Annotated in this window: 232 protein-coding genes, 1 tRNA gene, 1 other RNA gene and 2 pseudogenes (2 of these 236 cut by a window edge); 105 read left to right on the top strand and 131 right to left on the bottom strand. The window is 73.2% G+C overall.

Annotated elements, in window-relative coordinates; all coding sequences use genetic code 11:
* Window positions 1-83: the 5' end (the start) of a bifunctional [glutamine synthetase] adenylyltransferase/[glutamine synthetase]-adenylyl-L-tyrosine phosphorylase gene (locus OG774_RS02815; protein WP_328306475.1), read on the bottom strand. The gene continues 3,022 nt to the left of window position 1, outside the view; the window shows 83 of its 3,105 coding nt (coding positions 1-83); its start codon is at window positions 81-83; its stop codon lies off the left edge, out of view.
* 69 nt (window positions 84-152) lie between these two features.
* Between OG774_RS02815 and OG774_RS02810 the strand changes: the two genes are divergently transcribed.
* A complete protein-coding gene (locus OG774_RS02810) occupies window positions 153-356 on the top strand; it encodes a DUF4177 domain-containing protein (RefSeq protein WP_328306473.1) in 204 nt (67 codons plus the stop codon).
* A gap of 6 nt (window positions 357-362) precedes the next feature.
* Here the strand turns inward: OG774_RS02810 and glnA are convergent, their stop codons facing one another.
* Both glnA and OG774_RS02800 read right to left on the bottom strand, forming a co-directional pair.
* Entirely contained in the window at window positions 363-1,706 is a 1,344-nt protein-coding gene (gene glnA, locus OG774_RS02805) for a type I glutamate--ammonia ligase (protein ID WP_328306471.1), read from the bottom strand.
* 57 nt (window positions 1,707-1,763) lie between these two features.
* Entirely contained in the window at window positions 1,764-3,359 is a 1,596-nt protein-coding gene (locus OG774_RS02800; protein ID WP_328306469.1) for an alpha/beta hydrolase, read from the bottom strand.
* 200 nt (window positions 3,360-3,559) lie between these two features.
* On the opposite strand from OG774_RS02800, the gene panB reads away from it, so the two are divergent.
* Window positions 3,560-4,396 (top strand): 3-methyl-2-oxobutanoate hydroxymethyltransferase, encoded by an 837-nt coding sequence (panB, locus tag OG774_RS02795; RefSeq protein ID WP_328306467.1) that lies wholly within the window; start codon window positions 3,560-3,562, stop codon window positions 4,394-4,396.
* Here the strand turns inward: panB and OG774_RS29780 are convergent.
* Window positions 4,339-4,866, bottom strand: a complete 528-nt coding sequence (locus OG774_RS29780) for an ATP-binding protein (RefSeq protein WP_442873932.1) — start codon at window positions 4,864-4,866, stop codon at window positions 4,339-4,341. The genes panB and OG774_RS29780 overlap by 58 nt on opposite strands.
* A 50-nt stretch (window positions 4,867-4,916) precedes the next feature.
* Between OG774_RS29780 and OG774_RS02790 the strand changes: the two genes are divergently transcribed.
* On the top strand, window positions 4,917-5,255 hold the full coding sequence (locus OG774_RS02790) for a DUF3140 domain-containing protein (protein ID WP_328306465.1): 339 nt from the start codon (window positions 4,917-4,919) through the stop codon (window positions 5,253-5,255).
* Between the two features lie 60 nt (window positions 5,256-5,315).
* Here the strand turns inward: OG774_RS02790 and npdG are convergent, their stop codons facing one another.
* Complete coding sequence (gene npdG, locus OG774_RS02785; RefSeq protein WP_328306463.1) at window positions 5,316-6,014, bottom strand: NADPH-dependent F420 reductase; 699 nt, start codon at window positions 6,012-6,014, stop codon at window positions 5,316-5,318.
* 44 nt (window positions 6,015-6,058) lie between these two features.
* The gene (locus OG774_RS02780) at window positions 6,059-6,973 is read right to left on the bottom strand and encodes an alpha/beta hydrolase (protein WP_328306461.1); all 915 of its coding nucleotides are present in this window, start codon (window positions 6,971-6,973) and stop codon (window positions 6,059-6,061) included.
* Window positions 6,974-7,290: 317 nt separating this feature from the next.
* Here OG774_RS02780 and OG774_RS02775 point away from each other — a divergent pair, with 317 nt between their 5' ends.
* The 7 genes from OG774_RS02775 (at window position 7,291) to OG774_RS02745 (ending at window position 13,359) form a co-directional block, all read left to right on the top strand.
* On the top strand, window positions 7,291-7,572 hold the full coding sequence (locus tag OG774_RS02775) for a hypothetical protein (protein ID WP_328306459.1): 282 nt from the start codon (window positions 7,291-7,293) through the stop codon (window positions 7,570-7,572).
* A 167-nt stretch (window positions 7,573-7,739) separates the two neighbouring features.
* Window positions 7,740-8,279, top strand: coding sequence for a hypothetical protein (locus OG774_RS02770; RefSeq protein ID WP_328306457.1), 540 nt, complete (start codon window positions 7,740-7,742; stop codon window positions 8,277-8,279).
* Between the two features lie 411 nt (window positions 8,280-8,690).
* Window positions 8,691-9,857, top strand: a complete 1,167-nt coding sequence (locus tag OG774_RS02765; protein WP_328306455.1) for an alpha/beta fold hydrolase — start codon at window positions 8,691-8,693, stop codon at window positions 9,855-9,857.
* Window positions 9,858-9,934: 77 nt separating this feature from the next.
* Entirely contained in the window at window positions 9,935-11,593 is a 1,659-nt protein-coding gene (locus tag OG774_RS02760) for a catalase (protein WP_328306453.1), read from the top strand.
* A gap of 182 nt (window positions 11,594-11,775) precedes the next feature.
* Window positions 11,776-12,225 (top strand): DUF6918 family protein, encoded by a 450-nt coding sequence (locus OG774_RS02755; protein ID WP_328306451.1) that lies wholly within the window; start codon window positions 11,776-11,778, stop codon window positions 12,223-12,225.
* A gap of 92 nt (window positions 12,226-12,317) precedes the next feature.
* The gene (locus OG774_RS02750) at window positions 12,318-12,614 is read left to right on the top strand and encodes an EthD family reductase (protein ID WP_328306448.1); all 297 of its coding nucleotides are present in this window, start codon (window positions 12,318-12,320) and stop codon (window positions 12,612-12,614) included.
* Window positions 12,615-12,720: 106 nt separating this feature from the next.
* Window positions 12,721-13,359 carry a class I SAM-dependent methyltransferase gene (locus OG774_RS02745; RefSeq protein ID WP_328306446.1) on the top strand — a complete coding sequence of 213 codons (639 nt, stop codon included), beginning with the start codon at window positions 12,721-12,723 and terminating at the stop codon, window positions 13,357-13,359.
* 1 nt (window position 13,360) lies between these two features.
* Here the strand turns inward: OG774_RS02745 and OG774_RS02740 are convergent, their stop codons facing one another.
* Entirely contained in the window at window positions 13,361-14,020 is a 660-nt protein-coding gene (locus tag OG774_RS02740) for a biliverdin-producing heme oxygenase (protein WP_328306444.1), read from the bottom strand.
* A gap of 102 nt (window positions 14,021-14,122) precedes the next feature.
* Between OG774_RS02740 and OG774_RS02735 the strand changes: the two genes are divergently transcribed.
* Both OG774_RS02735 and OG774_RS02730 read left to right on the top strand, forming a co-directional pair.
* On the top strand, window positions 14,123-14,980 hold the full coding sequence (locus OG774_RS02735) for an NAD-dependent epimerase/dehydratase family protein (protein ID WP_328306442.1): 858 nt from the start codon (window positions 14,123-14,125) through the stop codon (window positions 14,978-14,980).
* A 40-nt stretch (window positions 14,981-15,020) separates the two neighbouring features.
* The gene (locus OG774_RS02730; RefSeq protein ID WP_328306440.1) at window positions 15,021-16,367 is read left to right on the top strand and encodes an HNH endonuclease signature motif containing protein; all 1,347 of its coding nucleotides are present in this window, start codon (window positions 15,021-15,023) and stop codon (window positions 16,365-16,367) included.
* A 19-nt stretch (window positions 16,368-16,386) separates the two neighbouring features.
* Here OG774_RS02730 and OG774_RS02725 read toward each other — a convergent pair whose 3' ends face one another.
* Window positions 16,387-17,067, bottom strand: a complete 681-nt coding sequence (locus OG774_RS02725; RefSeq protein WP_328306438.1) for an MmpS family transport accessory protein — start codon at window positions 17,065-17,067, stop codon at window positions 16,387-16,389.
* Window positions 17,068-17,223: 156 nt separating this feature from the next.
* Here OG774_RS02725 and OG774_RS02720 point away from each other — a divergent pair, with 156 nt between their 5' ends.
* Together OG774_RS02720 and OG774_RS02715 are read left to right on the top strand one after the other, a co-directional pair.
* Entirely contained in the window at window positions 17,224-17,511 is a 288-nt protein-coding gene (locus OG774_RS02720) for a putative quinol monooxygenase (protein WP_328306436.1), read from the top strand.
* Window positions 17,512-17,568: 57 nt separating this feature from the next.
* Window positions 17,569-18,060 carry a pyridoxamine 5'-phosphate oxidase family protein gene (locus tag OG774_RS02715; RefSeq protein WP_328306434.1) on the top strand — a complete coding sequence of 164 codons (492 nt, stop codon included), beginning with the start codon at window positions 17,569-17,571 and terminating at the stop codon, window positions 18,058-18,060.
* 16 nt (window positions 18,061-18,076) lie between these two features.
* Here OG774_RS02715 and OG774_RS02710 read toward each other — a convergent pair whose 3' ends face one another.
* Window positions 18,077-18,940, bottom strand: a complete 864-nt coding sequence (locus OG774_RS02710) for a polysaccharide deacetylase family protein (protein ID WP_328306432.1) — start codon at window positions 18,938-18,940, stop codon at window positions 18,077-18,079.
* A gap of 141 nt (window positions 18,941-19,081) precedes the next feature.
* Here OG774_RS02710 and OG774_RS02705 point away from each other — a divergent pair, with 141 nt between their 5' ends.
* The 4 genes from OG774_RS02705 to OG774_RS02690 all read left to right on the top strand — a co-directional run bounded on the left by OG774_RS02705 (window position 19,082) and on the right by OG774_RS02690 (window position 22,665).
* Window positions 19,082-19,759: an MOSC domain-containing protein gene (locus OG774_RS02705; protein ID WP_328306430.1), complete on the top strand. Its 678-nt coding sequence runs from the start codon at window positions 19,082-19,084 to the stop codon at window positions 19,757-19,759.
* Window positions 19,756-21,396, top strand: coding sequence for a dihydroxyacetone kinase family protein (locus OG774_RS02700; protein ID WP_328306428.1), 1,641 nt, complete (start codon window positions 19,756-19,758; stop codon window positions 21,394-21,396). Before OG774_RS02705 ends, OG774_RS02700 begins: the two co-directional genes overlap by 4 nt.
* 100 nt (window positions 21,397-21,496) lie before the next feature.
* A complete protein-coding gene (locus OG774_RS02695) occupies window positions 21,497-22,342 on the top strand; it encodes a dioxygenase family protein (protein ID WP_328306426.1) in 846 nt (281 codons plus the stop codon).
* Window positions 22,339-22,665, top strand: coding sequence for an ArsR/SmtB family transcription factor (locus tag OG774_RS02690; protein WP_328306424.1), 327 nt, complete (start codon window positions 22,339-22,341; stop codon window positions 22,663-22,665). The genes OG774_RS02695 and OG774_RS02690 overlap by 4 nt, the downstream gene beginning before the upstream one ends.
* On the opposite strand, the gene OG774_RS02685 is transcribed toward OG774_RS02690, so the two are convergent.
* Window positions 22,650-23,228 (bottom strand): dihydrofolate reductase family protein, encoded by a 579-nt coding sequence (locus tag OG774_RS02685; protein ID WP_328306422.1) that lies wholly within the window; start codon window positions 23,226-23,228, stop codon window positions 22,650-22,652. The genes OG774_RS02690 and OG774_RS02685 overlap by 16 nt on opposite strands.
* Before the next feature lie 103 nt (window positions 23,229-23,331).
* On the opposite strand from OG774_RS02685, the gene OG774_RS02680 reads away from it, so the two are divergent.
* Window positions 23,332-23,820 carry a pyridoxamine 5'-phosphate oxidase family protein gene (locus OG774_RS02680; protein ID WP_328306420.1) on the top strand — a complete coding sequence of 163 codons (489 nt, stop codon included), beginning with the start codon at window positions 23,332-23,334 and terminating at the stop codon, window positions 23,818-23,820.
* Window positions 23,821-23,845: 25 nt separating this feature from the next.
* On the opposite strand, the gene OG774_RS02675 is transcribed toward OG774_RS02680, so the two are convergent.
* The 3 genes from OG774_RS02675 to rnpB form a co-directional block, all read right to left on the bottom strand.
* Window positions 23,846-24,388, bottom strand: coding sequence for a dihydrofolate reductase family protein (locus OG774_RS02675; RefSeq protein ID WP_328306418.1), 543 nt, complete (start codon window positions 24,386-24,388; stop codon window positions 23,846-23,848).
* A gap of 65 nt (window positions 24,389-24,453) precedes the next feature.
* The gene (locus OG774_RS02670; RefSeq protein ID WP_328306416.1) at window positions 24,454-25,143 is read right to left on the bottom strand and encodes a helix-turn-helix domain-containing protein; all 690 of its coding nucleotides are present in this window, start codon (window positions 25,141-25,143) and stop codon (window positions 24,454-24,456) included.
* A 64-nt stretch (window positions 25,144-25,207) separates the two neighbouring features.
* An RNA gene (gene rnpB / locus OG774_RS02665) (RNase P RNA component class A) lies at window positions 25,208-25,628 on the bottom strand.
* Window positions 25,629-25,676: 48 nt separating this feature from the next.
* Here rnpB and OG774_RS02660 point away from each other — a divergent pair.
* Together OG774_RS02660 and OG774_RS02655 are read left to right on the top strand one after the other, a co-directional pair.
* Window positions 25,677-26,435 carry a sulfite exporter TauE/SafE family protein gene (locus OG774_RS02660; RefSeq protein ID WP_328306414.1) on the top strand — a complete coding sequence of 253 codons (759 nt, stop codon included), beginning with the start codon at window positions 25,677-25,679 and terminating at the stop codon, window positions 26,433-26,435.
* Window positions 26,436-26,454: 19 nt separating this feature from the next.
* The gene (locus tag OG774_RS02655; RefSeq protein ID WP_328306412.1) at window positions 26,455-27,687 is read left to right on the top strand and encodes an SLC13 family permease; all 1,233 of its coding nucleotides are present in this window, start codon (window positions 26,455-26,457) and stop codon (window positions 27,685-27,687) included.
* Between the two features lie 8 nt (window positions 27,688-27,695).
* Here OG774_RS02655 and OG774_RS02650 read toward each other — a convergent pair whose 3' ends face one another.
* From OG774_RS02650 to OG774_RS02640, 3 genes are all read right to left on the bottom strand, one after another.
* A complete protein-coding gene (locus OG774_RS02650; RefSeq protein ID WP_328306410.1) occupies window positions 27,696-28,094 on the bottom strand; it encodes a nuclear transport factor 2 family protein in 399 nt (132 codons plus the stop codon).
* Window positions 28,095-28,167: 73 nt separating this feature from the next.
* On the bottom strand, window positions 28,168-28,608 hold the full coding sequence (locus OG774_RS02645; protein ID WP_328306408.1) for an MmyB family transcriptional regulator: 441 nt from the start codon (window positions 28,606-28,608) through the stop codon (window positions 28,168-28,170).
* Window positions 28,609-28,637: 29 nt separating this feature from the next.
* Window positions 28,638-29,015, bottom strand: coding sequence for a helix-turn-helix domain-containing protein (locus OG774_RS02640; protein WP_328306406.1), 378 nt, complete (start codon window positions 29,013-29,015; stop codon window positions 28,638-28,640).
* 101 nt (window positions 29,016-29,116) lie between these two features.
* On the opposite strand from OG774_RS02640, the gene OG774_RS02635 reads away from it, so the two are divergent.
* Together OG774_RS02635 and OG774_RS02630 are read left to right on the top strand one after the other, a co-directional pair.
* The gene (locus OG774_RS02635; protein WP_328306404.1) at window positions 29,117-29,977 is read left to right on the top strand and encodes an oxidoreductase; all 861 of its coding nucleotides are present in this window, start codon (window positions 29,117-29,119) and stop codon (window positions 29,975-29,977) included.
* A gap of 62 nt (window positions 29,978-30,039) precedes the next feature.
* On the top strand, window positions 30,040-31,176 hold the full coding sequence (locus OG774_RS02630; protein ID WP_328306402.1) for a DUF2332 domain-containing protein: 1,137 nt from the start codon (window positions 30,040-30,042) through the stop codon (window positions 31,174-31,176).
* 13 nt (window positions 31,177-31,189) lie between these two features.
* On the opposite strand, the gene OG774_RS02625 is transcribed toward OG774_RS02630, so the two are convergent.
* From OG774_RS02625 to OG774_RS02580, 10 genes are all read right to left on the bottom strand, one after another.
* Window positions 31,190-31,855, bottom strand: a complete 666-nt coding sequence (locus tag OG774_RS02625; protein ID WP_442873931.1) for a histidine phosphatase family protein — start codon at window positions 31,853-31,855, stop codon at window positions 31,190-31,192.
* Window positions 31,852-32,601, bottom strand: coding sequence for a zinc ribbon domain-containing protein (locus tag OG774_RS02620; protein WP_328306400.1), 750 nt, complete (start codon window positions 32,599-32,601; stop codon window positions 31,852-31,854). Before OG774_RS02620 ends, OG774_RS02625 begins: the two co-directional genes overlap by 4 nt.
* The gene (locus tag OG774_RS02615) at window positions 32,598-33,443 is read right to left on the bottom strand and encodes a Nif3-like dinuclear metal center hexameric protein (RefSeq protein ID WP_328306398.1); all 846 of its coding nucleotides are present in this window, start codon (window positions 33,441-33,443) and stop codon (window positions 32,598-32,600) included. Before OG774_RS02615 ends, OG774_RS02620 begins: the two co-directional genes overlap by 4 nt.
* An 80-nt stretch (window positions 33,444-33,523) precedes the next feature.
* Window positions 33,524-33,682, bottom strand: a complete 159-nt coding sequence (locus OG774_RS02610) for a hypothetical protein (RefSeq protein ID WP_328306396.1) — start codon at window positions 33,680-33,682, stop codon at window positions 33,524-33,526.
* Window positions 33,679-35,271 (bottom strand): TRAFAC clade GTPase domain-containing protein, encoded by a 1,593-nt coding sequence (locus tag OG774_RS02605; RefSeq protein WP_328306394.1) that lies wholly within the window; start codon window positions 35,269-35,271, stop codon window positions 33,679-33,681. The genes OG774_RS02610 and OG774_RS02605 overlap by 4 nt, the downstream gene beginning before the upstream one ends.
* Window positions 35,272-35,274: 3 nt before the next feature.
* Window positions 35,275-37,791 carry a GAP1-N2 domain-containing protein gene (locus OG774_RS02600; protein WP_328306392.1) on the bottom strand — a complete coding sequence of 839 codons (2,517 nt, stop codon included), beginning with the start codon at window positions 37,789-37,791 and terminating at the stop codon, window positions 35,275-35,277.
* The gene (locus OG774_RS02595) at window positions 37,788-38,981 is read right to left on the bottom strand and encodes a zinc ribbon domain-containing protein (RefSeq protein ID WP_328306390.1); all 1,194 of its coding nucleotides are present in this window, start codon (window positions 38,979-38,981) and stop codon (window positions 37,788-37,790) included. Before OG774_RS02595 ends, OG774_RS02600 begins: the two co-directional genes overlap by 4 nt.
* A 13-nt stretch (window positions 38,982-38,994) precedes the next feature.
* Window positions 38,995-41,652, bottom strand: a complete 2,658-nt coding sequence (locus tag OG774_RS02590; protein ID WP_328306388.1) for a hypothetical protein — start codon at window positions 41,650-41,652, stop codon at window positions 38,995-38,997.
* Between the two features lie 5 nt (window positions 41,653-41,657).
* Window positions 41,658-43,310, bottom strand: a complete 1,653-nt coding sequence (locus OG774_RS02585; RefSeq protein WP_328306386.1) for an Hsp70 family protein — start codon at window positions 43,308-43,310, stop codon at window positions 41,658-41,660.
* A complete protein-coding gene (locus OG774_RS02580) occupies window positions 43,303-43,992 on the bottom strand; it encodes a hypothetical protein (protein WP_328306384.1) in 690 nt (229 codons plus the stop codon). Before OG774_RS02580 ends, OG774_RS02585 begins: the two co-directional genes overlap by 8 nt.
* Before the next feature lie 161 nt (window positions 43,993-44,153).
* On the opposite strand from OG774_RS02580, the gene OG774_RS02575 reads away from it, so the two are divergent.
* The 3 genes from OG774_RS02575 to OG774_RS02565 are packed head-to-tail and all read left to right on the top strand — an operon-like array spanning window position 44,154 to window position 46,286.
* Window positions 44,154-44,615 carry a low molecular weight protein-tyrosine-phosphatase gene (locus OG774_RS02575; protein WP_328310734.1) on the top strand — a complete coding sequence of 154 codons (462 nt, stop codon included), beginning with the start codon at window positions 44,154-44,156 and terminating at the stop codon, window positions 44,613-44,615.
* Complete coding sequence (locus OG774_RS02570) at window positions 44,612-45,430, top strand: fructosamine kinase family protein (protein ID WP_328306382.1); 819 nt, start codon at window positions 44,612-44,614, stop codon at window positions 45,428-45,430. The genes OG774_RS02575 and OG774_RS02570 overlap by 4 nt, the downstream gene beginning before the upstream one ends.
* Window positions 45,431-45,440: 10 nt before the next feature.
* Window positions 45,441-46,286, top strand: a complete 846-nt coding sequence (locus OG774_RS02565; RefSeq protein WP_328306380.1) for an SURF1 family cytochrome oxidase biogenesis protein — start codon at window positions 45,441-45,443, stop codon at window positions 46,284-46,286.
* Window positions 46,287-46,320: 34 nt separating this feature from the next.
* On the opposite strand, the gene OG774_RS02560 is transcribed toward OG774_RS02565, so the two are convergent.
* Window positions 46,321-47,259: a cobalamin biosynthesis protein gene (locus tag OG774_RS02560; RefSeq protein WP_328310732.1), complete on the bottom strand. Its 939-nt coding sequence runs from the start codon at window positions 47,257-47,259 to the stop codon at window positions 46,321-46,323.
* A gap of 56 nt (window positions 47,260-47,315) precedes the next feature.
* Here OG774_RS02560 and tenA point away from each other — a divergent pair, with 56 nt between their 5' ends.
* A complete protein-coding gene (gene tenA, locus OG774_RS02555) occupies window positions 47,316-47,978 on the top strand; it encodes a thiaminase II (protein ID WP_328306377.1) in 663 nt (220 codons plus the stop codon).
* Here the strand turns inward: tenA and OG774_RS02550 are convergent.
* Together OG774_RS02550 and OG774_RS02545 are read right to left on the bottom strand one after the other, a co-directional pair.
* The gene (locus OG774_RS02550; protein WP_328306375.1) at window positions 47,975-48,148 is read right to left on the bottom strand and encodes a hypothetical protein; all 174 of its coding nucleotides are present in this window, start codon (window positions 48,146-48,148) and stop codon (window positions 47,975-47,977) included. The genes tenA and OG774_RS02550 overlap by 4 nt on opposite strands.
* 149 nt (window positions 48,149-48,297) lie before the next feature.
* Window positions 48,298-48,672 (bottom strand): hypothetical protein, encoded by a 375-nt coding sequence (locus OG774_RS02545; RefSeq protein WP_328306373.1) that lies wholly within the window; start codon window positions 48,670-48,672, stop codon window positions 48,298-48,300.
* Window positions 48,673-48,797: 125 nt separating this feature from the next.
* On the opposite strand from OG774_RS02545, the gene OG774_RS02540 reads away from it, so the two are divergent.
* The 4 genes from OG774_RS02540 to OG774_RS02525 all read left to right on the top strand — a co-directional run bounded on the left by OG774_RS02540 (window position 48,798) and on the right by OG774_RS02525 (window position 53,228).
* Complete coding sequence (locus OG774_RS02540) at window positions 48,798-49,037, top strand: hypothetical protein (RefSeq protein WP_328306371.1); 240 nt, start codon at window positions 48,798-48,800, stop codon at window positions 49,035-49,037.
* A gap of 58 nt (window positions 49,038-49,095) precedes the next feature.
* Window positions 49,096-49,650 carry a GNAT family N-acetyltransferase gene (locus OG774_RS02535; protein ID WP_328306369.1) on the top strand — a complete coding sequence of 185 codons (555 nt, stop codon included), beginning with the start codon at window positions 49,096-49,098 and terminating at the stop codon, window positions 49,648-49,650.
* Window positions 49,651-50,311: 661 nt separating this feature from the next.
* Window positions 50,312-51,736, top strand: coding sequence for an MFS transporter (locus OG774_RS02530; protein ID WP_328306367.1), 1,425 nt, complete (start codon window positions 50,312-50,314; stop codon window positions 51,734-51,736).
* A 73-nt stretch (window positions 51,737-51,809) separates the two neighbouring features.
* Window positions 51,810-53,228 (top strand): glucose-6-phosphate dehydrogenase, encoded by a 1,419-nt coding sequence (locus tag OG774_RS02525; RefSeq protein ID WP_328306365.1) that lies wholly within the window; start codon window positions 51,810-51,812, stop codon window positions 53,226-53,228.
* A 1-nt stretch (window position 53,229) separates the two neighbouring features.
* Here OG774_RS02525 and OG774_RS02520 read toward each other — a convergent pair whose 3' ends face one another.
* The 4 genes from OG774_RS02520 to OG774_RS02505 form a co-directional block, all read right to left on the bottom strand.
* Window positions 53,230-53,985: a bestrophin-like domain gene (locus tag OG774_RS02520; protein ID WP_328306363.1), complete on the bottom strand. Its 756-nt coding sequence runs from the start codon at window positions 53,983-53,985 to the stop codon at window positions 53,230-53,232.
* A gap of 10 nt (window positions 53,986-53,995) precedes the next feature.
* Entirely contained in the window at window positions 53,996-56,371 is a 2,376-nt protein-coding gene (locus tag OG774_RS02515; RefSeq protein WP_328306361.1) for a xanthine dehydrogenase family protein molybdopterin-binding subunit, read from the bottom strand.
* Between the two features lie 326 nt (window positions 56,372-56,697).
* On the bottom strand, window positions 56,698-58,752 hold the full coding sequence (locus tag OG774_RS02510) for an NAD(+) synthase (RefSeq protein WP_328306360.1): 2,055 nt from the start codon (window positions 58,750-58,752) through the stop codon (window positions 56,698-56,700).
* Window positions 58,753-58,824: 72 nt separating this feature from the next.
* On the bottom strand, window positions 58,825-59,109 hold the full coding sequence (locus OG774_RS02505) for a PspC domain-containing protein (RefSeq protein ID WP_328306358.1): 285 nt from the start codon (window positions 59,107-59,109) through the stop codon (window positions 58,825-58,827).
* Window positions 59,110-59,291: 182 nt separating this feature from the next.
* Here OG774_RS02505 and OG774_RS02500 point away from each other — a divergent pair, with 182 nt between their 5' ends.
* From OG774_RS02500 to OG774_RS02490, 3 genes are all read left to right on the top strand, one after another.
* The gene (locus OG774_RS02500; RefSeq protein ID WP_328306357.1) at window positions 59,292-59,597 is read left to right on the top strand and encodes a hypothetical protein; all 306 of its coding nucleotides are present in this window, start codon (window positions 59,292-59,294) and stop codon (window positions 59,595-59,597) included.
* A 43-nt stretch (window positions 59,598-59,640) separates the two neighbouring features.
* The gene (locus OG774_RS02495; RefSeq protein WP_328306356.1) at window positions 59,641-61,146 is read left to right on the top strand and encodes a multicopper oxidase family protein; all 1,506 of its coding nucleotides are present in this window, start codon (window positions 59,641-59,643) and stop codon (window positions 61,144-61,146) included.
* Between the two features lie 76 nt (window positions 61,147-61,222).
* On the top strand, window positions 61,223-61,576 hold the full coding sequence (locus tag OG774_RS02490; protein WP_328306355.1) for a hypothetical protein: 354 nt from the start codon (window positions 61,223-61,225) through the stop codon (window positions 61,574-61,576).
* 497 nt (window positions 61,577-62,073) lie between these two features.
* On the opposite strand, the gene OG774_RS02485 is transcribed toward OG774_RS02490, so the two are convergent.
* The gene (locus OG774_RS02485) at window positions 62,074-63,618 is read right to left on the bottom strand and encodes a serine/threonine-protein kinase (RefSeq protein WP_328306354.1); all 1,545 of its coding nucleotides are present in this window, start codon (window positions 63,616-63,618) and stop codon (window positions 62,074-62,076) included.
* Between the two features lie 301 nt (window positions 63,619-63,919).
* Between OG774_RS02485 and OG774_RS02480 the strand changes: the two genes are divergently transcribed.
* Entirely contained in the window at window positions 63,920-65,104 is a 1,185-nt protein-coding gene (locus OG774_RS02480) for a fatty acid desaturase family protein (RefSeq protein ID WP_328306353.1), read from the top strand.
* A 50-nt stretch (window positions 65,105-65,154) separates the two neighbouring features.
* On the opposite strand, the gene OG774_RS02475 is transcribed toward OG774_RS02480, so the two are convergent.
* From OG774_RS02475 to OG774_RS02465, 3 genes are read right to left on the bottom strand one after another with little or no spacing between them, the layout of a single operon-like run.
* Window positions 65,155-66,174, bottom strand: a complete 1,020-nt coding sequence (locus OG774_RS02475) for an NAD-dependent formate dehydrogenase (protein WP_328306352.1) — start codon at window positions 66,172-66,174, stop codon at window positions 65,155-65,157.
* A gap of 46 nt (window positions 66,175-66,220) precedes the next feature.
* Complete coding sequence (locus OG774_RS02470) at window positions 66,221-67,075, bottom strand: SDR family oxidoreductase (protein WP_328306351.1); 855 nt, start codon at window positions 67,073-67,075, stop codon at window positions 66,221-66,223.
* A gap of 52 nt (window positions 67,076-67,127) precedes the next feature.
* Entirely contained in the window at window positions 67,128-67,640 is a 513-nt protein-coding gene (locus OG774_RS02465) for a hypothetical protein (protein WP_328306350.1), read from the bottom strand.
* Window positions 67,641-67,856: 216 nt separating this feature from the next.
* On the opposite strand from OG774_RS02465, the gene OG774_RS02460 reads away from it, so the two are divergent.
* The 5 genes from OG774_RS02460 to OG774_RS02440 all read left to right on the top strand — a co-directional run bounded on the left by OG774_RS02460 (window position 67,857) and on the right by OG774_RS02440 (window position 73,793).
* Complete coding sequence (locus OG774_RS02460) at window positions 67,857-69,803, top strand: molybdopterin oxidoreductase family protein (RefSeq protein WP_328306349.1); 1,947 nt, start codon at window positions 67,857-67,859, stop codon at window positions 69,801-69,803.
* A gap of 3 nt (window positions 69,804-69,806) precedes the next feature.
* Window positions 69,807-71,711, top strand: coding sequence for an NAD(P)H-dependent oxidoreductase subunit E (locus OG774_RS02455; RefSeq protein ID WP_328306348.1), 1,905 nt, complete (start codon window positions 69,807-69,809; stop codon window positions 71,709-71,711).
* On the top strand, window positions 71,708-72,886 hold the full coding sequence (locus tag OG774_RS02450; RefSeq protein WP_328306347.1) for a 2Fe-2S iron-sulfur cluster-binding protein: 1,179 nt from the start codon (window positions 71,708-71,710) through the stop codon (window positions 72,884-72,886). The genes OG774_RS02455 and OG774_RS02450 overlap by 4 nt, the downstream gene beginning before the upstream one ends.
* Window positions 72,887-73,043: 157 nt before the next feature.
* Window positions 73,044-73,271, top strand: a complete 228-nt coding sequence (locus tag OG774_RS02445; RefSeq protein WP_274195369.1) for a hypothetical protein — start codon at window positions 73,044-73,046, stop codon at window positions 73,269-73,271.
* Window positions 73,272-73,328: 57 nt separating this feature from the next.
* Window positions 73,329-73,793, top strand: a complete 465-nt coding sequence (locus OG774_RS02440) for a hypothetical protein (RefSeq protein ID WP_328306346.1) — start codon at window positions 73,329-73,331, stop codon at window positions 73,791-73,793.
* Window positions 73,794-73,810: 17 nt separating this feature from the next.
* Here the strand turns inward: OG774_RS02440 and OG774_RS02435 are convergent, their stop codons facing one another.
* Both OG774_RS02435 and OG774_RS02430 read right to left on the bottom strand, forming a co-directional pair.
* Window positions 73,811-74,458, bottom strand: a complete 648-nt coding sequence (locus OG774_RS02435) for a hypothetical protein (RefSeq protein WP_328306345.1) — start codon at window positions 74,456-74,458, stop codon at window positions 73,811-73,813.
* Window positions 74,459-74,550: 92 nt separating this feature from the next.
* On the bottom strand, window positions 74,551-75,519 hold the full coding sequence (locus tag OG774_RS02430) for a ferritin-like domain-containing protein (protein ID WP_328306344.1): 969 nt from the start codon (window positions 75,517-75,519) through the stop codon (window positions 74,551-74,553).
* Window positions 75,520-75,823: 304 nt separating this feature from the next.
* Between OG774_RS02430 and aceA the strand changes: the two genes are divergently transcribed.
* Window positions 75,824-77,095, top strand: a complete 1,272-nt coding sequence (gene aceA, locus OG774_RS02425) for an isocitrate lyase (protein WP_328310730.1) — start codon at window positions 75,824-75,826, stop codon at window positions 77,093-77,095.
* A 24-nt stretch (window positions 77,096-77,119) separates the two neighbouring features.
* On the top strand, window positions 77,120-77,761 hold the full coding sequence (locus OG774_RS02420; protein ID WP_328306343.1) for a DUF4383 domain-containing protein: 642 nt from the start codon (window positions 77,120-77,122) through the stop codon (window positions 77,759-77,761).
* A gap of 4 nt (window positions 77,762-77,765) precedes the next feature.
* On the opposite strand, the gene OG774_RS02415 is transcribed toward OG774_RS02420, so the two are convergent.
* Window positions 77,766-78,695, bottom strand: coding sequence for a DUF389 domain-containing protein (locus tag OG774_RS02415; RefSeq protein ID WP_328306342.1), 930 nt, complete (start codon window positions 78,693-78,695; stop codon window positions 77,766-77,768).
* Between the two features lie 13 nt (window positions 78,696-78,708).
* The gene (locus OG774_RS02410; protein WP_328306341.1) at window positions 78,709-79,500 is read right to left on the bottom strand and encodes a HemK2/MTQ2 family protein methyltransferase; all 792 of its coding nucleotides are present in this window, start codon (window positions 79,498-79,500) and stop codon (window positions 78,709-78,711) included.
* Window positions 79,501-79,711: 211 nt separating this feature from the next.
* On the opposite strand from OG774_RS02410, the gene OG774_RS02405 reads away from it, so the two are divergent.
* Complete coding sequence (locus OG774_RS02405; RefSeq protein WP_328306340.1) at window positions 79,712-80,704, top strand: iron-containing redox enzyme family protein; 993 nt, start codon at window positions 79,712-79,714, stop codon at window positions 80,702-80,704.
* Here OG774_RS02405 and OG774_RS02400 read toward each other — a convergent pair.
* The 7 genes from OG774_RS02400 to OG774_RS02370 form a co-directional block, all read right to left on the bottom strand.
* Window positions 80,638-80,901 carry a CDGSH iron-sulfur domain-containing protein gene (locus OG774_RS02400; protein WP_328306339.1) on the bottom strand — a complete coding sequence of 88 codons (264 nt, stop codon included), beginning with the start codon at window positions 80,899-80,901 and terminating at the stop codon, window positions 80,638-80,640. The genes OG774_RS02405 and OG774_RS02400 overlap by 67 nt on opposite strands.
* A gap of 9 nt (window positions 80,902-80,910) precedes the next feature.
* Window positions 80,911-81,645 (bottom strand): alpha/beta fold hydrolase, encoded by a 735-nt coding sequence (locus OG774_RS02395; protein WP_328306338.1) that lies wholly within the window; start codon window positions 81,643-81,645, stop codon window positions 80,911-80,913.
* 66 nt (window positions 81,646-81,711) lie between these two features.
* On the bottom strand, window positions 81,712-82,851 hold the full coding sequence (galK, locus tag OG774_RS02390; RefSeq protein WP_328306337.1) for a galactokinase: 1,140 nt from the start codon (window positions 82,849-82,851) through the stop codon (window positions 81,712-81,714).
* Complete coding sequence (gene galT, locus OG774_RS02385; RefSeq protein WP_328306336.1) at window positions 82,848-83,849, bottom strand: galactose-1-phosphate uridylyltransferase; 1,002 nt, start codon at window positions 83,847-83,849, stop codon at window positions 82,848-82,850. Before galT ends, galK begins: the two co-directional genes overlap by 4 nt.
* Window positions 83,846-83,992, bottom strand: coding sequence for a hypothetical protein (locus OG774_RS02380; protein ID WP_328306335.1), 147 nt, complete (start codon window positions 83,990-83,992; stop codon window positions 83,846-83,848). The genes galT and OG774_RS02380 overlap by 4 nt, the downstream gene beginning before the upstream one ends.
* A 133-nt stretch (window positions 83,993-84,125) precedes the next feature.
* Window positions 84,126-85,514, bottom strand: a complete 1,389-nt coding sequence (locus OG774_RS02375; protein ID WP_328306334.1) for an HNH endonuclease signature motif containing protein — start codon at window positions 85,512-85,514, stop codon at window positions 84,126-84,128.
* A 60-nt stretch (window positions 85,515-85,574) separates the two neighbouring features.
* A complete protein-coding gene (locus OG774_RS02370; protein ID WP_274195383.1) occupies window positions 85,575-85,919 on the bottom strand; it encodes a PadR family transcriptional regulator in 345 nt (114 codons plus the stop codon).
* Between the two features lie 114 nt (window positions 85,920-86,033).
* On the opposite strand from OG774_RS02370, the gene OG774_RS02365 reads away from it, so the two are divergent.
* The 4 genes from OG774_RS02365 to OG774_RS02350 all read left to right on the top strand — a co-directional run bounded on the left by OG774_RS02365 (window position 86,034) and on the right by OG774_RS02350 (window position 88,311).
* On the top strand, window positions 86,034-86,528 hold the full coding sequence (locus OG774_RS02365; protein ID WP_328306333.1) for a YbaK/EbsC family protein: 495 nt from the start codon (window positions 86,034-86,036) through the stop codon (window positions 86,526-86,528).
* A gap of 129 nt (window positions 86,529-86,657) precedes the next feature.
* On the top strand, window positions 86,658-87,389 hold the full coding sequence (locus tag OG774_RS02360; protein WP_328306332.1) for an SDR family oxidoreductase: 732 nt from the start codon (window positions 86,658-86,660) through the stop codon (window positions 87,387-87,389).
* A 1-nt stretch (window position 87,390) separates the two neighbouring features.
* Window positions 87,391-87,993: a TetR-like C-terminal domain-containing protein gene (locus OG774_RS02355; protein WP_328306331.1), complete on the top strand. Its 603-nt coding sequence runs from the start codon at window positions 87,391-87,393 to the stop codon at window positions 87,991-87,993.
* Between the two features lie 138 nt (window positions 87,994-88,131).
* Complete coding sequence (locus tag OG774_RS02350) at window positions 88,132-88,311, top strand: hypothetical protein (RefSeq protein ID WP_274195387.1); 180 nt, start codon at window positions 88,132-88,134, stop codon at window positions 88,309-88,311.
* 73 nt (window positions 88,312-88,384) lie between these two features.
* Here OG774_RS02350 and OG774_RS02345 read toward each other — a convergent pair whose 3' ends face one another.
* Complete coding sequence (locus OG774_RS02345; RefSeq protein ID WP_328306330.1) at window positions 88,385-90,160, bottom strand: ABC transporter ATP-binding protein; 1,776 nt, start codon at window positions 90,158-90,160, stop codon at window positions 88,385-88,387.
* Window positions 90,161-90,238: 78 nt separating this feature from the next.
* On the opposite strand from OG774_RS02345, the gene OG774_RS02340 reads away from it, so the two are divergent.
* Window positions 90,239-90,673, top strand: a complete 435-nt coding sequence (locus tag OG774_RS02340; protein ID WP_328306328.1) for a MarR family winged helix-turn-helix transcriptional regulator — start codon at window positions 90,239-90,241, stop codon at window positions 90,671-90,673.
* Between the two features lie 55 nt (window positions 90,674-90,728).
* Entirely contained in the window at window positions 90,729-91,256 is a 528-nt protein-coding gene (locus OG774_RS02335; RefSeq protein WP_328306327.1) for a hypothetical protein, read from the top strand.
* A gap of 31 nt (window positions 91,257-91,287) precedes the next feature.
* Here OG774_RS02335 and OG774_RS02330 read toward each other — a convergent pair whose 3' ends face one another.
* The gene (locus OG774_RS02330; RefSeq protein WP_328306326.1) at window positions 91,288-92,157 is read right to left on the bottom strand and encodes an alpha/beta fold hydrolase; all 870 of its coding nucleotides are present in this window, start codon (window positions 92,155-92,157) and stop codon (window positions 91,288-91,290) included.
* A gap of 124 nt (window positions 92,158-92,281) precedes the next feature.
* Here OG774_RS02330 and OG774_RS02325 point away from each other — a divergent pair, with 124 nt between their 5' ends.
* Window positions 92,282-93,472 (top strand): acyl-CoA dehydrogenase family protein, encoded by a 1,191-nt coding sequence (locus OG774_RS02325; protein WP_328306325.1) that lies wholly within the window; start codon window positions 92,282-92,284, stop codon window positions 93,470-93,472.
* A gap of 22 nt (window positions 93,473-93,494) precedes the next feature.
* On the opposite strand, the gene OG774_RS02320 is transcribed toward OG774_RS02325, so the two are convergent.
* Window positions 93,495-93,956: a MarR family winged helix-turn-helix transcriptional regulator gene (locus OG774_RS02320; protein ID WP_328306324.1), complete on the bottom strand. Its 462-nt coding sequence runs from the start codon at window positions 93,954-93,956 to the stop codon at window positions 93,495-93,497.
* A gap of 65 nt (window positions 93,957-94,021) precedes the next feature.
* Here OG774_RS02320 and OG774_RS02315 point away from each other — a divergent pair, with 65 nt between their 5' ends.
* Window positions 94,022-94,435: a DUF5313 family protein gene (locus tag OG774_RS02315; RefSeq protein WP_328306323.1), complete on the top strand. Its 414-nt coding sequence runs from the start codon at window positions 94,022-94,024 to the stop codon at window positions 94,433-94,435.
* An 82-nt stretch (window positions 94,436-94,517) separates the two neighbouring features.
* Complete coding sequence (locus OG774_RS02310; protein WP_328306322.1) at window positions 94,518-94,955, top strand: DUF5709 domain-containing protein; 438 nt, start codon at window positions 94,518-94,520, stop codon at window positions 94,953-94,955.
* Window positions 94,956-94,962: 7 nt separating this feature from the next.
* On the opposite strand, the gene OG774_RS02305 is transcribed toward OG774_RS02310, so the two are convergent.
* Both OG774_RS02305 and OG774_RS02300 read right to left on the bottom strand, forming a co-directional pair.
* Complete coding sequence (locus OG774_RS02305; protein WP_328306321.1) at window positions 94,963-95,901, bottom strand: FAD-dependent oxidoreductase; 939 nt, start codon at window positions 95,899-95,901, stop codon at window positions 94,963-94,965.
* A gap of 49 nt (window positions 95,902-95,950) precedes the next feature.
* Window positions 95,951-96,574: a polysaccharide deacetylase family protein gene (locus OG774_RS02300; protein WP_328306320.1), complete on the bottom strand. Its 624-nt coding sequence runs from the start codon at window positions 96,572-96,574 to the stop codon at window positions 95,951-95,953.
* A 54-nt stretch (window positions 96,575-96,628) separates the two neighbouring features.
* Between OG774_RS02300 and OG774_RS02295 the strand changes: the two genes are divergently transcribed.
* Entirely contained in the window at window positions 96,629-96,898 is a 270-nt protein-coding gene (locus OG774_RS02295) for a hypothetical protein (protein ID WP_328306319.1), read from the top strand.
* A gap of 39 nt (window positions 96,899-96,937) precedes the next feature.
* Here the strand turns inward: OG774_RS02295 and OG774_RS02290 are convergent, their stop codons facing one another.
* Entirely contained in the window at window positions 96,938-97,735 is a 798-nt protein-coding gene (locus tag OG774_RS02290; RefSeq protein WP_328306318.1) for an enoyl-CoA hydratase/isomerase family protein, read from the bottom strand.
* A 16-nt stretch (window positions 97,736-97,751) separates the two neighbouring features.
* The gene (locus tag OG774_RS02285; protein ID WP_328306317.1) at window positions 97,752-98,393 is read right to left on the bottom strand and encodes a TIGR03086 family metal-binding protein; all 642 of its coding nucleotides are present in this window, start codon (window positions 98,391-98,393) and stop codon (window positions 97,752-97,754) included.
* Between the two features lie 48 nt (window positions 98,394-98,441).
* On the opposite strand from OG774_RS02285, the gene OG774_RS02280 reads away from it, so the two are divergent.
* Window positions 98,442-98,780 carry an MmcQ/YjbR family DNA-binding protein gene (locus OG774_RS02280; RefSeq protein ID WP_274195401.1) on the top strand — a complete coding sequence of 113 codons (339 nt, stop codon included), beginning with the start codon at window positions 98,442-98,444 and terminating at the stop codon, window positions 98,778-98,780.
* Here OG774_RS02280 and OG774_RS02275 read toward each other — a convergent pair.
* From OG774_RS02275 to OG774_RS02265, 3 genes are all read right to left on the bottom strand, one after another.
* Window positions 98,746-99,786, bottom strand: coding sequence for a sensor histidine kinase (locus OG774_RS02275; protein ID WP_328306315.1), 1,041 nt, complete (start codon window positions 99,784-99,786; stop codon window positions 98,746-98,748). The genes OG774_RS02280 and OG774_RS02275 overlap by 35 nt on opposite strands.
* 306 nt (window positions 99,787-100,092) lie before the next feature.
* Entirely contained in the window at window positions 100,093-100,296 is a 204-nt protein-coding gene (locus tag OG774_RS02270; RefSeq protein WP_274195404.1) for a DUF4236 domain-containing protein, read from the bottom strand.
* A gap of 75 nt (window positions 100,297-100,371) precedes the next feature.
* On the bottom strand, window positions 100,372-101,544 hold the full coding sequence (locus OG774_RS02265) for a TDT family transporter (protein ID WP_328306314.1): 1,173 nt from the start codon (window positions 101,542-101,544) through the stop codon (window positions 100,372-100,374).
* A gap of 71 nt (window positions 101,545-101,615) precedes the next feature.
* On the opposite strand from OG774_RS02265, the gene OG774_RS02260 reads away from it, so the two are divergent.
* Together OG774_RS02260 and OG774_RS02255 are read left to right on the top strand one after the other, a co-directional pair.
* A complete protein-coding gene (locus OG774_RS02260; protein WP_328306313.1) occupies window positions 101,616-102,512 on the top strand; it encodes a LysR family transcriptional regulator in 897 nt (298 codons plus the stop codon).
* 64 nt (window positions 102,513-102,576) lie between these two features.
* On the top strand, window positions 102,577-103,989 hold the full coding sequence (locus tag OG774_RS02255; protein ID WP_328306312.1) for an FAD-binding oxidoreductase: 1,413 nt from the start codon (window positions 102,577-102,579) through the stop codon (window positions 103,987-103,989).
* Here OG774_RS02255 and OG774_RS02250 read toward each other — a convergent pair.
* From OG774_RS02250 to OG774_RS02200, 11 genes are all read right to left on the bottom strand, one after another.
* Entirely contained in the window at window positions 103,943-104,335 is a 393-nt protein-coding gene (locus tag OG774_RS02250; RefSeq protein WP_328306311.1) for a group I truncated hemoglobin, read from the bottom strand. The two genes, OG774_RS02255 and OG774_RS02250, sit on opposite strands and share 47 nt — an antisense overlap.
* A gap of 106 nt (window positions 104,336-104,441) precedes the next feature.
* Window positions 104,442-105,665, bottom strand: coding sequence for an MFS transporter (locus OG774_RS02245; RefSeq protein ID WP_328306310.1), 1,224 nt, complete (start codon window positions 105,663-105,665; stop codon window positions 104,442-104,444).
* 64 nt (window positions 105,666-105,729) lie between these two features.
* Entirely contained in the window at window positions 105,730-106,320 is a 591-nt protein-coding gene (locus OG774_RS02240) for a nitrile hydratase subunit alpha (protein ID WP_328306309.1), read from the bottom strand.
* Window positions 106,317-106,631, bottom strand: a complete 315-nt coding sequence (locus OG774_RS02235; RefSeq protein WP_328306308.1) for an SH3-like domain-containing protein — start codon at window positions 106,629-106,631, stop codon at window positions 106,317-106,319. Before OG774_RS02235 ends, OG774_RS02240 begins: the two co-directional genes overlap by 4 nt.
* Entirely contained in the window at window positions 106,624-106,908 is a 285-nt protein-coding gene (locus OG774_RS02230) for a hypothetical protein (protein WP_328306307.1), read from the bottom strand. Before OG774_RS02230 ends, OG774_RS02235 begins: the two co-directional genes overlap by 8 nt.
* A 186-nt stretch (window positions 106,909-107,094) precedes the next feature.
* Window positions 107,095-107,298 carry a cold-shock protein gene (locus tag OG774_RS02225; protein ID WP_274191308.1) on the bottom strand — a complete coding sequence of 68 codons (204 nt, stop codon included), beginning with the start codon at window positions 107,296-107,298 and terminating at the stop codon, window positions 107,095-107,097.
* Between the two features lie 411 nt (window positions 107,299-107,709).
* Window positions 107,710-108,090 carry a nitrile hydratase accessory protein gene (locus tag OG774_RS02220; protein ID WP_328306306.1) on the bottom strand — a complete coding sequence of 127 codons (381 nt, stop codon included), beginning with the start codon at window positions 108,088-108,090 and terminating at the stop codon, window positions 107,710-107,712.
* Window positions 108,087-108,698 (bottom strand): nitrile hydratase subunit alpha, encoded by a 612-nt coding sequence (gene nthA / locus OG774_RS02215; RefSeq protein ID WP_328306305.1) that lies wholly within the window; start codon window positions 108,696-108,698, stop codon window positions 108,087-108,089. Before nthA ends, OG774_RS02220 begins: the two co-directional genes overlap by 4 nt.
* Window positions 108,695-109,357 carry a nitrile hydratase subunit beta gene (nthB, locus tag OG774_RS02210; RefSeq protein ID WP_328306304.1) on the bottom strand — a complete coding sequence of 221 codons (663 nt, stop codon included), beginning with the start codon at window positions 109,355-109,357 and terminating at the stop codon, window positions 108,695-108,697. Before nthB ends, nthA begins: the two co-directional genes overlap by 4 nt.
* Before the next feature lie 74 nt (window positions 109,358-109,431).
* Window positions 109,432-109,908: a CBS domain-containing protein gene (locus tag OG774_RS02205; RefSeq protein WP_328306303.1), complete on the bottom strand. Its 477-nt coding sequence runs from the start codon at window positions 109,906-109,908 to the stop codon at window positions 109,432-109,434.
* A 25-nt stretch (window positions 109,909-109,933) separates the two neighbouring features.
* Window positions 109,934-112,126: a molybdopterin-containing oxidoreductase family protein gene (locus tag OG774_RS02200; protein ID WP_328306302.1), complete on the bottom strand. Its 2,193-nt coding sequence runs from the start codon at window positions 112,124-112,126 to the stop codon at window positions 109,934-109,936.
* Window positions 112,127-112,429: 303 nt separating this feature from the next.
* Here OG774_RS02200 and OG774_RS02195 point away from each other — a divergent pair, with 303 nt between their 5' ends.
* The 4 genes from OG774_RS02195 to OG774_RS02180 all read left to right on the top strand — a co-directional run bounded on the left by OG774_RS02195 (window position 112,430) and on the right by OG774_RS02180 (window position 116,270).
* On the top strand, window positions 112,430-112,780 hold the full coding sequence (locus OG774_RS02195; RefSeq protein ID WP_328306301.1) for a cupin domain-containing protein: 351 nt from the start codon (window positions 112,430-112,432) through the stop codon (window positions 112,778-112,780).
* A 3-nt stretch (window positions 112,781-112,783) separates the two neighbouring features.
* Window positions 112,784-113,923 carry a GAF domain-containing sensor histidine kinase gene (locus tag OG774_RS02190; protein ID WP_328306300.1) on the top strand — a complete coding sequence of 380 codons (1,140 nt, stop codon included), beginning with the start codon at window positions 112,784-112,786 and terminating at the stop codon, window positions 113,921-113,923.
* On the top strand, window positions 113,920-114,594 hold the full coding sequence (locus OG774_RS02185; protein ID WP_328306299.1) for a response regulator transcription factor: 675 nt from the start codon (window positions 113,920-113,922) through the stop codon (window positions 114,592-114,594). Before OG774_RS02190 ends, OG774_RS02185 begins: the two co-directional genes overlap by 4 nt.
* A gap of 104 nt (window positions 114,595-114,698) precedes the next feature.
* Window positions 114,699-116,270 (top strand): long-chain-fatty-acid--CoA ligase, encoded by a 1,572-nt coding sequence (locus OG774_RS02180; RefSeq protein WP_328306298.1) that lies wholly within the window; start codon window positions 114,699-114,701, stop codon window positions 116,268-116,270.
* Between the two features lie 28 nt (window positions 116,271-116,298).
* On the opposite strand, the gene OG774_RS02175 is transcribed toward OG774_RS02180, so the two are convergent.
* The 12 genes from OG774_RS02175 to hutU form a co-directional block, all read right to left on the bottom strand.
* Window positions 116,299-116,997 (bottom strand): GAF and ANTAR domain-containing protein, encoded by a 699-nt coding sequence (locus OG774_RS02175; RefSeq protein ID WP_328306297.1) that lies wholly within the window; start codon window positions 116,995-116,997, stop codon window positions 116,299-116,301.
* A gap of 78 nt (window positions 116,998-117,075) precedes the next feature.
* Complete coding sequence (locus OG774_RS02170) at window positions 117,076-117,327, bottom strand: hypothetical protein (RefSeq protein ID WP_328306296.1); 252 nt, start codon at window positions 117,325-117,327, stop codon at window positions 117,076-117,078.
* A 101-nt stretch (window positions 117,328-117,428) separates the two neighbouring features.
* Complete coding sequence (locus OG774_RS02165; RefSeq protein ID WP_328306295.1) at window positions 117,429-117,983, bottom strand: YbhB/YbcL family Raf kinase inhibitor-like protein; 555 nt, start codon at window positions 117,981-117,983, stop codon at window positions 117,429-117,431.
* 26 nt (window positions 117,984-118,009) lie between these two features.
* On the bottom strand, window positions 118,010-119,578 hold the full coding sequence (locus OG774_RS02160; RefSeq protein WP_328306294.1) for a GMC family oxidoreductase: 1,569 nt from the start codon (window positions 119,576-119,578) through the stop codon (window positions 118,010-118,012).
* Entirely contained in the window at window positions 119,575-119,967 is a 393-nt protein-coding gene (locus OG774_RS02155) for a hypothetical protein (RefSeq protein ID WP_328306293.1), read from the bottom strand. The genes OG774_RS02160 and OG774_RS02155 overlap by 4 nt, the downstream gene beginning before the upstream one ends.
* 148 nt (window positions 119,968-120,115) lie before the next feature.
* Complete coding sequence (locus OG774_RS02150) at window positions 120,116-121,615, bottom strand: GAF domain-containing protein (protein ID WP_328306292.1); 1,500 nt, start codon at window positions 121,613-121,615, stop codon at window positions 120,116-120,118.
* Between the two features lie 164 nt (window positions 121,616-121,779).
* A complete protein-coding gene (locus tag OG774_RS02145; RefSeq protein ID WP_328306291.1) occupies window positions 121,780-122,772 on the bottom strand; it encodes an LLM class flavin-dependent oxidoreductase in 993 nt (330 codons plus the stop codon).
* 80 nt (window positions 122,773-122,852) lie between these two features.
* Window positions 122,853-124,370, bottom strand: a complete 1,518-nt coding sequence (locus tag OG774_RS02140) for an aromatic amino acid ammonia-lyase (RefSeq protein ID WP_328310729.1) — start codon at window positions 124,368-124,370, stop codon at window positions 122,853-122,855.
* A gap of 38 nt (window positions 124,371-124,408) precedes the next feature.
* Window positions 124,409-125,590 carry an imidazolonepropionase gene (gene hutI / locus OG774_RS02135; RefSeq protein ID WP_328306290.1) on the bottom strand — a complete coding sequence of 394 codons (1,182 nt, stop codon included), beginning with the start codon at window positions 125,588-125,590 and terminating at the stop codon, window positions 124,409-124,411.
* A complete protein-coding gene (locus OG774_RS02130; protein ID WP_328306289.1) occupies window positions 125,587-126,918 on the bottom strand; it encodes a formimidoylglutamate deiminase in 1,332 nt (443 codons plus the stop codon). The genes hutI and OG774_RS02130 overlap by 4 nt, the downstream gene beginning before the upstream one ends.
* A complete protein-coding gene (locus OG774_RS02125; protein ID WP_328306288.1) occupies window positions 126,909-128,096 on the bottom strand; it encodes an allantoate amidohydrolase in 1,188 nt (395 codons plus the stop codon). Before OG774_RS02125 ends, OG774_RS02130 begins: the two co-directional genes overlap by 10 nt.
* Window positions 128,093-129,742, bottom strand: a complete 1,650-nt coding sequence (gene hutU, locus OG774_RS02120; protein WP_328306287.1) for a urocanate hydratase — start codon at window positions 129,740-129,742, stop codon at window positions 128,093-128,095. The genes OG774_RS02125 and hutU overlap by 4 nt, the downstream gene beginning before the upstream one ends.
* Before the next feature lie 77 nt (window positions 129,743-129,819).
* On the opposite strand from hutU, the gene OG774_RS02115 reads away from it, so the two are divergent.
* From OG774_RS02115 to OG774_RS02100, 4 genes are all read left to right on the top strand, one after another.
* A complete protein-coding gene (locus tag OG774_RS02115; RefSeq protein WP_328306286.1) occupies window positions 129,820-130,599 on the top strand; it encodes an IclR family transcriptional regulator in 780 nt (259 codons plus the stop codon).
* A 129-nt stretch (window positions 130,600-130,728) separates the two neighbouring features.
* Window positions 130,729-131,577, top strand: coding sequence for a class I SAM-dependent methyltransferase (locus tag OG774_RS02110; RefSeq protein ID WP_328306285.1), 849 nt, complete (start codon window positions 130,729-130,731; stop codon window positions 131,575-131,577).
* A gap of 184 nt (window positions 131,578-131,761) precedes the next feature.
* Window positions 131,762-132,541, top strand: coding sequence for a phytanoyl-CoA dioxygenase family protein (locus OG774_RS02105; protein WP_328306284.1), 780 nt, complete (start codon window positions 131,762-131,764; stop codon window positions 132,539-132,541).
* A gap of 45 nt (window positions 132,542-132,586) precedes the next feature.
* Window positions 132,587-132,937, top strand: a complete 351-nt coding sequence (locus tag OG774_RS02100) for a VOC family protein (RefSeq protein ID WP_328306283.1) — start codon at window positions 132,587-132,589, stop codon at window positions 132,935-132,937.
* Between the two features lie 114 nt (window positions 132,938-133,051).
* On the opposite strand, the pseudogene OG774_RS29775 reads toward OG774_RS02100, so the two are convergent.
* Window positions 133,052-133,597, bottom strand: a pseudogene (locus tag OG774_RS29775) (hypothetical protein); the annotation flags it as partial.
* Between OG774_RS29775 and OG774_RS02095 the strand changes: the two are divergent.
* From OG774_RS02095 to OG774_RS02080, 4 genes are all read left to right on the top strand, one after another.
* Window positions 133,566-135,017 (top strand): HNH endonuclease signature motif containing protein, encoded by a 1,452-nt coding sequence (locus OG774_RS02095; RefSeq protein ID WP_328306282.1) that lies wholly within the window; start codon window positions 133,566-133,568, stop codon window positions 135,015-135,017. The pseudogene OG774_RS29775 and the gene OG774_RS02095 overlap by 32 nt on opposite strands.
* Window positions 135,018-135,281: 264 nt before the next feature.
* Window positions 135,282-135,875 carry a cupin domain-containing protein gene (locus tag OG774_RS02090; RefSeq protein WP_328306281.1) on the top strand — a complete coding sequence of 198 codons (594 nt, stop codon included), beginning with the start codon at window positions 135,282-135,284 and terminating at the stop codon, window positions 135,873-135,875.
* A gap of 111 nt (window positions 135,876-135,986) precedes the next feature.
* The gene (locus tag OG774_RS02085; protein WP_328306280.1) at window positions 135,987-136,136 is read left to right on the top strand and encodes a hypothetical protein; all 150 of its coding nucleotides are present in this window, start codon (window positions 135,987-135,989) and stop codon (window positions 136,134-136,136) included.
* A 12-nt stretch (window positions 136,137-136,148) separates the two neighbouring features.
* Window positions 136,149-136,796 carry a hypothetical protein gene (locus OG774_RS02080; RefSeq protein WP_328306279.1) on the top strand — a complete coding sequence of 216 codons (648 nt, stop codon included), beginning with the start codon at window positions 136,149-136,151 and terminating at the stop codon, window positions 136,794-136,796.
* A gap of 13 nt (window positions 136,797-136,809) precedes the next feature.
* On the opposite strand, the gene OG774_RS02075 is transcribed toward OG774_RS02080, so the two are convergent.
* Entirely contained in the window at window positions 136,810-139,974 is a 3,165-nt protein-coding gene (locus OG774_RS02075; protein WP_328306278.1) for an acetyl-CoA carboxylase family protein, read from the bottom strand.
* A gap of 4 nt (window positions 139,975-139,978) precedes the next feature.
* Window positions 139,979-140,674: an alpha/beta fold hydrolase gene (locus OG774_RS02070; protein WP_328306277.1), complete on the bottom strand. Its 696-nt coding sequence runs from the start codon at window positions 140,672-140,674 to the stop codon at window positions 139,979-139,981.
* A 325-nt stretch (window positions 140,675-140,999) separates the two neighbouring features.
* Between OG774_RS02070 and OG774_RS02065 the strand changes: the two genes are divergently transcribed.
* A complete protein-coding gene (locus tag OG774_RS02065; protein WP_328306276.1) occupies window positions 141,000-141,773 on the top strand; it encodes a methyltransferase domain-containing protein in 774 nt (257 codons plus the stop codon).
* A gap of 7 nt (window positions 141,774-141,780) precedes the next feature.
* Here OG774_RS02065 and OG774_RS02060 read toward each other — a convergent pair whose 3' ends face one another.
* The 3 genes from OG774_RS02060 to OG774_RS02050 all read right to left on the bottom strand — a co-directional run bounded on the left by OG774_RS02060 (window position 141,781) and on the right by OG774_RS02050 (window position 144,540).
* Entirely contained in the window at window positions 141,781-142,812 is a 1,032-nt protein-coding gene (locus tag OG774_RS02060) for a fatty acid desaturase family protein (RefSeq protein WP_328306275.1), read from the bottom strand.
* A gap of 145 nt (window positions 142,813-142,957) precedes the next feature.
* Window positions 142,958-143,656, bottom strand: a complete 699-nt coding sequence (locus tag OG774_RS02055) for a CDP-alcohol phosphatidyltransferase family protein (RefSeq protein WP_328306274.1) — start codon at window positions 143,654-143,656, stop codon at window positions 142,958-142,960.
* A gap of 11 nt (window positions 143,657-143,667) precedes the next feature.
* Window positions 143,668-144,540 carry an endonuclease/exonuclease/phosphatase family protein gene (locus OG774_RS02050; RefSeq protein ID WP_328306273.1) on the bottom strand — a complete coding sequence of 291 codons (873 nt, stop codon included), beginning with the start codon at window positions 144,538-144,540 and terminating at the stop codon, window positions 143,668-143,670.
* Window positions 144,541-144,590: 50 nt separating this feature from the next.
* On the opposite strand from OG774_RS02050, the gene OG774_RS02045 reads away from it, so the two are divergent.
* Together OG774_RS02045 and OG774_RS02040 are read left to right on the top strand one after the other, a co-directional pair.
* The gene (locus OG774_RS02045; protein ID WP_328306272.1) at window positions 144,591-145,058 is read left to right on the top strand and encodes an MEKHLA domain-containing protein; all 468 of its coding nucleotides are present in this window, start codon (window positions 144,591-144,593) and stop codon (window positions 145,056-145,058) included.
* Window positions 145,059-145,091: 33 nt separating this feature from the next.
* Window positions 145,092-145,454 (top strand): hypothetical protein, encoded by a 363-nt coding sequence (locus OG774_RS02040; RefSeq protein ID WP_328306271.1) that lies wholly within the window; start codon window positions 145,092-145,094, stop codon window positions 145,452-145,454.
* A gap of 84 nt (window positions 145,455-145,538) precedes the next feature.
* Here OG774_RS02040 and fmdA read toward each other — a convergent pair whose 3' ends face one another.
* The 4 genes from fmdA to OG774_RS02020 form a co-directional block, all read right to left on the bottom strand.
* A complete protein-coding gene (gene fmdA / locus OG774_RS02035) occupies window positions 145,539-146,792 on the bottom strand; it encodes a formamidase (RefSeq protein WP_328306270.1) in 1,254 nt (417 codons plus the stop codon).
* A 71-nt stretch (window positions 146,793-146,863) separates the two neighbouring features.
* On the bottom strand, window positions 146,864-147,505 hold the full coding sequence (locus tag OG774_RS02030; protein ID WP_328306269.1) for an AmiS/UreI family transporter: 642 nt from the start codon (window positions 147,503-147,505) through the stop codon (window positions 146,864-146,866).
* Window positions 147,506-147,625: 120 nt separating this feature from the next.
* Window positions 147,626-147,913: an FmdB family zinc ribbon protein gene (locus OG774_RS02025; protein WP_328306268.1), complete on the bottom strand. Its 288-nt coding sequence runs from the start codon at window positions 147,911-147,913 to the stop codon at window positions 147,626-147,628.
* A gap of 140 nt (window positions 147,914-148,053) precedes the next feature.
* Window positions 148,054-149,142, bottom strand: coding sequence for a substrate-binding domain-containing protein (locus tag OG774_RS02020; RefSeq protein WP_328306267.1), 1,089 nt, complete (start codon window positions 149,140-149,142; stop codon window positions 148,054-148,056).
* Between the two features lie 111 nt (window positions 149,143-149,253).
* Here OG774_RS02020 and OG774_RS02015 point away from each other — a divergent pair, with 111 nt between their 5' ends.
* The 6 genes from OG774_RS02015 to OG774_RS01990 all read left to right on the top strand — a co-directional run bounded on the left by OG774_RS02015 (window position 149,254) and on the right by OG774_RS01990 (window position 154,765).
* The gene (locus OG774_RS02015; protein ID WP_328306266.1) at window positions 149,254-149,730 is read left to right on the top strand and encodes a MarR family winged helix-turn-helix transcriptional regulator; all 477 of its coding nucleotides are present in this window, start codon (window positions 149,254-149,256) and stop codon (window positions 149,728-149,730) included.
* 77 nt (window positions 149,731-149,807) lie between these two features.
* The gene (locus OG774_RS02010; protein ID WP_328306265.1) at window positions 149,808-150,212 is read left to right on the top strand and encodes a DUF6069 family protein; all 405 of its coding nucleotides are present in this window, start codon (window positions 149,808-149,810) and stop codon (window positions 150,210-150,212) included.
* 112 nt (window positions 150,213-150,324) lie between these two features.
* Window positions 150,325-151,176, top strand: coding sequence for a DedA family protein (locus OG774_RS02005; RefSeq protein WP_328306264.1), 852 nt, complete (start codon window positions 150,325-150,327; stop codon window positions 151,174-151,176).
* A gap of 352 nt (window positions 151,177-151,528) precedes the next feature.
* Window positions 151,529-153,571 carry a DEAD/DEAH box helicase gene (locus OG774_RS02000; protein ID WP_328306263.1) on the top strand — a complete coding sequence of 681 codons (2,043 nt, stop codon included), beginning with the start codon at window positions 151,529-151,531 and terminating at the stop codon, window positions 153,569-153,571.
* 16 nt (window positions 153,572-153,587) lie between these two features.
* A complete protein-coding gene (locus OG774_RS01995; RefSeq protein ID WP_328310727.1) occupies window positions 153,588-154,196 on the top strand; it encodes a ribonuclease H family protein in 609 nt (202 codons plus the stop codon).
* 140 nt (window positions 154,197-154,336) lie between these two features.
* Entirely contained in the window at window positions 154,337-154,765 is a 429-nt protein-coding gene (locus tag OG774_RS01990) for a hypothetical protein (RefSeq protein ID WP_328306262.1), read from the top strand.
* A gap of 207 nt (window positions 154,766-154,972) precedes the next feature.
* On the opposite strand, the gene OG774_RS01985 is transcribed toward OG774_RS01990, so the two are convergent.
* From OG774_RS01985 to hxlB, 7 genes are all read right to left on the bottom strand, one after another.
* On the bottom strand, window positions 154,973-155,626 hold the full coding sequence (locus OG774_RS01985) for a response regulator transcription factor (RefSeq protein ID WP_328306261.1): 654 nt from the start codon (window positions 155,624-155,626) through the stop codon (window positions 154,973-154,975).
* Window positions 155,627-155,802: 176 nt separating this feature from the next.
* The gene (gene hxlA, locus OG774_RS01980; RefSeq protein ID WP_328306260.1) at window positions 155,803-156,444 is read right to left on the bottom strand and encodes a 3-hexulose-6-phosphate synthase; all 642 of its coding nucleotides are present in this window, start codon (window positions 156,442-156,444) and stop codon (window positions 155,803-155,805) included.
* A 372-nt stretch (window positions 156,445-156,816) separates the two neighbouring features.
* Window positions 156,817-158,904: a transketolase gene (tkt, locus tag OG774_RS01975; RefSeq protein WP_442873989.1), complete on the bottom strand. Its 2,088-nt coding sequence runs from the start codon at window positions 158,902-158,904 to the stop codon at window positions 156,817-156,819.
* A gap of 38 nt (window positions 158,905-158,942) precedes the next feature.
* The gene (locus OG774_RS01970) at window positions 158,943-160,340 is read right to left on the bottom strand and encodes an ATP-dependent 6-phosphofructokinase (RefSeq protein ID WP_328306259.1); all 1,398 of its coding nucleotides are present in this window, start codon (window positions 160,338-160,340) and stop codon (window positions 158,943-158,945) included.
* 61 nt (window positions 160,341-160,401) lie between these two features.
* Window positions 160,402-161,397, bottom strand: coding sequence for a fructose-bisphosphatase class II family protein (locus OG774_RS01965; protein WP_328306258.1), 996 nt, complete (start codon window positions 161,395-161,397; stop codon window positions 160,402-160,404).
* 77 nt (window positions 161,398-161,474) lie between these two features.
* A complete protein-coding gene (gene hxlA / locus OG774_RS01960; protein WP_328306257.1) occupies window positions 161,475-162,230 on the bottom strand; it encodes a 3-hexulose-6-phosphate synthase in 756 nt (251 codons plus the stop codon).
* 58 nt (window positions 162,231-162,288) lie between these two features.
* On the bottom strand, window positions 162,289-162,882 hold the full coding sequence (gene hxlB, locus OG774_RS01955; protein WP_328306256.1) for a 6-phospho-3-hexuloisomerase: 594 nt from the start codon (window positions 162,880-162,882) through the stop codon (window positions 162,289-162,291).
* A gap of 991 nt (window positions 162,883-163,873) precedes the next feature.
* Between hxlB and OG774_RS01950 the strand changes: the two genes are divergently transcribed.
* Together OG774_RS01950 and OG774_RS01945 are read left to right on the top strand one after the other, a co-directional pair.
* Window positions 163,874-164,851, top strand: coding sequence for a class I fructose-bisphosphate aldolase (locus OG774_RS01950; protein ID WP_328306255.1), 978 nt, complete (start codon window positions 163,874-163,876; stop codon window positions 164,849-164,851).
* Complete coding sequence (locus tag OG774_RS01945) at window positions 164,835-165,845, top strand: fructose-bisphosphatase class II family protein (protein ID WP_328306254.1); 1,011 nt, start codon at window positions 164,835-164,837, stop codon at window positions 165,843-165,845. Before OG774_RS01950 ends, OG774_RS01945 begins: the two co-directional genes overlap by 17 nt.
* 45 nt (window positions 165,846-165,890) lie before the next feature.
* Here the strand turns inward: OG774_RS01945 and OG774_RS01940 are convergent, their stop codons facing one another.
* Complete coding sequence (locus tag OG774_RS01940) at window positions 165,891-166,364, bottom strand: ribose-5-phosphate isomerase (RefSeq protein WP_274195494.1); 474 nt, start codon at window positions 166,362-166,364, stop codon at window positions 165,891-165,893.
* Between the two features lie 398 nt (window positions 166,365-166,762).
* On the opposite strand from OG774_RS01940, the gene rpe reads away from it, so the two are divergent.
* From rpe to OG774_RS01915, 5 genes are all read left to right on the top strand, one after another.
* The gene (gene rpe / locus OG774_RS01935) at window positions 166,763-167,443 is read left to right on the top strand and encodes a ribulose-phosphate 3-epimerase (RefSeq protein ID WP_328306253.1); all 681 of its coding nucleotides are present in this window, start codon (window positions 166,763-166,765) and stop codon (window positions 167,441-167,443) included.
* A gap of 64 nt (window positions 167,444-167,507) precedes the next feature.
* The gene (locus OG774_RS01930) at window positions 167,508-167,792 is read left to right on the top strand and encodes a hypothetical protein (protein WP_328306252.1); all 285 of its coding nucleotides are present in this window, start codon (window positions 167,508-167,510) and stop codon (window positions 167,790-167,792) included.
* A 52-nt stretch (window positions 167,793-167,844) separates the two neighbouring features.
* A complete protein-coding gene (gene pqqA / locus OG774_RS01925; protein ID WP_328306251.1) occupies window positions 167,845-167,943 on the top strand; it encodes a pyrroloquinoline quinone precursor peptide PqqA in 99 nt (32 codons plus the stop codon).
* Between the two features lie 126 nt (window positions 167,944-168,069).
* The gene (locus OG774_RS01920) at window positions 168,070-168,834 is read left to right on the top strand and encodes a ribonucleotide-diphosphate reductase subunit beta (protein WP_328306250.1); all 765 of its coding nucleotides are present in this window, start codon (window positions 168,070-168,072) and stop codon (window positions 168,832-168,834) included.
* A gap of 52 nt (window positions 168,835-168,886) precedes the next feature.
* Window positions 168,887-169,990, top strand: coding sequence for a sodium:calcium antiporter (locus tag OG774_RS01915; protein WP_328306249.1), 1,104 nt, complete (start codon window positions 168,887-168,889; stop codon window positions 169,988-169,990).
* A 109-nt stretch (window positions 169,991-170,099) separates the two neighbouring features.
* Here the strand turns inward: OG774_RS01915 and OG774_RS01910 are convergent, their stop codons facing one another.
* Window positions 170,100-170,312 carry a hypothetical protein gene (locus tag OG774_RS01910; RefSeq protein ID WP_328306248.1) on the bottom strand — a complete coding sequence of 71 codons (213 nt, stop codon included), beginning with the start codon at window positions 170,310-170,312 and terminating at the stop codon, window positions 170,100-170,102.
* Here OG774_RS01910 and OG774_RS01905 point away from each other — a divergent pair.
* A complete protein-coding gene (locus OG774_RS01905) occupies window positions 170,307-170,495 on the top strand; it encodes a hypothetical protein (RefSeq protein WP_328306247.1) in 189 nt (62 codons plus the stop codon). The genes OG774_RS01910 and OG774_RS01905 overlap by 6 nt on opposite strands.
* A gap of 39 nt (window positions 170,496-170,534) precedes the next feature.
* Here the strand turns inward: OG774_RS01905 and OG774_RS01900 are convergent, their stop codons facing one another.
* From OG774_RS01900 to OG774_RS01885, 4 genes and pseudogenes are all read right to left on the bottom strand, one after another.
* Window positions 170,535-170,753 (bottom strand): CbtB domain-containing protein, encoded by a 219-nt coding sequence (locus OG774_RS01900; RefSeq protein WP_274195502.1) that lies wholly within the window; start codon window positions 170,751-170,753, stop codon window positions 170,535-170,537.
* Between the two features lie 96 nt (window positions 170,754-170,849).
* Window positions 170,850-171,452 (bottom strand): annotated as a pseudogene (locus OG774_RS01895) (SDR family NAD(P)-dependent oxidoreductase); the annotation flags it as partial.
* A gap of 20 nt (window positions 171,453-171,472) precedes the next feature.
* A complete protein-coding gene (locus OG774_RS01890; RefSeq protein WP_328311219.1) occupies window positions 171,473-171,922 on the bottom strand; it encodes a hypothetical protein in 450 nt (149 codons plus the stop codon).
* A 157-nt stretch (window positions 171,923-172,079) separates the two neighbouring features.
* The gene (locus OG774_RS01885; RefSeq protein WP_328306246.1) at window positions 172,080-173,048 is read right to left on the bottom strand and encodes an aldo/keto reductase; all 969 of its coding nucleotides are present in this window, start codon (window positions 173,046-173,048) and stop codon (window positions 172,080-172,082) included.
* A 159-nt stretch (window positions 173,049-173,207) separates the two neighbouring features.
* Between OG774_RS01885 and OG774_RS01880 the strand changes: the two genes are divergently transcribed.
* The 5 genes from OG774_RS01880 to OG774_RS01860 all read left to right on the top strand — a co-directional run bounded on the left by OG774_RS01880 (window position 173,208) and on the right by OG774_RS01860 (window position 176,719).
* Window positions 173,208-173,981: an SDR family oxidoreductase gene (locus tag OG774_RS01880; RefSeq protein WP_328306245.1), complete on the top strand. Its 774-nt coding sequence runs from the start codon at window positions 173,208-173,210 to the stop codon at window positions 173,979-173,981.
* Window positions 173,982-174,155: 174 nt separating this feature from the next.
* A complete protein-coding gene (locus tag OG774_RS01875; protein WP_328306244.1) occupies window positions 174,156-174,980 on the top strand; it encodes an SH3-like domain-containing protein in 825 nt (274 codons plus the stop codon).
* A 40-nt stretch (window positions 174,981-175,020) separates the two neighbouring features.
* Window positions 175,021-175,749 (top strand): thiocyanate hydrolase subunit gamma, encoded by a 729-nt coding sequence (scnC, locus tag OG774_RS01870; RefSeq protein ID WP_328306243.1) that lies wholly within the window; start codon window positions 175,021-175,023, stop codon window positions 175,747-175,749.
* Window positions 175,750-175,765: 16 nt separating this feature from the next.
* Complete coding sequence (locus OG774_RS01865) at window positions 175,766-176,128, top strand: hypothetical protein (protein ID WP_328306242.1); 363 nt, start codon at window positions 175,766-175,768, stop codon at window positions 176,126-176,128.
* 75 nt (window positions 176,129-176,203) lie between these two features.
* Entirely contained in the window at window positions 176,204-176,719 is a 516-nt protein-coding gene (locus OG774_RS01860; protein ID WP_328306241.1) for a GtrA family protein, read from the top strand.
* A gap of 22 nt (window positions 176,720-176,741) precedes the next feature.
* On the opposite strand, the gene ygiD is transcribed toward OG774_RS01860, so the two are convergent.
* Together ygiD and OG774_RS01850 are read right to left on the bottom strand one after the other, a co-directional pair.
* The gene (gene ygiD, locus OG774_RS01855; protein ID WP_328306240.1) at window positions 176,742-177,635 is read right to left on the bottom strand and encodes a 4,5-DOPA dioxygenase extradiol; all 894 of its coding nucleotides are present in this window, start codon (window positions 177,633-177,635) and stop codon (window positions 176,742-176,744) included.
* A 114-nt stretch (window positions 177,636-177,749) separates the two neighbouring features.
* The gene (locus OG774_RS01850; RefSeq protein ID WP_328306239.1) at window positions 177,750-178,217 is read right to left on the bottom strand and encodes a hypothetical protein; all 468 of its coding nucleotides are present in this window, start codon (window positions 178,215-178,217) and stop codon (window positions 177,750-177,752) included.
* 141 nt (window positions 178,218-178,358) lie between these two features.
* Here OG774_RS01850 and OG774_RS01845 point away from each other — a divergent pair, with 141 nt between their 5' ends.
* A complete protein-coding gene (locus OG774_RS01845; protein ID WP_328306238.1) occupies window positions 178,359-179,909 on the top strand; it encodes a PucR family transcriptional regulator in 1,551 nt (516 codons plus the stop codon).
* 1 nt (window position 179,910) lies between these two features.
* On the opposite strand, the gene OG774_RS01840 is transcribed toward OG774_RS01845, so the two are convergent.
* Window positions 179,911-180,237: a DUF3040 domain-containing protein gene (locus OG774_RS01840; protein ID WP_328306237.1), complete on the bottom strand. Its 327-nt coding sequence runs from the start codon at window positions 180,235-180,237 to the stop codon at window positions 179,911-179,913.
* A gap of 35 nt (window positions 180,238-180,272) precedes the next feature.
* Window positions 180,273-181,532 (bottom strand): NAD(P)/FAD-dependent oxidoreductase, encoded by a 1,260-nt coding sequence (locus tag OG774_RS01835; RefSeq protein ID WP_328306236.1) that lies wholly within the window; start codon window positions 181,530-181,532, stop codon window positions 180,273-180,275.
* A gap of 204 nt (window positions 181,533-181,736) precedes the next feature.
* On the opposite strand from OG774_RS01835, the gene OG774_RS01830 reads away from it, so the two are divergent.
* Both OG774_RS01830 and OG774_RS01825 read left to right on the top strand, forming a co-directional pair.
* Window positions 181,737-182,228, top strand: coding sequence for a GreA/GreB family elongation factor (locus tag OG774_RS01830; protein ID WP_328306235.1), 492 nt, complete (start codon window positions 181,737-181,739; stop codon window positions 182,226-182,228).
* A 156-nt stretch (window positions 182,229-182,384) separates the two neighbouring features.
* Window positions 182,385-182,879 carry an exopolysaccharide biosynthesis protein gene (locus tag OG774_RS01825; protein WP_328306234.1) on the top strand — a complete coding sequence of 165 codons (495 nt, stop codon included), beginning with the start codon at window positions 182,385-182,387 and terminating at the stop codon, window positions 182,877-182,879.
* Between the two features lie 74 nt (window positions 182,880-182,953).
* Here OG774_RS01825 and OG774_RS01820 read toward each other — a convergent pair whose 3' ends face one another.
* Window positions 182,954-183,529, bottom strand: coding sequence for a TetR/AcrR family transcriptional regulator (locus OG774_RS01820; protein ID WP_328306233.1), 576 nt, complete (start codon window positions 183,527-183,529; stop codon window positions 182,954-182,956).
* Window positions 183,530-183,678: 149 nt separating this feature from the next.
* On the opposite strand from OG774_RS01820, the gene OG774_RS01815 reads away from it, so the two are divergent.
* A complete protein-coding gene (locus OG774_RS01815; RefSeq protein WP_328306232.1) occupies window positions 183,679-184,716 on the top strand; it encodes an LLM class flavin-dependent oxidoreductase in 1,038 nt (345 codons plus the stop codon).
* A 44-nt stretch (window positions 184,717-184,760) separates the two neighbouring features.
* Entirely contained in the window at window positions 184,761-185,600 is an 840-nt protein-coding gene (locus OG774_RS01810) for an LLM class F420-dependent oxidoreductase (RefSeq protein ID WP_328306231.1), read from the top strand.
* Between the two features lie 126 nt (window positions 185,601-185,726).
* Here the strand turns inward: OG774_RS01810 and OG774_RS01805 are convergent, their stop codons facing one another.
* From OG774_RS01805 to OG774_RS01780, 6 genes are all read right to left on the bottom strand, one after another.
* Window positions 185,727-186,458, bottom strand: a complete 732-nt coding sequence (locus OG774_RS01805; protein ID WP_328306230.1) for a hypothetical protein — start codon at window positions 186,456-186,458, stop codon at window positions 185,727-185,729.
* A 393-nt stretch (window positions 186,459-186,851) separates the two neighbouring features.
* Window positions 186,852-188,687, bottom strand: coding sequence for a serine/threonine-protein kinase (locus OG774_RS01800; RefSeq protein WP_328306229.1), 1,836 nt, complete (start codon window positions 188,685-188,687; stop codon window positions 186,852-186,854).
* A 28-nt stretch (window positions 188,688-188,715) separates the two neighbouring features.
* The gene (locus tag OG774_RS01795) at window positions 188,716-190,977 is read right to left on the bottom strand and encodes a protein kinase domain-containing protein (RefSeq protein WP_328306228.1); all 2,262 of its coding nucleotides are present in this window, start codon (window positions 190,975-190,977) and stop codon (window positions 188,716-188,718) included.
* 86 nt (window positions 190,978-191,063) lie between these two features.
* Window positions 191,064-191,528, bottom strand: coding sequence for a QcrA and Rieske domain-containing protein (locus tag OG774_RS01790; protein WP_328306227.1), 465 nt, complete (start codon window positions 191,526-191,528; stop codon window positions 191,064-191,066).
* 174 nt (window positions 191,529-191,702) lie between these two features.
* Window positions 191,703-194,045, bottom strand: coding sequence for a serine/threonine-protein kinase (locus tag OG774_RS01785; RefSeq protein ID WP_328306226.1), 2,343 nt, complete (start codon window positions 194,043-194,045; stop codon window positions 191,703-191,705).
* Between the two features lie 116 nt (window positions 194,046-194,161).
* Window positions 194,162-194,884 (bottom strand): YncE family protein, encoded by a 723-nt coding sequence (locus OG774_RS01780; RefSeq protein WP_328306225.1) that lies wholly within the window; start codon window positions 194,882-194,884, stop codon window positions 194,162-194,164.
* Between the two features lie 288 nt (window positions 194,885-195,172).
* Between OG774_RS01780 and sbnA the strand changes: the two genes are divergently transcribed.
* Window positions 195,173-196,201, top strand: a complete 1,029-nt coding sequence (gene sbnA, locus OG774_RS01775) for a 2,3-diaminopropionate biosynthesis protein SbnA (RefSeq protein WP_328306224.1) — start codon at window positions 195,173-195,175, stop codon at window positions 196,199-196,201.
* A gap of 189 nt (window positions 196,202-196,390) precedes the next feature.
* Here sbnA and OG774_RS01770 read toward each other — a convergent pair whose 3' ends face one another.
* From OG774_RS01770 to OG774_RS01735, 8 genes are all read right to left on the bottom strand, one after another.
* Complete coding sequence (locus tag OG774_RS01770; RefSeq protein ID WP_328306223.1) at window positions 196,391-197,329, bottom strand: NAD-dependent epimerase/dehydratase family protein; 939 nt, start codon at window positions 197,327-197,329, stop codon at window positions 196,391-196,393.
* A gap of 83 nt (window positions 197,330-197,412) precedes the next feature.
* Entirely contained in the window at window positions 197,413-198,354 is a 942-nt protein-coding gene (gene sigJ, locus OG774_RS01765) for an RNA polymerase sigma factor SigJ (protein ID WP_328306222.1), read from the bottom strand.
* Between the two features lie 118 nt (window positions 198,355-198,472).
* Complete coding sequence (locus OG774_RS01760; protein WP_328306221.1) at window positions 198,473-200,119, bottom strand: PhzF family phenazine biosynthesis protein; 1,647 nt, start codon at window positions 200,117-200,119, stop codon at window positions 198,473-198,475.
* A 595-nt stretch (window positions 200,120-200,714) separates the two neighbouring features.
* On the bottom strand, window positions 200,715-203,273 hold the full coding sequence (gene rph / locus OG774_RS01755; protein WP_328306220.1) for a rifamycin-inactivating phosphotransferase: 2,559 nt from the start codon (window positions 203,271-203,273) through the stop codon (window positions 200,715-200,717).
* Between the two features lie 345 nt (window positions 203,274-203,618).
* Window positions 203,619-205,274 carry a cytochrome bc1 complex cytochrome b subunit gene (gene qcrB, locus OG774_RS01750; RefSeq protein ID WP_442873930.1) on the bottom strand — a complete coding sequence of 552 codons (1,656 nt, stop codon included), beginning with the start codon at window positions 205,272-205,274 and terminating at the stop codon, window positions 203,619-203,621.
* Window positions 205,271-205,447, bottom strand: coding sequence for a hypothetical protein (locus OG774_RS01745; protein ID WP_328306219.1), 177 nt, complete (start codon window positions 205,445-205,447; stop codon window positions 205,271-205,273). The genes qcrB and OG774_RS01745 overlap by 4 nt, the downstream gene beginning before the upstream one ends.
* A 209-nt stretch (window positions 205,448-205,656) precedes the next feature.
* Entirely contained in the window at window positions 205,657-206,040 is a 384-nt protein-coding gene (locus OG774_RS01740; RefSeq protein WP_328306218.1) for a DoxX family protein, read from the bottom strand.
* Between the two features lie 33 nt (window positions 206,041-206,073).
* The gene (locus OG774_RS01735; protein ID WP_328306217.1) at window positions 206,074-206,925 is read right to left on the bottom strand and encodes an SDR family NAD(P)-dependent oxidoreductase; all 852 of its coding nucleotides are present in this window, start codon (window positions 206,923-206,925) and stop codon (window positions 206,074-206,076) included.
* Window positions 206,926-207,096: 171 nt separating this feature from the next.
* Between OG774_RS01735 and OG774_RS01730 the strand changes: the two genes are divergently transcribed.
* Window positions 207,097-207,987 (top strand): RNA polymerase sigma-70 factor, encoded by an 891-nt coding sequence (locus OG774_RS01730; RefSeq protein ID WP_328306216.1) that lies wholly within the window; start codon window positions 207,097-207,099, stop codon window positions 207,985-207,987.
* Between the two features lie 144 nt (window positions 207,988-208,131).
* Here OG774_RS01730 and OG774_RS01725 read toward each other — a convergent pair whose 3' ends face one another.
* The gene (locus OG774_RS01725; RefSeq protein WP_328306215.1) at window positions 208,132-208,452 is read right to left on the bottom strand and encodes a hypothetical protein; all 321 of its coding nucleotides are present in this window, start codon (window positions 208,450-208,452) and stop codon (window positions 208,132-208,134) included.
* 451 nt (window positions 208,453-208,903) lie between these two features.
* On the opposite strand from OG774_RS01725, the gene OG774_RS01720 reads away from it, so the two are divergent.
* On the top strand, window positions 208,904-210,367 hold the full coding sequence (locus OG774_RS01720; protein WP_328306214.1) for a GntP family permease: 1,464 nt from the start codon (window positions 208,904-208,906) through the stop codon (window positions 210,365-210,367).
* Between the two features lie 220 nt (window positions 210,368-210,587).
* Complete coding sequence (locus OG774_RS01715) at window positions 210,588-210,749, top strand: hypothetical protein (protein ID WP_328306213.1); 162 nt, start codon at window positions 210,588-210,590, stop codon at window positions 210,747-210,749.
* A gap of 32 nt (window positions 210,750-210,781) precedes the next feature.
* Here the strand turns inward: OG774_RS01715 and OG774_RS01710 are convergent, their stop codons facing one another.
* From OG774_RS01710 to OG774_RS01700, 3 genes are all read right to left on the bottom strand, one after another.
* Complete coding sequence (locus tag OG774_RS01710) at window positions 210,782-211,549, bottom strand: formate/nitrite transporter family protein (protein ID WP_328306212.1); 768 nt, start codon at window positions 211,547-211,549, stop codon at window positions 210,782-210,784.
* 268 nt (window positions 211,550-211,817) lie between these two features.
* Complete coding sequence (locus tag OG774_RS01705) at window positions 211,818-213,290, bottom strand: aldehyde dehydrogenase (RefSeq protein WP_328310721.1); 1,473 nt, start codon at window positions 213,288-213,290, stop codon at window positions 211,818-211,820.
* A gap of 173 nt (window positions 213,291-213,463) precedes the next feature.
* A complete protein-coding gene (locus OG774_RS01700; RefSeq protein WP_328306211.1) occupies window positions 213,464-214,279 on the bottom strand; it encodes a GntR family transcriptional regulator in 816 nt (271 codons plus the stop codon).
* Between the two features lie 159 nt (window positions 214,280-214,438).
* Here OG774_RS01700 and OG774_RS01695 point away from each other — a divergent pair, with 159 nt between their 5' ends.
* Complete coding sequence (locus OG774_RS01695; protein ID WP_328306210.1) at window positions 214,439-215,455, top strand: AraC family transcriptional regulator; 1,017 nt, start codon at window positions 214,439-214,441, stop codon at window positions 215,453-215,455.
* Between the two features lie 175 nt (window positions 215,456-215,630).
* Window positions 215,631-216,779: an LLM class flavin-dependent oxidoreductase gene (locus tag OG774_RS01690; RefSeq protein ID WP_328306209.1), complete on the top strand. Its 1,149-nt coding sequence runs from the start codon at window positions 215,631-215,633 to the stop codon at window positions 216,777-216,779.
* 588 nt (window positions 216,780-217,367) lie between these two features.
* Here OG774_RS01690 and OG774_RS01685 read toward each other — a convergent pair.
* The 3 genes from OG774_RS01685 to OG774_RS01675 all read right to left on the bottom strand — a co-directional run bounded on the left by OG774_RS01685 (window position 217,368) and on the right by OG774_RS01675 (window position 218,475).
* Window positions 217,368-217,439: transfer RNA gene (locus OG774_RS01685), tRNA-Val, on the bottom strand.
* A gap of 76 nt (window positions 217,440-217,515) precedes the next feature.
* Entirely contained in the window at window positions 217,516-217,977 is a 462-nt protein-coding gene (locus OG774_RS01680; RefSeq protein WP_328306208.1) for a peroxiredoxin, read from the bottom strand.
* Window positions 217,978-218,037: 60 nt separating this feature from the next.
* Complete coding sequence (locus OG774_RS01675) at window positions 218,038-218,475, bottom strand: DUF3052 domain-containing protein (protein WP_328306207.1); 438 nt, start codon at window positions 218,473-218,475, stop codon at window positions 218,038-218,040.
* A gap of 322 nt (window positions 218,476-218,797) precedes the next feature.
* Here OG774_RS01675 and aceE point away from each other — a divergent pair, with 322 nt between their 5' ends.
* Together aceE and OG774_RS01665 are read left to right on the top strand one after the other, a co-directional pair.
* Window positions 218,798-221,581 carry a pyruvate dehydrogenase (acetyl-transferring), homodimeric type gene (gene aceE / locus OG774_RS01670; RefSeq protein ID WP_328306206.1) on the top strand — a complete coding sequence of 928 codons (2,784 nt, stop codon included), beginning with the start codon at window positions 218,798-218,800 and terminating at the stop codon, window positions 221,579-221,581.
* 277 nt (window positions 221,582-221,858) lie between these two features.
* A complete protein-coding gene (locus OG774_RS01665) occupies window positions 221,859-222,062 on the top strand; it encodes a cold-shock protein (protein ID WP_116710338.1) in 204 nt (67 codons plus the stop codon).
* A 160-nt stretch (window positions 222,063-222,222) separates the two neighbouring features.
* Here OG774_RS01665 and OG774_RS01660 read toward each other — a convergent pair whose 3' ends face one another.
* The gene (locus OG774_RS01660; protein WP_328306205.1) at window positions 222,223-222,882 is read right to left on the bottom strand and encodes a pirin family protein; all 660 of its coding nucleotides are present in this window, start codon (window positions 222,880-222,882) and stop codon (window positions 222,223-222,225) included.
* A 20-nt stretch (window positions 222,883-222,902) separates the two neighbouring features.
* On the opposite strand from OG774_RS01660, the gene OG774_RS01655 reads away from it, so the two are divergent.
* Together OG774_RS01655 and OG774_RS01650 are read left to right on the top strand one after the other, a co-directional pair.
* Window positions 222,903-224,105 carry a PucR family transcriptional regulator gene (locus OG774_RS01655; RefSeq protein ID WP_328306204.1) on the top strand — a complete coding sequence of 401 codons (1,203 nt, stop codon included), beginning with the start codon at window positions 222,903-222,905 and terminating at the stop codon, window positions 224,103-224,105.
* Window positions 224,106-224,252: 147 nt separating this feature from the next.
* Window positions 224,253-224,976, top strand: the 5' portion of a protein-coding gene (locus OG774_RS01650) for an ACP S-malonyltransferase (RefSeq protein WP_328306203.1). It continues 209 nt past the right edge of the window; 724 of the gene's 933 nt are visible here — the first part of the coding sequence; the start codon lies at window positions 224,253-224,255; its stop codon lies beyond the right edge, outside the window.

Below are 224,976 nucleotides of genomic sequence, written 5' to 3'. Positions count from 1 at the left end.
GCATCCGGGTCGGTGAGCCCGAGCCGGGCGGGGGCCCGCCCCGTGCGTCCGGCGGGGCGGCTCGACGGCGCGGACTCGGTCATGCCCCGAGCCTTCCAGGACGGGGCCCGTGCTGCCGCCCGCCCGCCCCGTCCACTGGCAGGATCGCGGGCATGCAGCGCTTCCGGTACAAGGTCGTGCAGGTCCGCGAGGGCCTGATGGGCGGCAAGCTCTCCGACGACAAGCTCGAGCGGATCCTCAACGACGAGGCGGCCGACGGCTGGCAGCTCAAGGCCATCACGGCCGCCGACGTCAAGGGTCGCCTCGGCCCGGGCGGCGTGGAGGGTCTGCTGGTCACCTTCGAGCGCCCCGTCTAGAGCCGTCTAGAGGGTCGGCAGGTACGTCGCCAGCTCGTAGGGCGTGACGTTGCGGCGGTAGGCGTCCCACTCCGCGCGCTTGTTGCGCAGGAAGAAGTCGAAGACGTGCTCGCCGAGGACCTCGGCCATGAGCTCCGAGCGCTCCATCGCGGCGAGCGCGCCGTCGAGGTTCTGGGGCAGCGTCTCGTAGCCCATCGCCCGGCGCTCGCCCTCGGAGAGCATCCAGACGTTGTCCTCGGCCGCGGGCGGCAGCTCGTAGCCCTCGGCGATGCCCTGCAGCCCGGCGCCGAGGATCACGGCGTACGCCAGGTACGGGTTGGCCGCGGTGTCGATGGTGCGCACCTCGACGCGACGCGACGACGCCTTGCCCGGCGAGTACATCGGCACGCGCACGAGCGTCGAGCGGTTGGCGTGGCCCCAGCACACGGTGGTGGGGGCCTCGCCACCGACGATGAGGCGCTTGTAGGAGTTGACGAACTGGTTCGTCACCGCCGAGAGCTCGCGGGCGTGCCGCAGCACCCCGGCCACGAAGGCCTTGCCCGTCTTCGACAGCTCGTAGGGCTCCGACGCGTCGTGGAAGGCGTTGTGGTCGCCCTCGAACAGGCTGATGTGCGTGTGCATCGCCGAGCCCGCGTGCTCGGTGAACGGCTTGGGCATGAAGGACGCGCGCACCCCCTGGGTGATCGCGACCTCCTTGACGATGTAGCGGAACGTCATGATGTTGTCCGCCATGGTCAGGGCGTCGGCGTAGCGCAGGTCGATCTCCTGCTGGCCGGGGCCGCCCTCGTGGTGGCTGAACTCCACCGAGATGCCCATCGCCTCGAGCGACTCGATCGCCCGGCGCCGGAAGTGCGGCGCGGCGTCGTGGCTGGCCTGGTCGAAGTAGCCGCCGGTGTCCGCCGGCACCGGGGGCGTGCCGTCGCCGGGCAGGTCGCGCAGCAGGTAGAACTCGATCTCGGGGTGCACGTAGCAGGTGAACCCGGCCTCGGCGGCGCGCGAGAGCGCGCGGCGCAGCACGTGGCGCGGGTCGGCCCAGGACGGCGAGCCGTCGGGCATCGTGATGTCGCAGAACATGCGGGCCGAGTAGTGCCCGCCGCCCGCGGTCTCCCAGGGCAGCACCTGGAACGTCGACGGGTCGGGCTTCGCGACCATGTCCGACTCGTAGACCCGCGCGAAGCCCTCGATCGCCGAGCCGTCGAACCCGATGCCCTCGGCGAAGGCGCCCTCGAGCTCGGCGGGCGCCACGGCCACCGACTTGAGGTACCCCAGCACGTCGGTGAACCACAGCCGCACGAAGCGGATGTCGCGCTCTTCGAGCGTGCGCAGGACGAATTCCTGCTGGCGATCCATGGGCCAGACCCTAGGTGTGCGTCCAGATCCCCGAAACCGGGGATGGGTCACGCGTCCCTAGGTGGCCGGACACGTCGCGTTCGGCGGGGCCGGGGTGTTGTCGATCAGGTAGCGCGTGGCGATGTCGTCGACGCACGGCGAGTTCTGGAACACCGCTGTGTGGTCGTCGCCGATCTTCGTCACCAGCGAGCCGCCGAGGGCCCGCGCCAGCTCCACGCCCGCCTGGTACGGCGTGGCCGGGTCGCCGGTGGTCGAGACGACGAGGGGCGGCGCCAGGCCCGGCACCTGCGGCAGGTGCGGCTGGCTCGTCGGCGGCACGGGCCAGAAGGCGCAGCTGTCGCGCGCCGACGAGACGCCGCGGCCGCTGTCGAGGAACGGCGCCGCCTCGTTGTAGGCCTGCGCGCGGGCCAGCGACTGCGCGGGATCGGTGATGCGCGGGTCGTCGACGCAGCGGATGGCCTCGAAGGCGTCCTGCGACGAGGCGTAGGTGCCGTCGGGGTTCCGCTCGTAGTACTCGTCGGCGAGCGTCATGAGCTGCGACCCCTGGCCGGCGCGCAGGTCGCTGAGCGCACGGACCAGCCGCGGCCAGTACGCCTCGACGTAGAGCGCGTTGATCGTGCCCTGCTGGGCGTCGGCGTAGGAGAGCACCCGGCCGTCGCGCAGGGGCAGCGGCGCGGTGATCAGCGGGCGCGTGAGCTGCTGGTACGCGGCCGTCGTCTGCGCCGGGTCCTGGCCCAGCGGGCAGTTCGGGCGGGTCGTGCAGTCGCGGGCGAAGGCGTCGAACGCCCCCTGGAAGCCCCGGCCCTGCTCGACCAGCTCCGTCACCGGGTCCTGGTCGGGGTCCAGCGCGCCGTCGAGCACCATCGCGCGCACGTTGCGGGGGAACTGCTCGGCGTAGGTGGAGCCGATCCGGGTGCCGTACGAGTACCCGAGGTAGGTCAGCCGGGCGTCGCCCAGCGACGCGCGCAGCACGTCCATGTCGCGGGCGACGTCGCGCGTCCCGACGTTGGCGAGGACGTCCGGGCCGGTGCGCTGGGCGCAGCGGTCGACGGTCTCGCGCTCCTCGGTCTCGGTCTGGGCGACACCGGCGGGCGAGGAGTCGGTGTCGTCGTCGCGGCGGTCGGCGTCGCGCTCCGGGCCCTCGAGGCAGCGGATCGTCGGCTCGCTCTCCCCGACGCCGCGGGGGTCGAAGCCGACGACGTCGAAGCGGCGCCCGACCTCGGTCGACGCCAGCGACGTCGAGAGGTAGGCGGCGGTCTGGATGCCCGAGGCACCGGGACCACCGGGATTGATCACGAGCGAGCCGATGCGCTCCGGCGAGGCGGGCGCCGCGTGGCGCAGCACCGCGATCGTGCCGGTCCGGCCGTCCGGGGCCGCGTAGTCGAGCGGCACCTGCATGCGCGCGCACTGCAGCGAGGGGTCCGCGTAGATCTGGCGGTCCTCCTCCGTGGCGGCGAACGGCGCGCAGGGACCCCAGGCGAGCTGCTGGCCGTAGAAGGCCTCGAGCCCGGGCGGGGCGCTGCCCGCGGGGTCGGGCACCGCGACACCCGGGACGACCTGCGCACATCCCCCGAGCAGGACGGCGGCGATCCCCACCACGGCGGCGGCGAGGGCCCTCGGACGACGGCGCTGCCGGCTCGCGGTGGATCCCACGGCGGTCACCCTGCCACGGGCCCCGTGACCGTCCGGTGACGGGCTTCCCCGGCGACACGAGCGGTGTCCGACATCCCACTGTGAGGCTGGTCCCAGCGGGCGGCCGGGTCGCCGCGGCGGTGCGAGCGTTGGCCCGGCAACCTCCCGACGACCCGGGGACCCGCCGCGCTCGGTGGGCCTCGAGGCAAGGACGGACGACGATGACGTCACCCGGTTCCACTCCCCCGCAACGTCGCCGCACCCGCGTGCACCACCTCCAGGAGATGAAGGCGCGCGGCGAGCGGTGGCCGATGCTCACGGCCTACGACGTGAACACGGCACGGATCTTCGACGACGCGGGCGTGCCCGTCCTGCTCGTCGGCGACTCCGCCGGCAACACCGTGCTCGGCTACGACACGACCGTGCCGGTGACCACCGAGGAGCTGCTGATCCTCACCCGCGCCGTGGTGCGCGGCGCCCCCCGCGCCCTCGTCGTCGCCGACCTCCCCTTCGGCAGCTACCAGGTCTCGGTCGAGCAGGCCGTGGCCACCGCCGTCGAGTTCATGAAGAGCGGCGGCGCGCACGCGGTGAAGCTCGAGGGCGGCGCGCACTACGCCGACCGTATCCGCGCGATCGTCGACGCGGGCATCCCCGTGATGGCCCACCTGGGCTTCACCCCGCAGAGCGAGCACGCCCTCGGCGGCTACCGCGTGCAGGGCCGGGGCGAGGACGCGGCGGACAAGATGCTCGCCGACGCCCGCGCGGTCACCGAGGCCGGCGCGTTCGCGGTGGTGCTCGAGATGGTGCCCGCGCACGTCGCGAAGCGGGTGACCGCCGATGTGCCGATCCCGACCGTCGGCATCGGCGCGGGCCCGGAGTGCGACGCCCAGGTGCTCGTGTGGACCGACATGGTCGGCCTGTCCGACCCCGCGCGGCGCACGCCGAAGTTCGTCAAGCGCTACGCCGAGATGGGCTCGGTGCTCGCCGAGGCCGCGGGCTCCTACGCCCGCGAGGTGCGCGAGGGCGTCTTCCCGGGCCCCGAGCACAGCTTCGACTGAGGCGGCTCCGCCGCACGTGAGGGATATGGGTCGTCGGGACGACCCACATCCCTCACGTGGCGGCAGCCCTCGCGATCAGTTGTGCCACGGCGGCCGGGTCCTCGAGCGGCAGGGAGTGCCCGACGCCGGGCAGGGCGATCAGCTCGGCGTTCGGCAGCCAGCCCGCCAGCGTCCGCGTGGTCTCCTCGTGCGCCTTCGTGACGCCGGCGATGCCGTAGACCAGCGTCGTCGGTCAGGGCCTCGGCGAGTGGGCGGAAGGGGCCGCCCCCGGGCACCGCGTGCCCGCGCAGCACCCGCGCGCCCGCCGCGGCGGCCCGACCCGCGACCTCGTCGAGCAACCGAGTCTTCCCGCTGCCCGCCTCGCCGGCGGCGAGGGTGACCCCGCCGGGCCCGGACAGGGCCGCGCCCACCAGGACACCGAGCTCGTCGTCGCGTCCGACGAGCGGCGCCGCTCCGCGCCCGACCCGCATCGACCCGGTATCCGGAGGTGTCGAGGCCCGGACCCGGGTACACGCGGACCATGGCCGGAAAGGACACGCAGGAGATCCGCGACGAGTTCGACGAGGTCGTCAACATGGACCCCGGGGAGCTCGAGACGTGGTTGGGGACCGACGAGTCGCAGTCGGTGGGCCAGTCGTCGGGCGACTCCGACGAGTCGACGGGCCACTACATGGGCCGGCGCATCGTCGAGATCCAGAAGAAGAAGGCCGACGACCTCGACGACGACGACCTCGCCGCCATGAAGAAGGTCCACGGCTACGTCGCGCGGCATCTGAAGCAGAAGCCGTCGGAGGAGGACGTCGAGACCTCGAAGTGGCGCTACTCGCTCATGAACTGGGGCCACGACCCGTTGAAGTGAGGGCCTCCGGCCACGTGAGTGATCCGGGTCGTCGGGACGACCCGGATCACTCACGTGGCGTCAGCCATCGAGGTCGGTGATCTTGATGCCGGCGTGGACCTTGTAGCGGCGGTTGATCGCGATGAGGTTCGCCGTGAGGCATTCGACCTGGTAGGCGTTGCGCAGCCGTCCGCCGAAGACCCCGCGGACGCCGGGGATGGCGTCGGCGAGGGCGCGGACGACGTCGGTGGCCTCGCGGTCGTCGCCGAGCACGAGGACGTCGCAGTCGACCTTCGGCTGGTCGAGGTCGGCGAGCAGGACCGCGGAGACGTTGTGGAACGCCGCGGTCACGCGGGTCTCGGGGAGCAGCGCCTCGGCCTGCTGGGCGGCGCTGCCCTCCTCGACGGGCAGGGGGTAGGGCCCTTTCTTGTCGAAGCCGATCGGGTTGACGCAGTCGATGAGGATCTTGCCCTTCAGGGGCTCGGCGAGGCCCGTGAGGGTCTCGGCGTGCGACTCCCACGGGATCGCGGCGAGCACGACGTCGGCCTCGGTGGCGCAGGTGGCGTTGTCGGTGCCGCGCACGTGGTCGACGCCGGTGGCCTCGCAGTACTCGCTCGCCGAGTTCTCGGCCCGCTCGGCGACCCGGGAGCCGATGATCACGCGGATCCCGGCGGCCGCCCAGCGCAGGGCCAGGCCCTTGCCCTGGTTGCCGGTGCCGCCGAGCACTCCGACGGTCAGGGTCGTCGGGTCGATGGCCTCACCGGATGACGGTGCACTCACGGGGTCGCTCCCTGCTTGCAAACGGTCAGAGTGGACTGTTTCTATCACGCCAGGACCTCCGCCAGCTCGGCGTGCAGCGCCGACACCGCCGCGTCCGCGGCCGGCACGGCGGTGAAGCCGTAGAAGCCGTGCACGAGGCCGGGGTGCTCGCGGCGGCGGGCGTCGACACCTGCCGCGATCAACGCGTCGGCGAACGCGTGCCCGGCGTCGCGCAGCGGGTCGAAGCCGGCCGTCGCGACGATCGTGGGCGGCAGCCCCGCCAGCGAGGACGCGCGCAGGGGCGAGAGCCGGGCGTCGCCGCGGGGATCGTGGCCGGCGAGGTAGAGCTTCGAGCACGCCCGCACGTCGCGGGCGGAGAGCCAGTAGCCCTCGGCGTTCTCGGCGAGCGAGGGGTAGCGCGCCTCGAAGTCCGGCGGTGGGTAGACGAGCAGGAGCGCGTCCGGCGCCCGGCCCTCGTCGCGCAGCACCAGGGCGGCCACGGCGGCGAGGTTGGCGCCGGCGCTGTCGCCGACGAGGGCGTAGCGCTCCGGGCCTTCGGCCAGCAGCGCCCGGACCGCGGCGAGGACGTCGTCGAGGGGCACCGGGAACGGGTGCTCGGGGGCGAGCCGGTAGTCGACGGCCACCACGACCGCGCCCAGGTCGTCCGCGAGCCGGTCCGCGGCCGCGTCGTACACGTCGCCGCCGCCCAGCACCCACCCGCCGCCGTGGAGGAACACGACGAGGGCGTCCGACGTCCGCCTCGCGGGACGGTGCGTCCGCACCGGCACACCGCCGGCCTCGCCCAGCTCGGGCTCCCGCGTCGGGGCTCCCCCGGCCTCGCGCATCTGCGCGACGAACCGGGCGCGGGACTCGTCGACGGTGCCGTCGAACATCTCCGGCTCGTCGGTCCACCGGTCGAGCAGGGCGCGGATGCCGGGGTCGAGGGCGGACTCGGCGGCGGGCTCGGTCGGGGCGCTCATCCGGGCCAGCCTAGAAGGATTCAGGATCACCTTTCCGGGTCATCCCGTCCGTTCGGTTGAGGGACGAAGATGTCGTCCGGCGGCGGGCCCGGAACCCGTCGTTGCCGAATCGATACCGAAACCGCGGAACCTCCCTGGGGCCGCAGGCGTCATCCCGGTGTCGATCCCCGCGACGCCCCGGAGTTCTCCCCGGCCCCACGGCCGGTCACCCCGGCGCGGCACCCGACTCGCCCCCGCTGGATCACGAAACCCGAAGGACCGGACGCACCCCGATGGCTCTCCCCTGGCCGCACAGCACGCCCACCCTGCCCCGTCCCGTGCCCGCCGCACCGCAGCCCGCGCCGGCCGGACGCGCCGCGAGTCTCGCCGCTGTCGCGGATCGCGTCGGCACCGCTGCGCGTCGCCACCCGGCGCTCGTCCGCCTCGGCGCCCTCGCGACCAGTCCGGTCACCGCGCTCGTCGTCATGCTCGTCGGCCTGGCGCTGCTGTTCGTGCTGCCGATGGTCGGCCTGCCGTTCGTGGCCCTCGTCGTGCTGCCGGCCGTCGTCTTCCACCTGCAGTCCGAGCGCCGGACCAACCTGCGTCGCCCGCGCCGCTGACCCCACGCCGGTGACCCCACGCCGCTGACCCCACGCGGCTGACCCCAGCGCTCCGCCGGGATCGCCACAGATCAGACGAACGGCCCCGCCCCCGTGAGGGAGCGGGGCCGTCGGTGTCTCCGGGCCCGCAGCGGCCTCAGCCCTCCCCGTCCCCCGACGGTGAGGTCGTGGTGCCCGACGACGGCGCCTCGCCGGACGCCGGGGAGCTGCTGGTCGGGACCTCGCTCGGGGTCTCATCGGGCGTCTCGCTGGCCGTCTCGCTGGGCGCCTGGGTCGTCGGCTGGCTCGTCGGCTCGCTGCTCGCCGGCGGCTGGGACGGGGACGAGGACGAGGACGGCGATCCCGTCCCCGTCGAGGTGGACGGCGCCCCGCTGCTCGTCGACGTCCCGGACGTCGGACGCCCGCCACCACCGCCCCCGCCGCGGACCACCGGCGACGGGCCGGCGGGATCCCCGACGGCCGGACGCGGGGCCGAGACACCGGGACCGGGAGCGCCGGGACCGGGCACGCCGGGCGCCGCGGGCTGCGCCAGTGGCTGCTGCTCGGAGCGCAGGGCGAGGTCGGCGACGGTCGGCGTGATCGTCGGCGAGGAGGTCACGGACCCCACCGGCGCCGCGGCGGGCGCGCCCCACGGCAGCGGGGTGTCGAGCTCGGTGACGGCCCCGGGCATCGCGACGGTCGTCGAGGACTGGCTGATCGTCTGGTAGACCGCCGTGCTCAACGACGCCGCGCCCATGAGCCCGACACCGAGGGTCGCCGCGAGCCGGGTCCGTCGCCCCGCCCGCCCGCTCTCCGCGGTCGGCACCGGGTCGCAGGGCGTCTCGGACGGGGGCTCGAACACGGGGGTCCTCTCGTCGCGGGGCGCCGCGCCGCCCCGAGCAGACATCCCGGGGCGGCGCCATTCAGTCCAACGCGGCGGAGACGTGACGGTGGCTCGGACGATCGGGCGGAGCGGTCGAGGCCCGGACGGCCCAGCGCCGATGGGCCGGATCACCCCGTCGAGCAGCGCGAACGCCGCGTGGACCGCCTCGATCGGGTCACCCACCGTGATCGCATGACACGACGCGTGAGTGACGGCGCGCGGCCGCCCGCCACGGGCGGCCCTACGATCGGACCGTGTGACCGCCGACCAGCTGCCCGACGACGAGGCCTCCGCGTCCACGAGCGGCAACACCTCGCCCGGCGCCACCACGACCGGCGCCACCACGACCGGCGGCGTCCTGCCGGCACCGGCGCGTTCCGCCTCCCGCGCGTGGGACAACGTCCGGCACCTGGTGACCGACGGCCACCTCGCCGACACTCGCCGGATGCCGCGCCTGCCGGTGCTCACCGCGGACGGCTACACGGTCCACCGCTACGAGCCGACGGTCGCCCCCGACGCGTCGCTCGCCCCGCTGCTGCTGGTGCCCCCGCTCGGGGCCCCCGACTTCGCGTTCGACCTGCGGCGCGGCGCGAGCCTGGTCGAGGACCTGCTCGCCTCCGGTCGCGAGGTCTACATCGTCACCTACGAGGCCTCCGGGCGGGCGGCCGATCGGCGCGGCCTGGAGCTGTGGGTGGACGAGATCCTCCCGGCGGCCCTGTACGCCGTGTCGGACCACCACGAGGGCACGGCCGTCCACCTCGCCGGGTGGAGCCTCGGCGGGCTGTTCACCCTGCTCTGCGCCGCCAGCGGTGTCTCGGGCGCCCCCATCCGCTCGGTGACCGCCCTCGCGTCCCCGGTCGACGTGTCCGCGGTGCCCCTGGTGGCCCCGTTCCGGTCCGTCGCCGAGTACACCGGCGGGCGGATCTTCTCCACGGCCTACCGGACGCTCGGCTCCTTCCCCGCGACGGCGGTGAAGTGGGCGTTCCAGCTGACCAGCGTCGAGCGCTACCTGACCAAGCCGGTGACGCTGCTCACCCACCTCGACGACCGGGAGCTCCTGGAGCAGATCGAGGCGGTCGACCTGCTCATGGCCAACATGACCGCCTACCCCGGGCGCGCGTTCGGGCAGATCTACCACCACGTCGTCCGGTCGAACGACCTCGCCGAGGACGACCTGCGCCTCGCCGGCCGCCCCGTCCGGCTGGCCGACGTGCGGGTGCCGGTGCTGCTCGTCGCCGGTGCCGACGACGTCATCGCGCCGGTCGCCGCCGTCGAGCGCGCGACCGACCTGCTCACCGCGAGCCCCGACCTGCGCTTCGTCGTGCGCCCCGGCGGCCACCTCGGCGTGCTCGCGGGCCGCCGGGCCCGCGAGAACTCCTGGCGCGACCTCGAGCAGTTCCTCGTGGCCCACGACGGCGACTGACGCCACGGGTTGGGGCTCGCCCGCGGTCGGGTAGGCCCGACCGGTCCGTGGCAGTCCCACCACCACGAGGAGTCCCCATGACCGACGTGTCCGGCCAGGGACCGACGTCCGACGATGACCGATCCGTGCTGACCACCAGGCAGGGCCACCCGGTCTACGACAACCAGAACCAGCGCACCGTCGGTGCCCGCGGGCCCGCGACGCTGGAGAACTACCAGTTCCTCGAGAAGATCAGCCACTTCGATCGCGAGCGGATCCCCGAGCGCGTCGTGCACGCCCGTGGCGCGCTCTCGTACGGGTACTTCGAGTCCTACGGAGCCTGGGGCGACGAGCCGATCGCGACCTACACCCGCGCGAAGCTCTTCGCCGAGCAGGGCAAGCGCACCGACGTCGCGGTCCGCTTCTCCACCGTCATCGGCGGGCGCGACTCGTCCGAGACCGCCCGCGACCCCCGCGGGTTCGCCGTGAAGTTCTACACCGAGGACGGCAACTGGGACCTCGTCGGCAACAACCTGGCGGTGTTCTTCATCCGGGACGCCATCAAGTTCCCCGACGTCATCCACTCCCTCAAGCCGGACCCCGTGACGTTCCGCCAGGAGCCGAACCGGATCTTCGACTTCATGTCGCAGGCGCCGGAGAGCATGCACATGCTCATGAACCTGTTCAGCCCGCGCGGGATCCCCTCGGACTACCGCCACATGCAGGGCTTCGGCGTGAACACCTACCGGTGGGTCAACGCCGACGGCGAGTCCGTGCTGGTCAAGTACCACTGGATCCCCAGCGAGGGCGTCCGGTCGATGACCGAGGAGGACGCGGCCAACATCCAGGCCACGGAGCTCGGCCACGCCACCCGGGACCTCTACGAGGCGATCGAGAACGGCAACCACCCCGAGTGGGAGCTGCGCGTCCAGATGATGGCCGACACCGAGCACCCGGAGCTGGACTTCGACCCCCTCGACGACACCAAGACCTGGCCGGAGAACGAGTTCCCGGCCAAGCCCGTCGGGAAGATGGTGCTGAACCGGAACGTCGAGAACCAGTTCGCCGAGAACGAGCAGATCTCGTTCGGCACCGGTGTGCTCGTGGACGGTCTGGAGTTCTCCGACGACAAGATGCTCGTCGGCCGCACGTTCTCCTACTCCGACACCCAGCGCTACCGCGTCGGGCCGAACTACCTGCAGCTGCCGGTGAACGCGCCGAAGACGCGGGTGGGGACGAACCAGCGCGACGGGCAGATGGAGTACACCGTCGACCACGTGCCGGGGACGAACCCGCACGTGAACTACGAGCCGTCGATCCACGGCGGCCTGCGGGAGGCGCAGGCGCCGCACGCCGACGAGATCGGCCCGGAGATCTCCGGCCGGCTGACCCGGAGCCGCATCCCGCTGACGCAGGACTACAAGCAGGCGGGCCAGCGCTACCTGCTCATGGAGGACTGGGAGCGCGACGACCTCGTCGCCAACTTCGTCACGATGCTCGGTCAGAGCGAGCGGGACGTCCAGGAGCGCATGGTCTGGCACTTCTTCCTCGTCGAGGACGACCTGGGCAACCGGGTCGGTGACGGCCTCGGGATCAAGGCGTCCGACGTCTCGCACTTCGAGCCGCTGCAGAGCCAGACGCTCACCGAGGAGGACCAGCAGCGCCTGGCGAACCTCGGCAGCAACGGGACCCGGGACGTCGGCGACCTCGTCATGACCCACTGCGTGCCGAACGACCGGTTCGTCACCAGCCGGTGACACCCGACCGGCGTCCGCACTGACCGAAGGGCCCCTTCGCTCGACCCCCTCGAGCGGAGGGGCCCTTCGCCTGCCTCCGGCTGAACCACACCGGTGTCGTTCACGGCCCCCCTGCCGGTCCGTGGACCCCGCGCCTCCCGTACGGTCGGCGCCGCTCCCTGGCACCCCGAGGAAGGACCCCGATGGCCGAGACCCTCAAGGCTCGCCTTCTCGACTCCGACCGCCGCGGCGCCGTCGTCGACGACCTGCAGCTGCTCGTCGACGCGGAGGTCGCGAACAAGAGCGGCCTGTCCGGCGGCATCGTCAAGACCGGCTACGCCGCGGTGAAGAAGGTCAAGCCGGGCATCATCCCCGAGGCGATCGACAAGATGCTCGACGAGTTCGTCGAGCAGCTCGAGCCCTTCTGGGCGTCGTTCACGATCGAGGCCGCCGGTGACTTCGGCACCTTCCTGGGCACCCGCCCGCAGGAGGCCTCCGAGGCCCTCCTGACCGTCACCGACCGTCGCGCCGAGCGCAGCAACCGCGCCGCGATCACGTCGGTCTACGGCAAGCTCCGCCCGAAGGCCCAGGAGAACGTCATCGAGGCGCTCCCGGGCCTCGGCGCCGTGATCGAGAAGCACGCCCGCGCCTGAGCTCCCCAGCTCCACACGACGGCCCCGGGGCCGCGGACCATTACCCGACGGTTCCGTGGACCCGGGGCCGTCGCGCGTGGTGGAGTGATCCAATGCACATCCTCACGGTCCTCTACCACCACCCCGACGACGCGGCGGCCTTCGACAAGTACTACGAGTCGACGCACGCGCCGATGGTCGGGCCCATCCCCGGCGTCAAGTCCTTCACGTACCGGCACTGCTCCTCGCTGGACGGCACCACCCCGCCGTACTACCTCATCGCCGAGCTCGGGTTCGACTCGCTCGAGGACCTCCAGGGCGGGATGGAATCGGACGCGGGCCAGGCGGCGGTGGCCGACGTGCCGAACTTCGCGGGCGCCGGCGTGACGATGTTCGTCGCGCACGACTAGTCCTCCTGCACTCCTCCTCCACGGCGGGACTCGAGCCTCTTGACCTCGAGTCCCGTCGAGGTCGGACGCTCGGTCCCGGCACCGATCCCGATCTCCGGAGGACCCCATGTCGATCCCCGCACCCTCCCGCTTCCAGGACGCCTACCTCACCGGCGAGCCGCCGTGGATCATCGGCGAGCCGCAGCCCGCCGTCGTCGCCGCCGAGGCCGAGGGGCTCCTCCACGGCCGCGTGCTCGACCTCGGCTGCGGCACCGGGGAGAACACCCTCCTGCTCGCCGCCCGCGGCTACGACGTCGTCGGCGCCGACTCGGCCCCGGCCGCCCTGGACCGCGCCCGCGCGATCGCCGCCGCCCGCGGGGTGGCGGCGACGTTCGTCGAGGCCGACGCCCTGCACCCGTCGGAGCTGCGGGGATTCGACACCGTGCTCGACAGCGCCCTGTTCCACATCTTCGACACCGACGACCAGGGCCGGTACGCCGACGCGCTGCGCGACGTCGTGACCGACGGCGGCCGCGTCGTCGTCCTCGGCCTGGCCCCCGGCCCGGCGTTCGGCCCCGAGGTGTCCGACGACGACCTCACGCGGGCGTTCTCCCGTCCCGGCTGGACGCTCGAGGACCTGCGCGAGAGCACCTACCGGGGCCGTGTGCCCGACGAGGAGCAGGCCGAGATGCTGCGCGTGCCGGTCGGCGGGCACGTCGACCTGCCCGCCTGGCTCGCGATCGCCCGACGCGACTCCTCGGGCTGAGTCACGCCGCGAGGTACTCCGGTCGCACCGTGCCGGCGAGCTCGGCGAGCATCGAGATGTTGAGCTCGAAGGCGTGACACGCCTCGTCGACGACGCGGACGCGCTCGACGTCGTCCCACGGGGCGGCGTCGAGCAGCGCACGGTAGCGCGTGCGGAACGGCGGGACCGGGCCGAGCGCGGCGAAGTCGTAGAACCGCGACCCGTCCCCGCTGACCCCGTAGGTGCGCCTGAGCAGCCCGCGGACCGCCTGCCCTCCGGCGAGGTCGCCGAGGTAGCGCGTGTAGTGGTGGGCGACCCACCCGGCGGGCCAGTGCTCGACCGTCTCGCGGATCCGCTCGACGTAGCCGGCCGTCGCGGGGAGCGCGGTGAGGTCGTCGGCCCACTCGGGGCCCCGGAGGTACGCGAGGTCGGCCGCGATGGCGTCCCGTCGCCGCAGCGCGTCGACCACGAACCCGCCGGCCACCGGATGGTCGCGCAGGCGGTCGGCCCCGTCCTCGAGGGCGCCGTAGATGTGCCAGTACTGCACGACCAGCGTCGCGTAGTCGTCCAGCGGCAGGCGCGCACCGAACAGGGCGGCCATGTACGTGGAGTGGTGCGCGCGGTCGTGGGCCGCGGCGGTCGCCCGACGCAGGACCTGGGAGAAGGGCTGGTGCTCGCTCACGGTCCGCCTCCGGTGTCGCCGGTCTCCGTGACGACACTAGGGTCCGGGCGCGGGTGAGGCTAGCCTCACTCGCGCCCGGTCCCGGTCTGGGACGCTGCTGCCGTGCGGGTCGCGGTCACGGGGGCGAACGGTTTCGTGGGGCGCGCGGTGGTGTCCGCGCTGGTCGGGGCGGGTCGCGACGTCGTCGCCGTGACGAGGTCCGGGGCCGTGCCCGGCGTCGACACCCGGAACGCGGCACTCGACCGTCCGGACGAGGTCGCCGCCGCCCTCGCCGACGTCGACGCCGTGTGCCACCTCGCCGCGGTCGTGCGGGTCCGCGACTCGCTCGCCGACCCGCTGGGCACCTGGCGCACGAACCTCGACGGCACCCTCGCGGTGCTCGGCGCGCTGCGGCCGGGGGCGAGGATCGTGCTCGCGTCCACCGCGGCGATCGGTGACGACCACCGTCCGCCGCCCCACCCCTACGGCGCCGCGAAGCTCGCCGCCGACCTCGCCGCCCGCGACGCCACGGTCGGCGGAGCGCTCGGCGCGATCTCGCTGCGGCTCGCGAACGCCGCCGGGCCGGGTGACGCCGACCGGACCCGGCTGCTCCCGGCGATCCTCGCGGCCGCGGACGGGCCGGGCGCGTTCACAATCAACGGTGACGGCTCGGCCGTGCGTGACCTCGTGCACGTGGCCGACGTCGCGGACGCCGTCGTCGCCGCGCTCGACGCCGCGGAACCCGGCTCGTACCGCGCGATCCCGATCGGCAGCGGCCACCCGGTGTCGGTCAGCGCGGTCCTCGCCGCGGCCGGGCGGGTCCTCGGCCGACCGGTCCCCGTCCGCCACCGCGAGGCCGCCGCCGAGCCCGCGGCCGTCACCGTCGACCCCACCCGCGCCCGCGAGGTGCTCGGCTGGGTGCCCCGGCGCTCGGGGCTCGACCGGATCGTGCGGGACGCGTGGGAGGTGTGGGCCCGTTGACGGTCCGGCGTTGTCGGGGGTCGGCTCTAGACTCGAACACATGAGCGAACGGGTGCTGGGGGTGGTGGAGCGGGAGGCGCTCGACCGTGCCCGCACCCGCCTGGTCGCGTTGCGCGTCGAGCAGTTCCGGTTGTGGGGGGACATCGCCGAGCTGGAGCGGCTCGGGGTGGCCGAGCAGACCGGGGACCGGAGCTCGGTCCGGTTGCTGCAGGAGTGCGGCAATGTGGATCAGCCTGAGGCGAAGCGGCTGGTGGGTGAGGCCGCGGACCTGACGGCCCGGGTGTCGCTGCGGGGCGAGCCGTTGCCGCCGAGGTTACCGGTGACCGCGACCGTGGCCGAATCGGGGGAGATCCATTCGGGGCACGTCACGGTGATCCGGGAGACGATGACCCGCCTGGATCGGGTGGACGGGTTGTCGGTGGCGGATTGGTTCGGGGCCGAGCGCACGCTCGCGGAGCACGCGCGGGTGTTGCCGCCACGGATGTTGCGCCGGTATGCGAAGGCGTTGATCGAGCACTTCGACCCGGACGGTGATGTCCCTCCCGAGGGCGAGGGCGCCTGTGATGAGTTGCAGGTGGTGCGCCGTCGGGACGGGTCGCTGGCCTTCAAGGGTCACCTGCATGATCCGAGCGATGCCGAGGCGTTCCTCGAGGTGATCGACGGGCTGGCCGTCCCGTTCGGGCCCGACGATCCGCGCAGCCTGGAGCGTCGCCGTCTCGACGGGCTCAAGGACCTCGTGCACGACGCCCGGCGCCCCGGGGGCCTCGCCGACGACACCAGCCACGAACACCCCGACACCGGCACCGATGACACCGGCACTGATGACACCGAAAGTGATGACGAGGCCCTGATCCCCGAGCCCCGCCGCCCGGAGCCGTCCCCGCGCCCGGGGCCGGTCGATCGTCCGGGACGGGCCCTGCTGACGATCACGATGGACCACCGCTGGCTGCAGCAGGCGATCGGGCACGGCACCCTGGACTCCGGGGCGCTGGTCGACCCGCACACCGTGCGCCGCCTGGCCTGCGACGCCGACATCGTCCCGATCGTCCTCGGATCACGCTCCGAGCCGCTGGACGTGGGGCGCCTTCAGCGCACCGTCACCGACGCGATCCGCCGCGCGCTGAACCTGCGCGACGGCGGCTGCGCGTTCCCGAGCTGCTCACGGCGGCCGCGGCGTTGCCACGCCCACCACATCCGGTACTGGTTCCACGGTGGTCCGACACGCCTGGACAACCTGGTGCTGCTCTGCCGCTTCCACCACCAGCTGATCCACGCCGGGCACTGGAACGTCGAGATTCACCACGGGCGGCCGTGGTTCACCCCGCCGCCCTGGATCGACCCCGACCAGCAACCCCGCCTCGGCGGGCGACCCCGCGTCCCCCTCTGACTCCGAGCTGACGACGAGATCAGAAGCCGGTGTCGCTCCCGCTGCAGGAGACGACGGCGTACTGGCCGGTCGAGGTCTGGCGCGCGATCTCCTCGCCGTCGACGGTGATCCGGCAGGTGATCTCGCCGGACCCGTTCGACTGTGCCGTGAGCGAGTAGACCCCGAAACCGTCGGACGCCTCGACCGACTCGGTCCAGGGCAGGCGCTCGCCGTTGGCCTGGGAGATCCCGCCGTTCGTCCCGTAGGAGATCGACGTGGCGCGACCCGACCCCGTCACCTCGAAGACCACACCCGACGCCGCGGGCGCGGAGGTCTCGGCACCGCCACCGGCAGCCGACGGCGCCGAGGACGGAGCAGCGGACGGTGCCGCGCCCGTCGTCCCGGTCGGTGCGGGCGAGCCCCCGCTACTGATCGCGGAGATGAGGACGATCAGCAGGACCACGCCGCCCACGATCCAGGGCCACTTGCGAGTCTTCTTCGGAGCCGGCGGAGGTGGCGGCCACTGACCGGTCGGCTGCCCGTAGCCGGCCTGCGGAGCGCCGTACGACGGGTTCTGACCGCCGTGCCGGGGGCCGCCCGGCGCTCGACCGTGGCCGGCCGGGGCCTGCGCGTAGCCGGGAGGCGGCGCGTACTGCGCCTGCTCCGGCAGGACCCAACGGCCCTGCTGCGCGTCCCATTGCGGCGTCGGTGGCTGCGACAACTCGTCCCCCCGGTCTAGGAATGAAGCGGGCGATCGTGCCAGGCGTGACAGATCGGTCACCCGGCGCTTCACTCGGATCAACGAGCCGCCATCCCCCGACGGTGCGACGGCCGCTACAGTCCTTATGAAGGACTCATAAGTATCGAAGGAGAACCGATGGTCATCGTCGCCGGCCACCTCGAGGTCGAGCCCCGCAACCGCGCGGCCTATCTGGACAAGTGCACGACCGTCGTCACGCAGGCGCGGTCCGCCCCCGGCTGCCTCGACTTCGCGCTGAGCGCCGACATCGTCGACCCGGGCCGGATCAACATCTTCGAGCGCTGGGAGTCGCAGGAGGCCGTCGAGGCCTTCCGCGGCAGCGGGCCCAGCGACGAGCAGGGCGCGGCCATGCTCTCGGCCGAGGTCGCCGAGTACGACGTCGCCGACGTCCGGTCCCTGACCTGAGATTTCCGCCTGCGAGGCCCTGAGGATTGTCGGGGGGCCGCTCTACCGTCCGGTGCCATGGCACTCTGGACCGACTTCGCCGCGGCCGCGCCCCGCATCGCCGAGGTCTTCACCCGTCGTCACGCCGCCACCGGCAACCTCTGCATGCTCGGGACGCTGCGCCCCGACGGTTTCCCCCGCATCAGCCCGATGGAGCCGCGCTTCCTCGAGGGCGACCTGTGGCTCGTGGGCATGCCCGACACCGCCAAGTTCGCCGACCTCGCGGCCGACCCGCGCTTCGCCCTCCACACCGCGACGGTCGACACTCAGGTCGGCGACGGCGACGCGAAGATCTGGGGACGGGTCGAGGACGTGCGCGACGATGCGCTGCACCAGCGGTTCGCCGTGGCGGTGTACGAGGACATCGGGCTCGACCTGCGCGGCGCGACGTTCGACCAGTTCTTCCGGGCGGACATCGTCGGGGCGGCGTCCGTGGCCGTCGGGAACGACCAGATGCACGTCACGACGTGGCGCGAGGGCGGGACCGAGACGGTGATCCGGAAGCACTGAACACCGGGACGAGGGGTCAGCTCGGCAGCACGAACTGGTAGCCCTGCTCCTGGAGCCAGGGCAGGAGCTGACGCACCGCCTCGATGGTCTGCTCGCGGGGGCCGCCGCCGTCGTGGAAGAGCACCACCGCACCGGGGTGCACCCCCTGCTGCACGCTGGCGACGATCGCGGCGGTGCCCGGCTGGGTCCAGTCCAGGGTGTCGACCGACCAGCCCAGCGGGCGCATGCCCGTCTCGGCCGCGACCTGGTCGAGGGCCGGGGTCCACGCGCCCTCCGGTGCGCGGAAGTAGTCGATCGTGGCCGGTGGGTCGATCACTCCGGCGATCGTGGTCTTGCTCGTGCTGAGCTGGCTGCTCATGAGGTCGTGGGCGTTGAACCCCACGGTGGCGTCGTGGGTCATCGTGTGATCACAGAGGCGGTGGCCCTCGGCGATGATGCGCCGCATCAGGTCGGGGTAGGCGACGGCCTGGTTGCCGATGGTGCAGAACGTCGCCTTCGCCCCGTACTGCGCGAGGAGGTCGAGCACCTGCGGCGTGTACTCCGGGGTCGGGCCGTCGTCGAACGTGAGCGCGACCGCGGGCCGGTCGGTGCCGGTGTCGGTGACGGTCAGCAGCGAGGACGTGATCGCGGGCCGCGCGAAGCCGGGCATGCCGCGTGCCGGAGCGTCCTCCGCCGTGCGCGCACGGATGCCCGCGGGCGCACCCGCGGAGACGGCAGGCGCCGCGCTCCCGGCGAGCACGGTCTCGCGCCCGACGTCGGCGAGCACGACGGCCGTGACCCCGACGACCAGCCCGACGGTCGTGAGCAGCCCGGCCCATCGATAGATGTAGGGCGGACTGACGATCTGGCGCAGGATGACGCGCTGCCGTTCAGTGAGCATGAGCCTCATCCGTCCCATCAGTCACAAGCACCACACGCGTCACAGCGCTCGTCACCATAGAGGGCCTTCACACGCCGCCGCGAGCGACCCTCTACCTCTGATCGAGTGAATGTGTCGCCGAGCTCCTCGTAACCTGGAGCGGTGTCGTCCATCGAGTCGGTGAACGTCGGGGTCCTGCGGGCCATGGAGGCCACCACCGGCGTCAGCGGTATCGACAAACGACCCACGTCCGGGGCGGTGTGGATCGCGGCCCCCGCTCCGGGGACGAGCGGGGTGGCGGGCGACCCGATCGGCGACCCCGAGCACCACGGTGGCCTCGACCGGGCGGTCTACGCCTACGCCCGGGAGGACCTCGACGCCTGGCGCCCGACGCTGGGCGACCTGCGCGCCGGGGCGTTCGGGGAGAACCTCACGACGCGCGGGCTCGAGGTCACCGACGCCCGCATCGGGGAGCGCTGGCGCGTGGGCGCCGATCTCGTCCTCGAGGTCGCGGTGCCCCGCATCCCGTGCCGCACGTTCGCGGCCTGGCTCGAGGTGCAGGGCTGGGTGAAGACCTTCACGCGGTCCGCCGTGCCGGGCGCCTACCTCCGGGTCGTCCGCGAGGGCGCGGTGCGCGCCGGCGACCCGGTCGTCGTCGAGCACCGGCCCGACCACGACGTCACGATCGGCCTCACCTTCCGGGCGATGACCCTCGAGCCGGACCTTCTCCCCCGCCTGCTCGTCGTCGACGCCCTACCCGCCGATGTGCGGGACCTCGCTCTCCGCCGGTCCGAAGGTCCCGTTCGAGCCGACGGCGGGCGGGGAAGACCCCGCGCGTGAAGAAGCTGATCAATGACCCCGGCGATGTCGTCGACGAGGCCCTGACCGGTGTCGCCCGGGTGACCGAGGGCGCCGCGCTGGTCGACGGTCATCGCGCTCTCGTGCGCACCGACCGGCCGGCGGATCGTGTCGCCGTGCTCTCCGGTGGCGGCTCCGGCCACGAGCCCGCCTTCAGCGGCTACATCGGCCCGGGCCATCTGGACGGGGCGGTGTGCGGCGAGGTGTTCGCCTCGCCCGGCGTCGACGCGGTGCTCGCGGCGATCCGCGCCGTCGATGCGCCGACGCTCCTCGTCGTCATGAACTACACCGGCGACCGCCTGAACTTCGGCCTGGCCGCCCAGCTGGCCCGCGCCGAGGGCCGGGAGTGCGCGATGATCACCGTCGCCGACGACGTCGCCCTCGATGCCGATGACGACGTCACCGCCGGCCGCCGAGGCTTGGCCGGCACCGTGCTCGTGACGAAGGTGGCGGGCGCGGCGGCGGCCGAGGGTCGCTCGCTCGAGCAGGTCACCGAGTGCGCGCGCGCGGCGGCGCAGGCCGTCGGGACGATGGGGCTCGCCCTGGACCCGGCGACCGTGCCGGGCGGTGAGGCCGGCTTCTCGCTCGGCGAGGACGAGATCGAGATCGGCCTCGGGATCCACGGCGAGCCCGGTGTCCGGCGCGAGTCGCTGCGGCCTGCCGACGCCCTGGTCGACGAGCTGGTCGAGACCGTCTGCGCCGACCGCGGCATCGCCGCCGGCGACCGCGTCGTCGCGCTCGTCAACGGCACCGGGGCGACGCCGCCGATGGAGCTCTCGGTCGTGCTGCGCCGCGTGGTGGAGAATCTGGGCGGGCGCGGCGTCGTCGTGGAGCGCGGCTGGTCGGGCACCTTCCTCTCCTCGATCGACATGCCCGGCGTCTCGGTCGCGCTGCTGCCCGTCGACGACGACCGCCTCGCCCTCGTCGACGCCCCCGCCCGCTCGGCGGGGTGGCCCTCGGGGTCGGGGATCGTGTCGGGGCCGGCGTCGGAGCCCGTCCCGACCGTGGCCGTGCCGTCGGAGGCCGAGCCGCGGAGCGGCGACGGCACGGGACGCCACCGCGGCACGGTCGAGGCCGTCTGCCGCGCCGTGCAGGACGCCGAGGGCCACCTCACCGAGCTCGACGCCGCCACCGGCGACGGCGATCTCGGGACGTCGCTGACGCGCGGCGCGACCGAGGTCCTCGCACGCCTCGACACCACCGATCTCGACGACGCGGGTACGACGCTGCGCGTGATCGCCGCCGCGGTCCGGCGGGCCATCGGCGGCACCTCCGGGCCGTTGCTCGCCACGGGCCTCCTCCACGCCGCCGAGCACCTCGACGCCGGCGGGACGCCGGACGAGGCCCTCCGGGCCGCCGCCGACGGAATCGCCGATCTCGGGGGTGCCCGCCGCGGTGACCGCACGCTGCTCGACGCGCTCTACCCCGCTGCCGATGCGCTGGCGTCGTCCGGCTCCCTGTCGGACGCCGCGTCGGCGGCGGCGGAGGGCGCCGAGGCCACCGCCGAGCTGACACCCCGCCGGGGCCGGTCGAGCTACCTCGGCGAGCGCGCTCACGGACATCGCGACGCGGGCGCGGAGGCGGTGGCCGTCGTCCTGGGGGCGCTGGCCGGGAGCTGACCCCGGACACAGCCGGTCCACAGGCACGGGCGTCACTCTCGGGGTGACACGTCGTCGGGCCGTCGCCCGACGACCCCGGCCCGACCTGTACGGAGGACGCGTGGCACGCCGACCGACCTACGAGGGCAGACCTCTCCCCCGCCCCGCCGACGACGTCGAGGACCAGGGCCTCGGCTTCGACCTCGGCACCCTCGGGCGGCGGCGCATGCTGCGCGTCCTCGGCCTCGGCGCGGTCGCCGTCGGCGTCGCCGCCTGCGGGGGTACGACGTCGGCCGCGGCGCCGACGACCGCCCCCGGCGAGATCCCCGACGAGACGGCGGGCCCCTTCCCCGGCGACGGGTCGAACGGCGCGAACGTGCTCACGCAGAGCGGCATCGTCCGCAGCGACATCCGCTCGAGCTTCGGCGGGCCCACCGGCGTGGCCGAGGGCGTCCCCATGACCCTGGAGCTCACCGTCGCCGACCTCGCGCGCGGCGGGGTGCCGTTCGCCGGCGCCGCGGTCTACGTCTGGCACTGCGACCGCGCCGGGGGCTACTCCCTCTACTCGGAGGACATCGCCGCCGAGAACTACCTGCGCGGGGTCCAGATCGCCGACGCGTCGGGGCTCGTGCGGTTCACCAGCATCGTCCCGGCCTGCTACGCGGGGCGGTGGCCGCACGTCCACTTCGAGGTCTACCCCGACGCGGCAGGCATCGTCGACGCGGCCAACGCGGTCGCGACCTCGCAGGTCGCGCTGCCCGAGGACACCTGCCGCCAGGTGTACGGACAGCCGGGCTACGAGCAGTCGGTCGCCGACCTCGCCGACGTCACCCTGGCCGGCGACAACGTCTTCGGCGACGACTCCGGCGCGAGCCAGCTCGCCGCCGTCAGCGGTGACGTGACCCGCGGCTACACCGTCGCCCTGCCCGTCCGCGTCAACACCCGGACGGCCCCGAGTTCGCCATGAGCCGCCCGTCGGTGGCGGAGCACCTCGCGGTCCTGCGTCAGGCGTCCCTGGTCACCGACGAACCGCGCGGGCGGCAGCGCTTCTACTCCCTGAACCCGGACCCGCTGGAGCAGGTCGGGGCCTGGCTGCACCCGTTCGAACGATGCCGGGCTTCGGCTCCGTGCCGTGCCGGGTCGTCGCGTCCGAGCCCAACGAGCGCTTCGTCTATCGACGACCACCGCCAGCGCGACGCCTGCGAGCGCATGGGGCCGGGCTGGCGCGACACCGTCCTCCCCCGCCTCGCCGAGCTCGTGGAGGACCTCGCCGCCTACGGCCGCGTGTAGGTCAGGAGCACCACCCCGGTCGACGTGGTCGTCGACGCGGTCAGCGTGAGGTGGGTGAGCGGACCGCCGTCGGCGAACATCCGCTTGCCGGCGCCGAGGATCACCGGGAAGAGCAGCAGGCGGTACTCGTCGACGAGGTCGTGCTCGGCGAGCGCGCCGAGCAGGCCACCGGACCCGAAGACCACCAGGTCGCCGTCGACCTCGTCCTTGAGGCGAGCGACGTCGGCCGGGCCGCCGAGGCGACGGGAGTTGCCCCACGACAACGGGACGTCCGGGGATCGCGTGACCACGTACTTCGGCATCCGGTTCATCGCGGCGACGGCCGGGTCCGACTGATCGGCCGCGGACCACGCGGTCGTGAAGATTTCGTACGAGCGGCGCCCGAGCAGCATGCCTGCGGCGGCGGTGGTCGCCTCGCTCATGAACGACGCCATCGTGTCGTCGCCGTAGGGCGGGACCCAGCCCCCCGCGGCGAACCCGTTGTCGGGATCCTCGTCGGCCGACAGCGGCGACTGGATCACGCCGTCCAGGCTCACGAAGTTCACGACCAGCACCCGAGCCACGGCGCCGAGGCTAGCGGCCGGCCCGTGTGCGGCATCGTGTCGAGACGGCACGATCGGCTCCGTCTCCCGGTCGGGACCACGCACACCGAGGAAGGGACGACCGATGGACGCTCAGGAGATCGCCGACGAGCTCGCGCAGCCCGGTGCGCAGGAACTGCTCGCCACGACCGTGGCCCACCTCGCCTACACGGTGGCGGACGGCACGCCCCGCGTGATTCCGGTCGGCTTCTTCTGGACCGGCCACCAGGTGGTGATCGCCTCGGCCACCTCCTCCCCGAAGGTCGCGACGCTGTCGGCCCGCCCGGACGTCGCCGTGACCATCGACGGCGACGCGGCGACGGGAGCACGGGCGCTGTCGATCCGTGGCCGGGCGAGCGTCGAGATCGTCGACGGCCTCGTCGAGGAGTACGTCATGGCCGCCCGGCGCAGCATGGACGCCGAGACCGCGGAGCAGTTCGTCGAGCAGTGCCGGAAGACCTACACGCAGGGGATGGCACGGATCGCGATCACGCCGAGCTGGGCGCGCTTCTACGACTTCGGCGCCGGCCGGCTGCCGCGGTTCCTGCAGGAGCTGGTCGAGGCGGCGGGCTGACACAGCCGACGCAGCCCCGGCACGGTCACCGACGCGGCGTGTAGGCCAGCACCACCGCGCCGTTGCCGAGGTCGGTGACACCCATGAGGTCCAGGGCGGTCGTGCCGATGCCGGCCAGCAACGACTCACCGGCCCCCGCGACGAACGGGGAGATGCTCAGGTGCAGCTCGTCGAGCAGACCCGCCTCGACGAGCGCCCGACTGAACGGGCCGTTGCCGTACTTCACCAGCGTGCCGTCGCCGGACTCCTTGAGCCGGGCGACGGCGTCGACGGCGTCGCCGGCGAGGACCTCGGCGTTCCAGGTGGTCTCGGTCAGCGTGGTGGAGGCGACGTGCTTCGGCAGCGAGTTGATCGTGTCGGCGATGCCGCCGGTCATGCTCGGCCACGTCGCGGCGAAGCCCTCGTAGGTCTCGCGTCCGAGCACGAGACCGACGGCCGGTTCCAGGAGCCGGCGTTGGTAGGCGAGGTGCTCGTCGTTGGTGGGGATCGCCATCTGCGCGGCCCAGAAGCCGTCCCCGGACATCCTCCCGTCGATCGAGAGGTGGTCGTACTCGATCAGTTTTCGCATGGCCGGAGTCGACCACCGCAGTGGTCGGTCGGTCTTGTATCGAGCCGAATCCCGCCGGCTGCGGATCAGAACGCGAGGAACGGGACGCCGGCCCTCAGCTCGCCCGGGGTGTGGTCGGTCGCCCACCGCATCGCCCGCGCGAGCTGCGGCTGGTCGTAGTAGCCGCCGGCGGTGACGGCGTCGGCGATCGACCCGCCGGCCGCGAGGAGCTGCGCGGCGTGCCGTGCCTGCTCGATGCTGGCCAGCTTGCGGCGCGAGATCCCGACGGCCCGACGGAACCGGAGCTGCGCAGTCCGTTCCGACATCGCTCGTGGCCGTTCGCCGTGGCGAATCCCGTCGACGAGCGGATCGAAGAACAACAGTCCCGCCCGCACGAGCCTGCCGACGAAGACGTCGACGTTCTGCTCGGTCGGCCGCTCCCAGTCCCGGCCGGCCAGCACGATCCGGTGGCCCGGCAGGGTCGGCAGGAGCGCATCGTTTAGGTCGGCCAGACCGGCCGGCGGGAACAGGGGTAGATAGGCACCGAACTGCAGTTCGACCCCGAAGAACTCCCAGCCCTCCGGACAGGTGAGTGTCGTGGCCGCGGTCTCCGGACCTCGGAGGTGCGCCGTCATCCGGTCGCCGTGCTGCGCGAACACCATCATGGAGGCGCCCTTGGCCGCCGAGACGAAGCTGGTCGTGGCGTCGCAGCGCGCCGACCACACCCGTTGCACGAGCGGGAACTCGCCGGCGACGGTGTCGAGGCTCAGGCCCACGACGGGAGTCTAGGGACAGCTCGCCGTCGTCAGAACCGTCCGATCCGGGTCGAAGGGTGCGGGGCGGACGAGTCGGCCTGTAAGCCGGATCCTGTCCCCACGGGTCCTCGCGGTCCCGTGGGTGGCGACCATCCATCTCGGCCCGCCGTCGCCGGCGGGCTCCAGCGGTCTACCCGCAGGTCTCGGGCGGGCAGCCCTCGAACGACCTGCGCAGCGCCCCGCGGACGGGGCACCTTCTTGACCTTGCTCCGGGTGGGGTTTACCGAGCCGTCCTGGTCACCCAGGACGCTGGTGGTCTCTTACACCACCGTTTCACCCTCACCACCGGGCCAGAGCCCGGAGCTCGAGCCCGATGGCGGTCTGTTCTCTGTGGCACTGTCCCGCGGGTCACCCCGGGTTGCTGTTGGCAACCACCCTGCCCTGTGGAGTCCGGACTTTCCTCGACGGACCCTCGTGGGGTCCGACGCGGTCGCCCGGCCGACTCGTCCGCGTCGCCGAGCCTACAAGGACCCGGACCGTTAGCGTCGCGCACCGTGTCGGACCCGTCGGTGCTCCAGATCGTGCTGCTGGCCGCCCTCGGGCTGCTGGCCGGTGCGGTCAACGCGGTGGCGGGCGGCGGGTCGTTGATCGTCTTCCCCGCCCTGCTCGCGGTGGGGCTGCCGCCGCTGCCGGCGAACGTCACGAACTCCGTCGCGCAGTGGCCGGGCTACGCCGGCTCGACGGTCAACGCGCGCCGCGACCTCCGGGGGCAGCGACCACGGCTGATCAGCACGAGCATCGTCGCCGCGCTGGGCTCCGCGCTCGGCTGCGGGCTGCTGCTGATCCTCCCGCAGTCGGTGTTCGACGCCGTGGTGCCGGTCCTCGTGCTGCTCGCGAGCCTCACGCTCGGGGCGCAGCCGTGGATCAAGAGGTGGACGGGCCGAGCGGAGCGCACCGCGGACAACCCGAAGGTCCTGCTCCCGACGATCTTCTTCGCGGCCGTCTACGGCGGCTACTTTGGCGGGGCGCTGGGCGTGGTGCTCATCGCGGTGCTCTCGCTGCTCGCCCACGACACGCTGCGGCGGCTCAACGCCGTGAAGGTGCTGCTCTCGCTGGTGACGAGCACGGTGACGGTGGTCCTCTTCGCCCTCTTCGCGCCCGTCGACTGGCTGGCGGTACTGCTGCTCGCGCCGACCACGCTGATCGGCGGCTACCTCGGCATGGCCGTCGCCAAGAAGATGCCCGACGGGGTGCTGCGCTGGAGCGTCGTGGTGCTCGGCGTGGCCGTGGCGATCTACCTCTGGCTCCGCTGAGGGTAGGAGTGTGGCGGGGATGAGCACGGCCCTCGCGGTCGGCCTCCTCGCCGTCGTCCTCGTCGTCGCGGTCACCCGGCCGCGGGGCCTCCCCGAAGCCGCCGCGGCGGTGCCCGCGGCCGCCGTGGTGCTGGCCGTCGGGCTCCTCACGCCGGCGGCGGCGTGGGACGAGGTGCGCGAGCTCGGCCCGACCGTCGGCTTCCTCGCCGCCGTGCTCGTCCTGGCCCACCTCGCCGACGCCGAGGGCGTGTTCCGGTGGGCGGGCGGGGTGCTGGCGCGGCGCTCGCACGGACGCCCGCAGCGGCTGTTCGCGCTGGTCGTCGTGGCGGCGGCGCTGACGACGGCGGTGCTGAGCCTCGACGCGACGGTGGTGCTGCTGACCCCGGTCGTGCTCGACACCGTGCGACGGCTCGGCGCGCGCCCGGCCCCGCCGGCGTTCGCGTGCGCGCACCTGGCCAACAGCGGCTCGCTGCTGCTGCCCGTCGCGAACCTGACCAACCTGCTCGCGTTCCGGGCCACCGGGCTGGACTTCCTGGGCTTCGCCGCGCTGATGCTCCTGCCGCAGCTCGCGGTGCTGGTCGTGGAGTACGTCGGGCTGCGGCTCACCTTCCGCCGGGAGCTGGCCGAGCCCGCCGGGCCCGACGAGGAGGGCCAGGGCGCCCCGCTCCCCCGGTTCGCCGTCGGGGTCCTGGCCGCCACGCTCGCCGGGTTCGCGATGGCGTCGCCGCTGGGCGTGGAGCCGGTGTGGGTGGCGGTGGCGGGCGCCGCGGTGCTCGCGGTCCGGGCGCTCGCGGCGCAGGAGACCGGGGTGCGCGACCTCGTCACCGCGGCCTCGCCGGGCTTCTGCGTGTTCGTCCTCGGCCTCGGCGTCGTCGTCGCCGCGGTGACCGAGCGGGGTCTGGGCGACGTCGTGGCGGCGCTGCTGCCCGCGGGCACGTCGTTCCCGGCGCTGCTCGGCCTGGCGGTCGTGGCGGCGTTGCTGGCCAACCTCGTCAACAACCTGCCCGCGACCCTCGTCCTGCTCGCCGCGCTCGGCCCGACCCCCGCGACGGGCGCCGTGCTGGCCATGCTGATCGGCGTGAACGTCGGCCCGAACCTCACCCCGGTCGGCTCGCTGGCCACGCTCCTCTGGCGCCGGGTGCTGGCCGTCCGCGGCGTGCCGGCGCCGCTCGGGACGTTCACGCTCGCCGGGCTCGCGACGGTCCCGGCGTGCCTCGTCGCCGGGACGGCCGCGCTGGCGCTGGTGGTCTGAGCCCCGACTCAGCGCACCGCGGCGTTGAGCTGCTCGGTGTCCACGAACTGTTCGAAGCGCGCGGCCCGGCCGTCGCGCATCTCCCAGACGTGGACCACGCGCGCGACCATCGGCCGGCCCGTCGCCCGGTACGTCCCGCGGTAGGTGCAGATCCCGACGACGGTGTCACCCTCGGACAGCACGCGCTCGACGTCGACGACGAACCCATCCCACTCGTCGCCGATCCGCGCGAGGACGCCCTCGAGAACGGCCTGCGGACCCCGGTAGACGCCGCCGTACGGCCCACCCTGGGTCTCGACCCAGAGCACCTCGGGATCGAGGAACTCGATAACGGCGGGGACGTCGCCCCGCCCGATTGCCTCGTAGGCGCTGCGGACGAGGACGGCGTTGTCGGTGGTGGTGGTCATGGGTGCTCCCCTGCTCGGTGCGGGCTGCAGGAGAAGCGTGGGACCGGACCAGGGGCGCCGGACAGGGCGCGAACTACGTACGGGCCGCCATCGCCTGCGTCCCCACGGCCGCCAGCAGGTCGAGGCGGCCGCGCGCGTCGGTGCCCGGCGTGGGCGTGAAGACCAGCAGGCGCAGGTCGTCCTCGGCGGTGGTGAGGGTGTCGCAGTCGAGCTCGATGTCGCCGACGTCGGGGTGCACGACCGTCTTGTGGCTCTGGTGGTGCCCGGCGACGACGCCGGAGTCCCACAGCCCGGCGAACTCGTCGCTGGCGCGGTAGAGGTCGTCGACGAGCGTGCTCAGCTCCGGGTCGTTCGGGTAGCGGCTGGTGCTCCCGCGCAGGTCCGCGACGAGGGACGCCGCGAGCACGTCGCGCTCCTCGCGGGTGTGGCGTACGCGGTCACCGGCCTCGCCCTCGGTGAAGATCCGCCAGAGCGTGCTGCGGCGGCGCTCCTCGAGGGCCGTCGGGTCGCCCATGAGCGCGGCGTACAGCGGGTTCCAGGAGATCAGCGTCCAGGTGAGTCGAGGACGCCGACCGGGCTGTCGTGCAGCGCCTCGACGATCCGGCGCACACCGGCGGCGATGCGCCGGGAGATCCGCCCGCGGTCGGCGGCGTGCCCGGCGAGGCGGAACAGGTGGGCCTGCTCGGCGTCGGAGAGGCGCAACGCCCGGGCCAGCGAGGCGCAGACCTGCGCCGACGGGGTGCGCGTGCGGCCCTGCTCGAGGCGCACGACGTAGTCGATCGAGATGCCGGCCAGCAGCGCGAGCTCCTCGCGGCGCAGGCCCGGCGCGCGGCGCGGCGCGTTGACGGCCATGCCGACCTCGGTGGGGTCGGTGCGGTCGCGCCAGGTGCGCAGGGACGCGGCGAGTTCACCGGTGCTCACACCCCGATCATCCGCCTCGCCGCCACCCCGTGGGGGGTACGGGATGTACCAGGACGACCCGGCACTCCCCACCGGCGGGCCGCCTGGCGCAGGGTGGGGACATGACCACACCGGCACTGACCGACCGCCTCGCGCTCGCCGACGACCTCGTCCTCACGCGGATGGGCTACGGCACCATGCAGCTCGCCGGCCCCCACGTGATGGGCCCGCCGCGCGACCGCGACGAGGCGATCGCCGTCCTGCGCGAGGCCGTCGACCGCGGCGTCACCCACATCGACACCAGCGACTACTACGGCCCGTTCATCGTCAACGAGATCCTCCGCGAGGCCCTCCATCCCTATCCCGACGACCTGCGGATCGTCACCAAGGTCGGCTGCCGGCGCGGGGACGACGGGTCGTGGAACCTCGACACCTCGCCCGACGAGCTCGTCCGCGAGGTGCACGAGAACCTCGGGCGACTCGGCCTGGAGACCCTCGACGTCGTCAACCTGCGCGTCTCGGACGACCACGACGAGTCGCTCGCCGAGGCCTTCGCGACGCTGGCGAAGCTGCGGGAGCAGGGCCTGATCCGCCACCTCGGGGTCAGCAACGTCTCTCTCGCCCAGCTCGCCGAGGCCCGCGAGGTGGCCCCGGTCGTGTGCGTGCAGAACCACTACAACCTGGTGCACCGCACCGACGACGACCTCGTCGACCACTGCGCCGCCGAGGGGATCGCCTACACCTCGTTCTTCCCGCTCGGCGGGTTCTCGCCGCTCCAGTCGGACACGCTCGCGCGCGTCGCGCAGGACGTCGGGGCGACGCCGCAGCAGACCGCACTGGCCTGGCTGCTGCAGCGCTCCCCGACGATGTTGCTCATCCCCGGGACGTCGTCGCGGGAGCACCTGCGCGAGAACCTGGCGGCCGCCGACCTGGTCCTGCCGCCCGAGGCCGTCGCCGAGCTGGACGCGATCAGCCAGGGCTGAACCGACCGACCCGGGCCGGACGCGTTGCGCGACCGGCCCGGTGCTCGGCAGGCTCTGCCGACGTGACGACCCCCGAGGCGGCCGACCGTGCCCACGTCCGCGAGCAGGCGCTGGGCATCGCGGCGGGCTGGTCGCCGGCCGACGCCCCGGCGACCTGGGAGCTCACCGCGGAGCTCTTCCGCGCGATCGCCACCGAGCCCGACCTACTCGGGATCGCCGCGGGCATCCCCGCCGACCGGCTCCCGCCCCTGCTGCTCAGCGCCGCCGTTCGGTACCTCGTGGCGCGGCGGAGTCCCGAGCCGCTCGCCGGCTACTTCCCGACGCCCGGGTCCGGGCAGCCGCGCCTCGACGACGGGTTCCGGCCGGCGCTCGTCGCCTTCGCCCGCGAGCACGCGGGCGAGCTCGCCCAGCTCTGCGCCGAGCACCGCTACCAGATGAACGAGGTCGCGCGGAGCGCCGACGTCCTGGCCGTCCTCGGGGCCGTCCTCGGCGCGGGGCGACTCGACCCCGAGCGTCCCATCGCGCTCGTCGACCTCGGCACCGGCGCGGGGCTCGGGCTGCAGCTCGACCGCTACCGGTACCGCTTCGGCGACCGGACCCTCGGCGACCCGGACGCCGCGCTGACGATCACCCCCGAGCTGCGCGGCCGCCCCGCTCCCCTGCCGGCGCGGATGCCGACGATCGCCGCGCGCCTCGGGGTCGACGTCGAGCCCCTCGACCTCGGCGACCACCGGGTGCGCGAGTGGCTCGCCGCCTGCATCCCGCCCGAGACGACGGCCGTCGACCGGTTCGCGGCCGCCTCGGAGGTCGCCCGCGCGCACCCCGCGGACCTCGTGCGCGCCGAGGTCGTCGACGACGTCGTCGGCCTCTGCGCCCGGATGCCCGAGGACGCGCTGCTCGTGCTCGTCGACACCTACGTGCACGTGTTCCTCACCGACGAGCAGCGGGCGCGGTTCCGCCGCCAGCTCACCGAGCTGGGCCGCGACCTCGTGTGGATCTCGGTGGACCCGCTCGTGCCGCTGGGCCCGGAGGGCACCGAGAGCGTCCAGTACCTGCCCGTCCCCGCGCGGGCGCTCGAGGCCTCGCGCGCCGGCGTCACCGGGGTCGTCGGGCAGCTCTCGGTGTCCCGCGACGGCACGGCCGAGGGCGAGGTGCTCGGCCTCGCGCACCCCGGCGGCGCGTGGATCGAGTGGCTGTAGGTGCTCGGGCCCGCTAGGCCAGGTACGACGTGTCGTTGACCAGGCGCACCGAGGCGCCGCCGTCGGGCCAGAACTCGACGACCGACAGGCACGCCAGGTCGAGGTGCAGGCGGAAGAGCAGCGAGGGCCCGGCGTCGAGGGCGCGGCGCAGGATCAGCTTGATCGGCGTCACGTGGCTGACGACGACGACGGTCTGGCCGGGGAACCGGCGCAGGAGGTCACCGAGCGCGGCGTCGACGCGCTGGGCGACGACGTCGAAGCTCTCCCCGTCGGGCGGGCTGACGCTGCTGTCGCCCAGCCAGGCACGGTGCACGTCGGGGTCCTGCGCGGCGGCCTCGGAGAAGGTCAGGCCCTCCCACGCGCCGAAGTCGGTCTCGGTGAGGCGCTCGTCGACCCCCACCGGCAGGCCGAGCACCCCGGCCACCGGCTCGGCGGTCTGGCGGGCCCGCATCAGCGGGGAGCTGATCACCGCGCGGATGTCCCCGTTGCTGCCGACGTGCCGGGCCGCGAGCGAGGTCGCCGCCGCGGCGGCCTGCTCGAGCCCGTCGCGGGTGAGCTCCGGGTTGCCCCGGCCCGAGTAGCGACGCTCGACCGACAGCGGGCTCTGCCCGTGGCGCAGCAGCAGCAGGCGGGTGGGCATCGTCGACCCGCGCCCCGTCCACGAGCCCGCGGTGGTCATACGCTCGCCTTCCCGGAGCTCTTCTCGGTGCGCACCACGATCGTCCCGCACTGCTCGCACCGCACGACGTCGTCGGGCGCGGCCGCCGCGACGGCGCGGATCTCGTTGCGGTCCATCTCGATCCGGCACCCGCCGCACCGCGCGCCGACGAGCTCGCCGGCGCCGGTGCCGGTGCGGGCGCGCAGCTGGTCGTAGAGCGCGAGCAGGTCCTCGGGCAGGGTCGTCGCCAGCTCGGCGCGCTCGGCACCGCGGCGCGCCTCCAGCACGTCGATGTCGCCGAGGACGCCGTCGCGCCGCTCGACGGCGTCGGCGAGCGCGGTCTCCGCGGCGTCGAGGGCGGCCTGCTCGTGCGCGAGGTCGGTCTCGGCGGCGTCGAGGCGCTCCATGGCCTCGAGCTGGGAGTCCTCGAGCACGCCGCGGCGCCGGGCGAGGGTGTCGAGCTCGTGGGACAGGTCGGTCACCTGCTTCGCCGAGACGCTCCCGGAGTCCACCAGCCCCCGGTCGCGCTCCTCGCGCGCGGTGACCTGGGCGACCTCCTGCTCGAGCTTCGCCACGTCCCGGCCCAGGTCGCCGACCGCGGTGCGCGCGGTGACGACCGCGTCGCGGTGGGCGCGGACGGTGGTCTCGGCGTCCTCCACCGCGGTCTGCTCGGGCATGGTGCGGCGGCGGTGCTGCGCGCGGGCGAGCTCGGCGTCCAGCCCGGCGAGGTCGAGCAGACGGCGTTGGGCGGACGGGTCGGCCTTCACGAGATCACGGCTCCTGCTGAGGACGGTTCGGGCGAGGGGCTGCCGAGGGACCAGGCGTCGGTGCGGGTGGTCGACACCGTGATCTCCAGCTCCGGCGCGGCCGCGGCGAGCACGGCCGCCGCCTGGGCGCACCACGGGTGCTCGGAGGCCCAGTGGGCGACGTCGACCAGGGCCGGCGCGCCGGCCTCGGCGAGGTGGTCGGTGGCGGGGTGGTGGCGCAGATCGGCGGTGACGTAGACGTCGACGCCGGCCGCGCGGGCGAGGTGGAGCATCGAGTCGCCCGCGCCGCCCGAGACGGCGACGCGCCGCACGGTGCGCTGCGGGTCGCCGCCGGTGCGCACGCCCCACGCCGTCGCCGGCAGGGCGTCGGCGACGCGGCGGCTGAAGTCGGCGAGGGACTCGGGCGCGCTCAACGACCCGATCCGGCCCATGCCCACGGTTCCGTCGTCCTGCGGGGCCAACGGCGCCTCGACCGTCACCCCGAGCGCCTCGGCCAGCGCGTCGGACACCCCGGGGCGGGCGGCGTCGGCGTTGGTGTGCGCGGTGAACAGGGCCACGCCGTGGCGGATCAGCCGGTGCACCGCCGTGCCCTTCGGGCCGGTCGCGGCCACCCCGTGCACGCCGCGCAGCAGCAGCGGGTGGTGGGTGACGAGCAGGTCGGCCCCGACCGTGACGGCCTCCTCGATGACCTCGGGCAGGGGGTCGACGGCGATCAGGACGCGGCGGACGCCCTCGGCCGGGTCGCCCACCGCCAGGCCGACCGCGTCCCAGTCCTGCGCCAGCGCGGGCGGGTAGGCCGCCTCGAGGGCGCGGACGCTGTCAGCAACGGTGACGGGGGGCATGGCCACCCATTCTGCCCACCGTCGCCGGGCGCCACCGGGCGGGCGGGCCAGGGCCTGATCAGGGCCGGCTCGGGGCCGGATCAGGGATAGACCTGCCGGCGCAGGCCGTCGACCCACGGGTCCAGGGCGGCGACGATCCCGTCCCACGGGGCCTGCCACAGCGCGACGAGGACGACGAGCAGGACGAACACCACCAGCGCCGCCCGGAACGCCCGCACGTGCGCCGGCGGCGTGCTCACCCCGGCTCCCCGACGGCGGCGACCGGCACCGGAGTCCGCGCCGGCGGGAGCGGCAGGCGGCCCCGCTCGGCGAGCCAGCGCAGCGGGGCGAGGGCGGTGTGGCGGTCGTCGGGCTCCCAGCCGGTGTGCGAGGAGACGAGGAAGTACCCGACGGCGGCGAAGTCGCGCTCGGCCGCCACGACCAGCTGGTCCTGGCCGTGGTCGCACAGCCAGCGGCGCACCGCGAGCCGGTCGGGGCACAGGTCGGCAGCGATCGGGTGGTCGACGAGCAGGTCGGCCTTGACCACCACGACGGCGAGGTCGGTGCGGTCGAGGCGGGCGCCGAAGTCGCGCAGCCGGGGCACCGTCGCCTCGTAGGCGACCTCGGGCGGATCGACGGCCGGCGCCGCCTCGGCCTCGTCGACCGGGCCGCGCAGCACCTCGTCGGCCACCTCGGGGATCGAGAACGGGTCGACGACCACGATCATCTGCCCGGCCTCGTCCAGGAACCGCAGGTCCTCGGTGGCCGAGCGGGTGGAGAAGAGCTCGCCGGCGGCGTCGAAGGTGTGCAGCAGTGCGCGGCGCCGGCCCTGGGTCACCGTGCACACGAGACCCACCGGCGCGGCCGCCTCGGTCTTGGCGACGCGGCCCGCGCGCACCTGCTCCACGCCCTCGCGGAAGCGCGCGGCGTCGGCCTCCCGGCGGGGCTCCAGCGTGCCGCCGCCCGCGACCGCCTGCCGGCGCAACGCCTCGAGCCCGGCGTAGATCAGGCTCGTCTTGCCGGCCGAGACGGGACCGAGCACCGGGATGCTGACGTCCGTCCAGACACCCGAGCCGTCCTCGAGGACCTCGTCGCACTGGGGGCAGCGCGGGGCGTGGTCCCTCCCGGCGCGCGACACGGTCGTCGGCATCGGGCGCCCGCAGCGGCAGCGGTGCACCAGCACGCCGAGCCGGCTCGGCCGCACGTCGTGGTGCACGACGCCGCACGCGCAGGAGTAGCCGGGCAGGGTGGTCCGCCAGAAGCAGTACGGGCACCGCGCTGCGGCGCGGTTCCGGCGCCGCAGCAGGGCGTCGACGGCCCGCAGGAGCCGCCCGGCCGCGCCCCACACGAGCGCGGCGAGCGCGAGCCCGGTGACGACGAGGGCGAGCACCGCGACCCCCGTCACGATCGCGCCGACGGTGACCGCGAGCAGCAACAGGAACCCGGCGATCCCGAGCGGCCAGAGGGCCAGCCACGCCCGCGGGTTCAGCAGGTCCCCGAGCGGCGACCAGAGCGCCCCGAGCGCGACGCGCCCGCGGCGGGCCATCGCGCCGACGTCGACCCGGGCCTGCCCGGCGAGGTAGTGCGGCCAGGCGCGGTCGCGCCCGTGACCCGGGGGTGCGGGCGGGAACCAGGGCCCGTCGACGTCGTCGGGGGTGAGGAGGTCGGTGTCGGCCGCGAACGGGCCGGAGAGCAGGACGACCAGCGCGCCGAGGGCCCCGAGCAGGACGCCCACCAGCACCAGCCAGCCCGCGAAGGGCCACACGACGAACCAGAGGAACGCGGCGCACAGCCCGAGGTAGGCCGTGACCCCGAGGACGGCGAGGGCTGCGAGGGCCGCCTGCGGCACGGCTCAGCCCTTCTTCCGCCGGCCGAACCGGTCGCGCCAGGACGGGCCGCTGTGCGCGGCGAGCGACGAGGCGGGTCGCCGGCGCTCCCGCCAGAGTTCCAGGACCCCGTCGTCGGCCGCCCGCTCCCGGTCGTCGGCGAGCAGATCGGTGACGGCCCGGGTGACGTCCGCGTCGAGCCCCGAGCGGACCGCGTCGAGCTTCGTGAGGTGCCCGTGGCCGACGCGGGCACGGACGGCGGTCTCCTTCGTCGCGAAGACGAACAGCACCGCCGTGCTCCGGGGGTCCGGGGCGTGGTCGGGGTCGCCCTGGGCCCACGCGTAGAGCTGGGTGAGCATCGTGTCCCGCAGCGTGGACGGGCCGGCCGCAACCAGCACCCGCCCGCCCACGGACGGGCCGGCCCCGCGCAGGGCCCGCACGAGCCGGTTGCGGTCGGCGCGGGTGGGCCGGGCGGCCTTCGCCAGGAGCAGGCCGAGGTCGCGGGCCTCGTCGAGACGCGCACCCTGCCCCAGGCGCTCGACCACCTCGGTCACCGAGGCGTCCGCGGGGGGCCAGTCCTGGTGACCCAGGGCCCGGGGCGGCAGTCCCGCCTTCTCGAGGACGTCGAGGGCGGCCCGCGCGTCCTCGTCGACGGCGGGCGCCCGGGTCAGGGAGTGGTAGGCGACCACCGCGAGCGCCCGGTCGTGGGCCTGCGGCGGGCTCGCCTCGAGGAACCGGCGCACGGTGGCGTTGTCGACCGGGTCGCGCCCCAGGAGCCGCTCCCACGTCGACACCCAGCGCCCGTTCGGCCCCGGCGCCACCGCGGCGGCCAGCCCGGTGAGCGCGGCCCGGGCGGGCTCGCCCCCGGCGGCGACGGCGGCCCGGGCCACCGCGAGGTCCAGGCGCCCGACCGCGCCGAGCACCGGGATGCGCCCGGCCAGCGGCTCAGGACGGCGCCACCAGCGGCGCTCGACGTCGGCGGCGGTCCGCTCGCGGAGGTCCGGCTCGCCGAGCCGGCGCTCGAGCTCGCGCTGCAGGTCCGTGACCACCGTGGGGTCGAGGGCCCAACCGTCCGGGTCGACGTCGGCGTCGGGGTGGTCGGCCCACCAGCCCACGAACCGCCGGGCCACGCCGTCCGGGACGGGCAGCGCGTGACGGTGGGCCAGGCGCAGGGCCGCGGCCGGGTCGGCCCGTTGCGCCACGCGCTCGAGTGCAGCCACCTGCCCGAGGGTGTCCGCGGGGGCAGGCTCCCCCGCCACCGGGCGCAGCGGGGTGTCGGGCACGTGCCCGCCGTCCGCGGCGAGGTCGGCCTCACGGTCGAACAGGCGACGCCGCGCGGCGGCCGCGACCGCGTCCCAGCCGAGCTCGGCGGCGCCGAGCGCGGCCGCCCGGATCGCGGCGACGGCGTCGAGGTCGAGGAGCGCGGTGTGGTCGTGCGTCTGCGCGACGAGCGTCCCGACCAGCGGCGCCCCGAGGACGTCGACCGCCCCGGGCCCCGCCGTCCGCAGCCAGCCCGCGATCCGGACGGCGGCGCCGGGGTCGACGCCGAGGGGCAGCCCCACCGTCAGCGCCGCCGCCTCCCGCTCGACCTCCCCCGGGACGGCGCGCCCGTCGGGGTGGCCCTCGCGGGCCAGCTGGCCCGCGACCTCGACCGCGTCGACGACGTCGAGCGGGTCGTCGGCACCCAGGAACAGCGGCACCCAGAACAGCGCCTCCGCCGACGGCACGATCGTTGGCGGCGCGATCTCCGGCGGCGCGTGCTCGAGCAGGTCGAGGACGAGGTAGCCGTCCTGGCGCCGGTACGGCCCGGCCCAGTCGGGGTGGGCGACGACGACGTCGTGCGGGCTCCGGTCGGGGTCGGTGGCGAAGATCTTGAAGCTGATCGCGAGGGCGCGCTCGCGGTCCAGGAGCAGCGTGGCCGCCGCGAGCCAGCAGGCCGCGTCGTCACCGCGGTCGGTGACGAGCAGGACCCGACGCCGGTCGGCGCCTGCCTGCAGGCCGCCGAGGGCGGTCACGAGGGCGAGCAGGCGCTCCCGGCCGTCGGGGACCGCGGCGATCCGCTCGCGGACGGTCTCGGTGTCCCACGGCCCGGGGTCCGGGTGGGGCGGGACAGGGGCGCACGACGTCGTCGGCGCCGGGGCCGAGGCCCACCACGACGCGCCCCAGAGCTGGGCGGGCCGGACCAGGCCGTACGACCCGGCCTCACGGGTGACGACGGCGTGGGTGAACTGGTTGCCGTCGCGGTACCCGTTGGCCTCCCGGCCGAGGTAGCGGCCACCCGCCGTCACGTAGGTCCTCTCGGTCCCCGCCCCGTCGTGGAGGTGGGCCAGCGAGGGCGGGAAGTCGGCCACGGGGCGCCGGTCGCGCATCCAGCGCACGGGCACCTCGTAGAGCGCGCCGCGCTGGACCAGCCGCTGCTCGTCCTCGCCCGCGCCCTCCGAGCGGGCCTGGAACCCGAAGCCCGCGCCGCCGCCGAGACCCTGCCCCGGCAGGCAGTCGGTGTAGTACAGCGACGCGAAGGCCGCCGGCTCACGCCCGCTCACGACCGGCTCCGGTCGACGACGCCGAGGCGGTGCAGGAGCCAGAGCAGCGGCTCCTCGACCCGGAACGGCTGCACCCCGCCGGGGTCGACCTGCTTGACCTTGTAGTCCGGCGGCGCGCCGAGCGCCGAGACCGCGAAGTAGCGGAAGGTCCGGTAGTTCAGCCGCAGGTGGGCGTCGACGTCGTCGGCGTCGAAGCGGTGCAGCAGCGAGGCGACGTACTCGTGGACCGCCTCGCCGGCCTCGTCGTCGTACCCCGCGCCCGGCCGGACCGGCGCGAAGATCGGGTCGGACGTCCGGAGGATCGGGAAGAGCGCGTCCATCTTCGCGAAGGCGACCGCGATCGGCGTCGTCACCGTCCGGTGGGCCTTCACCCCGCCGGTGGCGCGCAGCAGCTCGGTCACCCGCATCAGCACGTCGAGCGGGCCGTCCGCCCCGGTCACGGCGGCGTCGGGGACGTCGAGACGGTCGCGCACACCGGGCAGGTGCCAGGGGTCGAGCAGGACGATCATGCCGTCGGCGGAGCCGAGGTAGGCCTGGGTGTGCACCGACTCCTGGGAGGTCAGGTCCTCGCCCGCGGTGTCGTAGAAGGACAGGATCGTCGTGCGCAGCGAGGTCCGCCCGAGCAGGCCACGGCGGGGCGAGCGCCACTCGACCACCAGCGGCTCCTTGCGGCTCTCCTGCGCCGCGGGGGTGCTCTCGAACAGTTCGCCGTCCTCGAAGAGCGCGCGCTGGTAGCGCGCGAGGTACTCCTCGGTGCTCGTCTCGCCGCCCTGCCGGTCGCCGACGAGGCGTACGTCGGCGTCGAAGCGGCGGCGGACCACGGTGCGCAGCTGGTGGTTCAGCACCGTGAGGTAGACGGTCTTGCCCGCGCCCTTGCCGCCGACCATGCCGACCAGCGGGCTGCGGCTCCCGACGAACGTCGTGGGCAGCGGGGTGTGGCACACGGGGCACGCGCGCACCCCGGTGCGGCCGTGGCAGTGCGGACAGTCGGCCTGCGTCGCGGAGCGCAGGGAGCGCGTCGGCACGAACGTGTGGTGGACGTCGCCGACGAAGCCGGTGTGCCGGGCCCGCTCGGGATCGGGCGCACGCCGGCACCCCTCCACCCCCGGCGCCCCGACCCCGGTGCACTGGAACGCGAGAGCCCAGGCGTCGATCCGGTGGTAGCAGTACGGACACGGGACCCCGGCCATCAGGAGACCTCCCTCACGACACTCTGAGCGCCGAGACCGGCGGGTCGACGAGCGCGACCTCGTCCCCGCAGGAGAAGCAGCGCAGCCAGTACGGGCGCCGCATCCGGGGCAGCGGCGCGGAGAAGACCGTCGGCTGCGCCGAGGACAGCTCCACGCGGTGGCGCACGAGCTCCACCCCGGCGCCCGGCGTCAGCGGCATGACGCGGCCCTCGCTGGCCACGAGGACGACGTCGACGCTCCCGCTGCCCTGGCCCGGCGGCACCGACACGACGCACTCGCGGGTGCCGCGCAGCCGCGAGCCCTGCTGCGCGACGGTGTAGCGGACGGGCCGGGCCGGCGCCTCGACCGCCACGACGACCGGCGCCGACACGCTCCGGTCGGGCCCGGCGCCGACGACGGCGCACACCTCGACGGCGCCGGTCACGCCGGCGGGCAGGTGGAACCCGCCGGTGTCGCGGTAGCGCGCCCGCGTCGTCCGGTCGCCGCCCCCGGACCACCCGATCTCCGCGACCGCGACCCCGGTGGGCCAGACCCAGGACAGCACGACGTCGTCGCCGCGGCGCTGGGCGCGCAGCTGCGTCGGCGCGGGGACGAGGTCGTGGCCGGCATCGCGGCCGCGCACCCGGCCGGCGGGCGCCCGCGTGAACGCGGCGACGTGCACCCGGCCCGGTGGCACGTCCGCGAGCAGGCTGTCCCAGCCGTCGCGGGTGCGGGGCACCCCGGGGATCTCGGTGCCCCAGGCCTCCACGACGCGCGCGGTGAGCACCGCGCCGACGTCCCCGGGGGGCGGGGTGCGGGCCACGCGGATCTCGACGTCGGCCCCGCGCGGGGTCCGCCAGCTCACGCGCAGCCGGACCTCGGTGCCGTCCTGCTCCGGCGCGACCTCGAGGGCGGTGACCGGCGCCGAGTCCGCGCGGACACCCCCGTGCCCGGCCTGCGGCTCGGCGACGAGCTCGCGGCCCTGCTCGGCGTAGACCGCGGCGATCTCGTAGTGGTACTCGACGCCCTCGAGCGCCGTGGTGTCGGTGAAGCCGCGCAGGGTCGCGGTCACCTCGGCGTGGTCGGCCCCCGCGTGCCGTCGCACCCGGACCGCCACCGCGTCCGGGTGGGCCCGCCAGCGCCCGACGACCGCCCCCGGCTCGCCGACGATCTCGACGTCGGCGACGGGCGGGACCACAGTGACGCTCGCGGCGACCGCCGACGACCGGGCCGCGCCGACGGCCCGGCCGGCGAGCACCGCGTAGTGCACCGGGCGTCCCACCGGCGGCGCCGGGTCGGTGGTGAAGCGGGCCCCGGCGACGTCGGCGACGACCGTCCCGTCGTCGGCGTCGCGCGGGGCGCGGTCGGTGCGCCGCACGACCCGGTACACGGCGTCGTCGGCGTGGCTCGGCGGCGCGGTCCAGGAGATCCGTACGCCGGCCCCGTCGGGGACGACCTCCACGCCGGTGACCGGGGCGAGCGGGACGTGGGCGAGCTCCTCGGCCAGGTCCTCCCGGTCGGCGGCGACCGCCAGGGCCGCGCGGAGCTTCTGCTCGGCGAGATCCGGGCGGCCGTCGCGCAGCGCCGCGGAGGCCTCGTCCCGCAGCGTCTCGACCTCGCGGGTCCGCGCCTCGAGCAGGCGGCGCGCCTCGACGGCCGCCTCGTCGTCCAGCACGGCGAGCAGGCGCGCCGCCGCGACGGGACGGCCCTCCGCGAGCAGCGTCCGCAGCTCCGTGAGCGGGTCGGTGGGCGCGACGGCGGTGCTCTCGGCGAGCAGGTGCACCACGACCCGGCGGGCCTCGCGGGGCGCGAGCCGCCCGGCCTCCAGACGCCGGACGAGCCCGGACGGCACGGCCCCGGCCGCCCGCTGCGCGCGCGCCGGCTCCAGGAGCAGCACGAGGGACAGGATGCGGAGGTCGACGCCCTGCACGGCGGCGGTCCGCAGGCGTCCGAGGACGTGCTTGGCCGGCCCGCTCGTCGCGGTGTCGCGGCCGCGGGAGACGGCCTCGATCCGGGCCTCGACGGCGGGGAGGTCCAGACCGCCCGGCGCCGCGGGCGTGGCGGAGAAGGCGTCGAGCAGCGTGAACGCGCCGGCCTCGGGGTGGAGCAGCGCCGGGACGGACGGCGCGCCGGCGGCGGCCAGCCCGTCGGTGAGCGTCCGGACCGCGTCACGGGACACCCCGCTCGCCCCGTTCACCCCCGGCAGCTCCCGGGCCGCGACCACCTCGAGGCCCGCGGCGGACGCGGCCTGCTCGGCCTGGTCGGCCTCCAGGTCCGCGTGGGCGCCCGCGGCTGCGTCGAGCTGCTCGCGGGTGAGCAGGCCGAGGTCGCCGTAGAAGCCCGACAGCTCGGCCGCGAGCTGGTCGGTGGCCCGGCGGCGCGCCCGGTCGCCGTCGCGCCGGCGCCGGCGCCAGAAGGCCGGGTCGGCGAGCTGGTCGCCGTGCTCGCCGCGCAGGCGCTCGTCGGCCCGCAGGAACGCCTGGCAGACCTGCCCGACGTGGCTCGCGCTGCGGGCCTTGTTGGTCCAGTAGGCGCGGACCTCGCGCAGCCGCTTCTCGATCTCCGGCCCGGTCATCCGGGCGTCGACGGCGTAGCGGGTGGGCAGGTCGTCGGGGAGCTGGGCGGTCCGCCCGCGCAGGGGCCGGACCACCTCCTCCTCGTATCGCTTCTGGTCGAGGGGCTTCTGGTCCACGGCCGTCAGCCCGTGACCATCAGTCCGTGGACCACCCGGGTCGCACGCTCGACCTCCTCGGGGCTCAGCGCGCCGATGGTCACCGCGATGTCGAGGCTCCGCCCCGAGGAGCGGTGCGTGGCGCGCAGCCGCAGGAGGCCCTGCTCGTCGATGCCGAGCACGATGTCCACCGGGGCCCCGGCGGGCCCCGGCGGGATGCCCTCGATCCGGCCGGCGCCGTCGGAGACCGCGACGTTGTCCTCCATCTCCTCGCTGGCCACCGTCCCGGCCTGCTCGTAGAGGGCGATGTCCACGCTGCGCTGGCCGGCGACGACCGTGAAGGCCTCGAGGGTCCGATCGCCGGTGGGCAGCGGGTCGTTGGCGGCGACGAGGTGGTGCACGTAGACGCGGTCGTCGGGGCGCGGACCGTCGACCAGCTGCACCCCGAAGGCCTTCGAGAGCACGTTGCGGGTGGACTTCGCGGAGAGGCGGCCCAGGTCGGCCTCGCTCATCCCCGTCGCGGCGGCGATGGCCGACAGCGCCTCGCGGGCCCTCTCGTCGCCGGCCTCTAGGGTGGGCGCGGCGTCGCGGGCCCGCGCGGTCTCCTGCACCACCCGCCGGGACAGCGCCCAGATCGCCGCCCCCTTGGCCACGGCGAGGTCGGGCTCGAAGAGCCGGGGCGTCCATCCGAACTCCGCGGCCAGCCGCTCCGCGACCGCGGGCATGCGGGTGGAGCCGCCGACGAGCAGCACCTCGTCGATCGTCGTGCCCGGGCTCTTGTCCTCGAGGGTGTCCAGCGTGCGGCGAAGGATGGCGACGGTGGTGTCGAGCAGGTCCTCGGTCATCGCCTCGAACTCGGCACGGGTCACGTCGAAGCGGGCGGCCGCGCCGGCGAGCTTGAGGTTGACCGGCCGCGACTCGTGCTTCGAGAGCTGCTTCTTCACCGACTCGGCGAGCAGCGCCACCTCCTGCACGAGGTCCTCGCTCTCGCGCGGGTCCTCGTCGGGCGCGGCCTCCTCGACGAAGCGGGTCATGAGGTGCTCGGCGAGCCGGGCGTCCCAGTCCGCGCCGCCGAGGTCCTTGTCGCCGTCGGTGCACACCACGTCGACGGCGTTGTCGTCGATGCGGATCACCGAGGTGTCGAAGGTGCCGCCGCCCAGGTCGTAGACCAGCACCGTGCGCCCGACCGCACCCTGGCTGGTCTCGTAGTGCACGGCCGCCGCGACCGGCTCAGGCACGATCCCGAGGACCTCGAGGCCCGCGATCTCGCCGGCCTTGCGTGTCGCGTCGCGCTCCCGCATCCCGAAGTAGGCGGGCACGGTGATGACGACGTCACGCACCTCGTCGTCGACCTCCGCCCCGGCCGCGAGGTGCTTGAGGATCAGCGCCGAGAGCGACTCCGGCGTGTGCTCCTGGCCGTGGAAGGAGTAGACGGCCGACGTCCCCATCTGGCGCTTCACGAGGCTGACGACGTGGTCCGGCTCGATCTTGGCGATCGCCTTGGCCTGCGTGCCCACCACGACGTTCGTCGGGCTCTCCAGGTAGACGACCGACGGCGTCGTCTCCTCCCCCTCGCCGTTGCGGGCGATCGACGCCCGCCCGGTCTCGTCGACGAAGCCGACCGCCGAGTACGTCGTGCCCAGGTCGATCCCGTAGACCCTGCGTCCGCGGTCAGGCATGGTGCGCCACCTCCTGGTCCTGCGTGTTCTCGACGGGCTGGATGTCCCCGGCGGGCTCGTGGCGCCCGACGGCCACCCCGGCGGGGGCGAGGACGCGGCCCGAGTCGCGCTCGAGCCACCCCTCGGAGAGCACGGCGACGACCCGGCCGTGCGACTCGGGGCCGGTGGCGACGGGCCGGCGCACGCGGTGGGCGGACGCGTCGAAGACGTCGCCGACGGCGACCGTGACGGGCTCGCAGCCGCAGCCCTCGAGCACGGAGGCGACGCTGTCGGCGTAGTAGGTGAGGGTGTCCCGGCGACGGCCGGCCGTGGGGTCGTCGGCGGCGGGGTCCTGGGCGGCGTCCTCCAGCAGCTCGGCGCGGAGCTTCGCCAGCGCGACGACGAGGGGCCGCAGGTGCCGCCCGCGGCGTTCGTCGCGCAGCGCGTCGAGCTCGGCCCGCTGGTGGGCGATGACCTCCTCGCGTGCCTGCGCCCGCTCCTGCTCGGCGCCCAGACGGCGGTCGAGGTCGTCGAGCCGGGCGAGCACCCGGTGCAGCACGTCCGGATCCGACACCGTCTCCGGCCCGGGCGCCTGCTCGTCCTGGGCCTGCTCGTCCTGGGCCTGCTCGTCCTGGGCCTGCTCGTCCTGGGCCTGCTCGTCCTGGGCCGCCTCGTCCTGTGCCGGGCGTCCGTCGTCCCCCACGTCGATCCCCCTCGACCGTGCAGGCGCCCCCGCCCGCGGGCGCTCAATCTATGACGCGCCGTAGCACGTTCGTGGAAGATCGCCCGTTCGGCCCAGCCACGACGAACGCACAGCGTCACGGCGGAGCCCCGTGCGGCGTGCCCGGGGACGGCGCCGGGATCATGGCGCTCGTGCACGTGGTCTTCGTCTGTTCGGGCAACATCTGCCGCTCCCCCGTCGCGGAGAAGGTCTTCCGCGCGCGCCTCGCCGACGCCGGGCTCTCCGACGCCGTCGAGGTCTCGAGCGCCGGCATCGGCTCGTGGCACGCCGGCGAGCCGATGGACCGGCGCGCGGCGGCGACGCTGGAGGGTCGCGGCTACGACACCGCACACCGGGCGCAGCAGGTCGACCGCCGTCAGCTCGACGCCGACCTGCTCGTCGCCGCGACCGAGGACCACGTGCGCGACCTCGTCGCGGCCGGCGCCCCGTCCGAGCGCGTGATGCTGCTGCGCTCGTTCGACCCCGAGGCCCCCGAGGGCGCCGAGGTGCCCGATCCCTACTACGGGGGCCCCGACGGGTTCGACGAGGTGATCGGGATGGTCGAGGCCGCGATGCCCGGCCTGGTCGACCGGGTCCGCCCGTGACGTCGGTGGAGTCACTGCTCGCCGGGAGTGGTCGCGGCGTGCAGACGGCCACGCTGGACGACGGCACCGAGGTGGTGGTCAAGAGCGGCGAGCCGTCGTCGATCGCCGCCGAGGCCGCCGGGCTTCGCTGGCTCGCCGAGCCGGGCGCCGTGGGCGTCCCCGAGGTGCTGGGGACCGCCGAGGGGCGGATGGTCTCGACCCGCGTGCCCTCGGGGCGGGCCGACGCCGGCGCCGCGGCGCGCTTCGGTCGCGAGCTCGCCGCCCTGCACGCCGCGGGTGCCCCGGCCGTCGGGTCGCCGCCGCCCGGGGGCCCGGTGCACGCCTGGATCGGCGAGGCGCGGATGGTCAACGAGACCGGCGACGACTGGCCGTCCTGGTACGCCGAGCACCGCGTCCTGCCCTACGCCCGGCAGGCCCGCGACCAGGGCACGTTCTCCGCCGACGACGTCGCCGTGGTCGAGCGGGCGTGCGCGTCGTTCCCCGACGTCGCCGGCCCGGCCGAGACCCCGGCGCGCCTGCACGGCGACCTGTGGACCGGCAACGTGCTGTGGGACGGCGACCGCGCGTGGGTGATCGACCCGGCGGCCCACGGCGGTCACCGCGAGACCGACCTGGCGATGCTGGCACTGTTCGGCGCTCCGCAGCTGGAGACGGTGCTCGCCGCGTACGACGAGGCGGCCCCGCTCGCGGACGGCTGGCGCGACCGCGTCGGCCTGCACCAGCTCTTCCCGCTGCTCGTGCACACCGTGCTCTTCGGCGGCGGCTACGGGAGCCGGGCGCTCGCGATCTGCAAGCCTCTCGCGCGCTCCACGTAACCTGTCTGTCGTGCGGTTCCTGCTCCGACCCGGATGGATCGCGCTGACCCTCGTCGTGGCGGCGTTCGCGTTCGCGTGCGCCTACCTGCTCGCGCCCTGGCAGTTCCACCGCAGCGACGAGCGCGACGGGGTCAACGCCGCGCTCACGCGGGCGGTGGTGACGGCGCCGGTGCCGCGCTCCGACCTCGTCGCCCCCGGCACCGAGCCCGCCGACGACGTCGCCTGGCGCCGTGTCACGCTCACCGGCACCTACCGGCCCGAGGGCGAGGTCCTCGTCCGGCTGCGCAGCATCGAGGGCAAGCCGGCGGTCGAGGTCATGACCCCGCTGACCACGACGACCGGCGAGACCGTGCTGGTCGACCGCGGCTACGTCCGCTCCGAGGACCAGGGCGGCCTGGGCGCGATCCCGCCCGCCCCGGCCGGCGCGGTCTCCCTCACCGGGTACCTGCGCCGCGACGAGGCTCCCTCGGACCGGCCGGCGGTCGTCGCGGACGGTCGCCGGCAGGTCTACTCCGCCAACGCCGGGGCGATCGCGGCCGTCGGCGGCGTGCCGACGAGCCCCGGCTACGTCCAGCTCAGCGACGGCCCCGGCGTCCTCACCGCGGTCCCCCTCCCCCAGCCCGACCCGAACCCCTCGTACTCCTACGCCTGGCAGTGGCTGATCTTCGGGCTGATGGCGATCGGCGCGTGGATCTACTTCGCGCGCCTCGAGTACCGCCGCGCCCACGGCCTCGAGCCCCACGCCCGCCGGGACGCCGACGACCAGGACCCCCGCGACGCCGCCGACGGCACCCCGTGGGACGCCCGCGCGACGAGCACGGAGGAGAAGCTCGCCGACCGCTACGGGCGGCGCTGAGCGCGTGAGATGGGGGCTTTCCTGACGGTGGACGTCAGCGTGGCCCCCAGGCTGACACGAGCACCACGGCCAGAGCCGTCGTCGCAGCGCTGACGAGACGGGACAGGCGCACCGCCCGCGGCAGGTCCGCCACGGCCGGGGGGCGGCCGTCGCCGAGCACCGGGCGGTCCTGGACGCCGTAGGGGTAGACGGTGCGCCCGCCCAGGCGCAGGCCCAGCGCGCCGGCGAAGGACGCCTCGACCGGGCCGGCGTTCGGGCTCGGGTGCGCGGGGGCGCCGCGGCGCCAGGCACGGACGGCGTCGCCCGGACGCCCGCCGACGAACGGCGCGCAGGCGGCCGTGACCAGCGCCGACACGCGCGCGGGCACCACGCCGGCGACGTCGTCGGCGCGCGCCGAGGCCCACCCGAAGCGCTCGTAGCGCGCCGAGCGGTGCCCGACCATGGCGTCGAGGGTGTTGACCGCGCGGTGCCCGAGCAGCCCCGGCACCCCCGCCAGCGCGCCCCACACCAGCGGCGCGACGACGGCGTCGGCGGTGTTCTCCGCGACCGACTCCAGCGCCGCCCGGGCGAGACCGTCGGCGTCGAGGGCCGACGGGTCCCGGCCGCACAGGTGCGGCAGGCGCTCCCGGCCCGCCGCGACGTCCCCGGCGGCGAGGGAGGCCGCCATCACCGAGCCCTCGGTCGCCAGCGAGGTACCGCCGAGCACCGTCCACGTGGCCGCAGCGGTCACGAGGGTGTGCGCGAGCGGACGTCGGGCCGTGGCCCGCTCGAGCAGCATCCCGCCGGCCACGGCCCCACCGACGAGCACCGCGGCGTGGGCGACGCCGGGCCCGCGCCGGTCCGCCCACCACCGGCGCTCGAGCCGGCCTGCCAGCGATCCGAACACCGCGACCGGGTGGCCCCGTCGTGGGTCGCCGAGCACCGCGTCCGCCAGCACCCCGAGCGCGAGCCCGGCGGCTCTCGGCGTGACCAGCACACGCCGATGATCTCACCCCGCGTTCCCACCCGGCCCGTGACAGGGTGCTCGCCGTGGCCTTCAGCGACGAGCTCTGGAACGCGGGCGCCGGGGTGTACGCGGAGGTCCGCGCGCACCCCTTCCTCACCGGCCTGGCGGACGGGACCCTGCCGCACGCGGCGTTCCGTCACTTCATCGTGCAGGACGCGCACTACCTGCGCGGATACGCCCGCGCCCTCGCGCTGCTCGCGGCGCGCGCCCCGTCCGCGAACGACACGGTGATGTTCAGCGCGCACGCCGCCGGCGCGATCGCCGCCGAGCAGGAGATGCACGCCGAGCTCGCCGGGGCGCTGGGGCTCACCGCGGAGCAGGCGGCCGCCGAGCCGGTGGCGCCCACGACCACGGCCTACACGAGCTACCTGCTCGCGACCTGCCACGGCGGCTCGTTCGCCGAGGGCCTGGGCGCGGTGCTCCCGTGCTACTGGGTCTACGCGAAGGTCGGCGAGGCGCTGCTCGGGGCCGGCTCCCCCGACCCGCTCTACGCCCGCTGGATCGCGATGTACGGCGGCGAGGAGTTCCAGGCCGTCGTCGACGCCGTGCTGGCGCTGGCCGACCGGATCGGGCCGACCCTCGCCGACACCGAGCGCGCCCGCGTCCGGGAGCACTTCGTGACGACGTGCCGGTACGAGTGGATGTTCTGGGACGCGGCCTGGCGGCAGGAGACCTGGCCGGTCTAGCCGTTCGGGCCCGCGGCGGGCCGCCGCAGCACGAACCGGGTCTCGACGACGTGGTGCGCGCTCGCGGCGGCACCCCCGGGGGCGCTCGGCACGAGCGCGTTCTGCGGACCGGCGAGGGCCACGAGCTCCCAGCCCCGGCGGCCCAGCAGGTTCAGCTGCTCGGCGTACACACGCGCCCAGGCCACGCGGTACGGGCGGAACTCCTCGAGGATCAGCTCGCCCGCCGGGCCGATCGCGTAGATCTGCCACTCGGCCTCGGCGTCCTGCGCCCCGGAGAGGCCGACCGCCGAGATCTCCAGCGTCGCGTACTCCCAGGTGGTCAGGACGCCCGCCGTCCCCGCCCGCGGCGGACCGCCTGCGCCGGGTCGAGCACCACGGCGCGGGCGGCCTCGGTGGCGCGGGCCGTGGCCCGCTCAGCGCGCGCCGAGCGGGCGCGGCGCAGCGCGGAGGTGCGGCCCGAGGGCGTCCCGGTGCGGCCGCGTTCCGCGGGCGGTGTGCCGAGCGTCGTCAGCGTGCGCCCCGACGGGGACGGAGGGGTGTCCCCGGTGAGCGCGAAGCCCGCGATCTTGACCAGGACGCCGGCCACGATGAGCGCGGGCCCGACCACGAGGGCGCCGGGCATGCCCATCGCGAGCACGACGATCCCGGCCCCGAGGAGGACCAGACCACCGAGCAGGAGGAGAGCGGACCGCACGGAACCACGCTACGTGGTCGAATCCGCCCGAGCAGTACACCGATCGGTGCAATCACCCGGGCGAGGCGAGGATGACCATTGCGCGCCGGGGTCGTAGGGTGCACCGAACGCGCCAGGGAGGGCACATGAGGGAGTTCGCGGTCCGGTACGTCAACGGCCCCCTGCAGGGGGTCGGGGAGATCACGCAGCCGGACGAGGCCGGAGACCAGCCGCCGCTGGTCCAGCGCATCCCGCTCCCGAGCGCCGAGCACGGGGTGCGGCGCACGATCTCGGACGTCGTCGGCAACCAGCAGCACGCGATCTACGAGCGCACCGGGCACAACGACGCCGGCGAGTGGGAGTTCACGCTCGTCCGCGTCGAGTAGGCAGGCCCCGCCGGGACGGCCCGGGACAGGAGACGGCGCGAAGGTCCAGAATCGCCCCGTGGCCGCCGACCGCTCCTCCCCCAGCACCGCCACCTCGCTCTCGCTGCGCCCGGCCGAGGCCGGGGACGCCGAGCGCGTGGGTGCGATCTTCGCGGGGTACGTCCTGCACTCGATCGCGACGTTCGTCGAGACCCCGCCGACCGACGAGATGTGGCGCGAGCGCATCGCCGAGGCCCGGTCCGCGGGGCTGCCGTTCCTCGTCGCCGTGCTCGACGGCGCCGTCGAGGGCTTCGCGCACGTCACCCGGTTCCGGCCGCACGCGGCCTACCGCTACACGGTCGAGGACTCGATCTACATCGCGCCGGAGGCCTCCGGGCGGGGCGTGGGCTCCCGCCTGCTGGCGGCGGTGCTGGACGGGCTGCGGGGCACCGAGGTGCGCCAGGTGGTCGCGGTGATCGCCGCGATCGCCGGGTCGCAGCACGACACCCCGTCCATCGTGCTGCACCGCCGGCTGGGGTTCGTCGAGGTCGGCCGCATGCCGTCGGTGGGCTACAAGAACGGCCAGTGGGCCGACACCGTGCTCATGCAGGCCGACCTGCGCCCCGACGGCTGACCGGCCCCACGACCGACCGGCCCCCACGACCGACAGGCCCCCACGACCGACAGGCCCCCACGACCGACAGGCCCCGGACGCACGAACGGGCCGCCCCGCGCGGTGCGGGGCGGCCCGTCGAGCGTGATCGGTGCGGCTCAGGCCTCCGCGGCGACGGAGCGACGGCCCCAGTTCCGCTGGGCGTGCCGGGCGAGGGCCGAAGCCACCCCGACGCCCGCTCCCGCACTCACGATCATGCCGATGAACACTGCCGCCATGACGGCTCCTCCTCACCACGTGCACGCGTCCTGGCCGGTGACCGGATCCGGTTGATCCGAGCGGTCCGCGGACGCTTGCGGAACGTCGGGCGCTATCTGCACCCGCTCTGTAGGACGCGTCGGACCCGGGGTGTGTTCCACGGCGTCGGCGACCCTGCGGATGACCCCACTCACAGCGACGGCACCGTTTCACCGTGTGGGGGCGACCCCCATTCAGTAGTGTCCGATGACCACGAGAAGTAAACGGACGTTAACGACTTTCGGGTTGTTTCCGTCAAATCGGACAGAATGCGTTCCCTGTCGGGGCAGCCGGGCCGGCGACGGCCCGGTCGGAGGACGCGGGACGTTTCCGAGGGCGCTCCGGTAGTGCTGTCGGGAGCCCCCGCGTCATGAGGGGAGACCACATGACGACGACCGATTCCGGTGGGGGCGGCGGGGCGCCCGACACCCCCGAGAACATCACCGTCACCGACGACGCCACCATGAAGCGCGCCGTCGGCGCGGCGGCGGTCGGCAACATCACCGAGTGGTTCGACTTCGGGGTCTACGCCTATCTGGCGACGACGATCGAGGAGAACTTCTTCCCGCCCGACAACCCCACGCTCGCGCAGGTCGGGGTGTTCGCCGGATTTGCGGTGTCGTTCCTCGTGCGGCCGCTCGGCGGGCTGTTCTTCGGGCCGCTCGGCGACCGGATCGGCCGCACCAAGGTCCTCTCGATCACGGTCATCATGATGGCGATCGGGACGTTCCTGCTCGGCTTCATCCCGCCGTACGAGTCGATCGGCATCTGGGCGCCGATCCTGCTCGTGCTCTGCCGCGTCGTGCAGGGCTTCTCCACCGGCGGCGAGTACGCCGGCGCGATGACGTTCATCGCCGAGTACTCCCCGGACAAGCGGCGCGGGTTCTTCGGCAGCTTCCTCGAGTGCGGGACGTTCATCGGCTACGCACTGGGCGCGACCGTCGCGACGGTCATCCCGCTGGTCTCCTCGCCCGAGTTCGCGTCCACCTGGGCGTGGCGCATCCCGTTCTTCATCGCGCTGCCGCTGGGCGTCGTCGGCGTCTACCTGCGCGTGAAGCTCGAGGAGACCCCGTCGTTCCAGACGCTGCTCTCGGAGTCCGAGGAACGCGAGGGCCAACAGGCCGGCGGCGGGCTCAAGGAGCTGTTCGGCAAGTACTGGCCGGCGATGCTCGCCGCCGGCGGACTCGTCGTGGCGTGGAACATCCCGAACTACATGCTCACCAGCTACATGCCGACGTACCTCGAGGACAACGTCGAGGTGGTCGGGGGCACCGCGATCGACAGCACGACGTCGCAGTGGCTCCAGATCGGGGTGCTCTGGGTGGCCGTGTTCATCATCCCGTTCCTGGGGCGGCTCTCCGACCGCGTCGGCCGGAAGCCGATCCTGTGGGTGGGATCGATCGGCACGGTCGTGCTCGCCTTCCCGATGATCCTGGTGCTCAAGAGCGGCTCGGTGCCGCTGGTCGGCATCGGCCTCGCCGTGATGGGCCTGCTGCTGATCCTCTTCTCGGCGACCTGCCCGTCGACGCTGCCGGCGCTGTTCCCCACCGAGATCCGCTACGGCGGGCTGGCGATCTCGTTCAACATCTTCGTGTCGGCCTTCGCCGGGACGACGTCGCTGATCATGACGGCTGTCGTGCTCGGGACGGGCTGGGCCTACTGGCCCGCGGTGTACCTGGTGTTCGCCGGGGCGGTCGGCGCCGTGGTGCTGCTGTCGTTGCGGGAGACCGCCGGGAGGCCGCTGCCGGGCTCGCACCCGGCCGTGTCGACCGCCCAGGAGGCCCGGGAGCTGGTCGCGTCGCAGCAGTGATGTCGCAGCAGCGGCGTCCCCGATGGTGGTGGCCCGGGGTGTCGGGCGCGACGATGACGGGCACGATGGCCCCGTGTCCGCACCCGACTCCCCCGGCCCCACCGTCTTCGTGCTGTTCGGCGCCACCGGGGATCTGGCCAAGCGCCTGGTCCTTCCGTCGTTCTTCCGCCTGGTGCAGGAGAAGCTCCTGCCCGACGAGTGGCGCCTGATCGGCAGCGGGCGACGGGAGAAGACCGACGACGAGTTCCGCGACGACGTCCGGGCGGCGCTCGAGCAGTTCGGCGGCCTGACGCCCGAGGACGGACCGTGGGACGAGTTCGCCGCGGGCCTGCGCTTCGCCGGCGGCGGCTTCACCGCCGACGACCCGGGTGAGCTGCTCGACCGCATCGCCGAGGTGCGGGGCGAGATCGGGCAGGACGCCCAGCTCGTGCACTACCTCGGCCTGCCGCCGACCACCTTCGGCGACTACACGCGCGCCCTCGGGGCGCACGGGCTGGCCGAGGGCGCCCGCGTGGTCTACGAGAAGCCCTTCGGCACGTCGCTGGAGAGCTTCCGGGAGCTCGACCGGGTCGTGCACGAGGTGCTCGACGAGTCGCAGGTGTTCCGGATCGACCACTTCCTCGGCAAGGAGGCCACCCAGGAGCTGCGCGCCCTGCGCTTCGCCAACGGCCTGTTCGGCAGCTCCTGGGACCGCCACCACGTCTCGGCCGTGCAGATCGACGTGCCGGAGACGCTCGACGTCGCCGACCGTGCCGAGTTCTACGACGCCACCGGCGCCGTGCTCGACATGCTCGTCACCCACCTGTTCCAGGTGGCGGCCGAGGTCGCGATGGAGCCGCCCGCGTCGTTCCGCGCCGACGACGTCGCCGCCGCCCGCGACGAGGCCGTGCGCCGCTTCCGCCCGCTGCAGCGCGACGAGGTGGTCCGCGGGCAGTTCGAGGGCTACCGCGACCTCGAGCACATCGCCGACGACTCGACCACCGAGACCTTCGTCGCCGCCCGCCTCTGGATCGACAGCGACCGCTGGCGCGGGGTGCCGTTCCTCCTGCGCACCGGCAAGCGGATGGCCGAGAGCCACCAGAAGGTCAACCTGATCTTCCGGGACCCCGACGACGGCCCCGTCGACCCGGGCGACCTGCCGACGCGCGGCAACGTCCTGTGCTTCGACCTCGCCGGCGACGGCGCCCTGGCGCTGTCGATGAACGTCAAGACGCCCGGCGCCTCGATCGACCTGGGCACGACGTGGACCCAGATCCCGCTCGACGGCCTCTCCGGCGGCGACCCCCTCCCGCCGTACGTCCGCCTGATCCACGACGTGCTCACCGGCGACCGCGCGCTGTTCACCCGCCCCGACGGCCTCGAGGACGTCTGGATCGCGGCCGCGGAGGTGCTCGACGACCACCGGCAGCCCGAGAGCTACGCCCCGGGCTCCTGGGGCCCCGCGTCGGCGGAGCGCCTCGCCGATCCCGTGGGCTGGGTGCTGCCGGGCTGATTCACGGCGCGGGGCGCACCTGCAGCAGGAGATCGGGGTCGATCGCGAAGTAGCCCGCGAACGGTGCCGCCTGCGCGCAGAGCAACGTGAGGGCGAGGGCCATCGCCGTGCCGAGCAGGACGAGGGACACCGCGGCGCGGCGCGGCCGGTCGGCGTGGACGCAGGCGGTCGCGGCGAGCGTCGTGACCGCGACCAGGAACAGCGCGGTCAGCCGCAGCGGGCCGATGGCCGAGCCGCTGAGCACGAGCCGGGTCCGGCGGGCCTCGAGGGCGGCGTCGACGGCGGTGACGAGCCGATCCTCGGCCACGCGCTCGCCCTCGGTCTGCACCGGCAGGGACAGCACGACGTTTTGCACCTGCACGAGCCCGCCGGGCGCGACGCTGATCGTGGCCTGCCCGTCGGCCATCTGCGGCCACTCGACGGCGACGTACTGCTCGATCTGGCCGCGCAGCAGCGCGCGGACCTCGGGCTGCTGGGCGGGGAACGTGCCCATGAGCAGGTCGATGTCGCGCAGGGCGCTCGCCTCCTGGCCCACGGAGGCCGCGGCGTCGTCGCGGTCGGCCCACACGTCGGCGACGAGGAACCCGGTCAGCAGGCCGAAGATGAGGCCCATCGGGGCCAGCAGGCCGGGGCTCAGCGGGCCGAGCACGTCGCCGTACCCCCACCGCCGCGCCAGGACCAGCACGGCGATGACGAGCGCGCACGGCAGGAGGCTACGTGAGCGATCCTCGGGCCCACAGGCCCGAAGATCGCTCACGGAGGGGTCGTCAGTGCTGGGAGCCCGGCTCCCCGGCGTACTCCGGGCCGGCGGGCGAGCGGTCGGCCGGGTCGCCGCCGGACGCCCCCGCGATCGCGCGCCACACCGCCTCCGGGGTCAGCGGCATGTCGATGTGCCGCACCCCGAGGTGGGACAGCGCGTCGATCACGGCGTTGTGCACCGCGGGCGTCGAGCCGATCGTGCCCGACTCCCCGATCCCCTTCGCGCCGATCGGGTTGAGGTGGGTCGGGGTCTCGGTGTTCGACGTCTCGAACGACGGCAGGTCCGCCGCCGACGGGATGGTGTACGAGGCGAGGTTGCCGCTGGTCGGGTTGCCGTCCTCGTCGAAGGTCACCCGCTCGTAGAGGGCCTGCGAGATGCCCTGGGCGATGCCGCCGTGCTGCTGCCCGGCGACGAGCATCGGGTTGAGGATGCGGCCCGCGTCGTCGACGGCGACGTGGCGGCGCTGGCGGACCATGCCGGTGTCGAGGTCGACGTCCACGACGGCGATGTGGGAGCCGAACGGGAAGCTGGACTGGCCCTGCTTGAAGTCGAGCTCCTGGAGCATCGGGGCGGCGGCGCCGTCCTCGGTGCCCGACCCGTCCTCCGACGCCGTCGCCACCTGCGCCCAGGTGATCTCGCGGTCGGCGATGCCCTTCACGCCGAAGCCGCCGTCGGTCTGCTCGATGTCCTCCACCCCGGCCTCGAGCAGGTGCGCGGCGATCTCCTTGGCCCGCGCCACCAGCTGCTCGGAGGCGTTGTGGATGGCGCTGCCGCCGGTCTGCAGCGAGCGCGATCCCAGCGTGCCGGCGCCGCTGCGCACCAGCGACGTGTCGGACTGGACGACCTTGATCTTCTCCATCGGCACGCCGAGGACGCCCGCGGCGAGCTGGGCGTACGCGGTCTCGTGGCCCTGGCCGTGCGCGCTCGTCCCGGCCATGACCGTGAACGTGCCGTCGGGGTGCGCCTGGGCCGAGCCGTACTCCCCGTCGAGCCCCAGCGGGGCGGTGACCTCGACGTACGACGCGACACCGATGCCCATGGCGGTCCGGCTGCCCTCGGCGCGGCGGCGCTCCTGCTCGGCGCGCAGGCCGTCGTAGTCGGCCGCGACCTTGACCGCGTCGAGCGCCTTCTCGTGCTCGGCGTTGTCGTACTCGGCGCCGGTGAGGCTGGTCATCGGGAACTTGTCGGGCTGCAGGAAGTTCTTCCGGCGCATCTCGAGCGGGTCCATGCCGATCTCGTCGGCGGCCATGTCGATGATGCGCTCGAGCAGCTGGGTCGCCTCGGGGCGCCCGGCGCCGCGGTAGGCCCCGGTGGTCGTGGTGTTGGTGACCACGGACTTCCAGGCGAAGTCGATGGCCGGGATGTCGTAGACGCCCTGGGCCATCAGCTGGGTCAGGCTCGGCAGGATCGTCCCGACCGCCGGGTACATGCCGCCGTCGCCGACGACCGAGGCCCGCAGCCCGACGATGCGTCCGTCGTTCTTGACGCCCAGCTCGACGTGCTGCACCTGGGCGCGCCCGTGCACCATCGAGAGCATGTTCTCCGAGCGCGTCTCGGTCCAGCGCACGGGGCGCCCGAGGTCCATCGCGGCGCGGGCGGCGATCGAGTACTCGGGGTAGGCCGTGGCCTTCGGGCCGAAGCCGCCACCCACGCGCGGGGCGATCACGCGGACCTGCTCGGCCTCGAGGCCCAGGTCGCCGGCGAGCGCGTCGCGGGCGCCGTGCGGGGTCTGGACCGACAGCCAGAGGGTGACGCCGCCGTTCGGCTCGCCGGGGACGGCGACGGCCGCGTTCGGCTCCATCGGCACGCCCGCGATGCGCTGGTTGTAGAACTTGCCGGAGACGACCGTGTCGGCGGTGTCGAAGATGCCCTCGACCTCGCCGGTGCCGGCGCCCGCGACGACGTTGGAGCCGTGCTCCTCGAAGATCACCGGGGCGCCCTCGGCCATGGCCTCCTCGATGCCGACCACCGCGGGCAGCGGGTCGATGTCGGGGAACACCGACTCGGCGGCGTCGAGCGCCTGGCCGGAGGTCTCGGCGACGACGGCGGCGATGATGTCGCCGACGAACCGCACGCGCCCGCGGGCCAGCGGCGGGCGGGACATCGCGTCGGGGACGACGCCGGGCAGGCCGGGCCGGTCGGCGATCTGCAGGTCGCCGTCGACGTACACCCCGACGACGCCCGGCTTCGTGCGCGCCTCCTCGACGTCCACGGAGTTCAGCGTCCCGTGCGCCATGGGCGAGCGGACGAAGACGACGTGCAGCGAGCCCTCGATCGGCAGGTCACCGGTGTAGCTCTCGGCCCCGGTGATCAGGCCCTGGTCCTCGGTGCGCTTGACCGAGTGACCGAAGATCGATCCGGATCGACTGGGAGTGATGGTCATCGGTGCTGCTCCTGAGATTCGAGAGTGCCTGAGATTCGAGAGTGATCGTGGTGGTGATCGGGGGCGGTGCTCCCGTGGGCACCGGCCGGGCCAGGCGGTCGTCGCGCCGACGACGGGGACGATGCCGGCGGTTCCCGGTCAGCATGGGCGTGCGGGGGCGTCCGTGCACGACGGGGCCCGCGGGCGCCCGAGCGCCGTCACCGACCTGCCCCACGCGTCCTCCTCGTCGCTCCCTGTGCCGCCGAGCACAGAAGATCAGACGCCGTGGGGTCCGTCGAGTCCGGTTTCCGGTGGGCGGACCGACCGACCCGGGGCCGCCGGCTGGGTCACGACTCCGGCACGTGCCGCTCGATCTCCTCGAGCCAGATCGTCGCCGACGAGTCCGACGGCGCGCGCCAGTCCCCGCGCGGCGAGAGCGACCCGCCGGCGACGACCTTCGGTCCGTTGGGCATCGCCGAGCGCTTGAACTGCGCGAAGCCGAAGAAGCGCCGGGCGAACACCTGCAGCCACTGCCGGATCTCGGCGAGGTCGTAGGCCTCCCGGTCGCCCTCCGGGAAGCCGGGCGGCCAGGAGCCGGCGTCGAGGTCGTGCCACGCGTGCCAGGCGAGGAACGCGATCCGCGAGGGCCGGAACCCGTGGCGCAGCACCCAGTAGAGGGTGAAGTCCTGCAGGTCGTACGGCCCGATCTTCTGCTCGCTCGACTGGATCTCCTGGTCGGAGTCCGCCGGCACGAGCTCGGGGCTGATCTCGGTGTCGAGCACGTCGGACAGCACCTCGGCGACGTCGTCGTCGAACTGCTCCGAGCTGATCACCCAGCGGATGAGGTGCTGCACGAGCGTCTTCGGGACGCCGGTGTTGACCGTGTAGTGCGACATCTGGTCGCCGACGCCGTAGGTCGACCACCCGAGCGCGGCCTCGGAGAGGTCGCCGGTGCCGACCACGATGCCGCCGCGCTGGTTGGCCGCGCGGAAGAGGTAGTCGGTGCGCAGCCCGGCCTGGACGTTCTCGAAGGTCACGTCGTAGACCGGCTCGCCGGAGGAGAACGGGTGGCCGAGCTCGCGCAGCATCAGCCGGGCGGTCTCGGTGATGTCGATCGTCTCGAACGTGACCCCGAGGGCCTCCGAGAGGCGCTGCGCGTTGGACTTCGTGCGCTCGCCCGTCGCGAAGCCGGGCAGCGTGAAGGCGAGGATGTCCGAGCGCGGGCGGCCGGCGCGGTCCATCGCGCGGGCGGCCACGATCAGCGCGTGGGTGGAGTCGAGTCCGCCCGAGACCCCGATGACGACCTTGGCGTCGCCGATCGCCCGCAGCCGCTGCAGGAGGCCGGCGACCTGGATGTTGTAGGCCTCGAAGCAGTCCTGCTCGAGGCGGGCGGGGTCGGTCGGCACGAAAGGGAAGCGCTCGACGTCGCGCCGGAACCCGAGGTCGCCGGTCGGCGGGTCGAGGGTGAACTCGACGGTGCGGAACGTCGTGGAGGACGTCTGCGCGTGGCGGCGGCGGTTGTCGTCGAACGTCCCCATCCGCAGGCGCTCGGAGCGCAGCAGCCGCAGGTCGACGTCGGCGACGGCGTGACGCTCGCCGGCCGGGAAGCGCTCGGTCTCGGCCAGCAGCGCGCCGTTCTCGTGGATGCTCGTCTGGCCGTCCCACGAGACCTCGGTGGTCGACTCCCCGTCGCCGGCCGCGGCGTAGACGTAGGCCGCCGAGCAGCGCGCCGAGGCCGACCGGGCCAGGAGCTGGCGGTCGTCGGCGCGCCCGACCGTGATGGGGCTGCCCGAGAGGTTCGCCAGCACCGTCGCGCCGGCCAGCGCCGCCTCGGCGCTGGGCGGGATGGGGACGAACATGTCCTCGCAGACCTCGACGTGCACCACGAGGCCGTCGACGTCGGTGGCGGCGAAGAGCAGGTCGGAGCCGAACGGCACGTCCTCGCCGAGCAGCCGCGTGGTGCCGCCCTCGCCGGCGCCGGCGGCGAGCTGGCGGGGCTCGTAGAACTCGCGGTAGTTCGGCAGGTAGGTCTTCGGCACCACGCCCAGCACCCGCCCGCGGTGGACGGCGACCGCGCAGTTGTAGATCCGGTTCCGGTGGCGCAGGGGCGCGCCGACGACCAGCACCGGGGTGAGCTCCGTGGACGCCGCGACGACGTCGCCCAGGGCGTCGACGACCGCGTCGAGCAGGGTGTCCTGCATCAGCAGGTCCTCGATCGAGTAGCCCGAGAGCGTGAGCTCCGGGAACACCACGAGGCCGACGCCGTCGTCGTGGCACTCGCGGGCCACCGCGAGCAGCGAGGACGCGTTGGCGGCCGGCTCGGCGATCGTCGTGCGGATGGTCGCGGCGGCGACGCGCACGAAGCCCTGGTGGTACACCGACGTGAAGGGCGGGCTGGGCATGTCCGGGTGTCCTCCTGGCCTTCCTGCGCGACGACGCGGGCGAGCGTAGATCGCCCGCCCGCGCGCCGGGCCTCAGACCGTGGTCGGGGCCGCCGGAGGTGTCGACGGACCGGCCGGGTCCGTGCGGTCCGTGCGGTCCTCCGGGCCCTCCTCGGGCACCAGCGCCCAGGCAGCCAGGTAGGCGATCAGACCGATCAGGTGCCCGAACACCGCCAGGAGTACCACGACCACGCGGACGAGATTGACGTCGAGCCCGGTGCGGGCGGCGATCCCGCCGCACACGCCGGCGATCCAGCGGTCGCCGACACTGCGCCGGAAGCCGAGGGTGGACGGGGCGGGGACTCCAGGTGTGCTCATGGCTCCGAGCCTGCTGCGGCGACGGGCGCCCGGCCTCCGGGTCCGTCCCCGGTTCGACCCCGGACCTCATCCCCGACGTCTCGGGGTCCGCGGTCGGGGACGCCCGCTTTGTCGACGCTCCGTCACCTTTCTTCGCCTCGCGGCAGGTCGGTCACCCTAATGGCCTAGCCAGCGAGAGCGGCGTGCAGTTCGACGGCGTCGTCGGCTTCATGGTCCACGGGATGAACGGCACGATCATCGTGCCGGTCGTGGCGCTGCTGCTGCTGATCGTCTCGTTCTTCGCGAAGCTGCCCCGGGGCGTCGCGTTCGCCGCGGCCCTGTTCGTCATGGTCGTGGCCCAGGTGCTCCTCGGCATCGTCTCCCACTCCGTGCCGGCCCTGGGCATGCTCCACGGCGCCCTGGCGCTGGCCATCCTCGTCACCGCCGTGCTCTCCGCGCGCCTCGCGGGCGTCCCGCGGACCGCGCGCGAGCCGGTCGCGACGGCCTGACCGGACCGGCTGATCGGACGGGCCAGGACTCCCGGGACACCAGATGCTGCGGGCGCGGCGCCGGACGTGGCGCACCGGGGTTCCCCGTCGGTCCCTGGTGGCCGTCGTCGTCGCGCTCGTGGTGCTGGTGCCGCTCGGGTGGATGTGGTCCGGCAGCCTCGTGCCCGCCTCGTACTCCGTGGCGGACATGGGGACGCCGGACCTCGGCGGCGGCCCCGCCCCCGGGGACACCGCCGGGGACCACGCGATGCACGGCATGGCGGGGATGGCGGGCCCGTCGGTGGACGCCCTGCGCGAGCCGCCGGGTCCGGCCGACATCGACGTCACGCTCGTCGCGCGCGGCGGGCGGGTGACGCTGCCGTCGGGGCGCGTGATCGACGGCTTCACCCTCAACGGCACGACGCCCGGCCCGGAGATCCGCGCGGTGCAGGGACAGATGGTGCAGGTCCGCCTGGTCAACGAGAACGTGGCCGAGGGCGTCACCCTGCACTGGCACGGCTACGACGTGCCCGCGGGTGACGACGGTGTCGCCGGCGTGACCCAGGACGCGGTGCCGATCGGCGGCTCGTTCGTCTACCGGTTCCGCGCCGACCAGGCCGGGACGTACTGGTACCACTCGCACCAGGTGGCGGACCCGCAGGTCCGGGGCGGGCTCTTCGGCGCCCTCGTGGTGACGCCGACCGACGGGCTGGGCGACACCGGCGACGTCACCGCGGTGACCCACGTCTACGAGGGCCGCCGCACGGTCAACGGCCTCGAGGGCGACGTCCCGGTCGCGGGCGTCCCGGGTACGCGGGTGCGCGTCCGCGTCGTGAACACCGACAACGGCCCGGTCCAGGCGTGGGTCGGCGGCGCGCCCTACCGGCTGGTGGCGATCGACGGCCACGACGTCGACGCCCCGACGCCCACCACCGACTCGCTGTCGGTCACGGCCGGGGCGCGCGCCGACCTCGAGATCGACCTGCCAACCGACGGTGCCGGCGTGCGGGTCGAGATCGGCGGGGCCTCGGCCGTGACCTTCGGCCGGCCGCTGCCCGTGACGCCGCGCCCGGCCCGCGACCTGGACCCCATCAGCTACGGGACCCCCGCCGCCCTGGCCTTCGACCCGGACGCCGCGACCCGGCGCTTCGACTACGTCATCGGCCGGCGACCGGGCTTCATCGACGGGACGCCGGGTCTGTTCTGGACCGTCAACGGACACATGTGGCCCGACGTGCCGATGTACGTGGTGCGCACCGGCGACGTCGTCCGCATGCACATCGACAACCGCAGCGGCGAGCTGCACCCCATGCACCTGCACGGGCACCACGCCGTCGTGCTCGCCCGCGACGGCGTGCCGGCCACCGGCAGCCCGTGGTGGGTCGACAGCCTCGACGCGCAGGACGGCCACACCTACGACATCGCGTTCGTGGCCGACAACCCCGGGCTCTGGATGGACCACTGCCACAACCTGACCCATCCGGCCGAGGGGCTCATGGCGCACCTCATGTACGACGGGGTGACGACGCCGTATCGCGTCGGTGGCGACAGCCACAACGACCCGGAGTGAACCACCCGTCCCACGGGGGGATACTGGCCGGTAACCACGCGGTCCCCCGGAGGGGACCTCCGGAGGTGACCGACCGATGAGCGCTCCCCCTGCCGAGACCGGCACCGCCACGTCCCGGGCCGAGTCCTGGACGACGACCCGGATGGACTCGTGGGTGCCGGAGTACGCCACCCGGTGTGCCGAGGCCGTGGTCCACGCCCTGGACCTGCTCGACGGCGACGACGTCGAGACCGTGCCCGACACGACCGGGCCCGGGTTCACGCTGAACGTGCTCGCCGACCCGCCGCCGCCCGTGCGCGCGCTGCACTGGACGCCGGACACCGGATGGACCGTCACCGGCGATGCCGCCTCGCGGCGGGCGCCACGCTGGTCGCCGCTGCCGCTGGCGGCCGACGCCGATCCCCTGGAGCTCTGCGAGGCGCTGGCCTGAGCACCCCCGGCTCGCCTGCACCGACCACGGCCGGGCGCATGTGCCGGTGCGGGCCCCTCGTCCGCACCGGCCGCCCCGGAGTCGGAACGTACCGGGCGGTCCCCTCGGCGGAAAGGTCGTCGCCGCGAGCCCGACTGCGCAGCGGCGTACGCACAATGACGTACAGCGTCACCCGCACGGGTGGCCCTAACCTCGCTGGTCGACGCCCGTCATCGACGGGCACGGGGGAGGCATGATGCAACGCCGGGGCCACGATCACCTGATCCACGAACCACGCATCCGCCGGGTCCCCCGCAGGCCGGCGACGCCGAGCACGCCCGCGCCGCGCCACGAGGAGCCGGCTCCGCGGGTGCCCGCGCCCCGCAGCCCCCGCGACGAGGACCGCGCGACCGCCTAGGCCTGGCTCCCCGATCGGCGCAGCGGGCCGTCCTCGTCCGGCCGAACCGGACCGTGTGCGGTCGGTGCCCGGTCCGTGCTCGATACGGGAGAAGCGTCGGTCAGCGGTGGTGACCGCGCGCCCGACCGCGGGGACGGTCGTCGTCCCGGTCGTCGTCGCCGTCGTCCGCGCGCGCCTGCGCCCGCCAGCGGTCGAACCAGCGGTCCCAGGCCTCGGCGGCCCGGGCGTCGGCGTCGCGGGAGCGCCGCGTGGTGGTCGACGTGGACTCCGAGGCCTCCGACGACGAGGCCACGTCCTCGACGGCCGAGGCCCGGGACGACGACGTGGTGGTCGTGGTGGGCTCGGGGCCGGCGGGGATCACCGGCGGCGCCGCGATCGGTACCGGGGCGGCCAGGGGCGTCGCGCCGACCTCGGGCGCCGCGATCGGCAACGGGTCCGACGTGTTCGTCGCCGCCGCCACGAGCCCCGCCGCGCCCAGCATCCCGACCAGGCCGGCGCCGACGGCGGCGACCCTGCGCGAGGGACGGAAGCGCGTGGCGCCCGCTCCCTCGTCGACGGACGTGGCCGCGCGGGTCCGTGCCCGGGAGGCGGCGAGGGCGGCGGAGACGGCCGCCGGGACGGCGATGGGCCCGGTGTGGGACTCGTCGGTCTCCGGCTGGCGATCGGATGGCCGGGAATCGAACGCCCGGGCGTCGCTCGCGACTCGGACGGCAGGAACCGACCCGGAGGGCGCCGACAGCCCGGCCAGCGCCGTGATCGCGGGCACCGGGCCGGACGCGGGCGTCCCGGCCAGGGCGGCGAGCATCCGCGCCGCCTCCGCGGCGCTCGGCCGCCGCGTCGGGTCGTGGTCGAGCAGGCTGCGCAGCACGGGCGTGAGGTCACCCGCGCGGCGGGCGGGCTGGACGTGCCCGGTGGCGACCCGGGAGAGCACCTCGAGGGCGTTGCCCCCGTCACCGGCCGGCGGCGCGCCCTCGAGCGCGGCGTAGAGCGTCGCGCCGAGGGAGAAGACGTCCGCGGCCGCGGTGGCGATGCCGCCACGGGCCAGCTCGGGCGCCATGTAGTGGGGCGTGCCGGCGACGAGCTGGTCGGAGGTGCCCGGGTCGGTGTCGACGACGGCGATGCCGAAGTCGGTGACCGTGACGACGTCGTCGTGGCCGATCATGATGTTGGCGGGCTTCACGTCGCGGTGGACGATCCCGCGGCCGTGCATGGCCCACAGGCCGTCGGCGACCTGCGCGCCGATGGCGGCGACCCGGGCCGGCGGCAGGAGACCCTCGCGGTCGAGGAGGTCGGCCAGCGACGGCGCGGCCACGTACTCCATGACCAGGCAGACCTCGCCGTCCAGCTCGGTCATGTCGAAGATGGCGGCCAGCCGGGGGTGGTGCAGCCGTGCGGCCACGCGCCCCTCGCGGTGCGCCCGGTCGCGGATCTGGCGGGCACGGGACTCGTCGAGCGCGTGGCCCCCGTGGAGCCGCTTGATCGCGACGTCGCGGTCCAGCAGCTCGTCGTGGGCCCGCCACACGGAACCCGATCCGCCCCGCCCCACGGGCGCGAGCAGCAGGTAGCGGCCGGCGACCCGGCGTCCGGGCTCGATCGTGGCCCGGGCGTCCCAGATGGCGCTCGGCACCGAGGTCGGTGTCGACATGCCCCTCCCCTCTGCTCCGTGACCGTGTATCGCGGGCCGTGACCGTTCCGTTACCGAGCGATCCGGGTCCGGCCGGACGTCACCCGTTCGTGTCCGGCGGCATCCTCGCCGACCTCCGCCGCGCGACGCCGACCGCCCCACCCGGCGCCGCCGCCCGCCCCGGGGCCGACGCTGTGACCTGGGCCATGCCGCCTGCGGTGCGCGGGGACACAGCGATCACTACCCCGACAAGACCGCAGAGTCGGTACCGTCGGTACCGCGTACTTCAAGTACTCGATTCGACGCGGAGGTCACCGCCGTCATGGCGATTTCGGACATCAAGGAGTTCACGCACCTGAGCGAGGCCGATGTCGCGGCCATCGGACGTGAGTTCGACGCGATCCGCCGCGACGTCGAGGCGTCGCGCGGTGCGGACGACGCCGCGTACATCCGCGGCGTGATCAAGCTGCAGCGCCGCCTCGAGATCGGCGGGCGTGTGGCGCTCGTCGGCAGCATCCTGCCGCCCCTGTGGCTCGCCGGCACCGCCGCCCTGGCCGCCTCCAAGATCATCGAGAACATGGAGATCGGCCACAACGTCATGCACGGCCAGTGGGACTGGATGAACGATCCGGAGATCCACTCGGCCGTCTGGGAGTGGGACAACGTCTGCCCCTCGGAGCAGTGGAAGCACTCCCACAACTACCTGCACCACACGTACACGAACGTCATCGGCAAGGACAAGGACGTCGGGTACGAGATCCTGCGGGTCTCGTCCGACCAGCCGTGGCACCCGTACTACCTGGGACAGCCGCTCTACAACGCCCTGCTGATGTTCCTGTTCCAGTGGGGTGTCGCGCTGCACGACCTCGACATCGACGGCGCCGCCAAGCTCGACGCCGACCCCGAGGAGATGAAGGCCAAGCTCCGCCAGATCGGGCGCAAGGCCGGCAAGCAGGCGGTGAAGGACTACGTGTTCTTCCCGGCCCTGTCCGGCCCGTTCTTCCCGGCGACGATCGCGGCCAACGCGACGGCGAACCTCGTCCGCAACGTCTGGTCCTACGCGATCATCTTCTGCGGCCACTTCCCCGACGGCGCGGAGGTGTTCACCGAGGAGGAGCTCGAGGGCGAGACGTGGGGCGAGTGGTACCTGCGCCAGCTGCTGGGGTCGGCGAACTTCACCGGCGGGAACCTCATGCACCTCATGAGCGGGAACCTCGGCTACCAGATCGAGCACCACCTGTTCCCCGACCTGCCGTCGAACCGCTACCCAGAGATCGCGGAGAAGGTGCGCGAGATCTGCGCCCGCTGGGACCTGCCCTACACGACGGGCCCGTTCCCGAAGCAGTTCTGGCAGTCGACCCGGTCGATCTGGAAGCTCTCGCTGCCGGTGGCGGGCGAGCTCAAGCGCTTCGTCGACCGCCTGACCGGCCGCGAGAAGCCGGTCGCCCCGGCCGACGTCCCGGCTCCCCGTACCGAGGTCTCTGTCGAGGAGCCGGTCGCCGCCTAGCCCTGTGAGCGACATTCACGGCTATGGCCGTGAATTTCGCTCACGTGGGGTCAGGCCGCCGGGTCGACGACCACGAAGTCGTCGGGCATCGGGCGGCCGCCGAGGTGGGCCTCGAGCATCTCGCGGACGCCCTCGGCGATCCTGGCCTGCGCCTCCTGCGTCATCCCCGAGCAGTGGATGGTCATGGCCTCCGAGCCCTCGGGCAGCGAGCGCCAGGGGTGGTCGGCCGGCGCCGGCTGGGGGTACCAGGTGTCGCCGGCGTAGCCCGCGAGGTGCCCCGACCCGATCGCCTCGACCAGCGCGTCCCGGTCGACGATGGCACCGCGGGCGGTGTTGACCAGCCAGGAACCGGGCTTCATCGCCGTCAGCCGCTCCGGGCCGAACAGCGCCTGGCTGCCCTCCATGAGCGGCAGGGCCAGGCAGATGACGTCCGACTCGGCGACCAGGGTGTCGAGGCGGGCGTACCGCACGCCCAGCGAGGCCTCCTCGCCCGCCGAGCGCCGGTGGTTGGCGTAGTAGAGCATTCGCACGTCGAAGCCCTTGAGCCGCAGCGCGGTGCGGGCGCCGATGGCCCCGAGCCCCACGATGCCGACGGTCTTGCCCTCCAGGTCGTGCGCCGGCCCGGCGATCTTCGCGACGTCCCACCCGCCCTCGCGGGCCTCGGTGTGGGCCGGCACGAAGTTCCGGACCAGCGCGAGGATCTGCAGGACGTTGTGCTCGGCGACGCTGACGACGTTGCTGCCGGTGACCTCGGCGACGGTGACGCCGTGCTGCTTCGCGGTCTCGGGGTCGGTGTGGTCCGAGCCGATGCCCGCGGTGATCACCAGCTCGAGGTTCGACGCCTTCGACAGGCGCTCCTCGTCGAGGTAGACGGGCCAGAACGGCGTCGTGATCAGCACCTCGGCATCGGAGAGCTCGGCGTCGAGCCCCTCGCCGGTGTCGGTGGTCGTGACCAGCTCGTGGCCGCGCTCCGACAGGAACTCGCGCAGCCCGAGGGCCCGATCCGCACTGGCGGGGACGTCGACGTCGACGGCGTCGGACGACGGGTAGGACACGTAGACGACCTTCATGGGGGCGGCTACCCGCCGCCCGCGACCGATATCGGTGCTGCCTGCCTCAGCCCGGCAGCGTCTCGCCGCCGATGGGCGCGAGCACCTCGCCGGTGTAGTACGACGACATCCGGTCCGACGCGAAGAACACGAAGGACGGCGCGATCTCGTCGGGCGAGGCGGCGCGACCCATGGGGGCCTGGGCCCCGAAGGAGTCGACCTTCTCCTCGGGCATCGTCGCCGGGATCAGCGGGGTCCACACGGGACCGGGCGCGACGCAGTTGACGCGGATGCCGCGCGGCAGCAGCACCTGCGCGAGCGAGTACGTCAGCGCGTGGACCGCACCCTTCGTCGCCGAGTAGTCGATGAGCGACTTGTTGCCGCGCAGCCCGTTCACCGAGCCCGTGTTAATGATCGCGGAGCCCTCCCCCATGTAGGGCAGCGCGTCCTTGGTCACCCAGAAGAAGCTGTGGATGTTCACGTCGAACGTGCGGGCCCACTGCTCGTCGGAGAGCTCCTCGAGCGACCCGACCGTCTCCTGGGTGGCCGCGTTGTTGACGACGATGTCGAGCCCGCCGAGCTCGTCGGCGGCGCGCTCGACGGTGCGACGGCAGTGGTCACGGTCGGCGAGGTCGCCGGGCAGGCACACGCAGCGACGGCCCCGGGCCTCCACGAGCTTCTTCGTGTGGGACGCGTCGTCGCCCTCGTCGAGATAGGCCAGCGCGACGTCGGCGCCCTCCTCGGCGAAGGCGACGGCCACGGCGCGCCCGATGCCGGAGTCGCCGCCGGTGATCAGCGCCTTCCGGCCGGCCAGCAGGTCGCGCCCCACGTAGCCGGTCATCTCGTCGTTCGGCTCGGGGTCCATCGACCCGGTGCTGCCGGGGTAGGTCTGTTCCTGGGGCGGGGGCTGCTCGCTGCTCATGCCCGACGGTCTTGACGACGACGGCCGTCCCCGAAACGTGCGGGTGCGCTCGTCAGCGCAGGCTGGCGATCTTGTCGAGCACCGTCCTGCGGTTCTTGGTGCGGCGCTCGTAGGCGTCGACCTTGCCCAGATCGGTGGCCGAGAGCCCCTCGAGCCTCGCGGTGACGTCGCCGACGTTCAGGTCGTCGTAGTCCTTGATCGGCAGGTCGTCCTCCACCGACACCGCGCCCTTGGCCTCGCCCTCGGCGGTCTCGGCGCCGGGCACCTTGCGCGCCTGGTCCGCCGCGGTCCCGGCCACGCTGCCCAGGCCCGACCCGAGCCGCTCGAGCAGCGCGGGGAAGGCCGTGGCGAGCTCGCGGGTGAACGACGCCTGGGCGCGTGCGAAGGCCTGCACCCACTCGGCCGTGCGGTTGCCGGCGGCCTCCTCGGCCTCGGCGACGTTCTCGAGCAGCTCCTTGTACGCGCGCAGCGACTCCTCGCCGCCCTGGCGCGCGCGGCTCATGATCTGTTCGTTCAGGCCGCGGACCTGCTCGACGACCTGCTCGACCTTCTGGTTGCCCGCCATGACTCCTCCTGGGGATGTGTGCCTCGCTGCACAAGCAGACGCTCGTTTCCCGGACAGGGGTGTCCCCCAAACAGATCAGCGCCGTCAACGTTCCGGGGGCGGACGGGTCGCCGCGCCGCCGGCTGTTCCGACGGCCGGTACGTGTCGTGTGACGGGGCTCCCATCGACACCTACAGTGGTGACGACGACGACATCGTCGGTGAAGGAGATCTCCGCATGCGCACTCGTAGGCCCCGCCACGTCCGGCTGACCGAGCCCCTCGTCCGCGAGAACGGCGAGCTGCGGCCGGCGAGCTGGGACGAGGCGCTCGAGCGCGCCGCCGCGGGTCTGCGCGGCGTGCCCGCCGACGCCTTCGGGATGTTCAGCTGCTCGAAGGCCACGAACGAGATGAACTACGCCGCGCAGAAGTTCGCGCGGGTGGTGATGGGCAGCAACAACGTCGACAGTTGCAACCGCACTTGACACGCTCCCAGTGTCGTCGGTCTGACGACGGTGTTCGGTGCCGGCGGCGGCACCTCCGCCTACGTGGAGGCGGAGCACGCCGACCTCATCGTGCTGTGGGGCTCCAACGCGCGGGCGACCCACCCGATCTTCTTCCACCACGTGCTGCAGGGCATCCGCCGCGGCACCCGCATGTACTCCGTGGACCCGCGCCACACCTCCACCGCGCAGTGGGCCGACGCCTGGCTCGGGCTCGACGTCGGCACGGACATCGCGCTGGCCAACACGATCGGCCGCGAGATCATCCATGCCGGCCTGGTGAACGAGGCGTTCGTCGAGCGCGCGACCACGGGGTTCGAGGAGTACCGGGCGACGGTCGAGCCGTACACGCTGGAGCGCGGCGAGGAGATCACCGGCGTCCCGGCGGGGACGATCCGCGAGCTCGCGCACGCCTACGCCCGCGCCGACCGCGCCCAGATCTGCTGGACGCTCGGCATCACCGAGCACCACAACGCGGCCGACTACGTGTTCGCGCTGATCAACCTCGCGCTGCTCACCGGGCACGTGGGCCGCTACGGGTCCGGGCTGGTGCCGCTGCGCGGGCAGAACAACGTCCAGGGCGGCGGTGACATGGGCTCCATCCCGGCCAAGCTGCCGGGCGGCTACGACATCCACGACGAGGCCGCCCGCGCCCGCTTCGCGTCGGTCTGGGGCACCGACGACTACCCGCGCGAGCCCGGGATGCACCTGTCCCAGATGTTCGAGGCGATGGAGCGCGGCGAGCTCAAGGCCCTCTACTGCATCGGGGAGAACCCGGCGGAGTCCGAGGCCAACGCGACGCACGCCCGTCACATGCTCGAGGGCCTGGACACCCTGATCGTGCAGGACATCTTCCGCACGGCCACCGCGGAGCTCGCCGACGTCGTGTTCCCCGCGACGGCGGACTGGTGCGAGTACGAGGGCACGGTGACGAACTCCGAGCGGCGGGTGCAGCGCGTCCGCAAGGCGATCGACCCGCCGGGGCTCGCCCGTCCCGACACCCACGCCATCTGCGCGCTGGCCACGAAACTCGGGCACGACTGGGGCGAGCCCACCGCGGAGCAGGTGTGGGACGAGCTGCGCTCGGTGTCGCTCAACTGGCACGCCGGGATGAGCTACGAGCGCCTCGACGAGCTCGGTGGCATCCAGTGGCCGTGCCCGTCGCTCGACCACCCCGGCACGCCGCTCATGCACGCACGGCTCTGGGCCGACGACCCCGCCGATCGCGGGACGCCGGCGCCGTTCACCGCGGTCGAGCACGTGGCGCCCGTCGACGTCCTCGACGACGAGTTCCCGATCCGCCTGACCACCGTCCGGCTGCTCGACGCCTACAACTCCGGCGTGCAGACCGGTGGCTACGCCTCCCCCATGCGCCGGCCGGAGTCGTTGCGCATCGACGCGGAGGACGCCGCCCGCCTGGGCATCGAGAACGGCGAGCGGGTGCGCGTCGTGTCCCGTCGCGGCGCGGTCGAGGCACCGATCGGCATCGACGCGTCCCTGCGTCCGGGGCTCGCGTCGTTCACACCGCACTTCAGCGAGGAGGTCGACGTCAACGTGCTGACGAACGACGCGTGGGACCCGAAGTCGGGGACCTCGGAGTTCAAGGCCACCGCCGTCCGTGTCGAGAAGATCGACGCCAGGACGGCCGCCCACCCGCGCCCGCTGCCGGCAGCGGGGAGCTGACGGATGGACCTGCACCTCTCGCAGGCCGAGCCGACCGCCCTCGAGCGGGACGCCATCGACGGGGCGTTCGCCGGGCTCGCCCACCCGACGGTGCACGACGACCGGCCCACCCGCACGGCCCACGCCGGCCACGACGCGCGGGCCCGGCGGCACCTGCTGCTGCCGGTGCTGCACGCGGCGCAGGACGCCACGGGGTGGATCTCCGAGGGCGCGCTGAACCACATCGCCCGCACGTTGTCCGTGCCGCCCGCGGAGATCTACGGGGTGGCCACCTTCTACGCGATGTTCTCGGTCGAGCCGCGGGCGCCGCGGGTGGTCCACGTCTGCGACGACGTCGCCTGCGGCCCGTACGGCGGCGAGGACATCGCCACGGCGCTCACCGACGCGCTCGGTCCCGAAGGGACCGGGGAGGACGCCTGCTGGGTGCGCAGCCCCTGCCTGGGGATGTGCGAGCGCGCGCCCGTGGTGCTCCACCAGCGCGCCGACGAGCCCGACCTCAGCCAGGCCCCGGCGGCCGCCGACGACGTGCTGGCCACGACGCGGGCGGCCGCTGCCGGGGCCGCCGACCAGGCCGACGCCGCCTTCGGCGACACCCGGGTCAGCGCGCCGCAGACCGGGCCGGGGGGCACGCTCCCGGGCGGGGGCCCGCTGCGGCTCCTGCGCCGGGTCGGCGTCGTCGACCCGGGGAGCCTCGACGACTACCGGGCCCACGGCGGGTACGCGGCGCTGCGCCGCGCGATCGACATGGGTCCGACGCGGGTGATCACCGAGCTCGAGGACTCGTCGCTCACCGGCCGCGGCGGCGCCGCGTTCCCCACCGGCGTGAAGTGGAAGGGCGTCGCCGGCGCTCCCGAGCGCCCGCACTACCTGGTGTGCAACGCCGACGAGTCCGAGCCCGGGACGTTCAAGGACCGCGTGCTCATGGAGGGCGACCCGTTCGCGCTCGTCGAGTCGATGACGATCGCCGGCTACGTCACCGGCGCGCACGTCGGCTACCTCTACATCCGCGGCGAGTACCCGCTGGCCACCCGCAGGCTCATCGCCGCGATCGACGCCGCCCGCGCCCGCGGCTATCTCGGCGAGGACGTGATGGGTGAGGGCTTCGCCTTCGACATCGAGCTGCGCCGGGGCGCCGGGGCCTACATCTGCGGCGAGGAGACCGCGCTCCTCGAGTCGATCGAGGGGTTCCGCGGCGAGCCGCGCAACAAGCCGCCGTTCCCCAGCGTGTCCGGGCTGTTCGGCAAGCCGACGGCGATCAACAACGTCGAGACGCTCTACAACGTCCTCGAGGTCCTCAGCATCGGCGGGCAGTCGTTCGCCGAGGTCGGCGGCGGGCGCTCCACCGGCTCCAAGCTGTTCTGCCTGTCCGGGGCGGTCGGCGCGCCGGGCGTCTACGAGGTCGACTTCGGCACCACGCTGCGCCAGCTGCTCGACCTCGCAGGCGGCGTCCGGGGCGAGCTGCGCACGATCCTGCTCGGCGGCGCGGCGGGCGGGTTCGTCATGCCCGAGGACCTCGACGTCGTCCTCACCCTCGAGGGCGCGCGCGACATCGGCGCGACGCTCGGGTCGGGCGTCGTCCTCGTCTTCGACAGCCACGCCGACCTCACCGGCACGCTGCGGCGGATCGCGGCCTTCTTCCGCGACGAGTCGTGCGGCCAGTGCGTGCCGTGCCGTGTCGGCACCGTGCGCCAGGAGGAGGCCCTGGCCCGCCTGGAGCGCGACGCGCCGATCGGCTCGCGGGAGACCGAGATGGCGCTGCTCGAGGACCTGGCGCGGGTGATGCGCGACGCCTCGATCTGCGGCCTCGGCCAGACCGCGCCCGCCGCGATCACGTCGGCGCTGCAGCTCGGGCTGCTCGACCGGCCGAGCACGAATGGGGCCCGCAACGGAAAGGTGCCCACGTCATGACCACCACGGGCAAGGGACCGGCCGGACCGGGAGCGGGCTCGGGTGCGCCCGCCGGAGAGACGATCGACGGCGCCGACGAGGCCGTCGGCGGTGCTGCGGTGGGCACGGCCCTCGACGAGGGCCCGCCCCCCGGCGAGCGCGTCGACGGCGACACGAACCCACCCTCCCCGGTCGGGCCCACCGTGATCGACCCCGCCGCGCAGACCCGCACCACCGAGGAGCGCCTGAGCAGCGGTCCCGTGATGCTGGGGACGATCAAGCGACGGGTGACGCTGCAGCTCGACGGCCGCGAGGTGCGGGTACCGGAGGGCGCCACGATCCTCGACGCGCTGCACGACGAGGGGACGCCGGCCCAGGCCGACACCCCCACCCTGTGCTGGGCGCCGAACATGGACCCCATCAACGCGTGCCGGGTCTGCGTGGTCGAGGTCGAGGGCTCGCGGGCGCTCGTGCCGTCGTGCGCACGCAAGTGCGAGGACGGCATGGAGGTGCGCACCGACACCGAGAAGGTCCGCCACAGCCGGCGGATGGTGCTCGAGCTGCTCACGTCGTCGGTAGACATGGACCGCGCGAGCGCGGACGTGCAGCGCTGGATCCGCGAGTACGAGGTCGACGCGGCGCGCTACGGCCCGCCCGCGCCCCCGGCGGCCGCGGGCGAGCGCGACCGTCGCCACGCGGGGCACCACGACGCCCCGGACGGGGCCACCGCGGCCACCGTCCAGCAGCCGGTGAAGATCGACAACGAGCTCTACGTGCGGGACTACTCGCGCTGCATCATGTGCTACAAGTGCGTCAACGCCTGCGGCACCGACGCCCAGTTCACGTTCGCGATCGCCGCGGCCGGGCGCGGGTTCGACGCCCGCATCGCCACCGAGTTCGACGTCGACCTGCCCGACTCGGCGTGCGTCTACTGCGGCAACTGCATCGGTGTGTGCCCCACCGGCGCGCTCGTCTCGGTCCGCGAGCACGAGCTGCGCGAGGCCGAGGACTGGCACCCCGAGGAGGAGACCGTCACGACGACGATCTGCTCGTTCTGCGGGGTCGGCTGCAACCTCGAGCTGCACGTCCAGCAGAACGAGATCGTCAACGTGACGAGCCCGTCCGACCACTCCGTCACCCACGGCCACCTCTGCATCAAGGGCCGGTTCGGATTCCAGCACGTGCAGAACCGGTGACCCGGTGTCAGGAGACTGATCCGGGCGGTCCACCCACCCGGGTCGAACGGCCGAACTCGACCGGCCATCGGGGCCCAACGCCGTGGCGGCGCTGTCCCCCGGGGCCGCGCTACTGATTGGCTGCGCACAACAGGCCCGCCGACGAAGGAGGCCCACCGTGGCGAAGACGTCGCAGAAGACCGACGAGGTCCTGAGCGGCCTGCAGCAACTGATCGAGGCCGGACGTGTGGCCGAGGTCGAGCAGGTCCTCACCACCCTGATCGAGAGCGAGCCGGCGCAGGACCCGACCGTCGAGGAGCGCGAGACGCGCTCCTACGCCGAGGGCATGCGCGACGGGATCGCGCTCGCGCGGGGTCTGGCCGGCGACGCCGGCCAGGACGACTGACACCTGCGTTCCGAGCGGTCCACCCCGAGGCCGCTCCCTGCCTGGAGGACACACACCATGACCGCTGCGGCCGCCGTCGACGACCGACCGGCTCCGCAGGCCCCCGCAGTCGCGGAGGCCCCCCGGCCGACCGGGGAGATGCCCTCCGCCGGGGAGATGCCCTCCGCCGGGGACCGGCTCAAGCAGGTGGCCGTCGCGGCGCTCGACAAGCTGGCCGGCGCGGCCGTCGTCAAGGTGGAGGAGCTCTCCGACAAGCTCGGGGACATGGCCGCCGACGCCGTCTCGGGCACCATGCCCACGGGGGTGGGCGCGAACGCCCTGATCAAGGGCGTCCTCGCCAAGATGGAGGGCAAGAACCCGGTCATCGCCGCGCTCAAGGGTGCCTTCGGCGCGATGAGCACCGGCACCAAGGTGTGGCTGTCCCTCGCGCTGATCCTCCTCGCGGTCCTCTCCCCCGTGGCGCTGCTCGTGCTGGCGCTCGTACTGCTCGTCGCCGCGATCGTGGGGGCGGTCAAGGGCTGAGGGGCTCGTCGACCGCCTCAGGTGCCCTCGGTCGAGCCCGTGGAGGCGGTGGCCATGGCCGGCTCGCCCGTCGGTTCGGGGGGCGCACCCTGGGCGCCGCCGCCCGACTCGGCGACGTCGCCCGCCTGGTCGTGGGCGTGCTGCGCCGGCCTCGCGGGCGCGCGCAGCCCCTCGTAGATCGCGGGCTGGATGTCCCAGGTATTCCAGTACTGCGCCCCGGGCAGGTCGGTGTAGTGCACCGTGACGTTGAAGTCCTCACCGTCGAGCCCGTTCTTGCGCAGGAACGTCATCTGGTCGTCCAGGTCGTCCCAGAAGCAGGTGATGCGCGCACCGGGTGACAGCGAGGTCAAGCCGATGGTGAACAGGGGCAAACCGGAGATCTCGACCCCGTCGGAGCTCTCGATGGGGTGCGAGAACTCGAACGTGATGTTCTTGGCCGGCCCCTGACCCACGTTCTCGACGGCGAGGCTCAGGGCCCTGGTCCCGTGGTCGAACTCGTCGTGCACGGCGACCACCGGGCGGCCTCCGGCGAGGAACTCCTGTCGCACCTCACGCACCGATTCGCGCGCGGCGCGGAGCTGGAACCAGATCACCACAATGAAGGCGGCGTAGAGCAGGGGCGAGAGCGTCTGCGCGACGCTCGTGACGATCTCCAACGCGGGCACGGGTCCTCCCGGGGTGCGGTGTCGGCCTGGACACACGTCCGCGGACCGGCCGTGGTCGGCCGGTCCGCGGGTGCGTGTGTCGAGGGCTCCGCTCAGCGGATGCCGACGACCTCCTGGGCCAGCGCGGCGTGGCGCGTCTGGGCGGCGGAGACGACACCCGAGCGGTTCTTGTTCGCCTCTTCGTAGACGATGACCTTGTTGAGGTCCTCGACCTCGTCCAGCTGCTTGATCTTCGCGACGACGTCGTTCACGCCGAGGTCGTCGTAGTTCGAGATCGGCAGCTCCGAGGCGTGCAGCGCCCCGAGGCGGGTGCGCGCCTCGTGCAGCGCCGCCGCGGTGTCGGTGGCCCCCTCACGGCGGCTGACCTCCTCGGCGCGGTCGAGCGCGGCGTCGCGGCCGGTGACGACCACGTCGCGGGCGTCCTCGCCGAAGCGCGCGGCGCGGCCCGCGGTGTCCGTGACGACGGTGCGGACCTGGTCACCGCGCTGCTGCAGACGCGCGGCGAAGCGGCTGACCTGCTCGCGGGCGAAGTTCACCGGGAGGCTGACAGCGCGGGTGGCGCCGCCGGCGACCATCTGGAACGGCGTCGGCCGCAGGGCGGGCGGGCCGCCGAGCGCGTGCTCGGCCAGCACGGTGGTCAGCCACTCGATGGTGGCCTCGTGTGCCTTCTGGATGCGCTCGGCGAGCTTGGTGACGCCGTTGTCCTTGGCGGCCTCGGCCAGCGCGCGCAGGTACACGGCGCGGTCCCGGAGCTGGTGCTCCAGCGTCAGGTCGCCGAGCAGCGCCTCGTCGACCGGGCCGGCCTGCTCGACGGTGGCCTTGACGACCGCGCCGACGCGCCCGACGACCGGCGACACGACGTCGGCCACCCCACCGAGACGCTGCAGCTCGCGGGTGAGCTCCTGGGTGCGTCGCTCGGCGTTCCGCGCGTTCTCGGACAGCTCGCGCCGCACGGCCTCAGTGCGGGCCTGGCTCACGCGGATGCGCGCGACCTGGACCTCGGTCTGGGTCAGCTGCACCATGGCGCGGAGCTGGGCGATCATGTCGTTCGTAGTGCTCACACTTCTCCTCGAACTCGGTCAGTGTCGTTGCGTGTGCTTCGAGATGCGGCCCGTGAGCCGGTCATATCTGGGATATCCGCCGGTCGCGGTGCCTATTCATCCGGCGCCGCCCGGACCCGGTGTGAGTCGTACGACGGGCCCGTGACCAGCGTCGCGACCCCGCCGCGGCGTCCTGCCCACCCGACCGAGGCGTTTGCCGTCCTCCCCGTGATGGCAACTACAGGCCCCATTGGTCCTGTCGACACTCCGGCAACCGGGCCAGTACGGAGCTCCGGCCTCCACGGCCGGGAGGGAGTGGTTCGTGATGACACAGACCGCCGAGGACCTCGAACAGCAGTGGGCGCAGGACCCGCGATGGGCGGGCGTGCACCGCGTGCACTCCGCGCAGGACGTCGTGTCCCTGCGCGGCAGCCTCCCCGAGACGCACACGCTCGCCGACCACGGCGCGCGGCGGCTGTGGGACCTGTTGCACGGTGACGAGCCGGTGCGGGCGCTCGGCGCGCTGACCGGCGGGCAGGCCGTGCAGATGGTCAAGGCGGGCCTCCAGGCCGTCTATCTCTCGGGGTGGCAGGTGGCCGCGGACGCGAACCTCGCCGGCGAGACCTACCCCGACCAGAGCCTCTACCCCGCGAACTCCGTGCCGTCCGTGGTGCGCAGGCTCAACAACGCGATGCGCCGCAACGACGAGATCCTGGTCGCCGAGGGCGAGGAGCCCGACCCGGACCGCATCCTGCCGATCGTCGCCGACGCCGAGGCCGGGTTCGGCGGCGCGCTCAACGCCTACGAACTGATGAAGGCGATGATCGAGGCCGGCGCCGCCGGAGTGCACTTCGAGGACCAGCTCGCCTCGGAGAAGAAGTGCGGCCACATGGGCGGCAAGGTGCTCGTGCCGACGAGCCAGCACCTGCGCACCCTGCACGCCGCACGGCTCGCGGCGGACGTGGCCGGGGTGCCGAGCCTCGTCGTGGCGCGCACGGACGCCCTGGGCGCCTCGCTGCTCACCACCGACGTCGACGACGACGACCGGCGCTTCCTCACCGGGGAGCGCAGCGCCGAGGGCTTCCACCGCGTGAAGTCCGGCATGGGACCGGTGATCGCCCGGGCGAACGCGTACGCGCCGTACGCGGACCTGCTGTGGATGGAGACCGGAACCCCCGACCTCGACGAGGCCCGCGAGTTCGCCGAGGCCGTGCACCGCGAGCACCCGGACGCGATGCTGGCCTACAACTGCTCGCCGTCGTTCAACTGGCGGCGGCACCTGGACGAGAGCTCGATCGCCAAGTTCCAGCGGGAGCTGGGCGCGATGGGCTACGTGTTCCAGTTCATCACGCTGGCCGGGTTCCACGCCCTGAACCACTCGATGTTCGAGCTGGCCCGCGGTTACGCGGAGCGGGACATGACCGCGTTCGTCGACCTGCAGGAGGCCGAGTTCGCCTCCGAGGAGAACGGCTACACGGCGACGCGCCACCAGCGCGAGGTCGGCGCGGGCTACTTCGACCAGATCGCGCTCGCCGTCGACCCGCACGGCTCCACGGGCGCCATGGAGGGCTCGACCGAGTCCAGCCAGTTCGCCTGAGCAGAGGTTGTCCGAGGGGGACCGGTGGGCATCCCGACGGCCATGTCGGACCCGTCGAATGCCCACCGCGAACCCCCGAATCCCGACGCGCAGGGGACCCCGGAGCAGCACGACCGCGCCGGTCGTGGCTCCGGGCCCTACGCCCCGGCGGGGCGTGACGACCAGGGCAACCCCGTCCCGTCCGTACCCCACGAGGGACTGCTGGGGCGCATCGCGACGTCGCTCGTCGCGGGCGAGGCGGTGGTGCTGGCGGCCGTGGGTGTCGCCGGCCTCGTGACGTCCTGGGGCGCGGGCTTCACCGCCCAGGTGCCGGACACCGTGCTCGCCCTGCGGCTCAACCCCGCCAACAGCGTCCTGCTGCTGGTCACCGCCGTGCTCGCGGCGGCGAGCCTGAAGTCCCGCAGCCTCCTGCGACGCTTCGCCGGCCTCCAGGCCGTGGCCTACCTGCTGTTGTTCGTGTTCGGCGCGGCGTACAGCGTGAACACGGGCAGCGCCACGTTCCTGGACCTCAACACCCCGGACCTCATCCTGTACGGGGTGCTGGCGGTCCTCGGGTTCATCGTCCTGATGATCTCGAGCGCCCGGATCATCGAGCCACCGCCCGGGCCGCTGCCCTACCCGGACGCGGTGCCGAGCGCGCAGGAGAACGAGAACGAGCAGCGCTGAGCACTCACGCCAGCGGTCGGCGGCGGCCGTGGTGGATGCGGTCCTTGACCAGCACCACCATCCCGCCGAGCACCACCACGAGGCCGATGTCCGCGGCGGCGCGCTTGAGACCACCGAGCGCGACCGCGAGATCCCCGGCCGCGAGCCCGACACCGATGAGGCCGGCGGCGGGCACGAGCGCCAGCGCGATGAGGGCACCGGCGAGGACGGCCTCGCGGAACGACGTGATGATGACCAGCCCCGCGAGCGCGCCGCCCGCGCCGACCAGCCAGTCGGCGGCCGTCGGGTCCATGACCATGTGCACGCCCTCGCTGCTCGCGAGCACGCCGGGCTTCGCGAGGCCCAGCGCCCGCAGCACGAGGAACGCGACGCCGCCCGCCGCGGCGAGGATCCCGTAGCCGACGAGGACGGACACCAGGGCCCGCCGGATGCGGTAGAGGTCGGTGCGGATCAGGGCGAGGCCCAGTTTGGCGACGGGCTCGAAGGCCGGGGCGATGATCGCCGACGCGGCCAGGGCCAGGGCCTGCGGCACCGGCGGGGACAGCAGGCCCGCGACGGCGATCGCGCCGCCGAGGCCCATGAGCACGAGGTAGTTGACGCTCATGCGGCCGTGGTGGCGCAGCGTCCGCTCGAACTCCTCCCAGGGCGACTCGTCGGCGTCGTCCTCGACGGCGTCCTGCGCGCCGTCGGCCACCACGCTCTCGGTGCGCACCGTGGCGACGGTGACCGGCCCGTGCTCCCGGGCGCGCTCCACGGTGGCCAGCACGGCGTCGATGGAGCGGTTGAGGACGTGGAGGGTCAGCACGTCCCCCGCCGGTTTGAGGGACCCGCCGCGCTGCAGGGTGAGCGCGAGGACGCCGTCGTGGTCCTCGAGCTCCCCGAGCACCTCGTCGGTCGCCTCGGCCGGCACCGTCACGTCGATCTGGTGGTGCATCTGTCCTCGCTCCTCAGCGCTCGGTGGTGGGTTCGGTGGTGACGGGCTGTGTGAGGGGCTGGGTCAGGGGCGGCACGACGGCGCGCACGACGACCAGCTCCTCGGTCCTCTGGTCGTCCGCGACGAGGCCGCGCGCGTGCAGCAGGGCGTGGCGAGCGGTGAGGACCGGGCCGAACGGGTGCTCGTGGCGCACGACGACCTCGGCGTCCATGCCCTGCTCGCGGAGCCGGGCCACGGTCACGGCCGGGTCGTTGAGCGAGGAGTGCACCACGAGCAGCCGGCCGCCGGGACGCAGGACCCGCGGCGCCTCGTCGCACACCCGGTCGAGCACGGCGCGCCCGTCGCGGCCACCGTCGTAGGCCCGCGCGAGCCCGTGCTCGGGCAGGTCGTCGGTGGCAGCGGGCACGTAGGGCGGGTTGGAGACGACGACGTCGAACCGCTCCCCCGCCACCGGCGCCGTCAGGTCACCACGGCGCACGCGCACCCGACGTCCGTGCCGCAGCGCGTTGAGGCGGGTCGAGAGCAGCGCCCGGCGCGAGACGTCGACCGCGGTCACGTCGGTCCCCGGGACACCCGCGGCGACCACCGACAGTGCGCCGGCCCCGGCGCCGAGCTCGAGGACGCGGCATTCCCGCACGGAGCCGCAGCCGTGGTCGGTCAGCTCGCGACGCAGGACGTCGGCGAGCAGCCACGTGTCACTCTGGACCGGATAGACGCCGGGGACACGCAGCACCTGGTGGTGCGGCCGGACCTCGGTGGGGGCGGCGGGCGAGGTCCTGCGGGGGTCGGGGGCGACGGTCGTCATGGGCTCCTCGGCTCGGCTCGGTGGTGGGCGAGTCGGGTCGCGGGCGCCGCGGACGGCGCGCCGGTCGCCGACCTCGACGTCGACCCAGGGGCAGGCGTTACCCGACCGGGGGTCCGCGCATGGGGTCTCGGACATCACGTGCGAGATCCGTCGGATGGGGCGGCCCGATCGGGTACCTCCCCGGACGCCGTCGATGTGAAGGAGCGTCTCCGTGCCCGTCCTGCCCCGTCCCCGAGGACCGGTCTCGACCGCCGTGCTCGACGTGCTGTCCGGGCGTCGGCCGGCGTCGGACCTGCCCCGGCGTCCCGACGCCGAACCGCTGGGGGAGGACCTGCAGCTCGCGCTGTACTGCTGCTACGAGCTGCACTACCGGTCGTTCGACGGCGTCGACGACGCGCTGGAGTGGGATCCCGACCTGCTGGGCCTGCGCGGCCACCTCGAGGACCTGTTCCTCGGTGCCGTGCGTGCGCAGGTCGAGGGGGGTGACGACGTCGAGGCGGCCGTCGACGCCCTGCTCGTGGAGCCCGTCGAGGGCAGCGGGCCGTCGTGGCACCTCGCCCGCGACGGCGAGCGCTGGCAGCTCGACGAGTACGTCGCGCACCGCTCGATCTACCACCTCAAGGAGGCCGACCCCCAGGCCTGGGTGATCCCGCGGCTCGACGGCGTCGAGGGCCGCGCGAAGGCGTCGCTGATGACCGTCGAGCACGACGAGTACGGCGCCGGGCGGCCCGAGCGGGTGCACGCGCGGATCTACGCGGAGATGATGGCGGGCCTCGGGCTCGACACCACCTACGGCGCCTACCTGGACGTGGCGCCCGCGGAGACGCTCGCAACCGTGAACATCATGTCGCTGTTCGGGCTGCACCGCCGGTGGCGCGGGGCGTCGGTGGGCCAGTTCGCGCTCATCGAGATCACGTCACCGCCGGGGTCGGCGCGCCTCGTGCGCGCGATCGAGCGGCTCGGCCTGCCGGCCGAGGTGACGGCGTTCTACGCCGAGCACGTCGAGGCCGACGCGGTGCACGAGCAGCTCGTGCGCCGGGACCTCATCGCCGGGCTGCTCGAGTCCGAGCCGGAGCTGGCCGCGGACGTCGTGCTCGGTATCCAGGCGTCGACCCTGCTCGAGGACCGGATGGCCGATCACCTCATGGCGGCCTGGTCGTCCGGGGAGTCGTCGTTCGTGTCGCGGGCACTCTCGGCGGTCTGAGCCGGGCGGATCTTCCGCCGGTGGCTGGTGTCGCAGAACGGGTAGCGCTTGGTCCGCCGGCACGCGCACAGGGCCACGACCGGCCGCTCGCTGGTCACCGTCGTCCCGTCGGGCAGCTCGAGCTCGACCGGGCCCTCGACGAGGAAGGGCCCGCCCTCGGTCATCGTGATGCGGGTGGGTCCTGACGGTGCGGCCATGGTCGGCGTCTACCCCGTCGACGCCTCCCGGCACACGCGGCGGGTGAGCGTCACGACGTGCCGGGCGAGCTCGGCGGGACGGGTCTGCGGCAGGTTGTGCGCCCCCGCGGTCGTGGTCACGACCTCGATCCCCGGCCGGGTCGCGGCCAGGGCGTCGAGCCAGCCGGACGGGGCGAGGTGGTCGTGCGGGCCGCGCACCAGCAGCACCGGCACCGTCGTCGCCGCGAGGGTGGCCCGCAGGTCGCGGCGACGGGCGGCGCGCAGCGCACGGGCGAAGCCGGACAGCCGGGTCGTCGCGTAGGAGCGCAGCATGCTCGGCACGCGACGCGGGTCCTCGCGCGCCGCGGTGCGCAGCCAGCGCACGACCAGGCGGCGCCGTGGCGACATGCGCGGATCGGCGGTCGGGCCGACGAGCACGAGCCCGCGCACCGTGTGCGGGTGACACCGCGCGAGCTCGGCCACCACCTGGCAGCTCGCCGAGTGCCCGACCAGGACCAGCGGCTCGTCCGCGAGGCCGTGCTCGTCCAGGCGCCGCGCGAGCTCGTCGGCCGACGACTCCGGGTCCAGCGCCGCGCCAGGCTCCGCGCGGAGCCCCATGGAGGGCAGGGCGACGACCGCCGTGGGGACGGCGACGCCGAGCGCGTCGACGAGTCCCCCGTACGACGCGGCCGTCAGACCCAGGCCGGGGACCGTAACCGCGACGGGGCGGCACGCCGGCGGCAGGAGGACGGGGTGCGGGGGCATCCGGGGTGACTACCCGGCCCCGTGCGGCGTCCTGCCGGCGTGAGACCGACTCCTCACCCGGCCCGCTCAGCGCTCCCGCCGGGCGCCGCCGGCCGGGTGGACCTCACGCACCACCGGTCGGGGGTGGCCGTCGACGGTGGCCCGGCGCGTCACGGCCTCGGCGATGGCCTCGGCGGCGGTGGCCGGGGTGAGCACCAGCGCGCTGCCACCGAAGCCGCCGCCGACCAGACGCGCGCCGAGCGCCCCGTGCTCGAGGGCCGTCTCCACCACGGCGTCGAGCGCCGGCACCGAGACCTCGAAGTCGTCGCGCAGCGAGGCGTGCGACGCGGTCAGCTCGGGCCCGACGTCCGCGGGGCGACCGCCGCGCAGCAGGTCCACCACGCGGTGGACCCGGGCCTGTTCGGTGACGACGTGGCGGGCGCGCCGGAGCAGCGTCCCGTCCAGCCGGTCCAGCATCTCCGGCGTCGCGTCGCGCAGGGCCGGGACGCCGAGCGCCTCCGCGGCGGCGACACAGGCGGCGCGGCGGTCGGCGTAGCCGCCGTCGGCGAGGTCGTGACGCACCCGGGTGTCGACCACGAGCGTCACGAGCTCGTGTTCCTCCAGACCGAGCGCGACGTGCTCGGCCTCGAGCGTGCGGCAGTCCAGCAGCAGCGCCGCGCCCTCCCCGCACATCAGCGACGCCGCCTGGTCCATGATCCCGACGGGTGCGCCGACGACGTCGTTCTCCGCCCGGCGCCCGGCGCGGGCCAGGGTGTGGCGATCGAGCGTGGAGCCGGAGAGCTCCGCCACGGCCAGCGCCACCGCGGACTCCAACGCCGCCGACGACGAGAGCCCCGCGCCGAGCGGGACGTCGCCGTCCACCACCAGGTCCCACCCCGCGCCCGGCAGGCCCGCCTCGCGCAGCGCCCACACCGTCCCCAGGGCGTAGGCCGACCAGCCGCGGGCCTGTGCGAGCGCGTCGAGCGTGGTGGTGACGACGTCGTCGGGCTCCTGGGCGGAGCGCACCGTCACGGTGTCGTCGGCACGCGGGGCGGCGGCGACCCGGCAGCGCCGGTCGATCGCGAAGGGCAGCACGTGGCCCTCGTTGTGGTCGGTGTGCTCGCCGATGAGGTTCACCCGCCCCGGCGCCGAGAACACGCCGTCGGGGTCGCGGCCGAGGGCGTCGCGGAAGGTCTGCCCGACGTCGGCGGTCACCTCGGCGCTCACGCCGGCACCGTCGCGTCCGCGCACGCCGCCCGCAACCGCTCGACGGCCACCTCGGGGGCGACGTCGGTGAGGTACGCGCCGCCGAACGTCTCGGACCCGGCGAGGTACTTCAGCTTGCCGCCGCCCCGGTGCGGCGGGCAGATCTCCAGGTGGAGGTGGGTGACGTCGCGGTCGGCGCCGTCGGTCGGCGCTCCGTGGACACCCATCAGGTACGACGTCGCGACGCCGAAGTACCGGTCGTACCCGGCGAGCACCCGGGCCAGGACGCGGGCGAGGTCGGCGCGGGCCTCGGAGGCCAGGTCGGGCAGGGACGGGGCGTGCGCCCGGCTCCAGATGTCGACCTCGTAGGGGAAGCGCGCCCAGGGTGGGACGCCGGCCACGAAGTGCTCGCCGGCGACGACCTCGCGCACCCCGCCGGCCTCGGCCGCGACGACGTCGCAGAACACGCACCGCCCGGTGCGGTCGTGGTGGGCGCGGGCGGCGGCGATCTCCCGCGCCGGGCGCGGCGGCACGTCGGGGTAGGCGTAGATCTGGCCGTGCGGGTGGTGCAGCGTCACGCCGACCGCCTCGCCCTTGTTCTCGAACGGCAGCACGTAGCGCACGCCGGGGTCGGCGCCGAGGTCGGCGACCCGGCGCGCCCAGGCCTCGACGAGCAGGTGCACCCGGGCGACGCCGACGTCGGCGAGCGTCGCGTCGTGGTCGTCGGTGAACACCACGACCTCGCAGTGCCCGTAGGCCGGCTCGATCGGCACGAGGTCGGTGCCGGGGATCGCGGGCTCGGGCGGGTGCGGCGAGAGCGACGGGAAGCGGTTGTCGAACACCGCGATCTCGAAGTGCTCGCGCGGGATCTCGGTGGGCTCGTGGCCCGCCGACGTCTGACCCGGCGGCGTCGGGCAGAGCGGGCAGGCCGCCGCCGCGGGCTTGTACGTCCGGTCCTGGCGGTCGGTCGCGAAGGTGACCCACTCGCCGTGGGTGGGGTCGTAGCGGCGCTCGCTCACGCGTCCTCCCCCCGTACGTCCCCCGGAGTCACCCAGGAGAAGAACCGGATCGTCCGCCCGTCGGAGAGCTCGCCGACCTCCTCGCCGACCTCCTTGCCGACTCCCTCGTCGTCCCGTGGGATGGACGCTCCGTCCTCGTTCACCGACACCTCCCCCTCGACGCCGGGCGCACACCGATCGCGGTCTCGTGAATCATCACGTCCACGGTCAGGGCGGGCGACGCCGGCAGGCCTGACCAGGGCCGGACCGGACCGCACCCCGGCAAGGGCGCCGGGGCTACCGGGAGAGAAGGCGGCGTTGTCCGCCGGGTCGGGGTCTTCGCTCGGGGTCGACCCATCGTGGGGGCGTGAACCACGGGAGCCCGTCGATCATCTGCACGGTCCAGTGGCCGTGGTGGATCACCTGGTGGTGATGGCGGCAGAGGAGCGTCAGGTTCTCGAGGCACGTCGGACCCTCGTCCGCCGCCCAGTGCACGACGTGGTGGGCGTGGCAACGCCGCGGTCGGCGCGTGCAGCCGGGGAAGGCGCAGCCGCCGTCGCGGAAGGTCAGCGCCCGGCGCATCGCGTCCGGGACCAGGCGGGAGCGTCGGCCGATGTCCAACGGCTCCGACTTCGAGCCCAGCACCATCGGCACGATCTCGGCATCGCAGGCCCACCGGCGGATCGTGGCGGGGTCGGACAGGGCGCCGGAGTCGAGCGTGCCGTGTCCGATCGCCAGCTGCAGCCACCGGAGATCCATGGTGATCGTCAGCAGCGGCCGGCCCGGGCTCCGCAGCGCCTCGCCGGTCGGCGCGGGCGCCTCGGATCGGCGCGGCTCGGGGATCAGCGCGGGCTGCACGTCGTCGGCAGGCGACCGGCCGTCGGCCCCGGCGTCGCCGTCCGGCTCGGTGTCCGGCTCGGTGTCCGGCTCGGTCGCCCCCTCGCGCCGCGCCTCGGCCGCGAGGCCGCCCGGCCCGGCCGCGTCCTCGACCAGGTCCTTCAGCGCGGAGGCGTTGCGGCTCGGGCGGTCGCGGTCGTCGTCCGGGCCGGTCGGTGTGGCGAGGGTGTCGAAGACCTCCCAGATCAGCTCCGCGTCCACCGGGTCGCGGAACCGACCCTTGATCACCAGCGATCCGTCCCGGCGGCGGGTCACGTACAGCTCGTCCCACCGGTCCGCGCCTTCGTCCGGCGCGGCCCCGTCGGGATCGAGGTGATCGAGCAGCCGCTTCGCGACCTTGTCCAACGCGCGGGGCGGCAACCGCGTGGCCTCGTCCGCGAGGATGCGCTCCGCGTCGACCACGTCCCACGGGTCCACGTTCTCGGCCTTCGTCAGCCGCGCCATCGCCTTGCGGATGATCTCGACGTGGTCGTCGTCGACCAGACCCTCGGCCATCACCCGCGCGGTGTTCGGCATCCGCACCGGCAGCGGCTCACCCCGGAGCGACAGCTGCGGCGTCAGGTCCTCGGACTCGCCCACCAGCCGGCGGGCGTCCTTGAGGTCGATCCGCAACGAGTCCTGCAGCAACCGCTCCGTCGTGCGGTTCCCGGTCGACACCGCCACCCCGAGCCGCTCCAGCTCCGCGACGTCCTCCAGCAGCCGGTACTGCTCGCACCGGATGGCGACCATCCGAGCCTGGAGACGGTCGAGCGCCGCGCGCTCCGCCGTCCCCACCGCCCGTTCGCTCATGTGTTCGATTCTAGAGCGAACCCCCGACACCGCGGGCCCGAACGGGACAGAGGGCCGAGGTCAGTCCCCCGACCCGTCGGCGAGCCTGTGCACCGCGTCGGCGAAGGAGTCGGCAGCGCGGAGGCGGGCGGTCAGCGAGCGCCGGCCGGTGTCGGTGAGGCGGTAGCGACGGGGATCGCGGGACTGGCGGGACACCAGGCGGTTGCGGGCGAGCCGGTGCAGCGTCGGTACGAGGCGCGAGAGCGGCATGTCGAGGGTGCCGCCGGCCTGCTCGCGCAGACGGTCCGCGATCTCGTCGTGGCGTCGCGGGGCGTCGGCCAGCGCGGCGAGGACCAGCGCATCGACCTGGCCCCGGTCCCGGATGCGGGCGCGCGGAGCGGAGGCGCGGCGGGTCGTCGTGGTCATGAAGGTCAGGATGGCCCTGCGCGACGATCCGGCAAACGGGGCCGTTGGGCCCAGCCGGGAAGGCCGGACGGTCCATGCGGCCCGCGGTGCGAGCGCCTCGTACCCTCCGGCGCAGTGAGCACGCACGACGTCACCGGCCGGGACGCGGTCGAGCGGGCCCTGGAGGCCGCCGGGGCGCCGCGGGAGATCCGGACCTTCGATACCCCGGTCCCGTCGGCGGCGGCCGCCGCGGAGCAGCTGGGGTGCGAGGTCGGCGCGATCGCCAACAGCCTGGTCTTCACCGCCGGCGAGGAGGCCCGGGCGGTCCTCGTCCTCGCCTCCGGCGCGCACCGCGTCGACCCCCGGCGCCTCGCCACCCACCTCGGGGTCGCGAAGCGTCGCGTCAAGCGCGCCGACCCGGACACCGTCCTGCGGGCGACCGGCCAGCACGTCGGCGGGGTCGCGCCGGTCGGTCACCCGGCACCGCTCCCCTGCCTCGTCGACGTCGCCCTGACCGCCTACCCGACCGTCTGGGCCGGCGCCGGCGATGAGCACTCGATGTTCCCGACCACCGCCGAGGAGCTCGTCGCCCTCACCGGCGGGACGCTGCTCGAGGTCGCCGCGGACTGACGGCCGCGAGGCCGGATCGACCCCCTGCCGGGCGGGTGCCCCGCACCACTCCCACTGATATGGACAGCGTGTTCTTTTCGTGGTTCTCTCTATATGGGCACGGCGTCCACATCCACACCGGAGGTACCCATGAGCAGCACTCGCGTCGCCCTCGTCACCGGGGGTTCGGGCGGGATCGGCCGCGCGGTGGCCGAGCGCCTGGCGGGCGACGGCATGGCCGTTGCCGTCCACTACGCGGGCAACAAGGCCCGGGCCGAGGAGGTCGTCGCCGCCGTCGAGGCGGCCGGCGGCCGGGCGATCGCCGTCGGCGGCGACGTCGCGGAGCCCGCGGAGATGGAGGCCGCGTTCGACGCCGTCGAGGAGGCGTTCGGCGGGATCGACGTCGTCGTGAACACCGCCGGGATCATGATCCTGGCGCCGATCGCGGAGCTGGACCTCGACGACCTCGACCGCATGCACCGCACCAACATCCGCGGCACCGTCGTCGTCGCCCAGCAGGCCGCCCGCCGCGTCCGTGCCGGCGGCGCGATCGTTGCGTTCTCGACATCGGTGACGCGGCTGTCGTTCCCCACCTACGGCGCGTACGTCGCCAGCAAGGGTGCCGTCGAGGCCCTCGTCCCGGTCCTCGCCCGCGAGCTGCGCGGCCGCGACGTCACCGTCAACGCCGTCGCTCCCGGCCCGACCGCGACCCCGCTGTTCCTCGACGGCAAGACCGAGGAGCAGGTGGCCGGGCTCGCGAAGGCCCCGCCGCTCGAGCGCCTCGGGCAGCCCGACGACATCGCCGAGGCCGTCGCCTTCCTCGCCGGACCCGCCCGCTGGGTCAACGGCCAGACCCTGTTCGCCAACGGTGGACTCGCCTGACGTGGCCGGGACCGCGGAGCGCCGGGGACGTGGCCGCGGCCGTCGCCCGGCCGACGAGGTGCGCGGCGAGGTACTGGCCGCGGCGGGCGAGCTCCTGCTCGCCGAGGGCATGGCCGGCTTCACGTTCGAGCGGATCTCGGCGATCTCGGGCGCGAGCCGGACCACCCTGCACAAGTGGTGGCCGTCGCGCGGCGCCCTCGCCCTCGAGGCCTACTTCCGCTCGGTGCAGAGCACGCTCGCGTTCCCCGACACCGGCGACATCGCCGCCGACCTCACCGACCAGCTCACGGCCTTCGTCCGGCTGATGACGCAGACGCCCGCAGGACGCGTGATCGCCGAGCTGATCGGCTCGGCGCAGACCGACCCCGAGCTCGCCGCGGCCTACCGCGAGCACTACTCCGCACCGCGCCGGGCGCTCGCCGTCACGGCGATCGAGCAGGCGCGCGACCGCGGCGAGCTCCGGGACGACGTCGACGCCGAAGCGGTGGTCGACCAGCTGTGGGGCGCCTGCTACCACCGGCTGCTCATCCCCGATCAGCCGCTGACCGAGGACCTGGCCCGCACCCTCGTCGCCCAGGTGGTCCGTGGCGTGGCACGAAGGTGACGAAGGTGACGGCGACGGAAACGGTGGTGCGCAACCAGGTGACAGGAACGGCGTAGGCTGGATGGCGTCTGGATCGATCCGGTAGTGTCCGACCGGTCCGGACGTCACCCCGTACACCGCACCCGAACGAAGGTTGCCGTGCCCGCACGCACCACGCCCGAATCCGAGGTCGACGCCCTCGACGTCGAGCTCTCCGAGCTGCGCCAGCTCCTCGACCGCCTCGATGGCCTGACCCACCAGGCGCGCACGCGGCTTCGCCGCATCGAGCAGCACCGCAACGGTGTCGACCCCCGTTGGATCGACCGCGCCGCTCGCTGACCCGTCCACTCCATGAGCCCGCCCCGACCTGGTCGGGGCGGGCTTCCGTGTTTCAGGGTCAGTGTGTTCGGGGTCAGGCCGCGAGCGCCGCGTAGCGCCCCTCGCGGTCCACCAGCTCGGCGTGCGTCCCGGTCTCGACGACCCGGCCGTGGTCGAGCACCGCGATCTGGTCGGCGTGACGCACGGTCGACAGGCGGTGCGCGATGGTGAGCGTGGTGCGGTGCCGCGCGAGGTCGTCGAGCGCGAGCTGCACGGCCCGCTCGGTCTCGGTGTCGAGCGCACTGGTGGCCTCGTCGAGGACGAGCACCCGCGGGTCGCGCAGGAGCGTGCGGGCGATGGCGATGCGCTGCTTCTCGCCGCCGGAGAAGCGGTGGCCGCGGGCGCCGACCATCGTGTCGTAGCCCTCGGGCAGGGCGGCGACGACGTCGTGGATGCGGGCCGCGCGGGCGGCGGCCTCGATCTCGGCGTCGGTCGCGTCCGGCTTCGCCGCGCGCAGGTTCTCGCGCACGGTGGTGTGCAGGAGGTAGGTCTCCTGGCTGACCACCCCGACGACGCCGGCGAGATCGGCCAGCCGCAGGTCGCGCAGGTCGACACCGTCGATCGTGATGCGCCCGGCGTCGGGGTCGTGGAGGCGGGCGACGAGCGCGCCGAGCGTCGTCTTGCCCGACCCGGTCTCCCCCACCAGCGCGAGCGTCGTGCCGGCGGGCACCGTCAGGTCGACGTCGTCGAGGGCGGGCCGGTGGCCGCCGGGGTGGGTGAAGGTGACGCCCGACAGGCGCAGGTCGCCGCGCACGTCGGTCAGCGACACCGGCTCGTCCGGGTCCGCGATGTCCACCGTCAGGTCCTGGTACTCGAAGATCCGGGCGAACAGCGCCAGCGAGCTGGCCACCTGGACGCCGACGTCGAGCAGCCCCGAGAGCGGCCGGAAGACCCCCGCCTGCAGCGAGGTGAAGGCGACGAGCGTGCCGATCGAGAGCGCGCCGACGGTCCAGGGCAGACCGGCGCCGACGTAGATCAGGGCCGGGATGGCCGCGAAGACGACGCCCATCGTGGCCATGCGCCAGCGCCCGGCCAGCTGCGAGCGCAGCTCGAGGTCGGTGAGGCGTGCCGAGGACGACGTGAAGCGCTCGATGAGGGCGGGGCCGGTGCCGAGCGTGCGATGCAGCGCGGCGGCGTCGACCGACAGGCCCTCCTCGATGGTGACGTTGAGGTCGGCGAGCTCGCGCTGGCGTGCCGCGGTCAGCTCGCGGCGCATGCGCGCGACGCGGCGACTGACGAGCACGGCCGGCGGCAGCACGACCAGGGTGACGAGCGCGAGCTGCCAGGACAGCGCGACCATGGCGACGGCGGTGGCGACGACCGTCGTGAGGTTGGCGGCGATCGACGTCGCCGTCGACGTGACGACGGTCTGCATGCCGCCGATGTCGTTGGTGATGCGCGACTGCACCTCGCCGGTGCGGGTGCGCGTGAAGAACCCGAGCGACTGGCGCTGCAGGTGGGCGAAGACGTCGGTGCGCAGGCGGTGCATGACGCGCTGACCGACGCCGGTGGAGATCCAGGTCTGGACGACGCCGAGCGCGGCGGTGACGGCGGCGACGCCGATCATCCCGGCGGCGAGCAGGACGAGCAGGCGCAGGTCGCGCTGCGGGAGCGCCTCGTCGATGACGGCGCGGAGCAGGAACGGCGAGGCCATGGCGACGATCGACGACGCGACGATGACCACGACGACGACGGCCAGCGGCCGGCGGTCCTGACGGAACAGGCGCGCGACGCGGCGCAGGGAGACCTGGCGTGCCAGTTCGGCGTCCTCGGCACGGGTCTCGCGGCTGGGTTCAGGAGGGCGGGGCAAGGGGCGACTCCTCGGTGGTGGATTGCTGAGGTAACCTCAACGTGAGGCTACAACAACAACTCGCGAAGGGTATTCCCCGTGGACGACGCGCGCAGCGACGCTCCGGAGCAGGGCTCGCTCGCCGAGGCGTTCTGGCAGGTCGCGCGCCGGCTGCGCCACCAGTCGCGCGAGGCGCTCGCGCCCTGGGGAATCTCGCCGTCCCAGCTCCGGGCGCTCGGCGTGCTGCTGCGCCACGGCGCGGTGCGCTCGGGCGAGCTCGCCGAGCACCTGCGCATCGCGCCCCGCTCGGCCACCGAGGTCGTCGACGCGCTCGCCGAGCGCGGCCTCGTCGAGCGCCGGCCCGACCCCGAGGACCGGCGGGCGACGCAGGTCGTCGCCACCGAGGCCGGCACCGAGCTCGGGCGCGCGGTGCAGGCGGCGCGCGCCGTCGAGGCCGACCGCGTCTTCGCGACCCTCGGCGAGGACGACCGCGCCGAGCTCACCCGGCTCCTACGACTGCTCGCCGACGGATAGGGGCCGCTCCGGCCCGCCAGCGTGCCGGTTGCCCGCGCCGGGCATCCCGACGGCCATGACGAGCAGCGGGACGAGCAGCGGGACGAGCAGCGGGACGAGCAGGGGACGCACGCTGGCGGCGGCCGCCCTCGCGGGCGCGGGAGCCGGCCTGGTCGGCGTGGCCGCGATGACGGCGCTGGAGAAGATCGAGCAGGCGGCGCTGGGCCGGCCGTCGTCGTACGTCCCGGCGCGGACACTGCGGGCACTCACCGGCGGAGCTCCGTCCGACGCCGAGCGCCCGCCGGCGTGGAACCACGCGATGCACTGGGGCACCGGCGCGCTCCTCGGCACCCTGCACGGCGTGTGGGCCGCGACCGGGCTGCGCGGACCCCGCGCGCACCTCGCCCACACCGCCGTCCGGCTCGCGACCGACCAGACGCTCGAGAACGCGACCGGCGTCGGGGCGCCGCCGCACACGTGGCCGTGGCGCGAACAGGCCGTCGACGTCGCGCACAAGGCGGTCTACTCGCTCGTCACCGGTGTCGTGGCCGAGCGCCTGGTGGCGCCCGACCTCGAGTCGCACCGCGGTCGCGTCAGCCACTGAGAGCCGCTGGCAGCCGAGCCGCTCCGGCGGCTCACGCCCCGTCGAGCACCTCCCGGAGCACGACGGCGAACTCGTCGGGCTTGCCCGGCCAGCCGAACTCGCCGTCGAGGAAGCCGCCGTGGTGGCTCGGGAAGACCGTGGCCTCCTGGCCGAGCGCCGCGGCTGCGGCACGGCCTGTGCGGGCGGTGTAGGTGTCGCCGGACTCCTCGCCCACCGCGAGGACGACGCGCGCCGGACCCGAGGTCAGCGCGTCGACGTCGAGGACGTACTCGATGACGGCCGTGGAGCGCTCCGAGAGCAGCGGGTCGTCGCGCGAGCCGTCGTCCTCGGTCGGCATGCCGAACATGGCGGGGTCGGGTGTCGGCTGGGCGTAGTACTCCTCGGTGAACTCGCCCTGCCACGACCCGAGGGCCATGAAGCCCGCCATGCCGTGGCCCCAGCCCTTGGCCTGGTAGGCGTCGCGGAACTGCCGACTCGCCCGGTCCGCGGCCTCCGCGTCGGGCAGCACGCCGTTGATCGGCGGCTCGTGGGCGACGAGGGTCACGACGTCCTCGGGGTGGGCGGTGACGAGCTGCAGGCCGGTCACCGCTCCCCCGCTGCTCCCGAACACGTCCACCGGCCCGGCGCCGAGCTCGGCGATCAGGGCGTGGAGGTCTTCCGCCTGCGTGTGGGGCGTGTTGTCGGTCCGACCGTCGCTGCGGGTGCTGCGCCCGAGGCCGCGGGGGTCGTAGGCGACGACGGTGCGGTCCTCGAAGCGCGCCGCGAGAGCGTGGAAGCCGCTCGCGTCCATCGGCTGGCCGATCATGAGCAGCACCGGGTGCCCGTCGGCCGGCGGCAGCGGGCCGTAGACGTCGTAGGCGATCTCGGCGCCGTCCACGGAAAGGACCTTCGTCTCGGTCACGGCCTGCTCCCCCGGAGTGAAGTACGGATATCGAACCAAACAGTTCTAGTTTTGCGATCAACCACGAGGTTGTCAAGGAGCCGTCGTCGAGCACCCGGTCGGACGCGGTGATGGAGTGTGCGCCATGACGGACGGCGCGACCACGATCGTCACGACCCCCGAGCAGGAGCGACTGCGCGGGGAGGTCCGCGAGCTCTGCGCGGGGTTCCCCGACTCCTACTGGCGCGAGCGCGACCGCGCACGGGAGTACCCCGACGCCTTCGTCGATGCGTTGACCGAGGCCGGGTACCTGGCCGTGCTGATCCCCTCCGAGTTCGGCGGGGGCGGGCTGGGGATCACCGAGGGCTCGATCGTGCTCGAGGAGATCAACCGCTCCGGCGGGCACTCCGCGGGGTGCCACGCCCAGATGTACACGATGGGCGCGCTGCTCAAGCACGGTTCGGAGGCCCAGAAGCAGACGTATCTGCCGGCGATCGCGGACGGGACGCTGCGGCTGCAGGCGTTCTCGATCACCGAGCCCGAGGCCGGGTCGAACACCACCGACATCGCCACGACCGCGGTCCGCGACGGCGAGGACTACGTCATCAGCGGGCACAAGAACTGGACCAGCCGCATCGAGCAGTCCGACCTCGCCCTCGTGCTGGCCCGCACCACCCCGCGCGCCGACGACCCGGCCGAGCGCACCCGCGGGATCAGCCTGTTCCTGGTCGACCTGCGCGCGATCCGCGCCGAGCAGCCCGACACGCTGCACGTCACCCCGGTGCGCACGATGTTCAACTACGCCACCAACGAGGTCCGCTACCACGACATGCGCGTGCCGGCGTCGGCGCTGATCGGCGAGGAGGGCCAGGGCTTCCGCTACGTGCTCGACGGGTGGAACGCCGAGCGCATCCTGCTCGCCGCCGAGGCCGTCGGCGACGGCTACTGGTTCATCGCCCGCGCCACCACCTACGCCAACGACCGCGAGGTGTTCGGCCGCCCGATCGGGGCGAACCAGGGCGTGCAGTTCCCGCTCGCCCGCGCCTACGGGCAGGTCACCGCCGCGGACCTGATGCGCTACCGCGCCGCGGCGCTGTTCGACGCCGGCGAGAAGTGCGGCGAGCAGGCCAACCTCGCCAAGCTGCTGGCCAGCGAAGCCAGCTGGCAGGCCGCCAACGCCTGTCTGGACACCCACGGCGGCTACGGGTTCGTCGACACCTGGGACGTCGAACGCAAGTTCCGCGAGACCCGGCTCTACCAGGTCGCCCCGGTCAACAACAACCTCGTGCTCGCCTACCTCGGCCAGCACGTCCTCGGCCTGCCCCGCTCCTACTGAGCAGGGAGGGCGACCCACGGCCTCAGCGCGCCTGGGCGCGCCGGGCCGCGGCGATGACCTCGGTGAGCGCGCCGTGCAGGTCGCGCAGCTCGGGGAGCTCCATGTCGAGGCGCTCGACGATGGCCGGCGGGATCTGCTCGGCCTGCGCGCGCAGCGCGACACCCGCCGGGGTCAGGCGCACGGCCAGCGAGCGCTCGTCGCCCGGGTCACGCTCGCGGGTGAGGTAGCCGGCGACCTCGAGGCGCTTGAGCAGCGGCGAGAGCGTGCCGGGGTCGAGCTCGAGCCGGCGGCTGAGCTCCGTCACCGACAGCGGCGCGTCCTGCCAGAGCGCGAGCATCACGAGGTACTGCGGGTGCGTGAGGTTCATCGGCTCGAGCAGCGGCCGGTACACCGAGATCACGGTGCGGGCCGCGACCGCGAGCGCGAAGCAGACCTGGTTCTCGAGGGCCAGCGGATCGAGCTCCTCCAGAGCGGTGTCGCCCATCCCACGTCCCCTCGTCGCCGCTTCGTTGTCATAATACTGGTGTGCAAACCATTGGTGCACCAACGATGGAGACCGATGTGACCGTCCGCCGCCCGAACCCCCTGCAGTGGCTCTGGTACGCCTTCGGGGGGACGTTGCCGGCGCGGTACGCGCCGTGGGTGCTGCACGACACCACCTGCCGCACGTGGTGGCTGCGCCACGTCCTGCGCGCGGTCGTGCAGATCTCCCCGTTCGTCATCGCGATCGTCGTGCTCGTCCCCGGTCCGCTCTGGCTGCGCCTCATGTGCTCCCTCGGCGGGGCGATCATGGGTCTGATCTTCTCGATCAGCTACCTGCACGAGACCGCCGAGCACCGCCTGGTCAAGGCCGGTTACCCGGCGGGCACCGGCCCCGCGACGCGCGCCGAGCGCACGGCCGAGAAGGACGCCGCGGCGGCCGAGCGCTACGCCGCCCGGTACCGGACCCCGCCGGGCGACTGACGACCCTGCACACATCGGCCTCGAGCACACCGGCCTCGGGCACACCAGCCACGGGCACACCGGCCACGGGCACACTGGGCACGTGACCACGCCCGACACCCCCGCCGGGGACGACCCCGACACCGACGACGACACCGTCTTCGAGCAGCTCGACGAGGCCGAGTCCCTCGACAACCCCGACCTCGACGATCCGCTCGACGAGGGCGTCTCCCCGAACGAGCAGCCCTGGGGCACCACCGCCTGGGGCGTTACTCCCGAGGAGGAGGAAGAGGGCGAGCCGCTGGCCGGCCGCCTGCGCCGCGAGGTGCCCGACGACGAGGACACCGACGACGGCGACGGCCTCGGCGACGAGTCCGACACCGACGGCGAGCTCCGCGACGACGAGGTCGGCGACGAGCGCTCCGGGCGGCTCGTCCTGAGCGAGGGCGGCGAGGACTTCTTCGCCGAGGACATCGGCGTCGACGGCGCAGGGGCGAGCGCCGAGGAGGCCGCGATCCACCTGGTGGACGACGAGCGCTGACCCGCGCTCAGGCGACCAGGCCCACGACCTCGTCGGCCACGCCCCACGACACGGTGACGCCCACCCCGCCGTGGCCGTAGGCGTGGACGACGCCCCGGTCGTCGACCTCGACCCGCGGCGACGGCCGCACCGGGCGCCACCCGACCTCGCGGCCGAGCACCCGGGCGCCGGCGAGGCGCGGCTCGACGGCGATCGCGCGGGCGAGGATCTCCTCGGCCACCTGCGCGTCGGGGGTCTCGTCGTCGGGCGGCAGGGCCGCGCCGCCCACGACGACGCGACCGGGGTGCGGGAAGACGTTGGTCCAGCGCGGGCCGGCGACGACCTCCATCTCGAACTCCTCGATGCCGGCGTCGTCGAGCACGACGTGGACGCCGCGCACCCCGGTCACCGTCGGGTCCCCGGCCAGCACCCCGGCGCCGCTGCCCGCAGCGTTCACCACCACGGGTCCGGGCTCCGCAGCGTCGGCGAGGTCGGTGAGGTCGGTGAGGTCGGCGACGTGCCGCTGCTCGACGACGACCCCGAGCCGCGCGGCCCGGTCCGCCAGGTGGGCGAGGTAGGTCGGCATGTCGGCGAACGGGAGGGTGACGGCCATGCCGACGCGGCCCCGCGTCTCGTCCGGGCCGAGCGCCCGGAAGTCCGGGAGCACGCGGGCCCACGGCGGCAGCTCGTCGGCGACATCGACGTGGATCCGGCCGTGGCGCCGGTGGATGCCGGTCGCGGGGTCCTCGGCGAGCTCCTCGAAGACCGGGGTGGAGCGCTCGGTCCACGCCGTCACCGGGTCGGCGGGTCCGGCCCCGCTGATCCCGAGCATCGCGCCGGCCGCCACGGACGTCGTGTCCTCCACCGCCCGGTCGGTGAGCACCCGCACCCGGTGACCCGCCTCGGCCAGCCGGATCGCGCTCGACAGGCCGATCACCCCGGCCCCCACCACCACGACGTCGCTCATGGTCGACATCATGGCGTCACCGGCCGGGGCGCGACTTGGACGAATCCGATCAGCGCGCCAGCTCCGAGAGCGTGACCGCCGCCAGCCCGCGTCGCCCGGTCCGCGCGAGCAGGGCGTCGACGGTGCCGGCGACCGGCTCGCGTCCCGGCCCCTCGTGCAGGACGACGACGGCGCCACGCCGGACCACCGCGTCCAGCCACCGCGCGGTCCCCGCCGTCCCGGCGCCGGCCCCGGCGACGGCCACCGCGCTGCCGAGCACGGCGTGCAGGCCCTCCTCCTCGGTGATCGCGAGGTGCTCCGCCGTCGGCCACCCGGAGCCCGGCCGGAACCACCGCACCGGGGCGTGCGCCTCCAGCGTCCGCTGGGAACGCCGCAGCGACGCCCGGAACGCCTGCTCCGGAAGGCGCCAGCTCGGCTCGTCGCGCCAGGTGTGGTTCCCGAGCTCGTGGCCCTCCCCCACGAGGCGGGCGACGAGGTCGGGGTGGCGCTCGGCCCGCTCGCCGAGGACGAAGAACGTCGCGCGGGCGCCCCGCCGGGCCAGTACGTCCAGCAGGGCCGGGGTCGTCGACGGGTCGGGTCCGTCGTCGATCGTCAGGGCGAACCGTGGCGCCCGCGTCGGGACGACGAACAGCACCCGCCCGCGCAGGACGGGGCCGAGCGCACGAGCGAACACACGGGCGAACGGAGCCACGGGTTGATCCAACTCCTGCGGGGGCACTAGGGCGGTATGAGCGAAGCGAGCCGGGTGTGGCGGGTGGACGTCGACGGCAGGGAGTTCGAGATCGAGGTCGACCACAGCACGTGGACCGGCGGCATCGAGGTGCGCCGGAACGCCGAGGTGGTCGCGACCGGCCGGTTGTGGCTCACGGCGAAGCGCTTCGAGGTCCCGATCGGCACCAGCACGGCGCTGGTCGAGGTCGAGTCCGCCTACGCCGGGTTCGCCGCACGCAGCGAGCTGCACCTCGACGGGCGCTACGTCGAGCCGCTGCGGGGCTGAGCAGCCCGACCGCTGGACCCGCCCGCCGGACCCGCCCGCTCACTCGCCCCGGAACGTCGCCTTCCCGTGGCCCTGCTCGACGAACGACGCCATCGCGTCCTGCAGGTCGGCGGTGGCGAACAGCTGCCCCGCGGCGCCCGGCGTCACGCGGTGGGCCGCCTCGAGGCCGCCCTCGGCGAGGTGGCGCAGGATCTCCTTGGTGGCCGCGTGCGCCCTCGTCGGACCGGCGGCCAGGGACGCCGCGAGCTCGCGGGCGGCGTCGTCGAAGCCGTCCTCGGGCAGCAGGCGGTCGACCACGCCCCACCGCTCGAGCTCCTCGGCGCCGAAGCGCCCGGCGGTCATCACCAGCAACCGCGCACGCCCCGGGCCGGCGCGCTCGGCCAGGCGCTGCGTGCCGCCCATCGCCGGGGTCAGGCCCACGGTCGCCTCGATCAGCCCGAACGAGGCGCGCGGGCTCGCGACGATGAGGTCGCACGCCAGGGCCACCTCGAACGCCCAGGTCAGCGTCAGCCCGTGCGCGGCGAAGACCGTCGGGAACGGCAGCCGGTGGATCCGCCGGCCGAGGTCGACGAGCTCGTCGAAGTAGCGGGTGCCGGCGTCGACGTCACCGGCCTGCGCCATAGGGTGGAAGATCTGCTTGACGTCGACGCCGCCGCTGACGACCTTGCCCTCGGCGCGCACCAGCGCCGCACGGGGCCGTGCGCGCTCCAGCTCGGCGACGGCGTCGCGCAACGCCTCGTGCAGGGCCTGGTCGTAGAGGTTCAGCGGCGGGTGGTCGACGGTCACGAGGGCCAGGCCTGCGGGATCGACATCGACCGTCACGGGGCGGGTCGTCATGACCGGAGAACCTGCCCTACCCGCGCCGGCCGAGCAGCGCGAGCAGCTCGTCGCGCGCCGTGTCGCCGGCGGGAGCGACCGGCTCGCCCCACAGCCCCGCCCCGGTGAGCATGATCGGGTCGCTGCGGATGTAGGCCAGCGCGCGGTCGACGCCCACCTCGTCCAGCGTCTCGTCGAGCCCCGCCCCCCGGGCGAGGTCCCACTCGTGCACGGTCAGGTCGAGCAGCATCTGCTCGGCGTACTCCCCGACCGGGAGCCACCCGAACGACGTGTGCACCTGCGCGGCGTGCCCCTCGGTGGCGATCCACAGCGGCCGCGACCGGGCGACGGCGCGCCGCCACGTCCCGGCCGGGTCGCCCTGGAGCAGATCGCCGTCGTACCGGTCACCGACCTCGTCCATCGGCGTCCCGGCCAGGACGTGCGACGCCCAGAGGTGCTCGAAGCAGAGGTGGCCGACGAGATCGCGCACGGACCACTCGGAGCAGGGCGTCGGCGCGTCCCAGGCGCCGGCGGCATCCACGTCCCGGACCCGGATCGTGAACCGGTCGATGGCAGCGGGCACCAGTGCACGGGGGTCGGTGCTGTGGGGGTCGGCGCTGTGGGGGTCGGCGCTGTGGGGGTCGGCGCTGTGGGGGTCGGCGCTGTGGGGGTATGGCATGGGCACGACCCTCCTCGCCGGGACCCGCGTCTGGGAAGCTCACCGGCGATGGCCGACGTGCACGACGTCCGTCGACTCGCCCTGGGGCTCGACGGCGTGGAAGAGATCGACAGCGACGGCTTCGACTTCCGCGTGGAGGGTCGGGGCTTCGTCTGGTCGTACCCGGACCGCAGCGGCGGCCGCCGGGTGCTGCGCACCGACGTCGCGGTGCTGTTCGTCGGCGACGAAGCCGAGCGCCAGGCGCTGCTGCTCGGCGAGCCCGACCTGTTCTTCTCGACCCCGTCCTACGAGGGGTTGCCGCTGGTGATGCTGCGTCTGGAGAAGGTGGACGTCGCGCGGCTGACCGAGCTGGTCACGGACGCCTGGCTGATGCGCCGCGAGCGCTGAGGTCCGGCGCGCCCGGGAGGCACGCGGTCATCCGCACCGTCGTCCCGTCCGACGGATCGCTGTGGATCTGCACGAGGTCGCACAGCTGGTGGGCGAGGCTCAGGCCGTACCCGCGGCCCTCGGCGGGGCCGGCGCGGTGCCGCCCGACGAGGGGGTCGGGGATCCACCCGCTGTCCTGTACCTCGCACACCACCGCGGCGGGCTCCTCCGCGCCCCGGCCCGGCTCGCGCGTCCACAGCGCGAGCAGGCCCGGACGCCCGGTGTGCACCACGGTGTTCACCGCGACCTCGTAGGCGGCGAGGCTCAGGTCGGCGGCGCGGTCCTCGTCCAGCCCGGCGCGCAGCGCGTGCTCGGCGACGGCCCGGCGCACCACCCGCGGCCCGTCCGGTGCGGCGAACACCAGCGTCTCGCCGATCTCCTCGGGCTCGGCGAGCGGTCCGCTGACCCACTGCGCGAGCTCCGCGGGGTCGGCGTAGTGCGTGCTCGCCGAGCTGGTGCCCCGCTCGAGGATGACCGGGTGCGTGCGTTCCGCGTCGGCCACCACCGCCGGGGCGAGCGCGGTGGTGTCGTACGGGCAGAGGACGGTGGCGGGGCGGTCCGCCAGCGCGACGTTGATCAATGCCTCGTGCTGCACCGCCGCGGCGTACTCCGCCGGGCTGCGGCCCGCCCAGATCGGCTCGCCGATGATCCGCACGCGGTTCCGGCCGGCGTGCTCGTCCACGAACGCCCGCAGCACGCCGGCGATGATGCGCCCGGGGTTGCGGCCGGCGACCGTCATGTCGTGGAAGACGACGTCGCAGGCCTGCGGGCCCAGCGCGGCGTGCACGAGGTCGAGCCGGTGCGGCGGCGCCGCCATCATCACCGGCTCACCGGCGTCGAGCCCCTCGCGCAGGAAGGGGACGGTGCCGGCGAGGTAGGCCTCGTCGTCGGCGTAGAACAGCGCAGGATGGATCAGCGTGTCGGCACCGCCCTGACGGTGCCGCCCGTGCTCGTCGTCCGCGCTCATCCTCGCCGTTCCGGCCGCCGCCTCCTTGACGGACGACATCCTGCCTGGTCCCGAGTCTGAACACCGCCTCCACCCGCCGCTTTCCACCCGGATACCGGCGAGCGGCGCAGCCGCAGCGGTGGATGCCCGAGAGCCTTCCCCCGACCGCACCAGCCGAGCACACTGCCGGCGTGGACGAGGGGACGATCGACGACGCCCTCGACGGGCTGCGCGCCGACGGCACGCTCGCCCGCCCGGGACGGCGCTGGCTCGGTACCGGCGAGCCGGGAACCACGACTTCTGTGGTGTGAGCCGTGATGTGAGCTGTTACCGGCGGCCCTTGCTCTGCCAGTAGCCAGGGCCGGGGGTGTCGACGGTGTGGCGCCGGCTCTTCGCGTTCCAGGACCAGCGTCCGGCGCCGAGTCCCCAGCTGACGCCGTCGGGCCCGGCGTGGAGCCGGACCGGGCCGAGCTTGAACGTCCGCCGCAGGTGGTGGCGGGGGTGGACGTGGGGCAGCAGTCGGAATCCCATGGAGCCTCCTTCGTCGTCAGGACAACGGCTGCCCCGTGGGCGGAGTTCCCGAACGCCGCCAGAGAGACGAACCGGTCAGGCGAACAGGTGCCCGCGGACCAGGCCGCCGTGCACGGTGCGGACGAAGACGACGACCCACGCGGCGAGGAGCACGACGTAGAGCACGACCGCGGCGCCGGCGAGCGCGGGCAGCGGGAGGCGGGCGGCGAGGGCGCTGGTGCCGGTGACGCAGGTGCCGACGGGGAACGTGAAGCTCCACCAGGTCAGCGAGAACGGCAGGCCGCGGCGGGCGGTGCGGATCGTGACGGCCGTGGCGAGGGCGAGCCAGAGCATCGCGAAGCCCCAGACGGGCACGCCGTAGAGCAGGCCGAGCACCGCGGCCCCGGTGGCGTAGGGCTCGGGCAGGCTGCCGGCGGCCTGGCCGCCGAGCAGGTTCGCGGCGGTCACCGACTGGCCGAGCGGGCCGAGCACGATCCACATCGTCGGCACCGCCGCGGCCGGGCCGGTGCCGTGGACGACGAGCTTGTGCCAGATCTGGGGCAGGATCGCGAGCGTGGCGAGCAGGCTCATCCCGAACATCGCGTAGCAGGCCAGCAGCAGCGTCGTCCGGGCCGTGCCCGCGTCCAGGTGCGGCAGGAGCAGGGCCCCGTCGGCGGCCGAGACCATGGGCGGCACCACCGGCATCAGCCAGCCGCCGAACACGCCGTCGGCGCCGATCTCGTGCTCGGTGATCATCCGGTACGGGATCCAGACGGCCGTGACGAGCCCGATCGCGGTGCCGACACTCCAGAGCACGCTGCTGGCGGCCACCGCCGCGCCGACCCCGAGCACCGGGCCGCCGAGCAGCACGGTCCCGGCGCCGACGGTCATGACGGCCATCGCGACCGCCCCGAAGGACTGGGCCGTCACCGGGTTGCTCGCGTGGCGGCGGGCCGCGGCGGGGTGACGCAGCCAGTGCACGGCCCACGCCGCGACGAGCGCGACCAGCAGCACCGACGCGAGGCCCCAGACGACGGTCGCGAACACCCGCAGACCGGGGACGGCCACCGGCAGGCCGGCCGCGGCGCCGCCGACGACGCCGGTGCCCATGACGCTGGAGAACCAGTTCGGGCCGAGGTTCGCGACCACCGCGCCCGGTCGCTCGAGGTCCCGCAGGAGGAGGCGCGGACGAGCGACCGGGGCCGTCGTGGGGGCCGTTGCGAGAGCAGCCGTGGGGCTCGTCGGTCGCTCGTCGCTCATCACCGTCATGACAGGAATGCTGGTGCCGGGCGACGTCCCCGAGTAGGTGGCCCGACCTCGTGCACCCATAAGCTGCGGTTGTGCCCCTCCCGCCCCGGGTGGCCGACCTCGGCCCCTACGACCTGCTGCTCTCGGTCGCCGAGCGCGGCAGCATGGGCCGGGCCGCGGCGGCGCACGGCGTCTCCCAGGCGGCCGTCAGCGCCCGCGTCCGCTCGCTGGAGGCCGCCCTCGGCGTGACGCTGCTCGAGCGCTCCCCGCGCGGGACCACGCTGACCCCGGCCGGGGCGCTCGTCGCGGGGTGGGCGCGCTCCGCGGTCGACGCGGCCGAGGCGCTGGAGGCCGGGATCGCCTCGCTGCGCGCCGAGCAGTCGAGCCGGCTGCGGGTGGCCGCGAGCCTCACGGTGGCCGAGTACCTGCTCCCCCGCTGGCTGGTCGCCCTGCGGACCCGCAACCCCGGCACCGCGGTGTCGCTGTCGTCGCAGAACTCCACCGACGTCGCCGCCGACGTGCTCGCCGACCGCGCCGACGTCGGCTTCGTCGAGGCGCCGACCGTGCCCGACGAGCTCGACGCCCAGGTCGTCGCGCGGGACCAGCTCACCGTCGTCGTCTCCCCCGACCACCCGTGGGCGCGTCGCCGGCACGGGATCGACGCCGCCCGCCTGGCCACCACCCCGCTCGTCGCGCGCGAGCACGGCTCGGGGACGCGGTCGCACCTCGAGCGGGCGATCGGTCCGCTCGCCGAGCCCGTCCTCGAGCTGGCCTCGACGACGGCGATCAAGAACGCGGCGGCGGGCGGGGTGGCGCCCGCGGTGCTCAGCTCGCTGGCCGTCGCCCCGGACCTCGCCGCCGGCACCCTCGTCGCGGTCCCGGTCCGCGGGGTGGCGCTGCACCGCGCGCTGTCCGCCGTCTGGCACCGCGGCCGCCCGCTGACCGGCCCGTCGGAGGACCTCGTGCGGATCGCGACCGGGTCGAGCTGAGACCGAGCCGCCGGTGCGGCCTGGGCGTTCCCCGGGACACCGGGCGCTCCCTACGATCACGACCATGACCGACGACCTCGCCTCCCGGGTCGCCGGGCCCGTCCTGCACCCCGGGGACGACGGCTACGCCGACGAGCTCGCAGGCTTCGACCTCGCCGTCAGCCAGCGCCCCGCGGTCGTTGTCGGCGCGACGGGGGCCGCCGACGTGATCGCGGCCGTGCGGTACGCCCGGGACGCGGGGCTCGCGGTCGGCGTGCAGGCGACCGGTCACGGCATCACCGTCCCCGCCGACGACGCCCTGCTGATCACCACCCGGCGCGCCGACGCCGTCCGGGTCGACCCGTCCGACGGCACCGCGTGGGTCGACGCCGGCGCGATCTGGAGCCGCGTGCTGCACGAGGCGGCGCCGTTCGGCCTGGCCCCGCTCGCGGGCTCGGCGCCGGCGGTCGGCGCCGTCTCCTACACCCTCGGGGGCGGGATCGGGGTGCTCGGCCGGCGCTGGGGGTTCTCCGCCGACCACGTCCACCGGCTCGACGTCGTCACCGCCGACGGCGTCCCGCGTCGCGTGACCGCGCAGGACCACCCGGACCTGTTCTGGGCGCTGCGCGGGGGCGGCGGGAACGTCGGGGTCGTCACCGGGATGCAGGTCGGGCTCGTGGAGCTCGCCGAGGTCTACGGCGGCGGGCTGTTCTTCGCGGGCGAGGACGCCGGCGTGGTCCTGCCCGCCGTGGTCGCCGCCTGCCGCGACGCCCCCGACGAGGTCAGCCTGTCGGTGGCGATGGTGTCGTTCCCCGACCGCCCCGCCGCGGGCCCCCTTCGTGGCCGGTGGTCCTGCTGGGTCCGGGTCACCTCGTCGGGCACCCCGGCGCGGTGCGAGGAGGTCATCGCGCCGGTCCGCGCGGCCGCCACACCGTTCCTGGACACGGTGCGGACGATGCCCGTCACCGACCTCGGGACGATCCACAACGACCCCGTGACCCCGACGGCCACGAACAGCCACTCCCTCACGCTGCGCCGTGTCGACGCCGACACGGTCACCGCGCTGCTGCGCCACGCCCGGCCCGACACGCCCTTCGTCATCGAGGTGCGCCAGCTCGGCGGCGCGCTGGGGCGTCCGCCCGCCGTCCCGAACGCGGTCGGGCACCGCGGGGCGGTCGCCACCCTCTACGTCACGGCCTACCCGCACCCCACCGGACCGTCGGCCTCCGACGGCGCCGCGGAGCGGGCCCTGCTCGCCGACCTCGCGCCGTGGAGCGACGGCGGAGCGCTCGTCAACTTCCTCGCCGGCGCCCACGTCAGCACCGACGACGTCCGCGCCGCCTACGAGCCCGACCTCTGGGACCGCCTCGTCGAGATCAAGACGACCTGGGACCCGCGCAACGTCTTCCGGATCAACCACAACGTCCCGCCGGTGCGGCAGGACGCCGGGGTCACGCCGCCGTCGCCTGCACGACCTGCGAGCGGTAGCCCTCGATGATGTCCATGAACTCGCGGTGCTCGGCCGCCGGGACGCCCAGGAAGCTCAGGGTCGCCGCGATCTCCATCGCGACGGCGTCGAAGCCCGCCTCGTCGATGGCCAGGTCGTCGTGGGCCTCGACCATGTCCTCGCCGACGTAGCACGTCGGCCCGCCCGTGGCCTCGATCGACCACGCGGTCACGAGGAACTTGTAGCCCGGGGCGTTCGCCGCCACCCCGTGGTGCGCGTGGACGGCCTGGTTCGCGTTCACCGCGGCGTTCTCGAAGAGCCGGTCGACCAGGACGTCGACCGCACCGGAGATGCCGTAGACGCCGCCGAGACGGTCGAAGAGGGTCTGTTCCGCCATGACCGGGTCCTCCCCCGAGGTGACCGCCGGTGACGTGGTGGACCGGCGGCGTGATCACGCTCACTGTGGCCGACGGGCCGTCCTCCGGTCAATGGTGCACAACCGATTACCGGCCGGCCGGGACCCCGGCGGGTAGGTCGCGGGCCCGGGCCGCGTCCCGGTGCCGCAGCAGCATGCGCCGCCCCACCAGCACCCCGATCCCGGCGATCAGCATCGCGACGGCCGCGACGATCCAGGCCGCCGCGAAGGAGATCCCGGTGGCGAGCAGCCCGAACCCGACCGGACCGAGGCACCCGCCCGCGTAGACCCCGACCTGCACGATCGCGGTGGCCGCCGCCGGGGCGGAGGGGTTGAGGCGCACCACGGCGAACTGCAGCAGACCGGGCCACGACCAGCCGAGACCGAAGCCGAGGACGGTGCCGACGACCAGGGCCACCGACCCCGGGACCGCGAGGAGGACCACCCCGGCGGCGCCGAGCAGCAGGGAGCCGGCGACCACCGCGACGTGACCGCCCGCGCGCCGGTCCGCGAGCCAGCCGTGGAGCATGCGCATCACGACGGCGACGACGCTGCCGAGGGTCAGGACGAGGCCGGCGAGGCCCGGCGCCACGCCCTGGTCGACCGCGGAGGCCACCAGGAAGATGCTCAGGCCGGTCGAGCTCGCGGCGCCGAGTCCCGCCGCGATCCCGACCACGGCCAGGGCCCCGGTCGCGCGGTCCGCCTTCCTGGCGGCCGAGCGCTCCTCCGGGCCGGACCCGCGGGGCGCGACGGCCAGGGCGCCGAGCGCCATCCCGGCCGCGATCACGTACGCCCAGCGCCATCCGACGGTCAGACCCACGGCGGGCACGGCCAGGCCCGCGAGCAGCGTCGCCAGCGGGACGCACGCCTGCTTGACCCCGAACGACAGCCCGAGGCGACGGGCCGGCATCGCCCGCGCGAGCGTGAGGTTCGTGCTGAGCTGGCCCATGACGTTGGTCCACGCCCCGAGCAGCACGATCCCCACGACGGCCGCGTAGCTGCGCGCGAGGGCCGCGATCAGCAGCATCGAGATCGCGGCCCCCACCAGCGCGATCCGGCTCGTGCGCCGGGACCCGAGCTTCTCGACCAGCTTCCCCACCGGGAGCGACACCAGCGCGGACACCCCGAAGTACGCCGAGACGATGAGGCCCAGCGCCGCCGGGTCGAAGCCCAGCTCGGCACCGACCTGCACCGAGAGCGCGCCGAGCAGGAAGATCGGCAGCACCGTCGCGGTGGTGATCGCGACGGCACCGGACCCGACGCGCACCGCCGACTGCTGCTCCGTCCCCGGCTGCGCTGGCTGCTCTGGCATCGTGAGCAACGCTAACCGAATCCCGGGGCCTGTGGCGCCGGCTGAGCAGCGTCACACAGCCGCGTCACACAGCAGCGGTGCCGATCAGCCCCTTGCGCGTCACGAGTGCGGCGAGCTCCTGCTCGGACAGGCCGTCGGTGCCCTCCGGACGGCGCGGCACCACCATGTAGCGCGTCTCGGCGCTCGCGTCCCAGACGGTGATGCGCACGGCGTCGGGCAGCTCGAGGCCGAACTCGCGCAGGACACCGCGGGGGTCACGGACCACGCGCGACCGGTAGGCCTCGCTCTTGTACCAGGTCGGCGACGGCCCCAGCAGCGACACCGGGTAGCACGAGCACAGCGTGCAGACGACGACGTGGTGCTCGTCGTCGGTGTTGGCGACGGCGACCAGCGGCTGCACCTGCAGGCCCGCCGCCATCGACATCCCGAGCTCCTCGATCGCGGTGCTCGCGTCGGCGAGCAGGCGCCCGCGGAACCCCGGGTCGACCCAGGCCCGCGCCACGATCGCCGCGCCGTTGGCCGGGGAGCCGCCGGCGGCGAACGCGTCGATGCGCTCGTCGAGCTCGCCGTCCGCCAGCCACCCGCGCTCCTCCAGCAGCGTCTCCACGTGCCGGACCCGTGCGGCGAGAGGGCCGTCGTCGTGCGTGGTGCTCATGTCGGTCGTCCCTCCGCGGCGGGGTGCAGGTGGGCGGGCTCCAGGTAGTCCTCCCACAGCTCGACGACGACGGCGTGGTCGCGCCCGTCCTCGCCGGGGCCGAAGAGGTCGCCGGCGGCGAACCGCACCTGGTAGACGGCGCGCGGGCTCGACGCGAGACCCTGCGCGCGCTCGTCGGCCAGCGGGTGCCGCCCGCAGGTGCCGACGATCTCGCCGCACACCCCGCGCGCGTAGCGCGGCAGCCGGGTGTGCCCGGGCGGGTCGGCGGTGCGGGTCCGGACGCGGTCGCCCGGCGCGAAGCGATCAGCCACCGGCGAGTTCCTCCGGCGTGGCGATCCCCTTCTCCGCGAGCAGCGTGGTGATCGCGTGGAACCACTTCTCGTAGTACGAGGACGCCAGGTACTCCGCAGGCGGCATCCGCTCGATGGCGTCGCGGAACTCGTCGAGGTTGTAGACACCACGACGCAGCAGCACCCCGTTGAGGGCGAAGACGTGCGCCTCCCAGTCGGCGTGGAACGCCGGCTCGTCGGGCTCCTCGATCACGGCCGGGAACCCGACCATCCCGCCCACGTCGTTGATGCGACTCACAGGCCGTTCCTACCGCAGACGGGCCCGGATGTGAGGGGTACAGATGTGAGGGGTCCAGAAATACCGAAAGGCTGTGATCCCGCGGGTATGAGGCGCGGGATCACAGCCCGGCAGGTCGGAGGCGCACCCTGACGGCGGCGTCCGACCAGGCCAGTCCGGAGGAGTCTCCGGGAAGGCTGGGGAAGATCAGGCGGGGCGGACCGAGTCCGCCTGGGGGCCCTTGGCGCCCTGGCTCGACTCGAAGCTCACCCGCTGGTTCTCCTCGAGGGAGCGGAAGCCGCCACCCTCGATGGCCGAGTAGTGGACGAAGACGTCCTTGCCGCCGTCATCCGGGGCGATGAAACCGAAGCCCTTTTCGGCGTTGAACCACTTGACTGTGCCGTCGGACATGCATCCTCTTTTTCAGGTCGGACAGAGCGGGCCTCGCCCGCTCTCGAGCGTTGCCCGATCCACTCGAGACACGGCACGGAAATGTGGCGAGCTGTGCGAGCGGGTCGATGTCAACATGATCCACGAAGCTCAGAGCACAGCGAGGACTACGAGACGGCAACGGGATCAACGTATCAGAGCCGTCCGGAGTCGTCGGTGGCGCCGGGCTGAACGCGAGTCGACGGGGCCTCCGCACGAGTAGCGTCCCCGTGACCCCGACCGAGGGCGAAGCCGGCGAGCCGGTCGGGGACCCCGTGCGCGACGGCGTTCCACACCGCCGCCTGGCCCGCGGTCATCGGCGCAGCCGGGTGGTCGCCGCGGCGGTGGTGGCCATCGGGATCGTGCCGGGTCGACCTGTGAGGCGCCGCGACCTCAGTGCCCGTGTCCGTGCCCGTGCCCGTGCCCGTGGTCCTCGCCGTCGGCGTGGTCGTGCCCCGAAGGGCGCTCGGCGAGCAGCGCGGAGCGCTCCGCCACCGCGGCGCCGGGCAGCGTGCCCGCCGCCACCAGCCGGTCCTCGAGGGCGCCGAGCCAGCAGCGGTAGTAGTGGAAGTCCTCGCCCGGCGCGTGGTCGGCCTCCCAGGCCGCGATGCGGGCGACCAGGGCGTCGCGGAACTCGTCCCAGGTGAAGACGCCGTCGTCGGCGAGGGTCACCGCCATCCCGAACGCCCGGCTCTCCCAGGGCTCGACGAAGACGAGCTCGCCGTTGGACCGCGGTGGGGCCGCCGCGCCCGCGACGTCGAGCACCGCGGTCACGGGGCGCTCACGGCGCTGACGAGGGCGACCCCGACCATCGCGTCCCGCGTGACGATCCCGGCGAGGGCCTCGGCGTCCCAGTCCTCGGTGCCGGCGGGACGCTGGGGCACCACGAGGTAGCGCACCTCGGCGCTGGAGTCCCAGACCTGGATGTCCTTGCCCTCGGGAACCTCGAGCCCCATCTCGCGCAGCACCCGGCGCGGCGTGCGCACGATCCCCGCGCGGTAGGCGGGGTCCTTGTACCAGCTCGGCGGCAGCCCGAGGATCGGCCACGGGTAGCAGGAGCACAGGGTGCAGACGACGACGTGGTGGACGTCGTCGCTCTGCTCGACGACCACCATGTGCTCGCCCTGCGGCCCGCCGTACCCCATGTCCTTGATGGCGGCGGTGCCGTCGCGCAGCAGCCACTCGCGGTACTCCGGGTCGGTCCACGCGCGGGCGACGACCTTGGCGCCGCCCCGCGGGCCCACGTCCCGCTCGTAGGTCGTGATGAACTTGTCCATCACCGCCGGGTCGATCAGCTCGCGCTCGACGAGGAGCTGCTCGAGCGCCTCGGTGCGCAGGGCCGGGGAGAGACGGTCGGAGATGTCTCCTGCAGGGGCGTTCACTGCGGCTCCAGGTAGCTCTCGAACAGGTCGACGTGCAGGGTGAAGGGCTCGGCGTCCGGGCCCCACAGCTCCGTGGAGGCGAACCCGACCGTGTAGACGTGCTGGGCGTTCTCGCCCTCGAACACGGCGTGGGTGTCGGGCAGCACGTGCGCGGGACGGACCGCCGTCACGGTGCCCGAGCGCCGGCGCACGTACGCCGGGAGCTTCGTCGGGCCCTCGGGCTGCAGGTCCTTGGTCGCGACCGCGTCGCCGACGGCGAACGCCGGCGCCCGTTCGACCTCGCGCAGCGAGCCCGCCGCGGTGGGCTTGTAGTCGGGGCGGTCCGGCTCGGGGAAGGCCGGCTCCGTCACGTCCTCGCCGAGGTTGCGCCGTGCGCGGGCGTCGACGGCCCCCGGCGCGAGGATCCGGGAGTCGGTGAGCATCAGCTCGGCGGCGTTGAGCCACCGGCCGTAGTAGCCGTCGACGAGGTAGTCGACGGGGTGCAGCCGGCCCAGGGCGTGGCGGAACGCGTCGAGGTTGCGCCCCGAGATCCGCCCCATCGTCAGCACCGTGATGGCGAAGCTCCGGCCCTCCCAGGGCTCGGCGAAGGGTGGTTCGTCGGTGGGGACCTGCGCGGGCCCCCACCCCTGGGTGCCACCCATGTCGGCGATCGAGTCCATGCTCGCGGGGCCTCCTCGGAGCTGATCGGCCTGCCGCCCTCCATCATGTCGATCTCGAGCATGCCGTACCGCCGCTACCCGGCGGTCGCCACGCGGAGCGGCAGCAACGAGCCGTCGGCACCGCGCTCCCTGGCACGCGCGTCGACGTCGGCCTGGGAGCAGAACCCGCGACCGCTGCGCTTGAGGCACAGCAGACCGAGGAGGGCGCCCTGCGGATCCACGACCGCGAGGCGGCGGCGGCCGACCATCGCTCGCCAGGTGGCGACCAGGTCCGCGTCCGGCCCGACAACCCGGCCGGCGAGCCGGCCCTGCTCGTGCGCCGGAGCCCGCCCGTCGGCACGTTCGAGGTCCGGACGCTCCACGACGGCGAGGAGGACGCCCGACCCCACGACCAGCAGAGCGTGGAGGTGGTCGTCGGCGAACATCGCACGTGCGTCCGCGACCGAGGTGTCCGCGGCGCACACCCTCGGGCGCCGGAGCATGACGTCGGCGACGACCGCACCGTCCGGGACGGCGTCGCTCCGGCAGACCCTCACGCGCGTGCGGGGCATGCCAGGCCTCCTGGGTGCCGACGATCTACAGGCCGGCGAGGGGTTCCTGCGTCAGGTCGTCCTCGATCTTCTGCACCTCGACCAGGTTGTCCGAGTAGACCCCGGCGTTGCCCAGCTCGTTGTGACGATCGAGCGTGATCGTGTTGACGGTGCTGCCCGACGCCTTGTTCTGCCAGTGTCCGACGTTCGCCATCACGAGGCCCGTCATGACGACGTCGTCGAGCACCGCTGGGCCCTCGAAGCTGCCGCGGTCGTTGAACACGCGGACCATCTCCCCGTCGATGATGCCGCGCTCGGCGGCGTCGTCGGGGTGGATCCACACCCGCTGGTCGCCCTGGGCCCGCTGCTTGCTCTCCGCATTGGCGTACTGACTGTTGAGGAAGGCGTGCGGCTTGGGCGAGACGATGTTCATCGGGTACTTCTTCGCCAGCTCCGGGTCGGAGTCGGGCGACTCGAAGGGCGGCACGTAGTCCGGCAGGGCGTCGATCTCGCCCCCGGGCTGCATCGCCTCGTACATCGAGCGCCACACCGGCACCACGAAGTTGCCTCCCTCGGCGAGGCTCGACCGGAACTCACACTTGCCCGACGGCGTCGGGAAATTGCCCTCCGCGTGCGGAGCGCGCTCGTGGGGCAGCCCGACGTTCAGCCGCGCCCAGCCGGTCTCCTTCAGCGAGTCGTAGGTGATCCCCTCGAGGGCGGGGGCGTCCCAGTCATGGAAGTCGCGGAGCATCTGCTCGTCGGTGCGGTCCCAGTAGTCGTCGGTGAAGCCCATCGTCCGCGCGAGCCGGCGGAAGAGCTCCGAGTTCGGGACACACTCGCCGGGCGGTGTGATCGCGGGCTGGTTGAGCGAGATGTAGAGGTGCCCCCAGGTGACCATGATGTCGAGCTGCTCGGCCTGCATCGTCGCGGGCAGCACGAGGTCGGCGAACTTCGCGGTGTCGTTGACGAAGTGGTCGCTGACCACCGTGAACAGGTCCTCGCGCATCAGCCCGGCCATGGTCTTGGCCTGCGCCGGCCCCTGGGAGACGGGGTTGGAGTTGTAGACGAACAACGACTTGATCGGCGGGTCGAGCTCCATCTCACCGGTCAGCGCCATGCCGAGGTCCAGCTCGTTGATCACCCGGGTGCCTTCGGGGATCCATTCCGGCATGCAGATCTTGTCGAAGAGGGTCGGGAACTCCCAGATGGGCATCTCCATCGTGCCGCCGCCGACGTGACGCCACGCGCCGACCAGGGCGGGCAGCGAGGTGATCGCACGGATCGCCTGGCCGCCGCCGCGGCTGCGCTCGATGGCGACGCCCTGGCGGATCGCCGCGGGCTGGGACGTGGCGTACTCGCGGGCGAGCGTCCGCACGTCCTCGGCGGGGACGCCCGTGATCTCCTCCACCCGCTCCGGCGGGTAGTGCGCGGCCCGCTCGGCGAGCTCGGAGAACCCCACGGTGTACTTATCGACGTAGTCGGTGTCGACCAGGCCCTGCGCGACGATCTCGTGGATCATCCCCATCGCCAGCGCGCCGTCGGTCCCGGGGCGGACACGGATGTGCCAGTCGGCCTGCCGGGCGGTCCGCGTCCGCACCGGGTCGATCACGACGATCTTGGCGCCGTTGTTCTTGCGGGCCTCGAGCAGGAACGGCCAGCCGTGGAGGTTCGTACTGGTCATGTTCATACCCCAGACGATGATGTACTTCGAGTGCGCCATCGACTCCACGTCGAGGCCACCCGTGCCGCCCACCGTCATGTGCCACGCGGTCGAGGAGCCCGACTCGCAGTAGGTCTTCTCCGCGACGCTCGAGCCGAGACGGTTGAAGAACGCGTCGCCGGAGGTGAGGCCGTTGATGACGCCCTGATGTCCGAGGTAGGCGTGCGGCATGATCGCCTGGCTGCCGTACTCGTCGATGATCGCGGTCCAGCGCTCCCGGATCTCCGCGAGCGCCTCGTCCCAGCTGATGCGCTCGAACTCGCCGGCTCCCTTGGGCCCGACTCGCCGCATCGGGTGCATCAGACGGTCCGGCTGGTAGTGGTGCTCCGGGAAGTCCTTGAGCTTGACGCAGAGCCCACCCCTGGTCATCGGGTGCTCCGGGTCGCCCTTGACGTCGATGAGGCGGCCGTCCTCGACGTGGTAGAGCATTGCGCAGGTGTCCGGGCAGTCGTGCGGACAGGCACCTCGGATGATCGTCAGATCGAGACCGGTGGTGGCGGCGTCCCGGGCGAGCGTCATGATCGCGTACCTCCGCGTGGCGGTGTCGGGGGTCCTGCGGGACGGGCGGAGCCCGTCGAGCGCTGTCCCAGTCACGCAGCGGGGAATTGCGCACTCATGACGCGACGGGTAACGCCGTGTAAATCGGGAATCGATATCTGCATCTGCAGGCATACGCGGGCGGGGCCGCTACGAGAACGTTTCTCTGCGGTGAACCACCTGGTCAGAGACTCAGGACGACCAACCGTCAACAATTGCAGCTGTCGCGGGACGCACGTCTCTCGATACGTTCCCGAGCACCGTTTCGACGACAGGGAGTGTGGCATGGCGACGCAGACCGCCGAGTACGCCCGTTCGGTGACCGAGGCCGACGAGTGGGAGCCCTTCATGGCCGGCGGGGAGGCCGTCGGCGAGGTGCACTGGGTCCGGACCGAGGGCGCGGAGGGCGTGACGCTCAACGTCGGGCTCTGGCGCTCCGGGCCGCAGAGCTTCCCGTACCCGTTCACCGCCGACGAGACGATCCATGCCCTCGAGGGAGAGCTCGTGATCGACCTCGTCGAGAGCGGTGAGCAGGTGGTGCTGCGGCCCGGCGACATCGCGTCGTTCACCAAGGGCACGAAGTCGACGTGGACGGTCACCGCGCCGTTCAAGAAGCTCTTCGTGATCAGCGGCTGAGCCGTGTGCTACACCGTCAAGTCGATCGAGGACGTCCGGCGCCTCGTCGTCGCCACCCGCGGGCTCGCAGGGCACTCCGGCACGCCGTCGCTCGTCGCGACGGCGTGCCGCCGGCTGGTCGACCTCGTCGACGCCGACGTCGTGGCCGTCGCCCTGCACGACGGGCCCGACACCCTGGTGATCGGGGCGTCGGCGGGCACGGTCGGCCTCGACGGCCTCCGTCTCCCCCGCGGCTCCGGGCTCGGCTGGCGCGCCCTCCGGCGTGCCATGGTCACCACCACCGGCAACTGCGCCGCGGACCCCGAGGCCGACGAGCTCGCGCGGACGGTCGCGACGGACGGCGTGCGCGGCCTCGGCGCCGTCCCGCTGATCGTCGACGGTATCTGGCTGGGCGTGCTCTTCACCGGCATGCGCGGGCGCCGCGTCTCCCCGCGCACGACGCTCCTGATGACCGAGTTCGCCGCCACCCTCGCACCGCTGCTCGTGAGTGCGGGGCGCGCCGAGCGGGCCGGGGAGATCGCGGTGCAGGAGGAGCGTCAACGGATCGCCCAGGAGCTCCACGACACCGCCGGCCAGCTGCTCTTCCGGATCTCCATGTCGGCGAAGGAGATCCAGCAGTACGCCACCGACACCGATGGCGCGGTGGCGGCGGCCCGGTCGATCGAACTGGCTGCCGCGGAGGCGTCGGGGTACCTGCGACGCGCGATGCACAGCCTCATGCCCGCCGCCGACGCCCTGCCGGTCACCCTGCGCCGGGACGTCGCCGCGTTCGCGACACGCGCCGGGATCATCGCTGAGGTCGTCACCCTCGGCGAGGCGGTGCCCGCCACCACCGACGTCGAGGGCGTCCTGATCAGCGTCCTGCGCGAGGCACTGCACAACGTCGAGAAGCATGCCGGGGCGGGTGCGGTGCTGGTGTCCCTGACCTCTCGACCGCGAGAGCTGAGCCTGACCGTCGAGGACGACGGCAAGGGTCTGCCCGACGACTTCGAGCTCAACCCGGTGCCCGGACGCGAGGCGGGGCTCGGTGTCCCCGGGCTGTTGCAGCGCGTCACCGGGGTGGGCGGGGCCCTCACCCTGAGCGGCAACGACGACGGCGGAACGACCCTGCGGGCCACCCTGCCGTGCGGCCGACGGGCGTGACCGTCGCGGAGCCGCGGGTGCGGACGGTCCTCATCGCCGACGACCATCCGCTCGTCGCGCACGGGATCCACCGGGTGCTCGCCGCGGCGGACACGGAGTTCGCCGTGCTCGCCACCTGTCACTCGGGTGCCGAGACCCTGGCGGCAGCGGCCCGGGAGGCCCCCGACCTGGTGCTGCTCGACGTCCGGCTCGGGGACATGGACGGCGCCGACGTCTGCCGGTCGCTGGGGATCGAGGTCCCGCACGCCAAGGTCGTCATGCTGACGGCGTTCAGCGACACCGAGAACCTGCGCCGCTGCCTCGATGCCGGTGCGGCCGGCGTCCTGCTCAAGGGCTCCCTCGACCTGGACCTGACGCAGGCCCTGCGGGAGGTGCGGGACGGGCGGGTGGTCGTCGACGACGGTATCGCCTGCGCGCTCGGCGCCGTCGCCGGACTCCCGACGTCCGGCAGCCCCGGCAGCCCCGGCAGCCCCACGGTCCCGCGCCTGCGGCCCCGCGAGGTCGACGTGCTCCGGCTGATGGCGGCGGGGATGACCACCCGCGACATCGCCGCCGAGCTGGACCTCACACTCAACACCATCCGCACCTACACCCAGGCCCTGATGACCAAGCTCGGTGCACACACCCGCGTCCAGGCGATCGTCTTCGCCCAGCGGCTGCAGATGGTCTGAGCCCGCGCCACGCGCGTCGTCAGGGAGCGCTGATCCCCTTGACACCGTCGCCCGGCGAGACCTACGTCTGGTGGACAACAACGGTGTCGAGCACGGGGTGGCGCATGACGACTGCGACGACGACGGCGTCCATCACCGGCCGGGGCATGACCCTCAGCGACATCCTGGCCCGCTGGGCGCGGGTGACGCCGGAGGCGGAGTTCCTCGTCGACGCCACCACCGGCGAGCGCCGGACGTACGCCCGCTCCGACGACCGGGTCACCCGCCTGGCCGACACCCTGACCGGCGAAGGCGTCGCCCCCGGCGACCGGGTCGCGGTGCTGGGTCTCAACGGGGTCGACCTGCTCGAGTCCTACATCGCCGTGCTGCGCGCGGGCGCGATCTGCGTGCCGGTCAACTTCCGCCTCGTGCCCGAGGAGGTCGCCTACGCGCTGGTCGACTCCGGCGCGGTGGTCGCCGTGGCCGACACGGCCACCGCGGGCCTGATGGCCGCGGCCCGCGACGGGGCGCCCGCCGTCCGCCGGACGATCACCATCGGCGGCGACCTCGAGGACGTCCTCGCCGCCGCCGACCCGACCTACCGCGAGCTCGCCGTCCCCGACGACGCCACCGCGTTCATCATGTACACCTCCGGCACCACCGGGGCGCCCAAGGGCGCGATGCTCACCCACCGCAACCTGTACCTGCACGCGTTCTCGTCGACCATGCACCTCGGCGGGCCCGGCGGGCCGAGCGTCTGGCTCTCCGGGACGCCGCTGTTCCACATCGCGGGCGTCGCGGGCTTCCTCCCGTCGCTGTTCGCGGGCGGGACCACCGTCATCCCGCCGTCGGGCGGGTTCGACCCCGAGGAGGCGCTCGCGGTCCTGGAGCGCGAGCGGGTCACGTCGTGCTTCTTCGTCCCCGCGCAGTGGACGGCGATCTGCGAGCGGGTGGGCGCGCGGGAGCGCGACCTCTCGGCGCTGCGCAAGTGCGGGTGGGGCGCGGCCCCGGCCTCGACCGGCCTGCTGCGCACGCTCAGCGCGAGCTTCCCGGACGCCGAGATCGTGAGCTCGTTCGGCCAGACCGAGTGCAGCCCCGTCACCACCACCCTGCGCGGGCAGGACGCGGTGCGGAAGATCGGCTCGGTCGGGACACCGATGATCAACGTCGAGGTCCGGGTGGTGGACGACGACATGAACGACGTGGCCCCGGGCGAGGTCGGCGAGATCGTGTATCGCGGGCCGCTGGTGATGAGCGGCTACTGGAACAAGCCCGCCGAGACCGCCGAGGCGTTCCGGGGCGGGTGGTTCCACTCGGGCGACCTGGTCCGGCAGGACCCGGAGGGCTACTACTACGTCGTCGACCGCAAGAAGGACATGATCATATCGGGCGGCGAGAACATCTACTGCGCCGAGGTCGAGAACGTCCTCGCCGCGCACCCCCGGGTCGCCGATGTCGCCCTCATCGGCGTCGCCGACGAGAGGTGGGGCGAGACCCCGCTCGCGGTGGTCGTGCCCGCGGACCCGGCCGATCCCCCGACGCTCGCCGCGCTCGAGGAGCACTGCCTCGCCCACCTCGCCCGGTACAAGCGCCCGCGCCGCCTCGCGGTCGTCGACGCCCTGCCCCGCAACGCGACCGGGAAGGTGCAGAAGACGGTGCTGCGGGAGCAGGCCCTGACGGGGTCGCTCGTGCCCTGACGACCGGGGCGGCGCCGACCTCTCCTGCTCAGTCCTCCGCCGTCGGCGTCGATTCCGCGACCAGCCACCGGGCGACGTCCACGAGCTTGATGTTGGTGTCCTGCGAGCTGCGCACGAGTCGTTGGAACGCCTCGTCCTCACCGACGCCGAAGCGCTCGATCAGGATGCCCTTGGCGGTGCCGATGACGTCACGGGACGCCACGGCGCGATCGAGCTGCGCCGCCCGCTGCGCGCCACGGAGCGCGAGCCCCGCCTGGTTCGCGAACAGCGAGCCGAAGATGCGGTCCTCCTCGGCGAAGGCGTTCGCCCGCCGGCTGAACAGGTTGAGCGACGCGGCGCTCCGGCCCTCGCTGTACAGCTGGAACGACAGCGAGCTGTGGACGTCGAGGTCCAGGGCGCGCCGGGCGAAGTGGGGCCAGCGGTCGAGGTGGTCGGCGAAGTCGTCGACGACCACCAGCTCCTGGTCGTAGATCGAGTCCACGCAGGGGCCCTCGGTGTGGTCGGCCTGCACCTGGTCGAGCTCGTTGACCACCGCGTCCGTCGTCGCCGGCGACGTGATCGTCCCGCGGCCCTCGAGCAGGAGCACGCCCGCCAGGTCGGTGGCCGGCGACGTGTCGACGGCGGCGGAGAGCACCAGCGCCAGCGTGTCCTCGATGCTCGAGGCCACGGCGAACCGGCGCCCCGTGCTCAGGAAGTCGCGCAGGCGTGCGTCGTCCTCGGCGAACACCGGTTCTCCTCGTCCACGGGGTACTGACGGATCGCCCGACCCTAGACGTCGGGGTCCACCCGCCGCCCGGAGCCCGCTTCACTCGCCTCCGGGACCGCCAGGGGTGCACGCCCGCGCGACGAGGTCGTCCAGGAGCCGGTACACGTTCCGGCGACAGCACCCGCCCGCGCACCCGCGCGCCGGGACGATCGCGGCCACGAGGATCCCGACGTCGAGGTCGACGACCCGCACCGCCGACGGCAGGCGTCGGGCCGTCCCGGGATCCGCGTCGAACACCCCGACGGCCGCCATCCCGGCCTCGGGGTGGAGACAGACACGCACGATCAGCATTCGCCGGCATCCCGGTGGACGGAGGAGCGCGCGCGGGCCGCCGGCACGGGGGACCCGTGGCGGCGGCCCGGCGCTCATGGACGGTCAGCGCTCGTGGACGGTCAGCGTTCGTAGACGGCCGTGATGGTCGCCCGGGCCAGCGTGTGGCTGAACAGGTTGAACCCCAGGTAGGCCGGGCTAGCGCCCCGCGGGATGCCCAGCGTCGGCACGTCGACCGCGTGGACGACGAAGTAGTAGTGATGCACCCCGTGGCCCTCGGGTGGTGCGGCCCCGAGGTACTGGTGGATGCCGGCGTCGTTCGGGAGCACGATCGCCCCCTGCGGCAGCCGGGACCCGTCCGGGTCGCCCGCGGCCGCGACGAGCGAGGTGACGTCGGCCGGGATGTCGGCCACGGCCCAGTGCCAGAAGCCGCTGGCGGTGGGCGCGTCGGGGTCGTAACAGGTCACGGCGAAGCTGCGCGTGGCCGTGGGGAAGCCCTGCCAGGCGAGCTGCGGGGACCGGTCCTCCCCGCCGGGCACGCCCATGATCCCGCTGGTGTGCGGCGGGGCCAGGGGTGTGCCGTCGGCGACGTCGGTGCTGGTCAGCGTGAAGGTGGTGACCTGCGGGAGGAAGTCGTAGGGGTCGGGCGGAGCGACGGGCGGTGCGGCTGTGGACACAGGGATCTCCGTGGTGTCTCTCGGGGCTAGGTGAGGGTCTTGTGGAGCTCGGTGGTGATGTACTCCGCCTGACGCGTCGCGAGCGCGACGATCGTCAGGGTCGGGTTCGCCGCGGCGCCGGTGGTGAAGACGCTGCCGTCCGAGATGAACAGGTTCGGCACGTCGTGGGCCCGCCCGAAGCGGTCGACGACGCCGTCGCGGGGTCGCTGGCTCATGCGGCAGGTCCCGAGGTTGTGCGTCGACGGGTAGGGCGGCGTCTCGATCGTCTTCTGCGCGCCGACGGCGTTGTAGACGGCGGCGCCCTGGCGCTGCCCGTGACGGCGCATGGCGACGTCGTTGGGGTGGTCGTCGAAGTGGACGTTGGCCACCGGCAGCCCGTGCTGGTCGACGGTCTCGCCGGACAGCGAGACGCGGTTGTCCGCGCGCGGCATGTCCTCGCCGGTGATCCACATGCCGGCGGTGTTGCGGTAGCCGTCGAGCAGCTCGGTGACCCTCTCGCCCCAGCGTCCCGGTGCGATGAACTTCGCGAGGAAGGCCGGCCCGAGGGAGATCGTCTCCATGTAGTAGCCGCCGACGAAGCCGCGGTCGGTGTCGAGCCGCGACTCGTCCGCGATGACGCCAGCCATCGTCTCGCCCCGCCACATCTTCACCGGCTTGTCGAACTGTCCCCAGACGGTGCCGGTGGTGTGGCGCATGTAGTTCCGGCCGACCTGCCCGGAGGAGTTGGCCAGCCCGTCCGGGTGCTGGGCCGACCCCGAGAGCAGCAGGAGCCGCGGTGTCTCGATGGAGTTGCCGGCGACGCAGACGACGGCGGCGCGCTGGCGGCGCAGTGTCCCGTTGCGGTCGACGTAGAGCACGCCGGTGGCCCGGCCCGTCGCGTCGTGCTCGATCTGCGCGACGTGGCTGTCGGGACGCAGGTCGAGGTTGCCCGTCTTCTCGGCCTTCGGCAGCTCGGCGACCAGCGTCGACCACTTCGAGCCGTTCTTGTCGCCCTGGAAGTTGAAGCCGTCCTGGATGCTGGCCGGGCGGCCGTCGTAGGGCTCGGCGTTGGTCGCGTAGGGCCCGGTCGAGTAGTACCGGTAGCCGAGCTTCTCGGCGCCGTTGGCGAAGACCTTGTAGTTGTTGTTCGCGGGCAGCGGCGGACGACCGTGGCGATGGGTGACCCCCATCTTGATCTCGGCCTTGTCGTAGTACGTCGCGAGCTCCGACAGCGTGATCGGCCAGTCGAGCAGGCTCGCGCCGTCGAGGTCGCCGTAGGTCGAGCGCGCGGTGAACTCGTGGGGCTTGAAGCGGGGGCAGGCGCCTGCCCAGTGGGTCGTGGTGCCGCCGACGGCCTTGACCAGCCACGCGGGCAGGCCGGGGAAGTCGGTGGCCACCTGCCAGCTGCCCGACGTGGTGCGCGGGTCGCTCCACGCCATCTGCCCGAACGCGGGCCACTCGTCCTGGTGGTAGTCCTCGCCGGTGAGGTGCGGCCCGGCCTCCAGGACGACGGTCTTGAACCCCCGCTGGCAGAGCTCGTTGGCCACCGTGCCGCCGCCGGCTCCGGAGCCGACCACCACCACGACGTCGGAGTCGTCGTACTCGAAGCGCGTCATGCCGTCATCTCCTCCTCGTGCTCGATGCGGGGGTCGGGGAGCCAGTCGAGGTCGTCGAAGCCCCGGTGGATGTAGCCGCCCGAGGCGTAGGAGGGGCCCTCGTAACCCAGCAGCTCCCACACCTCGGGGTCGCTGTAGAGGGTCACGACCACGCTGTCGACGATGGCGGTCAGGAACGGCGTGCCGTCCGCCCCGCGCAGCACCGCGGCCGCGACGTCGGCGTCGAGCTCGGCGAACGGGGCCTCACGCTGGGCGTCGAGATCGGTGAGCCCCTGGATCAGCTGCGCGAGGAATCGGGGGTCCTTGCCCGCCTGGTCGATCACCGCGTCGGCGGCGCGTTCGTAGGGGCCGCGGGGGAACGTGCGGTGCGGGAATGCCGCGTACACCACGTTCACCAGGGTCTGGCGATGCTGTGCGGTCAACAATGTACTTCCCATCGCGCACCTCTCTCTGGGGGATTCAGGTCCTTCTGGGAAATGAGGGCAGGACTGTTCGCCCGGCGTCCTCGCGTGGGACGTCGGTGGGTGGATGTGCTGGCTACTGGTCCGCTCCCGCGGGGGCCCGGATGCCGTATTTCCCGATGCGCCGGTAGATGGTGGAACGGCTCATGCCGAGCGATTCGGCGGCGCTCGCGGCGGTGGCCCCCGGATCGGAGAGAGCGCGGACGATCTCGTCGCGCTCGAGGGTCTCCATGCGCGTGAGCCTGTGGTGGGCGCCGGTGAAGACCTCCGGCGGGAGATCGCGCACGGAGACGAGGTCGGTGCGCGCCACGGCCTGCCGGACGACCTCGCGCAGCTGCGTGACGTTGCCCGGCCAGTGGTAGGTCGCGAGGACGTGCTGGGCGTCGGCCGCGAACCGGACCGCGCGTCCGCGGGCCTCGCGCGCGAACCAGGACGCCAGCGGGACGACGTCGCCGGGACGGTGCCGCAGCGCCGGGAGCTCGACCACCGTGCCGACCGCCGCCCGCAGCCCGTCGGGCACCTCGGCGAGGTCGTGGGCCGTGACCGACAGCCCGGCAGCGCCGTCGAGCCCCGCCACGAGGTCGGCCAGGTCGGTGGCCGCCCAGGCCGGGAGCTGGTCGACGCCGGAGACGATGACGCTGGTCCCGGGCTTGCCGAGCTCCGGCGACCACAGCGCCAGCCACGACGCCACGCCCTCGGGCTCCGGCGGACGGGCGTGCAGCACGCGCCGGCCGCGGTGGGTGCGTGCGTGCGCCCCGCCCAGCAGCGCGCCCTTGCCGACGCCGGGCTCGCCCACGATCGCGACGCCCTCGCCCGAGCGCAGCGCCGCCCGGACGACGTCCATCGCCGCGCACCACGCGACGCCCAGGTCCTCGAGGCACGGCGCGCTGTCGTCGTCGACCGCCGTGCGCACCCGGACGACCCGGCCCCGGGTGGCCGGCCGGGTCTCCCGGCCGCGACCGCGCGCGAGCATCAGCGCCTCGGTGGTGCGGGCCGCGGTCTGCGCCAGCGCGAGCAGGAGGTTGTACGACTGCTGCGACCAGGTCGTGAGGTTGACGGCGCCGACCATCGCGCCGGTGACCGGGTCGGCCACCGGCACCGCGGCGCACGTGTAGCCCCAGAGGCTCGTCGAGTAGTGCTGGTCGGCGCGGACGAGCGTCGGGACGCGGTCGGCGAGCGCCAGTCCGAGCCCCGTGGTGCCGGTCTTGCGCTCCGAGAAGTCGAACCCGGGCGCCAGGCGCACGTCGTCGAGGGCCTGCAGCAGGAACCGGTCGCTGCACACGCGGTTGAGCACCAGGCCGTCGGGATCCGTGAGCATCAGGCTCACCGGTTCGTCGGCGAGCGTCTGGTGCAGTTCCGTGAGGACCTGGTGGCCCGATTCGTAGAACAGGGAACGGTCGTCGACGTCCCCGACGAACGCCGGATTCACCGCGTCGAGCGGCACCGCGTAATCGGCGCTGCGTTTCCACGACGAGACGAGCCGGTGCGGGAGCACGGCGGGATCGCGATCACGCGACAGCGCGAGCTGCTCGCGTTCACACAGATCCGCCCGGTGCATCTCGACCCCCTCACGCATCGTCGCGCCCCGCTCGCCATCGACTGTGGCAGGAACGACAGAGGAGGGAAGGGTCTCCGAGTGTCAACCTGAGACGGCCCGCCGCGGCGCGGGAGACGTCGGCGGTCCTCGGCGGCATGAGGTGAGGCTAACCTCACATCACGCCGCCGGGGTACCCCCTCGTCTCAGGACGACGTCGCGGCCTCCAGGAACCGCTCCAGCTCGCGGCGGGTGTCGGAGCCGCAGGGCTGGAAGACCACTTCGGTGACGCCCTGCTCGCCGAGCTCGTCGAGACGGCGCTTGACCTCGTCGCCGGTCCCGGTGATCGTCGCGTCGCGCAGCATCGAGTGGCCGCCCGCGGCCCAGGCCGCCTCGTCCGCCGTGTTGAGCTCCACGCAGTGGCCGGAGTGGACCGCGAGGTGCCGCTCGCCCTCGGGGGCGGACTCCACGACGTCCATCCACGCGTCGCCGCCGGGGAGCCCGCGCACGGCGTCGGGACCGCCGAACTCGTAGGCGCCGTGGTAGGCCAGCGCCCACCCCGGGCCGGCCGCCTCCCGGGCGTGGGCGGAGTCCGCACCCTCCGACTCGTCGAGGACGGTGCCCCACAGCAGGTAGGGCACCCACGAGTACTCGCCGAGGAAGTCGGGCACCTGCAGCGTCGCGTACAGGCCGTCTCCGAGCTCGCGCGCGACCGCGTTGCCCTTGGGTCCGAGCGCGCCGACGAGGATCGGGACCTCCACCGGACGCGCCGGCGCGTGGCCGTCCGGGTGCAGCATCTGCATCCGGGTGCCCTCCCACTCGACGACCTCGCCGCGCAGCAGGTCGCGGTAGGCGCGGATGTAGGCGTCCATGAACTTCCAGGTGATCGCCCCGTAGCCCATCGCGCGGCGTCCGGTGAAGCCGGTGCCGAAGGCGACCGCGACGCGGCCGGGCGCGAGGTCGACGAGCGTGGCCGTGGCCGCGGCGTTGACCATCGGGTGGCGCAGGCTCGGGATCAGGACGCCCGGGCCGATCCCGATCCGCTCGGTGCGCTGCGCGGCCAGCGCGAGGGTCATCCAGACGTCGGGGCTCTGCTGGGGGGTGTCGTAGACCCAGGCGCGGGCGTAGCCGAGGGACTCGGCGAGGGCGATGTCGTCGGGCGAGCTCAGGGCGGTCGGGAAGGCGCAGGACACGTCCACGGGTCCTCCAGTGATCAGGGGGACTCGCGATCCGACCACGCGCGGGGCGGTCGGTCCAGCACGGCCCGGATCCGTACGGCTCAGACCAGGGCCCAGGTGGGGTCCAGCAGGAGGTCGACGGCGACGGCGACGTCGTCGGCCAGCGGCCGGTCCTCGGTGCGCGGGTCGAGCACCTCCTCGGCGCGGGCCAGCGCCTCCTCGACCGGGGCGGGCCCGGCGCTCGCGGCCGCCACCCCGACGTTCCTCCGCCGCAGGCGCAGGGCCCGGACCGCGGCGACGAGCTCGCACGCGAGGACGCGGGTGTAGGCGATGGCCACCTCGGTGGTGGCCCGCGCGGCCTGGGTGGAAAAGCTCGCGTGGTCCTCCAGGCCGCGGGACACGACGGCGCTGCCCAGCGTCACCGGTAGCGCGACCTGGCGGAGCGCGGCGAGCGCGTCGTGGCTCATGTACTCGAGGATCATCACCCCGGAGCTGCCGGGCGGTCCGTCGACGAGGAACGCGCGCAGGCCGGTCTGCTCGGGCTCGACGAGGTCGCCGAGACGGGCCGCGGAGAGCTCGGCGACGCCGTGGATGCAGGCGCGGACGTGGTCGAGCGCGCCCGCGACGTAGGCGGTGTGGAAGTGCGCGTGGTGGTACACGTCGTCCTCGGCGACGGCGATCATCGGGTTCTCGGCCCCGGCGTTGATCTCGACGTCGAGCACCCGGTGCAGCGTCTCCAGGGCGTCGATCGCCGGGCCGTTGACCTGCGGGAACGCGCGCAGCCCGAACGGGTCCTGGATGCGGCGGCCCTTGGGCGGGGTCCGCTCCATGCCGAGCAGGTGGCGCATCCGCTGGGCGCACCGGACCTGGCCGGGGTGCGGCCGGGCGCGGTGCACCGGGTCCGCGTAGGCCTCGGGGCTGCCGTCGAGCGCGAGGTACGACAGGGCCGCGACGACGTGGCTCGAGGCGAGGACGACGTCGAGGGTGCCGGCGGCGAGCGCGGACTCGGCGAGCGTCACCGCGTTGCTCGAGACGAACGCCAGCGCGTCGCCGGCGTCGACGGCGACCGGCTCGGGACGTGACGCAGCGACCGGCGGCGCCGCGTCCCACGCCCCCTCCCCCGCGAGCGCCAGCGCGATCTGGGCGAGCGGCGCGAGGTCGCCGGTGCCGATGGCGCCGAGGCGGTGGACGACGGGCCGGGCGCCGGTGCGCACGGCGTCGGCGAGGGCGTGCACGAGGCGCGGCGACACCCCGGAGCGGCCGGTGAGGAGCTGGTTGAGCCGGATGAGCATCGCGGCGCGGACGAGCTCGGGATCGAGCTGGTCGCCCGCGCCGCCGGAGTGGCTGCGCAGCAGGCGGAGGCCGTGACCGGCGGTGTCGGCGGGCTCGGCGTCCTCTCCGACGTGCTCGTCGCGGTTCGCCCCGACCCCCGTGGTGCGCCCGTAGACCGCGCGGCGGGTGCTGAGGTCCGCGCCCAGCCGGGCGGCGCGCTCGACGTGGGCGAGGGCGGCCCGGTCGAGGTGGACGTCGGTGGGCCCGAGCGTCCGGGCCACGGCCGCGACGTCGCGGGCCGTCAGCGAGGCGCCGTCGAGCCACAGCGGCGGACGTCCCTCCACCATCGGCGGGTCGGCCTCCGGGCGGACCGGGATGTGGGTGCTCACGCTCGGGCCTCCTCGAGACGGGGTGCGGGGCGCACGCGGCGGCCGGCGCGCCACACGGCCGCGGTCAGCGGGACGCCGGGGCGCTGGGCGAGGTCGACGACGGTCGGGGCGTCGAGGACGTGCAGGTCGGCGCGGGCACCGACGCGCAGGTGCCCGACGTCCTCACGGTGCAGCGCCCGGGCACCGCCGAGGGTCGCGGCGCGCACGGCCTCGTCGACGGACAGGCCGGAGCGCAGCACCGCCAGGGACACACAGAGCGCCATGGACGTGGTGTAGCAGCTCCCGGGGTTCGCGTTGCTCGCCAGCGCGACCGTCGCGCCGGCGTCGGTGAGGCGCCGCGCCGGCGGTGCGGGCTGGCCGGTGACCAGGTCGCACGCGGGCAGCAGCGTCGCCACCGTCGACGAGCCCGCGAGCGCGTCGACGTCGGCGTCGGTGAGGTGCGTGGCGTGGTCGACCGAGGCGGCGCCGGCCTCCACCGCGACCCGCACCCCGGGGCCGGGTCCGAGCTGGTTGCCGTGCACCCGCCCGCCGAGCCCGCGCGCGGCGCCGGCGGCGAGCACCCGGGCCGCGGCGTCGGCGTCGAAGGCGCCCTCCTCGCAGAAGACGTCGATCCAGCGCACGTCGTCCGCGACGGCGTCGAGCATCGGGCCGCAGACGAGGTCGAGGTACTCGTCGGTGGTCGTGTCGGCGGGGGTCAGGTGGGCGCCGAGGAAGGTGACCTCGTCGACCTCCTCCGCGGCGATCCGGGCCGCGCGGGCCTCGTCGGCGACCGAGAGCCCGTAGCCGGTCTTGGTCTCCAGGCACGTGGTGCCCTGTCCCACGGCCTCCGCGACGTGGCGGCGCAGCCGGGCGGCGAGGTCGGCGTCGGACGCGGCGCGGGTGGCCGTCACCGTCGTCCGGATCCCCGCCGCCGTGTAGGGCCGGCCGGCGGCCCGCTGCGCGAACTCCTCGCGCCGGTCGCCCGCGAAGACGAGGTGGGTGTGGCTGTCGACCCAGCCGGGCAGCACCGCGCGGCCCTCGACGTCGACCGCGGTGTCGCAGGCGGGGGCGTCCCGTGCGGGCCCCGTCCAGGCCACGCGGTCGCCGTCGACCACGAGGGCGAACGGACCCGGGCCCGTCGGTCCGTCCGGGTCGTGCGTCGTGAGCTCGGTGATGCCGGTGATCAGCTGGGTCGTCATGCCGCCTCCTGCGCGCGGGCGTGCAGGGCGCCGATCTCCGCGGCCAGGCGGGCCGCGGGCCGCTCGACGAGCTGGTGGACGCCGTCGCGGACGATCAGGCGCCCGCCGACCCGGACCTCGCGGACGTCGGCCGCCGACGCGGCGAGCAGGACCCCGTCCGACCGCGCGCCCGCGGTGCGCACCGAGGCGGTGTCGACGGTGACGAGGTCGGCGGGGACGCCGACGGCGATCTCGGCGCCGTCGGTGCCGGCGCGCAGGAGCTCGCCGGGCATGAACCGTTCCCGGACGCCGTGGCGCAGCCGCTCGTGCATCTCCAGCGCGCGCATCTCCTCGAAGGGGTCGACGACGGCGTGGCTGTCGCTGCCCAGGCACAGCGGCACGCCGGCCTCCGCCAGCGCGCCTGCCGGCCCGATCCCGTCGCCCAGGTCGCGCTCGGTCGTCGGGCAGAAACAGGCCCGGGCGCAGGTGCGGGCGAGGCGGGCGACGTCGTCGTCGGTGAGGTGGGTGGCGTGCACCGCGGTGGTGGCGGGCCCGAGCGCGCCGGCGTCGTCGAGGAGCGCGGTCGGGGTGCAGCCGTGGGCGGCGAGGCAGGCGTCGTTCTCGTCGGGCTGCTCGGAGAGGTGGACGTGCAGCGGCCGGCCCCGCGCCCAGGCCGCGACCGCCGGCAGGGCGTCGCGCGGCACCGCGCGCACCGAGTGGATCGCCGCGCCGACGCGCACGCAGCCACCCAGGTCGCCGGCGCCGTCGTCGAGCTCCGCGACCAGGGCAGCCCGCGCCGCCCAGGCCTCGACGTCGGCGTCGGCGAAGCGGCGCTGGACACCCTCGGGTGCGCGACCGGACCCCGCCCGCCCCATTCCTGGAGCGAGGTAGCAGGTGTCGAGCAGGGTGAGCCGCAGCCCGGCCGCCGCGGCGGCGTCGACGAGCGCGCGGTCCATCGCGAGCGGGTCGGCGTAGGGACGCCCGCCGGGCGCGTGGTGCAGGTAGTGGAACTCGGTGACCGCGGTGTGGCCGGCGAGCGCCATCTCGGCGTAGACCGCGGTCGCCAGCGCCCGGTAGCCGTCCGGGTCGAGCGCCGCGGCGACGCGGTACATGCCCTCGCGCCAGCTCCAGAACGAGCCCGCCGCCCGGGCGGGGTGGCCGCGCAGGGCGCGGTGGAAGGCGTGGGAGTGCCGGTTGACCAGGCCCGGGACGGTGAGCCCGGGCAGGACGGTGCCGTGGCGGGGCGCCCCGGGCGTGACCGCGGCGATCCGGCCGTCGACGATCTCCAGCGCCACCGCGTCGGCGGGCCCGCCCGCCAACCACGCCTGCTCGCACCAGATCAGCGACACAGCTCCTCCAGGACGTCGGCGAGGGCACGGACGCCGACCGCGACGTCGGCGTCCTCGGCGTGCTCGTCGGGGGCGTGGCTGATTCCGGTGGGGTTGCGGACGTGCAGCATCCCGGCGGGCACGTGCGCGGCGAGGACGCCCGCGTCGTGGCCCGCGGCGGTGGCGAGACGGCCGGCGCGCGTGATCGTCGCCAGCGTGTCGGCGAGCCCGGGGTCGAGGGTGACCTCGTCGGACACCGACTCGGCGCGCACCTCGACGGCGCACCCCTCGGCGGCGGCAGCAACCTGCGCGGCGGCGGTGACGTCGTCGACGAGCGCCTGCGGGAGCGGGCCGCGGGCGTCGAGCCACAGGTCCACCCGGGAGGCGACGACGTTGGTCCCGCCGGGCACCGGGTGCAGGCGCCCGACGGTGGCGCGCGCGTCGTCGCCGTGGGCCTCCATCGCGGCGCGGGCGGCGAGCACGGTCGTCGCGGCGGGGATCATCGGGTCGCGACGGTCGGCGCGGCGCGTGGTGCCGGCGTGGTCGGCGCGCCCGGTGAACGACAGCCGCCAGCGGCCGTGCGCCACGATCGTCGACCCGACGGCCAGCGCGTCCCCGCGCGGTCCGAGCGCCCGTCCCTGCTCGACGTGCAGCTCGACGAACCTGCCCAGGCGCGCCAGTCGCTCCGGCTCCGGTCCGAGCCGACCCGGGTCGTGGCCACGGCTCGTCAGCGCCTCGGCGAGCGTCACGCCGTCGGGGTCGCGCAGCCCGCGCGCCCGGTCGGGGTCCAGGGAGCCGGTGAGCAGCCGCGAGCCCAGGCACGGCACCCCGAAGCGCCCGCCCTCCTCCTCGGCGAAGACCACCACCGCGAGCGGGCGTCCCGGAACCACGCCGCGGGCCCGGAGCGCGTCGACGGCCGCCAGCGCCGACACCACGCCGAGCGGGCCGTCGTAGGCGCCGCCACCGGGGACGGAGTCGAGGTGGCTTCCGGTGACGACGGCGTCGGGCCCCTCGGGGTCGCCCCACCAGGCCCACAGGTTGAGGTTCGCGTCGGTCTCCACCTGCAGGCCGCGCCGCCCGGCCTGCTCGGTGAACCACTCCCGCAGGGTCGACTCGGCGTCGTCGCCGAGGTGGCGGGACCAGCCGCCCCGGCGGGGGTCGCGGCCGACGTCGTCGAGGTCGGCGAGGAGCGCGCTCACGAGCCCTCCCGCAGTGTCTCTCGGAGGGGGATCCGCACCCCGCGCTCGTCGGCGACCTCGAGGGCGCGGGGATAGCCGGCGTCGGCGTGGCGGATCACGCCGGTGCCGGGGTCGTTGGTGAGCACACGCGCGATCTTGCGCCCGGCGAGCTCCGAGCCGTCGGCGACGCACACCTGCCCGGCGTGGATCGAGCGCCCGATCCCGACCCCGCCACCGTGGTGCAGCGACACCCAGCTCGCGCCGGACGCGGTGTTGAGCAGGGCGTTGAGCAGGGGCCAGTCGGCGATCGCGTCCGAGCCGTCGATCATCGCCTCGGTCTCGCGGTGGGGCGAGGCGACGCTGCCGGCGTCGAGGTGGTCGCGGCCGATCACCACCGGGGCCGAGAGCTCCCCGGACGCGACCATCTCGTTGAACCGCTCCCCCGCGCGGTGGCGCTCGCCGTAGCCGAGCCAGCAGATGCGCGCGGGCAGGCCCTGGTGGCGCACCTTCTCCCCCGCCAGGCGCATCCAGCGCGCGAGCGGTTCGTCGTCGCCGAAGAGGTCGAGCACCGCGCGGTCGGTGGCCGCGATGTCGGCGGGGTCGCCGGAGAGCGCCGCCCAGCGGAAGGGCCCGCGGCCCTCGCAGAACTGCGGGCGGATGTAGGCGGGGACGAAGCCGGGGATCTCGAAGGCGCGCTCGACGCCGGCGAGGCGGGCCTCGGCGCGGATCGAGTTGCCGTAGTCGAAGACCTCGGCGCCGTCGTCGAGGAACCCGAGCATGGCCTCGACGTGCGCGCCCATCGACTCCCGCGCCCGGTCGGTGAACTCCTCGGGCTTGGTGCGGGCGTACTCGCCCCAGTCGGCGAGGTCGACGCCGACCGGGAGGTACGACAGCGGGTCGTGCGCCGAGGTCTGGTCGGTGACGACGTCGACGGGCGCGCCCCGGCGCCGGATCGCGGGCAGCAGCTCGGCGGCGTTGCCGATGACGCCGACCGAGACGGCCTCTCCGGCGCTCCGAGCCGCCTCGACCCGGGCGAGCGCGGCGTCGAGGTCGTCGGCGACCTCGTCGAGGTAGCCGGTCTCCACCCGCCGGCGCGCGCGGGCGGGATCGGCCTCGACGACCAGGGCCGTCCCGCCGTTCATGGTCACCGCGAGCGGCTGCGCACCGCCCATGCCGCCGAGCCCGGCGGTGAGCGTCAGGGTGCCCGCGAGCGAACCGCCCCGGGCGCGGGCGACGGCGGCGAACGTCTCGTAGGTGCCCTGAAGGATGCCCTGGCTGCCGATGTAGATCCACGAGCCGGCGGTCATCTGCCCGTACATCGTCAGCCCGAGGTGCTCGAGCCGCCGGAACTCCGGCCAGGTGGCCCAGTCGCCGACGAGGTTCGCGTTGGCCAGCAGCACCCGCGGCGCCCAGTCGTGGGTGGTGAAGACGCCGACCGGACGCCCCGACTGCACCAGCAGCGTGTCGTCCGGGGCGAGGTCGACCAGGCAGCGCCGGATCGCGGCGAGGCTCGCGTGGTCCCGGGCGGCCTTGCCCGTGCCGCCGTAGACCACCAGGTCCTCGGGCCGCTCGGCCACCTCGGGGTCGAGGTTGTTGTCGAGCATCCGCAGCGCGCCCTCGGCGCCCCACGTGCGTGCCGTCATCGTCCGTCCCCGCGCTGCTGGCATGGGTCCAGTGCAGCGCCCTGCCGCCGTCGGGGACAGACGCTCTGGCCGTCCGGTGTCTGGGATACGAGACTGGGCCGATGGCCGGCGTCCCGGGGCTGCGACGCGGGCTCGCGATCCTGCGGCTGCTCGCGGCGTCCGACGAGCCGTTGACCGCGACGACGCTCGCGGCCCGCCTCGACCTGCCCCGCTCGAGCACCTATCACCTGCTCACCGAGCTCGAGGCGGCCGGCGTCGTCGCCCACCTCCCCGACCGGGGTCGCTGGGCCGTCGGGATCGGCGCCTTCGAGATCGGCACGGGCTACCTGCGCCACCACCCGGTCGACGAGGTGGCGGGGCCGTCGCTGCGGCGCCTCGCACGCCGGGTGGGCCACGACGTCCACCTCGGGGTCCTCGACGGGCGGGAGCTGCTCTACCTGCTGCGCGAGCGCCCGCCGCGTCCGCAGACCCTCGTCACCGCCGTCGGCGTCCGGCTCCCCGCGCACCTGACGGCCTCGGGGCGGGCGGTCCTCGCCGGCCTCGCCCCGGCCCAGCGCCGCGCCGTCCTCGCCGGCGGGGGCCCGCTGACCCGGCGCACCGAGCGCGGCCCGACGTCCCAGCGCACGCTCACCGCGGTGCTGGCCGCCGACGCGCGGCGCGGCTGGTCGGTGGAGGACGGGGAGGTCAGCCGCGGCTACGCCTCGGTCGCCCACCCGATCCGCGACGCCGGCGGGCAGGCGGTCGCGGCCATCAGCGTGACGTTCCCGCACCAGTGCGAGCCGGCGTGCGGCGACACCTTCGCCCCGCTCGCGCGCGTCGTCGGCCGTACCGCCGCCGAGATCACCCGGCACCTCGGCGGCGCGTCGGGCGGACGTCGGTGACAGGCGTCCGCGCTGCCGCTCCCGCGTCCGCATGCCACGGTGATCTCAGGTTCGTGCGCCGGGATCCGGCCCCCGTCCGGCCACCCCTGCCCCCGGTGGCGTCCTGTCGAGCACGACGCCGGAGAGCGGGTGGAGCACGTGTCGAGCCGTGCCGCGGACACCGAGGCACGCAGCCTCGCGCACTGGGACGAGGCCGGCCGGGCCGGGATGGAGGCGTTCTACGCGCTCGCCGTCGAGGACTACCGGCAGATGGTGGCGGCGCGCGACTGGGCCTCCGACCTGCGCGGGAGCGCCGTGGACGGCCGGGTGCGCGTCCTCGACGTGGCCTGCGGCAGCGGCAAGTTCCCCGCGGAGCTGATGCGTCGCGGCCTCGCGTCCGGGGTCGACGGGATGCAGGTGGAGATCGACCTCCTCGACCCGTCGGTCTTCTCGATCGCCGAGGCCCGGTCGGTGCTCGGTCCGCCGTTCGTGCTGCGCGCCGAGCACCCGGTGCGCCTGCAGGACCTCGACCGCACGATCGGCGGCTTCGACGTCGCGTGGGCCACCCACGCCCTCTACGCGATCCCGCCCGACGAGATCGGCGCCGGCGTCGCGCGGATGGCCGAGGCGCTGCGACCGCGCGGGTTCGGCGCGATCGTCCACGCCACGACCGCGTCCCACTACCTGCGGTTCGCCGAGGCGTTCCGCGCCACGTTCGTGCCGGAGGCCACCCCCTTCACCAGCGCCGAGCAGGTGACCGACGCGTTGCGCGCGGCCGGCCTCGACCCGTCGTCGTCGACGCTGCGGTACACGGTCGGGACCGACGACCGCGCCGTCCTCGAGGGCTTCCTCCAGCGCTGCGTCTTCGACGACACCGTCGACCTCGCCACGATGGAGGCGCAGGAGCCGCTCGCCGGATACCTCGCCTCCTGTCGTGACGACGGGACCTACCTCTTCGCGCAGGAGGTCCACGTGATCACGTGGACGGCGGAGGCGTGAACCCGCACCTGGGGGTCGCCACCGCGCGCGGCGAGGCGTCCGACGTCACCGCGGCCTGGGACGGGGACAACGAGCAGTGGTGGGACTGGTACATGTCCCTCGCCGACAACGTGAACGGGCCTCAGAGCCGCTCGTCGCGGTCGACGCCCCCGATCCCGGTCCGCTACCGGACGACGCGGAGATCGTGGCGGGGCTCGCGGAGCCCTACGTCGTGCCGTCGACGGCGGTCGCGTCCTTCGCGGCCGACGGCTTCGTGCGCCTGCCCGGCGTCGTGTCGCCGGGGGCCGCCGAGGTGCTGCGACGCCGGCTGATCGCGCTGCTGGACAGCGGCGGGTCCGGCTCCGGGCTGCGCAGCCGCGAGATGATGTGGCGCGAGGACCCGCTGGTGCGCGCCGGCATCTCGGCCGCGGCTCGCCGGCATCTCGGCCGCGCTGCTCGACGTCGACGCCCTGCGCCTCTACCACGACAGCGCGCTCGCAAGGAGCCCGGCGCGGGCCGGACGCCCCGGCACCACGACGCGCACCACTTCCCGCTGGCGTCCCACGACGTGATCTCCACGTGGATGCCGCTGCAGGCGGTCCCGGCCGCGATGGGACCGCTGGCCTTCGCGCGCGGGATGGACGCGTGGCGGCGGGTCGACGACCTCGCCTTCGACAAGTACGGCACGTCCTACGACCGCCGGGTCGCCGAGACGTTCTCCGCGGCCGGGGTGGAGGTGTGCGACGAGCCGTTCGCGCTCGGGGACGTCAGCTTCCACTCGACGCTGTGCTTCCACACCGCCGGCGCCAACCGCTCCACCCGCTCGCGGATGGTGCTGGGCGCGACGTACTACGCCGACGGCGCGCGGATCGTCGACCACCCCACGATGGTCAGCGGCGACTGGGGGCTCTTCGTCCCCGACACCGCGCCGGGCGAGCCCGCTACCAGCGCCCACAACCCGCTCCTGGAGCTCGCCGGGCGCTGACCAGGTCAGACTGGGGCTCCCACCCCGCCCGACGAGGAGCCGACGATGATCACCGGTGCGCACGTCATCCTGTACAGCGCGGACGCCGACGCCGACCGCGCGTTCCTGCGCGACCTGCTCGGCACCCGCACGGTCGACGCCGGCGGCGGCTGGACCATCGCCGCCCTGCCGCCGGCCGAGGTCGCCGTCCACCCCACCGACGAGGCCCCGTCGCACGAGCTCTACCTGATGTGCGACGACGTCGAGACGACGACCGCCGAGCTGCGCGGACGGGGCATCGCCGTCGACCCGGTCACCGACCAGGGCTGGGGCCTGCTCACCGGCATCCGGCTCCCCGGCGGCGGGACGCTCGGCCTCTACGAGCCCCGGCACCCCGTGGCGGCGGAGCCGGGCTGAGCGACAGCGAGTCGTCGACCCCGCGGCCGTCCGGGACGTAGCCGACCGACGCCGAGGGCGTGACGGGCCGGACGTGGTTCCGTCGTAGGAGGGGCGGAGGGGCTCGACGGAGCTGGTCGCCGCGCACACGACGTCGGCGTCCGCGATCGCGTCGTCGAATGGTGGTCCCGCGCGCGGGCAGGCCCTCGCCCTCGAGGTCCGGGGCGGGGCGGCCGCCTTGGCGGGATCGCGGGCGCCGATGCGGACGTCGGTGAAGTCGTGGACCCGGCACGCGTACCGGGCGTGCTCGCGCGCCTGCGGGCCGTTCCCGAGCACGGCGAGCATGCGCGACCCGGGCCGGGCGAGGTGCCGGATCGACAGTGCGGAGCACGTGGCGGTCCGGGTCGCGGTGAGGGGTCGCCGTCGACGAGGGCGAGCATCGCGCCGGTGGCCGGATCGAACACGGCGATCGCGGCCTGGTGGACCGGGAAGCCCTGCGCCTCGTTGTCGCGGTAGACGGTCAGCCAGCTTGGTCGCCCAGCACCTCGAAACCGCGGGCTGCACCCGGGCATCGTGGCGAGCAGCCCGGCGCCGGCCGGCCGGAGTAGCCACGGCTCCGACCCGGCGTCCTCCGCGAACCGGCCCCTCGTTGTCGGGGGTCGGTTCTAGGATCGAACACATGAGCGAAGGTGGTGTCGGGCTGGTCGAGCGGGAGGCGCTCGACGCTGCCCGCGCGGAGCAGACCGCGGCCCACCAGGCCTACTACCGGCGCCTGGAGCGGATCGCTCACCTCGACCGGCTCGGCGTCGCCCACGTGACGGGGGACCGCAGCACCGCGCGGTTGCTGCAGGAGAACTGGCGGGTCGATCCGGCGACGGCGGGTCGGTGGTGCGACGAGGCCGAGGACCTGGCTCCGCGGATGACGCTGCACGGTCAGCCGCTGCCGCCGCGGCTGCCGTGCACCGCGACGGTGCTGGCGTCGGGGGAGATCTCCCCGGAGCACGTGGCGATCATCCGCCGCACCATGACCAAGATTCACAGGATGGAGCACGTCGACCCGGCCGAGGTCCCGGCGGCGGATGCGTATCTGGCGGAGAAGGCGACGCTGTTCCCGCCGGCGACGTTGCGGCGGCTCGCCGAGGCGTTGCTGGCCAAGCTGGATCCCGATGGTGCGGCGCCGGACGAGGACGCCGACCTGTTCGACGACCTGACGATGTCCTCGGGTCAGGACGGCACCCTGGAGATGCGGATCCGGATCCACGACGCGGTCGACGCCGAGTCGATCCGCGAGGGCATCGGGGTGTTGGCCACCCGGACCGGTTCGGATGATCACCGGTCGTTGGGGAACCGGCAGGCGTGCGCGTTCAAGGAGGTGTTCGCCGACGCCCTCGGACCCCAGGGGCTGGTCACCGACACCCGCCACACCGAAGCCGACACCGAACCCGGACCCGATCACGAGCACGGCACCGACCCGGAAGCCGACGACACGGCCGCCGACGAGGCCGATGCCGTGGACGCCGGCGAGGACCCGCCGCTCGAGGACGCGCTGATCCCCGAACCCCGCCGCCCCGAGCCCGCGGCAGCACCAGCGCCGGCACCGGAGACCAATCGCGGACCCGGGCGGGCGCTACTGACGATCACCATGGACCACCGCTGGCTGCAGTTGGCGATCGGGCACGGCACCCTGGACTCCGGGGCGCTGACTGACCCCGCCACCGTCCGCCGGTGGGCCTGCGACGCCGACATCGTCCCCCTCGTCCTGGGCTCGAAGTCCGAGCCGCTGGACATCGGGCGTCGCTCCCGGCTGATCCCGGATGCGATGCGTCGGGCCCTGACCTTCCGCGACGGCGGCTGCGCCTTCCCCGGCTGCACCCGCCGACCGAGGCGTTGCCACGCCCACCACATCGACCACTGGAGCGAGGGCGGACCGACCTGCCTCGACAACCTCACGCTGCTCTGCCGGCATCACCACCAGGTCATCCACCACGGCCACTGGACGATCAACATGATCGACGGGCTCCCCTGGTTCACCCCACCACCCTGGATCGACCCCGACCGACAACCCAGACCCGGCGGACGATCAGCCGCCGCTCTCTGCTGAGCCGACCCGAGAATGCTTCGAAAACCGAAGCGTCTCGAACAACCGACGCTCACCCCGTCCTCGGGTCGCCCCGCCACTCTGTCCGACCCCCCAGGTCGGGGGTCCTCGGGCGCGTTCCACGCCCGCACACTCACCGCCGGGAGCGCGCCGATCACCAGCCGCGCCCGGCCACCGGGATCGCAGGGCGAAAAGCGGCCATCTGCAGGCCATACAGGGGTGCGGAACGCCCCTACGGTCGACCTGACGACGACACCGGGAGTCCGCATGGCCACCGAGGTGAACCGCACCGGCAACGTCTACGTCAATCCCGTGAGCCGGGAGCGCGCCGCGGTGCTGGAGAGCGCGGCCGAGACCGGCGGCGAACGCGTCCGCGCCGAGCTCTGGGCACCGCCGGGCGCGGCCGTGGCCTTTCCGCACATCCACCCGGGGCAGAGCGAGCGCTTCGAGGTGCTGGAGGGCCGGCTCGGGGTCCGCCACGGCTCCCGCATCAGCACCGCCCTGCCCGGCGACCGCGTCACCATCCCCGCGGGCGACGTCCACGCCTGGTGGATCGAGGGGGACGAGCCGGCGCGGGTGCTCGTCGAGGTCCGGCCCGCCGGCCGGTTCGAGGAAGCGATCATGACCAGTTGGGGCCTCGCCGCCACCGGGCACACCACGCCGAGCGGGCGCCCCTGCCTGCTCCAGCTCGCCCTGCTCGCCGAGGAGTGGGCCGACACGATGCGCCCCGCCTCCCCGCCCGCGTGGGCCCAGCGACTGCTCTCCCGCACGCTCGGTCCGCTGGCCCGGGCGAGGGGCCTGCGCGGTATCCATCCCGAGCTCGAGAGCGCATCCTCATCGGCCGGCTCGGGGAGCGCCTGACGGTCGCCGGATCCTCGCCCATGGCGCCCCACGAGTCGAGGTGACGTCGTCGGGGACAACCGCCCGGACGGACCCCTGGTCCGGCGACCCCCGGCGTGGCAGCGTTGCGGCATGGACATCGGCCCCGTCCGTCGGCGCCTCACCGCAGAGCCGATCAGCTCACCCGTGCCCGGCGAGGACTCCCCGGAGCGGGAGCCCGTCATGATCGAACCAGCCGTCGAGCACGACGATCCCGAGACCGTCGCGACGTCCCGCACCTGACGTGCGGTCGTCGTGACCCTCCCGCCGCTCGATCCCGTCCGGCGCGGACCGGTCGCGAGCGCCCCCGGGGTCCCGGACATCCCGGCCCCGATCCTGGGCTGGCGCACGTGGCGCGTCGGCCGGCGGGCCCAACGCCGCACCGAGCTCGTCGCCCCGCTCGCCGGGATCACCTGGCCCGCCCGCCAGCCCATGATCGCGACGTGCGGGTCGCAACGGCACACGCCTCCGGGTGACCGGTGCGCGTGCGGGCTCTACGCGGTGACCGACCCGGGCACGCTCGAGTGGGGTCCCTCGGACCACGAGGTGCTCGGCGTCGTGGCGCTCTGGGGCCAGGTCCTCGAGGGCGCCCGCGGCTGGCGCGCCTCGCACGCCTACCCGCGCTTCGTCCTCACCGGCCCGGCCATCCCCGGCGAGCAGCGCGCCGCACTGGCCCGCCGTTACGGGATGCCGGTGCACCGCTCCGAGATCCCGCCGCGCGGCCTCGCCGCGCTCCTGGGCCCGGACGCCGACGTGCTGCGCCACGGCGAGATCGCCGAGGTGGAGGCCCTGCTCGCCGCGCACATGCCGGGGTGGGCCGACCGGTGGGAGGCGCGATGCCGCAAGGCCGAGGCCGCCGCCGCACGACGGCCGTGGTGGACGACCCTCCGAGGGCGGCGCTGACCGCGGGATCCGCTCAGGCGGGACCGGCGCGGCCCAGCGCCCGGGCCAGGAGGACGCGGGTGTCGGCGGGGTCGAGGACGTCGTCGATCTCGAAGACCGTCGCGACGCTGAGCGCCCTGCCGCGCTCGTAGTACGTCGCCACCAGCTCGTCGTAGCGCTCGCGCCGGGCGTCGGGGTCGTCGATCGCGTCGAGCTCCTTGCGGTACCCGAGCCGCACCGCGCCCTCCAGCCCCATGCCGCCGAACTCGCCGGTCGGCCACGCCACCGTGAGCGCCGGGGCTTTGAGGTCGCCGCCGGCCATCGCCATCGCACCGAGTCCGTAGCCCTTGCGCAGCACGATCGTGCACAGCGGCGCGGTCAGCCGGGCCCCGGCCACGAACATCGCGGAGAACCGGCGCACGGTCGCGGTGCGCTCGGCGTCCGGGCCGACCATGAACCCGGGGGTGTCGCACATGCTGACCACCGGGAGCCGGTGCGCCCGGCAGAGGTCGAGGAACGCGGTGGCCTTGTCGGCCGCGTCGCCGTCGATGGCGCCGCCGAGGTGCTCGGGGTTGTTGGCCAGGACGCCGACCGCGCGCCCGTCGAGGCGGGCGAGCGCGGTGACGATCCCGGCGCCGAAGCCGCCGCGCAGCTCCAGGACGCTGCCGGTGTCGAACAGCGCGTCGAGGACGGGCCGGATCGCGTAGGCGCGCAGCCGGTTCTCCGGCACGAGGTGGCGCAGCGCCCGCGGGTCGGCGTGCTCCACCGCCGTCGTCCCGCCGCCGGAGGGCGCGACGTACGACAGGTAGCGCCGCGCCGCCGCGACCGCGGCCGGGTCGTCGGGCACGAGGACGTCGACGACGCCGTTGGCCCACTGCACGTCCATCGGGCCGACGTCGCCGGGCGCGACGGTCCCGAGACCGCCGCCCTCGATCATCGCCGGCCCGCCCATCCCGAGGCTGCTGCCCTTGGTGGCGATGATCACCTCGCAGCTCCCGGCCAACGCGGCGTTGCCGGCGAAGCAGTAGCCGGAGACCACGGCGAGGGTGGGGACGACGCCCCGGAGCTCGGCGAGCAGCCGGAAGGTCGGGACGTCGAGCTGGGCGACCGCCGAGGTGTCGGTGTCGCCGGGACGTCCGCCGCCGCCCTCCGCGAAGATCACGACGGGCAGGCGCTCGCGCGCGGCCAGGGTGAACAGGCGGTCGGTCTTGGCGTGGTTGTGGACGCCCTGGGTGCCCGCCAGCACCGTGTAGTCGTAGGACATCACGGCCACCGGCAGGCCCCCGACCGTCCCGGTGCCGGTGACCAGCCCGTCGGCGGGGGTGCGGGCGACGAGGTCCTCGACGCTGCGGCGCGCGCGTTGGGCGGCGATCGTGAGCGCGCCGTACTCGACGAAGCTGTCGGGGTCGAGCAGGTCGTCGACGTTCTCGCGCGCGGTGCGCCGGCCCGCCTCGTGCCGCCGACGGGTCGGGTCGGGGCGCCCCGCGTCGAGGCCGGTCTCGTGGCGGCCGAGGGACTCGGCCAGGTCGGCGCGCACGTGGTCGAGGTCGGTGGCGGTGACGTCCTGCGCCGGGGCGTCGAGGTCGTCGACCGGCGCGAGGAACGCGACGGGCACGCCGGCGGCGACCGTGTCACCGACCTTCACCGCCACGGTGTCGACCCGGCCCGCGGCCCCGGCGTGCACGACGTGCTGCATCTTCATCGCCTCGAGCACCACGAGCTCGGCGCCGGCCGGGACCACGTCGCCCCTGGCGACCTCGATCGCGACGACGACACCGTGGGTGGTGCTCAGCGCCGCCCCGGTGCCGGGCGGGGCCGCCGCCCGCTCCGCCCCCGCGACGTCCCGCCCGAGATCCGGCACGAGCTCCGGGAGGTGCGCGTCGACGAAGGCGGTGTCGAGGGTGCCGTCGACCAGCTCGGGCCGGTCGAGCAGCGCCCGGAGCAGGGCGACGTTCACCGGGACGCCGTCGACGTCGAGCTCGGCCAGTGCGCGCCGCGCCCGCACGGCGGCCTGCGCCACCGAGCCGGCGGTGACGATCACCTTGGCGAGCAGCGAGTCGTAGCGGGGGCCGACGGCGAACCCGGCGTAGCCGTGGGTGTCGACGCGCACCCCGCGCCCGCTCGGGGGCTGGAACCGGACGAGCGTGCCGGCCCCGCTCGTCACCGTGCCGTCGGCCGCGACGGTCTCGGTGTTGACCCGCACCTGCAGCGCGGTGCCCCGCGGCGCGGGGGTGGCGGTGAGGCCGAGGTCCGCGAGGGTCTCGCCGTGGGCCACCCGCAGGCCGGCTTCGACCAGGTCGAGGCCGGTCGTCTCCTCGGTGACGGTGTGCTCGACCTGGATGCGCGGGTTCACCTCGAGGAGGGCCGACCGCCCGTCGGCGACGAGGAACTCGACCGTCGCCAGCCCGGCGTACACCATGACGAGGCGCGTCGCCGCATCGTGCAGTTCGGCACGGACGTCGTCGGGCAACGCCGGCGCCGGCGCGATCTCGACGAGCTTCTGACGGCTCCGCTGCGCCGAGCAGTCGCGGTCGCCGAGCACCACGGTGCTCCGGGCGTCGCCGAGCACCTGGACCTCGATGTGTCGCGCGTGCGGGAGCAGCTGCTCGACGTAGACGGCGTCGTCGCCGAACGCCGCGCGGGCCTCGGAGGCGCACAGGCGCATCGTCGCCTCGAGGGTCGACGCGTCGGTCACCGGCCGCATCCCCCGCCCGCCGCCCCCGGCCAGCGCCTTGACCATCACCGCGCCCCCGGGACCGAGCGCATCCAGGAACGCCCGGGCCGTCGCGAGGTCGGTGGGCCCCTCGGTGCCGGTGAGCACCGGGATCCCCAGCTCGCGAGCACGCTCCCGGGTGCGGGTCTTGTCCCCGAACAGCGCCAGCGTCTCCGGGTCGGGGCCGACGAAGGCGATCCCCCCGTCCGCGCAGGCCCGCGACAGCGCCGGGTTCTCGGCGAGGAAGCCGTAACCCGGGTGCAGGGTGTCGCAGCCGGTGCGCACGGCGGCCCCGACGATCTCGTCGACGTCGAGGTAGGCCGCGGCGCCGACTCCCGGGAGCCGCACGGCCTCGTCGGCGCGGGCGACGTGCGCACCGTCGGCGTCGTCGTCGGGGTACACCGCGACGGTCGGGACGCCGAGCGCCGCGGCCGTGCCGAGAATCCGGACCGCGATCTCGGCCCGGTTGGCGACGAGGAGCTTCACCGTTCTACGCGAAGTGCTCGAGCAGGAGCGCGGTCGTGCGCTCCGGGGCGTGGGCGGGGATCCAGTGCCCGACGCGGGGCAGGCGCTCGTAGCGCCAGGGGCCGACGACGAAGCGCTGCGAGTCGGTCATCTGCCGCTCGGTGAGGGCGGGGTCCCGATCGCTCCACACCCCGAGCACCGCGCACCCGATCGCCGGCATCTCCAGCGGCCCGTCGGTGGCCGCGAAGATCCCCGGCGGCATGTTGGCGCGGTACCAGTTGAGGCCCGCGACGAGCGCGCCCGGCCGGTCCAGGTCCGCGATCTGCGCGTCGACCAGCGCGTCGGCGCCGCGGGGCACGCCGTCGTGGGCCCACTCCCGGAACCACCGCCAGTCGTCGGCGGGCAGCTGCGCCTCGGCGACCCCGGGGAACTGGAACCAGAGCATGTACCAGGAGAGCTGCTTCTGGACGAAACCCGCGGAAGCGAACGCCTGCGGGTGGCCCACCGAGAACGCGGCGAGGCGCGTGACCCGCTCGGGCGCGAACGCGGCCAGCGCCCAGGCGACCAGGGCGCCCCAGTCGTGCCCGGCGACGCGGACCTCGCCGACCTCCAGCGCGTCCAGCAGCCCGAGGAGGTCGCCGAGCACGGTCCGCAGCCCGTAGCACTCGACCTCCGCGGGGCGGTCGGAGTCCCCGAACCCCCGCAGATCCGGGGCGATCACCCGGAAGCCCCCGGGCGCTCAGGGCGTCGATCTGGTGCTGCCAGAGCGTCGCGCGGTCGGGCCAGCCGTGCAGGAGCAGCACCGCCGGCCCCTCACCGCCCTCGACGACGTTGAGCGTGATGCCGTCGAGCGCGACGCGGCGGGCGGTCGGGGTGGTCGGCACGGGGATCTCCTCGCGAGGCGCGGTGGACCGTCCGAGGGTCGCAGCAGCGGGCGACCGCAGCACGACGACCGGGGCGCCACTCGATCGGCGGCGACCCCGACCCCTGTCCTCGAATCCCGTCCTTCACTACCGTCGCTCGTCCGACGAGGGACGGGGGGCCCGATGACCATGTTGGGGTTCGACGACGAGGGGGCCCGACGTCTGCAGCGCGTCTACTCCACCCCCGACGTGGTCGCGCAGCGGGCCGAGGTGCTCCGGCTGCTCCGTCCCACCGCCGGTGAGACCGTTCTCGACGTCGGTTCGGGTCCGGGCTTCCTGGTCGCCGCGATCGCCGACGCCGTCGGGGCCGACGGGGTGGTGCGCGGGCTGGACCCCAGCCCGGCGATGAACGCCATGGCCACCGCGCACTGCGCGGACCGTCCCCAGGTCCGGATCGACGAGGGGGACGCCGGCGCGCTCCCCTACCCCGACGAGGCCTTCGACGCCGTCGTCTCGACGCAGGTCTACGAGTACGTGACCGACGTCCTCGGCGCCTTCGTCGAGGCCCGGCGGGTCCTGCGCCCGGGCGGTCGGTTCGTCGTCCTCGACACCGACTGGGAGTCGATGGTGTGGCACGCCGCCGACCGTGAGCTGCACCGGCGGGTCCTGGCGGCCTGGGAGGAGCACCTGGTCGACCCACGCCTGCCCCGCGTCCTGCCCGGGCTGCTGGAGCGGGCGGGCTTCCGCGTCGCCGAGCGCGTGCTGATCCCGCTGTTCAACCCCGTCTACGACGAGAACACCTACAGCGCGGGGACGATCGAGGTCATCGGCGACTTCGTCACCGGCCGGCAGGGCCTCACCGAGCAGGACGTCGCGCACTGGGCCGACGACCTGCGCTCGCGCGGCACCGACTACCTGTTCACCGTCAACCGGTACTGCTTCGTCGCGACGGGCTGACCGTCCCTCAGGTCCCGAGGCGCGCCGGGGCGCTGACCGCCCGCAAGTGCCGCAGCCCCTGTGCGTAGGACTCGATCAGGGACGTCTCGGTGTACGGGATCGCGTGGCGGTCGCAGAATGCGCGGACCATCGGTTGGGCGTGGCGCAGGTTCATGCGCGGCATGCGCGGGAAGAGGTGGTGCTCGATCTGGTAGTTCAGCCCGCCGAGCACGAGGTCGACGACGCGGCCGCCCCGGATGTTGCGCGAGGTCAGCACCTGGCTGCGGACGGGGTCGAGCTTCTCCGTGGCGCTCGGCATGGGCATGCCCTTGTGTCCCGGCGCGAACGAGCAGCCGAGGTAGAGGCCGAACAGCCCCTGGTGGACGACGATGAAGACCACGGCCACGCCCGGCGAGAGCACGAGGAAGACCGCCGCGAAGTAGAGCGCGGTGTGCGCCACGAGCAGGACGATCTCCAGCCGGAGCCGGGGCACCCGGCGGGCGAGGAGCGACCGGACCGCGGAGATGTGCAGGTCCACGCCCTCGAGCAGCAGCAGCGGGAAGAACAGGCCCGCCTGGTGGCGGATCACGAAGCGGCCGATCGGTCCGCGGCGCGGCGCCGAGGGGCCGGTGGCCTGGGCGTCGGTGAGGGCGAAGACCCCGAGGTCGACGTCCGGGTCACGCTCCTCGTGGTTGGGGTTCGCGTGGTGGGCGTTGTGCTTGCCGACCCACCACCCGTACCCGAGACCGATGAGCAGGTCCCCGTGGACGTAGCCGACGACGTCGTTGGCCTTCTTGCTGGCGAAGATCTGGAGGTGGCCGGCGTCGTGGCCGATGAACCCGAACTGGACGAACAGCGCCGCTAAGACCGCCGCGGTGACCAGCTGCCACCACGAGTCCCCGATCACCACGAAGGCGACCGCGACGGCGCCGAAGACCAGCGCGGTCACGACGATCTTCACGAGGTAGCGGGCCCGGCGGCGGTCCATCAGCCCGGCCTCGCGGACCTGCGCGAACAGCTCTGCGTACCCGCCGCCCTTCGGGAGGTTCGCCCTCGTCACGGCAGCAGGATTCGGCAGTGAACTCATGGAGATGTGTCCCCCGGGGGCGCGGATCGACGGCGGTGACCTGCGCAGAACCAGGGTCCGAGGCTCGGGCGGCTTCCTCGGACACTACCTGTGCCCGGGTGATGCGGCGCTTTGGTCGCTAGTCGCCGGGGTCGGCGTCGAGCACCTTCCGCGGCTGTCCGCGCAGCCGTCGCCGGACGTTCACCACCAGTTGCACGGTGGTCACGAGGGTCATGACCGTCCAGAGAGCCGCGCCGACGGTGACGATCGGCGCGGCCGCCGAGGGCACGATGCCCGCGGCGGCCAGCGAGAGGCCGCCGACCACCAACCGGGCCGGGCGCTCGGGGAGCGTGACCACGCCGATCTCGACCATGCCGGCCGCGCCCGCGCTGGACCGGATCGACTCGTCGAGCAGCGTCAGCACCGCGGCCGCCGCGCACAGCGGCCCGGGAGCCCCGAGCACCCACAGCCCGGCGATCATCGCCACGTCGCCGATGCGGTCGACGAGCTGGTCGAGCACCTGACCCCACGCGCTCGAGCTGCCGGTCAGCTCCGCGACGGCGCCGTCGATCCCGTCGAGCACCGCGACGACCACGACGAGCGCCGCGGCGAGCAGGGCCCACCGGCCCCCGAGAGCGGCGACGCCGCCGACGGCGACCGCGCCGACCCCGCCGGCGGCCGTCACCCACGTCGCCGGGATGCCGCGACGGGCCAGCGGCGCACCGAGTCCGTGCGCGAGGCGGAGCCAGGCCATGGTGGGCCGGGAGGAGCGGACGTCGTAGCCCCCGTGCGTCCGCGACCACCGGTCGACGTAGGCCTCGAGGTCGTCGACGTCCACGCGCCAGGACCCTACTGGCGGGTACCGCTCGGGCGCTGCGGTCCCTCGAGGCGGAGATCGGCGACGACGGGGTCGTGGTCGCTCGGAGGTGCGCCCGAGGCGGGGTCGCGGTCGCGCACGATCGCGGACGCCTCGACGGTCCAGGATCCCCCGGGCCCCCCGACGAGGATCCAGTCGAGGCGCAGGGGTCCGCGGCCGTTGCGTGCGCGGTGGAACGAGCGCACGACGCGGGACCGGACGCCCCCGAAGCCGTGGAAGGTGGCCTCCTCCCGGCGCCCGCCCCCACCGACGAGGTAGGTGTCCTCGAAGCCCTCCGCGAGGAACGACCGGTGGGGCGCGGAGTCGGCCGGGCAGTTGAAGTCCCCGGTCACCACCGTCGGCAGGCCACCGTCCGTGCGCGCACGCACCAGCGCGGCGCCCCGTTCCCGGGCGAGGGCGCTCCAGTGGTCGAGGTGGGTGTTGACGTGCCGGAAGACCATCCCGGTGCCGCGGACGGCAAAGGTCACCCCGTGCGCGGTGCGGACGTTGCGCGAGCCCCACGCGGTGGACGGCACGTCGGGGGTCTCGCTGAGCCAGAAGCCGTTCGCGTCGAGCACCTCCAGCCGGTCGGGGTCGTAGAGGATCGCGTTGTACTCCGGACGCCGGCGCGTCCCCGCCGCCGGACCGAGGACGAGCCGGTACCCGGGGAGCTGCTCGCGGTAGGTGGCGAGCGCCTCGGCCTGCAGCTCCTGCACCCCGAGGACGTCCGGCGCCCGGCGGCGCACGACGTCGGCGTTGAGCCCGGCCCGCCGCGACCACCGGAGCCGGCCGTCCACCGGCGACGAGAAGCCCCGGACGTTGAAGCTCATGACCCGCAGCCGGGCCGGTCCGCCGGCGATGCGCACCTCCACACCGTTCGATCACTCCGGGCCACAACGACCTACGCTCTGCCGTCATGCGGTCCGCGCTCGAGACCTTCCTGCGCATCGAGCAGAGCCATCAGAGCATGGTCGGCGGGGCACTGGTGCCGATCGCCGGGGACGCCGAGGCGCGGGAGCGGTGGCTGTACGAGCAGGCGCCGTTCGGGCTCCTCGCCCACGACGGTGAACCGGATCCACGGTTCGTCTACGCGAACCTCACCGCCCTGCGGTGGTTCGAGTACGCCTGGGACGACCTGATCGGACGGCCCTCCCGGCAGTCGGCGGGCCCCGAGGAGCAGGCCGAGCGCGACCGGCTGCTCGCGGAGGCCGCGCGCCGGGGCTGGTCCGACGGCTACCGCGGCGTCCGCGTCTCCCGGACGGGGCGGCGGTTCCGGATCGAGGACGTGCTGATGTGGAACCTCCTCGACGACGCCGGTGAGCGGTGCGGCCAAGCCGCGATGATCCGGACCTGCCGTCCGGCGACGGAGGACCCGCGCGGGTGAACGGGCGAGTCGTGCGGCTGGACGAGCTCCCCGGTGCTCATCCTGCTGACCTTCGGCGCACTGTGCCGGGCAGTCGCGGCCGTGCCGTCGAGCAGGGGATCGTTACCTGTCTGTCATCTTCTGGGGACGGTCGGAGGGCCTGTGTCCGGGCGGTTCGTCATCCGCACCCGCGCCGGCGTCACCTACACCAGCCACCCGAAACGGGTCACCGAGTCACTGCCCGTCCCAGAGCTGGCCGCCCACCCGCGCCCGCTGCCCGACGACGGCTGGTCCGACGACCGCACCGACACCCACGACGACATCGACCCCGACTGGTCCCGGAAGCTCACCCAGAAGACCCGTCCGACGGCGACCGTCCCGACCCGGAGCTGCTACGACGACGAGCCACCGCTCTGAGGTGTCCGGCCTCGGCTCGGGCCGCCGACACACGACCACCCCGACCGCGGAGCGCGATCGGGGTGGTCGCCCGGGAGCCGGAACTCAGGCGCGCGACATCGGCACGCCCATCCCCGGGTCGATCCGGGCCGGCCCGTTCTTGCCGGGCTTGACGTCGAAGTCGAAGATCCCGGTCGGGATGTACACCGTCGAGCACGAGTTCGGGATGTCGACGACGCCGGAGAGCCGGCCCTCGATCGGCGCGGCCCCGAGGATCATGTACGCCTGGATCGCCGAGTAGCCGAAGGTCGTCAGGTAGTCGATCGCGTGCAGGCAGGCCCGCTGGTACGACAGGTGCGAGTCGAGGTAGCGCTGCTCGCCGTCGAGGGTCACCGAGGTGCCGGAGAAGGCGATCCACTCGCTGTACTGCGGGTCGGTGTTGCCCGGGACGAAGATCGCGTTCTCGGAGACGCCGTAGGTCTGCATGCCGCCCTTGATGAGGTCGACGTGCAGGTCGATGAACCCGCCCATCTCGATCGCGCCGCAGAAGGTGATCTCCCCGTCGCCCTGGGAGAAGTGCAGGTCGCCCATCGACAGGTTCGCCCCGTCGACGAACACCGGGTAGAAGACCCGGCTCCCCTTGGTGAAGTTCTTGATGTCCTGGTTGCCGCCGTTCTCGCGCGGCGGTGCGGTCCGGGCCGCCTCGTGGCGGGCCCGCTCGAAGTCGTCACCGGTGAGCGAGCCGAGGATCGCCGCCTCGGGCTGGGGCGGCAGGGCGAGCGGCGGGACCGCCTGCGGGTTCGTGTCGATCAGGGCCTGCTCGCGGGAGTTCCACTTGTTCAGCAGGTCGCGCGAGGGCGCGGTGCCCATGAGGCCGGGGTGCACGATGCCGGTGAAGGCCACCCCCGGCACGTGCCGCGACGTGGCCTGGCCGCCCTGGAAGTCCCAGATCACCTTGTAGGCGTCCGGGAACTGGTCGGTGAGGAAGCCGCCGCCGTTCGTCTTCGCGAACACCCCGGTGTAGCCCCAGCCCTGGCCGGCCAGCGGACCGGAGTCCTCCTGCGGGATCGGGCCGACGTCGAGGATGTCCACGATCAGCAGGTCGCCGGGCTGCGCGCCCTCGACCGAGATCGGGCCGGAGAGCACGTGCACGTTGTTCAGCGGGGCGTTGAGGATGTCGTCGGCGGAGTCGTCGTTGTGGATCGCGCCGTCGAACCACTCGCGGCAGTCCACCCGGAACGAGTCGCCCGGCTTGACGTGCACGCGGGCGGGGACGTCGGGGTGCCAGCGGTTGTGGCCCACGATCTCCTGGTCGGTGAACGTCTTGGTGCTGTCGAGCGGGAAGACCTTCTGGGGCATCGGACTCTCCTTGGTGGGCGGGGCTGGGGCGGCTGGGGCGGCTGGGCGAGCTGGGAACGGGGCCGGGACCGTCAGGCGACGGCGGCGTGGTCGCCGGTGGGGGCGGCGGGCGCCGCGGGCGCGGGCTGCCGGCGCGCCCACGGGATCAGGGCGAGGAACACGACGACGCCGAAGATCGCGAGGCCGATCGCGAGCGGGACGCCGATCTCCGTGTAGACGCCGGTGAGCAGCAGGAACGCCGGGATCCACGCGGTCACCCAGCCCTGGATGGCGCACACGGCGCCGGTGTAGCGCCCGATCCCGTCGCGCTTGCGGCCCAGGAGCACGAAGAACAGGGACCAGAGGAAGGCCCAGTAGAGCCAGATGACGCCGAAGGCCGGGTCGGCGAAGCGGAAGAAGTTCAGCGCGGAGAACACGACGGCGGTGATCGCGACGAACAGGCAGAAGTAGCCGAGGCCGGTGCCGTCGAGATCCCAGGTCAGGTTCACCGCCACGTAGAGGTAGGTGAACGAGAAGAGGAAGAGGCCCGACGCCGCGAGGATGACGTCGGCGTCACCGTTCGCGGTGAAGATCAGGTAGAGCGGCGTGATGATCTGCAGTCCGCCGACGAAGAAGTTCATCGGCGCGGCCGACTTCGCGTCGATCCACCCCAGCAGCATGACGCCGTTGATGAAGAGTACGGCGCCGACGAAGAGCAGGCCGACGCTAGCCACGGGGCGGCCTCACTCGGGTGAGCAGCATGGGATTCCCTTTCGGACGAGGGCAGGACGACAGGGCCGTTCCGGCAGGCCGGACGGTGGGGGCGAGCGGACGGTCGCGGGGAGCGGACGGACTCAGGGGCGCGGCAGCGCCGCGGTGCGGGGGTCGAGACGGGGGGCGGGCCGCGGGCGCGACGCCCGGGCCGGCGGCGCGGAGACCACGGTGGGCTCGGTGCGCGAGGCCTCGGCGCGGTCGATCGCCGCGACCCGGGTGCGGTCGGCCAGACCGAGCCGGGGCACGGTGATCATCCGCCGGGCCTCGCCGCCACAGGTCGGGCAGGAGATCGTCGCCGGCGCGGCGCCCATCGGCGCCGTGACCTCGGCGGGCCCGTCCTCACCGCACCGGTACGCGTACAGGGGCATCCGTCGAGCTCCCTTCGTCGCGACCGACCGCCGAGAGGTGGCAGATGTCACGCGTGAGAAATGATTTCCTGGGAAACTAGACGCGTGCCGACGAGACTGTCAACGGCCGTTGCGGCCCGTCGCGAGCCGGGTTCGGACGGTCACAGCTGCTGGACGACGTCCCAGGTCAGACCGTCGGCGATCGCCAGGAAGACCCGCTGTCGCAGGTGCCGGTCGTGGACCTCGACGGTGCCGCGCGGGCTCTCGTACGCGAGGCCCTCGGACACCGACATCATCGTCGGCACGTGCGTCGAGCCGGCGCGTCGCGTCAGCTCGGTGAGCAGTCGGACGCCCTCGTAGCAGGACTCGCCGAGGCTGTTGAGCACCGGCGCGTCGTTCCCGAACTCGCGGAAGTAGGTGGCGGCGAACTCGAGCCCGGAGCTCGTCGCGAGGTCCTCGAAGTAGCCCGCGGAGGTCATCAGGCCGCGCGTGCACTCCGCCCCGGAGGCGAGCAGGACGTTCTCCTCGATCAGGGAGCTGAACCGCAGGATGTCGCGGTCGAGACCCGACGCGCTGAAGGCGCGGTTGAACGCGACGGCGTCGTCGCCGATGAGCAGCATCAGCACGGCCTCGCACCCGCTGGCCTCGACCCGGTGCACGACGCTCGAGAAGTCGGTCGTCCCGAGCGGCACGAACACCTCGTCGCAGACCGTCCCGCCGATCCGCCGCAGGTAGCGCGCCGCCGTGGTGGCCGTCCGTCGGGGCCAGACGTAGTCGTCCCCGACGATCGTCCAGCGCCGAACGCCCGCGGTGCCGGAGAACCAGTCGAGGGTCGGACCGAGCTGGAGGTCCGGCGTCTCGCCGGTGAGGAACACGCCGGGCCGGTTCTCGCCGCCCTCGTAGAGCGCCGTGTAGGCGTACGGGACGCGGCCGCCGATGCGAGGGGCGACCGCCTCGCGGACGGCCGAGATGTGCCACCCCGTCACGGCCTGGACGGCGCCGGCGCTCACCAGCGCGTCGACCTCGGTGGCGACCTCCGCCGGGCTGCGGCCACCGTCGACCGGCACCAGGTTCAGCTCCCGGCCGAGGACGCCGCCCTCGGCGTTGATCTCCTGCGCGGCCAGCGCGGCGCAGCTCTCGCACGACGGCCCGAAGATCCCGGCGGGCCCCTGCAGCGGGATCACGAGGGCCATGTCGAGGACGTCGCGACCGCGCGCGGCGCTGCCGCGTAAAGCCGTCGAGTCGACCATTGCTCGACGCTAGCGAGCGGGCCGCCTTCCCGGGCTGCTCCGATCGTACGAGTTCTCCGTTCCCCGATCGCGACTGCCCGATCACCATGCCGTCGCCGCTACCATCGATCGGTGCCCAGCAGCGCGGAACGGCCCTCGCCGGACGGCGACGAGTCGCTCCGCCTCCTCTCGCTCGTGGAGCGGACCCTCACGGGGCGGCTGGAGGAGGCCCTGCGCAGCTGCGACTCCAGCCTCGACCAGTGGCGGATCCTGCGCCTGCTCGCCGACCGCGGCGGTAGCCCGATGAACGTCGTGGCCGACCACGCGATGCTCCTCGCGCCCAAGCTCAGCAAGCTCGTCGACCGCATGGTCGCCGCGAACCTCATCCTGCGGCGGCAGGACCACGAGGACCGGCGCCGGGTGCTCATCGTCGTCTCGGAGCGCGGACGACGGGCCCTGGCCGAATGGGACGAGGCCACCGCCGAGGTCCGCACCCAGTTCCGTGAGCTGCTCGGCGCCGACGCCGAGCAGTTCGGGACGCTGCTGCGGCGCCTCCAGGACGGCCTCGACCCGGCCGCGCTCGAGCAGTCGACCGCCGTCCCGGGCTGACCATGATCGCTCCACCGGCGAGGTAAGGCTACCCTGACACGGAGTCGGACAGACCGACCGCTCCGGGAGGGTGCTTCGTGACCAGTTCCGTGCGGCAGACCGTGCCGCCCGCCGCACCGCCGGCACGCATCGCGCTGGCGATCGTGCTCGCGGCCGTCGTCGCCGCGGTCGCCAACACCCTCATCGGGCTCCTGATCGGCGTGATCGAGGGCACCGGCTACAACCCCACGACCGCCATCGCCTACAGCGTGATCGGGGTCCTCATCGGCGCCGCGGGCTGGGCGCTCGTCCGCGCCGTCGCGCCCCGGCCGGCCGCGGTGCTGCGCTGGCTGGTGCCCCTGGTCGTCGTCCTGAGCTTCATCCCGGACCTGCTGCTGCTCCAGTACGGGCTGTCCGTGCTCCTGGTCCTCGGGCTCATGGTCATGCACGTCGTGTGCGCGGCGGTCGCCGTCCCGGCCTTCCGCCGGGTCCTGCCGGTCTGACCGGGTCCCCGGTGGACCGGGGCGACGCGCCGTCGGCATAGTGGAGATCGCCAGCGTGCACGTCTCTCCCGGCCCGCCGGGGGCGCACGCCCCGAACGGGAGGAGCGCGCCGATGTCGGCCGCGGACGGATCGGGCTCCGACGGGGCGACCACCGAGCGTGCCGCCGGGGGCCCCGCCGAGAGCCGCGCCGAGGCCACCGGGACGTCGTCGCCCGCGCGCCGGCGCTGGGGCGGCCGGGAGCACAGCCCCGAGGAGATCGAGGCCGCCAAGCAGCAGTGGCGCGACATGCGCCCGTGGGACAGCCCCATGGCCCGCGCCGACAAGGTGCTGATCGGCGCCACGGTCGCGGTCATCGTCTTCGGACTCGCGTCGCTCCCGTTCCGGCCGTTCCTCCTCGCCTCGCACCCGGTGCTGCTCAGCCTCGCCACCGGCAGCCTCTCGGCCATCGGCGCCGGCGCGGCCTTCGCCCGGGTGGGCGACACCGCGCTCTGGCTGGTGATCGGCGCAGGCGTCATCGGAATGATCAAGTTCGACTGGCTGTTCTGGTGGGCGGGCCGACGCTGGGGCGCGAAGGGGGTCCGCTTCTTCGTGCCCAGCGAGCGGGCGCAGCGGTTCGTCGAGCGCGTCCGGTCCTGGCCCACCTGGATCATGCCGCTGCTGGTGGTCGCGGCGGCCCTGCCGGGCGTCCCGTCCCTGCTCGTGCACCTGCTCGCCGGACTCGCCGGGATGCGGCTGCTCACGTTCCTGCTGGCCAACGCGGTCGGCGCCGCCCTCGTCGCCGGCCTGGTGGCGGGGCTCGGGTACGGGCTGGGCCAGTACGCCGTCGACGTCGTGCTCGCCGTCGACCGCTACGCCCTCTGGATCACCATCGCGATCGCCGTGTTCGTGGCCTATCGCGCGGGTGCCACCCAGAACCGGAAGGGCAAGGAGCAGCGCGCGGCGGGTCCGTCGTCCGGCGGATGATCGATTTCGCTCCGGCGCGTGTCCCACCGATCGCCGGACGGTATGATAGAGATCGAGCCTGACGCGCTGCGCTCTCGTCGTGCGGTGCGGTCAGTGAGCGCGGTGGATGCCGTCACCCTCGACCGGTGACGCGGACCCCGTGGGCCCGCGGCGACGCGGGCCCGCGGCCCAGTGGGAATCGTGGAGGAACCGTCCCGGTTCCCCCTGCGACACACCACCCGCAGCACGATGCCCGGCAGTCCCCTGCCGGGCGTTCCGGAGGAGGTACATGGCTCGACGAGGCCAACCCCAGTCCGGCGGGCGCAACGGCGCTCCCGGGCAGCGGCGGCGAGGACGCAGGCGCGAGGACGTCATGTCCGTGCTCGCCCACGCCGTCGAGGACGTCCGGGCCGCCCTGCGCGGCGGCCGGGTCACGACGTCCACCCGCACGAAGTTCCAGGCCGTCGCCCTGGTGCTGCGCGAGGAGCGCGCCCGCGTCCGCGCGGACGACACCATCGGGGACTCACGGCGCACCGAGAAGCTCAAGCGTCTCGACGACATCGCGACCACCCTGGCGAAGACCGCCGTCCGCCACCCGGCGCTCCTGGCGCTGCTGTCCGAGGACGCCGTCGTCACCGACGACGCCCGGTCGCTCAAGCGCGACATGCTGCGCAAGGCCGGCATCGAGGCCGAGGCCGAAGAGGCCCCGGAGCCCGTCGAGGAGCCGGCCGCCGCGCCCACCAAGCCCGCGGTGGTGCCGCAGTCCGTGGTCTCGCGGCAGATGGCGAACCCGTTCCTCGCCCCCGACTTCTCGGCCGCGCGACCGGCCGCCCCCCGGCCCACGCCCCTGAGCGGCTGGGAGCTGCTCGACCCGCTGCTGCGCTCCTTCGAGCGCGCCGGCGACGGCACCTCGGTGTGCATGCCCCTGCCCGAGCCCGGCTCCCGCAAGGCGCCCGGCGGCCGTGAGCTCATGCCGCACCAGGCCCGGCTGGTCGCCGCGGCCGCGGAAGGTCACCGCACCTTCCTGCTCGCCGACGAGCCCGGGCTGGGCAAGACGGCCGAGGCGCTGCTCGCCGCCGAGGCGGCGAAGGCCTACCCCCTGCTCGTCGTCGTGCCGAACGTCGTCAAGACGAACTGGGTGCGCGAGGCCGGCCTGTGGTCCCCCCGCCGCAAGGCCACCGTGATCCAGGGCAACGGCGACTCCGTCGACGGGTTCGCCGACATCGTGGTGGTCAACTACGAGGTGCTCGACCGGCACGTCGGCTGGCTGCGCGAGTTCGGGTTCCGCGGGATGGTCGTCGACGAGGCGCACTTCATCAAGAACAAGACCTCGCAGCGCTCGCAGCACGTGCTCGGGCTCTCCGAGCGCATCCGCGCGTTCACCGCGCGCCCGCTGCTGATGGCCCTCACCGGCACGCCGCTGATCAACGACATCGAGGACTTCCTCGCCATCTGGGAGTTCCTCGGCTGGATCGACGAGAAGAAACCGCTCGCCGACCTCATGGACGCCCTGACCGCCACCGGTCTGACGCCCGCGGATCCCGGGTTCTCCGCCTCGGCGCGCGAGAGCGTCGTGGACCTCGGCATCGTCCGTCGCCGCAAGGTCGACGTCGCCGCCGACATCCCGCCGCGCCGCATCGCCGACCTGCCCGTCGAGCTGGACGGGCCGACCGGCCGATCGATCCGCGCCGCCGAGCGCGACCTCGCCGCCCGCATGGTGAAGCGCTACACCGACGCCCTCGCGGCGCGCGGTGCCGCGGCCACCGACGAGATCGACCACGACCTCGTGCGCCGCGTCGCCACGTGGGAGCAGAAGGACGCGGCCGGCTCGTCGTCCGGCGACAACGTGTTCAGCATGATGCGGCGCATCGGCCAGGCGAAGGCGGCCCTCGCCGCCGACTACGCCGCCCAGCTCGCGCGCAGCGCCGGCAAGGTGGTGTTCTTCGCCAAGCACGTCGACGTCATGGACGCCGCCGAGGAGACGTTCGCCAAGCAGGGCGTCCGGTACGCGTCGATCCGGGGCGACCAGACCCCGAGCGTGCGGCAGCGCAACATCGACGCCTTCGTCGAGGACCCGGAGGTCGGCGTCGTGGTCTGCTCGCTGACCGCGGCCGGCGTCGGCATCAACCTCCAGGTCGCCTCCAACGTCGTGCTCGCCGAGCTGCCGTGGACCGCCGCGGAGCAGACCCAGGCGATCGACCGGAGCCACCGCATCGGGCAGTCGCAGCCGGTCACCGCCTGGCGCATCCTCGCCGCGCAGACGATCGACGCCCGGATCGCGGCGCTGATCGACGACAAGGCCGGCCTCGCGGCCGTCGCCCTCGACGGCAGCGACGAGGAGGTCGGATCGTCGACCGACGCGCAGCACGCCGCGCTCGTGGCCATGCTGACGGAGGCGCTCTCGGCCCCCGCCTAAGGTGGTCGCCGTGCCGATGACCGCGAAGTACGCGACCACCTGCGGCGTCTGCGGCTCGCCCGTGAGCCCCGGCGAGGAGATCGCGCGCTCGGGCGAGCGCTGGGCGCACGCGGCGTGCGCCTCGGCACCGTCCACGACGACGGCGAGCACCGCGAAGCCGAAGAAGCCGGCGCGTCCGGACATGCCGGCCGCCGAGGGCGCCCTCGAGGTGTGGACCGACGGCGCGTGCTCGGGCAACCCCGGCCCCGGTGGATGGGCCTGGGCCACCAGGGACGGCCGCCAGGCCAGCGGTGGCGAGCTCGGCACCACGAACCAGCGGATGGAGATCCGGGCCGCCCTCGAGGCCGTGCGTGCCCTGGACGGCCCGCTCGTCGTCGTCAGCGACTCCACGTACGTCGTGAACTGCTTCCGCGACGGCTGGTGGAAGGGCTGGCTGGCGCGGGGCTGGGTCACCAGCGCCAAGAAGCCGGTGGTGAGCCGGGACCTCTGGGAACCGCTCATCACGCTCGTGAACGAGCGCGGCGACGTGTCCTTCCGCTGGACCAAGGGCCACTCGGGCGACGAGATGAACGACCTCGTCGACAAGCTCGCCGTGGAGCAGTCGAAGGCCGTCTCGGCCTCGTAGTCGCTGACCATCGGTGGTTCGGGCCGAGAGGGGTCGTCGACACGCCGACCCCCGCGGTCCGACGGTGTACCCGGCGAGGTCGGCCGCCTGCGCTCGGCGACCGGCGAGACCGTGGGCGCGCGGAAGTGTCACCCTGAGGTGTGCACCCGACGGACTCCGACGCGGCCCGCATCCCAGTGGGCAACGTCCGCGTGCCGCGGGACGAGTTCGTGACCCAATGGCGGGAAGCCCTGCGCCGCGTCGAGCTCGGTGATCACGAGCCGGCCGACGGCTACCTCGAGGCGGTGGCCCAGACCTGTCGATGGATGGCGGCGCTGCCGATGCGGACCGCACTCTGCGGAGGCCAGGCACGATCACCGGTCAGGTTGCGCGGTTGGCCGGCCCGCGCGGACCTGATCGAGGCCGAGTGGCAGGCCGCGCAGCGGGCGGAGGAGTTCCTCCCGGAGCTCGCCGCCCGCCCCGGCTGGTGCGACGGTGTCCGGGCCACGCTGCGGTGGGCGTGGCGCCGTGAGGGTCCTCCCCCGCTTCCGGCCGCGTCGTCGGCGGCCGGTGCCACCGTCATCCGGTGACGACCTGGCGGGTTGTCGAACAGGCGGCGTCGGAGCTCGCCCGCCGCGTCCGGACGCTGTTCGACGCGCCCGGGCACCAGACCGTCGCCACCCTCCGGGCCGACGGGCGCCACGCATCTCCGGCATCGGGTGCGTGGTCGAGAACGGCGAGCTGCAGCCCGCATCGGCGGGGACCCCGCGTCGAGTGCCCCGAGCCGGAGGGTGCGACTACTGGAACAGCCCCTCGCGCAGCGCCTTGGCGAGCGCGGAGGTCCGATCGTTGACCTCGAGCTTGCGGTAGATCGCCCGGACGTGGGTCCTCACGGTCTCCTCGCCGACGATCAGGCGTCCCGCGATCGCGTGGTTGTTCATCCCGATCACGATCAGCGCGAGCACTTCGCTCTCACGCAGGGTCAGCCCGAAACGTCCGCCGGGCCAGTACTCCCCCGACTCGATGCGGGGGACCATCGAGGCCGCGTGCCCGGCCGCGGTCGAGGTGACGACGAGCTCGCCCGCGTGGACCCGGTGGATCGCCGCGACGAGCTCCTCGCCGGAGATGTGCTTGAGGAGGTAGCCCCGCGCCCCTGCTTGCAGCGCCTGTGACAGGTACTGCTCGTCGTCGTAGACGGTGAGCATGATGACGCGCGAGTCGGCGCACCAGGTGAGGAGATCCTGGCAGAGCTCCAGGCCGCTCGTGCTCCCCAGACGCACCTCGGTGAGCACCACGTCCGGAGCGAGGCTCTCGGCGATCCGGAGGGCCTCGGAGGCGTCCTCGGCCTCCCCGACCACTCGGATTCCCGGGTACTCCGCCAGCATCTGCTTCAGGCCCACACGAACCATCTCGTGGTTCTCGACGAGGACCACCCGCACAGTTCCCGACACCGGTCCAGACCTCCGTGCGTTCCGTCGCCTTCTCCGCCGAAGGCTCGCGGAAAGCTCCCGTTCTCGCTCGACGACATCGTCCTCGCAGAGCTGGAACCCGGCGCCCTGCCGGTCAGGAGACAGGCAGGGCGCCGGAAGGCTACTGCTCGATCACCTGGCGCGGGGGTGGGTACGTCCTACGTCGCCGCCGGGAGGCCGGCAGCGTCCCGGAGCGCCTTCGCGGCGGCCGCGGGGTCGTCGGAGTTGTAGATCGACCCGCCGGCCACCGCCACGTCCGCGCCAGCTTCCTTGACCGAGGCGATGGTGTCGACGGAGACGCCGCCGGCGATGGAGAACGGGACGCCGGCCGCGCGGCCGTCGGCGAGCAGGGTCTCGATCGAGTATCCGGGCCGAGCCTGCTCGTCGAGCCCCGCGTGGATCTCGACGAAGTCCACGCCCAGCTTGGAGACCTCCTGGATTCGCTGGACCCGGTTGTTCACCACGCCGATCATGTCGGCGACGACCTTCTTGCCGGCGTTGTGGCCGGCATCCACGGCACCCTTGATGGTGTCGTCGTCGAGCGCGCCCATGACCGTCACGAGGTCCGCGCCCTGCGCGAAGGCGAGGTCGGCCTCCAGCTCGCCGGCGTCGGCGGTCTTCAGGTCCGCGAACACGAGCTTGTCCGGGTGCGCGGCCTTGATCGCGGCGACCGCAGCGAGGCCGGCGTTCTTGATCAACGGCGTTCCCAGCTCGAGGATGTCGACGTAGTCGGCGACCTGGCGCGCCAGCGTCAGTGCGTCGGCGAGGCTCGGGACATCCATGGCTACCTGCAGCTTCACTGGCATCTCCTGATCTGTCTTCGACGTGTTCCTCGTTCGAGGCGTCTCAGCGGTCAGCCCATTCCTGATTGTTCGACAGGTTGGGCCTGGAATTCTCGCCCGAGAACGGGCTGCTCTCCGCCGACCGATTGCCATCGTCGGCGGGGCGCGGAGCTCTCGATAGGCAGCGCCACTGCGACAGCAGCGCACGCTCCGACATCACTCATCATAATCGACGAGGCCGTTCACCACCAGTCGCGCGAGCGAATCGACAGCGGAATTCCCGGCCGTACCGGACGAATTCGTGCCCGTCACCGGGCGCGTGCCGACACCACGCACGGATCCTCTCCTCTCTGCCATTCCGGGGTTGGTGAACTGATTGCTCGACGGCCGTCACCGGGCGCGCGACAACGAGCGGCGCGCGGCGTCGACGACGGCGTCGACCGTCAGCCCGAATTGCTGGTACAGGGTCTGGTAATCGGCGCTGGCCCCGAAGTGCTCGAGGGAGACGATCTCGCCCCGGTCACCGACGAAGCGGTGCCACGGCATGCCGATCGCGGCCTCCACCGCCACGCGGGCGGTCGTCTCCGGGGGCAGGACGCGGTGTCGGTAGGACTCCTCCTGGGCGTCGAACCACTCGACGCAGGGCATGGAGACGACCCGGGTCGGCACGCCCTCGGCCTGGAGCACCTCGCGCGCGGAGAGGGCCAGCGAGACCTCGGACCCGGTGGCGATCAGCAGGAGCTCCGGGGCGCGATCGCCGGCCTCGGCGAGCGTGTACCCGCCGCGCAGGACGCCGTCCGTCGTGACGCCCTCGAGGATCGGGACGTTCTGGCGGGTGAGGGCGAGCCCGGCGGGCCCGGTCGGGTTCGCGAGGATGCCGCGGAAGGCCGCGGCGGTCTCGCGGGCGTCGGCCGGGCGGACCACGGCGAGTCCGGGGATCGCGCGCAGGGCCGCGAGGTGCTCGACCGGCTGGTGGGTCGGTCCGTCCTCGCCGAGGCCGATCGAGTCGTGGGTCCAGACGTAGATGGTCGGCAGCTTCATCAGGGCGGCCAGGCGCACCGCCGGACGCATGTAGTCGCTGAAGATCATGAAGGTGCCGCCGTAGGCACGCGTGCCGCCGTGCAGCGCGATGCCGTTGAGGATGGCGCCCATGGCGTGCTCTCGGACGCCGAAGTGGAGGGTACGGCCGTACGGCGACGCCTGCCCCCACATCTCCGTGTCGATCGTGCTCGGGCCGAACGAGTCGGCGCCCTTGATCGTCGTGTTGTTGCTCTCGGCGAGGTCGGCCGATCCGCCCCACAGCTCGGGCAGCACGTCACCGATCGACTCGAGGACCTTCGCGAGAGCCTTCCGTGTGGCGAGGGGGTCATCCCCGGCGGTCCAGTCCGGGAAGTGGTCGGTCCAGCCGGCGGGGAGCTCACGGCGGGCCATCCGCTCGTACAGCGCGTGGCGTTCCGGGTTCTTCCGCGCCCACGCGTCGAACGACTCGCCCCAAGCGCGCCGGGTCTCCCGGGCTCGCCCGGCGAGGGCGCGGGTGTGCGCGAGCACCTCGTCGTCGACGGCGAAGCTGGCCTCCGGGTCGAACCCCAGGATCTCCTTGACCCGTGTGACCTCGTCGTCGCCGAGAGCCGCGCCGTGGGCGGCGCCGGTGTTCATCTTCTCGGGGGCCGGGTAGCCGATCACCGTCCGCAGCGCGATGAAGGACGGCCGGTCGGTCTCGGCGGCCGCGCGCTCCAGGGCGTCGCAGATGCCGGCGACGTTCTCGCCACCGCTCACGGTCTGGACGTGCCACCCGTAGGCCTCGTAGCGCTGCGCCACGTCCTCGGACAGGGCGATCGAGGTGTCGTCCTCGATCGAGATGTGGTTGTCGTCGTAGATCACGACGAGGTTCCCGAGCTGCTGGCGGCCGGCGATCGACGACGCCTCGGCGGTGACGCCCTCCTCGATGTCGCCGTCGGAGGCGATGACGTAGACGAAGTGGTCGAAGGGGCTGGCCCCGGGCGCGGCGTCGGGGTCGAAGAGACCCCGCTCGCGGCGCGCGGACATGGCCATGCCCACCGCCGCGCCCAGGCCCTGGCCGAGCGGACCGGTCGTGATCTCGACACCCGGCGTGTGGCCGTACTCGGGATGACCCGGCGTCTGGGAACCCCAGGTGCGGAGCTGTTCGAGGTCTTCGAGCTGCATCCCGTACCCCGCGAGGAACAACTGCACGTACAGGGTGAGGCTCGAGTGGCCGCAGGAGAGGACGAACCGGTCGCGACCTGCCCATCCCGGGTCGGTCGGGTCGTGGCGCATGACGCGCTGGAACAGTGCGTAGGCCAGTGGCGCCAGCGACATCGCGGTCCCCGGGTGACCGCTCCCGCAGCGCTGGACGGCGTCCGCGGCGAGGATCCGAGCGGTGTTGACGGCCCGTGTGTCGAGGTCCGACCAGCCGTCGGGAACCGTGACCGCGAGCAGGGAGGCGACCTCGTCGAAGATGTCGTGCCCCGGCCGGACGGAGGTGGCTTCGATGCTGTTCACGGGGCATTCACTCCTGAGGTCTCGGTGAGCGTTGCTGTCGTGGACCCGGGCTCACATTGCCGCGCGAGCGTCTCGGGCTGATTGGTCGCTTCGAGCACGGACATCCAGAGATCCCCGTCGGGGTCCACCCGGTTGCGGTGGCTCGTGATGAGCGGCATCGGGACGTGCACGAAGCGCCGCCGCCAACGAACGACGACGGTCTCGGTCCGGCCGGCCATGGCCGCGTGGACGGCGGCGTGGGCCAGCCGGAGGCAGTAGACGCTGTCGTAGGCGTTCGCGGTGACGCTCCGGATGGAATAGCTCGGGTCGACGTAGCGCAGCGCGGGCTTCAGGCCGATCCGGGTGAGGTGGCTCGAGACGCGGTCGCTGAGGAACTGGCCGATGTCGCCGAGGCGCTGGTTTCCCGAGGCGTCGGTGGCACCGTTCCCGTCGGCATCTCCGGCCGCCGGGAGCAGCTCCTGCCCGGCACCTTCGGCCACGACGATGACGACGTGTCCACGGGTGAGCAGGTGGTGCTCGACCTTGGCCAGCAGGCCGTCGGGCCCCTCGAGCTCGAACGGGACCTCGGGGATGAGCACCATGTCGGCGCCGTGGTTCGCCAGCGCCGCGTAGCAGGCGATGAAGCCGGAGTGCCGACCCATGAGCTTCACGATCCCCACGCCGTTCTCGTGGGCCGCGGCCTCGGTGGTGACCGCTTCGATGAAGTCGGTCGCCCGTTCGAACGCGCTCTGGAAGCCGAACGACTGGTCGGTGTAGGGCAGGTCGTTGTCGATCGTCTTGGGGATCGCGACGACCGCGATGTCGAGTCCGCGCTGCGTGATCGCCGACACCAGCCGCATCGCCGCCCGGATGCTCCCGTCGCCGCCGATGACGAAGAGGATGTCGATCTTGCGCGCGATGAGGGTGTCGACCATCTCGTCGGCGTCCTGGTCGCCACGAGAACTGCCGAGGATCGTCCCTCCGGAGCGGGTGATGTCCTGGAAGTTGCTCTGGGTCAGATCCATCGTGTCGTCGCGGTACTTGGCGGTCAGTCCCTTGAGCCCGTTGCGGAAGCCGAGAATTCGACGCACGCGGTAATGCACGGTGAGCTCCTGGACGACGCCCCTGATGACGTTGTTGATGCCGGGGCAGAGCCCGCCGCAGGAGACGATGCCGACCGTCGTCCGGGCCGGGTCGAAGTAGATCTTCTTGCGAGGCCCGGCGCACTCGAAGGACGGGAGGGCCTCGGCGGTGTTCGCGCTGATGATCGAGGTCGTGTCGTCGAGCATCACCCGGTCGTCCTCGTGGACGAAATGCGGGGTGGTCTGCTTGTCCGCGAGCCACGCGGAGAACGGCGACGTGTGCCGGCATTCGCCGAGCGTGCGGATCTGGAGATCCTCCAGTTGCACTGTCACGGATTCTCCCTCGGGAGTGGGTGGTCGGTGGTCGCGAGGGGCTCGGGCCGGAACCTCGGAGTCACCGCGTCGGGATCGGTTCGAAGGTGGTGTGCCGGATGATCCGCACCTGTCCGTCGGTGATCAGGAGAGACTCGACGAGAGTGGTCCCGTCGACGCGGCGCGGCGCGGCGAGCAGTGGCCCCCCGCTGATGCCGGAGGCGGCGAACAGCGCGCCTCCGCCGACGAGCTCGTCGCGCTCGTAGATGCGATCGACACTCATGCCGGCGCCACGGATCGCGTCGGCCTCCTCGGAGGTCTTGGGCGCGAGGCGCCCGAGCATGCCGCCGCCGAGGGCCCGGACCGCGGCGGCGGTCATCACTCCTTCGGGCGTGCCGCCGACACCGAGCAGGAGATCGACGTCGCAGGTCGGCAGGAGGACCTCGAGCGCTCCCCCGACGTCGCCCCCCGCCGGGGTGTGAACCGCAGCTCCTGTCGCCAGCACCCGCGCGATCAGCCCGTCCTCCCCCTGGTGGCGAGGCTTGTCCATGATCACCACACGGAGCTCGTCGACCTTCTTCGAGAGGGCCTCGGCAACCTTGTGCACGGTGTGCTCGGGCGAGTCGTCGAGGTCGATGGCATGACGCGCCGCCGGAGGGACCACGATCTTGTCCATGTAGAAGCCCGGTCCCGGGGACCAGAAGGATCCCGAGTCGCCGAAGGCGATCGTGGACAGCGCTCCGGGAAGCCCCTTCGCGCAGAAGGACGTGCCCTCCAAGGGGTCGACGGCGATGTCGAAGTCGGGCCCGCCTCTGTCGTCCCCGACGACCTCGCCGTTGAACAGCATCGGCGCGTTGTCCTTCTCCCCCTCCCCGATGACCACCGTTCCGCGTCCGGGGACGTTCGCCAGAGCGCCACGCATGGCCTCGGTCGCGGCGCCGTCGGCGGCATCCGCGTCGTGCCTACCGACCCAGGGAGAACAGGCCAGAGCGGCGCGGTGGGTCGCCGCGACCGCCGCCGACTCCAAGGCTTCGAGGTCGAGACGCGCTGGCAGGAATGTGTCGCTCTGGGATGGCATATCGGGTCTCCACATCTCCTGGCTCGCTCTGCGAGAGCGACCGCGTCGTGCATGGCGTCGACGGACAGTCCCGGCGGCTAGACGTTCGGGGCGCGGTCGGCGAGCCGAGCGCGGCGAGCCCGCCACGGCCCGGGTCCGGGGCCGGGCCCGCAGGGAATCCCGTGGGGTCGTCCCTGCCGGACCGACGTGACGTCGCCGAACAGGGAGGCCGTGTCGACGGCGAGGCGGAACGCGCCGGCCGCGGCGCGCGGGTCCGGAGCGCCACGGATCGCGTCACCGACCACCGCGACCACCGCCCCCGACGCCCGGACATCGAGGATGCTGTCGAGGTCCACGCCGCCGGCGACCGAGAAGGGCGCCTCCGACTGCCGGCCCGCCTCGATCACGGCCCGGACCGAGTACCGGCACAGGGCCTGCTCGGCGGTGCCGGCGTGGAGCTCACAGAACTCCACGCCCAGGCCTGCGAGCTCGCGGGCCCGCAGGACGCAGCCACGGACATCCGTCATGTCGGCGACCACGCCCTTGCCGCGGCGTCGAGCCGCGGCGACCGCTCCCCGGACCGTGTCGTCGTCGGCCCCGCCCATCACCGACACGAGGTCGGCCCCGGCACCGAAGGCCAGGTCGGCCTCGAGCTCCCCGGCGTCCACGGTCTTCATGTCGGCAAAGATCGTCTTGTCGGGGTACGACGCCGTGATCGCGCGGATCGCCGTCACGCCCTCGTTCTTGATCAGAGGGCTTCCGATCTCGAGGATGTCGACGTGCTCGGCCACCTGGCGGCAGAGGACCAGCGCCTCGTCGAGCGTTGACACATCCATGGCGAACTGCAATTGCATGACCGCATCCTTTGCACGGGATCGACGGCATCGGCGGCATCGACGGCAGGCGCGGGAGCTACTCGAGGTTCGCGTGGAGGCGCCACAGCTCCTGGGCCTGGGTCCCGCTGGTCTGCCAGAGGACGTGGAAGAGCGCGTCCGTGAGGATCAGGAGGGACTGCTCGAACAGGCTCCCGGCGTACTGGGAGGACGTCGTGCCCTCGAAGTCCTGCTTGTCGGCGGCGGGCACCAGCAACGTCTCGGTCGCCAGCCCGGCGAGATCGGAGTCGGGGTTGGTGGTGATCGCCAGGACATGGGCGCCCTGCTCGGACGCCGTCCGCGCCGCCGTCACGACCCGCTTGGTGGAGCCGGAGCCGGAGGCCGCGACCAGCACGTCGCCGGCGCCGATCGCCGGGGCGGTCGTCTCCCCGACGACGTGGGTGGCCTTGCCGAGATGCATGAAACGCATGGCTGCCATCTGCAACGCCAGCCCGCTGCGTCCCGTGCCGATGGTGAACACCGCGGGAGCATCGACCAGCAACGCTCCTGCCCGCTCCCAGCTGGCGGCGTCGACGCCCTGGAGGACCTTGGCGTGTTCGCCGATGATCAGGTCGGCGGCGTCGCCGAACTGCGCGGCGTTCTCGCCATGGGTGTCCGATGTCGATGCGGACAATTGACACAACCCCTTTCCACACTGAATGGGACGAATGCCCGTGCTCATCTGCACCGGGTCGCCCCGGGACTCGATGCACGTCAGGACAGCCCGGTCGACGAGAGCGATACGTCGCCCTCGCGGAAGACCGGGCACTGGAGTGCCGGATCACGCCACCGGGTCCTCGAGCCCGCGGTGGCGACGAGCGAGGTCGCGTCGCGACCTCCTCGCCTCGGTGCCCGGTCCCGGCCCCGGACAGGCGCCCCTGCCTGCCCGTGGCCCCGAGCTGTGCTGCGGCGAGCACGCTGTGCGGACCGGTCGTGGACCGGCGCTCAGGCGCTCACCGCGGGGGACGTGGGGTCCCCCCCCGAGGCGTCCGGTGCCCGTGGATGACGAACGAACATCGAGGTCATGGGCCAGACGCTAGGCACGCTGGCGGGGCAGTCGGCTCCCCTACGCGGGGGAGTCGGAGGGTGACAATGCGCGATGACGCCCCTCGGGAGGGCGGTCTCGGTCGTGATGCCCGTCGGATCCGAACCGTCACGGGACGTCCCGATCCACGTCGCTCTGCGTTCGTGGACGCGCGAGCGCCGAGACGGTCAGGACGCCTTCCTGCGCCCTCTGCTCCCACCCACCGACCCGACGCTGAGCAGCGAGGACCGTCGGCTCGACAGGCCCGCGGCCGGCCGGGCCGTGACGACCGGTTGCGACGAGATGCTTGCGCTCCGTCGTCGGCGACGGCTACAACTGTCATCCGTCGGGCGCCTCGAGCTGCCCGGCGCCCGGCCGGTCCCCATCGCCCCCGTGGGGGACCGTGCCTCGCCGGAGGGCCGTCCGTAGACGGCGCCCCTCCGTGCACCTCCAGCCGCGATTCCTCCAGCTGCAGGTCGATCCCGCACGTGACGGTGACGGCCGCGCAGCCGACCCGGCACTGCGCCGGCTCGGCGCCCACAGCTGGACCATTCTTCGCCGCCGCACAGGGGCGGTGTTCCACGGAGAGGTAGGGGAACTCATGTCATCTCTGACCGAGATCGCTCGGACGCTGGTGTCGAACAAGCGAGGCATCCTGGCGGCCGACGAGAGCATCGGGACGATGTCGAAGCGCCTCGAGAGCGTCGGGGTCGAGCCGACGGAGGAGAACCGGCGCCTCTACCGAGAGCTGCTCCTCACGACTCCGGAGCTCTCCGAGTCCATCAGCGGTGCCATCCTCGCCGACGAGACGTTCCGCCAGGTGCTCTCGGACGGGACCACCTTCCCCGCAGCACTCGCCGGGATCGGGGTGCTTGCCGGGATCAAGGTCGACACCGGGGCCAAGCCGCTGGCCGGCGCTCCGGGTGAGACGGTGACCGAGGGGCTCGACGGACTCCGCGAGCGGCTCGACGAGTACGTGGCCATGGGAGCCAGCTTCACCAAGTGGCGCGCGGTGTACTCGATCGGCGACGGCCTCCCCACGGACCGGACGAAGCGGGCCAACGCCCACGCACTCGCCCGCTACGCCGGGCTGTGCCAGGAGGCGGGGCTCGTGCCGATCGTCGAGCCCGAGGTGGTAATGGACGGCGACCACTCGCTGGAGCAGTGCCGACAGGTGACGCGGGCGGTGCTGCAGTCGGTGTTCGAGGAGCTGAGCCTCATGGAGGTCCAGCTCGACGGCATCGTCCTCAAGCCGAACATGGTCGTGGCGGGCGACGGGTGCCCGGACAAGCCCACGGCGTCCGAGGTCGCCCGCGCGACCGTGGAGACCCTGAGCGAGACCGTACCGCCGGCGGTGCCGGGGATCGCCTTCCTCTCCGGGGGACAGGACCCGCAGGAGGCCACCGACAACCTCGCCGCGATGAAGGAGCTCGCTCCCCTTCCCTGGGAGCTGACGTACTCGTTCGGTCGGGCGCTGGTCGGTCCGGCCCTCGAGACCTGGCGGGGCAGCGGCGACCAGTGGGGCGCCGCGCAGGACGCCCTCTCCGAGCGGGCGGTCGCGAATGCCGCCGTCCGCTGACTCCCTCCGCTCCTCGGCCCCTCGGGCCGTCGAGCGTGGGACGCCCGACCTCGTCCTCGAGCTCGCCCGGGTCACCGAGTTCGCGGCACTCGCCGCGGGCCGGTGGGTCGGGCTGGGCGACGAGAGCAGCGGCATCGCGGCGGCCGCCGCCGCCGCGCGCACCCTCACGGGATCGATCCCCCTCCGGGGCACGGTCGCCAGCGTCGGGGGCGAGGTCGGCCCCTTCCGGGTCGGCGATCAGGTCGGTGACGGCACCGGCCCGGCGCGCGACGTCGCGCTCGCCCCCCTCGACGGCGCCGTCATGGCCGCCAAGGGCATGCCCGACGCTCTCGCGGTGATCGCCGCGACCGAGTACGGCGGGATGTTCAGGGCAGCACCGATCACCGATCTGGAGATGCTCGTCGTCGGGCCGGGTGCGTGCGACGTCGTCGACATCGACCGCCCGGTGGCCGAGAACGTCCGGGCGGTGGCCGCGGCCGGGCAGCGGCCGGTCTCCGGGCTCACCGTGACCGTCCTCGGGCGCGGCCGGCACCAGGAGATCGAGCGCGAGGTCCGGGCCACCGGGGCGCGGGTGCGTCTCCTCCTCGGCAGTGAGATCGCCGGGGCACTCGCGGCCTCACACCCCGACAGCGACAGCGACATGCTCGTCGGTGTCGGCGGCGCACACGAAGGCGTCCTCGCGGCCGCCGCGCTGGCCTGTGTGGGCGGCTCGATCCAGGGCCGCCTGTGGCCACGCGACGCCGACGCGCGTCGACGGGCGCTCGACGCAGGGCACGACGTCGATGCGGTCCTGCACACCGGGGACCTCGTCGGTGGGGAGGACATCCTCTTCAGCGCCACCGGGGTCACCGGCAGCGACGACGTCCCCGGCCTGCAGTACCGCGCCGACCGTGCCACGACGCACTCCGTGGCGATGCGTTCGAGCACCGGCACGGTCCTGGTCGTCGAGGGTCATCACCAGATCGACCGTCTCCACGACGTCCTCGGCGCGTGACCCGGCATGCGCCCCCCTCGATCCGCCGTGATCACCGCACCGGCATCAGCGCTCGGGCAGCGGCGGCGGCTGCCCGCTCTCCTCGTACCGATCGAGCATCGCGATGCGGTCGAGGTGACGTGGGTCCTCCGAGAAAGGGGTGTCGACGAAGGAGGTGATGATCTCGGCGGCCTCGTCGAGGGTGTGCATGCGAGCACCGATCGCCACGATCCGGGCGTCGTTGTGCTCCCGCGCCAAGGACGCGGTCTCGGTGCTCCACGCGAGGGCGGCACGAACTCCGCGGACCTTGTTCGCAGCCATCTGCTCCCCGTTCCCGGAGCCACCGACGACCACACCGAGACTGCCCTCGTCGGCCATCACCCGGATACCGGCCTCGATGCAGTACGGCGGGTAGGCGTCGTCGGGGTCGAATTCGGCGGGACCGAGATCCCGTACTTCGTGTCCCAGTTCGTCGAGACGCCGGAGCAGATGGTTCTTCATCTCGAACCCGGCATGGTCGGAAGCGAGGTAGACGCGCATGCCGCAAGTCTGACAGTCGTTCCGCCGAAACAACACCTGCCCGGTCACAGCAATCGAGAACGTTCATCGGATCTCGCCGGAACACTATCCCGCTCCACTGCCGGATGATAAGATGATGATCACTTCAAGGAGACCACTCTCTCGGTCGGCCGATCGGTTGCGCTGAACTCTCGCCAGTCTGAGGACCACCGCCGGCGACGTCGTGGAAGTGTGGATCGAATTCGCGACGAGAGCCGGACACGGCGATTCGTCCGTCGTCGGGCGCCGAATCGCAAGCGCACGCGGAAAGGATTCCACGACCAATGGCGACCTGGACGCTCCACCAGCGACGGGCGATCGACGAGGGCCTGCACGGTTCACCCAGGACGGGCACGACGAGTCGTAGACGGAGGGCATCGATGACCGGACCAGCCATCGTCGCATCAGTGCTGGGCGCCGATTACTCCCGCCTGGCCGGAGAGGTCCTCGATCTCCAGGCCGCCGGCGTCGACCGCATCCAGTGGGACGTGATGGACGGCCGTTTCGTCCCGAACCTGACGTTCGGAGCCGCGGTCGTCGGCGCGTGCCGACCCTACGTCGACCTGCCCTTCGAAGCGCACCTCATGGTCGAGGACCCGGACGCAGGGCTGGCGGAGTTCGTCTCCGCCGGGTGCGGCACGGTCATCGTCCACGTCGAGGCCTGCAAGCACCTGCATCGCACGCTCTCGACCATCCGGGACCTCGGGGTTCGAGCGGGGGTGGCCGTGAACCCGTCGACGTCGCTCGACTTCGTCCCTCACGTCCTCGACCAGCTCGATCACATCCTGATCATGACGGTGAATCCCGGATTCGGCGGTCAGGAGTACATCAGCGCGATGGAGGACAAGGTCTCCGAGGCGCGCGAGCTCGCCGACCGCAGCGAGCGGCCGATCCAGATCGAGGTGGACGGGGGAATCTCGGCGAAGACGGCAGCAGGGCCCTGGCGAGCCGGCGCGGAGCTGCTCGTCGTCGGTTCCGCGCTGCTCAACCACCCGTCGGGAAAACAGACTGCGACCGAAGAGATTCGTCAGGTGCTGGCGCAGGCGTCGTCCCTGACATAGCTGTGGAGAAGGAAGCCCCGGCGAGAGCACACCGGCGCGCCGGAATGACGTAGAGGAGTTCTCCATGATGACCGACCAGTTCTCGGTGAGGGAAAGCCAGGACAACCTGCTGAAGCAGGCCGCCAGAATTCTCCGGACGCGATACGAGCTCGGTAAGGGCTATGTCGACGTGTCGTCGGCCGAGGCGGCGGACCTGGTGGTCACCCTCGAGGCGACGGCGTCCACGAACGGTTCCGACGGGGTCGACCGCGAGGAAGCGATCGCCCTGGCGCATCGTCTGGTGGACGACGATCAGCCCGAGATGTCGCCGATGTGGCCCCGCGCATCCGCGGAGAGGCACCCCGGCTAACGGCCACGCACGACGCGAGCCGCGCCCGTGAACCACGTCGATTCCTGGGGAGGTGAATCCACGTGGAGATGCGCGCTCGGGAACCCCCGAGTTCGAGGAGATCGGGGTCGCCCCCGAGGTGACGATGTACGTCGCCCGGATGGACGACTGAATGACGTCGGGGGCAGCCGGACCCGTTCCACACGGGTCCGGCGCCCTTCCTTGCGGTCAGCGATGTTCGGGGAGTGGTGTCGATGGGCGAGCAGACGCTCGCCGAGCCCGGCGAGGTGCTCGGCTGATGATCACTGGATACGGACACTTCGCCCAGCTCGCGGAATCACTGCAGTGGGACGAGACCACCATCGACCTCAGCACCGACATCGAGTCCTGGACGGAGCTCGAGGACACCGAGTACGACCAGATCCTCGGGCTGATCGCCGGCTTCTGCATCGGTGAGACGTCGGTCGCCACCCATCTCACGTCGTTCCGCGCCGCGGCGAGCACCGACGACATGATGGCCGAGGTCTTCGCGGCCCAGGCTCGCGACGAGGCCCGGCACGCCCGCTTCTTCGACCGCGTGGTGCGGGAGGTCTGCGGCGTTCCCGGGGAGAACCTGACCGAGCGTGTCGACGCGCTGCGCGACCGCATCAGCACCGAGCTCGTCGAGCTGTTCGAGGAGCGCCTGCCGGCCATCGCCCGCGGCCTCGCCGACTCCGACGAGGAGCTCACCACCGCGGTCGGGCTCTACCACATGATCCTCGAGGGCGTGGTCCTCACAGCCGGGCAGCACGCGCTGCTCGACGCCCTCGAGAAGCTCTCGGTCCCGATGCCGGGGATGCGCAAGGGCATGGAACTGGTGCTGCGCGACGAGCGCTGGCACATCGGCTTCGGCTCCCGGGTCATCCAGAGCGCCGACCTCGTCGACAACGACCTCGAGAAGATCCTCAACGAGGGCTCGAAGGCGGCGTGGGCCTGGGGAGACCTCATCTCCTCCAAGGACATCGAGAAGGTGGACCAGCTCCACAAGCGCCGACTCAAGTCCGTCGGGATCAAGTTCTGGTGACAGGTGACGTTGAGATGCCACCTCGCCACTCCCCCGCTGATGGAGCGAACCCGTGATCCCGATCATCGAATTCGTGCTGGGCATCGCCGTGCTGGTGTACAGCGCCGAGAAGCTCATCGGCCATCTGGTCGGCATCGCGAGTCGATGGGCGATCTCGCTGTTCCTCGTCGCGGTGGTCTTCACCGGCATCGAGTTCGACGACCTCGCCTTCGGGATCGTGCTGAACCTCGAGGACCTCAGCAACGTCGCCCTCGGCACGGTCATCGGCACGACGGTGGCCATGACCGGTGTCGTGCTCGCCATCGCGGCGATCGTCGCACCGACACCGGTCGACGTCCCCACCAGCTATCTCGTCCTCTTCGTCGCCGCACCGGTCGTGATGTACGCCCTCGCACTGGTCGGGGCCCTGACACTGCTCACCGGGATCGTGCTCATCGTCGCGTTCGTCGCGTTCGTCGGCTGGGTGGCCTACCGGGAGCACTCCGCCCGACGCCCGGTGTGGCGCAACGCCGAGCTCTACGAGCAGATCGACAACGTCGGGGTCGGCGTCGGGGGCAGGGGAGGTAGCGCCCCGACCGTGGCGACGACGGCAGGTACCCCGAGCGGGCCCGCTGACGGGCGCCCCGGCTTCGACCTGCCCGCGGACCTGAAGGTCGATCAGGGCTTCCTCAAGGCCCGGCAGCACTCGCCCGGCGCCACCCTCGCGTTCGCCGTCCTCGCCCTGATCGGTCTCGTGGCCGGAGCCCTCGTCGCCGGTCGGGGCACCGAGGGCATCCTCGACGAGTTCGCCCTCGACGGCACGGTCTTCGGCGTCACGATCGCGACGCTGGCGCTCTCCCTCGAGGACATCTTCCTCACCGCCGAACCGCAGCGGCGGGGCGCGCCGGAGATCGCCGTCGCGAACGTCATCGGCAGCGTGGTGTTCTCGGTGACCGGCAAGCTCGGGATCATCCTGCTCGTCGGTGGGGCGATCGTCGTCGACCACTCCGTCCTGGTCTGGCACCTCCCGGCGCTGATCGTGATCACGCTGATCGCGGCGCTCTTCCTCTCCACCGGTCGGCTGCTCCGCTGGCACGGGATCGTCCTGCTCGGTCTGTACGTCATCTACTTCGTCACCAGCCTCCTGTCGTTCGGCGGAGTCCCCCTCGACGACTGATCCCGGCCCGCCACATCGCGAAGCCCGAGAGGAGCCACTCCCGTGACGACGAAGGACCGGATCGCCCCGGGACCAGCGCCCGACGGCGACCGAGGCTCCGCGGCCCGGGTCAGGACAGCCGGGCGCTGCGGGCGTCGTCGAGCCGGATCAGCAGCTCGACGGGCAGGTGGGCGAGGTCGAGGGCCCGGCACAGCCGGGGCACGGCCTCGGTGTCGATGCGCCGGCGGAAGTCGGTGACGTCGGCGGCGTCCTCGGTGCCGACGGTGAGGTAGAGCGTCGGGCGCGTCGCGGTCCCGGCGAGCCGCGCCGAGGCGCGGTGCACCCCGGGGTAGGTCCCGACCTCGTCGACCAGCGGGCCGGCCGCGGCCTGGGCGACGCCCCAGCCACCCCGCCCTCCCGCCCGAGAGAAGGCCGCTCATGGGCCAGCAACCAGCGCAGGGCCAGCAGCCCGACGTTCGACGTCATCGCGCCGCCGGCGCTCATCGCGCTGTACCTGGCCACCTGAGACCCGCCGGTACGTCGGGCGCCCGCGCGGCGCCGTCCCTCAGTGGCAGGGGAACCCGAGGAAGTGGCGGGCGTCGTGCACCAGCTCGTGGATCACCGAGCTGTCGCCGAAGAGCGACGTCGCGCCCTGGTCGATGCCGATCAGGTAGTAGAGCACCAGCCCGACCACCACCGCGCTGACCAGCCACGGCAGCGTCTCGGAGGCCGGCACGGCCACGGCCGTCGCGCGGCCCTTCGCAGCGGCGACACCAGAGGTCATGGTTTCTCCTCGAAGACGGCGGGGCGTGCGACCACCCCGACCCAACCCGGCGCGATCTGTACATGTCAACACCTGTGCACCGATCGCATCACTTCGTCAGCGCGGGCCCATGCGCAGAGCGCCGTCCATCCGGATCACGTCGCCGTTGAGGTAGTCGTTGGCGACGATCATCGCCACCAGCCGGGCGTACTCCTCGGACGCGGCGATGCGCTGCGGGAAGGGCACGCTCTCCCCGAGTCCGGCGCGGACCTCGTCGCTGAAGCCGGCCATCATCGGGGTGTCGACGATGCCCGGCGCGATGGTCATGACGCGGATGCCGTACTGCGCGAGGTCGCGGGCGGCGGTGACGGTCATCCCGGCGACGCCGGCCTTGGACGCGGCGTAGGCGACCTGGCCGACCTGCGCCTCGTAGGCGGCGATCGACGCGGTGTTCACCACCACGCCCCGTTGGCCCTGGGCATCCGGCGACAGGGCGGCCATGGCCTCGGCTGCCAGGCGCATCACGTTGAACGTGCCGAGCAGGTTGACCTTCAGGACCGTGTGGAACAGATCCAGGTCGTGCGGCCCGCGGCGGGACAGCACGCGGGCGGACGGGGCGATCCCGGCGCAGTTGACGGCGAGCCGCAACTCGCCGCCGTCCTCCTGGATGCGCGCGACGGCGGCCCGGACCTGCTCCCCGTCGGTGACGTCGGCGGCGACCCGGGGCTCCGCGGGAGTGATCAGGGCGCGGTGGACGAACGACCGCTGCCCTCGGCGTCGGGCCCGGACAGGAGCCCGCGCACCGACCGGCGGGCCTGGGTCTTCTTGCTGTGCAGGAGGGCGGCCTCGACGACGCGGTGCGTCCGGTCGGGCTCCTCGACGTCCACGACGAGACGGTGGAACGGACGTCCCGACAGGTAGACGACGATGACGCGGGGGCTCCGGCGTACGCCCCAGAGCTGGCGGCGTTCGCCGATCCCCCAGGAACCCGCGCGGAGCCGCCCGGGCCACCAGGAGCCCGGACACGGCACGTGCGGGCTCGAGGCCACCGCCTCGGCCCTGCTCATCACCCGCGAGCCGACGATCCGCTCGAACGACACGTCGATCCCGCGGGAGCACGCGGCCACCCGGTCGACCCCGGTGAACCGCATCCGGAGTCCGGACGGCGTCACGGCGAGGCTGATCGCCATCGACCCCCCTCGAGTCTGCGCCCGGGCGCAGTCGAGCGACTGCCCCTCCAGCGCGTCGACCCGGGGTCAGGGGGCGAACGCGGTCGTCATTGTGTCGTCGCCCGGGCGTCGGGGGTTACCGAGGGGGCGACGAACCCCGGGCCATGTCGTGCGCTCCTCAGCGCTCGATGAGCCGCATCTGCTCCTCGGTGTGGTGCCCACCCTCGGCCGGGGGCAGCGCGTCGAGGCGGCGCAGCTGCTCGTCGGTGAGCTCGACGCCGTCGGCCGCGGCGTTCTCCTCGACCCGGCCGACCCGCTTGGTGCCCGGGATCGGCGCGATGTCGCTGCCCCGGCTCAGCAGCCACGCGAGGGCGACCTGCGCAGGGGTGGCGCCTGCCTCGGTGGCGACGGCCTGGACCTCGTCCGCGAGGGCCAGGTTGCGCCGGAAGGCCTCCCCGACGAACCGCGGGTTGTCCTTGCGGAAGTCGTCGTCGGCGAAGTCCTCGATCGACCGGATCTGCCCGGTGAGGAACCCGCGTCCCAGCGGCGAGTAGGGCACGAGACCGATGCCGAGCTCGCGCAGCAGCGGCAGGATCTCCTCCTGGTCGCGGGTGAACAGCGAGTACTCCGACTGCAGCGCCGCGATCGGGTGGGTCGCCGCGGCGCGGCGGATCGTGTCGGTCCACGCCTCCGACAGGCCGATGTGGCGGACCTTGCCCTGCTCGACGAGCTCGGCCAGGGCGCCGACGGTCTCCTCGATCGGGGTGCCCGGGTCGACGCGGTGCTGGTAGTAGAGGTCGATGTGGTCGACGCCCAGCCGCCGCAGCGACCCCTCGACCGCCGCACGGACGTTGTCCGGGCTCGAGTCGGCGCCCTGTCCCCCGGTGTGGGAGATCAGGCCGAACTTGGTGGCCAGCACGACCTCGTCGCGCCGGCCCCGGATCGCGCGGCCGACCAGCTCCTCGTTGACGTACGGGCCGTAGACCTCGGCGGTGTCGATCAACGTGACACCCAGGTCGAGGGCGCGGTGGATGGTGCGGATCGACTCGTCGTCGTCGCTACCCGCCCCGGTGTAGCCGTGGGACATGCCCATGGCTCCCAGGCCGATGCGGCTGACCTCGAGGTCGCCCAGCTTCGCGGTCTTCACGGTGTGGTCCTCAGGTTGTCGGGGCGGTGGTCCACGCGCTCGACGGTACGAGCAGCGCGCGCCGCGTGGGGGTCCTGGCATGACCCGGCCCGGGCTGGACGCGGCCGCCCCGACCTGGCCGACTGACCCCACAGGTCGGACGACGGGAAGGCAGCGGACATGGATCTGGGCATCGCGGGGCGGACGGCACTCGTCTGCGCCTCCACCTCGGGCCTCGGCCTCGCGACGGCGTCGGCCCTGGCCCACGACGGCGCGACGGTGGTCGTCAGCGGACGGTCCGACGAGCGCGTCCGCGACGCCGCGGCCGGACTGCCCGGTGCGGTGGGGATCGCGGTGGACCTGGTCGAGGAGGGCGGCGCGGAGCGGCTGTACGCGGCCACGGTCGAGCAGGTCGGCGAGCCCGACATCCTGGTGCTCAACGGCCCGGGCCCGGCGCCCGGCTCCGCCCGGGACGTCGGTCCGGACGGCATCCGGACGGCGATCGCGACCCTCGTCGCGCCCCACCAGGTCCTGCTGGAGCGGGCGCTGCCCGGGATGATCGACCGAGGGTGGGGTCGCGTCCTGAGCATCAGCTCCAGCGGTGTGCAGGCCCCCATCCCCGGGCTCGCGCTGTCGAACCTGGGTCGCGCGGCGCTGGCCGGCTACCTCAAGACCCTCGCGACGGAGGTGGCGCCGTCCGGGGTCACCGTCAACTCGCTGCTGCCCGGGCGCATCGCGACGGCGCGGGCGGAACAGGTCGACACGGCGGCCGCGGAACGCACGGGCCGCTCGCGCGAGGAGGTCGAGGCGCAGGTCCGCGGCACCATCCCCGTGGGGCGGTACGGCGACCCCGCCGAGTTCGGCGCGGCCGCCGCGTTCCTCTGCAGCGCCCCGGCCGGGTACATCACGGGCACGGTGCTGCGCTGCGACGGCGGCATGCTGGCGACTCCCTGACGGGGCAGCGGCAGCGGCCGTCGGCGGGTGCGGCCTGCGGCCTGCGGCCCGACGGCGTCGATACGCCATCCGGGCGCCGATACAGCCGTTCGCGCACTTCCCCGGGTGACGTGCTCCACGTTACGCTCAACTCGCGTTTGGAGTAGCGAAGAGGGCCTTTCAGCGGGGGGCGTCGTGGGCAATTCTGTCCTGAACGATCTTTCGAGTCAGTTGCGTGTGGCGTTCCACCGTGTCCAGGACTGGGCGTATCCGGATCAGGTCGATCATGGAGCGTTCCGGGCCTACATGAAGACGCCGCACGACGTCGGTGGTGAGCCGGACCCGCCTGCCTTGTTCGAGGACAAGGAGGAGGAGCAATGGGAGCTCAACACCTTCGTCACCTGTGAGGTCCTGGGCTGGCGGGGCATCTGGACCTCGGAGGAACGCAGGAGGATCGGCAACGTCGACCTCGGACGGACGAACTACCTCGGCCTGCCCTACTACGGCCGCTGGCTGTGGGCGATCGCCCGCTGCCTGGTCGACAAGCGGCACATCACGCTCGGCGAGCTGATCGAGCGGGTGGGCGAGGTCCGGGATCGGTACGCCGGCGGCATCAGCGGCCCTCTCGACGCCGCACCCCGCACGACCGGGGACACCGAGGTGGTCGCCCGCAACCACCATCACGTGGACGCGGTCGGCAAGGGCGATCCGCAGTGCTTCGCCGACACGGCGGGCACGCCCGGGTTCGCGGTCGGCGATGCGGTGCTCGTGCGCGAGCTACCCACGATCTTCTACACGCGCACCCAGGAATACCTGAGGGGCGCGAGCGGCACGGTCGCCAAGGTCTCCTACGAGAGCCTGGCGCCGGAGGACGAGGCGTTCGACCGGGAGGACCAGGAATCGGAGTGGTTCTACATCGTGCGCTTCCGGATGGCCGACCTGTGGACGGCGTACACGGGCCCTCCGAACGACACGCTCCAGGCGGAGATCTCGGAGCGGTGGCTCCGACCGGCGGTCTAACCCGCGGGCGCGCGCCGCGGGGACGAGGAGGGGGACACGGATGACGGACACGCACCTGAACGGGTCGGGGCACGACACGCACCAGCACGCCGGCACGGCACCGATGGTCGAGGAGGTCACCGACTTCGAGGTGCTGGAGATCGCTCTACGGGAGCTCGCCATCGAGAAGGGCCTGTTCACCGCCGAGGACCACCGGCGCTACACCGAGCACGTGGAGCAGCTCGAGCCGGCCGCCGGATCCCGATTCGTCGCCAAGGCGTGGCTCGATACGGAGTTCCGACGGCTGGCGCTCGACGATGCCATCACCGCCTCCCGCGAGATGGGCGTCGACTGGCTCCACCCGACCGGATTCGGCACCCCCAGTGACTTCACCGCGTTCGAGGTGCTCGAGGACACCCCGACGCTGCACCACGTGATCGTCTGCACCCTGTGCTCCTGCTATCCCCGCCCGATCCTGGGCATGTCGCCGGAGTGGTACCGGACGCCGAACTACCGTCGCCGCATCGTGCGGTGGCCGCGGCAGGTGCTCGCGGAGTTCGGCCTCTATCTGTCCGAGGACGTCGAGGTCCGCGTCGAGGACTCCAACTCGAAGCACAGGTTCATGGTCCTTCCGGTCCGGCCGGACGGTACGGAGGGGTGGAGCGAGGAGCAGCTCGCGGAGATCGTGACCCGCGACTGCCTGATCGGTGTCGCCCTGCCCAAGCCGGGGGTGACCTCGAACGCGGTCCGCCCGGTGCACCCCGCGATCCGTCCGGTGACGAGCGAATAGTCCACGGGAACAGGACATGACGACCGACCACGACATCGCCTCCGTCCGGGTCCGGACGCTGGAACACATCGTCGAGCACGACCAGGTCTGGGAACGGGTGGCCGCGGAGTACGGCGTCACCCACGCGGTGCCGCCCTGGAAATCCAGCCTCGACGCGATGTGCGACGCGCTCGACGAGGAGGGGGCGGCGCTGCCCGTGCTCACCCGTCGCGACGACGAGGACCGCATCACCCGCGAGGTGTACGCCTCGCTGCCCCACCCGGAGAACCAGCTCGTCGCCCTGGCGCACTCGCTGGTCGCCCGCAACGTCATCGACGAGACCGAGCTGGCCGCCCGCCTGGAGGCGGTCCGCGCGCGACTCGACGCGGGCGGGGCCTGACCGGCACCAGCAACCGCCCTTCGCCTGCCGTGGATCTCGGGAGAGCGGCGTGGTGGCTCGACGTACCGTGGGTGAGTGTCCGTCGCGAGCTCGTGCCGGCTGTGCCCGAAGGGGTCGCAGCCCTGGCAGGTGGCCCTGTGCGGCACCCGGGCCCGGCTGCACGGCGACGACCCGGCCGCTCAGCTCGTCCGCTTCGTCACCGTGGGCGTGATCAGCTCGCTGGTCTACTTCAGTCTGTTCCTGCTGCTGCGCCCGCTCGGCATCCAGCTGGCCAACCTGACCGGCGCCGTCGTCTCGTCCGTCCTGGCCAACGAGCTTCACCGGCGGCTCACCTTCCACGCCGGGGAACGGGTCAGCTGGTGGACGGCGCAATGGGAGGGCGGCGGACTGGCGGCGGCCGGGCTGATCGCCACCGCCACCGCCCTGGCGGTGCTCGAACCCGTGGTGAGCGATGCCTGGTGGGCGCAGCTGCTGCTCATCGCTGCGGTGACCGGGGCGGTCGGTTCGGTGCGGTTCGTCGTGCTGCGACTCTGGGTGTTCTCCACCCACGCGCGCCGGACCACGACACGCCCCGAGCCCGAACCGGCCTGACCCGAGCGCCTCGACCGATCCCTCAGATGTTCGATGCGTCGGGCGGCAGCTCCGCCGGTGGCCGGGGCATGGCGACCCCGCCGGACCCGCCCGCGCAGGAGGCGTCGAGGGTGTAGGCGGTCATCGAGAGGGACCCGTACGCGTACCCGTCGACGAGGACGTCCATCGTCGGGTCGGTGCTCGCCCCGGCCATCCCGGCGAAGTACAGGGCCGGGATGAAGTGGTCCGGCGTCGGCACCGCGTGCCCGAAGTCGGCGTGGGCGTCGAGCGAGGCGAACTCCGTGGGCGCCGTCAGCATCCGCTCGCGCGAGACGTCGCTGAACCGCCGCGCCCAGTCGTAGCCGTCGTCGGCGAGGCGCCAGTCCATCGCCCGCAGGTTGTGCACCACGTTGCCGCTGCCGATCACGAGCACGCCGCGCCGGCGCAGCGGGGCGAGCTTCGCGCCCAGCGCGAGGTGGTAGTCGAAGGGCTTGTCGGCGTTGATGCTCAGCTGCACGACGGGGATCGAGGCGTCGGGGAAGGCGTGCAGGAGCACGGACCAGGTGCCGTGGTCGATCCCCCAGCTGTCCACGTCGGCCCCGACCCAGGTCGGATGGACGATCTCGCTGATCTCGTCGGCGAGCTCGGGCAGTCCCGGTGCCGGGTACTGGACGTCGAAGAGCTCGGCCGGGAAGCCGTAGAAGTCGTGGATGGTGCGCGGTCGCGGCATGACGGTGACGGCGGTGGCGTTGATGTACCAGTGCGCGCTGATCACCAGGATCGCGCGTGGACGTGGCACGGCGGCCCCCAGCGAGTGCCAGGCCGTGGTGTAGCGGTTGACCGCCAGCGCGTTCATCGGGTTCCCGTGCCCGAGGAAGGCGGCCGGCATCAGCGCGTCCTCCGGTGCCGGCGCTGTCGTGGTGCCGGGGTCGGCCATCGCGGTCCACCACCTTCCCGTGGCCCCCTCGGGGGGCCTGCTCGGTACTCCCCCACCCTCTCGGCTCTGCCTCGCGAGCACATCCCGCGGACGGGCGCAGCGGTCGCCGCGCCCCTACGGCACGTCGCTGGGCTCGGACACGAAGTGGGCGCTGCCGAGGAACACGAACTGGACGAAGCCGGCCAGGGCGATCACCACCGGCAGGAAGATCCCGGCCAGGTTCATGTCCCAGGCACCCACCGGGTGGTACACGGCACCGGCGGCGAACATCGCCGCGGCCACGGCCGCCTTGGACACCGCGACGCGGCGCAGCCACGCGGGGTGGCGCAGGGTCACGAGGATCGCCAGTCCGACCGCGGCGAGGACCGCGAACTGGGGCAGGCCGAGCCGGACGCCGGCCACCGTCGCCGTGGCGGCATCCCCGGCGTCCAGGACACCGAGGCCGACGCCACCGAGCGCCAGCGCGAGGACGCCCTCCACCGCCATCGAGAACCGGGTCCGACGGGTGAACCGCCGTGCCTCCTCCTCGAGGTGGGCGGTGGCCATCGCCCGCACGTCCTGACCCGTCGCCACGCTCCCCATCACCGCGCTCCTCCCACTCACGTCGCACTGCTCGTCGCGAGGCGGCAACGCCGCCCTCACCACCGAGGATGGCCGCGAGGTGCCCAGCCCTGGTTGTAGAGTCGAACAATTGGATGGCCCCACGTTGTCGGGAGTCGACAGATGATCACCCTGGATCGTCTCGTCAACGTGCTGGCCGGCAGCGGCACCCGGCTCGCCGGCGGAGCCCGCGGGCGTGAGGTCATGCTGCGGAGCCTGGTCGTGCACGACCCGACCGATCCGCGCACGGCCACCGGCGACGTCTTCCTGGCCGTCGGGGTCGACTCGACGGCGGAGGCGGTCGACCTGGCCGCCTCGGCGCACGCGGCCGTGGTGCTCGTCCGCGCCCCGGCGCCGCTCGAACCCGCGATCTCCGCGGCGGCCGAGGACGCGGGCATCGCCGTCGTGCTGGCCGACCCCGAGGTCTCGTGGAGCCACCTCACGGGGCTGGCCTACGGGCTGGTCCTCGAGGGTCGCGAGACCGAGTCGGGCCGCGGCCCGACCGACCTGTTCGCCCTGGCCGACACCCTCGCCGCCGCGCTCCGCGACTCCTCGGTCGTGATCGAGGACCAGCTCTCCCGCGTGCTGGCCTACTCGAGCTCCGACGACGTCGTCGACACGGTGCGCTCGCAGACCATCCTGGGGCGACGGCTGCCCGACCGCGTCCGGGAGCTCTTCGCCGAGCGCGGGGTGTTCCGCCACCTCGCCGCCTCGGACGAGCCCCTGTTCGTCGAGCCCTCCGCGGGGCACGGCTTCGGCGGACGCATGGTCATCGCCGTGCGCGCGGGCCGGGAGCTCCTGGGCTCGCTGTGGGTCGAGACCGCCGTCCCCTTCGACGCCGCGCGTCGCCGGGTGCTCGAGGACGGCGCCCGGACCGCCGCGCTGCACCTGTTGCGCTCACGTGCCAGCGCGGACCTGGAGCGTCAGGTGGAGTCCGACCTGGTCACCCGCCTGCTCGAGGGCATCGGCGACGCCCCGGCCATGATCAGCCAGCTCGGGCTGCCCCGGCACGGCCTGCGCGTCGTGGCGCTGCAGGCGCACGTGGAGGACGAGCAGCACGCCGGGGTCCTGCTGGCCTTCGAGCACGTCACGACGGGCTTCGGCTGGTCCCGGCCGGGCCGTAGTGCCCTGTTCGCCAACACCGTCTACACCCTGCTCCCCGCCGGGGACGACACCGTCGGGACCGCGCGCGACTGGCTGGCGTCGGTGCGCGGCGGTCTCCCCGCCCACGTGGGCCTGGTGGCCGGGATCGGCGGTCCGGCCGAGGCCCCGCTGCTGCCGGCCAGCCGCCGCGAGGCCGACGAGTGCCTGGCGCTGCACGCCGCCCATCCCGAGCTCCCGCCCGTGGCGTACGACGAGTCGTGGGACCGGATCGTGCTCCGCCGTCTGCGTGCCGTCACCGCCGCGGGCCGCATGCCCGAGCGCGGTCCGGTGGCGGAGCTCCAGCGCCACGACCGGCGCCACGGGACACACCACGTCGAGACGCTGCGGGCCTGGCTGGCCGCCCACGGGGACATCGGTGTCGCCGCGGCCACCCTCGACGTCCACCCGAACACGGTGCGGTACCGCCTGCGGAAGATGGACGAGGCCACTCCCCTCGCCACCGATCACCCCGACCAGCGACTCGCCCTGATCATCGCCCTCGCCGCGACGGACGAGGACCAGCTCTCGTAGCTCACGTCCGCCCGGGCGGCGACGGCGGTGCACCGGCGGCGCCGGGACCCGCGAGCACCGGCGCCCGTCGGAGTCGGTGCAGGAGCCAGATGAACAGGACGACCACCGCGGCGAAGAACACCGCAGGGCCCGGGGCCTGCGCCACGACCATCAGCAGCGCGAGGGCCGCGAAGACCACGGAAGCCACGGCGTGGAACGCCAGTTCGAAGGTGCGCTGCCGCCGGGCCCGCCACGCGTACGTGGAGAAGGCCGTGGACCACCCGGGGTCCTCGGCGAGCAGGTGGTTCTCGATGTCGAGCAACATCGCGCGTTCTCGGTCGTCGAGCACGTCGGGCCTCCCATCGGGCCTCGGGTCGGTCGGGGTCAGCGCAAGGGATCGAACGGGAGCAGCGCGGGCGGCTGCTTCCCGGTGGTGATCTGCTCGGCCAGCAGGCGTCCGGTCACCGGCCCGAGGGTCACGCCCCACATGCCGTGGCCGCCTGCGACGTAGACGCCGGGCCGGCGCGTGGCGCCCACGAGCGGGAGCGCGTCGGTGGTGACGGGGCGGGCACCCACCCAGGGGCTGCTGCGCTCGTCCCAGCGGACCCCGGTGAGGAGGTCGCGCAACGAGGCGACGACGGCGTCGGCCCTGGTGGCGTCGGCCGGTCGGTCGGCCGCGCGGAACTCCATCGTGCCCGCCACCCGGAGGCGGCCCCGGTACGGCGTGCACGCGACGCGCGCGTGCGGCAGATAGATCGGCCCGGGTACCGGGGCGTCGGTCGGCACGGTGAACGAGTAGCCGCGCCCGGCGCGCACGGGGAGGCGCACACCGTGGTGGCGGGCGAGATCGCCGAGGTGCGCGCCGGTCGCGAGCACCGCGACGTCCGCGCCGATGGGCGGGCCCTCGTCCGCGCGGACGAGGACGCGACCCCGGTCGACCCGGAGCGCCGAGACGGTCATCCGGGACCGGATGGTGGCGCCGCGCCGAATGACGGCGTGGGCCAGCTGGTCGACGAACCGCGCAGGGTCGAGGAAGCGCTGCCCGTCGACCCGCACCCCCGCCACGATGCGGTCCGAGAGCTGTGGACGCGCAGCGTGCAGCTCCGCCCGGTCGAGGTGGTGGGACGACACCGGCACACCGACGGCCTCCACGAGGGCGAGCTCGCGCCGGAAGCCCGCGGCCGCTCGGGGATCCGAGAACCCCGCGACGATCGGGGACTCGACGTCCCCGACGTCGACGCCCTCGTGGGACAGCGTGTCGTAGGCCGCCAGGCTCTCGACGAGGAGAGGCAAGGAGGCCTCGAGCGCCCGACGCCGGTGTCGGGTGGTGCAGTGGGCGGCGAAGCGCAGCAGGAAGGTCCACAGCCGCGGGTCCGGCCGCGCGGGGACGCTGAGCGGAGCATGGGGATCGAACAGCCCCCGCAACCCCTCCCCCAGCACGTGCGGCGACGTCAGCGGGAGCGCGAGCCCCGGCGACACCCACCCCGCGTTGCCCCACGAGGCGCCGCTGCCCACCTCGTCACGGTCGACCACCGTCACGTGGACACCACGGTCCTGCAGGAACCACGCCGTCGACAGCCCGACGACTCCTGCCCCGACGACGACCGCACTGCGCGGCGTGATGTCGCCACCGAACCCCGACATGGCCGACCTCCCTACGACACCAGAGACCTCTCCGACGATGGCCGAGACCGCAGGAGGACTCGTTGTCCGTCGCGGACAAAGCCTCCGAAAGTCGTTGGCCGGAGCGCACAACTCACGCTCGCGGCCGGGGCCGCATCCTGAGGCGACGGAGGCGGACTCCGCGCTCCGGCGAGCTCACGCCGGGCAGCCACAGGGAGGCGCATCGTGGGGATCGACGGCGGAGCGTGGCTGAGCGCGCAGGGCCATCAGCAGGCCCGCACCGAGCTCGAGCGGCTCCTGCTGAGCCACCGCTCGGACAGCACGCGACTCGACGTCGACGACGACGCCGGAGCTCGTCACCGGTGGCGGGAACGGCGGATCCGCCATCTCCAGGAGCTCCTGCTCGGCGCGACCGTCGGCACCGCACCGGCGGACGACGGCATCGCCGGGCCGGGCATGGTGCTCACCGTCAGCATCGACGACGCCCCGGAGACGGAGACGTTCCTGCTCGGAGAGAGCAACGTCCCGGCCCACTCCGAGATCGAGGTCTACTCGCCGGCCTCCCCCATCGGACGGGCCGTGCTCGGCGCGCGCGACGGCGACACCCGCACCTGCCGGCTCCCCGACGGGCAGACGATCTCGATCACGCTCCTCGCGGCGAAGCCCTACGGCCACGACGGCGCCGTGCTCGACCGGACCGGCTCCACAGAAGGATGAACGGCACACGGCGTCCCCGAGGGGAGAGGACGATGCTCGACGACGTGGAGGGCCCGGCAGGCGGCAGCTTCGGTGATCCGTCTCTCGTGATCCCTGACGCCACGACGCGGAGGTAGAACGCGTCCGTGTCGACAAGCAGGCGATCCTGGAGACGGTATGAGCTGGCAGCTGCTCCTGGAGTTCGTGGGCTCGACCGCGTACGGCGTGTTGTCCGCACTGATCCCGATCTTCAACAGCGAGATCTACATCGTGGCGTCACAGATCGGAGGGTTCGCCGAAGAGGTCACGGCGGCGACCGGCTGCGCCCTCGGCCAGAGCATCGGGAAGGTCGGCGTGGTCCTCGGACTACGGCGGGGCGCCCCCTCCGGGTGGGTCCGGCGGATGCGCGACCGCCCCCGAAAACCGGCCGGGAAGGTCCGGACGACGGTCCGAGTCCGGTCGGACCGCATGATGGGGCTTCTCGGTGAATCCCGGTGGGGAGTGGCGGTCGTCTTCCTCTCGGCCTGCGTGTTCATCCCGCCGCTGTATCCGCTGACGCTCGCCGTAGCCGCGACGCGGATGTCCGTCACCGCCTTCGGCCTTGCTGTCCTCGTCGGACGGATGCTGCTGTTCCTGGCCATTGCCTTCGGGGTGTCCGCCCTGGTCCATTGATCGGTGTCCGCCCCGGGCCGGCACGTCACGGTGCGCCTCAGCGAGCTCGCGGTCCTGACACCTGAGGACGTCGGTCAGCCGGAGACCTTGTAGCCGTGTCGGAGGATGTCGCGTGCCCCGTCGGCCTGCTGGGTCCCCTGGGGGCCGGTCGAGCCGAGCCAGGCCAGCATGGCGGCGCACCCCACGAGGTCGTGGGCGGTGACCTCCGGCCTCGCCACCCCGGCCTGCTGGGACTCGGCGAGGAACCTCGTGGTGGTGGCGATCATCTCCTCGCACGCGAGGCCGAGCGGGGTCGGCTGCCCACCTTCCAACGCCCCCACCAGCGGGCCGGACAGACCGCGGTAGCTCGCGACGTGTCTCTCCACCTCGCCCAACCAGGCGTCGAGTCGCTCCGCGAGCCCGACGTCCCGTGCAATGCGCTCGCCGGCCGCGCGGAGCTCGTCGTTCTCCACCCGGAGGACCTCGGCCACCAGGCAGTCCCGGTCGGGGAAGTGTCGGTAGAGCGTCCCCGGACCCACGCCGGCCTCCCGGGCGATGGCCTCCAGCGACGTCGTGACGCCGTGCCGCCGCAGGTGCCGCCGGGCGACCGCGACCAGCAGCTCGCGGTTGCGCCGCGCGTCGGAGCGCATCGGCCGGTCGGTGTCCGCCATGTGCGTCCTCCCCTGCCGTTGCGTGTCGACCCCCGTGGGTGGCCACTGCGGGCAGGTTACCGGAGGCGGCCTCCGTGTACCGTAAATGGAGGGAGCCTCCGCTCGAGTGGGCGCGGCTCCGAGCCCATCACGACCACGAGAGGACCGCCGTGGCGACGTCCGTCCCGCTCTCCCTGTTGGACCTGGCCCGGGTCCGCCCCGCCGAGACCGCCGCCGAGGGTGTCGCCCGCAGCGTGCGCCTGGCGCGCACCGCCGACGGCCTCGGCTACCACCGGCTCTGGGTCTCCGAGCACCACAACATGCCCGGGCTCGCGTCCTCGGCGACGTCGCTCTACATCCAGCACCTGGCCGCGAACACCACGAACCTGCGTGTCGGGTCCGGCGGGATCATGCTCCCCAACCACTCGCCGCTCGTGATCGCCGAGCAGTTCGGCCTGCTCGAGACGCTCTTCCCGGGGCGGATCGACCTCGGGCTGGGCCGGGCGCCCGGGACCGACGGGGCGACCATGCAGGCCCTGCGTCGCGGGGCCGCCGCCTCCGAGCACTTCCCGGCCGACATCGTCGAGCTGCACGGCTACCTCACCGGCGAGACCACCGTGCCCGGGGTCCAGGCCTACCCGCACCACGCGGGCGGGGTCCCCCTCTACATCCTCGGTTCCTCGCTCTACGGCGCCCAGCTCGCCGCCCACCTCGGCCTGCCGTACGCGTTCGCCTCGCACTTCGCCCCGGAGGCCCTCGTCGAGGCGGCCACGATCTACCGGGACCGCTTCGATGCCTCCCGGTCCCTCGCCGGCCCCGACGCGACGCCGCACTTCATCGCGGCCGCCAACGTCGTCGCCGCCGACGACGCGGAGACCGCCACCGCGCAGTACCGGCGGACCGAGCTGGAGTGGCTGCGCTCGATCCTGGGCCGTGGCCGGGACCTGTCCGACGAGCAGCTCGTCGAGCTCCGCGAGCACCCCTCCGGGCGCCAGGTCCTCGGCATGCTCGCCCGCACCCTCGTGGGCACCGGGCCCGAGGTCGTCGCCGGGCTCGACGCGCTGGCCCAGGAGGTCCGGGCCGACGAGCTCATGCTCGTCAACGCCGCGGTCGACGAGGACCAGCAGCACCGCGCCCTCGAGCTCCTCGCCCCGCAGGCGGGGCGAGGGGTCCGCGACGAGGCTCCCCTCGCCGCGTCGGCAGTCTGACCCGCACGCCGAGCACGACGACCCGACATCAGGAGCTAACGATCATGTCGATGGATCTGGGCCGGTACGGCATCTGGCAGGGAGCGTGGCAGCTCGACCCCGAGCTGGCCCGCGAGGTCGAGTCGCTGGGGTTCGGCACGATCTGGATCGGCGGCTCCCCTCCCGGGGACCTCGCCCTCGCCGAGTCGCTGCTCGACGCCACCGACCACCTCGTGATCGCGACCGGCATCGTCAACATGTGGTCCACCCCCGCCGACGAGGTCGCCGCCTCCTACCACCGGCTCGAGGCCAAGCACCCCGGCCGCTTCCTGCTCGGCGTGGGTGTCGGCCACCCGGAGGCCACCAGCGACTACACCCGCCCCTACGCCACGGTCGTCGAGTACCTCGATGCCCTCGACGCCGCCGAGGTCCCGGTCTCCCGCCGGGTGCTCGCGGCACTCGGCCCGAAGGTCCTGCGCCTCGCCGCCGAGCGCGCAGCGGGCGCGCACCCCTACCTCGTTCCCCCCGAGCACACCCGCCGGGCCCGCGACATCCTCGGCGACGGGGTCCTGCTCGCCCCGGAGAACAAGGTCGTCCTGCACCCCGACCCCGCCACCGCGCGCGGGATCGGCCGCCCCGCCGTGCAGAAGCCCTACCTGGGGCTGCGCAACTACGTCAGCAACCTGGAGCGTCTCGGCTGGACCGACGCCGACATCGCCGACGGGGGCAGCGATGCCCTGATCGACGCCCTCGTCGCCCACGGCGAGCCGGACGCGGTCGCAGCACGGCTCGACGAGCACCTGGACGCCGGCGCCGACCACGTGTGCGCGCAGGTCCTCGTGGCGAAGGGCGATCCCCTGCTCCCCGACCTGCGCCGCCTGGCCGAAGCACTCCGGCGGAGCTGAGCGCCGGCGGAGCGGGGCCCCGGTGGCCGACCCGGGATCGTCGGGGTCCTCCGGGACCGGCGCCTCGAGGAGGGAGCGGCGCCCATCAGGCTCGCGTCCTGATTCGCTCGGAGAGGCCGGCGAAGGTCAGCGAGGGTTCTGACCAGCGGTGGCCCCCGAGGCGCCGACCGGACTGCCCATCCCGTGGATCTCGAGGCGGTCGATGTCGTGCGGACCCACACCGACAGGACGCCGGCGCTGCCGCCAGGGCTGCGCCATCCAGCGCTCGCGCCACGCGGGAGCGGCGATCAACGGGAGGAAACCGGCCCAGAACTCGTTCATCAGGTCCCAGAGGGGTGCTGCGTCGCCGCCCGGATCGGCGACCGTCGCCCGGCCGGCGAAACTGGCGACGACCTCGTCGGCGATCCAGCCCGGGTCCGCCCCACGGCGCAGCAGGCCGTCGGTCTGCGCGTCGGCGAGCAACTCCTCGGCCTGGTCACGCCACCAGGCGATGACCTCGGCCAGCGTCGGCGTGGCGACGATGCGGTCGCGCAACAGGCGGCCGGCACCGCGCACGATCGGGTCGTCGAGACGGACGATCACGGCGTCGGTCAGGAGGACCAGCGCTTCGAGACGGTCACCGGCGACTCGACGGACCGCAGGCAGGACCTGGTCCCACGATTCACTCATCGCCGCGACGAGTGCCTCGGCGACGGCGTGCTTGGACGCGAAGTGGAAGTAGAGCGCACCCTTGGTCGGGACGCCGTCCCCCACCAGGTCGTTGAGCGCCGTGCCGTGGAAGCCCTGGATCGCGAAGCGCTCTCCCGCCGCGGCGAGCAGGGCGCGTCTCGTGGCACGGGAGCGCGCCTGCTGCGGCACCCGCGCTCCCTCCGCCGCCGAAGCGGCCTCACTCGCCACGACATCTCCCCCAGGCCCGTCGACCGGCGCACCGACGCCGCGCGGTGTCGGCCTGCACCGGTCCGAGAAGTGTGGAGCCCGTCCGGGCGACACGCCATCCCCGGATCGGCGCCGTGACAGGGCAACTGGCGCAACGTGCGGTCCGACGCGGAGAAGACCCTTCCGCTCGAACCGTACCGCTGGGTACGGTTCTCGACAGCGGTGCCGGAGCGTCGGGGGCCCTGATCCGCGTCGGGGGGGAGGCGACGTCGCCGGAGAGGGGGCCGGCGACGTCGTTCCCCTGTCCGACAGGTTGCGGCCCCGAGCCCGACGCGTCGGGCTCCTCGCCTCTCGCCATTGAGATCGCCTCCTCTGTCAGTGACCGATCGACAGCGTCACGAGGCGCGACTCGTCGATCAGCGACACGTACGCGAGCCGGCCACCGGGGGCCGTGGCAACGCTGGTCGGGGAGCCGCCGACCTGGACGGTGGCGGAGACCTGGTTGGTGCTGGCGTTGATCGCGGAGATGCTGCCGTCGTCCGCGTTGGCGGTGTAGAGATAGCGTCCGTCGGGCGCATAGGTGACGTCCTGGGGACCGCGGCCGACAAGAACCGTTGCCACCACGCTGTGGGTGCTGGTGTCGACCACCGAGACGGTGTTGTCCCCGTGGTTGGCCACAGCCACCCGAGACCCGTCCGGTGATGGAGCAATCGAGCGTGGGCCTCGTCCGACCGGAACGGTCGCGAGGACGATGGCGGAGTCGGGATCGAGCACGGAGACGACGCCGGGCGAGCCGTTCACGAGCCAGGCGCGTTCTACGGCGAAGGCCACGTCATTGGGGTCGGGCCCGACCGGCGAGCTGCGGAGCACCGTGTCGGAGTCCGTGCCCACCACGTCGATCGACCCGGCACCTCGGCCCGGCACCCAGACTGTCCGTTCATCCGGCGCCAGGGCGAGCCCGGCGGGCTGGGCGTTGACCGGGATGGCTGCTGTCGGCGCGTAGGTGCGCATGTCGACCGCCGTCACCTGATGGACGGCGCCGCCGTCGTCCCAGCACGTGACGAAGGCGCGCATCCCAGCGCGGTCGAGAGCCACATGTCGAGGCGTCGCCGGCATCGGGATCGTCGCCACCGTCGTGCGGGAGAGCAGATTCAGGACCGTCACCGCGTGCATGTCGCGGTTCGCGACGTAGCCGAAGACCCCGTCGGTCGTGATGGCCAGAGAGCCCGGAGTGGGTGGCGTCGCGACCACGTCGCTGATCTCGGGGACAGGGTGGCTCGTTGCCGCACGCACCGGCCCGGCCAACGGTGGGGGTGCCGGTGGCGCCGACGGTGACCGATCCGCAGGTCCGGCCACCGTGAACACTGCGAGGAGCACGGCGACCACGAGGACGACGGCTCCGACGACGAGTTCGAGCGGGCTCCATCCCGTCCCGCTCGGCGCGTCCGACCCGACGAGTGGAGGCGATCCGACGAGAGAGCGCGGTGGCGGTCGCTCGACCACAGCCGATCCTTCGACGACCCCCCGCACGGCGGCAGCCAGAGCGCCGGCCGTCGGGTAGCCCTCATCCGGGTCCGTCGCCACGGCACGTGCGAGGACCGCGTCGAGGTCCGGGGCGATCAGCGCGGGCGAGGCGGCTCCACCGACCGTGACGCACTCTCGAAGCAAGCACGCCAACGAGGCGATGTCGGATCGGGAGTCGACCACCAGGTCGCCGACCGCGTGCGCGATGCCGAAGTCGGCCACGTAGACGAAATCACGGGAGGTGACCAGGACGTTGGACGGCGTGAGGTCTCCGTGCACCAGACCGCCGAGGTGGGCCGCATCGAGGGCCTCGGCGATCTGCGCGGCGAGCCGCAGCGCACGCTCGGGCGGTAGAGCGCCGTGAGCGCTCAGCAGCGATGTCAGGGTCGCGCAGTCTTCGAGGAGCCTCATCTCGACGTAGGGCTGGCGATCGATCTCGCCGTAGTCGTGGATCGGGACGACGTGCGGGTCTCGGAGGCGAGCGGCGAGTCGGGATGCGCGGCGCAGCCGCTCCTCGACCTCCTCGGTGCGGGGCAGCTCCGGGAAGAGCTCCAGGGTGACCAGGCGGTCTCGTTCGAGGTCGGTGGCCTCGTACACCTCCCCCGTTCCCACGGACCCGATCAGCCGCTCGAGGCGGTAGCGACCGAACAGACGAGGCTCCGCGCCCGCTGCCCGTCCCGTCTGCACGCCGACAACCCGTGGGAGGTTCGGGGCGTCAGGCGGTGCCGGCGAGGTTGATCACCGTGACGCTGCCGTCCAAGAGGTTCGTGGCGTAGCCCTGACGCCCGTCGGGAGTCACCGCGATGCTCGTGGGCCCCCGGCCGGTCGGTACCTCGCCGACGATGGCGTAGGTCGTGGTGTCCAGGACCTGGATGATGTTCGCGTCGACGGTCGCCAGGTAGGCGTGCTTGCCGTCCGCGCTGAGGGTGATGTCCTGCGGGTGGCTCGCCGTCGGGACGGTGGCGACGACCCGGTCGGTATCAACATCAGTGACGGAAACGGTGCTGTCGTCGTAGTTGGCGTTGAACACCAGCGGTCTGGTGGTGTGTCGAATGATCGAGTGTGGACTCTTCCCGACCGCCACGGTGCCCAGCACGGCGTCGCTGCTCGTGTCGACGGTCGTGATCACGTTGGACTCGTGGTTGGCCGCATAGAGCCTGGTGCCGTCCGGGGAGAAGTCCACCCAGTGCGGGTTCGGCGCGAGGGTGAGGGTGTTGGTGACGGTGTTCGTCGCCGTGTCGATGACCGTGAGAGAGCCCGAGTCGTGGTTGGGCACGTACACCTTCCGGCCGTCCGGGCTGACGTCGAGGGCGAACGGGCGCTTCCCGGTGGGGACCCGCGCGATGAACGTGCCGTTGGACGTGTCGAGGACACCGACCTCGTTCACGCTGAAGTCCTGGTTGAAGATACTGACGTAGGCACGGGCGCCGTCGGGAGAGAACGCGACGAACTGTGGCCCACCGTCGGGTACGGGGATCAACCCGGTCGGGACGTTGCGCGTGGTGTCGAACACCGTCAGCACACCGGCCGCCCGGTTGGCGATGTACGCGAACTCCCCACTCGGCGCGATCTCCATGTAGCCCGGCGTCGACCCGACCTGCACGGTCGGCCCCACCGTGGGTCGCGCGACGCTGGTCGCGACGGCGCGCGGACCGTCCCCGCCTGTTGGCGGGAACGGTGTAGAGGTGCCCCCGCCCGAACCCTGGTCGTCGAAGAGGCGCACCAGGCTCACCGTCGCAACGATCGCCAGCACCGCAGTGATCGCGATCAGAACGGTCGTGAGCGTCCGCGGCTTCGACAGCGACCACCGCGGACGGGCGCCGTCCGACGCACCCCCGCTCGGTGGTGCTGGTGGGGGTGATGTCGGAGGCGGCCCGCCGTCCACGGTCCGGGCGGGCCCCGTCGTCGAGGGGTAGCCCGCCGCGGGGTCCTGCACGGTCCCGTTCGCCGGGTTGGCGGGCAGCGTGACAGTACGGCCGGACTGGTCCGGCGCCGCGACGGCCTGTGTCGCCGCGCCCGGCGTGACCGACGGCGGCGAGGTCACGCGTGCCGTGGCTGGCATCGATGTCCCGTCGACTCCTGAGGCCGCGGCCACGGGCGCCGACAGCGACGGTGGCGTCGCGGGTGCCATCGCTGTCGGCGTCGCCACTGTGACCGGCTGTGCGGTCCGCAGGGCCTCCTTGGCTGCCTGGGCAAGGTCGCCGGCGCTGGCGAAACGTGCCTCCGGGTCCTTCGCCAAGCCCCGGGCGACCACGGCGTCGAGCTCCGGAGGCACGCCGTGCTCGACCTCGCTCGGTCGAGGCGGCTCGCGGTACACGTGGGCGTAGACCAGCGAGGGGAAGTCGGCGCCCAGGAAGGGCTTGCTCCCGGTCAGGCACTCGAAGAGCACGCACGCGAGGGAATAGACGTCGGTCCGAGGGGTGATGGACCCGTTGGTGAAGCGCTCCGGGGCCATGTAGTCCATCGTTCCGACGCCGGCACCGTTCGACGTTGCCGTCGCCCGGGTCTGGCCGATGCTGTGGGCGATCCCGAAATCAGCGACGTAGACGAAGTCGCTCGGCGTGACGAGGATGTTCGCGGGCTTGACGTCGCGGTGGACGAGGCCGTTCTTGTGCGCGGCGTCGAGGGCTTCGGCCATCTGGCCGACGAGCGCCACTGCGCGTTCCGGCCCCAGCGCACCCTCCTCGCTGAGGAGGTCCGCGAGGCTCTGGCCGTCCACCAGTCGCATGTCGATGTAGAGCCGCCCGTCGACCTCCCCGTAGTCGTGGATGGGGATCACATGGGGCTCACTCAGCCGTGCCGCCGCGTACGACTCGCGACGGAATCGGTGTTCGTAGGTCGGGTCCTTGGCCAGCGCTTCCGGGAGCAGCTTCAGAGCGACATCTCGATCACGCCGGGAATCGTGGGCGAGGTACACCTCGCCCATCCCGCCGCGACCGATCAACGATTGGACCTCGTACTGCCCGAAGCGCTGCATCCTGCTCCCCCCACCAAGGGCCCACGGTGTCGTCGCCACACCGAAGCGACAGGCCATTGTCGCCACCTAGAGTGAGCAAGGTTACATCATTCGAGCACGATTTGTCCCCCGTCGATCCGCACTGCCCTTACGGTGAGTGGTCGCTCAGCGGGCCCGTTGGCGACCGTCCCATCGAGGTTGAAGCGGCTGCCATGGCACGGGCAGTTGATCGTCCCCTCCGCGACCGTGTCGATGATGCAGGCGGTGTGGGTGCAGACCGCCGAGAAACCCTCGTACCGACCCACGGTCGGCTGGGTGACGACGACCTCGAGATCCTTGAAGACCTTGCCGCCGCCGACGGCGACGTCGGCGGCCGGTCCGAGCACGGTGCCGGTCCCACCGGAGCCGGCCCCGGGACCGGCCGTCCACGGAAGTCCCCCACCCGGCGAACTCGTCGGCTCCGGCCGTGCCGGGTCCGATCCGGCGCAGCCTGCCAACCCGAACGCCGCGCCGGCGACGAGTGCGCTCCGACGGGTGACAGCGAGCGCTTCACCTCTCTCGCTGGTGCTCATGCGGCCTCCCCTTGTCTCGATCATGGTGCTTGCGGTTCAGCGGGGCACGGCGGGGGCTGACGTCATTGGGCTGGAAGTGTCCGGCTTCGGCGACACGGCAACCGGCTCTCGGAGGCCTCGAGTCCCAGGCCCGCCTCGACCCCCCGTCGTACGTCGGCGATCTCTCCTCCACCGTCATCCGCCGATCGAGAGAATCGAGATGCGCGACTCGTCCAGCAGAGTCACGTACGCCAGCCGCCCGTCGGGGGCTGCTGCGATGCTCGTCGGGGAGCCGCCCACCGGCACGGTGGCCGTGACCTGATCGGTGGCGGCCTCGATGACCGAGACGCTGCCGTCGTCCACGTTGGCGGTGTAGATGGACCGCCCATCAGGTGCGAAGGCGACGTGCTGAGGGCCCCGACCGACCGACACCGTCGCGGTCACCTGGTTCGTCTTCGTATCGATCATCGAGACCGTGTTGCCCTGATAGTTGACGACGGCGACGCGGGAACCGTCGGGCGACGGGGCCATCGAGTGCGGGCTACGTCCGACCGGGATCGTCGCAAGGAGTCTGGCGTCCGTGGCGTTGAGGACGGTGACCAGGTTCGACTCGTGGTTGACCACGTAAGCGCGAGCTGCGGCGAAGACGACCCAGTGGGGGTTGGGTGCCACGGGCACGGTGCGCGTGACGGCGTCGGTGTCGGTGTCCACCAGGTCGATGGAGCCCGCGGCGTGGCTGGGAACCCACAGGGTGCGCTGATCCGGCGCGACCGCGAGGGCGTAGGGCTGCTCGTCGACCGGGACGGCGGCAGCCACGGTGCGAGCCTGCACATCGACCGCGACGACCTGGTTGACGGTGCCGGCCTCGTCGTAGCAGCTGACGTAGGCACGGGCCCCGGCTCGGTCGAAGGCGACGAACCGGGGCGGAGCAGGCATGGGGATCGCCGCGACCGTCGCCCGAGTGCCGAGGTCGAGGACCGTCAGCACACGGGGGTCGCGGTTGGTGACGTAGCCGAAGCGGCCGTCCGGGGTGATCGCCATGTAGCCGGGCGTGGGGGGCGTCGCGATCGAGCCCGTCACCTCGGGCACGGCACGGCTCGCCACTTGCTCCGAGCTCCCAGCAGGTCGGTCCGTCTCTCTGATCGCAGCCACTACCGCGAAGACGGTGACGGCAAGGACGAGAACGAGCACAGCGCCGACGACGGCGAGCGGTCTCCGGCTCCGAGGTCGCGCGTCGGAGAGGGGCACCGGCGGCCCCTCCCCCGAGCCCGCACTGTTCGCTGCGGTGCCATCGGACTCGGGGGCGCCCTGTCCGTCGTCAAGGAGTTCGGTCGCGTCCGACGGTGGCGTTCGAGCAGCACTGCGCGGCGCCCCCTCCCCTGGGCCCGTGCCCTTCGGCGCGGTGACCTCAGGCTCGGCGGCCCCCTGCCCGTAGTGGACGAGTTCGGTGGCATCCGTCCCGGACCTGTCCGGTCGTGTGCCCGACGCGAACGCGGCGGCCACGACCGCCGGGACGGGGTGCACGTGAGTCTGTGCCTCGCGCGGAACCTCCGTTGCAGCGGCCTCGAATCCGGTCCCGACCCGTCCGACTCGAGCAGTCGGAGCGGGCAGCGTGGCATCTGGGCCCGTGGCCTCGGCCCGAGCCGGACGGGTCGGTCGGCGCTCTATCTGGCCGGCTTCTTCGACGGCTCGCCACGCGGCGTCGGCCAGTGCTCCAGCCGTCTGGTAACGGTCCTCGGGCTTCTTCGCCATACCTCGTAGGACCACCGTGTCGAGGTTGCCCGGGATGTCCGGGACGAGGCCGGAGGGCCTTGGAGGCTCTGCGCAGATGTGCGAATTCATCAACGTCGGCAGATCGGTGCCACGGAAAGGGGGCCGAGCCGTCAGGCATTGATACAGCAGGCACGCAAGCGAGTAGATGTCTGCCCGCGAATCAACGTGACTGTTCGCGAAGCGCTCCGGCGCCATGTAGTCCAGAGTGCCGACGGTCGATCCGGCCGTGGTGAGTCCAGCTCTGGTGTCCCCGGTCGCGCGGGCAATACCGAAGTCGATGATGTAGACGAAGTCACGGGGGGTGACCAGAACGTTGGACGGCTTCACGTCGCGATGAATGAGACCGTCGCTGTGGGCTGCGTCCAGACCCTCGGCGATCTGGATCAGCAGCCGAACCGCCCGTTCAGGAGCTAGAGGGCCGTCACGCAGCAGCGAGGCGATGGTGACGCCGTCCTCCACCAGCCGCATATCGATGAAGAGGCGCCCGTCGATCTCGCCGTAATCGTGTATCGGGATGATGTGCGGGTCGCGCAGACGGGCCGCCAGACGCGACTCGCGGCGGAACCTCTGCTCGAACTCGTTGTCATTGCTGAACAGCTCGGGCAGGAGCTTCAGAGCAACCAGGCGATCACGGTCGACGTCAGCGGCCTCGTAGACATCGCCCATCCCGCCGCTGCCGATCTGCCGCTCGAGGCGGTACCGACCGAACCGTTGCCCCTCCATCTCGCCCCCCGTCCCGCGGCCGAGGCTTACGCCGTTCGGCACGCCGAGGCTGGCATTGAAACACCTGGGGCCTGTCACGGGAAGCGGTACGAACCACCCGCCGATCTAGTGACGTTGGACTTCGACACCTGTGCCGAGGCAGCGTTCCAGATGCTGGTTCAAGCCCTCGCTGGACACCAACATGACGCGCAACGCGGGCGCGCGGTGCCTGACAACCCGCTCGCGCAGGCCGGGACGGTGGCGACGACCCGTCCGCCGTTGATGTCGGTGACGGAGACTGTGCTGTCGTCGTAGTTGGCGTTGAACACCAGCGGTCTGGTGGTGTGTCGAATGATCGAGTGTGGACTCTTCCCGACCGCCACGGTGCCCAGCACGGCGTCGCTGCTCGTGTCGACGGTCGTGATCACGTCGGACTCGTGGTTGGCCGCATAGAGCCTGGTGCCGTCCGGGGAGAAGTCCACCCAGTGCGGGTTCGGCGCGAGGGTGAGGGTGTTGGTGACGGTGTTCGTCGCCGTGTCGATGACCGTGAGAGAGCCCGAGTCGTGGTTGGGCACGTACACCTTCCGGCCGTCCGGGCTGACGTCGAGGGCGAACGGGCGCTTCCCGGTGGGGACCCGCGCGATGAACGTGCCGTTGGACGTGTCGAGGACACCGACCTCGTTCACGCTGAAGTCCTGGTTGAAGATACTGACGTAGGCACGGGCGCCGTCGGGAGAGAACGCGACGAACTGTGGCCCACCGTCGGGTACGGGGATCAACCCGGTCGGGACGTTGCGCGTGGTGTCGAACACCGTCAGCACACCGGCCGCCCGGTTGGCGATGTACGCGAACTCCCCACTCGGCGCGATCTCCATGTAGCCCGGCGTCGACCCGACCTGCACCGTCGGCCCGTGGCAGGGATCTGACCGGAACCGGTAGCGCCGCGCAGATCGGCGAGGTCACCGCTGCTCGTGCCGAGAGAGCCGACGACTGGCTGACCGCGTTCACCTCTGAAGCGCACGTCGGCAGCTGGCGCGGCACCCGGCCGCACGCACACCCTCACCTCGGAGTGACAGAACCCTGACCTCGGGCACCGGGAAGCGTAACTGCCGGGCGATGTCGGCACGGGGCGCCGCAGCGGATTCTTCGGGTCTCACCGAAACGACGACAGCGAAACCGAAGAGGTCGCCATGACCATCATCTCCGCCCCGCAGGAGTTCAACACCAACGGCCTCTTCGTGGACCTGAGCGCGATGGTGGTCGACAAGGCGCTGTTCCTGAAGGTCGAGGGCATGAACTTCGCCGGCTCGGTGAAGCTCAAGGCGGCGGCCTCGATGATCGAGGCGGCAGAGGCGGAGGGCCGCCTCAACCCGTGGTCGATCATCGTGGAGTCGTCGTCGGGCAACATGGGGGTCGCCCTGGCCATGGTGTGCGCGAACCGTGGCTACCGCTTCATCTGCGTCACCGACGACCGCTGCAACTCCCAGACCCGCAAGCTCATCGAGGCCTTCGGCGGCGAGGTCCACGTCGTCGACGTGCCCCACTCCGAGACAGGCATGCTCGGCGCCCGCCTCGAGCACCTGGACTCGATCTGCGCGGAGAACCCCGACGCCGTCTGGCTCAACCAGTACGAGAACCCGGCCAACGCCGGCGCCCACTACGCCCAGACCGGGCCGGCGATCGCGGCGAACTTCCCGCGCGTCAACGTCGTGTTCGTCGGCGCGGGCACCTGCGGCACGTTGATGGGCACCGCTCGCTGGTTCAAGCAGCACCGTCCCGACGTCAAGATCGTCGCGATCGATGTCGAGGGCTCGGTGAGCTTCGGCGGCAGGGCCGCCCCCCGCCACATCCCAGGCCTGGGCATGGCCATGACGCCGTTCGCGCTCGACCGCTCGATGGTCGATGACGTCGTCATCGTCCCCGAGACCGAGACCCTGCGGATGTGCCAGCGCCTGGCGATGCGCGGGTTCCTGTTCGGCGGCTCCACCGGCACCGTCGTCGCGGGTGCCTCCACCTGGCTGGCCCAGCACGGCACGCCCGGCCTGACCGCCGTGACCCTCGCGCCCGACGCCGGCGAGCGCTACCTCGACACCGTCTACGCCCCGCTCTGGCGCGAGGAGCACTACGGCGCCAGATCCCGGCTCACCGGCCGCCACACCTTGCCCACCCAGCTGCCACCCACCCAGCAGCCGCCCACCGCGCCGCCGCCGGCCGCCTGATTTCAAGGAGTAGGGGTGACTTCTGAAGTGCCCCCGGTTCAGTGGCGGCTCTGAAGCCCGAGAGGGAGTGGAGCGTGGCAGCGCCGAAGAAGTACCCCGAGGAGATGCGGGAGCATTCGGTCCCGTTGGTCCTAGATCGGCTGCAACTCCTCGAACCCCTCGCTGCGGCTCACGACATCCGCCTCGCCGTCAGGCCAACTCCTCCTTGAAGCCCTGTCGCCACGACGGGTAGCGCAACACCCAGCCCAGCTCGCGCTTCGCCTTGGCGTTGGAGGCGCCCCGCAGTTCGGTCATGAGCACGACGCCAGCCCGTCCGGCGGCCAGCCGTCCGACGAATCGCGGTACGCGCACGGGCTTCTTGGCGCCCTGCATCGCTGCCAGTTCCGGCAGCCATTCGGCGACGGGGGCGGGTTCGTCATCGACGATGTTGTAGACACCGCGGCCGCCGTTCTCCACCGCTGCGACCGTGGCCTCGGCGGCGTCGGCAATGTGGACGAACGACCACAGCCCGCTGCCGTCACCGACGACCGGGAACTTGCGCTTGCGGATCATCTCGAGCTGCTCGGAGCCTGCCGCCATGGAGGTGCCGGGTCCGTAGAACGCGCCGTAGCGAAGCACGATCCCTTCGGTGCAGTGGGCGCCCAGCACGGCCTTCTCCAAGTGCTCGATCGCGGCGATCATCGGGGCCATCTGGCGGACCGGCGAGCGATCCAGAGGGTCGTGTTCGTCCTTCACCGGCCCGCCGGTCCGCATGTAGGTGAACGCGCCGTTGCTCTGGGCGACGAACCGTCGTACTCCTGTGATGCGCGCGGCCGCGAGCAGGTTGTCGGTGCCCTCGATCCGCAGCCGATCGGTGGCGGCGAAGCTGCGTTCGAAGTGGCGGGTGTTGATCTGCCCGATCGCGGTCAGCTGGTGGACGATCACCTCCGGGGCCGCCTGGCGCACGGCCATCTCGACCTCGGCCCGAGCCAGCGCATCGGCGATGACCGGTACCGCGCCCAGCTCTGACGCCCGAGTCTTGTTGAATTCGCTCCGGACCATCGCGAACACCTCGTGTCCCGCATCGACCAGACGCGGCACCAGTTCCGTCCCCATCGCTCCGGTCGCTCCTGCCACCAGCACCCTCATTGTCGGCTCCCTTGCTCTCCGGTTCGGATGTCACCCGAACCGGATGACCTACCGATGCCTGACAGGAGCCAGAGTGATCCGCGTCACAGGCCAAGCAGGGGTTCTCCATGGTCGGCCGCCGCCCATTGCTCGGTCGCGCGTTCGAGCTTGTCGGGGTTCGCCTGGGTACGGCAGGCCGTGATGCCCCCGGCGGTGACCTCCAGGCACATGATCGCGACGACCCGGCCTTCCACAGCGGCCACGACAGCGGGCTCCCCATTGGCTACCCAGGCGTAGACCTCGGGCAAGCCGCCCACGATGGCGCGCTTGGCCTGGGCGGGCTTGAACATGCCCCACACGAACTTCGCGACCGCGACGGCTCCCTCGAACGCCGTGGTTCGCGCCGGAACCTTTCCTCCGCCGTCGCCGATGGAGGTGGCGTCCTCGGTCAGCAGGCGGACGAGCTCATCGGTCTGGCCACTGGTGGCGGCCGCGAGGAACTCCTCGACGATCCGCCGGGCGGCGGCACGGTCGATGTCGCTGCGGGCGGTGCCGTACGCGACGTGCTTCCTGGCACGGTGGAAGTTCTGCTGGCTGGCGGCCTCGGTGATGTCGAGGATCTCGGCGATCTCCCGGTGCGGGTAGGCGAAGGCCTCCCGCAGCACGTACACGGCCCGCTCGCTGGGGGACAGTCGCTCCATGAGAGTGAGGACCGCGTACGACACCGATTCGCGCTGCTCAGCGGTGTCGGCCGGGCCGAGCATCGGGTCCCCCGCGAGCAGCGGCTCGGGGAGCCACGGGCCCACGTAGGTCTCGCGACGTGCCCGCGCGGAGGTGAGCTGGTGGAGGCACAGGTTGGTGAGGACCTTCGTCAGCCAGGCCTCGGGGACCTCGATGCGATCGACATCGGTGGCCTGCCAGCGCAAGAACGTCTCCTGCACGAGGTCCTCTGCCTCGCCTGCGGAGCCCAGGAGACGGTAGGCGATGGCCTGCAGATGGGGCCTTGACCGCTCGAATCGGTCGACGTCCTCCGCCGACAAGGCCATGACCGCCATCATCGCGCAACGCCTCTCCGGAGCGCACCGCTCGCCGTGGCATCCGCGGGTTCTCGGTGGGGATCGGCGTGAAGGGGCCGGCCGGATGAGGAGGTCGCTCCGAGAGCGTTCACGGCGCCGTGGCCAGCCAGCCCCGCGCGCTCAGGGTCGCGGTGCCCGTGATCGCGACAGAGCAGCCGGGAGCCACCACCGCACGGATCGTGCTGGGCCGTTGCATGGTCTCCCCCTGCCGGATGGTGAGTGCCCCGTCGGGTCCCAGCCGTCCCAGGCCCATGAGGTCGGCGGCGAGTGGGCCGGCCGCTGTCCCGGTGGCAGCGTCCTCGTCCAGGCCCATGCCCGGATTGAAGAAGCGCGCCTGAGCCTCGACAACGGTCGACTGCCGGCCGATCACCGTCAGGTACAGGCCCTCTGCGCCTGCGATGGTCGTCAGAGCACGCACCGCTCCCTTGTCCGGGGACGCCCGTCGCAGCGTTGGCACCGTGTCGACGGCGGCGATCAGGTGGTCGGCGCCGGTGCCCACCACGCGCGGAGGAACGGCTGAGTCGATCGAGCGCGGATCGACACCGACAGCGGCCGCGACGGCGGCCCCCTCGACCCGCGCGCCCAGCCGCGTCACCTCGTGATGCATCATGAGCCGGTCGCCGGACACCTCCACCTCGAGCAGGCGGGCGCCGATCTCCTGCACGACGACGCCGTCTGGGGGCGATGTCAGTAGGCCCGGCCGATCAACACGGTGTGCTGCGCGGGCTTCCCGGTGAGCAGACACGCGGGCGCGGGCGGGGGCGCGTCGAGGATGCAGCGGATGGTCGCGCCGGTGTCCTCCTTGAGCGCCCGCTCCGACTGCGGTGTGCCGGACCAGGCAGCGACGAACAACCCGCCGTCGCCGATGCACTGCTTGAACGCGCGGTAGTCGGTGACCGGAGAGGTGTGCTCTCGCCGGAAGTCCCGCGACCAGCGCCCGCTGGATCTCCTCCAGAAGGCTCGCGGCTGCCGGGGCGGCGCCCTCGAGCGGGACCGAGCTCCGGGTGCGGGTGTCGCGCCGTGCCAGCGTGGCCCGGCCGGAGGCCAGCTCCCGCGCGCCCAACTCGATGCGGACGGGCACGCCCTTCAGCTCCCAGTCGACCGAGCGCCGGCCGAACGACGTGTGGAGGCGGGCGTCGAGGTGCGTGCGGACGCCGGCTCCATGCAGTGCTGCCTCGATGCGCCGGGCCGCCTCGGCCGCTTCGGGCTGGTCGTCCAGCAGCATGATCACCACCTGGTGCGGCGCGATCGTCGGCGGTAGGCGCAACCCGTGATCGTCACCGTGCACCATGATCACCCCGCCGATCATCCTCGTCGACGTACCCCATGAGGTACTGGAGACGTGGCGTCGCGCGCCTGCCGCGTCCAGGAACCGGATGTCGAAGGCACGCGCGAAGTTGTGTCCCAGGTTGTGGCTGGTGCCCATCTGCAACGCCTTGCCATCGCCCATGAGTGCCTCGCAGGTGAAGGTGTGATCGGCGCCGGCGAACCGCTCCCCGGGCGACTTCTCCCCCACCACCACCGAGACGCACAGCGACTCCTCCATGAACTGCCGGTACGTCTCGACCATGCGCCGGGTCTCCTCGACCGCGTCCGCGTAGGTGGCGTGCGCGGTGTGGCCCTCCTGCCAGAGGAACTCGGTGGTCCGCAGGAACAGCCGCGGCCGCAGCTCCCACCGGACAACGTTGTTCCAGAGATGAGCATCAGCGGCAGGTCCCGGTGCGACTGCACCCACCTGGCGAAGTAGTGATTGATGACCGTCTCGGACGTCGGGCGCACCGCCAGCGGTTCAGGCAGCTCGGTCCCGCCGCCGTGCGTCACCACCGCCAGCTCCGGGGAGAAGCCCTCGACGTGCTGCTTCTCCTTCTCCAGGAAGCTCACGGGGAACAACAGGGGGAACGCGGCGTTCTGGGCACCGGTCGCCTTGATCCGCCGGTCCATGTCCGCCTGCATGAGCTCCCAGATGGCGTAGCCCCAGGGTCGGACGACCATCGTCCCCCGCGAAGGCCCGTTCTCGGCGAGTTCCGCCCGAGCGACGACGTCCTGGTACCAGGAGGAGAAGTTCTCCGCCCGCGGGGTCAGCACGGTGTGGGCCACGGTCCTGCCTCTTCCAGCCTCCCGGTGGCGCGGCGCGAGAGCCGTCGATGGGTACAGCGACGACGCTAGCCGCGCGCACAAGGTCCTTCTGCCACGACGCGGGCGCCGCCACCAGGCTGGCTGGCGGGTGAGGGGGAAGCCTGCCGGCACCACCGGCCATCGGTGCCCACACCGCTCGTCGTTCGCGCTGGACGAGCCTGCGCAGCGGGCTGCGCAGGGGGTGATCGGCACCTCTACGAGAGGATCTCGACGTACCCGTTCGTGCCGTCCACCCGGATCCGCTGTCGGTCCCGGATGCGTCGGGTCGCACCCTCCACCCCGACGACGGCGGGCAGACCGTACTCCCGCGCCACCACCGCGCCGTGGGTCATCAGACCGCCCACCTCCGTGACCAGGCCGGCGATCGTGACGAACAACGGCGACCAGCTGGGATCGGTGAAGGCCGTGACGAGGATGTCACCCGGGACGAGATCGGCCTCGGACATGTCCAGGACGACGCGGGCGCGCCCCTCGACGGATCCCGTCGACACCGGCAATCCGACCAGGGCGTCGGCCGGTGGGCCGTCGCGCCGGTAGGCCCCGGCGATGACTTCGCCGTCGGAGGTGAGCACGCGGGGAGGTGCCAACGTCTGGTACTCGACGAACGCCTCCCTGCGTTCACGGATCCGCTGATCGTCGACGCGTCCGGCCCGGACCACGTCGCGGAGCTCGGAGAACCGGAGGAAGAAGACGTCGTCCCGATCGCGGAGCACGCCGTTCCGCACGAGGCGCTCGGCCTCGGCCACCAGGGCTCGCTTGTAGATGGCGTAGCGGCTCACCATGGCGAATTTGGGGTACTCCCGATACCCGATGAACGTCCTCAACCGGTCGATCATCGCCTTGACCTCGTGGGCCTTCCGATCTCCGTCGGGCAGAGCGTGCAGGCGCTCGAGCAATTCCTGCTCCTTGGCCCACGCCTCCTGTCGGCCCTGCTCGAAGCGCCGTCGGCCGGCGCCGGGCCCGAAGTTCTCGACGTTGCCGAGGATCGCGGGGAGGAGGGCGGCGGGGCGCTCGCTCCACCGCGGTCTGCTGATGTCGATCTCCCCGACGCAGCGCATGCCGTAGCGGTCGAGGTACGTGCAGATGGCGTCGTGCGCCTCGCGGCCACCTGCGACCCCGGCCACGCCGTCGAGGAAGTCGTCGTCCTCGACGCCGCGCAGGTATGCCACCACCTCCGGGTGCGGCCGGATCACGTCGGCCACGTCCAGGAGGGCGAGCCCCATCTCCGACGTGACGTTGTTCGGGACCGACTGCGTGAGCGTGTCGGCGGCGTTCTCCTCCCCCAGCCAAGCGTGCACGTTCTCGTCGATCCACCACGCCGCGTCCATCGCCGTCGTGAACACCTGGCGGCTGCGCGGGTCGAACAGCAGCCGCCTCAGCTCTCGGAAGTCCTCCACGATGAAGTCGAGCAGGTCCGGGCCGTGATGGGTCCGGATGGCGCAGGCGGCGGCGGCGACCGATGCCTCGCTGGCGGCGATCAGCTCCTCGACGAGGCCCGGATCGGCGTCGATCATCGCCGACGCCTCACCCCCGGGCGGGGTCCAGGCACCCTCCCCCGACGGCGCCGGGACGACGGCGCCGCGGTCGATGACCGTCTGCAGCGCGTCCCGCATCAACGGATCCGACCGCCCCGCCGCCTCCAGGAACCACTCGCGGCCGGCGGGCGAGGCCAGGTACGGGGTGACGTCGACGAACAGCCTCCCGCCGGCCTCGGCCACGGGCCGTGGTGTGGTCATCTGCCACACGGACAGGCCCAGTGGCGTCATCGCGTCGGTCATCATCTGCTGGTGGCCGACCGAGACGTAGACGTGGAAGTCCCCGTCATCGACCACCGGGACGGGGAACAGCGTCGTGATCGGGCGGCTCTGCACGATCCGGAACCCACCGTCGACCAGGCACCACTCGACGTCCTGGGGTCGGCCGAAGTGCGCCTCGATCCGCCGCCCCAGCTGCGCGAGGCCCACCACCTGCGCGTCGGTCAGCGCCGGTCGGCGCGCCGGCTCCTCCTTGACCGCGATCACCCGCTCGACGACCTCGCCCTCGCGCACCGTGTAGGTGTCCGCGCTCACCAGACCGGACACCAGCGCCTCGCCGAGTCCGAGGACGGCCTCGATCGTCGTGACCTCGCGGTTCGACGTCACGGGATCAGCCGTGAACAGGACCCCGGACGCATCCGGCGTCACCATCTGCTGCACGACCACGGCCATGTGGACCGTCCGGTGGTCGACGCCGTGGCGCACGCGGTAGCTCACGGCCCGCTCGGTGAACAGCGACGCCCAGCACGCCCTGACGTGCTCGAGGACCGCCACCGGCCCCACGACGTTCAGGAACGTGTCGTGCTGCCCCGCGAAGGACGCCGTGGGCAGGTCCTCGGCCGTCGCGCTGGACCGCACCGCGTACGCGGCGTCGGCGTCGGCGCCCATGTGTCCGATCGCCCGAATGATCGCCACCGCCAGGTCCGCGGAGACGGGATGGTCGCCGATCGCCTCGCGGATCTCCGCGCTGACGGCGGCAGCCGCGTCCCGGTCGTCGGGGTCGAGGCCCGACAGCCGATCGAGGCGATCCTCGAGCGACGGCACTGCCGAGATGGCCCGACGGAAAGCATCGGTGGTCACGCAGAAGCCGGCGGGCACGTGGACGCCGGCGATCCGCGAGAGCTCGCCGAGGTTCGCACCCTTCCCCCCGACGTCACGGACCCGGCTCCGATCGATCTCCCCGAAAGGCAGGACGACGCGGCCGGGCGAGCCAGTCATCTCCGCACTGCGTTCGACATCAACCACTGCTTCTCCCGTTGACGAGCGGTTGTGACCCCACCAGGACGGCGTTCCTGTCGACGCGAGGTCCCGGGATGGGACGAGGATGGTGCGGCACGACCCGGGAGGTGCCGCAAGACCCACCACGCGATCACGGTCACCCGGATCACTCCGCGGGGTCGTGCACCGGCGTCTGCGGCGCGACCGGCACCGGGTCGCGGTGGCCGGCGCGAGAGCGTCCGGATCGTGGGATTCCGGTCCGTCCCCGGTGGGGTCGCGGCGGACCGTGCGCCCGCTCGTGACCATCGGACTCGGGTCGCCCACAGCGGCCCGAGTCCGGCTTGGTCACGATCCACGCGACCCGGAGCAGGCCGGACGGCGATGACCGGAAACGCGTTCGCTGAGCCCCGTCGTGGCTGGGTCGGTCGCGTCGGTGACCACGCGATCTCGGAGAGGCGACAGCAGTTCCGGGGCGGGGTCCGGACGGAACCAGCCCCCTTCGACGGGCTTGCCGCTCGCCCCCAGGTCGTTCGGCTGCTTCGGGACCCTGGCGCCCTGGTAGCTGAGTCCGATGGCGCGTCCGGAGCGGTCGGTCCCCCCGAGCGGCTGGCGCACCTCGATGTACCCGCCGGTGGGCAGGCGTGTGATGTGGCCGGTCTCGATGCCGTGGGCGAGGACCTCGCGGTCGGCGCGTTGCAGCCCGAGGCAGATGCGGTAGGTGAGGACGTAGGCCGCCGGCGGGACGAGCAACAGTCCGATCCGGCCGATCCACACCATGGCGTTCAGGGAGACATCGAAGGTGAGCGCGATGATGTCGTTGCCCGCGGCGAGGGTCAGCCAGCCGTAGAACGACATCGCCATCACGCCCGTCGACGTCCGCACCGGTGCGTCACGTGGGCGTTGCACGAGATCGTGGTGCGCCCGATCGCCCGCCAGCCGACGCTCCAGGAACGGGTACACGATCAACAGTACGATCAGCGATCCCATCCCGACCACCGCCGCGGAGAACACCGACGGAACGGTGTAGCGACCGAAGAGGTACATCTCCCACGGAGGCCACAGGCGGACCGCGCCCTCGAAGAATGCCATGTACCAATCGGGTTGGGATCCCGCCGACACGTGAGCCCCTCTGAAGGGACCGAGTGTCCACACCGGGTTGATCTGGAAAAGACCGGCCATCGCCGCGAGGATCCCGGCGGTGATCGCGAAGAGACCGATCGCCCGCACCGCGAACGTCGGTACCAGGCGCGCACCGACGATGTTTCTCTCGGTGCGGTGTGGGCCGGGGAACTGGGGATGTCCCTGGAGCCAGACCGTCACGGCGTGGAGGGCGATGAGCGCCGCGATCACCGCGGGCAGCACGAAGGCGTGGACGGCGTAGAGCCGCGGGATGATCGACGTCCCGGGGAAGTCGCCGTCGAAGACGCCCCAGTGGAGCCACGTGCCGATCACCGGGATCGACAGCGTGATCCCGGACAGGCCGCTCCGCAGACCTGTTCCGGACAGTAGATCGTCGGGCAGGGCGTGCCCGGTGAACCCCTCGATCATGCCGGCGAGGAGCAACAGGACGACGACCACCCAGCTGGCCTCGCGGGGACGCCGGAACCCACCGGTGAAGAACGTCCGCAGCAGGAGGGCGAGGATCGCCGCGATGAAGACATGCGTCGACCAGGCATGGGCCTGACGGACGAAGAGGCCGCCCCGCACCTCGAGCGAGATGTCGACCGTGGACTCGTAGGCCCTGCTCACCGTGACGCCGCGCAGACCGGGATACACCCCGTCGTAGACGGTCTGTGTCATCGAGGGATCGAAGAAGAGCGCCAACCAGGTGCCCGAGACCAGGACGACGACGAAGCTGTACACGACGATCTCGCCGAACATGAGCGACCAGTGGGTCGGGAAGACCCTGTTCAGTCGTCGTCGGAGGCCTCCGGCCGACGTGGAGCTGTCGAGCCCGTCCGCCGCCTCCGCGACCGTGTACTTCGAGGTCGCCGCGTTCATCGCCGCCCCGTCTCCGCTGGGGTCGGGCGTTCGGTCACGTGGTCGACGCCGGCGAAGGGGTCGGGCGACGTGCGGCTCAGCATCCCGAGCCGTGCGCCGGTGGCGTCCAGCACCCGGAAGACGTGGCGCCCTCGGGTGCCGGTGCCACCGGTGAGCAGGAAGGTCGAGGTCATGGCTCTCTCTCCGAGGTCGTTGCGGCCGGGGGTCTCCCGGGCGGCCCAGCCTCGAGGGGATCGATGGCCCGGACATCGGCGACGTCGCGGGGATCCGGCGGCGAGCTGGGGGCACCCACGGGACGGCGAGCGCCCGCTGGGTGTGACACGCGGGCCAGGATCCGCAGGGTGGCTGCCGGGTGGACCTGGCCGGCGGTGTCGTTCGGTGATCAGACGGTGAAGGACTCGAGGCCGAAGCGGCCGAACGCGATGAAGGCCGCGAGGGCGAGATAGGCGGCGTTCACCATCGCGAGCCTGACCTGGCCGTAGTGGCCGTGGGTGATCATGGCGCCGACCATGAGCACGACCCAGCAGGTGGCGGTCACCGGCACCATGACCGGTGCGATGTCGAGCAGGGCAGGCAGGATCAGGCCGATCGCGGCTAGGAGCTCGAGGATCCCGAGGGTCTTGACGAAGCCGACGCGGGCGTCTGCGGTCCATCGCCCGCCCTCGTGCGCCGCCAGCTTCTCCGGGGGCAGGAACGTCTTGGTGATGCCCCCGGCCAGGGCGACCGCAGCCAGCAGTCCGGCAGCAATCCAGAGTGCGATGTCCATGGGTTTCCTCCGTTCTTCGTTCGAAGTGGCCGGTCACCGGTCTGCGCGATCGGGCGCGCCGTGGGCCTCGGCGGAAAGGTCCTGCCAGTCGACCCAGATCTTGAGCCGGTCGGCGTAGACCTGCTGGAGCATCGGGTAGAAGCCCAGGCCGAAGAGCACGCGCAGGGGCGGGTCGTCGGCATCCACGATCTTGAGGAGTGCCTGGGCCGCGGCGGCGGGATCGCCGGCGGGCTGCTTCCCCACGAGCCCGGCGAGGCGCCGACGGAGACCGTCGTAGACCGGGTCGGGCGCGGCCATGTGCCCGTTGGCGAGGGGATCGGGGTTCTTGCCGTCCCGGGTGGCGAAACCGCCGGGCTCCACCACCGTCACGTTGATGCCGAAGTCGGCGACCTCGTGGGCAAGAGACTCGTTCAGCGCTTCCAGCGCCCACTTGGAGACGTGGTAGGCGCTGCCGAGCGGCATCGCCAGCAGCCCGGCGACCGAGGAGAGCTGGATGATGTGCCCCGAGCCCTGGTCACGCAGGTGGGGCAGCGCGGCCTGGATGACCCACAGCGCGCCGAACAGGTTGGTTTCCAGCTGGTCGCGCACGTGCTGCTCCGACAGCTCCTCGACCGCGCCGACCTGGGCGTAGCCGGCGTTGTTCACGACGACGTCGAGGCGGCCGAAGTGCTCCGCGGCCCGCTCGACGCTCGCCCAGACGGCGGCCTTGTCGGTGACGTCCAGCCTCAGCGGGAGCACCGCCCCGCCGTAGGCGGCGACGAGACCGTCGAGGCTCGCGGTGTCCCGGGCGGCCGCGGCCACCTGGTCGCCGCGGGCCAGGGCGGCCTCGACGAACTCGCGGCCGAGGCCGCGGGACGCACCGGTGATGAACCAGACCTTGCTCATGGTGTCCTTCCGATCTCTGCGGTGGCAGTCGTGCGTGCTGCCTTCCGACGCACACCAGGCGTCGGCGGCCCGGCCCCTGTGACAGAGCGAGGATGTGGTGTAGGCCACCGAGGTCGGGGTGTCACACAGCAGTGGTGGCCGGCGTCTCGTGCCGGACAGGAGGAGCCAGTCATGGACGAGCACACGGATCCGACGACGGCGTTCGTCGCGCACCGCAACCTGCTGTTCACCGTCGCCTACGAGATGCTCGGGTCCGCGGCCGACGCGGAAGACGTCCTGCAGGAGACCTGGCTGCGGTGGATGAAGGTCGACCTGGGGCAGGTGCGTGACCAGCGCGCCTACCTGGTCCGGATCACGACTCGGCAGTCGCTCGACCGGCTGCGCACCCTGCGACGTCGCAAGGAGGCCTACGTCGGTCCCTGGCTGCCCGAGCCGCTGCTCACCGCGCCGGACGTGGCCGAGGACGTCGAGCTGGCCGAGTCCGTGTCGGTGGCAATGATGCTCGTCCTCGAGACGCTGACGCCGACCGAGCGGGCCGTGTTCGTGCTGCGCGAGGCCTTCGACGTCGGCTACGACGAGATCGCGGCCGCCGTCGACAAGACCCCGGCCGCCGTGCGGCAGATCGCGCACCGCGCCCGCCAGCACGTCGATGCCCGCCGCCCGCGGGAGGTGGTGTCCCCCACCGAGGCCCGGGCGACGCTGGAGGCGTTCCGACACGCTCTGGAGGCCGGGGACCCGCAGCGTCTGCTCGACGTCCTCGCGCCTGACGTCGTCCTCGTCAGCGACGGCGGCGGTGTCAAGCGGGCCGCGCTGCGGCCGATCGTCGGCGCGGAGAAGCTGGTTCGCTACATGCTCGGCGGCATCGGGAAGGCCCAGGTCACGGTCAGCACCGACCCGACCGTGCTCAACGGCAACCCGGCACTGGTCCTGCGCGTGGACGGCGAGACCGACGGCGTCATGGCGGTCCGGGTCGAGGACGCGCACATCGCCGGTCTCTACTACGTCCGCAACCCGCACAAGCTGACCCGCATCGCCTCGGAGATCTCGCTCGCCCTGCGATGAGCACGGGTCGCCCCCGCCAGCGGGCGCGACGGACAGGAGCCCGGCAACCCCGAGAGCCGGCCCGGCCAGGGCCTCGACGACGCAGACGAGCGCGAGCGGCCTGGTGAGGTGCGGCTCGAGCAGGACGCCGGTGAGAGCGGTGGACTATCCGAGCCAGACGCCGACGGCCCACCTCCAGGTCCGTGACCGCCGGCCGCGGCGCACCTGAACCACGACCGCGACCGCGCCCACGACGATCACCGCCGCGGTGACGGACAGGGCGCTGCGCTGCCCGGCGGTCACGAAGCCCGAGGGTCCGCCGTGTCCTGGACCGAGCACGACCCACACCCACTGGCAGCTCGCCACGGCGGTGGCGGCCACGGCTCCCAGCGACGCCAGCGCGATGCGCAACGGCCGGGGCCTGTCGGGCTCGGGCACGGGACCGAGTCGCGGCCAGCGCGCGGTCACGTGCGCCGCGAAGGCCACCCCCAGGACGGTCGCCTGCGCGATGAACCCCCGTAGACGAGGGCGGGGACCCACGCACACAGACCGGCGTCGGCGGGCATCGGTGGGCCGCCGAGGACGACCTGCGCCCCGAGCCCGGACCGGGAGCCCGCGAGCACGCTCACACTGCCGAGATCGACCTGCACCTGGTGCACCTCAACAACCCGAAGCCCGCGCCTGGCTCGAGGCGGCCAGCTTAGGCGTGTGCTCTGCTTGCCGGCCTCCCGCAAGAATTCGTGACCAAGATCCCTACGTGCGCGCCGGTGCTCGCTCCGATGCACCTCCCGCGATCGCCGGATGAAGCGCACCGGGTTCGCAGCCTGCGCCGGCGATTGGTCCGGATCGCCGACGCGGACATCTCGGTTCTGTGATCTGATCACCGGCCCGGCGGTTCGGCCAGGCGCGCCGGCCCGCACTCATCCGGGAGGACACCGTGGACCAACCGGCTCCGACACTCGGGACGACACCGCTGCTGCTCATCGCGGTCGGCGCGGTCGCCCTCCTGCTCCTACTGATCATGTGGCTCCGGCTGCACGCGTTCGTCGCGCTGATCCTCGTGAGCGTGCTGACCGGTGTCGCCACAGGGCTGCCGGTGGCCGAGCTCGTCGACACCCTGCTCGACGGGTTCGGCTCGACCCTGGCCGAGGTCGCCCTGCTCGTCGGGCTGGGGGCGATGCTCGGGAAGCTGCTCGAAGTCACCGGTGGCGCGCAGGTGCTCGCCGACAGCCTCATCTCCCGGTTCGGCGAGCGGCGCGCTCCGCTCGCGCTCGGTATCGCCTCCCTCCTGTTCGGCTTCCCGATCTTCTTCGACGCGGGCTTCGTCATCCTGTTGCCGATCGTCTTCACCGTGGCACGGCGCTTCGGCGGATCGTTGCTCCTCTATGCGCTGCCCGCGGCCGGGGCATTCGCGGTCATGCACGCCTTCGTGCCGCCGCACCCGGGCCCGGTCGGCGCGGGCAACCTGCTCGGGGCCGATGTCGGGCTACTCGTGATCGTCGGGCTGGTGGTGGGCATCCCGACATGGTTCCTCGCGTCGTACCTGTTCTCCCGGTGGATCGGGAAACGGATCGACCTCCCGGTGCCAGCCTTGTTCGGGCGGTACGCGAACGATCCCGCCCCGCAGCCCGGCGAGAACGACGAGGACGACGGCTCCGGGAGCGGATCGACCAGCACCGTCACCGAGACCACGGTGACGACCGGGGCCCCGGCACGGGCTCCGGCGTTCGGCACCGTCGTCGCGCTGCTGCTGCTGCCGCTCGTTCTCATCCTGCTCAACACCGGACTGAACACGCTCGCCACCGTCGGCGCAGTGCCCGAGGACGCCACGTGGGTCGTGTCGCTGCGCCTGATCGGGGAGACCCCGATCGCCCTGCTGATCACCCTGCTCGTGGCCGTGGTCGTCCTGGCCCGCGAGCGGTTCAGCCGTGACGAGGTCGAGGAACTGCTCAACTCGTCGCTCGGCCCGATCTGCTCGATCATCCTGATCACCGGCGCCGGGGGCATGTTCGGCGAGGTCCTGCAGGCCAGCGGGATCGGGACGGCGCTGACGGAGTCGCTGAGCGCGCTCGGCCTGCCCATCATCGTGGCGGCGTTCGTCATCGCGCTCTGCCTGCGCGTCGCGCAGGGCTCCGCGACGGTCGCGCTGCTGACCACGGCGGCCCTCGTCGCGCCAGCCGTCGCGGCCGCGGGGATGTCCCCCCTCGACGTCGCGCTCGTGGTCATCTCCATCGCCGGTGGCTCGACCGCGCTCTCCCACGTCAACGACTCGGGCTTCTGGCTGGTCGGCCGATTCCTCGGCATGGACGTCTGGACCACCCTGCGGACCTGGACGGTCATGGAGACCCTCATCGGGGTGATCGGCTTCCTGATCGCCGCCGGGCTCAGCCTCGTCGTCTGACCGCAACCCCGAGACCCGGGGCTGCCTTACTGGGGTCCGCCACGTGCTCGGCGGCGCGGCGACCTCGGTGCTGCGTCGTCGTCACTGCGCCGGCCCCGGGGCACGCCCTCGGCTCGCCCCCGCCGCACGACGGCCGTCGAGCACGCCTGCCCCCATACGGAGTGTCACGTCACGCTGGTCGCCGGGCCCCGTGCCTGTGGCGGCGGGGGTCGCTGTGCTCGTGACCGACGACGGGCTCTGGCAGGAGTTCACCGAACCCGGTGTCACCGGCCGCGGCATCGCCCTCATGGGCAAGCTCTCCGACCACAGCAGCGTCGAGACCACCGAACGCGGCACAGCCGTACGGCTGTGCTGGGCCACCGCTCCGCCCACCGCGCCCTGAAGCCGCCGCCACCGGTCCGGGCGCCGCCCGTGCTACGCGGAGTGGTGCGGGCCGGGACTGTGACGCCACTCCTGGAGGCGCTCGCTGCTGCGCAGCAGGCGGAGCGCGGTGGTGATCCCCAGGCCACCGATGACGTTGCCGAGCACCGACCAGCCGAAGAAGACGATCCAGTTGCCGTAGCCGTACGTCCCGCCGGCGTGGATCCCTCCGAAGATGAAGAGCGTGTCGAGTACCGAGTGGTACATCGACAGCCCGGCAACGAGGAAGGCCACGGCGACCGAGGCGACGACCTTCGCGACGTCGTTGTCGGTGCCGTTGCGCATGCGGGTCAGCAGGGTCATCGTCACCCCGGCGATCACCGCGAGCAGGAACGTCGAGAGGCTCAGCGAGGACGTCGCGTAGGTGGCGCCGTCCTTGACCGCTGTGGACCGGAGGGCCGGGAACGCGGTGACCACCGCCCACATCGTGGCCCACCCGCCGACGAGGTTGCCGAGGAGCGTGAGCGCCCAGAAGCGCACCAACCGCCCGTAGGTGGCCTCCTTGGCGGCGACCACGGCGACCGGCACGAGGAAGCCCTCGGTGAACAGCTCGCTGTTGCCCAGCAGCAGGGCGATAAAGCCCACCGAGAACGCCAGGCCCGCGAGCAACTTGGACCCGGTCGCCTGCTCGACGGCGAGGAAGGCGAGCACGCCGAGCGCGATCTCGACCCCGGCGATCGTCCCGCTCGCCAGCAGCTCGGTCGGGGTGCGGTAGAGCCGCGGTCGCCCGTTCTCCACCACCTGGTCGAACGTGCGCTCCACCTCGTGCTCACGGATCGCGTCGTGCCGACCCTGCGAGTCACGCGAAACGGCAGCCGTGTCTTCCGAGGCACTCATGGTGCCCGGTCTGCCCGTTGGGACAGAGGCACGACACCTGAGGAGCCCGGTCGGAACGCGGCCCGGCCGACGTCAGGGGCAGTGGCCGCAGCCAGCTGTCGGGGGCCGACGCACACTCCGAGGCGCTGTCTCCACGACCTCGATGACTACGCCTCCAGCGATCAGCTGGGCGAAGACTGCCTCGACCGCGCCCTCACCCCAAGGTGAACGGGTCGCGGGTACCGCCGGTGAGCTCGACCCAGACGGCTTTGGTCTCGAGGTAGGCGTCGATGCCGTGGATGCCGTTCTCGCGGCCGAGCCCGGAGGCCTTGAAGCCGCCGAACGGCACGCTCGGGGACAGGACGCGGTAGGCGTTGATCCAGACGGTGCCCGCCTTGATCTTTCCGGCGACGCGGTGCCCGCGATGGATGTCCTTGGTCCACACGGCGCCGGCGAGACCATAGGGAGTGTCGTTGGCGAGCTTGATCGCCTCGTCCTCGTCGGTGAACGTCACCGCGGAGAGAACCGGCCCGAACACCTCCTCGCGGTACACGGTGTCGGTGGGCTTCACCGTCAGGACGGTCGGCTGGACGAAGTAGCTGCCCAGGCTCTCCTTCGACACACCGCCGTAGGCGATGGTGGCGCCCTCCTCGCGGGCCTTGTCGAGGTACCCGAGGACCTTCTCGTACTGGGGCTGGTTGGCGACCGGACCCATCTCCGTCTCGGCGGCCATGGGATCGCCGAGCTTGATCGACGCGGCCCGCTCCGCGACGAGCCGGACGAGCTCGTCGTGGACGTCGGCGTGGACGACCAGGCGCGAGCCGGCCATGCACGTCTGCCCGGTGGCGGCGAACACGCCGGCGACGAGACCGTTCGCCGCCGCCTGCAGGTCGGCGTCCGGAAAGACGACCTGCGGGGATTTCCCGCCGAGCTCGAGCGTGACGGCGTTGAGGTTGTCCATCGCGGCCCTGCCGACGGCCTTACCGGTCGCGGTGGAGCCGGTGAAGGCGACCTTGTCGACACCGGGATGGCCCGCGAGGTGAGCGCCGGTATCGCGCGACAGTCCGGTGACGACGTTGACCACGCCGCCCGGGATGCCCGCCTGCTCGATCAGTTCCGCGAAGCCGAGAGTGGAGGCCGGCGCGTGTTCGGAGGGCTTGACGACCACGGTGCAGCCGGCGGCGAGCAGCGGCGCCAGCTTGAAGGTCATGAGCAGCAGCGGCGAGTTCCAGGGCGTGATCGCGGCGACGACCCCGACCGGCTCGCGACGGGTGTAGACGAGATAGTTCGGGTTCGGCGAGGGGATCTGCTGGCCCTCGATCTTGTCGGCCAGGCCGGCGAAGTACTGGTACCAGCCACCCAGGCCGTTGAGCTGACCGAGCATCTCGCGATAGAGCTTGCCGGAGTCGCTGACCTCCTGACGGGCGAGCTCCTCGGCGTTGGCGCCGATGAGGTCGGCGAGGCGGCGCAGGCACGCGGCGCGGGCGAAGCCCGTCATCTGCCCCCACTCGCCGTCGAACGCCGCCCGCGCCGCCGCCACGGCGGCGTCGACGTCCTCGGGCCCGCCGTCGGGGATCGACGCCCACGGCTGACCGGTGTACGGGTTCTGCGACTCGAAGGTCCTCCCGGAGACAGCGTCGACCGGCTTGCCCCCGATGAGCATCCGGAACTGCTCGAGGTCGGCCATCGCACTCACGTCCCTTCCCTTGGATCGTTTCGAGGTTCGATCAGCCGGCGAACGCTCGGCGCACTGACACCAGGCGCCGTCAGCCCGCGGCGTCGGAGAGGACGCAGGCAACGGGCAGAAGGGCTTCGATATGCGCGCTCCTCCAGCACCGGGACCTCGTCGGTCGACCGAGGTTAGGGAGCGTGGCGGTGCTGGTCCCATCCGTCCTGCGCACCGTCGCAGCCGAATTGCGCACGTGCCTCGCTGGCCCCGCGGGCGGCGGCGTGACGCGCACCGAGGATGTGGGAACGCATGGCTGCTTCGGCCAACGAAGCGTCCCCTCGTTCGATGCCGAGGACGATGTCGTGATGGCCGGCGATGCTGCGGCTGAGGTCGGCGTCGGTGTAGTGGTGGAACGCCTGCTGGACGCGGGGAGCCGACGACACGGCGCCGAGCAGGGCGACGAGCCGCGGGCTGTCGGCGGCCTCGAGCACGGCCCGGTGCAGCGCTCCGTTGGCCTCCACAGCGGCATCGAGGGCCCGCTGGGCCGGCGCGTCGTGCCCGCCGCCCTCCGCTCGCAGGTCGGAGAGCTCCCGGGCAGCGGTCTCGAAGTGGTGGTCCTGTCGCCGAATCTCCTGCAACACGGCGCCGGTGGCCCGGCTCACCGCCAGGCGCGCCCCCTCCCCTTCGAGCAGGGCACGCAGCGAATAGACCTCGTCGACGTCACGCACCGTCCACGACGCGACGCGGGCACCGCGATGACGAACGATCTCCACAAGGCCCTCGGCGGCCAACGCGTTGAGGGCCTCTCGGACGGGAGTGCGGCTCACACCGAGCTGCTCGGCCAGCGTGCCTTCTCGCACCCAGTGCCCCGGGAGCAGCGAGCCGTCGGTGATGTCGTCACGGATGGCGCGGTAGGCGATCGAGCGCGCTCCCCGCTCTGGAGCGGCGCGCGCCTCGTTCCGCAGGGGTCGGGCTGCGCCGTGGTTGGTCGTGCTGCGGGGCGTCACTCCCGGCTCCTCGGCAGACAAATCGCATGCGACAAGCTCTCCAGATTCACAGGAACTCTCCCGTCACCCCACCTCACAGCACTCCTCACTCGTCCTTGCCGCTCGATCGTATACGTGTCAGTGTGGTGCGGGACACGGTCCAGCGGCGAGAGGCCGAGCGTGAGCGCACCCACTGTCGGGAGCCCGCAGAGCCCGAACGCGGAGGAGCCGCTGTCCGCCTACGCGGTCATGAACACCGCCGACGTCGACGAGGCCCAGCACGTCGTCACCGAGGTCTACGTGCCGCACGAGCTCGACTCGCTGGGCGGCCGTCCGCTCGACGCACGACTCAACAGCGTCGCGTCCGACCGGCTGACGCTGGGCTATCTCGTCTACGGCGCGAACGCCTCACTCGATCTGCCCCCGCTCGAGCACTGCTACCACGTCAACCTGACCCTGAGCGGTCGCACGCAGGTCACCCGCCGCGCCGGCAAGGACCACGCGGTCACCGAGGGCGGGCGGAGCGGCGCGGTCCTGCTCCCCACCGAGGACTCCACGGTGACCTGGACACCCGAGGCCACCCAGTTCGCGATGAAGTTCCCGCGGGGACCGCTCGAGGAGCACCTCGGTGGGCTGCTCGGGCAACCGGTGTGCGACCCCCTCGACTTCGACGTGTCGATGGACCTCACCGCAGGACCCGGTGCGGCGTTGCTTGCCGCCGTGCGCTTCATGCAGGCCGAGATGGACCGTCCCGGCGGGATCAGCCACGCTCCGCTCGCGCGGGCACAGCTCGAGACCTACGTGATGACCGCCCTGCTCCACGGCGTGCGCCACCAGTACACCGACGCACTGCACGCTCCGCACATGGAGGACCGCCCGGCCGTCGTGCGGCAGGCGGTGGACTACATCGAGGCACACGCCCACGAGTCGTTCACGATCCCGCAGCTGGCCGGCCGGCTCGGGGTCTCCACCCGCACGCTCCAGGTCACCTTCGCGCGCAACGTCGGCATCACCCCCAGCGAGTACGTCCGGGACGTGCGCCTCTCCCATGTCCACGCCGAGCTGGCCGCAGCCAACCCGGCCGACACCTCGGTGACCGAACGAGCCGCCGCATGGGGCTTCCTGCATCAAGGCCGGTTCTCCGAGCAGTACCGCCACAAGTACGGCCGACTGCCGTCCCAGACGCTGCGAGGCTGAAGCTCGCGCTCGCTCCGTTGCGCGTTTCGGACGCAGACCTGCGCATCACGGATGGTCGATGGCCGTACCGCTGCCTAGCGTGGTCCCGATCACGGCCGGAAGGCACAGGATCCGCTCATTCCGACGGCGGACGCACCGGTTTCGCGAGACACCAACGTCGCTGGAGGTTGTCGCCATGGCCCAGACCATCACTCGTGGCCGCGAGCAGGAGATTCCGCTCAAGCACCCCCGCGAGAACGGCAAACCCTCCATCTTCAACGACCAGAAGATGAAGCTGGGCCTGTTCGGGTCGAACTGCTCCGGTGGGCTGTGCATGACCGACGCCCCGACCACGTACGAGATCACCTGGAAGCACACCAGGTCGATCGCTCAGAAGGCCGACCGGCTCGGCATGGAGGCCATGGTCCCGGTCGCCCGCTGGAAGGGCTTCGGCGGCAACGTCAACTTCAACGGCACCAACTTCGAGACGTTCACGTGGGCCGCCGGCATCGCCGAGGCCACCGAGCAGATCACCGTCTTCACCACCACCCACATCCCGACCGTTCACCCCGTGGTCGCCGCGAACATGGCCACGACCAACGACCACATCTCCAACGGGCGATTCGGGATGAACCTGGTGATGGGCTGGTTCACCCCGGAGATGGGGATGTTCAACCCCAAGCAGCTCGAGCACGACGAGCGATACGTCTACGGCGGGGAGTGGCTCGAGCTCGTCGAACGTCTCTGGACCGCTGAAGGAGAGTTCAACTTCGACGGGAAGTACTTCCAGGCCAAGAACCTGGAGTCCGAGCCCAAGCCGATCCAAAACCCGCGGCCCGTGCTGATCAACGCCGGCAACTCGTCGGCCGGCACCGACTTCTCCGCGAAGTACGTCGACATCAACTTTGCGTCGCTGGACATGGAGAAGATGCCCGACTACACCAAGGCGATCAAGAAGAAGGCCCAGGACGAGTACCTCCGCCAGATCAGCACCATGACCTACGGCCTCGTCGTGTGCCGCGACACCGAGGAAGAGGCCAAGCGGGACCACCAGCGGATCATCGACGAGGGTGACTGGCCCGGCGCCCGGAACCTGATGAGCATCATCGGGATGGAGAGCGAGTCGTTCAACGAGCAGATCGAGAAGTTCCAGGAACGCTTCATCGCCGGCTGGGCCGGCCAGCCCCTCGTGGGCACCCCCGAGCAGGTCGTCGAGGGCTTCCAGCAGCTCTCCGACGCCGGCATGGAGGGCATGATCATGGGCTTCCTCGACTACAACGAGGAGATCGACCACTTCGGCGAAGCCGTCATGCCGCTCATGCGCGAGGCCGGGCTGCGCCACTGAGCGGGCGCCCGTCGCCCCGGTGCCCGAGGCCCGGGGACGACGGCGCTCTCCCTACGGAGAGCACGAGCTCCTCATCGCCCCTGCCACACGACGTCGGGATCGACCCGCTCAATGGGATCGTCGCCACTGAGAACCCCGCCGATCACGACGCACCGCGGTGGCTGCGGTCGCTTGGCGGCGTCAGTCCGACGTCGCGAGGCGCGTCCCGCCCGCGTGGACCGCGGCCCGACCCAGCACGCCCAGGGCGGTGGCGAGACAGCGATGGCCACGATCAGAGCAGCGACCACGGCCGTCCCGTCGCGGGCGCGCTCCGACAGGGCCCAGAGCGCGGCATCCGCGTCGTCGAGGCACGACCGTCGAGCCCTGAATCAGTCGGCGCCGCCCCAGCGCTCGTCATCGTCTCCATCAGCACCATGCCGACGATGGTCGAAGCCTCGGACTGGAGGCTTCTCGACGACGACCGCGATGATCACCAGACGTGCCTTCGACGACATGCACGAGCGTGTCGCTGCTGTCCGGGATCACCCGCGACATCTGTCCGGCATGTCCTGAGACCCCCGTCCGGGATGGGTTGAGCCAGCACATGCGTGGGCGCGGCAGGATTCGAACCTGCGACCGACGGCTTGTAAGGCCGTTGCTCTTCCGCTGAGCTACGCGCCCGGTCCGGAGCGAACGGGGAGTTCGTCCGCCTAGAAGCAGCGAACAGCACGTTCGTTCCGGAAGCCAGGGAGTTCGGTCAGGCCAGCTGCTTGAGCGCGTCGCGCCAGCCCTGCTGGTCGCGGGCGTCGCCGGGGCCGTTGTGCTCCGCGAAGCGCACGACGCCGTCGGGGTCGATCAGGAACGTGCCGCGGAAGGCGAAGCCCAGGTCGGCGCTGAAGACGCCGTAGGACTCGGACACCGCGCCGTGGGGCCAGAAGTCGGAGAGCAGCGGGAACTCGTAGCCCTCCTGCTGCGTCCAGACCTTGAGCGACCAGGTGGTGTCGCAGGAGACGCCGACGACCTGGACTTCGTCGTTCTGGAACGACGACAGGTCGTCGCGCACCGAGCAGAGCTCGCCGGTGCAGATCCCGGAGAACGCGAAGGGGAAGAACACCAGGAGGACGGCCTTGTCGCCGGCGAAGTCGGCGAGCGAGACCTCCTGCCCGTCCTGGTTCTTGAGCGTGAAGTCGGGGGCCTTCGAGCCCACCTCGACGGTCATCTGACCAGTCTCCTGTTCCGTCCGGGTCGAGAACCCGGCCAGCCTAGCGAGGAGCGCAGGTCACCGACGTCGCTGGGCCGACGCCTTCGGCGCGACGAGGCGGGTGCCGACCCAGGCCTCGGACACGCTGATGTTCGAGGTCTGCGAGAGCCCCGCAGTGGGGGCCGCCTCCGCGATGTCGGAGGGCTCGACGTGACCGTCGTTGCCGGTCTTGGGGGTGAGCACCCAGACCACTCCGGTGTCGGTCAGCGGGGTGCGCGCGTCGACGAGGGTGTCGACGAGATCCCCGTCCCCGTCACGCCACCAGAGGAGCACGACGTCGACGACCTCCTGGGCGTCCTCGTCGAGCAGGTCCTCGCCGCAGCGCTCCTCGACTGCGGACCGGACCTCCTCGTCGACGTCCGAGTCCCAGCCCAGCTCCTGCACGATCATCCCCGGCTCGATGCCGAGCTTCCCGGCGAGATCGGACTTGTCCGCATCTCCCGTGGCCGCGACCACGCCTGGTGCCCCCTCCTCGTCCTCGGGTGCCGCTAGGTGCACGTCACCCGTCTGAAGCGCTTAGAGAACACGGCCGTCGCACGCAGCGCAACCAGCCACGCGGGGACGGTCGATGTGGGCGCGGCCGTCCTACCCGTCGGTAGACGTGACGGCGGGGGCGGAGCAGGTGACCATGGGCCCCCGGAGTACCTCGCGGAGCACCGGGACGGGACGGCGCGGGTCCGGACGACCGGGCAGAATCGGTTCCGAAGCACCGGCCAGGGACCCCGTGATCCGGACCCGGCCCGGGCCGTCGACCCACCAGCGACAGGGAGATCGAGCCGTGACCACCCAGAAGGGCACCGCGAACGCGGACACCGGCCGGGTCCACATCATCCGCGACGGACTCTCGTCGCACCTGCCCGACATCGATCCGGACGAGACCGCGGAGTGGATCGAGTCCTTCGACGCCGTGCTCGAGGGGCAGGGCGAGCAGCGGGCGCGGTACCTCATGCTGCAGCTGCTCGAGCGCGCCCGGGCCCGCCGGGTGGCCGTGCCGTCGCTGTACTCCACGGACTACGTCAACACCATCCCGACCGACCAGGAGCCGTGGTTCCCCGGCGACGAGGAGACCGAGCGGCGCTACCGGGCGTGGATCCGGTGGAACGCGGCGGCGATGGTGCACCGCGCGCAGCGCCCCGGCGTCGGGGTCGGCGGGCACATCTCGACCTACGCCTCGGCGGCCTCGCTGTACGAGGTCGGCTTCAACTGGTTCTTCCGCGGCAAGGACCACCCCGGCGGCGGCGACCACGTCTTCTACCAGGGCCACGCCTCCCCCGGCATCTACGCCCGCGCGTTCCTCGAGGGCCGCCTGGGCGCCCAGCAGCTCGACGGCTTCCGCCAGGAGCTCTCGCACGCGGGCCCGGGCGGTGGGCTGCCGTCGTACCCGCACCCGCGCCTGATGCCGTGGTTCTGGGAGCACCCGACGGTCTCGATGGGCCTCGGGCCCATCGGCGCCATCTTCCAGGCGCGGTTCGACCGTTACCTGCACAACCGCGGGATGAAGGACACGAGCCAGCAGCACACCTGGGCGTTCCTCGGCGACGGCGAGATGGACGAGCCGGAGTCGCGCGGCGCCATCCACGTGGCGGCGGCCGAGGGCCTCGACAACCTGACCTTCGTCATCAACTGCAACCTGCAGCGCCTCGACGGGCCGGTGCACGGGAACGGGAAGGTCATCCAGGAGCTCGAGTCGTTCTTCCGTGGCGCCGGCTGGAACGTCGTCAAGGTCATCTGGGGCCGTGAGTGGGACCGGCTGCTGCACGCCGACCGCGACGGCGCGCTGATCAACCTCATGAACACCACGCCGGACGGCGACTTCCAGACCTACAAGGCCAACGACGGCGCCTACGTCCGCGAGCACTTCTTCGGCCGCGACCCGCGGACGAAGGAGCTGGTCAAGGACCTGTCCGACGCCGACGTCTGGAACCTCAAGCGCGGCGCGCACGACTACCGCAAGGTCTACGCCGCCTACCAGGCCGCGATGGAGCACCAGGGCCGCCCGACGGTCATCCTGGCCAAGTCGATCAAGGGCTACACGCTCGGCCCGACGTTCGAGGGCCGCAACGCGACCCACCAGATGAAGAAGCTGACCCTCGACGACCTCAAGACGTTCCGCGACGAGGTCCGCGTGCCGATCAGCGACGCCGAGCTCGAGCGCGACCCCTACCTGCCGCCGTACTACCACCCGGGCCCCGACGCCCCGGAGATCGAGTACATGCTCGATCGCCGTCGTCAGCTCGGCGGGCCGCAGCCCGAGCGCCGGCTGCGGAACAAGCCGCTGGTGCTGCCCGGGGACAAGGCCTACGACGTCGTGAAGCGGGGCTCGGGCAAGCAGGAGATCGCGACGACGATGGCCTTCGTCCGGTTGGTCAAGGAGCTCACGCGGGACGCGGAGATCGGCAAGCGCGTCGTCCCGATCATCCCGGACGAGGCGCGCACCTTCGGGATGGACTCGTTCTTCTCCAACCTCAAGATCTACAACCCGCAGGGCCAGCTCTACACGTCGGTCGACCACGACCAGCTGCTGGCCTACCGCGAGTCCGAGGCCGGCCAGCTGCTGCACGAGGGCATCAACGAGGCAGGCTCGGTCGCCTCGTTCACCGCGGTCGGCACGTCGTACGCCACCCACGGCGAGCCGATGATCCCGATCTACATCTTCTACTCGATGTTCGGGTTCCAGCGCACCGGCGACGGGATCTGGGCGGCGACCGACCAGATGGCGCGCGGCTTCCTGCTCGGCGCCACCGCGGGCCGCTCGACGCTGGTCGGCGAGGGCCTGCAGCACAACGACGGCCACTCGGTGCTGCTCGCGGCCACGAACCCCGGGATCGTGCACTACGACCCGGCCTACGGATTCGAGATCGCGCACATCGTGCGCGACGGCCTGGCCCGCATGTACGGCGAGCCCGACCCGCACCGCGACCCCAACGTCAGCTACTACCTGACGGTCTACAACGAGCCCTACCAGCAGCCGGCGCAGCCCGAGGGCCTCGACGTCGACGGCCTGCTGCGCGGGCTCTACCGCTACGCCCAGGCCCCCGGCGGCCCAGGCCCGCGGGCCCAGATCCTCGCCTCCGGCGTCGCCATGCCGTGGGCGCTCAAGGCCCAGGAGATGCTGGCGCAGGAGTGGGGCGTGCAGGCCGACGTGTGGTCGGCGACGTCGTGGACCGAGCTGCGCCGCGACGGCGTCGAGACCGACGACCACAACCACGCGCACCCCGACGCCGACCCGCGCACGGCGTACGTGACGCAGGCGCTCGCGGACGCGGCAGGCCCGGTGCTCGCGGTGTCGGACTGGATGAAGGCCGTGCCGGACCTGATCCGCAAGTGGGTGCCGGGCGACTTCACCGTCCTCGGCACCGACGGGTTCGGCCTGTCGGACACCCGCCCGGCGGTGCGGCGGCACTTCGGTGTCGACGCCGAGAACATCACCGTGGGCATCCTCGCCGCGCTCGCCCGGCGCGGCGAGGTCGGGCACGACACCGTCGTGCGGGCGGCCCAGCAGTACCGGATCGACGACCCCCAGGCGGCGGGCCCGCAGACCTCGGACTCCGGCGTCGCCTGAGTCGCGTCCACCGGGGCGGCGGTGACACGCCGACCCGGTGGACGGGGCCGCCTCGGCGCGCCCGGCGTAATCGTTCGATGACCGTTCGTCGCGGGAGTCGATGTCGGGGCTGGTCTCCCACCCCGTCCTTCCGGATAGGCTGTCGCCGTCACGCCGCCCGGACGCCCCCGGACGATCCTGGCGGCGCGGCTCCGACGTTCCGGAGCTCCCGGCTCCGGCGGCGGATCTGAAGGTCGGGGCTGATCGACGCCTCGTGACATCGGTATGAGGAGCAAGAATGGCAGAAGGCACCGTCAAGTGGTTCAACAGCGAGAAGGGCTTCGGCTTCCTCGCTCCCGACGGTGGTGGCGCTGACGTGTTCGTCCACTACTCGGCCATCCAGGCTCGCGGCTTCCGCACCCTGGACGAGGGTCAGCGCGTCTCGTTCGACGTCGAGCAGGGCCAGAAGGGCCTGCAGGCCGTTCAGGTCACGCCGCTGTAAGGACTCGGCGGAGTCACCTCACGAGATCGGGGGCGGGGCGTCGGGAGACGCGCCGCCCCCGTCGTGTGTCCGGGGTCGGGTGGGCACGCGGAGCGAGGGTCACCTCGACTGCGTCCTACGCACCGAGGGACGCCCTCGCTCCCACCATCGCGCGCCCGGGTCAGGCCGTGGTGACGACGACCAGCTCGGCGCCGTCGGGGCCCGCACGGAGCTCGACCGCCCCGGTGCCGGTGATCTCGAGGCTGTCACCGGCGGTCGCGTCGGTGAGGGCGCCCCGGGCCACGTGCACGTGCCGGAACTCCCCGTCGGCCGGGGACCACGCGTCGCCCGCGGCGAGCCGCGCGACCGTCACCGTCACGCCGGGACGGCGCAGCCCGAGCACGAAGGGCCCGGCGGCGAGGTCGGGCCGGTGGTGGGTCAGCGACGGCTCCCCCGGGGGCGGGTCGTCCATCCCCGGCGTGATCCAGACCTGGACGAGGTGTGCGGACGAGTCCGGGGCGGCCCGCTCGTCGTGGTGCCAGCCGGTGCCGGCGACGAGGTGCTGCAGGGTGCCGGCGGGAGCAGGGGTGTCGACGCCGTCGGGTCCCGTGTGGATCATCGTCCCGTCGACGACCCACGCCAGGATCTCGACGTCGCGGTGCTCGTGGGCCCCGTACGCGACGCCCGCGGCGAGCTCGTCGTCGTTGTGCGCGACGAGGGCGCCGAACGAGGTGCGCTCCGAATCGTAGTGTGCCCCGAACGACAGCCCGTGGCGCGAGCGCACCCCGTCGCCCTCGCTGACCGGGCGCGCGTCACGTGGACGGATCCGGACGGTCGCCATCCGTGCCATGCTCCCCGTCCATGACCAGCGCCGCGGTCCCGGGGCTGCCCGGCCGTGCCGCGGGAGGTCGCGGCCCCGTGCGGGCCACGACGCTGCGCCGCCTCGAGCGTTCCTCGGGGGAGGTCGCGAACGCCGGAGTCGCCGCGATGGCGGCCCGCCTGCCCTGGTTCACGCGCCTGACCGCCGAGCAACGTTCCGGGGTCCTGCTGGTCACCCAGACCGGCGCCGCGAACTTCGTCGCCTGGCTGCGCGACCCCGACGCCACTCCCCGGCTCACCGCCGAGGCCTTCCGCAGCGCCCCGCTCGATCTCGCCCGCCGCGTCACGTTGCGCCAGACCGTGGAGCTGGTGCGCATCGCGATCGCGGTGTTCGAGGAGCGCATCCCCCGCCTGGGCGCCGACGAGGCCGAGCGGGCCGCGCTGGAGCACGCGGTGCTGCGCTTCGGGCGCGAGGTCGCGTTCTCCGCGGCGACCGTCTACGCGAGCGCCGCCGAGGCCCGCGGCGCGTGGGACGCGCGGCTCGAGGCGCTGGTGGTCGACGCCGTCGTGCGCGGCGAGGCGGCGGAGACGCTGCTCTCGCGTGCGTCGGCGCTGGGCTGGGACCCGGCCGCCGAGACCACGGTCGTGGTGGGTGAGCCACCCGCCGAGGAGCCGCCCGAGCCGCTGCACGCGGTGCGGCGCGCGGCCCACCGCGCCGGGGCGACGGTGCTGCTCGGGACGCACGGCGCGAAACTCGTCATGATCGCCGGGCCGGGGGCGCCGCTGGACGAGCTGTCGGCGTCGTTCGGGCCGGGGGCGGTCGTCGCCGGGCCCACGGTCGCGGGGCTCACCGAGGCCCACCTCAGCGCGACGCGCGCCCTGGCCGGGCACCGCGCGGTCCGGGCGTGGCCGGGCGCCCCGCGCCCCGTGGCCGCCGACGACCTGCTCCCCGAGCGGGTGCTCGACGGCGACGCCGGGGCCGTCGAGCAGCTGCGTCGCGAGGTCGCGGCGCCGCTGCGGGAGGCCGGCGGCGAGCTCACGACCACCGTCGAGAGCTACCTCGACGTCTCCGGGGTGCTCGAGGCCGCGGCCCGCGCGCTCTACGTGCACCCCAACACCGTCCGCTACCGGCTCCGCCGGGTGGCCGAGGTCACGGGCCGTCACCCCGGCGAGGCGCGCGGTGCGCTGGTGCTACGGCTCGCACTCGTCCTCGATCGGTTGCAGTCCGGAACATCACCGGGATGAGCCCCTGACCTGCATCGATGTGGTCCACACCGCCTCTGGTCGGGGGTGTGTGATCCGGGGCATTGTGGGAACTCCACAACCACGGCGGACGCGAGTTCGTCGCCCCGACGCCTTCGGCCCGACGTGGGGTCGTGATGAGGTGGCCACGTGATCGCGATCCTCGCCCCCGGTCAGGGCGCCCAGAAGCCCGGCATGCTCGCCCCGTGGCTCGACCGCCCCGAGGCGCGTGGACGGCTCCAGGCGTTCTCCGACGCGGCCGGGCTCGACCTCGTGCACCTCGGTGTCGAGGCCGACGCCGCCGCCATCGAGGACACCGCCGTGACGCAGCCGCTGCTCGTCGCGTCCGCGCTGCTCGCGTGGGACCAGCTCCGGCTCGAGGTGACCGTCCCCGACGACGCGGTGGTGGTCGGGCACTCGGTGGGCGAGCTCGCCGCCGCGGCGATCGCCGAGGTGATCGACGCCGAGCAGGCCGTCGCCCTCGCGGCCGTGCGCGGGCGGGAGATGGCCGCCGCGTGCGCCGAGGAGCCGACGTCGATGGCCGCCGTCCTCGGCGGTGACGCCGACGCCGTGCTCGCCCGTCTCGCCGAGCTCGACCTCGAGCCGGCCAACCGCAACGGGTCCGGCCAGGTGGTCGCCGCCGGCCGCAAGGACGCCATCGACGCGCTCGTCGAGAACCCACCCGAGGGCGCCCGGGTCCGCGCGCTATCCGTGGCCGGCGCGTTCCACACACGGTTCATGGAGCCCGCCGAGAAGGCGCTGGGCACCTGGGTCGGCGAGCACCGTGACGAGCTCGCCCCGGCCGACCCTTCGCACCCGCTGGTGCAGAACGCCGACGGCGCGGTGGTCACCGACGGCGGCGAGTTCCTCGACC

Origin of the sequence: Actinomycetospora sp. NBC_00405, assembly GCF_036044095.1 — a bacterium.
Taxonomy (GTDB): Bacteria; Actinomycetota; Actinomycetes; order Mycobacteriales; family Pseudonocardiaceae; genus Actinomycetospora; species Actinomycetospora callitridis.
Note: the sequence above shows the minus strand (reverse complement) of the source record. Positions and strands in the feature narration are given on the sequence as shown.

Coding starts and splice junctions, on each gene's coding strand:
- OG774_RS02810 (WP_328306473.1), top strand. CDS start 153: ATGCAGCGCTTCCGGTACAAGGTCGTGCAGGTCCGCGAGGGCCTGATG.
- glnA (WP_328306471.1), bottom strand. CDS start 1,706: ATGGATCGCCAGCAGGAATTCGTCCTGCGCACGCTCGAAGAGCGCGAC.
- panB (WP_328306467.1), top strand. CDS start 3,560: ATGACGTCACCCGGTTCCACTCCCCCGCAACGTCGCCGCACCCGCGTG.
- OG774_RS29780 (WP_442873932.1), bottom strand. CDS start 4,866: ATGCGGGTCGGGCGCGGAGCGGCGCCGCTCGTCGGACGCGACGACGAG.
- OG774_RS02790 (WP_328306465.1), top strand. CDS start 4,917: ATGGCCGGAAAGGACACGCAGGAGATCCGCGACGAGTTCGACGAGGTC.
- OG774_RS02780 (WP_328306461.1), bottom strand. CDS start 6,973: ATGAGCGCCCCGACCGAGCCCGCCGCCGAGTCCGCCCTCGACCCCGGC.
- OG774_RS02760 (WP_328306453.1), top strand. CDS start 9,935: ATGACCGACGTGTCCGGCCAGGGACCGACGTCCGACGATGACCGATCC.
- OG774_RS02755 (WP_328306451.1), top strand. CDS start 11,776: ATGGCCGAGACCCTCAAGGCTCGCCTTCTCGACTCCGACCGCCGCGGC.
- OG774_RS02750 (WP_328306448.1), top strand. CDS start 12,318: ATGCACATCCTCACGGTCCTCTACCACCACCCCGACGACGCGGCGGCC.
- OG774_RS02745 (WP_328306446.1), top strand. CDS start 12,721: ATGTCGATCCCCGCACCCTCCCGCTTCCAGGACGCCTACCTCACCGGC.
- OG774_RS02730 (WP_328306440.1), top strand. CDS start 15,021: ATGAGCGAACGGGTGCTGGGGGTGGTGGAGCGGGAGGCGCTCGACCGT.
- OG774_RS02720 (WP_328306436.1), top strand. CDS start 17,224: ATGGTCATCGTCGCCGGCCACCTCGAGGTCGAGCCCCGCAACCGCGCG.
- OG774_RS02715 (WP_328306434.1), top strand. CDS start 17,569: ATGGCACTCTGGACCGACTTCGCCGCGGCCGCGCCCCGCATCGCCGAG.
- OG774_RS02710 (WP_328306432.1), bottom strand. CDS start 18,940: ATGCTCACTGAACGGCAGCGCGTCATCCTGCGCCAGATCGTCAGTCCG.
- OG774_RS02690 (WP_328306424.1), top strand. CDS start 22,339: ATGAGCCGCCCGTCGGTGGCGGAGCACCTCGCGGTCCTGCGTCAGGCG.
- OG774_RS02680 (WP_328306420.1), top strand. CDS start 23,332: ATGGACGCTCAGGAGATCGCCGACGAGCTCGCGCAGCCCGGTGCGCAG.
- OG774_RS02675 (WP_328306418.1), bottom strand. CDS start 24,388: ATGCGAAAACTGATCGAGTACGACCACCTCTCGATCGACGGGAGGATG.
- OG774_RS02655 (WP_328306412.1), top strand. CDS start 26,455: ATGAGCACGGCCCTCGCGGTCGGCCTCCTCGCCGTCGTCCTCGTCGTC.
- OG774_RS02650 (WP_328306410.1), bottom strand. CDS start 28,094: ATGACCACCACCACCGACAACGCCGTCCTCGTCCGCAGCGCCTACGAG.
- OG774_RS02645 (WP_328306408.1), bottom strand. CDS start 28,608: ATGGGCGACCCGACGGCCCTCGAGGAGCGCCGCCGCAGCACGCTCTGG.
- OG774_RS02635 (WP_328306404.1), top strand. CDS start 29,117: ATGACCACACCGGCACTGACCGACCGCCTCGCGCTCGCCGACGACCTC.
- OG774_RS02625 (WP_442873931.1), bottom strand. CDS start 31,855: ATGACCACCGCGGGCTCGTGGACGGGGCGCGGGTCGACGATGCCCACC.
- OG774_RS02615 (WP_328306398.1), bottom strand. CDS start 33,443: ATGCCCCCCGTCACCGTTGCTGACAGCGTCCGCGCCCTCGAGGCGGCC.
- OG774_RS02595 (WP_328306390.1), bottom strand. CDS start 38,981: ATGGCCGGGGTCCCGTGTCCGTACTGCTACCACCGGATCGACGCCTGG.
- OG774_RS02585 (WP_328306386.1), bottom strand. CDS start 43,310: ATGCCTGACCGCGGACGCAGGGTCTACGGGATCGACCTGGGCACGACG.
- OG774_RS02575 (WP_328310734.1), top strand. CDS start 44,154: ATGGCGCTCGTGCACGTGGTCTTCGTCTGTTCGGGCAACATCTGCCGC.
- OG774_RS02540 (WP_328306371.1), top strand. CDS start 48,798: ATGAGGGAGTTCGCGGTCCGGTACGTCAACGGCCCCCTGCAGGGGGTC.
- OG774_RS02530 (WP_328306367.1), top strand. CDS start 50,312: ATGACGACGACCGATTCCGGTGGGGGCGGCGGGGCGCCCGACACCCCC.
- OG774_RS02515 (WP_328306361.1), bottom strand. CDS start 56,371: ATGACCATCACTCCCAGTCGATCCGGATCGATCTTCGGTCACTCGGTC.
- OG774_RS02510 (WP_328306360.1), bottom strand. CDS start 58,752: ATGCCCAGCCCGCCCTTCACGTCGGTGTACCACCAGGGCTTCGTGCGC.
- OG774_RS02505 (WP_328306358.1), bottom strand. CDS start 59,109: ATGAGCACACCTGGAGTCCCCGCCCCGTCCACCCTCGGCTTCCGGCGC.
- OG774_RS02495 (WP_328306356.1), top strand. CDS start 59,641: ATGCTGCGGGCGCGGCGCCGGACGTGGCGCACCGGGGTTCCCCGTCGG.
- OG774_RS02490 (WP_328306355.1), top strand. CDS start 61,223: ATGAGCGCTCCCCCTGCCGAGACCGGCACCGCCACGTCCCGGGCCGAG.
- OG774_RS02485 (WP_328306354.1), bottom strand. CDS start 63,618: ATGTCGACACCGACCTCGGTGCCGAGCGCCATCTGGGACGCCCGGGCC.
- OG774_RS02480 (WP_328306353.1), top strand. CDS start 63,920: ATGGCGATTTCGGACATCAAGGAGTTCACGCACCTGAGCGAGGCCGAT.
- OG774_RS02475 (WP_328306352.1), bottom strand. CDS start 66,174: ATGAAGGTCGTCTACGTGTCCTACCCGTCGTCCGACGCCGTCGACGTC.
- OG774_RS02470 (WP_328306351.1), bottom strand. CDS start 67,075: ATGAGCAGCGAGCAGCCCCCGCCCCAGGAACAGACCTACCCCGGCAGC.
- OG774_RS02465 (WP_328306350.1), bottom strand. CDS start 67,640: ATGGCGGGCAACCAGAAGGTCGAGCAGGTCGTCGAGCAGGTCCGCGGC.
- OG774_RS02455 (WP_328306348.1), top strand. CDS start 69,807: ATGGACCTGCACCTCTCGCAGGCCGAGCCGACCGCCCTCGAGCGGGAC.
- OG774_RS02450 (WP_328306347.1), top strand. CDS start 71,708: ATGACCACCACGGGCAAGGGACCGGCCGGACCGGGAGCGGGCTCGGGT.
- OG774_RS02440 (WP_328306346.1), top strand. CDS start 73,329: ATGACCGCTGCGGCCGCCGTCGACGACCGACCGGCTCCGCAGGCCCCC.
- aceA (WP_328310730.1), top strand. CDS start 75,824: ATGACACAGACCGCCGAGGACCTCGAACAGCAGTGGGCGCAGGACCCG.
- OG774_RS02415 (WP_328306342.1), bottom strand. CDS start 78,695: ATGCACCACCAGATCGACGTGACGGTGCCGGCCGAGGCGACCGACGAG.
- OG774_RS02410 (WP_328306341.1), bottom strand. CDS start 79,500: ATGACGACCGTCGCCCCCGACCCCCGCAGGACCTCGCCCGCCGCCCCC.
- OG774_RS02400 (WP_328306339.1), bottom strand. CDS start 80,901: ATGGCCGCACCGTCAGGACCCACCCGCATCACGATGACCGAGGGCGGG.
- OG774_RS02395 (WP_328306338.1), bottom strand. CDS start 81,645: ATGCCCCCGCACCCCGTCCTCCTGCCGCCGGCGTGCCGCCCCGTCGCG.
- OG774_RS02375 (WP_328306334.1), bottom strand. CDS start 85,514: ATGAGCGAACGGGCGGTGGGGACGGCGGAGCGCGCGGCGCTCGACCGT.
- OG774_RS02370 (WP_274195383.1), bottom strand. CDS start 85,919: ATGACCACGACGACCCGCCGCGCCTCCGCTCCGCGCGCCCGCATCCGG.
- OG774_RS02360 (WP_328306332.1), top strand. CDS start 86,658: ATGAGCAGCACTCGCGTCGCCCTCGTCACCGGGGGTTCGGGCGGGATC.
- OG774_RS02335 (WP_328306327.1), top strand. CDS start 90,729: ATGACGAGCAGCGGGACGAGCAGCGGGACGAGCAGCGGGACGAGCAGG.
- OG774_RS02325 (WP_328306325.1), top strand. CDS start 92,282: ATGACGGACGGCGCGACCACGATCGTCACGACCCCCGAGCAGGAGCGA.
- OG774_RS02320 (WP_328306324.1), bottom strand. CDS start 93,956: ATGGGCGACACCGCTCTGGAGGAGCTCGATCCGCTGGCCCTCGAGAAC.
- OG774_RS02315 (WP_328306323.1), top strand. CDS start 94,022: ATGGAGACCGATGTGACCGTCCGCCGCCCGAACCCCCTGCAGTGGCTC.
- OG774_RS02305 (WP_328306321.1), bottom strand. CDS start 95,901: ATGAGCGACGTCGTGGTGGTGGGGGCCGGGGTGATCGGCCTGTCGAGC.
- OG774_RS02295 (WP_328306319.1), top strand. CDS start 96,629: ATGAGCGAAGCGAGCCGGGTGTGGCGGGTGGACGTCGACGGCAGGGAG.
- OG774_RS02290 (WP_328306318.1), bottom strand. CDS start 97,735: ATGACGACCCGCCCCGTGACGGTCGATGTCGATCCCGCAGGCCTGGCC.
- OG774_RS02285 (WP_328306317.1), bottom strand. CDS start 98,393: ATGCCATACCCCCACAGCGCCGACCCCCACAGCGCCGACCCCCACAGC.
- OG774_RS02280 (WP_274195401.1), top strand. CDS start 98,442: ATGGCCGACGTGCACGACGTCCGTCGACTCGCCCTGGGGCTCGACGGC.
- OG774_RS02275 (WP_328306315.1), bottom strand. CDS start 99,786: ATGAGCGCGGACGACGAGCACGGGCGGCACCGTCAGGGCGGTGCCGAC.
- OG774_RS02270 (WP_274195404.1), bottom strand. CDS start 100,296: ATGGGATTCCGACTGCTGCCCCACGTCCACCCCCGCCACCACCTGCGG.
- OG774_RS02265 (WP_328306314.1), bottom strand. CDS start 101,544: ATGACGGTGATGAGCGACGAGCGACCGACGAGCCCCACGGCTGCTCTC.
- OG774_RS02255 (WP_328306312.1), top strand. CDS start 102,577: ATGACCGACGACCTCGCCTCCCGGGTCGCCGGGCCCGTCCTGCACCCC.
- OG774_RS02250 (WP_328306311.1), bottom strand. CDS start 104,335: ATGGCGGAACAGACCCTCTTCGACCGTCTCGGCGGCGTCTACGGCATC.
- OG774_RS02245 (WP_328306310.1), bottom strand. CDS start 105,665: ATGCCAGAGCAGCCAGCGCAGCCGGGGACGGAGCAGCAGTCGGCGGTG.
- OG774_RS02240 (WP_328306309.1), bottom strand. CDS start 106,320: ATGAGCACCACGCACGACGACGGCCCTCTCGCCGCACGGGTCCGGCAC.
- OG774_RS02225 (WP_274191308.1), bottom strand. CDS start 107,298: ATGTCCGACGGCACAGTCAAGTGGTTCAACGCCGAAAAGGGCTTCGGT.
- nthB (WP_328306304.1), bottom strand. CDS start 109,357: ATGGACTCGATCGCCGACATGGGTGGCACCCAGGGGTGGGGGCCCGCG.
- OG774_RS02205 (WP_328306303.1), bottom strand. CDS start 109,908: ATGCCCCGCACGCGCGTGAGGGTCTGCCGGAGCGACGCCGTCCCGGAC.
- OG774_RS02200 (WP_328306302.1), bottom strand. CDS start 112,126: ATGACGCTCGCCCGGGACGCCGCCACCACCGGTCTCGATCTGACGATC.
- OG774_RS02195 (WP_328306301.1), top strand. CDS start 112,430: ATGGCGACGCAGACCGCCGAGTACGCCCGTTCGGTGACCGAGGCCGAC.
- OG774_RS02180 (WP_328306298.1), top strand. CDS start 114,699: ATGACGACTGCGACGACGACGGCGTCCATCACCGGCCGGGGCATGACC.
- OG774_RS02170 (WP_328306296.1), bottom strand. CDS start 117,327: ATGCTGATCGTGCGTGTCTGTCTCCACCCCGAGGCCGGGATGGCGGCC.
- OG774_RS02160 (WP_328306294.1), bottom strand. CDS start 119,578: ATGACGCGCTTCGAGTACGACGACTCCGACGTCGTGGTGGTGGTCGGC.
- OG774_RS02150 (WP_328306292.1), bottom strand. CDS start 121,615: ATGCGTGAGGGGGTCGAGATGCACCGGGCGGATCTGTGTGAACGCGAG.
- OG774_RS02140 (WP_328310729.1), bottom strand. CDS start 124,370: ATGGTGGAGGGACGTCCGCCGCTGTGGCTCGACGGCGCCTCGCTGACG.
- hutI (WP_328306290.1), bottom strand. CDS start 125,590: ATGACGACCCAGCTGATCACCGGCATCACCGAGCTCACGACGCACGAC.
- hutU (WP_328306287.1), bottom strand. CDS start 129,742: ATGCCAGCAGCGCGGGGACGGACGATGACGGCACGCACGTGGGGCGCC.
- OG774_RS02115 (WP_328306286.1), top strand. CDS start 129,820: ATGGCCGGCGTCCCGGGGCTGCGACGCGGGCTCGCGATCCTGCGGCTG.
- OG774_RS02100 (WP_328306283.1), top strand. CDS start 132,587: ATGATCACCGGTGCGCACGTCATCCTGTACAGCGCGGACGCCGACGCC.
- OG774_RS02090 (WP_328306281.1), top strand. CDS start 135,282: ATGGCCACCGAGGTGAACCGCACCGGCAACGTCTACGTCAATCCCGTG.
- OG774_RS02085 (WP_328306280.1), top strand. CDS start 135,987: ATGGACATCGGCCCCGTCCGTCGGCGCCTCACCGCAGAGCCGATCAGC.
- OG774_RS02065 (WP_328306276.1), top strand. CDS start 141,000: ATGACCATGTTGGGGTTCGACGACGAGGGGGCCCGACGTCTGCAGCGC.
- OG774_RS02045 (WP_328306272.1), top strand. CDS start 144,591: ATGCGGTCCGCGCTCGAGACCTTCCTGCGCATCGAGCAGAGCCATCAG.
- fmdA (WP_328306270.1), bottom strand. CDS start 146,792: ATGCCCCAGAAGGTCTTCCCGCTCGACAGCACCAAGACGTTCACCGAC.
- OG774_RS02025 (WP_328306268.1), bottom strand. CDS start 147,913: ATGCCCCTGTACGCGTACCGGTGCGGTGAGGACGGGCCCGCCGAGGTC.
- OG774_RS02020 (WP_328306267.1), bottom strand. CDS start 149,142: ATGGTCGACTCGACGGCTTTACGCGGCAGCGCCGCGCGCGGTCGCGAC.
- OG774_RS02005 (WP_328306264.1), top strand. CDS start 150,325: ATGTCGGCCGCGGACGGATCGGGCTCCGACGGGGCGACCACCGAGCGT.
- OG774_RS02000 (WP_328306263.1), top strand. CDS start 151,529: ATGTCCGTGCTCGCCCACGCCGTCGAGGACGTCCGGGCCGCCCTGCGC.
- OG774_RS01995 (WP_328310727.1), top strand. CDS start 153,588: ATGACCGCGAAGTACGCGACCACCTGCGGCGTCTGCGGCTCGCCCGTG.
- OG774_RS01965 (WP_328306258.1), bottom strand. CDS start 161,397: ATGCCATCCCAGAGCGACACATTCCTGCCAGCGCGTCTCGACCTCGAA.
- hxlA (WP_328306257.1), bottom strand. CDS start 162,230: ATGCAATTGCAGTTCGCCATGGATGTGTCAACGCTCGACGAGGCGCTG.
- OG774_RS01950 (WP_328306255.1), top strand. CDS start 163,874: ATGTCATCTCTGACCGAGATCGCTCGGACGCTGGTGTCGAACAAGCGA.
- OG774_RS01945 (WP_328306254.1), top strand. CDS start 164,835: ATGCCGCCGTCCGCTGACTCCCTCCGCTCCTCGGCCCCTCGGGCCGTC.
- OG774_RS01940 (WP_274195494.1), bottom strand. CDS start 166,364: ATGCGCGTCTACCTCGCTTCCGACCATGCCGGGTTCGAGATGAAGAAC.
- rpe (WP_328306253.1), top strand. CDS start 166,763: ATGACCGGACCAGCCATCGTCGCATCAGTGCTGGGCGCCGATTACTCC.
- OG774_RS01930 (WP_328306252.1), top strand. CDS start 167,508: ATGATGACCGACCAGTTCTCGGTGAGGGAAAGCCAGGACAACCTGCTG.
- OG774_RS01920 (WP_328306250.1), top strand. CDS start 168,070: ATGATCACTGGATACGGACACTTCGCCCAGCTCGCGGAATCACTGCAG.
- OG774_RS01900 (WP_274195502.1), bottom strand. CDS start 170,753: ATGACCTCTGGTGTCGCCGCTGCGAAGGGCCGCGCGACGGCCGTGGCC.
- OG774_RS01890 (WP_328311219.1), bottom strand. CDS start 171,922: ATGGCGATCAGCCTCGCCGTGACGCCGTCCGGACTCCGGATGCGGTTC.
- OG774_RS01880 (WP_328306245.1), top strand. CDS start 173,208: ATGGATCTGGGCATCGCGGGGCGGACGGCACTCGTCTGCGCCTCCACC.
- scnC (WP_328306243.1), top strand. CDS start 175,021: ATGACGGACACGCACCTGAACGGGTCGGGGCACGACACGCACCAGCAC.
- OG774_RS01865 (WP_328306242.1), top strand. CDS start 175,766: ATGACGACCGACCACGACATCGCCTCCGTCCGGGTCCGGACGCTGGAA.
- ygiD (WP_328306240.1), bottom strand. CDS start 177,635: ATGGCCGACCCCGGCACCACGACAGCGCCGGCACCGGAGGACGCGCTG.
- OG774_RS01850 (WP_328306239.1), bottom strand. CDS start 178,217: ATGGGGAGCGTGGCGACGGGTCAGGACGTGCGGGCGATGGCCACCGCC.
- OG774_RS01845 (WP_328306238.1), top strand. CDS start 178,359: ATGATCACCCTGGATCGTCTCGTCAACGTGCTGGCCGGCAGCGGCACC.
- OG774_RS01835 (WP_328306236.1), bottom strand. CDS start 181,532: ATGTCGGGGTTCGGTGGCGACATCACGCCGCGCAGTGCGGTCGTCGTC.
- OG774_RS01825 (WP_328306234.1), top strand. CDS start 182,385: ATGAGCTGGCAGCTGCTCCTGGAGTTCGTGGGCTCGACCGCGTACGGC.
- OG774_RS01820 (WP_328306233.1), bottom strand. CDS start 183,529: ATGGCGGACACCGACCGGCCGATGCGCTCCGACGCGCGGCGCAACCGC.
- OG774_RS01810 (WP_328306231.1), top strand. CDS start 184,761: ATGTCGATGGATCTGGGCCGGTACGGCATCTGGCAGGGAGCGTGGCAG.
- OG774_RS01795 (WP_328306228.1), bottom strand. CDS start 190,977: ATGCAGCGCTTCGGGCAGTACGAGGTCCAATCGTTGATCGGTCGCGGC.
- OG774_RS01790 (WP_328306227.1), bottom strand. CDS start 191,528: ATGAGCACCAGCGAGAGAGGTGAAGCGCTCGCTGTCACCCGTCGGAGC.
- sbnA (WP_328306224.1), top strand. CDS start 195,173: ATGACCATCATCTCCGCCCCGCAGGAGTTCAACACCAACGGCCTCTTC.
- OG774_RS01770 (WP_328306223.1), bottom strand. CDS start 197,329: ATGAGGGTGCTGGTGGCAGGAGCGACCGGAGCGATGGGGACGGAACTG.
- sigJ (WP_328306222.1), bottom strand. CDS start 198,354: ATGGCCTTGTCGGCGGAGGACGTCGACCGATTCGAGCGGTCAAGGCCC.
- rph (WP_328306220.1), bottom strand. CDS start 203,273: ATGACTGGCTCGCCCGGCCGCGTCGTCCTGCCTTTCGGGGAGATCGAT.
- qcrB (WP_442873930.1), bottom strand. CDS start 205,274: ATGAACGCGGCGACCTCGAAGTACACGGTCGCGGAGGCGGCGGACGGG.
- OG774_RS01745 (WP_328306219.1), bottom strand. CDS start 205,447: ATGACCTCGACCTTCCTGCTCACCGGTGGCACCGGCACCCGAGGGCGC.
- OG774_RS01740 (WP_328306218.1), bottom strand. CDS start 206,040: ATGGACATCGCACTCTGGATTGCTGCCGGACTGCTGGCTGCGGTCGCC.
- OG774_RS01735 (WP_328306217.1), bottom strand. CDS start 206,925: ATGAGCAAGGTCTGGTTCATCACCGGTGCGTCCCGCGGCCTCGGCCGC.
- OG774_RS01730 (WP_328306216.1), top strand. CDS start 207,097: ATGGACGAGCACACGGATCCGACGACGGCGTTCGTCGCGCACCGCAAC.
- OG774_RS01705 (WP_328310721.1), bottom strand. CDS start 213,290: ATGGCCGACCTCGAGCAGTTCCGGATGCTCATCGGGGGCAAGCCGGTC.
- OG774_RS01690 (WP_328306209.1), top strand. CDS start 215,631: ATGGCCCAGACCATCACTCGTGGCCGCGAGCAGGAGATTCCGCTCAAG.
- OG774_RS01680 (WP_328306208.1), bottom strand. CDS start 217,977: ATGACCGTCGAGGTGGGCTCGAAGGCCCCCGACTTCACGCTCAAGAAC.
- OG774_RS01665 (WP_116710338.1), top strand. CDS start 221,859: ATGGCAGAAGGCACCGTCAAGTGGTTCAACAGCGAGAAGGGCTTCGGC.
- OG774_RS01660 (WP_328306205.1), bottom strand. CDS start 222,882: ATGGCGACCGTCCGGATCCGTCCACGTGACGCGCGCCCGGTCAGCGAG.
- OG774_RS01655 (WP_328306204.1), top strand. CDS start 222,903: ATGACCAGCGCCGCGGTCCCGGGGCTGCCCGGCCGTGCCGCGGGAGGT.